General features: G+C 59.9%; 220 protein-coding genes, 2 tRNA genes and 2 pseudogenes (2 of these 224 only partly in view). 112 read left to right on the top strand and 112 right to left on the bottom strand.

The features are described 5' to 3' along the window. On the bottom strand, nucleotides 1-684 hold the 5' portion of the coding sequence (gene phoR / locus AAE029_RS15650; RefSeq protein WP_371073843.1) for a phosphate regulon sensor histidine kinase PhoR. 540 nt of this gene lie to the left of the window's left edge; 684 of the gene's 1,224 nt are visible here — the first part of the coding sequence; it begins with the start codon at nucleotides 682-684; its stop codon lies off the left edge, out of view. A 286-nt stretch (nucleotides 685-970) separates the two neighbouring features. On the opposite strand from phoR, the gene ppk2 reads away from it, so the two are divergent. Further along, complete coding sequence (gene ppk2, locus AAE029_RS15645; protein ID WP_371073777.1) at nucleotides 971-1,852, top strand: polyphosphate kinase 2; 882 nt, start codon at nucleotides 971-973, stop codon at nucleotides 1,850-1,852. Nucleotides 1,853-1,889: 37 nt separating this feature from the next. Here the strand turns inward: ppk2 and AAE029_RS15640 are convergent, their stop codons facing one another. Beyond that, nucleotides 1,890-3,059 (bottom strand): hypothetical protein, encoded by a 1,170-nt coding sequence (locus AAE029_RS15640; RefSeq protein ID WP_371073776.1) that lies wholly within the window; start codon nucleotides 3,057-3,059, stop codon nucleotides 1,890-1,892. 230 nt (nucleotides 3,060-3,289) lie between these two features. Between AAE029_RS15640 and AAE029_RS15635 the strand changes: the two genes are divergently transcribed. The 3 genes from AAE029_RS15635 to AAE029_RS15625 all read left to right on the top strand — a co-directional run bounded on the left by AAE029_RS15635 (nucleotide 3,290) and on the right by AAE029_RS15625 (nucleotide 6,162). Beyond that, nucleotides 3,290-4,249, top strand: a complete 960-nt coding sequence (locus AAE029_RS15635) for an NAD(P)H-dependent flavin oxidoreductase (protein WP_371073775.1) — start codon at nucleotides 3,290-3,292, stop codon at nucleotides 4,247-4,249. 102 nt (nucleotides 4,250-4,351) lie between these two features. Beyond that, nucleotides 4,352-4,427: transfer RNA gene (locus tag AAE029_RS15630), tRNA-Thr, on the top strand. A gap of 991 nt (nucleotides 4,428-5,418) precedes the next feature. Beyond that, on the top strand, nucleotides 5,419-6,162 hold the full coding sequence (locus AAE029_RS15625) for a class I SAM-dependent methyltransferase (RefSeq protein WP_371073774.1): 744 nt from the start codon (nucleotides 5,419-5,421) through the stop codon (nucleotides 6,160-6,162). A 138-nt stretch (nucleotides 6,163-6,300) separates the two neighbouring features. On the opposite strand, the gene AAE029_RS15620 is transcribed toward AAE029_RS15625, so the two are convergent. The 3 genes from AAE029_RS15620 to AAE029_RS15610 all read right to left on the bottom strand — a co-directional run bounded on the left by AAE029_RS15620 (nucleotide 6,301) and on the right by AAE029_RS15610 (nucleotide 8,689). Then, complete coding sequence (locus AAE029_RS15620; RefSeq protein WP_371073773.1) at nucleotides 6,301-6,603, bottom strand: DUF6074 family protein; 303 nt, start codon at nucleotides 6,601-6,603, stop codon at nucleotides 6,301-6,303. Between the two features lie 181 nt (nucleotides 6,604-6,784). Then, complete coding sequence (locus tag AAE029_RS15615; RefSeq protein ID WP_371073772.1) at nucleotides 6,785-6,988, bottom strand: hypothetical protein; 204 nt, start codon at nucleotides 6,986-6,988, stop codon at nucleotides 6,785-6,787. 291 nt (nucleotides 6,989-7,279) lie between these two features. Beyond that, nucleotides 7,280-8,689, bottom strand: coding sequence for an FAD/NAD(P)-binding protein (locus AAE029_RS15610; protein WP_371073771.1), 1,410 nt, complete (start codon nucleotides 8,687-8,689; stop codon nucleotides 7,280-7,282). 492 nt (nucleotides 8,690-9,181) lie between these two features. On the opposite strand from AAE029_RS15610, the gene AAE029_RS15605 reads away from it, so the two are divergent. Then, nucleotides 9,182-10,396, top strand: a complete 1,215-nt coding sequence (locus AAE029_RS15605) for an SfnB family sulfur acquisition oxidoreductase (protein ID WP_371073770.1) — start codon at nucleotides 9,182-9,184, stop codon at nucleotides 10,394-10,396. An 81-nt stretch (nucleotides 10,397-10,477) separates the two neighbouring features. Here the strand turns inward: AAE029_RS15605 and AAE029_RS15600 are convergent, their stop codons facing one another. Together AAE029_RS15600 and AAE029_RS15595 are read right to left on the bottom strand one after the other, a co-directional pair. Further along, nucleotides 10,478-10,942, bottom strand: coding sequence for an Rrf2 family transcriptional regulator (locus AAE029_RS15600; RefSeq protein ID WP_371073769.1), 465 nt, complete (start codon nucleotides 10,940-10,942; stop codon nucleotides 10,478-10,480). Between the two features lie 231 nt (nucleotides 10,943-11,173). Further along, nucleotides 11,174-12,592: an FAD/NAD(P)-binding protein gene (locus AAE029_RS15595; protein ID WP_371073768.1), complete on the bottom strand. Its 1,419-nt coding sequence runs from the start codon at nucleotides 12,590-12,592 to the stop codon at nucleotides 11,174-11,176. A 219-nt stretch (nucleotides 12,593-12,811) separates the two neighbouring features. Between AAE029_RS15595 and AAE029_RS15590 the strand changes: the two genes are divergently transcribed. Then, complete coding sequence (locus AAE029_RS15590) at nucleotides 12,812-14,563, top strand: phospholipase D-like domain-containing protein (protein ID WP_371073767.1); 1,752 nt, start codon at nucleotides 12,812-12,814, stop codon at nucleotides 14,561-14,563. A gap of 121 nt (nucleotides 14,564-14,684) precedes the next feature. On the opposite strand, the gene AAE029_RS15585 is transcribed toward AAE029_RS15590, so the two are convergent. Genes AAE029_RS15585 through AAE029_RS15575 form a run of 3 tightly spaced genes read right to left on the bottom strand, consistent with a single transcriptional unit; the run spans nucleotide 14,685 to nucleotide 18,438 of the window. Continuing rightward, nucleotides 14,685-16,982 carry a xanthine dehydrogenase family protein molybdopterin-binding subunit gene (locus AAE029_RS15585; RefSeq protein WP_371073766.1) on the bottom strand — a complete coding sequence of 766 codons (2,298 nt, stop codon included), beginning with the start codon at nucleotides 16,980-16,982 and terminating at the stop codon, nucleotides 14,685-14,687. Then, on the bottom strand, nucleotides 16,979-17,962 hold the full coding sequence (locus tag AAE029_RS15580; protein WP_371073765.1) for a xanthine dehydrogenase family protein subunit M: 984 nt from the start codon (nucleotides 17,960-17,962) through the stop codon (nucleotides 16,979-16,981). The genes AAE029_RS15585 and AAE029_RS15580 overlap by 4 nt, the downstream gene beginning before the upstream one ends. After that, nucleotides 17,959-18,438: a (2Fe-2S)-binding protein gene (locus tag AAE029_RS15575; RefSeq protein WP_371073764.1), complete on the bottom strand. Its 480-nt coding sequence runs from the start codon at nucleotides 18,436-18,438 to the stop codon at nucleotides 17,959-17,961. The genes AAE029_RS15580 and AAE029_RS15575 overlap by 4 nt, the downstream gene beginning before the upstream one ends. A 373-nt stretch (nucleotides 18,439-18,811) precedes the next feature. Here AAE029_RS15575 and AAE029_RS15570 point away from each other — a divergent pair, with 373 nt between their 5' ends. Then, on the top strand, nucleotides 18,812-19,417 hold the full coding sequence (locus AAE029_RS15570) for a TetR/AcrR family transcriptional regulator (protein WP_371073842.1): 606 nt from the start codon (nucleotides 18,812-18,814) through the stop codon (nucleotides 19,415-19,417). After that, nucleotides 19,414-19,884, top strand: a complete 471-nt coding sequence (locus AAE029_RS15565) for a cupin domain-containing protein (RefSeq protein WP_371073763.1) — start codon at nucleotides 19,414-19,416, stop codon at nucleotides 19,882-19,884. The genes AAE029_RS15570 and AAE029_RS15565 overlap by 4 nt, the downstream gene beginning before the upstream one ends. Before the next feature lie 6 nt (nucleotides 19,885-19,890). On the opposite strand, the gene AAE029_RS15560 is transcribed toward AAE029_RS15565, so the two are convergent. Continuing rightward, nucleotides 19,891-20,814, bottom strand: a complete 924-nt coding sequence (locus AAE029_RS15560) for an FCD domain-containing protein (protein ID WP_371073762.1) — start codon at nucleotides 20,812-20,814, stop codon at nucleotides 19,891-19,893. Between the two features lie 229 nt (nucleotides 20,815-21,043). Here AAE029_RS15560 and AAE029_RS15555 point away from each other — a divergent pair, with 229 nt between their 5' ends. The 7 genes from AAE029_RS15555 (at nucleotide 21,044) to AAE029_RS15525 (ending at nucleotide 29,098) form a co-directional block, all read left to right on the top strand. Continuing rightward, nucleotides 21,044-22,546, top strand: a complete 1,503-nt coding sequence (locus tag AAE029_RS15555) for a UxaA family hydrolase (protein WP_371073761.1) — start codon at nucleotides 21,044-21,046, stop codon at nucleotides 22,544-22,546. A gap of 132 nt (nucleotides 22,547-22,678) precedes the next feature. Further along, nucleotides 22,679-23,698 (top strand): aldo/keto reductase, encoded by a 1,020-nt coding sequence (locus AAE029_RS15550; RefSeq protein WP_371073841.1) that lies wholly within the window; start codon nucleotides 22,679-22,681, stop codon nucleotides 23,696-23,698. A 10-nt stretch (nucleotides 23,699-23,708) separates the two neighbouring features. Further along, entirely contained in the window at nucleotides 23,709-24,155 is a 447-nt protein-coding gene (locus AAE029_RS15545; RefSeq protein ID WP_371073760.1) for an RbsD/FucU family protein, read from the top strand. Nucleotides 24,156-24,348: 193 nt separating this feature from the next. Then, entirely contained in the window at nucleotides 24,349-25,338 is a 990-nt protein-coding gene (locus tag AAE029_RS15540) for an ABC transporter substrate-binding protein (protein ID WP_371073759.1), read from the top strand. Nucleotides 25,339-25,459: 121 nt separating this feature from the next. After that, nucleotides 25,460-27,013: a sugar ABC transporter ATP-binding protein gene (locus tag AAE029_RS15535; protein ID WP_371073758.1), complete on the top strand. Its 1,554-nt coding sequence runs from the start codon at nucleotides 25,460-25,462 to the stop codon at nucleotides 27,011-27,013. 30 nt (nucleotides 27,014-27,043) lie between these two features. Beyond that, nucleotides 27,044-28,018 carry an ABC transporter permease gene (locus AAE029_RS15530; protein ID WP_371073757.1) on the top strand — a complete coding sequence of 325 codons (975 nt, stop codon included), beginning with the start codon at nucleotides 27,044-27,046 and terminating at the stop codon, nucleotides 28,016-28,018. A gap of 60 nt (nucleotides 28,019-28,078) precedes the next feature. Beyond that, nucleotides 28,079-29,098, top strand: coding sequence for a zinc-binding alcohol dehydrogenase family protein (locus AAE029_RS15525; protein ID WP_371073756.1), 1,020 nt, complete (start codon nucleotides 28,079-28,081; stop codon nucleotides 29,096-29,098). Between the two features lie 14 nt (nucleotides 29,099-29,112). Here AAE029_RS15525 and AAE029_RS15520 read toward each other — a convergent pair whose 3' ends face one another. The 5 genes from AAE029_RS15520 to AAE029_RS15500 form a co-directional block, all read right to left on the bottom strand. Next, the gene (locus AAE029_RS15520) at nucleotides 29,113-29,838 is read right to left on the bottom strand and encodes a copper homeostasis protein CutC (RefSeq protein ID WP_371073755.1); all 726 of its coding nucleotides are present in this window, start codon (nucleotides 29,836-29,838) and stop codon (nucleotides 29,113-29,115) included. Nucleotides 29,839-29,840: 2 nt separating this feature from the next. After that, a complete protein-coding gene (locus AAE029_RS15515; protein WP_371073754.1) occupies nucleotides 29,841-30,821 on the bottom strand; it encodes an ROK family protein in 981 nt (326 codons plus the stop codon). Next, a complete protein-coding gene (locus tag AAE029_RS15510) occupies nucleotides 30,818-31,690 on the bottom strand; it encodes an ABC transporter permease (RefSeq protein ID WP_371073753.1) in 873 nt (290 codons plus the stop codon). Before AAE029_RS15510 ends, AAE029_RS15515 begins: the two co-directional genes overlap by 4 nt. After that, nucleotides 31,690-32,610 carry an ABC transporter permease gene (locus AAE029_RS15505; RefSeq protein WP_371073752.1) on the bottom strand — a complete coding sequence of 307 codons (921 nt, stop codon included), beginning with the start codon at nucleotides 32,608-32,610 and terminating at the stop codon, nucleotides 31,690-31,692. Before AAE029_RS15505 ends, AAE029_RS15510 begins: the two co-directional genes overlap by 1 nt. 63 nt (nucleotides 32,611-32,673) lie before the next feature. Next, nucleotides 32,674-34,224 (bottom strand): ABC transporter substrate-binding protein, encoded by a 1,551-nt coding sequence (locus tag AAE029_RS15500; RefSeq protein ID WP_371073751.1) that lies wholly within the window; start codon nucleotides 34,222-34,224, stop codon nucleotides 32,674-32,676. A gap of 143 nt (nucleotides 34,225-34,367) precedes the next feature. Here AAE029_RS15500 and AAE029_RS15495 point away from each other — a divergent pair, with 143 nt between their 5' ends. Beyond that, nucleotides 34,368-35,501 (top strand): ROK family protein, encoded by a 1,134-nt coding sequence (locus AAE029_RS15495; protein ID WP_371073750.1) that lies wholly within the window; start codon nucleotides 34,368-34,370, stop codon nucleotides 35,499-35,501. A gap of 7 nt (nucleotides 35,502-35,508) precedes the next feature. Next, on the top strand, nucleotides 35,509-36,948 hold the full coding sequence (locus AAE029_RS15490) for a M81 family metallopeptidase (protein ID WP_371073749.1): 1,440 nt from the start codon (nucleotides 35,509-35,511) through the stop codon (nucleotides 36,946-36,948). On the opposite strand, the gene AAE029_RS15485 is transcribed toward AAE029_RS15490, so the two are convergent. Beyond that, the gene (locus AAE029_RS15485; RefSeq protein ID WP_371073748.1) at nucleotides 36,924-38,132 is read right to left on the bottom strand and encodes a LysR family transcriptional regulator; all 1,209 of its coding nucleotides are present in this window, start codon (nucleotides 38,130-38,132) and stop codon (nucleotides 36,924-36,926) included. The two genes, AAE029_RS15490 and AAE029_RS15485, sit on opposite strands and share 25 nt — an antisense overlap. Nucleotides 38,133-38,518: 386 nt before the next feature. Between AAE029_RS15485 and AAE029_RS15480 the strand changes: the two genes are divergently transcribed. The 5 genes from AAE029_RS15480 to AAE029_RS15460 all read left to right on the top strand — a co-directional run bounded on the left by AAE029_RS15480 (nucleotide 38,519) and on the right by AAE029_RS15460 (nucleotide 42,900). Continuing rightward, complete coding sequence (locus tag AAE029_RS15480) at nucleotides 38,519-39,427, top strand: ABC transporter substrate-binding protein (protein WP_371073747.1); 909 nt, start codon at nucleotides 38,519-38,521, stop codon at nucleotides 39,425-39,427. Between the two features lie 168 nt (nucleotides 39,428-39,595). Beyond that, nucleotides 39,596-40,762, top strand: a complete 1,167-nt coding sequence (locus AAE029_RS15475; protein ID WP_371073746.1) for an ABC transporter permease — start codon at nucleotides 39,596-39,598, stop codon at nucleotides 40,760-40,762. Continuing rightward, entirely contained in the window at nucleotides 40,759-41,703 is a 945-nt protein-coding gene (locus AAE029_RS15470) for an ABC transporter ATP-binding protein (RefSeq protein WP_371073745.1), read from the top strand. The genes AAE029_RS15475 and AAE029_RS15470 overlap by 4 nt, the downstream gene beginning before the upstream one ends. Beyond that, a complete protein-coding gene (locus AAE029_RS15465) occupies nucleotides 41,700-42,461 on the top strand; it encodes an ABC transporter permease (RefSeq protein ID WP_371073744.1) in 762 nt (253 codons plus the stop codon). Before AAE029_RS15470 ends, AAE029_RS15465 begins: the two co-directional genes overlap by 4 nt. A 43-nt stretch (nucleotides 42,462-42,504) precedes the next feature. Then, complete coding sequence (locus AAE029_RS15460; RefSeq protein ID WP_371073743.1) at nucleotides 42,505-42,900, top strand: VOC family protein; 396 nt, start codon at nucleotides 42,505-42,507, stop codon at nucleotides 42,898-42,900. A gap of 55 nt (nucleotides 42,901-42,955) precedes the next feature. Here AAE029_RS15460 and AAE029_RS15455 read toward each other — a convergent pair whose 3' ends face one another. Continuing rightward, nucleotides 42,956-43,348 carry a PRC-barrel domain-containing protein gene (locus AAE029_RS15455; RefSeq protein WP_371073742.1) on the bottom strand — a complete coding sequence of 131 codons (393 nt, stop codon included), beginning with the start codon at nucleotides 43,346-43,348 and terminating at the stop codon, nucleotides 42,956-42,958. A gap of 349 nt (nucleotides 43,349-43,697) precedes the next feature. Between AAE029_RS15455 and AAE029_RS15450 the strand changes: the two genes are divergently transcribed. Together AAE029_RS15450 and pgi are read left to right on the top strand one after the other, a co-directional pair. Beyond that, complete coding sequence (locus AAE029_RS15450) at nucleotides 43,698-45,395, top strand: long-chain fatty acid--CoA ligase (RefSeq protein ID WP_371073741.1); 1,698 nt, start codon at nucleotides 43,698-43,700, stop codon at nucleotides 45,393-45,395. 276 nt (nucleotides 45,396-45,671) lie between these two features. Further along, nucleotides 45,672-47,297: a glucose-6-phosphate isomerase gene (gene pgi / locus AAE029_RS15445; RefSeq protein WP_371073740.1), complete on the top strand. Its 1,626-nt coding sequence runs from the start codon at nucleotides 45,672-45,674 to the stop codon at nucleotides 47,295-47,297. Nucleotides 47,298-47,486: 189 nt separating this feature from the next. Here the strand turns inward: pgi and AAE029_RS15440 are convergent, their stop codons facing one another. The 3 genes from AAE029_RS15440 to AAE029_RS15430 form a co-directional block, all read right to left on the bottom strand. Next, a complete protein-coding gene (locus tag AAE029_RS15440; RefSeq protein WP_371073739.1) occupies nucleotides 47,487-48,413 on the bottom strand; it encodes a carbohydrate kinase in 927 nt (308 codons plus the stop codon). An 82-nt stretch (nucleotides 48,414-48,495) separates the two neighbouring features. Next, nucleotides 48,496-49,185, bottom strand: a complete 690-nt coding sequence (locus AAE029_RS15435) for an orotate phosphoribosyltransferase (protein ID WP_371073738.1) — start codon at nucleotides 49,183-49,185, stop codon at nucleotides 48,496-48,498. Nucleotides 49,186-49,411: 226 nt separating this feature from the next. Beyond that, the gene (locus tag AAE029_RS15430) at nucleotides 49,412-50,068 is read right to left on the bottom strand and encodes a TetR family transcriptional regulator (protein ID WP_371073737.1); all 657 of its coding nucleotides are present in this window, start codon (nucleotides 50,066-50,068) and stop codon (nucleotides 49,412-49,414) included. Between the two features lie 100 nt (nucleotides 50,069-50,168). On the opposite strand from AAE029_RS15430, the gene AAE029_RS15425 reads away from it, so the two are divergent. Then, a complete protein-coding gene (locus AAE029_RS15425) occupies nucleotides 50,169-50,999 on the top strand; it encodes an NmrA family transcriptional regulator (RefSeq protein WP_371073736.1) in 831 nt (276 codons plus the stop codon). After that, entirely contained in the window at nucleotides 50,996-51,475 is a 480-nt protein-coding gene (locus tag AAE029_RS15420) for a DUF1772 domain-containing protein (RefSeq protein ID WP_371073735.1), read from the top strand. The genes AAE029_RS15425 and AAE029_RS15420 overlap by 4 nt, the downstream gene beginning before the upstream one ends. A 13-nt stretch (nucleotides 51,476-51,488) precedes the next feature. On the opposite strand, the gene AAE029_RS15415 is transcribed toward AAE029_RS15420, so the two are convergent. The 6 genes from AAE029_RS15415 to AAE029_RS15390 form a co-directional block, all read right to left on the bottom strand. Continuing rightward, nucleotides 51,489-52,667, bottom strand: coding sequence for a diguanylate cyclase (locus tag AAE029_RS15415; RefSeq protein WP_371073734.1), 1,179 nt, complete (start codon nucleotides 52,665-52,667; stop codon nucleotides 51,489-51,491). A gap of 288 nt (nucleotides 52,668-52,955) precedes the next feature. Then, a complete protein-coding gene (pyrC, locus tag AAE029_RS15410) occupies nucleotides 52,956-53,996 on the bottom strand; it encodes a dihydroorotase (RefSeq protein WP_371073733.1) in 1,041 nt (346 codons plus the stop codon). A 78-nt stretch (nucleotides 53,997-54,074) separates the two neighbouring features. Continuing rightward, a complete protein-coding gene (locus AAE029_RS15405; protein ID WP_371073732.1) occupies nucleotides 54,075-54,701 on the bottom strand; it encodes a nucleoside triphosphate hydrolase in 627 nt (208 codons plus the stop codon). Then, the gene (locus AAE029_RS15400) at nucleotides 54,698-55,480 is read right to left on the bottom strand and encodes an ATP-binding cassette domain-containing protein (protein WP_371073731.1); all 783 of its coding nucleotides are present in this window, start codon (nucleotides 55,478-55,480) and stop codon (nucleotides 54,698-54,700) included. The genes AAE029_RS15405 and AAE029_RS15400 overlap by 4 nt, the downstream gene beginning before the upstream one ends. After that, nucleotides 55,480-56,562 (bottom strand): ABC transporter permease, encoded by a 1,083-nt coding sequence (locus AAE029_RS15395; RefSeq protein ID WP_371073730.1) that lies wholly within the window; start codon nucleotides 56,560-56,562, stop codon nucleotides 55,480-55,482. Before AAE029_RS15395 ends, AAE029_RS15400 begins: the two co-directional genes overlap by 1 nt. A 176-nt stretch (nucleotides 56,563-56,738) precedes the next feature. Beyond that, on the bottom strand, nucleotides 56,739-57,764 hold the full coding sequence (locus AAE029_RS15390; RefSeq protein WP_371073729.1) for a sugar ABC transporter substrate-binding protein: 1,026 nt from the start codon (nucleotides 57,762-57,764) through the stop codon (nucleotides 56,739-56,741). 533 nt (nucleotides 57,765-58,297) lie between these two features. Here AAE029_RS15390 and AAE029_RS15385 point away from each other — a divergent pair. After that, entirely contained in the window at nucleotides 58,298-59,545 is a 1,248-nt protein-coding gene (locus AAE029_RS15385) for an ROK family transcriptional regulator (protein ID WP_371073728.1), read from the top strand. Between the two features lie 105 nt (nucleotides 59,546-59,650). Here the strand turns inward: AAE029_RS15385 and AAE029_RS15380 are convergent, their stop codons facing one another. From AAE029_RS15380 to AAE029_RS15345, 8 genes are all read right to left on the bottom strand, one after another. Next, entirely contained in the window at nucleotides 59,651-60,700 is a 1,050-nt protein-coding gene (locus tag AAE029_RS15380) for a proline racemase family protein (RefSeq protein WP_371073727.1), read from the bottom strand. 14 nt (nucleotides 60,701-60,714) lie between these two features. After that, nucleotides 60,715-61,425: an SDR family oxidoreductase gene (locus AAE029_RS15375; protein ID WP_371073726.1), complete on the bottom strand. Its 711-nt coding sequence runs from the start codon at nucleotides 61,423-61,425 to the stop codon at nucleotides 60,715-60,717. Between the two features lie 104 nt (nucleotides 61,426-61,529). After that, on the bottom strand, nucleotides 61,530-62,777 hold the full coding sequence (locus AAE029_RS15370; protein WP_371073725.1) for an NAD(P)/FAD-dependent oxidoreductase: 1,248 nt from the start codon (nucleotides 62,775-62,777) through the stop codon (nucleotides 61,530-61,532). A 54-nt stretch (nucleotides 62,778-62,831) separates the two neighbouring features. Then, nucleotides 62,832-64,178: an alpha/beta hydrolase gene (locus AAE029_RS15365; protein WP_371073724.1), complete on the bottom strand. Its 1,347-nt coding sequence runs from the start codon at nucleotides 64,176-64,178 to the stop codon at nucleotides 62,832-62,834. Nucleotides 64,179-64,674: 496 nt separating this feature from the next. Next, complete coding sequence (locus tag AAE029_RS15360; protein ID WP_371073723.1) at nucleotides 64,675-65,553, bottom strand: aldo/keto reductase; 879 nt, start codon at nucleotides 65,551-65,553, stop codon at nucleotides 64,675-64,677. 302 nt (nucleotides 65,554-65,855) lie between these two features. Next, on the bottom strand, nucleotides 65,856-66,248 hold the full coding sequence (locus AAE029_RS15355) for an NUDIX domain-containing protein (protein WP_371073722.1): 393 nt from the start codon (nucleotides 66,246-66,248) through the stop codon (nucleotides 65,856-65,858). A gap of 69 nt (nucleotides 66,249-66,317) precedes the next feature. After that, nucleotides 66,318-66,965, bottom strand: a complete 648-nt coding sequence (locus AAE029_RS15350; protein WP_371073721.1) for a TetR family transcriptional regulator — start codon at nucleotides 66,963-66,965, stop codon at nucleotides 66,318-66,320. Nucleotides 66,966-67,018: 53 nt separating this feature from the next. Continuing rightward, nucleotides 67,019-67,690, bottom strand: coding sequence for a class I SAM-dependent methyltransferase (locus AAE029_RS15345; protein ID WP_371073720.1), 672 nt, complete (start codon nucleotides 67,688-67,690; stop codon nucleotides 67,019-67,021). On the opposite strand from AAE029_RS15345, the gene AAE029_RS15340 reads away from it, so the two are divergent. The 12 genes from AAE029_RS15340 to AAE029_RS15285 all read left to right on the top strand — a co-directional run bounded on the left by AAE029_RS15340 (nucleotide 67,646) and on the right by AAE029_RS15285 (nucleotide 76,309). Further along, the gene (locus AAE029_RS15340; protein WP_371073850.1) at nucleotides 67,646-68,056 is read left to right on the top strand and encodes a hypothetical protein; all 411 of its coding nucleotides are present in this window, start codon (nucleotides 67,646-67,648) and stop codon (nucleotides 68,054-68,056) included. The two genes, AAE029_RS15345 and AAE029_RS15340, sit on opposite strands and share 45 nt — an antisense overlap. Before the next feature lie 203 nt (nucleotides 68,057-68,259). Then, nucleotides 68,260-69,654, top strand: a complete 1,395-nt coding sequence (locus AAE029_RS15335) for a selenium-binding family protein (RefSeq protein WP_371073719.1) — start codon at nucleotides 68,260-68,262, stop codon at nucleotides 69,652-69,654. 34 nt (nucleotides 69,655-69,688) lie between these two features. Next, nucleotides 69,689-70,318 (top strand): hypothetical protein, encoded by a 630-nt coding sequence (locus AAE029_RS15330; RefSeq protein ID WP_371073718.1) that lies wholly within the window; start codon nucleotides 69,689-69,691, stop codon nucleotides 70,316-70,318. 219 nt (nucleotides 70,319-70,537) lie between these two features. Next, the gene (locus AAE029_RS15325) at nucleotides 70,538-70,723 is read left to right on the top strand and encodes a hypothetical protein (RefSeq protein ID WP_371073717.1); all 186 of its coding nucleotides are present in this window, start codon (nucleotides 70,538-70,540) and stop codon (nucleotides 70,721-70,723) included. 383 nt (nucleotides 70,724-71,106) lie between these two features. Continuing rightward, nucleotides 71,107-71,382 (top strand): metal-sensing transcriptional repressor, encoded by a 276-nt coding sequence (locus AAE029_RS15320; protein ID WP_371073716.1) that lies wholly within the window; start codon nucleotides 71,107-71,109, stop codon nucleotides 71,380-71,382. 9 nt (nucleotides 71,383-71,391) lie between these two features. Continuing rightward, nucleotides 71,392-72,339 carry a CDF family Co(II)/Ni(II) efflux transporter DmeF gene (dmeF, locus tag AAE029_RS15315; RefSeq protein ID WP_371073715.1) on the top strand — a complete coding sequence of 316 codons (948 nt, stop codon included), beginning with the start codon at nucleotides 71,392-71,394 and terminating at the stop codon, nucleotides 72,337-72,339. Between the two features lie 120 nt (nucleotides 72,340-72,459). Beyond that, nucleotides 72,460-72,771: a PadR family transcriptional regulator gene (locus AAE029_RS15310; protein ID WP_371073714.1), complete on the top strand. Its 312-nt coding sequence runs from the start codon at nucleotides 72,460-72,462 to the stop codon at nucleotides 72,769-72,771. A gap of 30 nt (nucleotides 72,772-72,801) precedes the next feature. After that, on the top strand, nucleotides 72,802-74,028 hold the full coding sequence (gene chrA / locus AAE029_RS15305; protein WP_371073713.1) for a chromate efflux transporter: 1,227 nt from the start codon (nucleotides 72,802-72,804) through the stop codon (nucleotides 74,026-74,028). Between the two features lie 11 nt (nucleotides 74,029-74,039). Then, nucleotides 74,040-74,834, top strand: a complete 795-nt coding sequence (locus AAE029_RS15300; RefSeq protein WP_371073712.1) for a sulfurtransferase — start codon at nucleotides 74,040-74,042, stop codon at nucleotides 74,832-74,834. A 56-nt stretch (nucleotides 74,835-74,890) separates the two neighbouring features. After that, nucleotides 74,891-75,274 (top strand): VOC family protein, encoded by a 384-nt coding sequence (locus AAE029_RS15295; protein ID WP_371073711.1) that lies wholly within the window; start codon nucleotides 74,891-74,893, stop codon nucleotides 75,272-75,274. Nucleotides 75,275-75,413: 139 nt separating this feature from the next. Then, nucleotides 75,414-76,028 carry a class I SAM-dependent methyltransferase gene (locus AAE029_RS15290; RefSeq protein ID WP_371073710.1) on the top strand — a complete coding sequence of 205 codons (615 nt, stop codon included), beginning with the start codon at nucleotides 75,414-75,416 and terminating at the stop codon, nucleotides 76,026-76,028. A gap of 41 nt (nucleotides 76,029-76,069) precedes the next feature. Continuing rightward, complete coding sequence (locus tag AAE029_RS15285) at nucleotides 76,070-76,309, top strand: GDCCVxC domain-containing (seleno)protein (protein ID WP_371073709.1); 240 nt, start codon at nucleotides 76,070-76,072, stop codon at nucleotides 76,307-76,309. 99 nt (nucleotides 76,310-76,408) lie between these two features. Here the strand turns inward: AAE029_RS15285 and AAE029_RS15280 are convergent, their stop codons facing one another. After that, complete coding sequence (locus AAE029_RS15280; protein WP_371073708.1) at nucleotides 76,409-77,671, bottom strand: MFS transporter; 1,263 nt, start codon at nucleotides 77,669-77,671, stop codon at nucleotides 76,409-76,411. Nucleotides 77,672-77,673: 2 nt separating this feature from the next. Then, complete coding sequence (locus AAE029_RS15275) at nucleotides 77,674-78,414, bottom strand: MBL fold metallo-hydrolase (RefSeq protein ID WP_371073707.1); 741 nt, start codon at nucleotides 78,412-78,414, stop codon at nucleotides 77,674-77,676. Between the two features lie 74 nt (nucleotides 78,415-78,488). Between AAE029_RS15275 and AAE029_RS15270 the strand changes: the two genes are divergently transcribed. Further along, nucleotides 78,489-79,157 carry an ArsR/SmtB family transcription factor gene (locus AAE029_RS15270; RefSeq protein WP_371073706.1) on the top strand — a complete coding sequence of 223 codons (669 nt, stop codon included), beginning with the start codon at nucleotides 78,489-78,491 and terminating at the stop codon, nucleotides 79,155-79,157. 145 nt (nucleotides 79,158-79,302) lie between these two features. On the opposite strand, the gene AAE029_RS15265 is transcribed toward AAE029_RS15270, so the two are convergent. Further along, complete coding sequence (locus tag AAE029_RS15265) at nucleotides 79,303-81,024, bottom strand: GMC oxidoreductase (protein ID WP_371073705.1); 1,722 nt, start codon at nucleotides 81,022-81,024, stop codon at nucleotides 79,303-79,305. 254 nt (nucleotides 81,025-81,278) lie between these two features. Here AAE029_RS15265 and AAE029_RS15260 point away from each other — a divergent pair, with 254 nt between their 5' ends. After that, the gene (locus tag AAE029_RS15260) at nucleotides 81,279-82,355 is read left to right on the top strand and encodes an SAM-dependent methyltransferase (protein ID WP_371073704.1); all 1,077 of its coding nucleotides are present in this window, start codon (nucleotides 81,279-81,281) and stop codon (nucleotides 82,353-82,355) included. 86 nt (nucleotides 82,356-82,441) lie between these two features. Here the strand turns inward: AAE029_RS15260 and AAE029_RS15255 are convergent, their stop codons facing one another. Continuing rightward, on the bottom strand, nucleotides 82,442-82,828 hold the full coding sequence (locus AAE029_RS15255; protein ID WP_371073703.1) for a hypothetical protein: 387 nt from the start codon (nucleotides 82,826-82,828) through the stop codon (nucleotides 82,442-82,444). A gap of 531 nt (nucleotides 82,829-83,359) precedes the next feature. On the opposite strand from AAE029_RS15255, the gene AAE029_RS15250 reads away from it, so the two are divergent. Continuing rightward, the gene (locus tag AAE029_RS15250; protein WP_371073702.1) at nucleotides 83,360-83,638 is read left to right on the top strand and encodes a hypothetical protein; all 279 of its coding nucleotides are present in this window, start codon (nucleotides 83,360-83,362) and stop codon (nucleotides 83,636-83,638) included. Between the two features lie 263 nt (nucleotides 83,639-83,901). Here the strand turns inward: AAE029_RS15250 and AAE029_RS15245 are convergent, their stop codons facing one another. The 8 genes from AAE029_RS15245 to AAE029_RS15210 all read right to left on the bottom strand — a co-directional run bounded on the left by AAE029_RS15245 (nucleotide 83,902) and on the right by AAE029_RS15210 (nucleotide 91,826). Then, entirely contained in the window at nucleotides 83,902-84,774 is an 873-nt protein-coding gene (locus AAE029_RS15245) for a 1-acyl-sn-glycerol-3-phosphate acyltransferase (protein ID WP_371073701.1), read from the bottom strand. Nucleotides 84,775-84,941: 167 nt separating this feature from the next. Continuing rightward, nucleotides 84,942-85,250 carry an MliC family protein gene (locus AAE029_RS15240; protein WP_371073700.1) on the bottom strand — a complete coding sequence of 103 codons (309 nt, stop codon included), beginning with the start codon at nucleotides 85,248-85,250 and terminating at the stop codon, nucleotides 84,942-84,944. 110 nt (nucleotides 85,251-85,360) lie between these two features. Next, the gene (locus AAE029_RS15235; protein WP_371073699.1) at nucleotides 85,361-86,476 is read right to left on the bottom strand and encodes a helix-turn-helix transcriptional regulator; all 1,116 of its coding nucleotides are present in this window, start codon (nucleotides 86,474-86,476) and stop codon (nucleotides 85,361-85,363) included. Between the two features lie 229 nt (nucleotides 86,477-86,705). Continuing rightward, entirely contained in the window at nucleotides 86,706-87,167 is a 462-nt protein-coding gene (locus AAE029_RS15230; RefSeq protein WP_371073698.1) for an anthrone oxygenase family protein, read from the bottom strand. Nucleotides 87,168-87,401: 234 nt separating this feature from the next. Further along, nucleotides 87,402-87,698 carry a hypothetical protein gene (locus AAE029_RS15225; protein WP_371073697.1) on the bottom strand — a complete coding sequence of 99 codons (297 nt, stop codon included), beginning with the start codon at nucleotides 87,696-87,698 and terminating at the stop codon, nucleotides 87,402-87,404. Nucleotides 87,699-87,827: 129 nt separating this feature from the next. Next, nucleotides 87,828-87,904 (bottom strand) — tRNA-Arg (locus tag AAE029_RS15220). Nucleotides 87,905-88,028: 124 nt separating this feature from the next. After that, nucleotides 88,029-89,549 (bottom strand): ATP-binding protein, encoded by a 1,521-nt coding sequence (locus tag AAE029_RS15215; protein WP_371073696.1) that lies wholly within the window; start codon nucleotides 89,547-89,549, stop codon nucleotides 88,029-88,031. A 282-nt stretch (nucleotides 89,550-89,831) separates the two neighbouring features. Then, nucleotides 89,832-91,826: a methyl-accepting chemotaxis protein gene (locus AAE029_RS15210; protein ID WP_371073695.1), complete on the bottom strand. Its 1,995-nt coding sequence runs from the start codon at nucleotides 91,824-91,826 to the stop codon at nucleotides 89,832-89,834. Nucleotides 91,827-92,245: 419 nt separating this feature from the next. On the opposite strand from AAE029_RS15210, the gene rpmH reads away from it, so the two are divergent. The 4 genes from rpmH to yihA all read left to right on the top strand — a co-directional run bounded on the left by rpmH (nucleotide 92,246) and on the right by yihA (nucleotide 95,581). Beyond that, nucleotides 92,246-92,380 carry a 50S ribosomal protein L34 gene (gene rpmH, locus AAE029_RS15205; RefSeq protein WP_371073694.1) on the top strand — a complete coding sequence of 45 codons (135 nt, stop codon included), beginning with the start codon at nucleotides 92,246-92,248 and terminating at the stop codon, nucleotides 92,378-92,380. A gap of 35 nt (nucleotides 92,381-92,415) precedes the next feature. Further along, a complete protein-coding gene (rnpA, locus tag AAE029_RS15200; RefSeq protein WP_371073693.1) occupies nucleotides 92,416-92,805 on the top strand; it encodes a ribonuclease P protein component in 390 nt (129 codons plus the stop codon). Next, the gene (gene yidC / locus AAE029_RS15195) at nucleotides 92,805-94,607 is read left to right on the top strand and encodes a membrane protein insertase YidC (protein WP_371073840.1); all 1,803 of its coding nucleotides are present in this window, start codon (nucleotides 92,805-92,807) and stop codon (nucleotides 94,605-94,607) included. Before rnpA ends, yidC begins: the two co-directional genes overlap by 1 nt. A 314-nt stretch (nucleotides 94,608-94,921) precedes the next feature. Then, on the top strand, nucleotides 94,922-95,581 hold the full coding sequence (gene yihA / locus AAE029_RS15190; protein ID WP_371073692.1) for a ribosome biogenesis GTP-binding protein YihA/YsxC: 660 nt from the start codon (nucleotides 94,922-94,924) through the stop codon (nucleotides 95,579-95,581). A 306-nt stretch (nucleotides 95,582-95,887) separates the two neighbouring features. Here the strand turns inward: yihA and AAE029_RS15185 are convergent. Then, a pseudogene (locus AAE029_RS15185) lies at nucleotides 95,888-96,062 on the bottom strand (anti-sigma factor); the annotation flags it as partial. A 244-nt stretch (nucleotides 96,063-96,306) separates the two neighbouring features. On the opposite strand from AAE029_RS15185, the gene argB reads away from it, so the two are divergent. Then, entirely contained in the window at nucleotides 96,307-97,194 is an 888-nt protein-coding gene (gene argB / locus AAE029_RS15180; protein WP_371073691.1) for an acetylglutamate kinase, read from the top strand. A 3-nt stretch (nucleotides 97,195-97,197) separates the two neighbouring features. Here argB and AAE029_RS15175 read toward each other — a convergent pair whose 3' ends face one another. Beyond that, entirely contained in the window at nucleotides 97,198-97,971 is a 774-nt protein-coding gene (locus AAE029_RS15175) for an isocitrate lyase/phosphoenolpyruvate mutase family protein (protein WP_371073690.1), read from the bottom strand. Then, the gene (locus AAE029_RS15170; protein ID WP_371073689.1) at nucleotides 97,971-99,044 is read right to left on the bottom strand and encodes a bifunctional transcriptional activator/DNA repair enzyme AdaA; all 1,074 of its coding nucleotides are present in this window, start codon (nucleotides 99,042-99,044) and stop codon (nucleotides 97,971-97,973) included. Before AAE029_RS15170 ends, AAE029_RS15175 begins: the two co-directional genes overlap by 1 nt. Nucleotides 99,045-99,157: 113 nt before the next feature. Here AAE029_RS15170 and AAE029_RS15165 point away from each other — a divergent pair, with 113 nt between their 5' ends. Together AAE029_RS15165 and AAE029_RS15160 are read left to right on the top strand one after the other, a co-directional pair. Then, entirely contained in the window at nucleotides 99,158-99,865 is a 708-nt protein-coding gene (locus AAE029_RS15165; protein ID WP_371073688.1) for a pyrimidine 5'-nucleotidase, read from the top strand. Between the two features lie 110 nt (nucleotides 99,866-99,975). Next, a complete protein-coding gene (locus AAE029_RS15160) occupies nucleotides 99,976-100,581 on the top strand; it encodes an EF-hand domain-containing protein (RefSeq protein ID WP_371073687.1) in 606 nt (201 codons plus the stop codon). A gap of 57 nt (nucleotides 100,582-100,638) precedes the next feature. Here AAE029_RS15160 and AAE029_RS15155 read toward each other — a convergent pair whose 3' ends face one another. Further along, nucleotides 100,639-101,499: an LOG family protein gene (locus AAE029_RS15155; protein ID WP_371073686.1), complete on the bottom strand. Its 861-nt coding sequence runs from the start codon at nucleotides 101,497-101,499 to the stop codon at nucleotides 100,639-100,641. Nucleotides 101,500-101,813: 314 nt separating this feature from the next. Here AAE029_RS15155 and dapD point away from each other — a divergent pair, with 314 nt between their 5' ends. The 3 genes from dapD to AAE029_RS15140 all read left to right on the top strand — a co-directional run bounded on the left by dapD (nucleotide 101,814) and on the right by AAE029_RS15140 (nucleotide 104,557). Then, nucleotides 101,814-102,671, top strand: a complete 858-nt coding sequence (gene dapD, locus AAE029_RS15150; RefSeq protein ID WP_371073685.1) for a 2,3,4,5-tetrahydropyridine-2,6-dicarboxylate N-succinyltransferase — start codon at nucleotides 101,814-101,816, stop codon at nucleotides 102,669-102,671. A gap of 109 nt (nucleotides 102,672-102,780) precedes the next feature. Continuing rightward, the gene (dapE, locus tag AAE029_RS15145; RefSeq protein ID WP_371073684.1) at nucleotides 102,781-103,974 is read left to right on the top strand and encodes a succinyl-diaminopimelate desuccinylase; all 1,194 of its coding nucleotides are present in this window, start codon (nucleotides 102,781-102,783) and stop codon (nucleotides 103,972-103,974) included. Beyond that, the gene (locus tag AAE029_RS15140; protein ID WP_371073683.1) at nucleotides 103,961-104,557 is read left to right on the top strand and encodes a hypothetical protein; all 597 of its coding nucleotides are present in this window, start codon (nucleotides 103,961-103,963) and stop codon (nucleotides 104,555-104,557) included. The genes dapE and AAE029_RS15140 overlap by 14 nt, the downstream gene beginning before the upstream one ends. A gap of 496 nt (nucleotides 104,558-105,053) precedes the next feature. Here the strand turns inward: AAE029_RS15140 and truA are convergent, their stop codons facing one another. From truA to AAE029_RS15120, 4 genes are all read right to left on the bottom strand, one after another. Next, the gene (gene truA, locus AAE029_RS15135) at nucleotides 105,054-105,857 is read right to left on the bottom strand and encodes a tRNA pseudouridine(38-40) synthase TruA (RefSeq protein ID WP_371073682.1); all 804 of its coding nucleotides are present in this window, start codon (nucleotides 105,855-105,857) and stop codon (nucleotides 105,054-105,056) included. Beyond that, nucleotides 105,857-106,792 (bottom strand): methionyl-tRNA formyltransferase, encoded by a 936-nt coding sequence (gene fmt / locus AAE029_RS15130; RefSeq protein ID WP_371073681.1) that lies wholly within the window; start codon nucleotides 106,790-106,792, stop codon nucleotides 105,857-105,859. Before fmt ends, truA begins: the two co-directional genes overlap by 1 nt. 146 nt (nucleotides 106,793-106,938) lie before the next feature. Next, the gene (def, locus tag AAE029_RS15125) at nucleotides 106,939-107,454 is read right to left on the bottom strand and encodes a peptide deformylase (RefSeq protein WP_371073680.1); all 516 of its coding nucleotides are present in this window, start codon (nucleotides 107,452-107,454) and stop codon (nucleotides 106,939-106,941) included. Nucleotides 107,455-107,551: 97 nt separating this feature from the next. Further along, entirely contained in the window at nucleotides 107,552-109,057 is a 1,506-nt protein-coding gene (locus tag AAE029_RS15120; protein WP_371073679.1) for a methyl-accepting chemotaxis protein, read from the bottom strand. A 220-nt stretch (nucleotides 109,058-109,277) separates the two neighbouring features. Between AAE029_RS15120 and AAE029_RS15115 the strand changes: the two genes are divergently transcribed. The 3 genes from AAE029_RS15115 (at nucleotide 109,278) to AAE029_RS15105 (ending at nucleotide 114,146) form a co-directional block, all read left to right on the top strand. Then, nucleotides 109,278-110,507, top strand: coding sequence for a DNA recombination protein RmuC (locus AAE029_RS15115; protein ID WP_371073839.1), 1,230 nt, complete (start codon nucleotides 109,278-109,280; stop codon nucleotides 110,505-110,507). A gap of 53 nt (nucleotides 110,508-110,560) precedes the next feature. Further along, nucleotides 110,561-111,460: a ribokinase gene (locus tag AAE029_RS15110; protein WP_371073678.1), complete on the top strand. Its 900-nt coding sequence runs from the start codon at nucleotides 110,561-110,563 to the stop codon at nucleotides 111,458-111,460. Nucleotides 111,461-111,800: 340 nt separating this feature from the next. Beyond that, nucleotides 111,801-114,146 (top strand): methyl-accepting chemotaxis protein, encoded by a 2,346-nt coding sequence (locus AAE029_RS15105; RefSeq protein ID WP_371073677.1) that lies wholly within the window; start codon nucleotides 111,801-111,803, stop codon nucleotides 114,144-114,146. 82 nt (nucleotides 114,147-114,228) lie between these two features. On the opposite strand, the gene AAE029_RS15100 is transcribed toward AAE029_RS15105, so the two are convergent. Further along, on the bottom strand, nucleotides 114,229-115,173 hold the full coding sequence (locus tag AAE029_RS15100) for a nucleoside hydrolase (RefSeq protein ID WP_371073676.1): 945 nt from the start codon (nucleotides 115,171-115,173) through the stop codon (nucleotides 114,229-114,231). A 222-nt stretch (nucleotides 115,174-115,395) separates the two neighbouring features. Between AAE029_RS15100 and AAE029_RS15095 the strand changes: the two genes are divergently transcribed. Both AAE029_RS15095 and AAE029_RS15090 read left to right on the top strand, forming a co-directional pair. Continuing rightward, entirely contained in the window at nucleotides 115,396-115,827 is a 432-nt protein-coding gene (locus AAE029_RS15095) for an Hsp20 family protein (protein ID WP_371073675.1), read from the top strand. A gap of 44 nt (nucleotides 115,828-115,871) precedes the next feature. Continuing rightward, complete coding sequence (locus tag AAE029_RS15090) at nucleotides 115,872-116,129, top strand: DUF1150 family protein (RefSeq protein WP_371073674.1); 258 nt, start codon at nucleotides 115,872-115,874, stop codon at nucleotides 116,127-116,129. Nucleotides 116,130-116,274: 145 nt separating this feature from the next. Here AAE029_RS15090 and AAE029_RS15085 read toward each other — a convergent pair whose 3' ends face one another. Next, a complete protein-coding gene (locus AAE029_RS15085) occupies nucleotides 116,275-117,684 on the bottom strand; it encodes a uracil-xanthine permease family protein (protein ID WP_371073673.1) in 1,410 nt (469 codons plus the stop codon). Between the two features lie 449 nt (nucleotides 117,685-118,133). On the opposite strand from AAE029_RS15085, the gene AAE029_RS15080 reads away from it, so the two are divergent. The 6 genes from AAE029_RS15080 to AAE029_RS15055 all read left to right on the top strand — a co-directional run bounded on the left by AAE029_RS15080 (nucleotide 118,134) and on the right by AAE029_RS15055 (nucleotide 122,898). Continuing rightward, a complete protein-coding gene (locus tag AAE029_RS15080) occupies nucleotides 118,134-118,604 on the top strand; it encodes an MEKHLA domain-containing protein (RefSeq protein ID WP_371073672.1) in 471 nt (156 codons plus the stop codon). 521 nt (nucleotides 118,605-119,125) lie between these two features. Continuing rightward, on the top strand, nucleotides 119,126-120,739 hold the full coding sequence (locus AAE029_RS15075; protein ID WP_371073671.1) for a sensor histidine kinase: 1,614 nt from the start codon (nucleotides 119,126-119,128) through the stop codon (nucleotides 120,737-120,739). After that, a complete protein-coding gene (locus tag AAE029_RS15070) occupies nucleotides 120,702-121,337 on the top strand; it encodes a response regulator transcription factor (RefSeq protein ID WP_371073670.1) in 636 nt (211 codons plus the stop codon). The genes AAE029_RS15075 and AAE029_RS15070 overlap by 38 nt, the downstream gene beginning before the upstream one ends. A gap of 230 nt (nucleotides 121,338-121,567) precedes the next feature. Continuing rightward, a complete protein-coding gene (locus tag AAE029_RS15065; protein ID WP_371073669.1) occupies nucleotides 121,568-121,951 on the top strand; it encodes a response regulator transcription factor in 384 nt (127 codons plus the stop codon). Nucleotides 121,952-122,289: 338 nt separating this feature from the next. Beyond that, the gene (locus AAE029_RS15060; protein ID WP_371073668.1) at nucleotides 122,290-122,499 is read left to right on the top strand and encodes a hypothetical protein; all 210 of its coding nucleotides are present in this window, start codon (nucleotides 122,290-122,292) and stop codon (nucleotides 122,497-122,499) included. Nucleotides 122,500-122,583: 84 nt separating this feature from the next. Beyond that, nucleotides 122,584-122,898: a hypothetical protein gene (locus tag AAE029_RS15055; protein ID WP_371073667.1), complete on the top strand. Its 315-nt coding sequence runs from the start codon at nucleotides 122,584-122,586 to the stop codon at nucleotides 122,896-122,898. A 61-nt stretch (nucleotides 122,899-122,959) separates the two neighbouring features. Here the strand turns inward: AAE029_RS15055 and AAE029_RS15050 are convergent, their stop codons facing one another. From AAE029_RS15050 to AAE029_RS14975, 16 genes are all read right to left on the bottom strand, one after another. Continuing rightward, on the bottom strand, nucleotides 122,960-123,661 hold the full coding sequence (locus AAE029_RS15050) for a tRNA (guanosine(46)-N(7))-methyltransferase TrmB (protein ID WP_371073666.1): 702 nt from the start codon (nucleotides 123,659-123,661) through the stop codon (nucleotides 122,960-122,962). Nucleotides 123,662-123,669: 8 nt separating this feature from the next. Continuing rightward, nucleotides 123,670-124,908: a methionine adenosyltransferase gene (gene metK / locus AAE029_RS15045; protein ID WP_371073665.1), complete on the bottom strand. Its 1,239-nt coding sequence runs from the start codon at nucleotides 124,906-124,908 to the stop codon at nucleotides 123,670-123,672. A gap of 181 nt (nucleotides 124,909-125,089) precedes the next feature. After that, nucleotides 125,090-125,509 carry a helix-turn-helix domain-containing protein gene (locus AAE029_RS15040; protein WP_371073664.1) on the bottom strand — a complete coding sequence of 140 codons (420 nt, stop codon included), beginning with the start codon at nucleotides 125,507-125,509 and terminating at the stop codon, nucleotides 125,090-125,092. Nucleotides 125,510-125,659: 150 nt separating this feature from the next. Then, on the bottom strand, nucleotides 125,660-127,258 hold the full coding sequence (gene lnt / locus AAE029_RS15035) for an apolipoprotein N-acyltransferase (protein WP_371073663.1): 1,599 nt from the start codon (nucleotides 127,256-127,258) through the stop codon (nucleotides 125,660-125,662). A gap of 330 nt (nucleotides 127,259-127,588) precedes the next feature. Next, nucleotides 127,589-128,761: a hemolysin family protein gene (locus AAE029_RS15030; RefSeq protein WP_371073662.1), complete on the bottom strand. Its 1,173-nt coding sequence runs from the start codon at nucleotides 128,759-128,761 to the stop codon at nucleotides 127,589-127,591. Next, nucleotides 128,758-129,273, bottom strand: coding sequence for an rRNA maturation RNase YbeY (gene ybeY, locus AAE029_RS15025; RefSeq protein WP_371073661.1), 516 nt, complete (start codon nucleotides 129,271-129,273; stop codon nucleotides 128,758-128,760). The genes AAE029_RS15030 and ybeY overlap by 4 nt, the downstream gene beginning before the upstream one ends. A 17-nt stretch (nucleotides 129,274-129,290) precedes the next feature. Next, the gene (locus tag AAE029_RS15020; protein WP_371073660.1) at nucleotides 129,291-130,343 is read right to left on the bottom strand and encodes a PhoH family protein; all 1,053 of its coding nucleotides are present in this window, start codon (nucleotides 130,341-130,343) and stop codon (nucleotides 129,291-129,293) included. A 24-nt stretch (nucleotides 130,344-130,367) separates the two neighbouring features. Next, a complete protein-coding gene (gene miaB, locus AAE029_RS15015; protein ID WP_371073659.1) occupies nucleotides 130,368-131,771 on the bottom strand; it encodes a tRNA (N6-isopentenyl adenosine(37)-C2)-methylthiotransferase MiaB in 1,404 nt (467 codons plus the stop codon). A 165-nt stretch (nucleotides 131,772-131,936) separates the two neighbouring features. Next, entirely contained in the window at nucleotides 131,937-132,734 is a 798-nt protein-coding gene (locus tag AAE029_RS15010; protein ID WP_371073658.1) for a lysophospholipid acyltransferase family protein, read from the bottom strand. A gap of 30 nt (nucleotides 132,735-132,764) precedes the next feature. Beyond that, nucleotides 132,765-133,193 (bottom strand): Fur family transcriptional regulator, encoded by a 429-nt coding sequence (locus tag AAE029_RS15005; protein ID WP_371073657.1) that lies wholly within the window; start codon nucleotides 133,191-133,193, stop codon nucleotides 132,765-132,767. 40 nt (nucleotides 133,194-133,233) lie between these two features. Further along, nucleotides 133,234-133,728 carry a GNAT family N-acetyltransferase gene (locus tag AAE029_RS15000; protein ID WP_371073656.1) on the bottom strand — a complete coding sequence of 165 codons (495 nt, stop codon included), beginning with the start codon at nucleotides 133,726-133,728 and terminating at the stop codon, nucleotides 133,234-133,236. 2 nt (nucleotides 133,729-133,730) lie between these two features. Next, a complete protein-coding gene (gene tsaB, locus AAE029_RS14995) occupies nucleotides 133,731-134,387 on the bottom strand; it encodes a tRNA (adenosine(37)-N6)-threonylcarbamoyltransferase complex dimerization subunit type 1 TsaB (RefSeq protein ID WP_371073655.1) in 657 nt (218 codons plus the stop codon). 31 nt (nucleotides 134,388-134,418) lie between these two features. Next, complete coding sequence (locus AAE029_RS14990) at nucleotides 134,419-134,985, bottom strand: NifU family protein (protein ID WP_371073654.1); 567 nt, start codon at nucleotides 134,983-134,985, stop codon at nucleotides 134,419-134,421. Between the two features lie 117 nt (nucleotides 134,986-135,102). Continuing rightward, entirely contained in the window at nucleotides 135,103-135,594 is a 492-nt protein-coding gene (locus tag AAE029_RS14985; RefSeq protein ID WP_371073653.1) for a universal stress protein, read from the bottom strand. An 82-nt stretch (nucleotides 135,595-135,676) separates the two neighbouring features. Next, on the bottom strand, nucleotides 135,677-136,741 hold the full coding sequence (gene trpS / locus AAE029_RS14980; protein WP_371073652.1) for a tryptophan--tRNA ligase: 1,065 nt from the start codon (nucleotides 136,739-136,741) through the stop codon (nucleotides 135,677-135,679). A gap of 102 nt (nucleotides 136,742-136,843) precedes the next feature. After that, nucleotides 136,844-137,251, bottom strand: a complete 408-nt coding sequence (locus AAE029_RS14975; protein WP_371073651.1) for a VOC family protein — start codon at nucleotides 137,249-137,251, stop codon at nucleotides 136,844-136,846. 184 nt (nucleotides 137,252-137,435) lie between these two features. On the opposite strand from AAE029_RS14975, the gene AAE029_RS14970 reads away from it, so the two are divergent. Further along, nucleotides 137,436-137,873, top strand: coding sequence for a YcbK family protein (locus tag AAE029_RS14970; protein WP_371073650.1), 438 nt, complete (start codon nucleotides 137,436-137,438; stop codon nucleotides 137,871-137,873). A gap of 46 nt (nucleotides 137,874-137,919) precedes the next feature. Here the strand turns inward: AAE029_RS14970 and murJ are convergent, their stop codons facing one another. The 4 genes from murJ to mutS all read right to left on the bottom strand — a co-directional run bounded on the left by murJ (nucleotide 137,920) and on the right by mutS (nucleotide 145,492). Further along, nucleotides 137,920-139,518 (bottom strand): murein biosynthesis integral membrane protein MurJ, encoded by a 1,599-nt coding sequence (murJ, locus tag AAE029_RS14965; protein ID WP_371073649.1) that lies wholly within the window; start codon nucleotides 139,516-139,518, stop codon nucleotides 137,920-137,922. Beyond that, nucleotides 139,515-142,412 (bottom strand): [protein-PII] uridylyltransferase, encoded by a 2,898-nt coding sequence (locus AAE029_RS14960; RefSeq protein WP_371073648.1) that lies wholly within the window; start codon nucleotides 142,410-142,412, stop codon nucleotides 139,515-139,517. Before AAE029_RS14960 ends, murJ begins: the two co-directional genes overlap by 4 nt. Before the next feature lie 114 nt (nucleotides 142,413-142,526). After that, the gene (locus AAE029_RS14955) at nucleotides 142,527-142,808 is read right to left on the bottom strand and encodes a hypothetical protein (protein WP_371073647.1); all 282 of its coding nucleotides are present in this window, start codon (nucleotides 142,806-142,808) and stop codon (nucleotides 142,527-142,529) included. Between the two features lie 20 nt (nucleotides 142,809-142,828). Further along, nucleotides 142,829-145,492 carry a DNA mismatch repair protein MutS gene (mutS, locus tag AAE029_RS14950; protein ID WP_371073838.1) on the bottom strand — a complete coding sequence of 888 codons (2,664 nt, stop codon included), beginning with the start codon at nucleotides 145,490-145,492 and terminating at the stop codon, nucleotides 142,829-142,831. Between the two features lie 196 nt (nucleotides 145,493-145,688). Here mutS and AAE029_RS14945 point away from each other — a divergent pair, with 196 nt between their 5' ends. Beyond that, nucleotides 145,689-147,974, top strand: coding sequence for an NADP-dependent malic enzyme (locus tag AAE029_RS14945; RefSeq protein WP_371073646.1), 2,286 nt, complete (start codon nucleotides 145,689-145,691; stop codon nucleotides 147,972-147,974). A 127-nt stretch (nucleotides 147,975-148,101) separates the two neighbouring features. Here AAE029_RS14945 and AAE029_RS14940 read toward each other — a convergent pair whose 3' ends face one another. The 5 genes from AAE029_RS14940 to AAE029_RS14920 all read right to left on the bottom strand — a co-directional run bounded on the left by AAE029_RS14940 (nucleotide 148,102) and on the right by AAE029_RS14920 (nucleotide 153,909). Continuing rightward, nucleotides 148,102-148,974 carry a GNAT family N-acetyltransferase gene (locus AAE029_RS14940; protein ID WP_371073645.1) on the bottom strand — a complete coding sequence of 291 codons (873 nt, stop codon included), beginning with the start codon at nucleotides 148,972-148,974 and terminating at the stop codon, nucleotides 148,102-148,104. A 112-nt stretch (nucleotides 148,975-149,086) separates the two neighbouring features. Further along, the gene (locus AAE029_RS14935; RefSeq protein ID WP_371073644.1) at nucleotides 149,087-151,396 is read right to left on the bottom strand and encodes a hybrid sensor histidine kinase/response regulator; all 2,310 of its coding nucleotides are present in this window, start codon (nucleotides 151,394-151,396) and stop codon (nucleotides 149,087-149,089) included. Nucleotides 151,397-151,451: 55 nt separating this feature from the next. Next, entirely contained in the window at nucleotides 151,452-151,958 is a 507-nt protein-coding gene (lspA, locus tag AAE029_RS14930; protein WP_371073643.1) for a signal peptidase II, read from the bottom strand. Further along, on the bottom strand, nucleotides 151,955-152,815 hold the full coding sequence (locus AAE029_RS14925) for a TrmH family RNA methyltransferase (protein ID WP_371073642.1): 861 nt from the start codon (nucleotides 152,813-152,815) through the stop codon (nucleotides 151,955-151,957). Before AAE029_RS14925 ends, lspA begins: the two co-directional genes overlap by 4 nt. After that, a complete protein-coding gene (locus AAE029_RS14920; RefSeq protein ID WP_371073641.1) occupies nucleotides 152,812-153,909 on the bottom strand; it encodes a class I SAM-dependent methyltransferase in 1,098 nt (365 codons plus the stop codon). Before AAE029_RS14920 ends, AAE029_RS14925 begins: the two co-directional genes overlap by 4 nt. Nucleotides 153,910-154,024: 115 nt before the next feature. Between AAE029_RS14920 and AAE029_RS14915 the strand changes: the two genes are divergently transcribed. Continuing rightward, nucleotides 154,025-154,477 (top strand): carbon monoxide dehydrogenase subunit G, encoded by a 453-nt coding sequence (locus AAE029_RS14915; protein WP_371073640.1) that lies wholly within the window; start codon nucleotides 154,025-154,027, stop codon nucleotides 154,475-154,477. 126 nt (nucleotides 154,478-154,603) lie between these two features. Further along, nucleotides 154,604-155,047, top strand: a complete 444-nt coding sequence (locus AAE029_RS14910) for an N-acetyltransferase family protein (RefSeq protein WP_371073639.1) — start codon at nucleotides 154,604-154,606, stop codon at nucleotides 155,045-155,047. 147 nt (nucleotides 155,048-155,194) lie between these two features. On the opposite strand, the gene AAE029_RS14905 is transcribed toward AAE029_RS14910, so the two are convergent. The 3 genes from AAE029_RS14905 to sppA form a co-directional block, all read right to left on the bottom strand. Further along, nucleotides 155,195-155,527, bottom strand: coding sequence for a LapA family protein (locus tag AAE029_RS14905; RefSeq protein ID WP_371073638.1), 333 nt, complete (start codon nucleotides 155,525-155,527; stop codon nucleotides 155,195-155,197). Nucleotides 155,528-155,766: 239 nt separating this feature from the next. After that, the gene (locus tag AAE029_RS14900; RefSeq protein WP_371073637.1) at nucleotides 155,767-156,066 is read right to left on the bottom strand and encodes an integration host factor subunit beta; all 300 of its coding nucleotides are present in this window, start codon (nucleotides 156,064-156,066) and stop codon (nucleotides 155,767-155,769) included. A gap of 26 nt (nucleotides 156,067-156,092) precedes the next feature. Further along, nucleotides 156,093-157,046: a signal peptide peptidase SppA gene (gene sppA / locus AAE029_RS14895; RefSeq protein ID WP_371073636.1), complete on the bottom strand. Its 954-nt coding sequence runs from the start codon at nucleotides 157,044-157,046 to the stop codon at nucleotides 156,093-156,095. A 192-nt stretch (nucleotides 157,047-157,238) separates the two neighbouring features. Here sppA and lptC point away from each other — a divergent pair, with 192 nt between their 5' ends. The 6 genes from lptC (at nucleotide 157,239) to ptsN (ending at nucleotide 162,565) form a co-directional block, all read left to right on the top strand. Then, nucleotides 157,239-157,901 carry an LPS export ABC transporter periplasmic protein LptC gene (lptC, locus tag AAE029_RS14890; protein WP_371073635.1) on the top strand — a complete coding sequence of 221 codons (663 nt, stop codon included), beginning with the start codon at nucleotides 157,239-157,241 and terminating at the stop codon, nucleotides 157,899-157,901. 15 nt (nucleotides 157,902-157,916) lie between these two features. Then, the gene (locus tag AAE029_RS14885; protein ID WP_371073634.1) at nucleotides 157,917-158,552 is read left to right on the top strand and encodes an LptA/OstA family protein; all 636 of its coding nucleotides are present in this window, start codon (nucleotides 157,917-157,919) and stop codon (nucleotides 158,550-158,552) included. Nucleotides 158,553-158,587: 35 nt separating this feature from the next. Then, nucleotides 158,588-159,376: an LPS export ABC transporter ATP-binding protein gene (lptB, locus tag AAE029_RS14880; RefSeq protein ID WP_371073837.1), complete on the top strand. Its 789-nt coding sequence runs from the start codon at nucleotides 158,588-158,590 to the stop codon at nucleotides 159,374-159,376. A 271-nt stretch (nucleotides 159,377-159,647) separates the two neighbouring features. After that, nucleotides 159,648-161,207 (top strand): RNA polymerase factor sigma-54, encoded by a 1,560-nt coding sequence (gene rpoN / locus AAE029_RS14875; RefSeq protein WP_371073836.1) that lies wholly within the window; start codon nucleotides 159,648-159,650, stop codon nucleotides 161,205-161,207. 244 nt (nucleotides 161,208-161,451) lie between these two features. Then, nucleotides 161,452-162,027: a ribosome hibernation-promoting factor, HPF/YfiA family gene (hpf, locus tag AAE029_RS14870; RefSeq protein WP_371073835.1), complete on the top strand. Its 576-nt coding sequence runs from the start codon at nucleotides 161,452-161,454 to the stop codon at nucleotides 162,025-162,027. Between the two features lie 73 nt (nucleotides 162,028-162,100). Beyond that, nucleotides 162,101-162,565, top strand: coding sequence for a PTS IIA-like nitrogen regulatory protein PtsN (ptsN, locus tag AAE029_RS14865; RefSeq protein ID WP_371073633.1), 465 nt, complete (start codon nucleotides 162,101-162,103; stop codon nucleotides 162,563-162,565). Nucleotides 162,566-162,852: 287 nt separating this feature from the next. On the opposite strand, the gene grpE is transcribed toward ptsN, so the two are convergent. Continuing rightward, nucleotides 162,853-163,488 carry a nucleotide exchange factor GrpE gene (gene grpE / locus AAE029_RS14860; RefSeq protein WP_371073632.1) on the bottom strand — a complete coding sequence of 212 codons (636 nt, stop codon included), beginning with the start codon at nucleotides 163,486-163,488 and terminating at the stop codon, nucleotides 162,853-162,855. 113 nt (nucleotides 163,489-163,601) lie between these two features. After that, entirely contained in the window at nucleotides 163,602-164,690 is a 1,089-nt protein-coding gene (hrcA, locus tag AAE029_RS14855) for a heat-inducible transcriptional repressor HrcA (RefSeq protein WP_371073631.1), read from the bottom strand. Nucleotides 164,691-164,877: 187 nt separating this feature from the next. On the opposite strand from hrcA, the gene rph reads away from it, so the two are divergent. From rph to AAE029_RS14830, 5 genes are all read left to right on the top strand, one after another. Next, complete coding sequence (gene rph / locus AAE029_RS14850) at nucleotides 164,878-165,594, top strand: ribonuclease PH (protein ID WP_371073630.1); 717 nt, start codon at nucleotides 164,878-164,880, stop codon at nucleotides 165,592-165,594. Between the two features lie 191 nt (nucleotides 165,595-165,785). Next, nucleotides 165,786-166,211 carry a VOC family protein gene (locus AAE029_RS14845; RefSeq protein WP_371073629.1) on the top strand — a complete coding sequence of 142 codons (426 nt, stop codon included), beginning with the start codon at nucleotides 165,786-165,788 and terminating at the stop codon, nucleotides 166,209-166,211. Nucleotides 166,212-166,221: 10 nt separating this feature from the next. Next, a complete protein-coding gene (rdgB, locus tag AAE029_RS14840; protein WP_371073628.1) occupies nucleotides 166,222-166,866 on the top strand; it encodes an RdgB/HAM1 family non-canonical purine NTP pyrophosphatase in 645 nt (214 codons plus the stop codon). A gap of 9 nt (nucleotides 166,867-166,875) precedes the next feature. After that, nucleotides 166,876-168,081 carry a radical SAM family heme chaperone HemW gene (gene hemW / locus AAE029_RS14835; protein ID WP_371073627.1) on the top strand — a complete coding sequence of 402 codons (1,206 nt, stop codon included), beginning with the start codon at nucleotides 166,876-166,878 and terminating at the stop codon, nucleotides 168,079-168,081. Nucleotides 168,082-168,085: 4 nt separating this feature from the next. Then, nucleotides 168,086-168,817 (top strand): class I SAM-dependent methyltransferase, encoded by a 732-nt coding sequence (locus AAE029_RS14830; RefSeq protein WP_371073626.1) that lies wholly within the window; start codon nucleotides 168,086-168,088, stop codon nucleotides 168,815-168,817. 105 nt (nucleotides 168,818-168,922) lie between these two features. On the opposite strand, the gene dnaA is transcribed toward AAE029_RS14830, so the two are convergent. The 4 genes from dnaA to mutM all read right to left on the bottom strand — a co-directional run bounded on the left by dnaA (nucleotide 168,923) and on the right by mutM (nucleotide 173,494). Next, nucleotides 168,923-170,470, bottom strand: a complete 1,548-nt coding sequence (gene dnaA / locus AAE029_RS14825; RefSeq protein ID WP_371073625.1) for a chromosomal replication initiator protein DnaA — start codon at nucleotides 170,468-170,470, stop codon at nucleotides 168,923-168,925. An 866-nt stretch (nucleotides 170,471-171,336) separates the two neighbouring features. Continuing rightward, nucleotides 171,337-171,615, bottom strand: a complete 279-nt coding sequence (gene rpsT, locus AAE029_RS14820) for a 30S ribosomal protein S20 (RefSeq protein WP_371073624.1) — start codon at nucleotides 171,613-171,615, stop codon at nucleotides 171,337-171,339. 201 nt (nucleotides 171,616-171,816) lie between these two features. Beyond that, nucleotides 171,817-172,590, bottom strand: a complete 774-nt coding sequence (locus AAE029_RS14815; RefSeq protein WP_371073623.1) for an enoyl-CoA hydratase — start codon at nucleotides 172,588-172,590, stop codon at nucleotides 171,817-171,819. Nucleotides 172,591-172,603: 13 nt separating this feature from the next. Next, complete coding sequence (mutM, locus tag AAE029_RS14810) at nucleotides 172,604-173,494, bottom strand: bifunctional DNA-formamidopyrimidine glycosylase/DNA-(apurinic or apyrimidinic site) lyase (protein WP_371073622.1); 891 nt, start codon at nucleotides 173,492-173,494, stop codon at nucleotides 172,604-172,606. Nucleotides 173,495-173,635: 141 nt separating this feature from the next. Between mutM and ubiE the strand changes: the two genes are divergently transcribed. The 9 genes and pseudogenes from ubiE to AAE029_RS14765 all read left to right on the top strand — a co-directional run bounded on the left by ubiE (nucleotide 173,636) and on the right by AAE029_RS14765 (nucleotide 184,729). Further along, on the top strand, nucleotides 173,636-174,412 hold the full coding sequence (gene ubiE, locus AAE029_RS14805) for a bifunctional demethylmenaquinone methyltransferase/2-methoxy-6-polyprenyl-1,4-benzoquinol methylase UbiE (RefSeq protein WP_371073621.1): 777 nt from the start codon (nucleotides 173,636-173,638) through the stop codon (nucleotides 174,410-174,412). A 62-nt stretch (nucleotides 174,413-174,474) separates the two neighbouring features. Then, nucleotides 174,475-176,049, top strand: coding sequence for a 2-polyprenylphenol 6-hydroxylase (ubiB, locus tag AAE029_RS14800; RefSeq protein ID WP_371073620.1), 1,575 nt, complete (start codon nucleotides 174,475-174,477; stop codon nucleotides 176,047-176,049). A gap of 283 nt (nucleotides 176,050-176,332) precedes the next feature. After that, on the top strand, nucleotides 176,333-177,916 hold the full coding sequence (locus AAE029_RS14795) for an aromatic amino acid lyase (RefSeq protein ID WP_371073619.1): 1,584 nt from the start codon (nucleotides 176,333-176,335) through the stop codon (nucleotides 177,914-177,916). A 27-nt stretch (nucleotides 177,917-177,943) separates the two neighbouring features. Further along, on the top strand, nucleotides 177,944-179,326 hold the full coding sequence (locus AAE029_RS14790) for a dihydroorotase family protein (RefSeq protein WP_371073618.1): 1,383 nt from the start codon (nucleotides 177,944-177,946) through the stop codon (nucleotides 179,324-179,326). Beyond that, complete coding sequence (locus tag AAE029_RS14785; RefSeq protein ID WP_371073617.1) at nucleotides 179,323-180,603, top strand: Zn-dependent hydrolase; 1,281 nt, start codon at nucleotides 179,323-179,325, stop codon at nucleotides 180,601-180,603. The genes AAE029_RS14790 and AAE029_RS14785 overlap by 4 nt, the downstream gene beginning before the upstream one ends. Next, on the top strand, nucleotides 180,584-181,684 hold the full coding sequence (locus tag AAE029_RS14780) for a DUF917 domain-containing protein (protein ID WP_371073616.1): 1,101 nt from the start codon (nucleotides 180,584-180,586) through the stop codon (nucleotides 181,682-181,684). The genes AAE029_RS14785 and AAE029_RS14780 overlap by 20 nt, the downstream gene beginning before the upstream one ends. Before the next feature lie 20 nt (nucleotides 181,685-181,704). Further along, nucleotides 181,705-182,033 (top strand): annotated as a pseudogene (locus AAE029_RS14775) (cold-shock protein). 190 nt (nucleotides 182,034-182,223) lie between these two features. Next, nucleotides 182,224-183,882, top strand: a complete 1,659-nt coding sequence (locus AAE029_RS14770) for a urocanate hydratase (RefSeq protein WP_371073615.1) — start codon at nucleotides 182,224-182,226, stop codon at nucleotides 183,880-183,882. 166 nt (nucleotides 183,883-184,048) lie between these two features. Continuing rightward, complete coding sequence (locus AAE029_RS14765) at nucleotides 184,049-184,729, top strand: hypothetical protein (protein ID WP_371073614.1); 681 nt, start codon at nucleotides 184,049-184,051, stop codon at nucleotides 184,727-184,729. 21 nt (nucleotides 184,730-184,750) lie between these two features. Here AAE029_RS14765 and AAE029_RS14760 read toward each other — a convergent pair whose 3' ends face one another. From AAE029_RS14760 to AAE029_RS14740, 5 genes are all read right to left on the bottom strand, one after another. Beyond that, complete coding sequence (locus AAE029_RS14760; RefSeq protein WP_371073834.1) at nucleotides 184,751-185,155, bottom strand: GFA family protein; 405 nt, start codon at nucleotides 185,153-185,155, stop codon at nucleotides 184,751-184,753. After that, nucleotides 185,155-185,640 carry an SRPBCC domain-containing protein gene (locus AAE029_RS14755; RefSeq protein WP_371073613.1) on the bottom strand — a complete coding sequence of 162 codons (486 nt, stop codon included), beginning with the start codon at nucleotides 185,638-185,640 and terminating at the stop codon, nucleotides 185,155-185,157. Before AAE029_RS14755 ends, AAE029_RS14760 begins: the two co-directional genes overlap by 1 nt. Beyond that, nucleotides 185,624-185,968 carry an ArsR/SmtB family transcription factor gene (locus tag AAE029_RS14750; protein ID WP_371073612.1) on the bottom strand — a complete coding sequence of 115 codons (345 nt, stop codon included), beginning with the start codon at nucleotides 185,966-185,968 and terminating at the stop codon, nucleotides 185,624-185,626. The genes AAE029_RS14755 and AAE029_RS14750 overlap by 17 nt, the downstream gene beginning before the upstream one ends. 163 nt (nucleotides 185,969-186,131) lie before the next feature. Continuing rightward, nucleotides 186,132-186,533 carry a VOC family protein gene (locus tag AAE029_RS14745; protein WP_371073611.1) on the bottom strand — a complete coding sequence of 134 codons (402 nt, stop codon included), beginning with the start codon at nucleotides 186,531-186,533 and terminating at the stop codon, nucleotides 186,132-186,134. Between the two features lie 10 nt (nucleotides 186,534-186,543). Beyond that, entirely contained in the window at nucleotides 186,544-187,812 is a 1,269-nt protein-coding gene (locus AAE029_RS14740) for an MFS transporter (RefSeq protein ID WP_371073610.1), read from the bottom strand. 95 nt (nucleotides 187,813-187,907) lie between these two features. Between AAE029_RS14740 and AAE029_RS14735 the strand changes: the two genes are divergently transcribed. Further along, complete coding sequence (locus AAE029_RS14735) at nucleotides 187,908-188,783, top strand: LysR family transcriptional regulator (protein WP_371073609.1); 876 nt, start codon at nucleotides 187,908-187,910, stop codon at nucleotides 188,781-188,783. Nucleotides 188,784-188,844: 61 nt separating this feature from the next. Here the strand turns inward: AAE029_RS14735 and AAE029_RS14730 are convergent, their stop codons facing one another. Next, nucleotides 188,845-189,744: a LysR substrate-binding domain-containing protein gene (locus AAE029_RS14730; protein WP_371073608.1), complete on the bottom strand. Its 900-nt coding sequence runs from the start codon at nucleotides 189,742-189,744 to the stop codon at nucleotides 188,845-188,847. Nucleotides 189,745-189,869: 125 nt separating this feature from the next. On the opposite strand from AAE029_RS14730, the gene AAE029_RS14725 reads away from it, so the two are divergent. Further along, complete coding sequence (locus AAE029_RS14725; protein ID WP_371073607.1) at nucleotides 189,870-190,634, top strand: SDR family oxidoreductase; 765 nt, start codon at nucleotides 189,870-189,872, stop codon at nucleotides 190,632-190,634. 194 nt (nucleotides 190,635-190,828) lie between these two features. Then, a complete protein-coding gene (gene coaBC / locus AAE029_RS14720; protein ID WP_371073606.1) occupies nucleotides 190,829-192,040 on the top strand; it encodes a bifunctional phosphopantothenoylcysteine decarboxylase/phosphopantothenate--cysteine ligase CoaBC in 1,212 nt (403 codons plus the stop codon). On the opposite strand, the gene AAE029_RS14715 is transcribed toward coaBC, so the two are convergent. Further along, a complete protein-coding gene (locus AAE029_RS14715) occupies nucleotides 192,027-192,845 on the bottom strand; it encodes a class II glutamine amidotransferase (RefSeq protein ID WP_371073605.1) in 819 nt (272 codons plus the stop codon). The two genes, coaBC and AAE029_RS14715, sit on opposite strands and share 14 nt — an antisense overlap. Before the next feature lie 258 nt (nucleotides 192,846-193,103). Between AAE029_RS14715 and AAE029_RS14710 the strand changes: the two genes are divergently transcribed. From AAE029_RS14710 to otsA, 4 genes are all read left to right on the top strand, one after another. Next, complete coding sequence (locus tag AAE029_RS14710; RefSeq protein WP_371073604.1) at nucleotides 193,104-194,015, top strand: pirin family protein; 912 nt, start codon at nucleotides 193,104-193,106, stop codon at nucleotides 194,013-194,015. A gap of 442 nt (nucleotides 194,016-194,457) precedes the next feature. After that, the gene (locus AAE029_RS14705; protein WP_371073603.1) at nucleotides 194,458-194,862 is read left to right on the top strand and encodes a GFA family protein; all 405 of its coding nucleotides are present in this window, start codon (nucleotides 194,458-194,460) and stop codon (nucleotides 194,860-194,862) included. A 285-nt stretch (nucleotides 194,863-195,147) separates the two neighbouring features. Then, nucleotides 195,148-195,939, top strand: a complete 792-nt coding sequence (gene otsB, locus AAE029_RS14700; protein WP_371073602.1) for a trehalose-phosphatase — start codon at nucleotides 195,148-195,150, stop codon at nucleotides 195,937-195,939. Nucleotides 195,940-195,982: 43 nt separating this feature from the next. After that, entirely contained in the window at nucleotides 195,983-197,392 is a 1,410-nt protein-coding gene (gene otsA / locus AAE029_RS14695) for an alpha,alpha-trehalose-phosphate synthase (UDP-forming) (protein ID WP_371073601.1), read from the top strand. Here the strand turns inward: otsA and AAE029_RS14690 are convergent. Next, complete coding sequence (locus tag AAE029_RS14690; protein ID WP_371073600.1) at nucleotides 197,380-197,892, bottom strand: DUF2721 domain-containing protein; 513 nt, start codon at nucleotides 197,890-197,892, stop codon at nucleotides 197,380-197,382. The genes otsA and AAE029_RS14690 overlap by 13 nt on opposite strands. 311 nt (nucleotides 197,893-198,203) lie before the next feature. Further along, the gene (locus AAE029_RS14685; protein ID WP_371073599.1) at nucleotides 198,204-199,787 is read right to left on the bottom strand and encodes a peptide chain release factor 3; all 1,584 of its coding nucleotides are present in this window, start codon (nucleotides 199,785-199,787) and stop codon (nucleotides 198,204-198,206) included. A 93-nt stretch (nucleotides 199,788-199,880) separates the two neighbouring features. On the opposite strand from AAE029_RS14685, the gene dut reads away from it, so the two are divergent. Further along, nucleotides 199,881-200,345 (top strand): dUTP diphosphatase, encoded by a 465-nt coding sequence (gene dut / locus AAE029_RS14680; protein ID WP_371073598.1) that lies wholly within the window; start codon nucleotides 199,881-199,883, stop codon nucleotides 200,343-200,345. Between the two features lie 94 nt (nucleotides 200,346-200,439). Here dut and AAE029_RS14675 read toward each other — a convergent pair whose 3' ends face one another. Continuing rightward, nucleotides 200,440-200,898 carry an Lrp/AsnC family transcriptional regulator gene (locus AAE029_RS14675; protein WP_371073597.1) on the bottom strand — a complete coding sequence of 153 codons (459 nt, stop codon included), beginning with the start codon at nucleotides 200,896-200,898 and terminating at the stop codon, nucleotides 200,440-200,442. Between the two features lie 109 nt (nucleotides 200,899-201,007). Between AAE029_RS14675 and AAE029_RS14670 the strand changes: the two genes are divergently transcribed. After that, the gene (locus AAE029_RS14670) at nucleotides 201,008-201,910 is read left to right on the top strand and encodes a DMT family transporter (protein ID WP_371073596.1); all 903 of its coding nucleotides are present in this window, start codon (nucleotides 201,008-201,010) and stop codon (nucleotides 201,908-201,910) included. A gap of 46 nt (nucleotides 201,911-201,956) precedes the next feature. Here the strand turns inward: AAE029_RS14670 and AAE029_RS14665 are convergent, their stop codons facing one another. Beyond that, the gene (locus tag AAE029_RS14665; protein ID WP_371073595.1) at nucleotides 201,957-202,475 is read right to left on the bottom strand and encodes a Dps family protein; all 519 of its coding nucleotides are present in this window, start codon (nucleotides 202,473-202,475) and stop codon (nucleotides 201,957-201,959) included. Between the two features lie 243 nt (nucleotides 202,476-202,718). Here AAE029_RS14665 and AAE029_RS14660 point away from each other — a divergent pair, with 243 nt between their 5' ends. After that, nucleotides 202,719-203,336: a LysE family translocator gene (locus tag AAE029_RS14660; RefSeq protein ID WP_371073594.1), complete on the top strand. Its 618-nt coding sequence runs from the start codon at nucleotides 202,719-202,721 to the stop codon at nucleotides 203,334-203,336. Nucleotides 203,337-203,465: 129 nt separating this feature from the next. Next, nucleotides 203,466-204,434 carry a cysteine synthase A gene (cysK, locus tag AAE029_RS14655; protein WP_371073593.1) on the top strand — a complete coding sequence of 323 codons (969 nt, stop codon included), beginning with the start codon at nucleotides 203,466-203,468 and terminating at the stop codon, nucleotides 204,432-204,434. A gap of 69 nt (nucleotides 204,435-204,503) precedes the next feature. Here the strand turns inward: cysK and AAE029_RS14650 are convergent, their stop codons facing one another. From AAE029_RS14650 to rsmI, 7 genes are all read right to left on the bottom strand, one after another. Further along, entirely contained in the window at nucleotides 204,504-206,036 is a 1,533-nt protein-coding gene (locus AAE029_RS14650; RefSeq protein ID WP_371073592.1) for a YifB family Mg chelatase-like AAA ATPase, read from the bottom strand. A gap of 335 nt (nucleotides 206,037-206,371) precedes the next feature. Next, complete coding sequence (locus tag AAE029_RS14645; protein WP_371073591.1) at nucleotides 206,372-206,773, bottom strand: hypothetical protein; 402 nt, start codon at nucleotides 206,771-206,773, stop codon at nucleotides 206,372-206,374. A 217-nt stretch (nucleotides 206,774-206,990) separates the two neighbouring features. Further along, nucleotides 206,991-207,938, bottom strand: coding sequence for a glutathione synthase (gene gshB, locus AAE029_RS14640; protein WP_371073590.1), 948 nt, complete (start codon nucleotides 207,936-207,938; stop codon nucleotides 206,991-206,993). A gap of 81 nt (nucleotides 207,939-208,019) precedes the next feature. Continuing rightward, nucleotides 208,020-208,523: a cupin domain-containing protein gene (locus AAE029_RS14635; RefSeq protein WP_371073589.1), complete on the bottom strand. Its 504-nt coding sequence runs from the start codon at nucleotides 208,521-208,523 to the stop codon at nucleotides 208,020-208,022. Between the two features lie 99 nt (nucleotides 208,524-208,622). Further along, complete coding sequence (locus tag AAE029_RS14630) at nucleotides 208,623-209,618, bottom strand: endonuclease/exonuclease/phosphatase family protein (protein ID WP_371073588.1); 996 nt, start codon at nucleotides 209,616-209,618, stop codon at nucleotides 208,623-208,625. Between the two features lie 103 nt (nucleotides 209,619-209,721). Next, a complete protein-coding gene (locus AAE029_RS14625; RefSeq protein WP_371073587.1) occupies nucleotides 209,722-210,087 on the bottom strand; it encodes a YraN family protein in 366 nt (121 codons plus the stop codon). Then, nucleotides 210,077-210,997 carry a 16S rRNA (cytidine(1402)-2'-O)-methyltransferase gene (gene rsmI, locus AAE029_RS14620; RefSeq protein WP_371073586.1) on the bottom strand — a complete coding sequence of 307 codons (921 nt, stop codon included), beginning with the start codon at nucleotides 210,995-210,997 and terminating at the stop codon, nucleotides 210,077-210,079. The genes AAE029_RS14625 and rsmI overlap by 11 nt, the downstream gene beginning before the upstream one ends. A gap of 252 nt (nucleotides 210,998-211,249) precedes the next feature. On the opposite strand from rsmI, the gene dnaN reads away from it, so the two are divergent. The 7 genes from dnaN (at nucleotide 211,250) to AAE029_RS14585 (ending at nucleotide 216,308) form a co-directional block, all read left to right on the top strand. Beyond that, nucleotides 211,250-212,368, top strand: a complete 1,119-nt coding sequence (gene dnaN / locus AAE029_RS14615) for a DNA polymerase III subunit beta (protein WP_371073585.1) — start codon at nucleotides 211,250-211,252, stop codon at nucleotides 212,366-212,368. 116 nt (nucleotides 212,369-212,484) lie between these two features. Continuing rightward, nucleotides 212,485-213,078: a phospholipid N-methyltransferase PmtA gene (gene pmtA, locus AAE029_RS14610; RefSeq protein ID WP_371073584.1), complete on the top strand. Its 594-nt coding sequence runs from the start codon at nucleotides 212,485-212,487 to the stop codon at nucleotides 213,076-213,078. A 14-nt stretch (nucleotides 213,079-213,092) separates the two neighbouring features. Next, on the top strand, nucleotides 213,093-213,686 hold the full coding sequence (locus AAE029_RS14605) for a histidine phosphatase family protein (protein WP_371073583.1): 594 nt from the start codon (nucleotides 213,093-213,095) through the stop codon (nucleotides 213,684-213,686). After that, complete coding sequence (pyrF, locus tag AAE029_RS14600) at nucleotides 213,683-214,402, top strand: orotidine-5'-phosphate decarboxylase (protein WP_371073582.1); 720 nt, start codon at nucleotides 213,683-213,685, stop codon at nucleotides 214,400-214,402. The genes AAE029_RS14605 and pyrF overlap by 4 nt, the downstream gene beginning before the upstream one ends. A gap of 13 nt (nucleotides 214,403-214,415) precedes the next feature. Beyond that, complete coding sequence (locus AAE029_RS14595; protein WP_371073581.1) at nucleotides 214,416-214,703, top strand: DUF1330 domain-containing protein; 288 nt, start codon at nucleotides 214,416-214,418, stop codon at nucleotides 214,701-214,703. A 99-nt stretch (nucleotides 214,704-214,802) separates the two neighbouring features. Beyond that, a complete protein-coding gene (locus AAE029_RS14590) occupies nucleotides 214,803-215,783 on the top strand; it encodes a complex I NDUFA9 subunit family protein (protein ID WP_371073580.1) in 981 nt (326 codons plus the stop codon). 363 nt (nucleotides 215,784-216,146) lie between these two features. Then, nucleotides 216,147-216,308, top strand: coding sequence for a hypothetical protein (locus AAE029_RS14585; RefSeq protein WP_371073579.1), 162 nt, complete (start codon nucleotides 216,147-216,149; stop codon nucleotides 216,306-216,308). Between the two features lie 218 nt (nucleotides 216,309-216,526). On the opposite strand, the gene AAE029_RS14580 is transcribed toward AAE029_RS14585, so the two are convergent. Further along, complete coding sequence (locus AAE029_RS14580) at nucleotides 216,527-217,327, bottom strand: undecaprenyl-diphosphate phosphatase (RefSeq protein ID WP_371073578.1); 801 nt, start codon at nucleotides 217,325-217,327, stop codon at nucleotides 216,527-216,529. Between the two features lie 138 nt (nucleotides 217,328-217,465). On the opposite strand from AAE029_RS14580, the gene AAE029_RS14575 reads away from it, so the two are divergent. The 3 genes from AAE029_RS14575 to AAE029_RS14565 are packed head-to-tail and all read left to right on the top strand — an operon-like array spanning nucleotide 217,466 to nucleotide 220,195. Beyond that, nucleotides 217,466-218,158 (top strand): glutathione S-transferase family protein, encoded by a 693-nt coding sequence (locus AAE029_RS14575; protein WP_371073577.1) that lies wholly within the window; start codon nucleotides 217,466-217,468, stop codon nucleotides 218,156-218,158. A gap of 10 nt (nucleotides 218,159-218,168) precedes the next feature. Then, nucleotides 218,169-219,320 (top strand): tRNA epoxyqueuosine(34) reductase QueG, encoded by a 1,152-nt coding sequence (gene queG / locus AAE029_RS14570; RefSeq protein WP_371073576.1) that lies wholly within the window; start codon nucleotides 218,169-218,171, stop codon nucleotides 219,318-219,320. After that, nucleotides 219,320-220,195 carry an SDR family oxidoreductase gene (locus AAE029_RS14565; RefSeq protein WP_371073575.1) on the top strand — a complete coding sequence of 292 codons (876 nt, stop codon included), beginning with the start codon at nucleotides 219,320-219,322 and terminating at the stop codon, nucleotides 220,193-220,195. Before queG ends, AAE029_RS14565 begins: the two co-directional genes overlap by 1 nt. A gap of 305 nt (nucleotides 220,196-220,500) precedes the next feature. Here AAE029_RS14565 and AAE029_RS14560 read toward each other — a convergent pair whose 3' ends face one another. Further along, on the bottom strand, nucleotides 220,501-220,824 hold the full coding sequence (locus tag AAE029_RS14560) for a hypothetical protein (protein WP_371073849.1): 324 nt from the start codon (nucleotides 220,822-220,824) through the stop codon (nucleotides 220,501-220,503). Here AAE029_RS14560 and AAE029_RS14555 point away from each other — a divergent pair. Next, nucleotides 220,736-221,041, top strand: coding sequence for a septal ring lytic transglycosylase RlpA family protein (locus AAE029_RS14555; RefSeq protein WP_371073574.1), 306 nt, complete (start codon nucleotides 220,736-220,738; stop codon nucleotides 221,039-221,041). The genes AAE029_RS14560 and AAE029_RS14555 overlap by 89 nt on opposite strands. 129 nt (nucleotides 221,042-221,170) lie before the next feature. After that, complete coding sequence (locus tag AAE029_RS14550; protein ID WP_371073573.1) at nucleotides 221,171-222,460, top strand: RsmB/NOP family class I SAM-dependent RNA methyltransferase; 1,290 nt, start codon at nucleotides 221,171-221,173, stop codon at nucleotides 222,458-222,460. A 3-nt stretch (nucleotides 222,461-222,463) separates the two neighbouring features. Here AAE029_RS14550 and AAE029_RS14545 read toward each other — a convergent pair whose 3' ends face one another. Beyond that, entirely contained in the window at nucleotides 222,464-222,967 is a 504-nt protein-coding gene (locus AAE029_RS14545; protein WP_371073572.1) for an HPP family protein, read from the bottom strand. Nucleotides 222,968-223,184: 217 nt separating this feature from the next. Between AAE029_RS14545 and AAE029_RS14540 the strand changes: the two genes are divergently transcribed. Both AAE029_RS14540 and AAE029_RS14535 read left to right on the top strand, forming a co-directional pair. Beyond that, nucleotides 223,185-224,465, top strand: coding sequence for an imelysin family protein (locus tag AAE029_RS14540; RefSeq protein ID WP_371073571.1), 1,281 nt, complete (start codon nucleotides 223,185-223,187; stop codon nucleotides 224,463-224,465). A gap of 43 nt (nucleotides 224,466-224,508) precedes the next feature. Continuing rightward, on the top strand, nucleotides 224,509-225,026 hold the 5' end (the start) of the coding sequence (locus AAE029_RS14535) for a di-heme oxidoredictase family protein (RefSeq protein ID WP_371073570.1). Its footprint extends 1,030 nt past the window's final position; 518 of the gene's 1,548 nt are visible here — the first part of the coding sequence; it begins with the start codon at nucleotides 224,509-224,511; the stop codon falls past the right edge of the window.

The following is a 225,026-nucleotide window of genomic DNA, read 5'->3' as shown; positions in this document are numbered from 1 at the left end:
AATGCCGAGAAAGCGCTCCTGCGCCTTCGGATCGCCGCGCGCCGGCCCCTGGATGGTTTCTATGAAGCCCCGCAATGAGGCAAGCGGAGTGCGCAGCTCGTGACTGGCATTGGCGACGAAATCGGAGCGCATGCGGTCGATGCGACGCACTTCCGTGATGTCACGGAACGAAAGCACGAAGAACTTCTCGGGCGGGGCCTCCGATCCGACAAGTTCGATCGGCGCGCTCCTGACGATGTAGACCCGTTCCGACGGCAGGCGTTCGGAATGCTCGATCTGGTTCGGCGCGTTCGTGGCTATGGTTTCGCGCACCATGTCGAGGATCCCAGGCGAGCGCAGGCGGGCTGAAAGATGCGCACCGATCAGCATTTCGCCGAACGCCTTCTCGGATGCACGATTCTGGAAAAGCACGGAGGCGTCGCGCCCGAGGACGATCACCGGCATATCAAGCGCACCGAGGGCCGCCGAAACTTGCGGCAGCGAACTGCGATGAGGCACGATCTCCTCTTCCGAAGGCGGGGGCGGCGGAACCTGCAGGATCAACGGCGTGCGCGCCAGCGCTGCAATAAGCATAAGAAGCCACAGGCCAAGCACGATCCATCCATCGATGCCGCCGGCGAGAGCAACCAAGCCGATCAGCGTTGCCGCCAGCAGAACGGCCCGCTCCTGGCGCAACCTGCTTATAATCCTCTGCCAGATTGGCCTTTCTTCATCCAAGGGAGTCCCGCCTCGCATCTGTTATTTTCGTTTCGTCGGACCAGAACTTTGCCTGATACCGCGAGTCCATGACAGAATTTTCCTGCAGCGATCATTATTAGCGAGAATCGGGCATCGAACCGATAGGCGAAGCTTACCTGTTTCGCGAGCGTCTTGAAATCAAAGAATAAATATGCGCTCTTCGCGGGAAGGAAATAATGCCGCAGCGCTGTCGCCGGCCTTGCGGCACAGGCGCCAACACAATGGAGGAGACATGACGAAGAACCCCGAGAGCCGAGCAGTCGAACTCGATATCGGCGGCAAAAAGCGGATCTTTGATGTCGACAATCCGGTCCTGCCGGATTGGGTGGACGACGGGGCGTTCGCATCCGGCGGCTATCCCTATGACAAGAAGCTGAAAGAGGACGACTATCAGGAGGAGCTGGAAAAACTGCAGATCGAACTCGTCAAGGTGCAGTTCTGGCTGCAGGCGACCGGCAAACGAGTAATGGCGCTTTTCGAAGGCCGCGACGCAGCCGGCAAAGGCGGCGCGATTCTCGCGACCTCCGCCCATATGAACCCGCGACTTGCCCGCGTCGTGGCGCTTACGAAGCCGACCGAGCGCGAGCAAGGACAATGGTACTTCCAGCGCTATGTGGCACAATTTCCAACATCGGGCGAATTCGTGCTCTTCGACCGCTCCTGGTACAATCGTGCCGGCGTCGAACCCGTCATGGGCTTCTGCACTCCAACCCAGTACGAAGACTTTCTGAAACAGGTGCCGCAACTGGAGAGGGTCATCGCCCACGAAGGCATCTTCTTTTTCAAATTCTATCTGGATATCGGGCGGGAAATGCAGCTCAAGCGATTTCACGACCGGCGCCATGATCCGCGCGCCGTCTGGAAGCTGTCATCGATGGATATCGCGGCGCTGACCAAATGGGACGATTACAGCGAAAAACGCGATCGCATGCTGAGGGAGACCCATACCGAGCATGCACCCTGGACGGTCATCCGAGCAAACGACAAGCGCCGGGCCCGGCTTAACCTGATCCGCCATATGCTCAAGACGATGCATTATGACGGGAAGGACAAGGATGCGATCGGCCATTTCGATGACAAGATCGTCGGCTCGGGGGCGGGCTTCCTGAAATAGATGCCCCGCTGACCGGGCCGTCTTACGGAACCGGCTCTTACTGGCCCGGCAAGACGCGGATGGCGAAAAGGTTGATGCCGCGCGCCTTGCCGTCAACATCGCTGTTGATGATCAGCCGCCCGGGGGATGTCGGCGCCATCGACCGGTCGAAACGGACCTGGAAAAGCGCATCCGATTTTTCCCGCGCGACGTTGAAGCGATGACGGTCGCAATCGCCAAGCGTCTGAAAATCGCATTGGACCGTGATCTGCGTTGCACTATCCGAGGTCGCCTGCAGGGTCAGCGCAAAGGTCGACGTCTTTCCGGCCAATTGCTGCAGGACATTGGCCGGAATTTCGATGGCGAGATTGCCCTCAGCAGCGCTGCTTTGGGAGGTCAGACGAACAGCCGCTCCGTCATTTTCCGAGATATTTTCCACCTTCGCCTGAGCGCCGCTTACGATCTTGGAAGCATCCGTCGGCTTGAAAACCTCGATCCACTCCGCGGAAAAGCCGTTCTGCGGATCTATAGTCGCCAATTGCCCGCCGCCCCCGGTCTGATTGTTCTGGTCGTTGGTCTCTTCCCTGCCGGTAAAATCTTCGGGCTCGGTGCGGGCCGGCGGATTGGCAACGCTGGTGTCGCGCTCGGCGGGGCTTAGCAGCAGGCCGGACGTATAAACCCACCAGGCTCCCATTCCGATGAAAGCCAGCAGAACACACCAGAGAAGCAGGCGAGAGAAGAATTTGCGTGGCTTGCGCCGGACGGCGGCGGCTTCGGGCCTGAAATCCATCGCCGCAGATCTGCCGGAGGCTGGCTGAGATGCAGCCGTTGGCGCGGATCCAGGCTGATCGGCCCGCTCTGCGCGCATATCGCCGAAGCCATGCTCATTTCCGAGATTAGGCTCCGAGCGGCCGCGGGTCTCGCCGCGGACCGCCATTGCATCCTCGTCACGTGCCTGAGCAGGCGGGGTGGCCGGCGGCCGCATTTCCACGACAGGAGGCACCACGCTGGCATGCAGGCGCGCACGTTCTTCGCCTTCTATCGTGCGGATCGTCGCCTCCAGGCGCTGGCGCTGCGTGGAAACGGTGTCGACGTCAGTGATGTCCTGCTTACGCAGGCCGGCTTCCAGCGCCTGGCGCGCCGATTGATAGATGCGCGCTCGGACTTCCGGATTGGCGCGATCGGATCGCTCCAGAGCATTTCTGATAGCCGCTTCTAGTCCGCTCACGTCCGGTCCTTCATCCTTTCACTACGACATCGCGCTTGGAGATCTACGGATGCCTTGTCATGTTCGGTAGCTTCATGCCTCAGAATCTGCAAGCATTTTGCGACTTCAGTGCCGCAAATCGACCGGGGATAAACCGCAAGGATGGCATATGAAGGACTATGTCTTTTCCCAATCGACCAGTTCTGTTATCAACTTGACGTTTTCGTAAACGTAAATGGCGGGGGCGCTGCATGACTCTTCCTTCCATCCTCTCCGGAAATCTCAGGCTCCCGGTGGTAGGCTCGCCGCTTTTCATCGTCTCGCACCCGGCACTGACACTCGCGCAATGCAAGGCAGGCATCATCGGCGCCTTCCCGGCGCTGAACGCCCGGCCGGAAAGCCAGCTCGACGAGTGGCTTGCAATGATCACCGAGGATCTGGCCGATTACAATGCCAGACATCCGGAACGACCGGCAGCGCCTTTCGCTGTCAACCAGATCGTGCATGCTTCCAACAAACGACTGGAACATGATCTCGCGCTTTGCGTGAAATACAAGGTGCCGATCGTCATATCTTCGCTCGGTGCGGTGCCTGAGGTCAATGCCGCAGTCCACTCCTATGGCGGGATCGTCCTGCACGATGTCATCAACAACCGCCACGCGAATTCGGCAATCCGCAAGGGTGCGGATGGGCTTATAGCCGTCGCAGCCGGGGCTGGCGGCCACGCGGGTACGCTTTCACCCTTCGCCCTCGTCCACGAGATCCGCGAATGGTTTGACGGTCCCCTGCTGCTTGCCGGCGCGATCGCCACCGGCGGCGCGATCCTGGCCGCGCAGGCCATGGGTGCGGATATGGCCTATGTCGGCTCTCCATTCATTGCGACGGAGGAGGCGCGCGCCTCCGACGCCTACAAGCAGGCAATCGTCGACGGCGCTGCCGCAGATATCGTCTATTCCAACTATTTCACCGGCGTCCACGGCAACTATCTGAAATCCTCAATCAGGGCAGCCGGCATGGATCCGGACCGCCTGCCTGAGGCCGATCCCACGAAGATGGATTTCGAAGAGGCGACCACGGGTGTCAAAGTCTGGAAGGACATCTGGGGCAGCGGCCAGGGGATCGCCGCCATCAAGGCGGTGGAGCCCGTCGCAAGTCTCGTCGGCCGGCTGGAGGCCGAATACCGGCAGGCGCGCGCCCGGCTGGCACTCTGACCGCGTTTTTTGACAAAGGGCGAACAGAGCGCTTGAAATCTTCCGCCTTTGCCTGTATCAGCCGCATGCAAATCGCGGACCGCCACAGCAGGTCTCCGAATCGCCGCTTTAGCTCAGTCGGTAGAGCACATCATTCGTAATGATGGGGTCACGTGTTCGAGTCACGTAAGCGGCACCAGCCTTTTTCAAGAACTTAGCAAGGATACGTAGCCCGAGCGCGAAAGAGTCCGAGCGCCTGGGCAACATCTGCGCTGCTCCAAAATTCGCCTCAGCGACTATGTGAGGTCCCTAGATCAGGATGATTTCAGGCCGAAACGGCCTGAAATCTGAATCCTGATCTACATCAAAGAGTTAGAGCGAGATTTATGCCGAAAACCGCTCACACTTTTCGGCATCCCGCTCTAGAGACAGCCACGAAACCGCCGTGAGGGCTTTAAGCGAATCGGGTTGCGAACGGTTTGTGAGCGGCGGCAAACGTCATTCCACGCGAAGCCCATGCCCGAGTGACTGCTTGGAAGACTTACTTCGGCAGCAGTACAACATATACTAGTGATGATTTATGCTATATAGTAACAATTGGTATTGCGGCGGAACGGGAGGCAGTATCCAGCCCACCAAGAGGTTCTTGTAGAATTTACCAAACTCGCCGCCTCTGCTCTGATAACGACGGATATGATTTTTGTCGTGGAAGAGATCATGCGCTCTGTATCACCGGAAGATGCCCTTCGACTGGCGGGCAATGATGGTTGCGCCAAGAGCGGGTCAGGAACAAGATCGCAGCGCAAGTCGCTAGCCGCTTATGCAAAGCCTACACGAGCACCAAAGCGGACCGACGAGAATTCATGATTAGTCCGTCAATGGGCTACGATGGAAAGAAGTGGTCGCAACAACGAGCGACGAGACTCGCCAAACGCTGGAGTAGGCGCCGACCATCGAGAACCACCGTTGCAGCGTTCGATCGGATTGAAGGGGATGCACTCGTGAGTGTTTCCTATCATGATCTGCTAGCGTGTCCCGCCTGCGAAGGAGCTCTCGCCTTGACGGGCACTGATATGACCTGCGTCCGTTGCGGGCAGATTTACCATTCGAGGGGAACGGCCGATCGGTGGGATCTGCGTCTGGCCGGGCCGCGGAGCTATCCGGTCATCTACCGTCTCGGCGTGCCACCAGTGGTGGACCTGGCCAACTTGTTCGAAACCTTGCCAGCAAACCCGTACGGCAACGTCCTTGATTGGTCAGGCATCGATGGTGAGCTCACCTATGGAAACCGGCTGACACCGGAACTTATCAGCTACTTCCCGCGCGCCCAGGGATCCGACGCTTGGATGCTCGATCTAGGCTGTGGCAGCCGCAACTTCGAGAGCCTCTGCGAAGAAGTCACCGGATTCAACTATCTCGGCATCGATTATGAAGGCGATGGCCCTGACCTGCTTGCGGATGCCCACGCGCTTCCATTCAAGAATCAGAGCTTCGATTTCGTTCTGTCGATAGCGGTGCTCGAACACCTTGCGTTTCCGGATGTAGCCATGGAGGAAGCGTTTCGCGTTCTCAAGCCGGGCAGGATTTTCATCGGTACGGTGGCGTTCCTCGAACCATTCCATATGGACAGTTATTATCACATGACCCATTTGGGCACCGCCCGTGTACTCACACATGCGGGCTTCGAGATTGTGGCAATGGCGCCGAATATGGAATGGTCGGGAATCCGCGCCCAAGCGGAGATGAGCCTCTATCCGGGCCTCCCGCGTAGTGTCAAACGCCACATGACCTCAGCCGTAACCCCTGTCAGCAAGGTGATGTGGGCCGTCAGGCGGGCGATGCGTAAAAGCGACCGCACCGCCAATCTACAGCGCCTGCTGGAAACCACCGGCGGATTTCGTTTCGTCGCGAGACGCCCGGAATGCCGGGAATAAAGGGCACTATCGTTGACGCCATCACGTGTTCGAGTGACGTAAGCGGCACCGGCTTTTCAAGCAGTTAGAAGCTTCGATTCTCTGATTGGCTACCCGCTAGCTCTCAGGGGCAACGCACAGGATAACAGCAATGGTGTTTCACCCTGCTGCGGTCCCTGAAGCTGCCTCGGCAAAAATCGCCTGCAATTCCATCTGTACCGCGTACATAAACAAGGCCGCCTGTCGCGAGATCTCCTTCTCGGCGACTCCCTGCCCCCTGAACGCTGCGGCAAATTCAGCCATCTCTGACCGCCAGAAGCGGTTGGCTTCCTCCCGATGGAGGCGTTGAAGGGCATCGGCGCATCGTTTTACATCGCTGGTGCGCCGGTCGGCCGGGAACTGTAGAACTGTCATGTTGTCTCCGCCACTGCCAGGCGATTCGCCCGTGGATGGTGGCACCATCGCTGCCACTCCTTCACAAAGATTAAACAAGCCAGTCATACCGGCTCGGGCTGGCGGGCAGACGACGCTGCCAGATCGTCACTCTACATTTTTGTTCGCTATTTCAGCCGTGAAGACCGGTCTCATCGTCAAGCTGAGTGGCGAATTATTCCGGCAATGTGGCGCTATGGGTTCGCTGACATCAATAGACCGACAATCGCCGTTGGAGAGCAATATGCTCAAGTACCTGTTTTACCCGGAGAGTATCGGCCGGTGGCGCTGCGTTCGAAGCCACCGCCGCTCGCAGTGCCTTGTTAAGATGGTCAATAGCGATAACGAGTTCATCATCGCCAATGGCGCAGTCGTTTGCGATCAGCGCAGCCAAGTCAGTAATGTCCGTCAACATGACGCGTTTTCCTCTTCAGTCATTGAAGCGAGGGAAATCTAGTAGATTCGCTATTCACGCGCCGTTCACGGGGGCTATCGAGGTTAATGCGCCGTTAGCAGGGGCCGACCCGACCGAGGCCAAACCCTTGATTTCGGAAAGCCAAGGCCGTTCAAAATGGGATGCAGCCTGTGGAAAACCTTCGGCGCCTCTGCAGAGACGAGATTGGCTTATAGGTGATAGGTCCGACGTCGGCTTGAAACCCGCATGTCGGGCGGAGCAAAATATTTGAAGTCGCCATGCATCGCCGGCTCAGACGGCCTTGCTTTGAGGACGTCGCCTTTCCGCGATATTGCCTGCCGCCGCATAGGCCTGATTTACAATCTCGGGCACGAGATCGATATCGGGTAGGCTGCCGAGACCGAGGGGTCCGATGGCAAACAACCCGTCGGTCACGCGACCGTTTACGACAAGTTCTCCTGTCGCATCGACCGCAAGGCCAAGATGTAGTTCATCGGGCTCGGCGAAATGCGCCTCGAAAAGGCTCTGCATGAGCGGTGTTTCGAGATCAGGCGCCTGGCAACGACAATCGACGACCTGATCGGCATAGAGCAGTTCCTCGTTCGACTGACCCGCAGATCTGACGAGCAATCCCGTCGAGGTCCGGCGAATGGCCTGGCCCTTGAGAAGCACGGTATTGCCCTCCGCCAATTCCCGCTGCAGCCGCAGATGCAGGGTTTCGGGAAGGCGATTGCGGTGGCTGTCATAGATAGCACGCAGATGCCGGTTGAAGCGCTGTTTTTCACCGGCCGGCAGTGACCGCCAGAGCGTGCGGGCATGTTTGCGCAGCCCGTTCATGATCGATTGCCAGCTCTGGCCTTGCCCCTCGGCATCCCTGCATGCCTGGCGGACGAAGCGGAAGATTTCGTCGATGCGGGAAGGCATCGCTTCCGCGGGGAAGACAGGCTCGGCCGATTGACGCGTATGGCTTTGCGGCAGGAAGCCGTGTTTGGAAACGATCGTGATCTGGCCGTGGTAGCCGCTGTCGCGCAATTGCAGCAGGCGATCCACCACGCGCAGACCGCTCCCGAGCAGGATGGTGTGGGGTCGGGCGACGAGGCGTCGCGGCCGGACGGCGGCTGGCTCTTCCAACGGCTCCTGATGTGAGCGATCAGTCATGCCATAGCCCGTCGCCAGAATGACGCTATCGAAAAGCGGGGTCGATACGCTGGCGCTCTCGACGAAGAAGCGGTTGCCAGGCCCGCGGCCGATGCCGATCACGGGGTCATGGCTGAGTTGAAGGGTTATGTCCCGCCGCAGCGCCAAGGCCTCGGAGAACCGCTGATAGACATAGTCGCTGAAGATGCTCTTGGGGACGAAAATCTGCTGAAAACCGGGGATGGCAGCCGGAACGGCGGCGCGGAATTCAGCATTGCCGCAAAGCCAGTCATTGAAATCGTCCGGATCGCCGGCAGAAACGGACAGGTCGCGCACGCGGCTGTTCAAGATCTCGCCAGCCTGGGGCGAAGCCAGCGCCTGACCGCCGCTGACGCTCGAATTCGGATCGAAAAGCTGCAGATGAAACGGTCCCCTGACGGTCTTCATCAGGGCAATCGCCATCATCATGCCGGAAAAGCCACGGCCGACAACGGCGATGCGCGGCAGACCGAAGGGCTGTACCGAAGCTCTTGCCCTCAAAGAGAAAAGTCCCCGAACCGTCATATCAACTCCTTTCCCCAGGTGGTCGATCAAGGTCTTAAGGCAGTTGCTTTGCCGATCTCTACGGCACGACCCAATCGATTCGAGCCGTTCTTCCGGTTCCAATTCCCGGTCCGGAACTCTTGAGCATCGAGTGCGTTCGGGTCTTTCGATGCCGGGATTCAACAGCGCGTTCCGGCGTCATACTGTCAATAGTCCCGGTCGGTAGTTGTTATAGTCTACCTGTTTAGTCGTATATGAAAGCGCGAAATGAGCCCGGTAGCAAGTGGTTATTGCACGAGATCCGGAAAAGAGGCACAGGATCTCGGCCGAGCGATCGAAAGCTAAAGTGGCGCTTCGCCCGGAAAAAGGCCTATATTGGGCAGCGAAAGGCGTCTTTCCCCATGATCGAAGACGGTGGAACGATAAAGAAAATCTAATGTCTATAAGATCTATGGAATAACTTCTCTTATCCAGGCCGCGGGCCTGCTGATATGCCATGGATGGGAGTCATGAATGGGAACCATATCGCAGCTGCACGCACGAACGAGACCGATCGCACACCGTATCCAGAGCGAGGAGGAAGCACTGGAAGTCGCCCGCGCGTTGGCCGCCGACTTCATGCCCCGAGCGAGCGACCGGGACATCAACCGCCTGCTTCCCCATGACGAGCTTGACGCTTTATCTCAATCCGGCCTGCTCGGGATCAGCGTTCCGTCCGAATATGGCGGTCTCGACGTATCAAATTCGATCCTGGCCGACGTCGCCGCGACCCTGGCGGAGGCGGACCCTTCCGTCGGCCAAATTCCGCAGGTTCATTTTCATATTCTCGAAGCCCTGCGCAACGATGGAAGCGAGGAGCAGAGAAAGTTCTTCTTCGAACGGGCGCTGACAGGCGACCGTTTCGTCACCGCCGTTTCGGAACCGGGCAATGATGATACTCGGATCGCGCCGGACGGCCTCGGATATCGCATCACCGGCCGCATGCATCATTCGACCGGCATTCTGTTTGCCGATTGGATCGCCGTCATCGCGCCGGATCCTGGCGGCCGAACAGTCATATCCTTCTTATCCCGGGATGCGGAAGGTATCCAAGCGATCGACGATTGGGACGGCTTCGGCCAGCGCACGACCGGCAGCGGCACCATTACCCTCAATAATGTCTATGCAAATGCCGACGCCGTCCTCCATCGTGATGCCGGCTCGCAACGTCTGACGACCGTCGGCCTGGTCGGTGAGATCATTCACGCCGGCATCGATCTCGGGATCGCGCGCGCCGCCTTCAGGGAAGCGCTGGACTTCGTGAAGAGCAAGGCTCAGCCCTTGACAAGGAGCGGCGTTGGCAGCGGCATCGAAAGGGCGGCGGACGATCCACTCATTCTTTCCCGGATAGGAGAGATCGCCATCCGGCTGGAGACAGCGGCAGCGATTGTCGAACGGGCAGGCAAGAAGATCGACATCGGGCAGATCGATCCGAAAGAAGCAAATCTCATAGATGCCATGCTGTCTGTGGCGGCTGCAAAGGTGCTGACGGGCGAAATCGCACTGGAGGCCTCAAACACGCTCTTCGAGCTCGCAGGCATCTCCGCCACAAGAATCGGTCTCAATCTGGACAGGCACTGGCGCAACGCCCGGACCCATACGCTGCTCAATCCGTTACCGAGGATGTATTATGAGATCGGCAACTATCACCTGAACAGGGTCACTCCGCCCGAAGGCAGCATATTTTAGAGCGGGATGCCGAAAAGCTGTGCGGTTTTCGGGCGACATCCCGCTCAAACTTTTGAGTGAGAGCCGGGAACCCGGCGTCGGTCAGCTGGCGGCAGAGGTTGGATGCTGCTCCTCGCCGTCATCGAGCTTATCGCCGCTTGCCACGAACTGCTCCAAGGTCATGTTGTCGAGGATCGAGGCAATCGCATCGCGAACTTCGGTCATGGACCGGCGCACATGACAGGTCTCCGGATCAGCACAGTCTTCGCAGGCTTCGTAAGCCGTGCGGCTCGCGCAGCGGATTGGCGCGAGAGGTCCATCGAGCGTGCGGATGACATGGCCGATACGGATCTCGGATGCCGGCCGAGACAGCGAGTAGCCGCCGCCGGGTCCCTTCTTGGAGCGCAGGATTCCCACATTGCGCAGCTCAAGCAGGATCGTGTCCAGGAATTTCTTCGGAATATTGTTCCTTGCCGCAACGTCATTGATGAATGCCGTTTCGCCAGGCGCCAGCTGCGCCAGATCGACGAGGGCCTTCAGTCCGTATTTTCCTTTTTTCGTGAGCATGATGGTCTGCTTTTCGGGAAACTCAAAAATACCTCTGACCGCGTCAGAAGCTCAAGAACGCAAGCGCCTATGGGTTTACACACTTCAGATAGCGCTAAAGCGACCGCTAAACAAGAAGATAGATTATAATTTGTATAGTTTAACTTGATAAATTACGGATTGGTATCTTCCAAACGGCAACGGCACGCAAAATCATCGTTGAGCGGTCGGGTTAGCAACGGCGCTGGCAAATCATGCGGCCTTACTCAGTTCCCCTGCACGGTCGAGTACCCGAGCGGCCACGAAGAGCGCATGTTCGGAGACCTGCGGTAGCCCCATGAGTTCGCCGAAGGTTCCTCGCGCCAATGGCCCGGCGATATAGAGCGAAGGGGCCACTGCGCCGGATGAACCGAGCGCTTCCGATTGTTCGTTGCAGGCAAGCCCGAGGCCGGCAGCGTCCAGGGACAGGTATCCCCGCTCAGCAAGATCGCCGATCCATCTCTGGCTTGAGAGAATCCCGAGATGGGCCGGACCGGTGGTGACCACGACCGCATCGAAATGCCGTTCGATCGGGGTGCTCGAATAGCGCGGTCGAAGAAGGCATCTTACTTCACCGTTTTCAACCGCGACGGAGACAACCGATGCGGCGAGGATTTCCAGCCGTCCTTCCGACAGCGCCTCCTTCAGCACATTCTCGACCTGAGGGGCGACACGGAAGCGATGGACATCCCAATAGGGGCGCAGGTGGCGGACAATCCGCCGCCTTTCGGAAACAGGCAGACTACGCCAGAGGTCCTGACCTTGTGTCCGCACCTGATCTATGACCGCATGCCATGTCAGTCCGGCTGCTTCCGCCTGCCTGATCGAGCTTCGCACCGTGCGAAGGAGGTCCGTCGCTCTCTGAAAGGAGCGAGAGACAAAGTCCCCAAAGGGTTCCTGCGGAAACGACGGATGCCCACGGGAGCGAAGACCACGACGCGAAATCGCGGTTATATGTCCGCGATGACCAGGTATGGCGAGCGAGGCGACCACGTCCGCCGATGTCAGACCGTTGCCCACGATCAGCAGGCGATCGTTCCGGCCAATCACATCGAGCGCGCCTGGCCTCGTCGGATCGGCGACGAAGCGGGGATGATCGCCAAGCGCTGCTGCAAGCGACCGCGGTGCTGCCGGTGCCGGATGACTGGTGGCAAGCACCAGGATATCGGCCGTCAACCGATTGCCGTTTTCCGCCTTGATCAGCCAATGGCTCTCCTCCCGCTCGACCTCCGTGACCAATGACCTCACCTGCACGATGCGCCCGCTTTGGACGAAGGGGCTGACCATGGCGTTGACATAGTCGCCGAAGACGCGACGGCGGGGAAACAGCTGCCCATCGGGTCTTTCTGCCTCGAGATCCCCAGCAACTCCACCGTTCTCTTCAATCCAGCGCAGAAACTGTTCCGGCTCGTTCGGCAGAAGGCTCATGCGCGATGCGGGTACGTTGATCCTGTGGGCGGGGTCTCGCGTATCATAGGCAAGCCCGGCACCAAGCTTTTCTCGCGGCTCGAAGACGACGATCCGACCGATGGCCGCTTCGGATGCCTGAGCCAGATGAAAGGCGACCGCTGCTCCGGAGAAACCACCCCCGATAATCGCAACGACAGGCTCGGCATAATTTTCATCGCTCATGTTCGCAGGCTCGTCGGCTCCAATAGATCGCTTCTCTATAGTCTATAATTTTTATTGAGAATGGAATAGCCGCCGGTCAAGTTTCACAGTTCAGTCAATGGACCGGCTGACCAACTCGCGATCAGCTTCCTTGGACGTGTCTCTGCCAAACTCTATGGGGGCATTTCGTACTGTCACACAACCATGTTAGCTTCAACCGGGTTTTGATGGGAGGCGTGCGTGGATACTGACTTTCGCGTGACGGGCAAAAATGCTGCTTCACCATTTTCGCTCACCATTCACCGCGGTGACGGCATGGTGCTGCTCGGCATGGACTGGAAGGTTGGCCGGCCGCCCGCCGATTTCGTCGGCTTTGCTATCCAGTACCGCGAGCCCAACACCCAGTTCTTCAAGACCGTGCGCAACCGCATCGGCTTTCCCGGCCAGCCGGTTCCCGACGACGGCATCCGCACCACCGAAGCGCCAATCCAGAAGTTCCGCTGGGTCCATTTTCCCTTCAACGCCGATCTCCAGGGCGCCTTCCTTTATCGGGTCACGCCGATGTTCATGGACGCCGGTGGCGTGCTCACAGCGGGCGAGGCGCAGGAGGCGGAACTGGCGCTAATGCGCGAAACCATTCCCGGCAAGTTGAACGTCGCCTTCACCCGCGGCTTCGTCTCGTCACAGGCCTTCGTGCGCAACTTCTCCGCCGGAGGGCCGATCATCACGCTGGTACCGCCCGACGCCGACGAGGGGCTGAACTTCGTGCCCACCCATGCCGACGCCGACCGGGCGTTCGCCTGGATGGGGTTCGAGGCGCGCGCCGAAACGCTTTCGCTTCTCGATCGGGCGCGTGAGGCCGGCGCCGAAGTCCGCGTCATCGCCTATGATCTCAATCTGCCCGAGGTGCTCGACCGGCTGGAAGCGCTTGGACCGAAGCTCAAGATCATTATCGACGACAGTGCGCGGACCACGGGCCACGGCCGTCCCAATTCGCCCGAAACAATGGCCGCGGAGCGTCTGATCGCCTCGGCCGGTGCCGACAACGTGAAACGTCAGCACATGGCAAACCTGCAGCACCAGAAGTCGATCGCGGTGCGCGGCGGCGATGTCGCGACCGTTCTCTACGGTTCGACCAACCTCAGCTGGCGCGGCCTCTATGTGCAGTCGAACAATAGCCTCGCCGTCCACAGCGCCAGCGCTGTCGACGATTATTTCACCGCCTTCGAGACCTATTTCGCTGCCACGCGCGCCGACGACTTCCGCGCCTCAGCAAGTTCTGCCGGCTGGTTCGACCTTGGCCTGTCCGGCGTCGATGCCAAGGTCGCCTTCTCGCCACACAGCGAAGCCAACGGCCGATTGGATGAGATCGGCGCCGACATCGACACGGTCCAATCCAGCGTCCTTTTCTCGCTCGCCTTCCTCGGCCAGACCACGAGGGGGCCGATCGGCCCGGCATTGGGGCGCGCTTTGGAGCGCCCGCAAGTGCATGTCATGGGGATTGCCGACGCACGGGTGGAGGCCGGGAACCTTGGCCTGACGGTGCTCACCCCGGACAACCGCCGCAGGGTTGTGCGCGCCGCCGCCCTTACCGGCAATGTCCCGCCACCATTTGTGACCGAGCCCTCGGGGCTTTCAGGCGTCCACGGCAACGAGCGCGGCACCAGAATGCACCACAAATTCGTCGTCCTCGACTTCGACAAGCCCACGGCGCGGGTCTATCTTGGCTCCTACAATTTCTCGGAACCGGCCGATGGAGAGAACGGTGAGAACCTGGTGCTCGTTCGCGACCGCACGGTAGCGACCAGCTACATGATCGAGGCGCTCAGGATGTATGACCATTACGTCTTCCGCGTCGCCTCCGAAGAGGGGCAGCACACTGCGCAGCCTTTGGAATTGAAGCGACCGCCGCAGCCCGGCGGCAAGGCCTGGTTCGAGCGCGACTGGACCGATCCCATCCGCGCCCGCGACCGAGAGCTCTTTGCGCGCTGACGGATAGACGCGTGAGCTCGTGCCGAGCCGTCGCTGGGCAAGTTGCTGCCTCATTCGTGCCAAATCCCGGCCTTTGCTTCCCAGTCGCGGGGCAGGAGCTCCGCCCCGCTACAAACCGGATCTACAACAGCTTCTCCAGCGTGATCGGCAGTTCGCGGATCCGCTTGCCCGTTGCATGGAAGACCGCATTGGCGATCGCAGGGGCGACCCCGACGATCGGCAGCTCGCCGACCGCCTTTCCGCCGAGTACCGATGCATTATAGTCAGGAATACCGACCGATATGACCTCGATATCGGGAATATCGGCGTTGGTGGCCACGAGATAGTCGCCGAGATTGTTGTTGATCACGCGCGCATGACGGGGATCGATGATCCCCTCCTCGAGCAACGCCTGGCCGATACCCATGATGATGCCGCCCTTCCACTGGCTCTCGGCGAGCTTCGGATTGTAGAGGCGACCGGAATCCAGCGCCGAGACGACCCGTGACACACGGACCGTGCCGAAATCCTCGTCGACGCGCACTTCGATGAAATGGGCGCACCAGCTGTGCAGCGAGTAGCCGCCATCCGTGGGCTCACGCATGGTCGCGATCGTGGTGAAGTTGTCGTAGCGTTTCTCCGGGCTCACCGAATTTTCCGGCAGGGTATCCCTGAGGGCCTCGATCCGCTCGCGCCCGATGCGGCGCATGAATTCGGCAACCGGAATGCCGGAGCCATCTTCGCGCGGCGCGGCAATCTTGCCGTCTGCCACGACCAGCGTATTTGCCTGCAGTTCCCGGAACGGCGAGTTCGGGTCGTTGATCGCGAGACCTACCAGCTCGTCGCGTGCGGCGACGGCGGCCTTGTGGACGGCACCGGTCATGAGGTTCGCCAGTTGCGAGCCTCCGGCGACCGGAGCCCGCGGCAGGGCTGAATCGCCGAGCTTGACGCGGATCTGCTCGATGGGAATGCCCATCGCCTCGGCTGCCGTCTGTGCCAGGATCGTGTAGGTTCCCTGCCCCATGTCAATGCCGCTGCTGGCGACCTCGACCGTGCCGTCCGATAGGATGCGCACAAGCGCTTCGCCTGCCGTACGGCGGACGGGATAGGTGCCGGCGGCGACACCCCAGCCGATTAGCTGGCTGCCGTCCCGCATGGAACGGGGCGCGGGCGACCGCTTCGACCAGCCGAAGGTTTCGGCGCCAGCGGCGAAAGCCTCCCGCAGCCGTCGCGTCGACCAGGGAAGCCTGGCGTGCGGATCCTCTTCGGCATAGTTCAGCAGCCGAATTTCGAGGGGATCCATCCCGACCTCGTAGGCGAGCTCATCGATCGCGCATTCGATGCCGAAAGCACTCGGGTTTTCGCCGGGCGCGCGCAAGGCACCAGGAGTGACCGTATTGACCTGAACGACATTCTGCCGGGAGCTCAGGTTCGGCGTCGCATACATGATCGAGGTCACCGCTCCGAGCGGCTCGACCGCCACCCCGACCATCGACGTTTCGTTGGCGCTGCGATGAACGACGGCGAGGAGCTTGCCTTCCTTCGTTGCGCCGAGCGCGATCGTCTGGCGCGTGCCGGGTCGGCCGCCAAAGGCCGTAAAGGTCTGCGGCCGGGTGACCACCAGCTTCACCGGGCGTCCAAGCATCTTGGCCGCCATTACCGCGAGCGCTCCATGTGCCAGGGCAAGCGCCTTCGATCCGAAGCCGCCGCCAATATAGGGCGAAACCAGGCGGACATTCTCGAAGGGAATGCCGAACCATTCCGCATAGGTGCGCGCCATGCCGTCCACCCATTGGCTCGGCTCCCAGAGAGTAAGCCGGTCATCGGCTTCCCAGTGGGCAATCAGGCCATGCGGCTCGATCGGGACATTATATTCACGGGGGGTCTTGTATTCATTCTCAATGCGGATGGGCGCCTGGGCGAGCGCGGTTTCAGGCTCTCCCCATTCCTTCGTGAGCGCGTCGAGCGGCATGCCTTCACCCGCATTCGAATCCTCAAGACCGAACACAGCCGGCTTCTCGTCATAGGTGATCCGGACCAGGGCCGCCGCTGCCGTCGCCTGCTCGAGAGTTTCCGCAATGACGGCGGCGACATGCTGGCCGCTGAAGCTTATCTCCTGGGTCAAAGGACGATAGGGTCCCTCCGGACCGGGGGTTCCCAGCCATGTCGAAGCCGAATTCAGCAGCAGGAGATTGTCCGGCGTCAGAACGAGGAGGACTCCGGGCGCGGCTTCGGCCGCCGACGTGTCGATCGTCTTGATCGTTCCCGCCGCAATCGTGCTCTGGATCATCACGGCATGGACGAGACCTTCCAGCCGCTGCTCCACGGCATAGACGGCACCGCCCGTGATCTTGGCGGGTCCATCCATGCGTGACAGTCTTCCGCCGAGCGCGCCGTCGGACGCATCACCATGCTTCCGTCTGGTTTCCACGATGCTCATGCCATATCTCCCATCTTCAATATGGCGCGCGCGACAACACGCGGCGCAAGTTCGATCTTGTAGTGGTTTGCGCCATGGTCGACGGCGCCTTCCATGGCAAGCAGGCTGGCCTGCCGCACGGTTTCGGGATCGAGGGTCTTGCCCTTCAGGGCCGCTTCGACGGCCCGCGCGCGCCACGGCTTCGTCGCGACACCGCCGAGGGCCACGCGCAGATCGCGGATCGTGCGGCCGTCCGCTTCCAGTTCCAGTCCCACCGCAGCGCTGGCAGCGGCAAATTCATAGGATTGCCGATCGCGAACCTTGAGATAAGTGGAGCGACGGGCAGCGGGAGAAGCCGGAATGGTGACCGCCGTGATGATTTCGCCGGCGGCAATCGCATGCTCCTTCTGCGGCGTCGACCCCGGAAGCAAGAAGAAGTCGTCCACCGGCACCTGTCGTTCGCCGAGATGCACCACGGCATCGAAGGCCACGAGTGCAACGGCAAGGTCGCCCGGGTTGGTGGCTATGCAGGCATCGCTCACGCCGAGGACAGCATGGTTGCGGGTGACCCCGCCGATTGCCGCGCAGCCCGAGCCCGGATTGCGCTTGTTGCAGGCGGAAAAGGTTGCGGGATCCCGGAAATAGGGACAGCGTGTGCGCTGCATCAGATTGCCGCCGATCGTCGCCATATTGCGGAGCTGAGCAGAGGCGGCCTGCCATAGGGATTCTGAAACGGCCGGAAATTCGGTCTTGATGCCGGGATCGTCCGCGACGCGGCTCATCTTGGCGAGCGCGCCGATCGAGGCACCATTCGCATCGACCTTAATTGCGTCAAGGCCGGCAAGATGGGTGATATCGACAACGGTCTCGGGTTCGGCAATGCCGCATTTTGCGAGATCGAGCAGCGTCGTGCCACCGGCGAGAATCATGTTACCCATGCGGGCGGCGGCCTGCCGCGCCTCTTCAGCGGAGGTCGCGCGGAGATAGGAAAAGTCTCTCATCGGGCCATCTCCGCAGCTTCGCGCACCGCCGCGACGATATGCGGATAGGCCCCGCATCGACAGAGATTGCCGGACATGTATTCGCGGATCTCGTCGTCCGATCCGGCATGGCCTTCGCGGATGCAGGAGACGGCGGACATGATCTGTCCCGGCGTGCAGTACCCGCACTGGAAGGCATCATGTTCCAGAAACGCGGCCTGCACGGGATGCGGGTCACCATTGGGTGCCGCGAGGCCCTCGATGGTCGTGACCGCGCGGCCTTCGACCTGTGCTGCAAGCGTCAGACAGGAGAGAACACGGGAACCGTCGACGTGAACGGTGCAGGCGCCGCACTGGCCCTGGTCACAGCCTTTCTTGGTCCCGGTCAGACAGAGATGTTCGCGCAGCGCGTCAAGGAGGGTGACCCGCGGTTCGAGCGCGAGTTCACGCTCCTCTCCGTTGACGTTCAATGTGATAGTTATGGTGGTTGGAGTCATCGTCTTGTTCCTGCTCCATGGTCTAAGTGCGAGGCGAAAGCCGTTGGGCCTTGAATTGAAGGCGTAGAGCGCCAGATTGCCGGAGTGATGGCCCGTTATCACAGGACCCCCGGCTGCCCGGCGAGACCGGACCGCCTGCTTTCCGGGCCTATGCCGGACCTCGATCGCAAGGCTTCCGGCAGGTTAAGGCATGGTATCTCCGCTTTTTATGGGATAACAATCCCGAGGCTCTTCATGAATATCCGGAGGCGCCTCCGTTTTTGATCTTAGTGACTTGCCAGCTTTGGTCAAGTCCCGAATCCGCCTGGAGCATGCATTGGCTGCCGAACAACCAGCCGGGACCGATAAGGTGCCCTCCACTCAGACGAAGACGATGCGCGCCGACGCGAAGCGCAATCGCGAAAAACTCCTGAAAGTCGCAGCGGAGGCGTTCGGCGAACACGGGGTCGAGGCCTCTCTCGAGGACATAGCGCGGCGGGCCGGCGTGGGAATAGGTACGCTCTACCGACATTTCCCGACGCGGGAACATCTTGTCGAAGTGGTCTACAGACGGGAAGTCGAGGGATTGGCGGCGTCAGGCGACGAACTGACGCGCGAACATACGCCGGATGCAGCCCTCGAAGAATGGATGCACCGTTTCGTCGGATATATCGCGACAAAGCGCGGCATGGCGAGCAGCTTGCGCATTCTGCTGACGACCAATTCCGAGCTGTTCGCCGAGAGTTCCGGCTTGATCTCGCTCGCCCTGCAACGCCTCATCGAAACGGCGGCGAAGGAAGGATACATCCGCAACGACGTCGAAAGCACGGATGTACTGCATGCGCTCTCCGGGATCTATTCGGCGCCCAATTCGCCGGATTGGCGTGACCGGGCGCGCCGTCTCGTTCGCCTTCTTATGGACGGCCTTCGCTGGGGCGCGCTAAGATCCCAGGCAGAGAAAAACCTGCCGGAACGGCAGAAGGACGGGAGTGGAAAATGAACGATCACGAACACATGGATGTCGACTGGCGCGAACACGGCGTAAAGGTCATTCCCGGCAACTCACTCGACCCCAATACGGCACAAACGCCTGGCATGGACCGTGCCACCGCCATCAACAATGCCAGGGCGGGTGCCGAAAAGATCTGGGCAGGTACCGTCACGATCCACGCCAATGCCAAGACCGGCGCCCATCATCACGGCGATCTCGAAAGCATCATCTATGTCGTCAAAGGCAAGGCGCGAATGCGCTGGGGCGAGCACCTGGAGTTCACGGCTGAAGCCGGGCCAGGAGACTTCATCTTTGTGCCGCCCTATGTTCCCCATCAGGAGATCAATGCAAGCCGCGACGAGACGCTGGAATGCGTGGTCGTGCGTTCCGGCCAGGAGCCGGTTGTCGTCAATCTCGATATCGAAATGGTCGAACCTCCGGAAGAGGTCCTCTGGAAGGACCCCATCCATCGCTGACCCACATCACTTCACGGAAAGCGCATCAGCGGCAGATTCATTCTCGGCGGTCGGCGGGATGGACTGCAGAAGGGTCTGCCGCGCCGAGGCGAGATGCCGGCGGCACGCCGCTTCTATGAGAACCGGATCGCGCGCCTGCAGAGCAGCGATATAGTCCAGATGCTCATGCAGAGCCCGCTCATTGCGTTGCCGGGCAAAGGCCTTGTTCCATTGATAATGATAGTGGAAGATGATCGCGATAGCGTCGTAGAAGTCAGCGATGAAGCGGTTCTTCGAGGCGCGGTGGATGAGGAGGTGGAAGCGCTCGTCGAGCGCCGAGAATTCCTTAAAGCGGGCATCGAGGTCGGAAAGGATGCCATGATGTTCCTGCTCGATACCGGCGAGGTCGGCCCAGGCGGGGTTCTCGGGCGGCAGCTTTCCGAATTCGGCGGCCGAATGCAACTCGAACATTTCGCGGACATCGGCAAGTTCGAGCGCAAACTCACGGGTGAAGCCTTTCAGGATCCAGTGGCTGTTCGGCCGCTTCTCAATCAGGCCGAAGCGGGAAAAGCGGATCAGGAACTCGCGCACGCTGGTGGTGCCGGTGCCGATCTCGCGGGCAAGCTCGAGTTCGTTGATCTGCATGCCTGGCGCCGCATCGTCCGAAAGGATGCGCAGCATGAAACTGCGCTCGATGATGTCATGCAGCGAATCCGTCTCTTCGGCCGGGAAAAGATCCTTCTCGGTCGGTTCACGAAGTACGATCTTCTGACGCTTGTTCCAGCGGATGATGCCTTCCGCATTGAGGCGCGTCAGGATCGCGCGGGCCGTGCTGCGGCTGATACCGAGCTGTGCAGCGATCTCCGGCTCCGACGGCAGCGTCGTATCCGTCTTCAATGCGGCGGCGTAGCGATTGAACGCTTCCTTGAAGACCGTATTCTGCCTTGCCATGCACCCCCGCTTTCCGCCCTGCCCCCGGGTTCTATTGCAACGCGCGCAGAACCGGGCCAGAAACTTGTCCGATGCGACCTTTATCGTATTTTCGGTCGCCTGCGGCTGATTGCCTCCCGCGTCCACAGGATCAATATTCCCGTTGACTTGGAAATGTTTATTGTAGATAAAAAACAAAATCAATGCGCTTTGCCGTTGGAACGAAGCGCTTCCTCAGGGAGAGAACGATTTGAATACACAGCCCTGGATCATCCTGTCGGCCGGAGACAATGTCGCGGTCGCGACAGCAGCGATTGCGTCTGGTTCGACGGTCGCAGGCGTTGAGGCGCGCGACAAGATCGATCCCGGTCACAAGGTCGCCATTGCCGATATTCCGCTCGGAACGCCGGTCGTCAAATACGGCCAGGCGATCGGACGGACCACGAAGGAGGTCAAGGCCGGCGATCACGTCCACAGCCACAACCTTCATTTCGAGAACGACCGTCTGGCGGCAACCGCGAATGCGGCGCCGGAGGCCGCGACCGCCGAGGACCGGGCGCGGACCTTCATGGGTTATCGCCGTGCCGACGGTCGCGCTGCGACGCGCAACTATATCGGTATCGTCGCCAGCGTGAACTGTTCCACCACGGTCTGTCGCGCGATCGCCGAGGAGGCGAACCGGACAATTCTGCCGCATTACGACGGTATCGACGGTTTCGTGCCGATCGTGCATGACCAGGGTTGCGGCATGAGCTCGACTGGCGACGGCATGTCCGTCCTCCATAGAACGCTCGCCGGCTATGCCCGGCACGTGAATTTCGGCGGCGTGCTGATGATCGGCCTCGGCTGCGAAGTCAACCAGCTCACGCTTTACGGCCAGAGCGGTGCAGGCGCGGCCAAGCGCCATTTCAACATCCAGGATGCCGGCGGTTCCCGTCGGGCTGTCGAGCGCGCCATGGGCGTTCTCAAAGAAATTGCCGATGATGTTGGCAAGGCTCGCCGCGAACCGATCCCCGTCGGTGAGATTATCATTGGTCTGCAATGCGGCGGTTCGGACGGCTTTTCGGGAATTACCGCCAATCCGGCCCTTGGTGCTGCGGCGGATATTCTTGCTGCCGCGGGCGGGACGGCGATCCTTTCGGAAACCTCGGAAATTTACGGCGCCGAGCATCTGTTGCGCAGCCGCGCCGTCAGCGAGGATGTCGCACGTAAACTCGATGAGAAAATCGCCTGGTGGGAGAAATATGTCGCGCTGCACGACGCCTCCCTCGATAACAACCCCTCTCCCGGCAACAAGCGCGGCGGGCTGACGACCATTCTGGAAAAGTCTCTCGGCGCCGTCGCCAAGGGCGGCCGTTCGCCTCTGACCGCCGTCTACGGCTATGCGGAGCGCGTGACAGAGCATGGTCTCGTCTTCATGGACACGCCGGGATACGACCCGGTTTCGGCGACGGGGCAGGTTGCCGGCGGCGCGAACATGATCGCGTTCACGACCGGTCGAGGCAGCTGCTTCGGCTGTCGTCCTGCGCCGTCGATCAAGCTTTCCAGCAATTCGGCGCTCTACGCCTCGATGGAAGAGGACATGGACATCGATTGCGGTACGATCGCCACCGGTGATGCAACGATCAGCGGCAAGGGCCGCGAGATCTTCGATCTGATCGTTGACACGGCCTCCGGCAAGAAGACCAAGAGCGAGCTCTTCGGTTACGGCGACAACGAGTTCGTGCCCTGGCATCTGGGCGCGACACTCTGACCTACTGCATGGTTCCTTAAATCGAACTGATTTAAGGATAAAACTATGCAGCAATTCAAAGTGTTACAGCGACCTCGTGCGCTTTGTAAGATGCACGGCGCTGTAAGTTTCAAAGTCTTCACGGGAGGGATGATGAAGACGAGAAGGATCGGCAGGACAAAGCTGGAGGTGACCGAAATCAGCTTCGGCGCAGCCGCTCTCGGCGGCCTGTTTCGCGCCTGTCCGCGCGATCAGGCGATGGAAACGCTTGATGCGGCCTGGGATAGCGGCATCCGCTATTTCGACGTCGCGCCTTGGTATGGACTAGGTCTCGCAGAGCGGCGGGTCGGCGATTTCCTGCAGCAGAAGCCGGAAAAGAGCTACGTGCTCTCCACGAAGGTCGGCCGCCTGCTGAGACCGGTCCCGACCGGCACGGTGCCGGATTACAGCTATGTCGATCCGCTCTCCTTCGACGCCGATTACGACTATTCCTATGATGGCATCATGCGCTCGGTCGAATTCAGCTATGCCCGGCTCGGCCTCAACCGCATCGATATTCTTTATGTCCACGACATCGGCGGCTACACGCATGGCGCGGCGAAGAACGCCGTCTATCTGCGCCAGTTCCTCGATTCCGGCGTGAAGGCGCTGGAACAGCTGAAATCTTCAGGCGCGATTTCCGCCTTCGGCCTCGGCGTCAACGAGGTACCGGTCTGCCTCGACGTTATGCGCAATGCGGATATCGATTGCATCCTGCTTGCCGGCCGCTATACGCTGCTCGATCGCTCGGCGGTCGCCGAGTTGCTGCCGCTCTGCAGGCGGAAGGACACGTCGCTCGTCATCGGCGGCGTCTTCAATTCCGGCATTCTCGCGACCGGGCCGGTGCCAGGATCGCACTTCGACTACATGCCGGCAACCGACGAGGTGCTTGCCAAAGTCGGGGCGATGGAGGAGATCGCCGAACGTCAAGGCGTACCACTTGCAGCCCCTGCCCTGCAGTTTCCGCTGCGCGATCCAAGCGTCGCCTCGGTGCTGATCGGAACGGCGAAAGCTTCCACCCTCGAAAGGAACATGGCGCTCATCGAGCAGCCTTTGCCGGATAACCTGTTTTTCGAATTTGAAAACCTGACGCTTGTCGCGCCGCCACTCGGCGAAGACGCGGTCCGGGTCTAAGGAGATCAATATGCTCAAAGGAATCCACCCCCTGCTTGGTCCGGAACTGCTTCATGCCTTGAGGCGCATGGGTCATGGCGACGAGATCGTGATCGCGGATGCGAATTTTCCGTCGAGTTTTATGGGACCGGAGGTCATTCGCGCCGATGGCGTCAGCGCTGTGGCGATGGCCGAAGCAATCCTGACGCATATGCCGCTCGATACTTTCGTGCCGGAAGCGGCATGGCGGATGGAAGTCGTCGGCGATCCGACGGCCGTGCCGGAGATCTGCCTGGAATTCCAGGATGTCGTCGCCAAGCGGGCCGGGGAATTCAAGATCATCCCGGTTGAGCGGTTCGCATTCTACGAACGCTCACGCAAGGCCGCCTATATCGTCGCGACAACGGAATTCCGCCTGTATGGCAACCTCATCCTGAAGAAAGGCGTCGTCCATCCGCACGAGGTCTACTACGGCTAAGTTCTGGAGATCGCTCTGAAATGCTTTGAAAATTCAGACGCTTAACGGGAGCAACGCAAGCCCCAGCCAACCCACTTGCAATTTGGTAAAGGCTCAGCTAGCTTTTCAAAATGTTTTTTATCGATAAAAATCGTCCGCCTGCGTTCAGCGGTCCGGTTTACATGGAGGAGAACGCGTTTGAGAGGAGAACCTTATGAGAATCGCTAAGTCGCTTCTGTCCCGCCGCACCTTTACCGGCCTTGCCGGTGCGGCAATTTTCGCAGCCGTCATGCCTGCCGCATCCTTTGCGCAGAACGTGACTATCCCGATCATCGTCAAGGACACGACATCCTTCTATTGGCAGATCGTTCTCGCCGGGGCGCGGGCGGCTGGCAAGGACCTCGGCGTCAACGTTCCGGAACTCGGCGCCCAGTCCGAATCCGACATCAATGGCCAGATCAGCATTCTGGAAAATGCCGTCGCCGGCAAACCCGCCGCCGTTGTGATATCGCCGACCGAATTCAAGGCTCTTGGAAAGCCCATCGATGAAGCCGCCAAGTCCGTGCCGATCATCGGCATCGACTCCGCTGCCGACTCCAAGGCTTTCACCTCGTTCCTGACCACCGACAACGTTCAGGGTGGGCGTATCGCCGCTGACGGTCTTGCCGCTGCAATCAAGGAGATGACCGGCAAGGAGGAGGGCGAAATCGCCATCATCACCAGCCTGCCGGGCGTCGGCTCACTCGACCAGCGCCGCGAAGGTTTTCTGGATCAGGTAAAGACAAAGCATCCGGGGCTCAAAGTCATCGCCGACAGATATGCTGACGGCCAGGCGACGACAGGCCTCAACATGATGACTGACCTGATCACCGCCAACCCGAACCTCGTCGGCGTCTTCGCCTCGAACCTGATCATGGCGCAGGGCGTTGGCCAGGCGATCGCTGAAAACAAACTCGGCGAGAAGATCAAGGTGATCGGCTTCGACAGCGACGACAAGACCGTGGGCTTCCTCAAAGAAGGTTCGCTTGCCGGTCTCGTTGTCCAGGATCCCTACCGGATGGGCTATGACGGCGTGAAAACCGCGCTCGCTGCCTCGAAGGGCGAAAAAGTGGAAGCCAATGTCGATACGGGCGCAAACCTGGTGACAAAGGCAAACATGAGCGAGCCAAAGATCGACGCGCTGCTCAATCCGAAGATCAAGTGATCCTGTGATTGGCCGTGCCGGCTGAAAAACCGGCGCGGCCCTTTCTCCATGCATGTGGTTTTGACCGGAGTGCGGGTTTTGCGGGTGGAGACGCGGGATTCGCAAGGAGGAGGATAGGCTTATGAGCAGCCTGGAAGAGGTCAGTCATCGCCACGATGACAGCGCCGTAATGACCGAGGCAAACCGCATTCCCGCAGGTTCGCCGATCCTCGAACTCAAGGGTTTGCAGAAGAACTACGGTTACGTCCAGGCACTGAAGCCGGCGACGATGACGTTTCTGGCGGGAGAGATCCATGCCATCGTCGGTGAAAACGGCGCCGGCAAATCCACGCTCATCAAACTCCTGACGGGCGTCATCAAGCGAACGGCCGGCGAAATCCTCTGGTGCGGCCATACCGTCGCGCTGGCGACGCCGAACGAGGCGATCGCACGCGGCATCAACGCCGTTCACCAGGAAGTCGTTCTCTGCCCTCACCTGACGGTTGCCGCCAATCTCTTTCTCGGTGACGAGGTCAACCGCTACGGGTTGATGCGCAAGAAGCAGATGGAGAAAATGGCGCAGGCCGTTCTCGACGATCTCGGCTTCGGCCTGCCGGCCGCAGCCCTTCTGAGCTCGCTGACGATAGGTCAGCAACAGCTCGTGGCCACCGCCCGCGCGGCCATGCGCGGCACGCAATTTCTCATCTTCGACGAGCCGACCGCCTATCTCACCCGGCAGGAGTCGGCGCAGCTCTTCAAGCTGATCCGCCGCCTGCAGGGCGAAGGCGTCACCATCGTCTATATCAGCCATCGCATGGAAGAGGTCTTCGAGATCGCCGACCGCGTTTCAGTGCTGCGAGACGGCACGCATGTCGGCACGCGCATGATCGGCGAGACCAACGAGGCCGAGCTGATTGCACTGATGATCAACCGCACGATCGAGCAGATCTACCACAAGGAAGAAATCCCGATCGGCGAGACGATCCTCGATGTTCGTGGCCTCTCCGGCCCGGGTTTCGAGAATGTGTCGCTCAGCGTGCGCGCCGGCGAGATCGTCGGGCTTTACGGCCTTATCGGCGCCGGTCGCAGCGAGTTTGCACTCGGCCTCTATGGCCGCCAGCCACTGTCGGCGGGAGAAATCTTCTGGCAGGGCAGGAAAGTGAACATCCGCAGCGAGCACGACGCCATGAGGCTCGGCATTGCGCTTGCGCCGGAGAGCCGTCGCGATCAGGGCCTCTGCCTCAACCTTCCGATCGGCCTCAACATCAATTTGCCGGTCTTCAAGAAGCTTAGCCAAGGGCCGGTCATCAACCGCGGCCAGGAAGCGGCGAATGCCGACAAGCAGATCCGCGATCTCAGCATCAAGACGCCAAGCCGCCGCGTTCCCGCCTCGAGCATGTCCGGCGGAAATCAGCAGAAGATCGTCATCGGCAAATGGCTGAGCCATGGCGCCCGGCTTTTCATCTTCGATGAGCCGACGGTCGGCGTCGACGTCGGGACCAAGGCCGAGATCTACCGGCTGTTCGCCAAGCTCCTGCGGGAGGGCGCCGGCATCATCCTGATCTCCTCCTATCTGCCGGAGGTCTATGAACTTGCCGATCGGCTGCATGTCTTCCGACGCGGTCAGCTGGTCGCCAGCCATGATTTCCACGCGGCAAGTCACGAAGAAGTCCTCAGCGAAGCCATCGGCGTTTAAGCAACAAAGAATGAAGAGGGAGCAAAAGCAATGACAATCACCTCAACCGACAGCGCCGCCGTTGCACCGCGGCGCAGGCTCAATCTTCTCTTCGGCCTGACGCTGATCGGATTACTGCTCTTCCTCTGGATCGTCCTCGGCTTCACGACCGCCAGTTTCTGGACCCCGCTCAATATCAGCAACCTGCTGCGGCAGGGCGCCATGACGGCGATCCTGGCGGTCGGGCAGACATTCGTCATCATCACCGCAGGTATCGACCTGTCGGTCGGCGCGATCGTCGGCTTCACCAGCGTCATCATCGCCTGGCTGCTGCAGGCGGGAGTGCCGCTCTGGGCCTCGATCGCCATCACGCTTCTCATCGGCGTCGGTATCGGCATCTTCCATGGCTTCGGCATCGTCCACATGGGCCTGCCGCCCTTCATCATCACGCTTGCAACGCTGACCTCGCTGCGCGGCATCGGCCTTCTCATCACCAACGGCTCGACGATCTCGATTACCGACGAGACCTTCACCAATTTCGCGCGCGCCGATTTCCTGGGAATCCCCAGCCTCTTCTGGATGGTGATCCTGGTGGCGATACCCGCCTATGTCTACCTGCATCTCAGCCGCTGGGGACGCTACCTCTTCGCGGTCGGCTCGAACCGTGAGGCAGCGCGCCTCTCCGGCGTCAACGTCAACCGGACGATCTACACAGCCTATATCCTGTCGGCCACCTGCGCGGCCTTCGTCGGCGTGCTGCTCGCCTCGCGTATCGGCATCGGCAACGCCACACAGGCGGAGGGATGGGAACTGCAGGCGATCGCCTCTTCCGTGATCGGCGGCACCAGCCTCTTCGGTGCAATCGGCTCGGTTCATGGCCCGTTGATCGGAGCTTTCATTCTCGCGACCATCAACAACGGCGCGAACCTTCTGAACGTCAACTCCTTCTGGCAACGCATCATCACCGGCCTTCTGATCATCGTGATCGTCTATTTCGACCAATTGCGCCGGCGTCGCAGCCCGTGATCGTGACATGAACGACGCCGACAGATGGCCGGCGTCGTCATTCGAAACCTAGGATCCAAGATGCAAGCAGTACTTTGCCAGCAGCCCGGTGTGCTCGAAGTCGTTGAACGCGCCCCGCCCGGAACACCCCAACCGGCCTGGGTGCGCCTCGCCGTCAGCCATGTCGGCATTTGCGGCACGGATTACCACATCTTCGAGGGCAAGCACCCGTTCCTCGAATACCCGCGCGTGATGGGCCATGAGATTTCCGCCACCGTTCTGCAAGCGGGCGACGGCGTCGATATGGCGGCCGGCACGCCGGTCATCGTCAATCCCTACCTCTCCTGCGGCGCCTGTATCGCCTGTCGCCAGGGCAAGCCGAACTGCTGCATGAATCTGAAAGTGCTCGGCGTCCATACCGACGGAGCCTTCTGCGAAGAGATCACCGTTCCCGTAGACAATCTCTATGTCGCGAAGGGGCTGAGCCTCGAAGCCGCCGCCACCATCGAATTCCTGGCGATCGGCGCCCATGCCGTCCGCCGCTCGATGGCCGGTCCCGGTATGCGTTCAATGGTGATCGGCGCCGGGCCAATCGGGCTGGGTGCCGCAATCTTCTCCCGCATCGCCGGCCACGATGTCACGCTGCTCGATACCAGCGCCGAGCGGCTGCGGATGGCTGCGGAGCGCTTCGGCTTCTCGTCGGTCATTCTTGCCAACGAAAGCACTTCGGAATCCGTTAAGGCGAAAACCAACGGCGATGGTTTCGACGTCGTTTTCGATGCCACCGGCTACGGCCCTTCGATGGAAAAGGCCTTCGGCTACGTCGCCCATGGCGGTGCGCTCGTGTTGGTCAGCGTCGTAAAGGATGAGATCCGTTTTTCGGATCCCGAATTTCACAAGCGCGAGATGATGCTGATCGGCAGCCGCAATGCGACACGCGTCGATTTCGAGCACGTGGCGGATTCGATCGCGAAGGGGCTGGTTCCGGTCGACAAGCTTATCACCCACCGGACAACGCTTGCCGACACGCCGCGCGATCTCGCGCTCTGGGCCCATGAGAAGAGCGGGCTCATCAAGGCGGTGATCAAGGTCGGTGGTTAGTCCCATCGGACTTGCTATGCCGCAGCGTCGATTACCCGGCGCATTTGCCTGATCACCGAGATATCGGTCTTGTTGGATCCAGCTGCCTGAAAGCCGAAAGCAACGGCGCGCGCATCGGCGCTTTCGAAGGGAGAACTGCAGGAGGCGTGAACCTCGTGCGCGCCGGTCTGCTTCAGGATTTCAGCGACATTGCCGGGGCGAATGCCGCTGCCGGGCATGATCGAGATACGGCCGGCTGCTTTTGCCGAAATGCGCTTCAGCGTCTCGATGCCATCAGGTGCTTTTATAGCGCAGCCGGAAGTCAGGATACGCTCGCAGCCGAGCTCGATCGCCTGTTCCAGCGCAATGTCGGCATCCGGCACCAGATCGAAGGCACGGTGCAGCGTCGCGCCGAGGCCGGCGGCATGGGCCTTCAGCCTGTGCAATAGCGGCAAGTCCAGAATCATATCCGGCCGATTGGCGCCGATGACGACGCCCGCGAGACCGGCGGCATGGACCGCGTCGATATCGGCCATCATCGCTGCTTCGTCGGCTTCGTCAAATACGAAGGGGCCCGCGTGCGGGCGGATCATAGCATAGACCGGAATCGGCGCCGTGGCGGCCGCCTTCATCAATCCGGGCAAGGGTGTCAGGCCGCCGAGTTCGAGGGCCGAACACAGTTCGATGCGATCGGCACCGCCTTCGATCGCGGCCGCAAGGCCCTGCGGGCTGTCCACGCACACTTCCAGCAACAAGGTCACGTTCATTCTCCCTGATGGCCAAGCGCGGCCGCACCCACAAGTCCGCCGTCGTCCTGTCTCATCGCCGGCACGACCAAGCGGCGCTCGAACCGGTTCAGGATGCGCCGGCGGACGGCAATGTCGAGGGCCTCGATCAGCGGCGTGGCGGACGCGAGCCCGCCGCCAACCGGCACGATCGATGCGCCTGTGATGTTGACGGCGAGTGCCAGTGGATCGGCGAGCAGTTCCAGATAGACTGCAACGGTCCTTGCCGCCGCGGTCTCGCCCTGTTGCCAATTGTCTAGAATGTGACGACTGCTTTCCTGGCGCGCATGCAGGAAACGGTGCAGCCGCTCGATGCCGCGCGCCCCTCCGATCGTGTCGACGCAACCGGATTGGCCGCAGCCGCAGGAAAAACGCGGAATATGGAGAGGCGAGCCGCCATCTCCGAGATCAACGGTGGTATTAACGATCGGCCCGTGACCCCATTCACCCGTGACGCCGCCGGCTCCCTTGACCAATCGGCCATCGACCGCGAGCCCGCCACCGACGCCGGTGCCGAGAATGGCGCAGAAGACAACCGAATGACCCTGTCCGGCGCCGGCACTGGCCTCGGCGAGCGTGAGGCAATCGGCATCGTTGGCGGCAACGACCGAACGGCCGAGCATGGCCGTCAATTCCTCGCTCAGGCGGCGGCCGGTCACGCATGGGATGTTGGCGGAGGTCGCAACACCATTTCCCGGATCAACGAGCCCCGCTATGGAAAGAGCAAGGGGCGATGAAGACGCCGCTGCTGAGGCATTGCGCGCAATCAGGTCCGCAAGGGTTCCGGCAAAATCATGCCAATCGGTCGCGGGCGTCGAAACCCTTTCCAAGGGTACCAGGGCTCCCGGTGCCGGCGAGACGGCGAACTTCATGAAGGAGCCGCCGACATCGACGCAGAAGACCGGCACCGCCGTGGCAGGGCATCCTACGCTCCGGGGATTGGCAGCAGCGAGGGTCATTTGCGTGGATCCAGAAGGTCGCGCAGGCCATCGCCCAGAATGTTGAAGCCGAGGACGGTTACCATGATCGCCAGGCCCGGAAAGAGCGACATATAGATGTTGAGTCCGAGATAGTTGCGCCCATCGCTCATCATCGCGCCCCATTCCGGCAGCGGCGGCTGAGCGCCGAGGCCAAGAAAGGAGAGGCTTGCGGCAGAGAGGACGACCGTGCCAGCGGTCAGCGTCGACTGCACGATAATCGGTCCGATCGCATTGCGCAGGATGTAATGCGTCATGATGCGGTGGCGGCGGACACCCATCGAAATCGCCGCCTCGACATATTCCATGCTCTTCAGACCGAGCGTGAGATTGCGGCTGAGGCGGGCATAAACGGGCACCGAAAAGATGGCGATCGCGATCAACAGGTTCACGAGGCTGGAGCCGAGGACGCTAACGATGAGGATGGCGAGCACGATGCCGGGGAATGCGAAAAGAATATCCATGCACCACATGATCGCCTGGTCGACATATCGCCCGACCATGCCAGAAAGGATCCCGAGCGGCACACCGACGACGACCGCGAGACCGACGCTGAGCACGACCTCCACCAGCGAAATCCGCGCGCCGTAGATGACGCGGGCAAATATATCGCGGCCATTGTCGTCCGTTCCGAATGGGTGGTCCCAGGAGGGAGGCAGCATGGTCGCCAGCAGATCCTGCGCGTAGGGATCGGCCGATGTGATGAAAGGCGCGAAGGCGGCAAGGAGCATGATGAGGCCGATCAGCGTGCCGCCGATGGCAATGCTCTTGTGCGCGAACACCCAGCGCGTGGTCCTCTTCAAGCGGCCGCGGCTCGCCATGGCTTTGCTGTCGGTCTCGATCGCCGCCATCAGTCGAACCTTATCTTCGGATTGAGCACGGCAATCAGCAGTTCGGCGAGGAAGTTCATAACGACCACGCCGGTGACCGCGACCAGCGTCACGCCCTGGATGACCGGATAATCGCGATAACGCACGGAGTCGACCAAGAGCCGGCCAATGCCCGGCCAGTTGAAGACGGATTCGGTGACGACCGCGCCGCCAATCAGGCTGCCGAAATTGAGGCCGACAATGGTGACGATCGGGATCAGGGCGTTGCGCAGCGCATGACTCCAATAGATGGAGCCCGACGGGACACCCTTGGCCCGCGCCGTGCGGATATAGTCCTGCGCAAGAACTTCGATCATGCTGGAGCGGGTCATGCGTGCGATGACCGCCATCGGCAGGACAGCCAGCGTTATCGACGGCAGGATGAAGCTCTTCCAGGATGTCGCGCCGAGCAGCGGCAGCCAGCCGAGGCCGACCGAAAACGTATTCATGGCGAGCAGCGCCAGCCAGAAATTGGCGATGGAGGCTCCCGCGATCGCGAGCAGCATAACGATCTGGTCCGGCCAGCCGTGGCGGAAGATCGCGCCGACCATGCCGGCTGGAACGCCGATGGCAATGGCAAGAAGATAGGCGGTGACGGCCAATCCGATGGTGAAGGGCATGCGCTCGGTAATCTCGTCGACGACCGGCAGCTTCGATTTGATCGATGTGCCGAGATCGCCCCGCACCGCGCCATAGGCGAACTGAGCGTATTGAGCAGGAATGCTGCGATCAAGGCCGAGCCGTGCGCGCATATGATCTACAGCTTCCTGCGTTGCCTCCGATCCGGCCATCATGCGGGCCGGGTCGCCAGGCAAGGCACGGATCGCGATGAAGATCAGCAGCGACACACCGATCAGGATGAACGGCAGCGCAAGCAATTTCCTGGCGATATAGGCTTTCATCCGACCGCATTCTCAAATCATTGCCGGCAGGCGCCGGGAGGAAGCGCCTGCCGCATGACGACATCAGCCCTTCGTTGCGTCCTTGACGATGACAAGGCCGCCCGGAACGAGCCAGACGCCGTTAACACCGGCTCGCGTCGCATAAAGGTCCTGCGTCGTATAGAGCAGGACATGCGGCGCCTGTTCATTGACCTCTTTCTGCGCATCGACATAGATCGCATTGCGCGCCGTCTCATCGAGCGTGGAAGCCGCCTTGTCGATCAGTGCGTCAAGCTTCGGATCGTTGAAGAAGCCGAGATTGGCGCCGGCCGGCGAAGAGCTTGCGGAATGGTAGAGCGGGCGGAATTGCAGATCCGCGCCGTTGACGCCGGAAGACCAGGAGGCGATGACCGAGCCGATGTTGTCAGCCTGCTTGCCGGCCGGATCTGCGAATGCTGCCTTGGACCAGACGCCGCTCTCCATACGACGGACATCCAGCTTGACGCCGATCTTTGTCCACATGGCCTGCAGCAGTTCGCCGATACGGGCTTCCGGCTCCTGCACGATGGTCGACATTTCGAAGCCGTTGGGGTAGCCGGCATCCGCCAGCAGCTTCTTGGCCTTTTCAATATCGTAGCTGTAGGGCACAAGTGACTTGTCGTAGCCTGGCGTGACAGGCGCCAGAGGCGAGTTAGCCGGCGTTGCAAAGCCCTGCATGATCGCCCGGACCAGACCGTCGCGATCGGTAGCGTAATTCAACGCCTGACGAACGCGGACATCGTCCAGCGGCTTCAGCTTGGTATTCAGCGAAACCCAGAAGACTGCGGAACCATCGGACGTGTTGACCTTCATGTCCGGATTGGCCTGCAACTGCCTGGCGAAGGCAGCCGGAAGCGGATTGACCACATCGGCATCGCCCGTCTGCAGCGCCATGTTCATGACGGAAGGTTCGGACGTCCAGGTCCATTTGATTTCGTCGGCGCCCTTGGGAGCACCACCCCAGTAATCCGGGTTCTTTGCCTCCAGCACATATTCGCCGGACTTGTATTCGGCAAGCTTGTAAGGACCTGTGCCGACAGCCTTGCTGCCGATGGTCCCGGCCGCATCGGCAGCGGGGCTGACCATCAGGCAGGGGCCGGTCGTCAGCAAGGCCAGAAACGCCGGATAGGGCTTCTTGAGCTTGAATTGAACCGTCATCGGGTCGACGGCCGTCACGCTTTCGAGGAAGGAGCGGAGACGGCCGCTGGCGGCCAGCCCACGCTTGGTATCGAGATGGCGGGCAAAATTCGTGGCGACGGCATCGGCGTCGAAGGGCGTGCCGTCATGGAACTTGACGCCCGGACGCAGCTTGAAGGTCCAGACGAGACCGGCATCGTCGCTCGACCATTCGGTGGCAAGCGCCGGCTTTAAGGAAAGGTCGGGCGCACGAGCAATAAGGCCCTCATACATCGGGTCGAGAACGGCGGCGGTATAGGTCGCCGTCTGATCACCCGGATCCATCGATCGCGGGGTTTCCGTCTGCATGACCGTCAATGTCGCCGCCGTCGCGCCTGCAGGCGTCAGCAGGGCACCGCCCACGGCGCAGGCCAATGCAAAACGCCGGCTCTTGAGAAAACTCTTTTGAAACATCGCCATTTTGTTCACCCTTTTTGCTGATTCTTTCAGTCGATTCTTGTGATCGACTTAGATCATTTTTGTAATTTATTGGTGTTGATTTGTTCACTTCCTAAACTTAATGTCAAGCCATAATAACAAGACGTCTCCGAGTGGAATCCCGCATGCTTACATCCTCTCAGCGCCAGCTTCTGCGCGTCATTAGTGAATCCGGTCCGCTGAGCAGGACCGAACTGGCGGCGCTGATGGGTCTCAGCAAAGCCGCAATGAGCGGTATTGCACGCGATCTGATCGATCTTGGCGTGCTGCATGAGACGGAGACCATCTACGGTCAGGGTCGCCCCTCGGTGCTGCTCGATCTTCGACCGGAATGCGCATTCTTCGTCGGCATTTCCCTTTTGGAAGATCCGGCGCCGATGATCCTCAGCGATCTCAACGGCAACATCATAACGCGGCAGAGCATGCCGCTTTCCCGGGATCCCAAGATTCTTGCCGCCGCCGTTTCGGCATCCCTGCCGGACCTCGTCAAAACGCATCCCGATGCGGCGCAGAAGCTCGCCGGTATCGGCGTCGCGCTCTCCGGCTTTGTCGACGAGGAGCAGGCGACCTGCGTACAATCGACCCTGCTCGGCTGGCAGGACGTTCCGCTCGCTGACATTATCCGGCAAAAAACCGGCGTCGAGACCTTCATCGAAAACGATGCGAAGGCGGTCGCAGTCAGCGAAAAGCTCTTCGGCAGCGCCCGCGAGATCCAGAATTTCAGCGTCGTCTCGCTCGGTGACGGCATCGGCTGCGCGCATTTCATCGAGGGCAAACTCTATCGCGGCAATCATGGCGGCGCCGGAGAGATCGCCCATTGCACGATCGAGCCGGGCGGTTCTCCCTGTCGCTGCGGCAAGCGCGGATGCCTCGACACCATCGCCTCGATGAAGGCGATCAAGGAGATGTCACGGGCTGCAGGGTTGAAATGCACCTCTCTTTCCGATCTCGAGCACGAGGCCTCGACCGGTAACGCCTCCGCCATCGGCATCCTTCACAAGGCGGGTTCGGCTCTGGGCCTGGCAATCGCGCATCTCATCCAGATGAACGATCCCGGCATGATCCTGATCACCCATCTCGAAGGCTCCTTCGAAGGACTGTTCGGCACGGTCGTGCGGCAATCGCTCGAGGCGAACGTGCTGCCGCGCTATGCCGGCCAGACCCCGATCCGCACCAAGCTTGTCGACAGTGACATATGGGCGCGCGGAGCGGCGAGCATCGCCGCGCATAATTTCCTGATTGGCCCGAACGCAAATTGAGGTTTCCATGCGCATCGCCGTTGGTGGCATCCACATCGAATGCAGTACGTATAATCCCGTCCTGAACGAGGAGAAGGATTTCCGGGTGGTGCGCGGCGAGGAGTTGCTGGCGGCTCCCTATTTTTCCTTCCTTAGGGATTATGATGCGGAGTTCGTGCCGACGATCCATGCGCGGGCCATTGCCGGCGGCCCTGTCGCTCGTGCCACCTACGAAGCCTTCAAGACCGAATTCCTGCAACGGCTGAAGCCGCTACTGCCGCTCGACGGGCTCTATCTCGCCATGCACGGGGCCATGTACGTCGAGGGTATGGAGGATGCCGAGGGCGACTGGATCAGTGCGGCCCGCGCGCTTGTCGGTGACAACTGCACGGTTTCGGCAAGCTACGATCTTCACGGCAACGTCACGCAGCGCATCCTCGACGCGCTCGACATGTATTCGACCTATCGCACGGCGCCGCATATCGATGTCGAAGAAACGATGCGCCGCTCGGTCTCGATGCTGGTGAAGAGCCTGAAAACCGGCGTAAAGCCGGTCCTGCTCTGGGCGCCTATACCGGTCGTGCTGCCCGGCGAGCGCACCAGCACAGTCGATGAGCCGGCTAAGAGCCTTTATGCGATGCTGCCCGGCATCGACGCGATCGACGGCGTTTGGGACGCCTCACTGATGGTAGGCTATGTCTGGGCCGACGAACCGCGCGCCACTGCCGCCGCGATCATGACGGGGACTGACCGCGCCGTGTTGGAACGGGAGGCCAAACGGGTCGCCAAGGCCTATTGGGACGCGCGCGAGGAATTCGTCTTCGGCTGCGAGACCGGGTCGATCGAGGACTGCGTCGCCCGGGCGATCGCGAGTCCCACAGCTCCGGTGGTGCTTGCCGAATCCGGCGACAATCCGACCGGCGGCGGGGTTGGCGACCGCGCCGATGTGCTTGCCGAGCTGATTGCCAAAGGAGCAACCGGTGTCGTCTTCGCCGGCATCGCCGACAAGCCGGCGACCGAGGCCTGCTATGCGGCAGGTGCCGGCGCGACGCTTGAGCTCACCGTCGGCGCATCGCTCGATACGAAAGGAAGCAAACCGGTATCGGCGCGTTTTACCGTCAAATTTCTGCTGGAGACCGCCGACGCCGCGGATCGGCAGGCGGTGGTTTCGATCGGCGGCATCGACCTAGTGCTCTCGGCCAAACGCCGCCCCTGTCACAACATTGCGGACTTCACCCGCCTCGGACTCGATCCGCACGGGGCCAGGATCATTGTCGTCAAGTCCGGCTATCTGTCGCCGGAACTGGCGCCGATCGCCAATCCGAACCTGATGGCGCTGTCGCCAGGCGTCGTCGACCAGTTCGTTGAGCGTTTGCCGCGCCTGCGCAAGCAGCATCCCACCTATCCATTCGACAAGGATTTTTCCTTCGAACCTGACGTTTTTTACTCCGTCCGTTCGGTCGGCTGATCGACGATCGTCCGGACGGCTTCTACGATCAGCATGCCGGCGTCCGCGGACGCTTTGCGGTGGTTATGAGCCACGTGATAGGACATCGGCACGCGTTCGCCGAGTTCGACGACACGCACTTTGTCAGCAATCGGCATGGCGCTCACCCTGCCGAGGAAAGAGACGTAGCCATGATTGGCGACGAGATCGACGATCACCGGAAGGGAATCGGCGGCCGTGATGTCCAGGTTTCGTAGCGGTCGGTTGCGGGCGCGCTCGTAATCGAAGGTCATGGCCGCATGACCGAGGCCGGTGCGTGGGCTGGGCGTGCAGACCGGATGATTGGCGATGAGATCGGCAGCCGTCGTTTCCGTGCTTTCCGGCGGCGCGATCGCGACCATTTCGGTCTCCACGAGCAGCCTGTGTTGAAAGCGCTCCAGCCCAAAAACCGAATCGAGGATCGCAACATCGATCCGGCCCGACTTCAGGGCCTCGCGCAGATCGTCCGCCGTCATCAGAACCAGGGATATTGCATTCCTGTTGCCACCAATGTTCCATTCGGAGACCAGAATGCCGAGGCAGCGGGCGACCCAGCTTTCAGCGCCGGTCGGAATAATCGAGCCGATGCGGAGCGATCGCGCGGCGCGGCGATAGCGCTCGTCGGCCGAAGCCCTCAGATCGTTCCAGGCGTGGATGATCGACCAGAAGATCGCTTGCACTTGCCTGCCTTCGCCTGTCAGGACCGAACCCTGAACGTGACGCTCAAACAGGCGGCACCCCAAAAACTCTTCCAGATTGGCGATCTGCAAGGAGAGCTGCGGCTGGCCCAGTCGCAAGCGCCGGGCGGCGCGATTGATGCTGCCCTGGTCGGCAACTTCCAGAAAGCGCTCCATCGTGGCGATCTTCAAAGAAACACGGGAGGCCCAGCGCTCGTAAGGACCTTCCGGCAGCGCCTCCCCCAGCAATTCCGCCAGCTGCGCCATCGCATGAAGGACGGGCATCAGGCCCTCTGCCACCTTGGTGCTGGCGAGAAGGATGACCAGTTCGCCGGATGCCCGTTCGGTCAGGTCCATTGCCAGCGCGTCTTCCAGGCGGCGGATCGACGCCGAAACCGTGGACGCGGAAAGCGAAAGCCGCCGTGCTGTCTCTCGCACCGAACCGAGCGTCAGCACATGGCTTGCTACAAAGAGGGTGCCGAGATGCACGGCTTAACAAATCTCCCGTGTCAAAGCCGGAACCATAGGCGGTGTTCGCGGAAAAAGATATCCCATCCTTCAGCGGCGGTTATCGTGACAGGAGCAAAAGAACCCGTTCAACGACAGTTGCGACAAACAAGGGAACAAAAAACCGCATCGGCCTTTTAAAAGAGAATTCGTTTCCGCGCGCTTACGGATTTCCGGGGCCATATTCGTGTAGCGAAAGCAAATACCCGGAGGGACCCACATCGATTTTTCGATGGGACACGCTATTTCATGACGCAGTTTATTTTGGATGCCATGACAGCCTGGGCTACCAGGCCGGATATGAAATGAGGCGCGGACGGTTTCGGCCGGGACGCCGCGATGAGCAATGGTATCAGGAGGGACAATTCATGCTGAAGAAACTTGTACTTGCCGTTTCGCTCGCCGCCTTTGCGGCAGCTGCAGCCGAAGCGGCCGACGTCGTCGTTTCATCGAAGATCGACACCGAAGGCACGCTGCTCGGAAACGTTATCACGCTGGCGCTCGAGGCCAACGGCATCAAGACGCAGGACAGGATCGCACTTGGCGCCACGCCGGTCGTGCGCAAGGCGATAACCGCCGGCGAGATCGACATCTATCCGGAATATACCGGCAATGCCGGGTTCTTCTTCAACAAGCCGGATGACGCCGCCTGGAAGAATATCGACCAGGGCTATGAGATGGCCAAGAAGCTCGATTATGAGGCCAACAAGATCGTCTGGCTGACGCCGTCGCCGGCCAACAACACTTGGGCGCTTGCGGTACGCAGCGATGTCGCCGGCCCCAACAATCTCAAGACCATGTCCGATTTCGGGAAGTGGGTTTCAGGCGGCGGCGAGGTCAAGCTCGCGGCATCCTCCGAATTCGTCAATTCCGCCGGCGCGCTGCCGGCCTTCCAGACCACCTACGGTTTCCAACTGAAACCGGACCAGATGGTCGTTCTGTCCGGCGGTGACACGGCCGCAACGATCAAGGCGGCCGCCGACCAGACGAATGGCGTCAACACAGCCATGGTCTACGGCACCGACGGCGCAATCGAAGCCGCCGAACTGACGGTGCTCGAGGATGACAAGAGCGTGCAGCAGGTCTATGCCCCAACGCCGATCATCCGCGAGGAGGTGCTGAAGGCCAATCCGAAGATTGAGGAAATCCTTGCCCCAATCTTCAAGAGCCTGACCGCCGACGAGTTGCGGAGGCTTAATGCGAAGATCCAGGTCGACGGTGAACCGGCGAAATCGGTCGCCGAAGGCTATCTCAAGGAAAAAGGCTTCCTGAAATAAGCTGATACGGCCCCGCCTGCTCTATCCAGAGCGGGGTCGTTTCCTGTCTGCGGCATTTATCCTTAAACCGGAATCGGCTTAAGGATAAAAACATGCAGCAATTCAAAGTGCTACAACGACCTTTGTGCTTCTGAAAGACGTGTGGCGCTGTAGAGCGGGGTTCAGTGGATGGAAGACAGCATTGCGGTCCGAAAGCTGGATCGCCTTGGCGTGGTTCTCGTGGCGACAGGCGCCGCGGCGACGGTGCTGATGCCCTTCATCTTCGTGAAGGCGAACCGCATCGCCTCCGGCAAGCCGATGCTGTTGCCGCAGCTTCTCGGAGAGCCTTCCGCAATCCTCCTCCTCCTGATGCTGTTGCTAACGGCCCTGGCTACGCTTCTTCTGAGAAACGCTCTCATCCGACTTGTGATTGCCACGCTCTGCCTCGCAGCGCTGGTTGTGGCGATCGGCCTGGTGTCAGCGGCCGCTACACCGCCGGGCAGCAATGTTGCACGCATCACCCCCGGAGGCAGTTTCTGGGTGTTGTTCGCCGTACTTGGCCTCATCATTTCCGATGCCCTGGTGAAGATCCAGCTGGCGCCATGGATGCGTGTCGCGGCGCTCGTCGCCTATACCGCTCTGATTGGCATCAGCCTCGCTTCCGGCCTGCTCGACAGCCTGTCAATCATGAAGGAGTTCGCGACGCGCTCGGCTCAGTTCCGGACGGAAGCGTTGGCGCATCTGCTGCTTGCCTTCGGCTCCCTTGCCATCGCCATCGTAATCGGCCTGCCGCTCGGCATCCTCTGCTTCTGGCTACCGAGACTGCGCGCCGCCGTGCTCCAGGGGCTAAGCCTGATCCAGACTATCCCAAGCCTCGCGCTCTTCGGCCTGCTGATGCTGCCGCTCGGCTATCTGGCGACGCATGTGCCGCTTGCCGCCGAAATCGGCATACGCGGCATCGGCGCCGCTCCCGCCTTGATCGCGCTCGTGCTCTATTCACTGCTGCCGATCGTCGCCAATACAGTCGTCGGGCTGGAAGGGGTCGATCCCTCCGTGCGCGACGCCGCCGCAGGCATGGGGCTGACGCGGCAGCAGGTCCTTACCCGAATTGATCTGCCGCTTGCCTTTCCCGTGATCCTGACCGGCATCCGCATCGTGCTGGTGCAGGCGATCGGCCTGGTCACGATCGCCGCGCTCATCGGCGGCGGCGGCTTCGGCATCTTCATCTTCCAGGGCCTTGGGCAGACGGCCATGGACCTCGTTCTGCTCGGCGCTGTGCCCACCGTCTTCCTCGCCTTCTCATCGGCCGTTATCCTCGATGCGGTCATCGACAGCATCCGGGGGAATGCCTCATGAACATGATCGAGATCCGGAACCTCACAAAGCGGTACGGTTCCACAGCCGTTGTCGACAATGTCTCCATGGATGTCGAGAAGGGAACCATCACGGCAGTGGTCGGAACCTCGGGTTCCGGCAAATCCACGCTGATGCGCATGATCAACCGGCTCGTGCCGATCACCAGCGGCGAGATCTTCGTCGGCGGGCGGAACGTCATGGACGTGCCGGCAACCGAGCTTCGCCGAAAAATGGGTTACGCCATTCAGGGGCATGGCCTTTTTCCGCATCGGACGGTCGCACAGAACATCGCCACCGTGCCACAGCTTCTCGGCTGGGATTCCGCACGCATCGACCGGCGTGTCGAAGAATTGCTGGGGCTCTTCAATCTCGATCCCGGGACTTTCGCGACCAAGTATCCGCACCAGCTTTCCGGCGGCCAGCAGCAGCGCGTCGGCGTGGCGCGAGCGCTCGCCGCCGAGCCGGAAGTGCTGCTGATGGACGAGCCTTTCGGCGCGCTCGACCCGGTGATCCGGGGCAAAGCGCAGGATGACCTCATCGCCATCCAGAAGCAGTTCGGAACGACAGTCATCCTTGTCACGCACGACATGGACGAAGCCTTTCATCTCGGCGATCAGATCGCTGTCATGAGCGAGGGCAAGCTGCTGCAATGTTCGGCCCCTGAAAAAATCCTGACTGCACCGGCCGATCCCTTCGTGCAGCAGCTGACCGGGACGTCTGACCGGGCATTGAAACTGATGTCGCTTCTGCCACTCAAGGAGAATATGGAAGCGCCAAAGGCGGCACTGCGCCATGTGCTGCCGCAGTCTCTCAGCCTCAGGGATGCGCTGGCGGAGATGATCTGGCAGGGCATCGACGAGGCCGCGGTCGAAAACGGCGGGAAGGAGCCCATCGGCTCCATCACGATGACGCGGCTCCTGGAACTGGGTCGCAAATCATGAACAACGCAAGCGCCAATCTCTTTCGGTTGGCCGCTCTGGCCTTGCTCCTGGTCCTGCTCTTCAGGACGGAGTGGCTGTCCTTCATGCTCGTGCCGCTCACGCGCAACAACGCGCCCGCGATCTATACACAGAACAGTCTCGCCTCGCTTGCGGCCGGTCACCTCGAACTGATTGCTATTTCGATTGCCGGCAGCGCCGTTCTCGCCGTACTCGGCGGCATCTTCGTAACGCGCGAAGCCGGCGCGGAATTCCTGCCACTCTCCCGTGCCATCGCCAATGCCGGACAGACCTTTCCACCCGTCGCCGTTCTGGCACTCGCCGTTCCGGCCACCGGCTTCGGCATGGTGCCGACACTGATCGCTCTTTTCCTCTATGGGTTGCTGCCGATTTTCGAGAATACGGTCGCAGGCCTCCGGCAGGTGCCCGCCTCTGTCCTGGATGCCGCTGACGGCATGGGCATGAGTGCAAGCCAGCGGTTGTTTTCCGTCGAGCTGCCTTTGGCGCTGCCGCTTATTCTCGAAGGCCTCAAGGTGGCGACCGTCATCAATATCGGCACGGCGACGATCGGCTCGACTGTGGCCGCCAAGGGCCTTGGAGAGGTCATCATTGCCGGGCTGATTTCCGACAATACGGCCTTCATCCTGCAGGGCGGATTGATCGTCGGCCTGATGGCCGTGTTGATCTATGATGCCATGGGGCTGGTTGAACGGGCAATTACGACAAGAATAGGCTTGCAGATGGTTAAAAAGAGCGGATAACCAAGGCCCTCGTTTCTCCATGTCGACAAAGAGGAGCTTTGCCTTGGCCAAGATGATCCATTCCATGATCCGCGTCGTGGACGAGGCGCGGTCCGTCAATTTCTATGGCAAGGCTTTCGGTCTTTCGGTGGCCGACCGGGCCGATTTCGAGACCTTTACACTGATCTATCTCAGCAATCGTGAAACGGGCTTCGAGTTGGAGCTGACCGTCAACAAGGGGCGAACCGAACCCTATGCGCCGGGCGACGGCTATGGCCATCTCGCCTTTTCCGTTGATGAAGTCGCGGTGGAGCACAAGCGTCTGAGCGAGCTCGGCCTCAATCCCGGCAAGCTGATCGAGCTCACTCGCGACGGAAAGCTGTTTGCGCTGTTCTTTTTCATCACGGATCCGGATGGCTACAAGATCGAAGTGCTGCAGCGCCACGGCCGATATCGGTAGAATCAGAAGGCCCCGCAAATGCGGGGCCGCGCCGTTTCATCCGTGCGGATGAGGACTACATCCAGTAGGGTGGAACGCCGTAATAGTCATAGACCCGGCGATTATAATTATTGTACCAGCTGTCGTCGTCATCCGCATAGCTCGGTGCGCCTTCGATCTCTTCCTTCGTCAGGTCGATCCTATAGCCATCGAGCTGTTCGTCGTAATTCAGCTTCTCCCATGGCAGGGGATAATGGTCCTGACCCAGGCCCAGGAAGCCGCCGAAGCTCAGTACGGCATAAGCCACGCGGCCGCCGCGCTTTTCTAGGATCAGTCGTTCGATGGAACCGATATGCCTACCGTCCGCACCATAGACCCGGGTACCTTCGACGCGATCACTGGCGATCAGCGTCGGCGTGTCCTTCACTTCGGGATCACGGCGAGTGTTGTCAGCGTCCTCGTGCAGCATCGTACATCTCCTTCAATGTTGGTTCCTCATTGTTTTCTATCTGTAAAAACGCGCCCTTTGCTTCAAGGTTCCGGCATAACGTCAGCCCAGAGCCGGATGATTTCCCGACATCTGGATCCGTCTCTCCGCTCAAAAGTTAGGGTGGATATTGCCCAAAAAGGCGCGCGCATTTTTCGACATCTCGCCCTTAGCGCATCAATAAATTGACGTTTACGTTAAAGTTATTATAGCCTTGTGCTGCTTGAACCGTTCAGGCAAAAGCATAAGCTGCCAGGCGGGTAAGCGGAGGACTTCCGGCCGGGCATATTGGGGACCGGCCTGCGGCCGCGCTCTTGGGAGGAGACCCTGCATGAACAGTATTCCCGCCCCTTCGGGCGATCAGGCACGCGAAAGAATCTGGCTTGCTTCCTATCCGGATGCCGTTCCGGCACAGATTCCGCCGCCAGAATACGCTTCGCTCGCCGAACTCTTCGAAAAGATGTGCGCGCGCTATGCCAACAGGCTCGCCTTCTCCAGCATGGGAAAGGCGATGACCTATCGGCGGCTCGACGAGCAGACCTGGAAAATCGCCGCATGGCTGCAGGGGATAGGGCTGCAAAAGGGTGATCGCGTCGCGGTGATGATGCCGAACATCCTTCAGAACCCGATCGCAGTCTATGGCATTCTCCGGGCGGGTCTCGTCGTCGTGAACGTCAATCCGCTCTATACGCCGCGCGAACTGGAACATCAGCTCAACGATTCGGGAGCCAAGGCGATCTTCGTGCTGGAAAATTTCGCCAATACGGTCGAACGGGTGCTGGTGAAGACCGATATCCGCCATGTCGTCGTGACGTCATTGGGCGAGATGCTGGGCCTCAAGGGCTACATCGTTAATTATGTCGTGCGTAAGGTCAAAAAACTGGTGCCCGACTGGTCGATCCCGGAGCACAAGCGCTTTTCCCGCGTGCTGACCGAAGGTGCGCGCCTTTCTCTTCAGCCTGTCGAGCTTTCGGGCAGCGACCTCGCCTTTCTACAGTATACCGGCGGCACGACGGGTGTGGCGAAGGGCGCGATCCTGACGCATGCCAATCTGCTGGCAAACCAGCTACAACTCTCGCTCTGGCTTAACTCGGCCTACGGGGAGAAGGCGCGTCCTGAGGTGCTGACCTTCGTCTGCGCGCTGCCGCTCTATCACATCTTTGCGCTGACCGTGAATTCATTGATGGGCCTTTCGCTTGGTGCCCACAACGTGATGATCGCCAACCCCCGTGATATCCCCGCCTTCGTCAAGGAACTCGGCAAATACCGTTTCGACATCTTTCCCGGCCTCAACACGCTCTTCAACGCGTTGATGAACAATTCCGATTTCGCCAAGCTCGACCTTTCGCATCTCAGCACGCTTGCCGGCGGCATGGCCGTCCAGAGACCGGTTGCGGAGCGTTGGCGGAAGATGACCGGGACCTGGATAACGGAAGGCTACGGACTTTCGGAAACTTCGCCGGTCGCGAGCGCCAATCGTTTCGATTCTCCGGAATTCACGGGCAGCATCGGGCTACCCCTGCCCTCCACGGATTTCGACATCCGTGATGACGACGGCAATTCCCTGCCATCAGGCGAAGTCGGCGAGATCTGCATTCGCGGGCCGCAGGTGATGGCTGGATACTGGCAGAAGCCTGAGGAGACCGCCATGGTCATGACACCGGACGGATTTTTCCGCAGTGGCGACATGGGCTTCATGGACGAGCGCGGCTTTACCAAGATCGTCGACCGCAAGAAGGACATGATTCTGGTTTCCGGCTTCAACGTCTATCCGAACGAGGTCGAGGAGGTCGCAGCTATGCATCCCGGCATCCTGGAAGCGGCAGCGATCGGCGTGCCCGACAAACATGCCGGCGAGGTCGTCAAGCTGTTCGTCGTCAAGAAGGATCAGGGTCTGACGGAGGCGGATGTGAGGGCCCATTGCGCCGCAAACCTCACCAATTACAAACGGCCGCGCCTTATCGAATTCCGCACTGAGCTGCCAAAATCCAATGTCGGCAAGATCCTGCGCAAGGAATTGCGCGGCTAGAGAAGATGCTCTGAAATTAAAGAAGTGGAGCGTCCTTCGTGGGTTCGTTCGCATGCGCGCCGCTCCATGGTTTTCATGCATGTCGTTACCGCAAAGCAGCTGCACACTTTTGCACGACATGCATTTATCAGACCGTCATTTTATTCAGGCATTTATTCTGCCGTTCGCTCTTGCCGGCGAACGGTTTTCTTACATTTCTCCCCGAGCGCGAACTTGATTTAAGCCGCACAAAGCGAATAGTTTCCGCGACCTTCTCCGCACCTCAAGGAGTCTTCCATGCAAACCATCGTCGAACAATTGAAGAGCACCGCCGGTGCCACCAAGTCCACGGATATTCGCGCCGCTTTTGCCGCCGATCCACAGCGCTTCTCCCGCTTCAGCGCATCGCTCGACGATCTGCTGATGGACTATTCAAAGGCCGCCGTGAATGACGAGATCCTCGGCCTACTGGTGAAGCTTGCAGAGGCTGGCGGCGTCGAAGCAAAGCGCGACGATATGTTCTCAGGCAAGCCGATCAACTTCACGGAAAACCGTGCGGTCCTACATACAGCGTTGCGCAACCGTTCCAACACACCGGTGCTCGTCGACGGCAAGGATGTGATGCCCGAAGTCAACGCGGTGCTCGCTGCGATGGGCAAATTCGCCGACGGAATTCGCTCCGGCGCCCTGAAAGGTGCGACGGGCAAAAAAATTACCGACGTCATCAATATCGGCATCGGCGGCTCCGATCTCGGCCCGGCGATGGCCACGCTGGCGCTCGCCCCCTTCCATGACGGCCCTCGCGCCCATTTCGTCTCCAACATCGACGGCGCCCATATCGCGGACACCCTGAAGCTGGTGCAGCCGGAAACGACGCTTTTCATCATCGCGTCCAAGACCTTCACCACCATTGAAACGATGACCAACGCGCAGACGGCGCGCGCCTTCATCGCCAAGGCGCTCGGCGAAGCTGCCGTGCAGCATCATTTCGCAGCCGTTTCCACCGCGCTCGACAAGGTCGCAGCCTTCGGTATCGGGAGCGAGCGTGTCTTCGGTTTCTGGGACTGGGTCGGCGGCCGCTACTCCATCTGGTCGGCGATCGGCCTGCCGCTGATGATCGCGATCGGCCCGGAAAATTTCGGCAAATTCCTCGACGGTGCACACGCGGTCGACAACCATTTCCGCAAGGAGCCGATCACGAAGAACCTGCCGATGCTGCTCGGCCTCATCGGCTTCTATCAGCGCAATATTCTGGGATACCGCACCCGTGCGGTCCTGCCTTACGACCAGCGGATGTCGCGCTTTCCGGCCTATCTGCAGCAGCTCGACATGGAATCGAACGGCAAGGGCGTGACCGTCGACGGCACGCCGGTTGTCGGTTCTTCAGGTCCGGTCGTCTGGGGCGAGCCCGGCACCAATGGCCAGCATGCCTTCTTTCAGCTTATCCACCAGGGTACCGATATCATTCCGGGCGAATTCATGATCGCCGCCAACGCCTTCGAGCCGGAGCTGCGTCACCAGCATCAGCTCCTGATGGCGAACTGCCTGGCGCAATCGGAAGCGCTGATGAAAGGGCGCACTTTCGAAGAGGCCAAGGCGCAGCTTACCGCCAAGGGGATGGACGAGAAGCAGGCGGCCTTCATCGCGCCTCACCGCGTCTTCACCGGCAACCGTCCGTCGATCACCTTCATCTACGATAAGCTGACGCCCTATGCACTTGGGCGACTGATCGCGCTTTACGAGCATCGCGTCTTCGTCGAAGGCGTGCTCTTCCGGATCAATTCCTTCGACCAGTGGGGCGTCGAACTCGGCAAGGAACTGGCCACCGGCCTGCTGCCGGTTATCGAGGGCAAGGAAAGTGCTGCGAAGCACGATTCTTCGACGGCTGGCCTCGTCGCGGCGCTGGCGAAACTGGCGAAGTAAGAGGGCTGGAACGGCCCCTCATCCGCCCTTCGGGCACCTTCTCCCCGCAAGCGGGGCGAAGGGGGAGTCGCACCCTCCCTCGTCCCTCACGGCGATGTTGGTCTACCGTCACCGCCGCTTGCTCGATCGTTCCCTCGCCCCGCAAAGCGGGGAGAGGGCTAGGGTGAGGGGCGAATCTAACCTTTTAATTCAAAGCCCGATCTCATGCGCCCAGGGCGGATTCGCACCGGCGCGGGAAACGGTGACGGCAGCCGCCTTTGCCCCGAGGGCCAAGGCGTCGCGCAGCGCTTCTTCCCCGAGAGACGCAACCTTCGCCTTCGTCAGCAGATCGTTCATTTTCAGCGAGGCAAGGATGCCGGCATCGAAGGTATCGCCGGCTCCGACCGTGTCGACCACGGTGACGCGTTCACTCGGAACGGAGACCTTCAGCGACTTTGTATAGCCCGTCGCACCTTCCGCACCCCTGGTGATGACGATGAGCTTGGCGCCGTGGTTCAGCCAATGGGCAGCGAGTGCGTCATGGTCGCCTTCGACGCCGAACCATTCGAGGTCCTCATCCGAGAATTTCAGAATATCCGACATCGCGGCCATGCGGGTGATGCGCCCCATATGCGCCTGCTTGTCCCTGATGAAGCCTGGACGAATGTTGGGATCGAGCGAGATCACGCGGTTTACATGTTCCCGCTGCATCAATGTTTCGTAAGTCTCGCCGCAAGGGCTGGAGATCAGGCTGATGGCGCCGAAATGCAGCGCCTCATAGCGGTCGTCAAGAACCGGCAGGTCGGTCTCGGTAATCATACGACCTGCGGTGCCTTCATCGTAGAAGGCATAGGTTGCCTGCCCGTTGACGAGCTTGACGAAGGCAATCGTGCACGGACGGGCTACAATCGCGCAAGGACCGAAATCCACCTTGCTTGCGACCAGCGTCTCACGCAGGATATCGCCCATCATGTCGTCGGAAAGCCCGGTGAAAAAGGCTGTCGGCACGCCGAGGCGGCCAAGCGCCACCGCGGTATTGAAAATGGCGCCTCCGGCATAGGGAGCAAAGCCCTTTTCGCCGAGCGTCGTATCCCGCGGCAGCATGTCGATCAGGGCTTCACCACAGCACAATATCATTCCATCCTCCCGGGAGATCCTGTCTCCGCATTCAATCTTCAAATCGATTAGATAAAATTACGGCAAAAGCAAAGCTCGTATCTCAAAGTGACGAGATACCGCCGTGGCGTGCGGACCATGCAAGCGGTGCATCGAGGAACGATTCCACCTCCGCCAGCGTCCTGTCGTCGAAAAGCTTCTGGGCCTTCGCCACCGCAAGGACATCGCGCCAGGTGGCGATGTAGTGCAGCTTGACGTTACCGTCGGCAAAACGCTTTTCACCTTCGCTGAAGATACCATAGTAGAACAGCGCTATGCCGTGATCGACGATGCCACCAGCGGCGCGGATGGCATCGATGAACGTGAACATGCTGCCGCCGGCCGTCGTCAGATCCTCGATGACGAGGACGCGGGCACCCTCAGGCATGTGGCCTTCGATCTGTGCATTGCGGCCATGTCCCTTCGGCTTCTTGCGCACATAGATCATCGGAAGGCCGAGTCGCTCCGACAGGAAGGACGCAAAGGGGATACCGGCCGTCTCGCCACCGGCGACGACATCGAACTGCTCGAAGCCCGCATCACGCTGGATGACGCCTGCGGCAAAGTCCATGACGGCCGAGCGGATACGCGGATAGGAAATCAGCTTGCGGCAGTCGATATAGACCGGGCTCGCCATGCCGGAGGCGAACTTGTAGGGCGTCTCGGCGTTGAAATGCACCGCCTTGATCTCCCAGAGCATCTTCGCCAACAGTTCGGCCATGACTGCGCGGTCGGTAAAGGTGGTCTGGATCATGCGGCGCTCTCCTTCGGCTTTCGGACGTCCTCGCGGCAATAGCAGCAAGCGCCGAAGGTTTCCAGAAGGAACCGGCCAATTCGCCGAAAGATGATCCTTTGCAGCTCCTGCCAGAGCGGGATGCCGAAAAGTGTGCGCGGTTTTCGGGCGACATCCCGCTCTAACTCTTTAATGTCGATCAGGATTCAGATTCAGGCCGAATTGGCCTGAAATCATCGTGATCTAGTCACCTTGCAGAGAGGGCGCCGATATCGGCTGGCAGCATCTCCTTGAAGAGCGCGATTGCTTTTTCCCCTTCCCTTTCATCGAGTGCGATTGCATAGCGGACGGCCGCCGCAATCAACTGCATGCACAGACGGGCGATCCGAACCAGCTCATCGGGTTCCCGCTCCGGCCAGAGGCGCGTCAGGACGCCAAGAAGAGCCTGCGAATGGAACTCCATATCCTCGGCGTCGATCTCCTGCAGGACCTTGTCAGCCTGCGTGGCATGCCAGATATCCCGCATGACGGGCTCATTGCGAAACATGGCATAATAGCCGTCGACGATGCTGCCGAGGGCCGGTTTGACGCCATTGGCATTTGCCACATTCGCCAGCTCCTCCACCACGCATTGTCTTCCCTGCTCGTTGAAGCGCTCGGCAAGAATGCGGATGATTGCGGCCTTGTCGGGAAAATACTGATAGAGCGAGCCGAAGGAGACATCGGCTTTTTCCACGATATCGCTCATGCGCAGGCCGTCGCTGCCGTTCTTTTCGATCAGTTCCGCCGCCACTGACAAAATCCGCTCGACACGTTCGCGACCACGCCGCTGGCTCGGAATCCTCCGCGGCAGTCCCGACGGGTCCTGCTTTCGTCTGCGCCTTGCGACCGGTTCTTCCGACATGAACGATTCCTTTTTTAATTGACAATCAAAATAAGAGAAGTTATCACGTTTTGCAAATGCGAGAAATTATCGCATTTCAATCGGAGGAAGGAGTTTCACGATGCAAAATTCTGAAATTGTCCTTGTCGGGGGGTTAGGTAAAACCGGCGCGCGCATTGCCAATCGTCTGAAAGATCGTGGCCTCAAGGCTCGCCCGGCTTCCCGTTCGACGACACCTCGTTTCGACTGGCAGGATCGCGACACATGGCGCTCGGCACTTGCCGGAGCGTCTGCCGTCTACGTGACGTTCCAGCCAGATCTCGCCGTCTCATGGGCGGCGGAAGCGATCTCCGCCTTTGCGAAGACTGCGGTTGGCTGCGGCGTCAAGCACACCGTCCTGCTTTCCGGCCGCGGCGAGGACGGCGCTATTCGCAGCGAAGAGGAACTGAAGGCGGTCGGCGTGGATCACACTATCCTGCAGGCAACCTGGTTCTGCCAGAACTTCAGCGAAGGCGCCTTTCTGGACGGCATCCTTCAGGGCAAGCTGGCACTGCCGGTAGGTGACGTGCGTGAACCGTTCGTTCATGCCGACGATATCGCGGATGTCGCCGTCGAAGCCTTCCTCGATCCGCGTCATCGCAACCGGACCTATGAGCTGACGGGACCTCGCTCCCTGACTTTTCGTGAAGCGGTGTCCGAAATTGCCGCCGCCTGCGGACGGAAGATAGATTACGAGACCGTCCCTGTGGAGACATTCATCGACGAGATGGCCGCGGCGGGTCTACCGAGGGAAACAACCGACCTCCTGCATGAGCTTTTCACTGAAGTTCTCGATGGGCGCAATTCCCGTGTCATGGACGGCGTCCAGCAGGCGCTCGGAAGGAAGCCCAAGGACTTTTTCGATTACGCACGGGAAACGGCGGCGACCGGCATCTGGAGTGCGCGCCCATGACCTACCCGGTTACGAGCCTCGCCCTTATTGTCGCCGCGATCGGCAGCGGCCTTATCGCCGGCATCTTCTTCGCCTTTTCGGCCTTCATCATGACGGCCTTTTCCAGAATTCCTCCGGAGCATGGCATCGCTGCCATGCAGTCGATCAACACGACGATCCTGCGTTCACCTTTCATGGTGTTGTTTCTGCTGACGGCCGCTCTGTCGGTGGTCATCGCGGTTATGGCCGTTCTTAACTGGCGCGGGGCGGCAAGCGTCGCCATGCTGGCGGGTGCAGTTCTCTATCTCGTGACCTGCTTCCTCTCGACCATCGTCTTCAACGTTCCCCTTAACGATGCCCTGGACAAGGTCGACGGTCGCACGGCGGAGGCGGCCCAGCTCTGGACCGCCTACCTTAGCGACTGGACAAGGTGGAACCATCTGCGCACGGCAGCGTCACTGCTCGCGTCGATCGCCTTCCTGAGGGGGTTAGTCTAAGAGGCTTGCGCAGTCAGGAGGCGCTGAGCGAGGCATCCTGCGAGACCGCACGGAGGAAACCCGCAACCTCCACGCGGTTTCGGCCACCGCGCTTTGCAGCGTAAAGGGCATTGTCAGCGGCGCTGAGCATGGCGTCGAAATCCGCCTCCTGATCTGTGCCCGACGCAACACCAACACTGACGGTACATCTCAGCAATTTGCCATCGATATCGATCTCGCGCGTCTCGAATGAACCGCGTATCCGTTCCGCGACGACTTCGGCCCGGCCGGGCAGGACATCCTTCAGCACGAGGGCAAATTCTTCACCGCCGAGGCGCGCGGCGACATCGCTCGGGCGGCAATGGGCGGAAAGCTCTGCCGCAAAGATCTTTAGAACCCTGTCGCCGGCCGCATGACCATGTTGATCATTGACCGACTTGAAACGATCGACGTCGAAAACGATAACCGCCATGGAGGTGCCGAATGACCGCTGGCCGTAGAGATCAAACAGCGCACGACGATTGAGAAGGCCGGTCAATGGATCGGTCATTGCATCAAGGCGATGTTTGGCCGCGAGCCGCCATTGATGAAGGGCGAGCGACAGAGCGCCGATGCCCGTCATGCCGGCAATGCAGACGGCGATATTTAAATCTTCGGCCCAGTTGTCCGGTGCGGCCCCCAGGACAAGTCTGCCATCCCAGACGAGCATCAGCGCGCAGAGTGTGAAAGATATTGCGGTCAGCGTGTAGAGGCCGGTTATTCCCATAACCGGCACGGGCGCCTCCGCATAACCGCGCCAATATTCCCACGCCGTCATGAAGAGAAGAATCGCGATGACGAGATTGTCGATAATGAATGCCAGGCCGTCATAACCCGCGATCATCGGCGGCAGCGTCACGAGAAATGCGAGAGCTGTCCATAGCGCAATGCGCAATTGGGACAAGCGGCCGGTGCGGAACTGATAGGCCGCCCCCCAAATGACCGAAAAACCGGCGAGAAACAGGATGAAGCTCACCACACCGAGAAGGCGATCGGGCAACACGACATAGGCGCTGTAGGCGAAGATGCCGGCTATGACGAGGACGAGGCCGCAGGTACCGGTCAGCAGGAAAGTATCCGCGCGACGAGTGAGCCAGCTTACCATCAAAGTGACGGCAAGGCAGGTCGCCGAGACACCCAGCGCCAGCAGAAGAGAATTGTAGTCCAGCATCATGCGTCGGGTCTCCGCGGCTTTCGCCGCGCTTTCGGTCCGCGCAATCTACCTTAACAGTGGTGTCGAATGCGTTACGCAATCCATTAAAAGTCATGGGTTTTCAGGAGCGGGATGCCGAAAAGTGTGCGCGGTTTTCGGGCGACATCCCGCTCCAACTTTTTGATTTAGAGGCGGATTCAGATTTCAGGTCGATTCGACCTGAAATCATCCGGCTCTAGGCCGCAGCATGCTGGAGCGACACGTCCCGAAGCTCAATTTTGGGAGGTTAGGGTTGAGCCAACACTGCCCTCAAGGCTCGACGTTCCAGTAGAGGGGAAACATCGGATCGAAAACCGTCACCGGACCGGCACCTGTTTCGATTTTAGACGGGAACGCGACGGGCTCCGAACGCCTGACGAGAGTGATCCTGTCCTCATTCGGAGCCAATCCGTACCATGCCGGCCCGTTCAATGAAGCGAAAGCCTCCAATCGGTCGAGCGCATTTTCCTCCTCGAAGACATGCGCCAGGCAGCTCATGGTGTTGACCGAGGTGTAGATCCCGGCGCAGCCGCAGGCACATTCCTTGAGCGGATCGACATGCGGAGCGGAATCGGTTCCGATGAAGAAACGGCCGTCCCCGCCCGTGGCGGCTGCCCTCAGAGCAAGACGGTGTTTTTCACGCTTGGCGACGGGAAGGCAGTAATAATGCGGGCGGATGCCGCCGACGAGGATGGCATTTCTGTTGATGATGAGATGATGCGTCGTGATCGAGCCGGCGAGATTGGCCTTGGATGACCTGATATAATGGATGCCGTCGGCGGTCGTCACATGCTCCATGGTAATCTTCAGTTCCGGCAGGCGCCGGCGCAGGGGGTCGAGCACGGTCTCGATGAAAACTGCCTCACGGTCGAAGATATCGACCTCCGGCGTCGTCACCTCACCGTGGACGCAGAGCGGCAGGCCGATCCGGGCCATGCGCTCCAAAACCGGCATGGCCCTCTCGATATCGCGCACGCCGCTGTGGGAATTGGTCGTGGCACCGGCGGGATAGAGTTTAACTGCGGTGATCAGGCCGCTCCTCTTGCCCTCCTCGACATCGTCCGGATTGGTGTGCTCGGTCAGATAGAGCGTCATCAGCGGCTCGAAACGATCGCCCTCAGGCAGCGCTTTCAGGATACGTTCGCGATAGGCCTTTGCGTCCGCCGTCGTTACCACCGGCGGAACAAGGTTCGGCATGATGATGGCGCGGGCGAAATGCCGGCTCGTATCGCCGATCACGCCTTGCAGCATCGCGCCGTCGCGCAGATGCAGATGCCAGTCGTCGGGGCGGCGGATGGTGAGCGTTTCCATGGCAGTATCTCCGGGCAGTCATCTTTACGCGCCCTCGATATCACCATCGGCCATGACAAAACAACGGCCACGTACGATCTAAACCGCCTCGATCGTCAGATCCGCAGGGCGGCGATTGTCCAGGATGAGACGGCCATTAGGAAGATCATTGCCGTAGACCTTGGCGCTTGCGGCATCGTCGTCGAGGTCATAGCCCTTCCAACGCTCCCACAATCGTCGCTCTAGGACCTCGATCGGCGGCGCCAGCATGATCGAATAGTCGAACTTGCCCTCGAGTTCCGCCCATTTTCCCTGGCTCAAAAGCAGGTAGTTGCCTTCGACGACGATGAAGCGATGATCGGGCGAGACGACGCGCGCCGATGCGATGGCGATCTCGCGCGAGCGGTCGAAGACCGGCACCAGCACCTCCTGATCGGCGACGGCGACAGCCTTGATGATATCCAGGAATGCCCTGACATCGAAACTCTCCGGCACACCCTTGCGCGCCAACAGCCCCTTCTCGGTCAACACGGCATTGTCCATATGAAAGCCGTCCATCGGCAGGACTTCGGCACTTTCGCCTCTTGCCCGCAAGGCATCGACAAGGTTGTCGGCCAATGTCGATTTTCCGGCACCGGGTGGTCCGGCAATGGCGATCATAAATCGCTTCGCATCGCCGGCGCGCGCGATGATTTCGCCGGCGATGGTCCCAAGCGTGGCATTCATGCAGCGACAGTCTCGGTCGGCGCAGCCTTGGCACCGGTCATGAAGGCAACCGCATCGGACATCGAATATTCCTTCGGATTGATAACGGTGAGACGCCGTCCGAGACGATGGATGTGAATGCGATCCGCCACCTCGAAGACATGCGGCATATTGTGCGAGATCAGCACGATGGGCAAGCCGCGCGCCCGCACATCGAGAATGAGCTCGAGCACCCTTCTGCTCTCCTTGACGCCGAGGGCGGCTGTCGGCTCATCCATGATGATGAGCTTCGATCCGAAGGCGGCTGCACGCGCCACGGCCACGCCCTGGCGCTGACCGCCGGAGAGCGTTTCGACCGCCTGGTTGATGTTCTGGATCGTCATCAGGCCAAGGTCCGTGAGCTTCGCCCGAGCGACCTTCTCCATCGCCGCATGATCGAGCTTGCGCAGATATTTGCCCATGAAGCCCGGCTTGCGGATCTCGCGACCAAGGAACATGTTGTCGGTGATCGAAAGCGCCGGCGACAGGGCAAGGTTCTGATAGACCGTTTCGATGCCGGCCTTGCGCGCATCCATCGGCGTGCGGAAATGTACCGGCTGCCCCTCCAGCCGGATCTCGCCTTCGTCGGGATGGATCGCGCCGGAAATCGCCTTGATAAGCGACGACTTGCCGGCGCCGTTGTCGCCGATGACCGCAAGGATTTCGCCCGGATAAAGGTCGAAATCGGCGTGATCGAGGGCGGTGACACGACCATAGCGCTTTACGAGCCCACGGGCGGTGAGGATGGGTTCCTGAGCCATCAGCCTGCTACCTTTCTGATCCACTGGTCGATTGCAACGGCGGCGATGATGAGCACACCGATCAACAGATAGGTCCATTGCACGTCTGTCCCGAGCAATCTGAGACCGAGCGAGAAGACGCCGACGATTAGCGCGCCGAAGAGCATGCCGAGGATGGATCCACGACCGCCGAAGAGCGAAATTCCGCCGATCACGACCGCGGTAATTGATTCGATATTGGCGAACTGACCCGCCGTCGGAGAAACCGAGCCGATGCGGCCGATCAGAGTCCAGCCTGCCAGGGCACAGATCAATCCCGACAGGACGTAAACGGAAACCAGCATGCGCTTGACGTTGACACCGGAAAGCTGCGCGGCATCCGGGTCATCGCCGACCGCATAGACGTGCCTGCCCCACGCGGTATGGTTCAGCACGTACCACAGCACCGCGACGAGGAGGACCAGGGTTACGACCCCATAGGTAAAGACCGCGCCGCCAAGCCGGAAATTGTTGCCGAAGAATTGCAGGATCGGCGCCGTCGTTTCGATATCCTGAGAACGGATCGTTTCATTGGCCGAATAGAGGAAGTTCGAGGCGAGCACGATCTGCCACATGCCAAGAGTGACGATGAAGGGCGGCAGCTTCATGCGCGCAATGAGCACGCCGTTGATGTAGCCGCAGAGGGCTCCGACTGCAAAGCCGCAGAGAATTGAAAGCCCAGGCGGCAAACCATAGCGGAAGGTGAACTGCCCCATGACGACCGAAGACAGCACCATGATGGCGCCGACGGAGAGATCGATGCCCGCGGTCAGGATGACGAGCGTCTGCGCCGCTCCGACGATGCCGGTAATGGCAACCTGCTGCAGGATCAGGGTCAGCGAAAAAGCCGAGAAGAACTTGGATCCCAGAAGCGCCCCGAAGATGATCAGCGAGAGCACCAGAACGATCAGCGAGACGCCCGAAGGGTTGGAGTGGAGAAGATGCTGCAGCTTCTGCAGCGGGGTCCTCTCATGTGTGTCGAACGACGCCACTTCGGTGGAGCTATCCTTCAGGACCTTCTCGAACTCCTGGGACGGTGGTGCGGTTGTTGTTGGCTCGCCCATTTAAAATCCTCCGCCTGATCACGCCTCGGCAGCGCCCCCTAGGCGCGGCAGATTCCCCACCTAATGGGCATCCTCCGCCCATGGAGCGGGCTAAGACCGATGGCTCGCTGTTAAAGATGGGAAATGCGGGGGACGCATTGGCCCGCATTTCCCTCGGTATCATGTAAAAGAGGCTATCAGCCCCAGCACTTTGCGAGACCTTCCTTAGTGTCGATCGAGGTCAGCCCCGACACCGGCTTGTCGGTCACCAACGTCACGCCGGTGTCGAAGAAATTCTTGCCTTCGGTTGGCTTCGGCTTTTCTCCGGTGTCGGCGAATTTCTTGATCGCCTCGACGCCGAGAGCTGCCATCTGCAGCGGGTATTGCTGCGAGGTCGCACCGATAATGCCGCCGGCGACGTTCTTGACGCCCGGGCAGCCACCGTCGACGGAAACGATCAGAACGTCCTTCTCACGGCCGACTGCTTTCAGGGCTTCGTAGGCGCCTGAGGCGGCAGGTTCATTGATAGTGTGAACGACGTTGATGGTCGGGTCCTTCTGAAGAAGGTTTTCCATTGCGGCACGGCCGCCTTCTTCATTCCCATTGGTGACGTCGTGGCCGACGATCCGCGGATCGTCCTCATCGCCGATCCGGTTCGGATCCTTTGTGTCAATGCCGAAGCCCATCATGAAACCCTGATCGCGCAGGACGTCCACAGAGGGCTGCGAAGGCGTCAGGTCGAGGAAAGCCACCCTGGCATCCTTGGCGGAGTCGCCCAGCGTTTCCTTGGCCCATTGGCCAATCAGTTTGCCGGCGAGCAGGTTGTCCGTCGCAAAAGTGGAATCGGCAGCGTCGATCGGCTCGAGCGGCGTGTCGAGGGCGATAACGAGAACGCCGGCGTCGCGTGCCTTCTTGACGACCGGGACAATGCCCTTGGTGTCGGAAGCCGTCAGCATGATGCCCTTGGCGCCGTCGGCAATACAGGTCTCAATTGCCGCGACCTGGCTTTCGCTGTCGCCGTCAATCCTGCCGGCATAGGATTTCAGCGTCACGCCGAGTTCCTTCGCCTTGGCGGAAGCACCTTCCTTCATCTTGACGAAGAAAGGATTGGTGTCGGTCTTGGTGATTAAGCAGGCGGTAACGTCGGCCGCATGAGCCGGCATCGCAAAGACGACGCCGAGAGCAAGGCCGGCGAGTGCGGACGAAATAATCGATTTCTTCATCTAATCCTCCCGAGGACATCAAGGGGCGGAACCATCCGGTTCCGGTTACAGGCGCGACACCTCATGCAGACCCTTCAGAGGCTCCTCCAAGCCGCGTCGCATCCCTTACGCTCATAATTTAGAGCGCAAAGGCACTCGACTGTCAATAAATAAATCCAGTTGAATTACTAATCAAATGTGGCATTCTGCCTGGAAACCGATCAGAGGCCCGATCGACAGGCAGGCATCTCGGTGCTCATGAAGTGCGGAGGAAACAGTCGAAGCATCAGAAGCCTGCAGGCCATTCGCCACGTCGTCGAAACCGGCTTGCACCGACGCGAAAACCCTGGAGAGTAAAAACCTCTCCTTGTATTTCGTCGCCTCGCCAGCCACTCCATAGACGGCTTCGATCAGATCAGATGGCCCCTACAGCGCCGTGCGTCTTTTCAGACGCACAAAGGTCGCTGTAGCACTTTGAATTGCTGCATGTTTTTATCCTTAAATCGGCTCCGACTTAAGGAAACATGCAGTCCCGGAAAGGGAGGAATAGGCCGATGTCATCCGTGGAAGGACCGGTCAGCCAGCCGGTTCAACCTCATATTCTGGATACGGGCGGCGGCTCGAACCAGATTCGAGTCCGGGCTTATAATGAACGGCTGGTGTTGTCGCTCGTGCGTCGTCACGGTGCACTGTCGAAGGCTGAGATCGCCCGGCGTACGGGGCTCTCGGCGCAGACCGTCTCCGTCATCATGCGAGCGCTCGAGAAGGAAGGATTGCTTGCGCGCGGTGCGCCAATCCGCGGCCGCGTCGGACAGCCGTCCATTCCGATGCGGCTCGATCCCGATGCGGTCTTCTCCTTCGGCCTGAAGATCGGCCGCCGCAGCGCAAGCCTCGTCCTGATGGATTTCGTAGGCCGGATCCGTATGCAATTGCAGCAGACCTATCCCTATCCATTGCCACAGGACATCATGGCCTTCGTCGCGGCCGGCGTCCGGGACATCGAGGGACGAATAAGCGAAAGGCAGCGTCAGCGCATCGCCGGCGTGGGAATTGCCGCCCCATTTGAGCTCTGGAACTGGGCTGACGAGGTCGGTGCACCGGAAGGCGCGATGAATATCTGGCGCGGCTTCGACCTTCAGGCCGAGGTTGCCGCCAAAGTCCCCTACCCCGTCTATCTTCAAAACGATGCCACAAGCGCCTGCGGAGCGGAACTGGTGTTCGGCGTGGGTGCCCGCTATCCGGATTTTGTCTATTTCTTCATCGGCTCCTTCATCGGCGGCGGCATCGTGCTCAATTCCTCGATCTTCGTCGGCCGCACCGGTACGGCAGGCGCGATCGGGCCGCTACCGGTCCGTGATCGCGATGGCGAGACGCGTCAGCTCTTGAAAATAGCGTCGATCTTCGTGCTCGAAAACCTGCTCAGGGAGCACGGTTTCGACCCACAGCCGCTCTGGTATTCGCCGGATGACTGGATCGATTTCGGCGAACCGCTGGAGATCTGGATCCAGGATACGGCAAAGGCGCTCGCCCAGGCAATCGTCGCTGCCGCCTCGATCATCGATTTCAGCGCGGCGGTGATCGATGGCGGCTTCCCCGCCTGGGTCCGCGAAAGGATAGTGACGGCCACGATCAGGGCTGCTTCAGAGCTCGACCTGCAGGGGGTCGTCATGCCTGATATCATCGAGGGTGCGGTCGGACCGCAGGCGCGCGCCATCGGCGGGGCAAGCCTGCCGATCTTCGCCCGTTATCTCATCGATCAGAACGTCCTCTTCAAGGAGATCGACCACGGCATCGGGAGCTAATGCGGCTGGAGCGGTTCAGCTTTTCACGGAAGCGCAGAACCGCTCTAACTTTTGTTCTACGCAATTCCGAACGGAAAACCGCTACGCACTCTTCCTGGAATTGCTTTAGCGTCCTGTGCCAATCTCCCCCGCGGACGGACCCCAGACGTCGGTGAGCGCAAAGCCTTCCGCCATCGGATCGAAGGGATCAAGTGCGACCTGCGACAGGCCGAAGGTGAAACCGCGCCCGGTGATCGTCGGGATGATCGCTGGCTTGCCGGCGACTTTCGTCTCTGCCGACAGACCCACCTCGAATTCCGAGCCGATGATCGAACGTGACTTGAAGACGTCGCCGACCTTTGCCCTGCCACGCGCATGCAGCGTTGCAAGGTTGGCTGAATTGCCGGTGCCGCAGGGCGAACGATCGACACGCCCTGGCCACATGGTGGTGCAGGTGCGCACGGCGCCGTCCGGATCGACATCACGGAACATGACGTAGGCAACGCCGGAGATCGCCGAGATTTCCGGATGGACGACAGGGCTCGCGCGATTGATGAGATCCTTGAGGATCATGCCGGCCTGGACGAGCGAAGCGGCATTCGCCTTCTCGATGGTCATGTTGATCTGACCGACATCCACGAGCGCATAGAAGATGCCGCCATAGCAGATATCGACCTTGATCCTGCCCCAGTGCGGCGTGTCGACCGCGACATCAAGCTCGTGCACGAAGGATGGCACCATGGTGAGCTTCACTTTCTCGCAACGCCCCTCGCGGCAAGTGGCCGTTGCCCTGACGAGGCCGGCGGCGGTATCGAGCGTGACGATCGTTTCCGGCTCCTTCATCTCGACGATGCCGGATTCGAGCAGGGCCGTGGTGACGCAGATCGAGTTGGAGCCGGAGCTCGCATGCGCCTGATCCGGCTGCAGGATGATGAAACCGGCATCGGCTTCCGGGTGTTTCGCCGGCAGCAGCAGGTTGACCGAGCCGATCGGCGCGCCGCGCGGCTCGAGAACGAGGAAGCGGCGCAACTCCTGCCCCTTGGGATCGGTGTTCAGCCAATGAAGTTGTTCGGCAATCGAATTGCCCGGGATTTTCGGAACGCCGCCGACGGCGACCTTACCGATCTCGCCTTCGCAGTGAACGTCCAGAAGCTGGATCGTACGCTTCCATCTCATCGTTTCGTCTCCAATCAAACGTGGCGGGTGACGCCGCCATCGACACGGATGTTCTGGCCGGTGATGTAGCCGGCGCCGTCGGAGAGCAGGAAGGCCGCGGTCTTGGCGATCTCTTCCATATGACCGATGCGCTTCATCGGGATCTTGTCGGCGGTTTCCGGCTTGTGATTCAGGCTGTCGATATAGCCCGGCAGGATGCAGTTCATGCGGATATTGTCCGCCGCATAACGGTCGGAATAGAGCTTCGCAAAGGCGCCGGCCGCCGCCCGATAGGTGCAGGACACGGGGAAAACCAGCGACGGCTCGTAGGCGGCAAAGGTGGTGATGTTGACGAAGGCGCCCTTGCCCTGTTTCAGCATGACTGGCGTCACGAGGCGCGCCATTCGGACGAGCGACAGGATCATCATATCCGAGCCGAGCGTCCAGTTCTCGTCGGTGATATCGAGCAGATCCCCCTTCGGCGGATGGCCGGTATGGTTGACGACGGCGTCAATGCGGCCGAAGCTCCTCATCGTCAGGTCGAAGATCGCCTGGATGTCCTCGGCCTTTTCTGCGACGCCGCGCGAAGCAACACCCCCGAGCTCGGTTGCCAGCTTCTCACAGCTTTCGGAAGGCGACATCAACGCCAGCCGGTAGCCGTTTGCACGGAGTTCACGGGCGATCGCCTCGCCCATGCCTCGGCCGCCACCGGTGATAAGAGCGACAGGTTTTTCAGCTTCGGACATCGCTTTCCTCGTAGATCACGATTCGACCCAAAATCATCATGGTCGATTCTAATAGTTTAGAGCGGGATGCGGGCGGAAAACCGCACACACTTTTCCTCATCCCGCTAGTATCGATCAATGCGGAACGGCCTCATGTCGACCGCCGGCGTAACGCCGCTCATCATATCCGCCAGAAGTCGCGCCGTCGTTGCCGAATATGTAAGGCCGAGATGGCCGTGACCTGTTGCGTACCAGACATCAGGCAAACGGGACGAGGGCGAGATGATCGGAATTGTATCCGGCAAGGCCGGACGATGGCCCATCCATTCCGTCGCCTGCTCGACCTGCAAGCCCGGCAACGCGCGCTGCGCATGGCGAACGAGCACGCGCGGGCGGCGGAAATCCGGCGGCGCATCGAGGCCTGCAAGCTCGACATTGCCGCCGACGCGGATGCCGCCCGCCGTCGGCGTTACCATGAATGCGCGATGCGGCCAGATGATCGAATAGCGCATGGAGATGCCGGGCCGCATGATCTGCGTGTGATAGCCGCGCTCGGTCTCGAGCGGGATCGGCTCGCCGAGCCTTTCTGCGAGGAAACGGGTGCGCACTCCCGCGGCGAGGATGGCGGCATCGGCCGCAATCTTTTCCCCACTTTCAAGGTGCAGCCAAACGCCGCCCTCTGGCTTTCGCTCCACTGTCTTTGCTGCGCCCAAGCGGAATTCGGCGCCCTCGGCCTTCGCCGCCTCCACCAGCTTTACAACGAGCTGATAGGGATCGCGGACGGACTTGTTGTCGGGCAGCAGCACGGCCTTGGCGATCGCCGGCGATAGCGCCGGCTCATAGTTACGAATTGCACCGCCATTCAGAACCTCGAATTCGAAGCCGTATCGCTGCATCAATTCGATGTGGCTACGGTCGCTGGCGAATTCCGCTTCTGTCTCGTAGATCGCGAGACACCCCTCCTCCGTGATCAGGTCCGGCGCGCCGATCGCATCGAGCATCGTGCGGAAATCGCGAAGGGCATGGCGGGAAAGGCTCATGCCTGCATCCTCGATCTGACGCAGGCGAGATGGGCGGCCGGCGGCGACAAAGCGCAGGAACCAAGGCAGCATCTTTGGCGCATAGGCAGGCCGCAGCCAGACCGGACCCTCCGGATCCAGCAGCCAGCGGGGGATTTTTCGCCAGGTAGAAGGCCCGGAGCCGGCGGCAAAATCGAGCGCTATGCTCGCCATGTTGCCAAAAGACGTGCCGCGCCCAGGCTCGCCCTGGTCGAGCAGCGTCACCTTCCTGCCCCGTCGCTGCAATTCGAAGGCAATCGCAGCCCCGATGACCCCGGCGCCGACGATTACCACCGATTTCCTATTTGCTTCCATTTGCACCCGCCCTTGACCATTCACCCTTGTGATATATCAGCAGGCGGGTTCTGACTATTGGTTTTTTCGGGTTAACGGCCGCGGCGCACCCGATGTCTCGGATTGCTCCAAACCGGCGCTTACGCTGTCACCGACCGAACCGACAGTATTGCCGACCGACTGCCCGAAGCGCTGAACCTGGGCCTCGTAATTACGCCTGGTGCGCGGATCGAAGATTGCAATCGGCGTGCTGACCGCCACGCTCGCGGCGCTGCCGACCGTCTGCGCCGCGCCCATCGCAACCGCGCCGACGGCTTCGCCAAGCCCGACCTCGGAATCGGTGATGGTCTGTCCGTCAATCAGCCGATCGCCGATCAGCTTCACGACCTCCGGACTTTCGGCAAACTTGCCGTGATTCAGACGATCGCCGGTCTTGAGCTTCGTCAGGTCGAGAACAGTGATACCCTCCTTCTCGAGCGCGCTGCGATAGGGCTCCGCCGTCGGGTCGATCTGCCCGAGGCGATCGATATTGCCGGAAATGCGCCGCGACAGAGCAAGCGCGCGATCGTCCTGTGAGACGAAGAGCGTGAAATGCGGCTTCTCCTTGCCGAGGCTTGCGAACTGGCGGCCAAAGACGTCCACGTCGAGATCCGGCGAGGCAAGAATGACGTTGCGAATCTTGGGCGCCACGCGCCCGTCACGGATCGCCATCTGCCGCAGTGCCTCGACGGTCAGCCATGTTCCCATGGAATGGGCCATGATTGTAACCTCGCCGACAGCAGGATTTTTTGCTGTGCGGCGCAGCAATTCTTCGAGCGCATCACGGGAATAATTCGTGCTTTCCTTGTCGTAATTATAGTCGAAGATGCTCGCACGCGACGGCCAGGTGAAGACGACGGGCGCCACATCGGCATGGGAATCGTGGACAATCTGGGCAAACCGATAGACCGAATCCTCATAGCGGTTGTTGAAGCCATGAACGAAGACCAGCACACGCCGGTCTCTCGGCATATGGCGCTTCAGCCAGCTTTCCCCTGCCGTCTCGCCCGTCAGCGGATCGACGGAAACGGTAACGAAATCTTTCATCGGATTGCCGGGAAGTCTGCTCGGCCATTGCACCTGGCCGACTTTGCGGTTGGCGTCCGGCGGAATAGAGACGCCAACTGCATTGACCGTCAGCCCGGTGCCACGTTCGCCGGAAAAGAGAACGGCCGGATTGTCCGCCGGTGCGCGAGTTGTTGCCACGAGCAGTTCCACCTTAGACGTCCCCGGCAGGGTCGTTCCGACTGGCGCCATCACGCCGATCGGGCGTTCACCGCAGGCCGAGAGCGCAACGGAAAGCGCAATTATTCCCGCGAAAATATCCGCTTTCCGGCAGGCAATGGCAATTCTACGCAGGCGTTCCGCCCAATCCAGCATCACTCACAACTCCAAAGGTCACGGTCTTCCTTAGCGTGAGAGGCGCGAACATTCCACCGGGGCCGCAATATCGGAGATGGCGCCGAGACGAAAAGAGCCCGGTGCGGGAGGAGGTGCACCGGGCTCTTAAGCCTGACTGGCAACTGGGAGGAGGAGGAGTGTTGCCAGTCCGATGAAAGAGCGCTGGGAGGAGGAGTGCGCTGCTTTCGAGGGTGTAGATACACAAGGCTTGGACTCATGCCTAGCCCGTCTCGCTGCATTGCAGCAATGCAGTGGACGCAATACTTTTATTCGCCATCGCTTAAATAGCTTCATTTTGCGGCAGCACAGGCTGGCGGCCCGGATTGGCGAAGCGCGACCGCATGAAGTTGACTTAATCGTGATCGGTCATATCCGCGATACCGTCGTATCTATGGCGCGAATGAGCCCACAGGCCTGTGTGAAGAAGCGGCCGCCTCATCAGCAGCCGCCACCATTCGGCAAGCCGGAGCGCGCGCGCTCAGATTGCCTTGAACTGAGCCTTCCCCTCGCGATCGAGCGCCGTGAATTCCTCATCGGATAGCGTGATATTCATGGCAGCGACATTTTCTTCCAGATGCTTGACCTTGGATGTGCCCGGGATCGGCAGCATCACCAGGCTGCGCTTCAGGACCCAGGCAAGCGCGATCTGGCTCGGCGCGGCATCGTGACGCCTGGCGATCGTGTCGAGCAACGAGCCCGGATTGGCGAGCGTGCCCGCCGCCAACGGGTACCATGGGATGAAGCCGATGCCGTGCTTTTCGCAATAGTTGAGAACGTCTTCGCTGGTACGATCGACCAGATTGTACCGGTTCTGCACGGTCGCCACCTTGAAGATCTTGGAAGCGGCCTCGATATCGGCGACGGAGACTTCGCTGAGGCCTGCCTGCCGAACGATCTCGGCGTCGATCAGGGACTTGATCGCGTCGAACTGTTCCTTGGCGGGAACCTTCGGATCAATGCGATGAAGCTGCCAAAGGTCAATCTGCTCGACACCGAGATTGCGAAGACTCTTGTGCGCTTGCTGGATCAGATATTCGGGACGACCGAGCGAGATCCACTGGTTTGGACCTGTGCGTGCCAGGCCGGCCTTTGTCGCAACGATGGTCTTGCCGTAGGGATGAAGCGCCTCGCGGATCAGGCGCTCTGAAACATCCGGGCCGTAGGAATCCGCTGTATCGATGAAGTTGATGCCGAGTTCCGGCAGTCGCCTCAGCGTGCGGATGGATTCGTCGTGATCGGCAGGGTCACCCCAAATCCCCTCGCCGGTGATCCGCATGGCGCCGAAGCCGAGGCGGTTGATTTCGATATTGCCACCGATCCTGAAGGTGCCCGACTTGGATGCATCATAGTCTGACATGGTCTTTCCTTTCTTGCTTTCGTCACTCAAAAAACTGCGATCATGCTGCAAAGTCGGTCGAGCGCGAAACCTGCTCCCAGGCGTCGAATCCGGACTTCAGCAGTCCAAGCTTTTCACGCACGAAGTGACGTTGATGAAATGGCCGGCGCGGCGCCTTTTCATATAGGGCAGGACCACCTGCATGACAGCCACAGCATCGGAAACATCGACCTCGAGAAGAAACAATGACGTGCAAAAGCCGACCCTTTGTTGCGAAGAACCAGCGTCAGCCACGACCAATCGCTATCGAGGGCGGTTGGCGGTCAGGCGGATAGCTCTCGGAATAGAGGCCTGTAGCCACGCAGAGCAATATCCCTGATGAGCGTTGCTTCATCCAGATCGAACCATCTCAACTCAGTGTGCTCATCGCCCAATAATTGCGGTTCGCCGCCATCCCACTGGGATATCTTATAAACGTGATATCGAATTTCAGGGTCCGCTTCTTCCGAAAGCTCGCCTATCTTGGCGTAGATAAGCGGGGTTAATCCAACCTCCTCCTGGCATTCGCGAACCAGTGCCGTCTCAAGTGTCTCGCCGCTTTCAACATGGCCGCCGACCAGGTCCCAACAGTTTGGGTAGCGGCGTTTGTGAGACGCGCGTTTCGCCAGCAAGATCCGTTTTTCTCTCGTGAAAATAGCACAGGTGATATCTGTCACCGAAGGTTTCGTCCACTTCTGCGATAATCGATACTTGATCCAAGGCGCCAAAGCTTAAGGCAGACCTCCTCAGGATTTTGTCGTTTTGGCCTCGACGCCGAAGTCGGTCAGTGTTTTCCAGAATTCGCGGAAGACATTCTTGGCGAACACTTCCGGTGGTTCCTCCAAGGCGTGTTCGTGCCATTTCTCGCCGGCGACACGCACGGCGCCGACGACGATTGCCGCCAGAAGGCGCATGCGAAACTTTTCCTCTTCGCTTTCGCCGGCGCGCGCCGAAAGCGCCTCGGTCAACTTCTGCTCGAGCTTGGCATATTTGAGCTGATCGCGCGCGCAGAGGGTGGGTGTGTCGCGGATAAGCGCCGCGATGGCGAGGCTCTGAGGATCGGCAGCCGCAGCCATGATCGCCGAGATCAGCGCCTCTTCGACGACCTTGACGACCGGCTCGCCCGGTGGGCGCGCGGCAACGGCAGCGGCCAGATCATCGGCGAAAGAGTCCTGCCAGGCGAAAACCACCTCTTCCTTGGACGGAAAATAATCGAAGAAACTGCGCTTGGAAACATCTGCGGATTCGGTGATGTCCTCGATTGTCGTACTGTCGAAGCCGCGTTCGAGGAACAGTTTCATCGCGGACTTCTCGATACGTTCACGCGTCTGGCGGCGCTTTCGCTCGCGGCGTCCTTCCACCGGCTCGCCATCCTTCTGTTTCGTCCGGGCCATATCGACTTCTAATTTTCTCCAGAACGCCGCGCATCGTATGAGATGCACAAATGTCAGCTGTCGCTATTCAAGGCAGCGACGTCTTCAGCGGCCACGTTCGTCCGATCTTTCAAACGATGGCGCGAGAGTTCGAGAGGCTTGCGCCGCGATATTCTGTAAACGCCGGCCGGTGGGAGATTGCGCATCGTTCCGCCGATATGGGTGCCTTTCAACCCGAGCCGATCGAGGATCGGACGAGGCACGGGGCAACGCGGCCCGTAGGTGAACTGGTAGAAGGCGCCGCCTGGGCGCAAATAGGTGAAAGCGCCGGCCAGGATCGAAGCGATCTTGCGCGGCGACATGGACAGAAGCGGCAATCCACTGACCACTGCCCCGACGGGTTCACCCGTAAAAAGGTCGGAATGGGCCAGATATGCGGCATCCATCTGCAGCACCCGCGCCTGCGGAAAACGGCGCTGCAGCGGCTCGACGAATTCCCGTCCGAATTCGACGAGAGTCAGATCGCTCTCCCGGACGCCGCGGGCAAGAATTGCCTTGGTGAAGACGCCGGTGCCGGGACCGAGCTCAATGATTGGCCCGTCGAGCGCATCGATCTCCCGCGTCATCAATCGCGCCAGCCTCTCGCTGGAGGGCGCGATCGCGGCCACTCTCATGGGAGCACTCACCCAGGAGCGGAAGAAATGAAGGAAGTCGGAGCACTCATCATTCGCTGTCGTCGTCTTCATTATCATCCACCTGAAATTCAATTCACTATCGTGCTGATCAGCCTCGCCAGCATGGCAATTCAAAGGCATGCAAGCCGGTCCATTCGCCGTCGTCAGGTATTTCGCGTAACGGCCGGGCATCGTTGTCACCATCATGCAACAATTTGTATGCGTCATAGATCACATAATGCATTTTCATGCATTACTGCAAGTTTGCATTTCATGCAAATTTTTTGTTGTATTCCGTCGAAATCAATTGCGACAGATAGCTCCAAAGCAGCGGCTGGGGCCTTTGTCGCGTTCGGCGGGCAGGAGAAGACAATCGCCACTGGTGGAAGATTGTCAGCAATAGCCGCATGTGCGATACATAAGTACATCCGCAGATAAGGCGCCTTAGAACTGCCCCGAAGGGAGGGTTCGCCTTGGGGTTTCGACTAAATACGACTTGTTTCGTGCTCTTCAGCAGGACGCTGGGCTGCGATCTCGGGCGCCCGGTTCCTTAACGTCTTGACAGGCACGACGAAGCTGTAACGGAAAGCAGACATCGAACGTTTCTATCGTCCAGCAGATGCAAACCAGGAGCATTCGACATGGTTACGTGGAAGCCCGATCCAAGTTTCTATCCCTCACCGCGCATGGCCATGAAGGCTGCGCCGGAAACTCTAGCCTATGTTGCGGCCTTTGATCCGACCCGCACCGTTCCGGACGAACTTGCGGTCGTCGATGTCGACCCGAAGTCGGCTTCCTATGGTCAGATCGTCAATACGGTCGCGATGCCGAATGTCGGCGACGAGTTGCACCATTTCGGCTGGAACGCCTGCTCCTCGTCGCTTTGCCCGAACGCGCCGCACCCGCATGCCGAACGCCGCTATCTCGTCGTCCCGGGTCTGAAATCCTCGCGCATTCACATTCTCGACACCAAGCCTGACGGCAGGAACCCCTCGATCGTCAAGGTCATCGAGCCCGGCGAGGTTGCCGAGCGGGCCGGATATACGCGGCCGCATACCATCCATTGCGGGCCTGAAGGCATCTATGTCGCAGCCCTTGGAAACACCGAGGGCAAAGGCCCCGGCGGCATCTTCCTGATGGACCACGAAACCTTCGAGGTGCGCGGCCAATGGGAGATGGATCGCGGCCCGCAACAGCTTTCCTATGACGTCTGGTGGCATCTCGGCCACGATACGCTTATTACCAGCGAATGGGGGACGCCGGACACTTTCGAAAACGGCCTTGTTCCGGAGATCCTGCTCGGGGCAAAATACGGCCGCCGCCTGCATTTCTGGGATCTGCACAAGCGCAAGCATTTGCAAACCATCGATTTGGGCGACAAGTACCAACTCGTGTTCGAGCTGCGCCCCGCGCACGATCCGACCAAGGCTTTTGGCTTCGTCAATTGTGTTCTGAGCCTGGAGGATCTCTCCTCCTCGATCTGGGTGTGGCATCGCGACGGCGCGAAATGGGCCGTGACCAAGGTGATCGATATACCGGCCGAACCCGCCGATCCGGAGCAGCTGCCGCCGATGCTGAAGGGTTTCAAGGCCGTGCCGCCGCTCGTCACCGACATCGATCTGTCGATGGATGACAAATTCCTTTACGTGGCCTGCTGGGGAACCGGCGATCTGCAGCAATATGACGTCTCCGATCCGTTCAAGCCGAAGCTGACGGGAAAGGTGCGCATCGGCGGCATCGTTTCGCGCGCCACACATCCAGGTGCGAAGAATGGCGCGCTGAACGGCGGGCCGCAGATGGTCGAGATCAGCCGCGACGGTCGCCGCGTCTATTTCACCAACTCGCTCTATGGGGCGATCGACGAACAGTTCTATCCGGACGGGCTCGCAGGCTGGATGGTAAAACTCGACGCGAAACCCGAAGGCGGCATTGCCTTCGACGAAAAGTTCTTCGTCGAATGGCCCAAGTCACATCGTCCGCATCAGGTGCGGCTGCAGGGCGGCGACTGCTCATCGGATTCCTACTGCTATCCGTGAGCAAGAAAAGCTGAAAGCAATTGCGAGGCGTCACATGAACGAGCTCTGGCCCTGGCTGCTGCTGGCGGGATTGGGAGCCTTTCACGGGCTCAATCCCGCCATGGGCTGGCTGTTTGCGGTGGCCCTCGGCGTTCATCGGCAATCCTCCGTCGTCGTCGTCCGGGCCGTCCCTGTCATCGCGCTCGGGCATGCCGTTTCGATCGCCCTCATCGCCGGCGCTGTCATCGCGACCGGCTTTCTCGTCAATGAGCGCGCGTTGCGGATGATGACGGGTACGGCGCTGATCGCATGGGCAATCTGGCATTACTTCTACGGCCATCGCCGGCGCGTTCGTATCGGCATGCGCACGGGCCTGGCAGGTCTTGCGCTCTGGTCGTTCCTTATGGCGACCGCACACGGCGCCGGACTTATGATTCTGCCCGCGCTGATGCCGCTCTGCCTGACGGAATCGCCGATGGGCGAGATCAGCAGCAGCGGATCGGCGGCGATGACGATTGCGGCGGTTGGCGTGCATACCGTCGCAATGCTGACGGCCACCGGCCTGATCGCGCTCGCGGTCTATCGCTGGGTGGGGCTCGACATATTGCGCAGCGCCTGGATCAATCTCGATCTCGTATGGGCGCTGGTGCTTCTGGCTACCGGATCCTTGTTGCTGCTTGCATAGGAAAGCTTGTTCGCTCTCGCAAAGGCGCAATAACGCAACTGGCAGGCGTCCATAGCGAATGCGATCAGCGGATCCGAGGCTAATGTTGGGGAAAAGCCGCTGATCGCACGGCTTTTTTCATCAATTAACGAACATGGTTAATTTTTTAACACTTTCGCATGTAGAACCGGAACTGAAACGAGGGAATGCCCGTTAATGCCGCGAACCGGAGGAGCGTCCATGATCCTGAAAATCATCACGCGGGACAGCGAAGTTGAGACGGAAGACACCGGCACTTTTGCCGATGGAATGTTCGAACACATCCGCCCCGAAAAGCTGCGCCGCGACGGTCGTTATCGCTCTTCCCATGAGCGGGACTACGGCGTCGGCCGGAAGGTTACGGAATTGCCGGTAGGATTTGCCTGATCCCTCAGGTTGGCAAGGGAAGTTGTCATCGACAAGACGTGCGCGACGCACCGTGATAGCTTTTTCATCTGCAGCCCGCGCGAATATCCCCCTTTGAATGAATCGCCTAAGGCCTGTCGCGTGAAAAGAGATTCACGCGACAGGCCTTAGCTTATTGTTTGATGCATGTCGTCGCCGTAAAACCGCTGCACACTTTTGCGCCACATGCATTAGTTATCCGGAAACACTGAAGCGTTGTGATGATGTGACCGAAGCCGTGATCGTTGCAGTCGTCGCAGCTATGTCGATCGCCGGACAAGAAACCGCAGGTAATTAAAGCGCAAGAAGCTCTTTCAACGCCTGAACCTTGCCAGCACAAGGAGTATACTATAGACGGGTATAGTATGAGCCATACGAAAGCGAACAAGGATCAACTCATCGCCCGGGTCCGGCGTATCGCCGGTCAGGTAGCGGCAATCGAGCGCGCGCTTGAAGCGGAAGCCGAGTGCGCGGCCGTCCTGCAGCAGGTTGCCGCCGCACGCGGCGCGATCGGCGGCCTGATGGACGAGATCATCGAAGACCATTTGCGCGAACATGTCGCCCGGCCGGGGCTCGACGATGCTGCACGCGCCGATGGCGCTGACGAACTGATCGCGGTTATCCGCCGCTACGCGAAATAGGGTTAGGTCATGACCGAACATGGCAACATCGATACGCTCGTCCACGACCACAGCTTTCTGGGCGATTCCCATGACGCGAATGCCCGAAGAAGCCTTTGGGTGGTAGCGCTCACCGCTGTGATGATGGTCGGAGAGATCGTTGCCGGCTCGGTCTTCAATTCGATGGCGCTGCTGGCGGACGGCTTTCACATGGCCACCCATGCCGGCGCACTGGCGATCGCGGCGTGGGCCTACGCCTTTGCAAGGCGGCACGCCCGCGACCGACGGTTCAGTTTCGGTACCGGCAAGGTGGGAGATCTCGCCGGCTTCGCCTCCGCACTGATCCTAGGCGTCATCGCGCTCGGCATCGCCGTCGAGTCCCTGGGGCGGTTATTGGATCCGCGCCCGGTGGCCTTCACCGAGGCGACGGTGGTCGCGGTGATCGGCCTGCTGGTCAATATCGCGAGCGCACTGTTGCTGAGCGGCGGACACAGCCATGGCCATCATCACGGTGATCATCATCATGATCATGATGATGATCACGGCCATGGTCATAGCCATACCGCGCATCATCATGACAACAACATGCGTGCTGCGCTCGTCCATGTTATCGCCGACGCGCTGACCTCCGTGCTTGCAATCATGGCGTTGATTTCGGGGCGCTATCTGGGCTGGGTCTGGCTCGATCCGGTGATGGGAATTGTCGGCGCCATCGTCATCGCCACCTGGTCATGGTCCTTAATTCGGCAAACGGCGGCGGTTCTGCTCGACACGACCGACGCGCATCTCGAAGCCGAAGTGCGCGAACATGTGGAAAGCAACGGCGATGCCCGCATTACCGACCTCCACATCTGGCGGGTCGGACCGGGAGCGCACGCCGCTATCGTCAGCGTGACCGGGTCCATCGATGGCGAGACGGTGCGCTCGCGCCTCGCGCCCGTACATGAGCTGGCCCATCTGACCGTGGAGACGCGATAGCTCCGCGAACTGCCTCGTCGCCTCTCGATGCTCAAGGTTGACTCAAAGCGCTGAGCTCATATTATCGGATATCGATATCGATTTTCGATTATGTGAGCCGGATGGTAATGATCGAGGACCATGGAACATCAAGACCTGCTCAGCGGCCTGATCCGTCTTCACGTCCTGCATCATGCGGCCGAGGGAGAGCTCTACGGCCAGTGGATGATCGAGGAGCTGGCCCGTCATGGCTACAAGCTCAGCGCCGGTACGCTCTATCCGATGCTGCGATCCATGGAGAAGAAAGGCTATCTGACTTCGACCGAGCGACGCGTCGGTCGCTCGGTGCGACGCGTCTACCGCGCAACACCGCTCGGGTGCGAAGCGCTGGAAATTGCGCGCGGCAAGGTGCGCGAGTTGATCGGCGAAATGATGGAACATCAGCGCTCTTAGAGCGGTTCGGCTTTTCATGGAAGGATCGCCATGACCGTCAGTGAGGAGGCTATGGCGGCCGTGGAACCCCGTCGCGGATCGCCGCTCGAAGTTCTACGCGTGTTCCTGAAGCTCGGCCTGACTTCATTCGGCGGCCCGATCGCTCATCTCGGTTATTTCCGAAATGAACTCGTCGTGCGGCGGCGCTGGATCGACGAGGCAGGCTACGGCGATCTCGTGGCACTTTGCCAATTCCTGCCGGGACCGGCATCCAGTCAGGTGGGGTTTGCACTTGGCGTCCTGCGCGGCAACGGGCTCGCCGGCGGGCTTGCCGCATGGCTTGGCTTCACCATGCCGTCGGCGATCATCCTGATAGCCTTTGCACTTGGGGCGGCTGCCCTCACCGGCCCCGTGGCGGAAGGCGCTCTGCATGGCCTGAAACTCGTCGCGGTCGCCGTCGTCGCCCAGGCGATCTGGGGCATGGCGAAGAGCCTCACGCCCGATCGTCAGCGCGCGGCAATTGCGCTCGCCGCGGTGACAATCGTGATCTTCATCGGCGGATCGTTCGGTCAAATCGGTGCAATCGGTCTCGGCGCCCTTGCCGGTCTCTGGCTCTGTCGCGGGAACGGCGCCACTTCCACCGGCCACTTAAGCTTTCCCGTGTCGCGGCGACGCGGCGCATTCATGCTCGTTCTGTTCGCTGTCTTGTTCCTGATCCCGCCGCTCGCAGCAGGCATGACAGGACACCAGGCCGTTGCCCTGTTCGACGCGTTCTATCGCTCGGGAGCGCTTGTCTTCGGCGGCGGCCATGTCGTGTTGCCGCTGTTGCAGGCCGAGGTGGTGACGCCCGGCTGGGTGAGCAATGAGGGCTTTCTCGCCGGTTACGGTCTTGCTCAAGCTGTCCCCGGACCCCTTTTCACCTTCGCAGCCTATCTCGGCGCGATCATGGAACCGGCGCCGAACGGCTTTGCGGGGGCGGCAATCGCACTCTTTGCGGTCTTCCTTCCCGGCCTGCTTCTCGTCTATGGCATGCTGCCCTTCTGGGATGGGCTGCGCCTGCGCCCCGCCGCGCAGTCCGCGATGCGCGGCGCCAATGCGGCCGTCGTCGGTATCCTGGGTGCTGCGCTATACAGTCCCGTCTGGACTAGCGCCGTGCTTTCGCCACGCGATTTTGCCGTGGCACTTGCCGGCTTCCTGCTTCTGACGGTCTGGAAGATGCCGCCCTGGATCGTTGTGGTGCTATTAGCCGTGGGCGGCGCTATATTGAACGTGATCTGAAGGAGGCAGCCATGCCGCGCGATCCCGTCATCGAATATTCCGTCCTGCCATCCTTTAGCGCCTATCGTCTGCTCGACGTGCGCGAACCGGCCGCGTTCGAAGCGGATCATCCGGCAAGCGCCATGCGCGTGCCGATCGAAGCGTGGGAGGCCGCAGCAAAAGCCGGTGAGACCTCCTTTGAGAACGTCGCCTATTGGCAGCACGCGATCGACGCGCTCGGCGTGGATGATCAACTGCCGGCCGTGGTCTATGACGACGGGCGCATGATCGAGGCGGCGCGGGTCTGGTTCATCCTGCAATATTTCGGGGGCAAGGCCTTCATCCTGAACGGCGGGTGGCCGTCGATCCGCGAGCGCCAGGACCTGCTGGCAAATGCGGCCTCGTCGCCGGCGGCGGGCTTCCGAGCGCAGCCGGGCGCCGGACCGGTGGGACTGGTCGACCGACACAGGTTGAAGGCGGAGCTGGATGATGACGTCAGGATCTTCGATGCGCGAACGGCGGCTGAGTTCAGCGGCGAGGATCTCAGGCGAAACGCACGCGGCGGCCATCTGCCGGGCGCACGACTGCTGCCGCATGCGAGCCTGCTCGACAATGGTCGCCTGAAGCCGGCAGGCGAGCTGCGGGCGCTCCTGACCGAGGCTGGTTTTCAGCCAGGCGATCATGTGGTCACCCATTGCGACGGTGGAGGACGTGCGGCGCTCGCGGCCGTTGCGGCGGTGCGCGCCGGATATGAGGATGTCCGCGCCTATTACCTGAGCTTCGCCGATTGGGCGAAGGATGAGAGCTGCCCGATCATTCGCGAATGATTGACTGAGAAGTCACATTGATAATGACTGAGAAGCCACAGTGATGGAGAAGTGCCATGGCAACTGTCAGCGTGCGCTACATCGTCGACGACGTGGAAGCGGCGATCGCGTTCTATACACAGCATCTCGGATTTTCCGTCGCAATGCATCCTGCCCCGAGCTTCGCGATGCTGACCAAGGGAGACCTTCGCCTTCTCGTGAACGCCACGACGGGACCAGGCGGAGCTTCGCAACCGATGCCCGACGGCCGCAAACCCGAGCCCGGCGGTTGGAACCGCATCGTGATCGAGGTCCCCGACCTGGACGCCGAAGTCACCGCCTTGCGCTCGGCAGGAATGCGTTTCCGTAATGAGATCGTACAGGGCATCGGCGGAAAGCAAATCCTTCTCGATGATCCGGCTGGAAATCCGATCGAGTTGTTCGAAGCGCCAAGGAAATAGGCAGCTCCGTTGCTGACCAGTTCAGCGGTCATATACTTTCGAGCGGCCTATAGTTTCACTGCTGAGCAACGTGTCGACTTCGGAAGCTGCCGAGTGGTGCACGGGGTGTGGAAATCTTCACGACTGAGAGGGTGTAATCATGGGTTTCTATGCTGACGTTCTCCTGCCACGGCTGTGCCATCTTGCAATGCGCAATGAGCGCCTCCTGCCCTATCGCAAGAGGGTGGTCGGGGCAGCGGAGGGGCGCGTGCTTGAGATCGGCGCAGGCTCCGGCTTGAACCTGCCGTTTTACGGTCCGCATGTACAGGAGATCATGGCGCTCGAGCCGGCGATATCGCTCATCGAAATGGCCCGCCACGCGCCGCATCGGCCAGACCTTTCCCTTCGCTTTCTTGAAGTCTCGGCGGAGGTGATCCCGCTCGATGATCAGAGCGTCGATACGGTCGTCACCACCTGGACCTTATGCACCATTCCGCGAGCCGAGGCGGCTCTGTCCGAGGCGCGCCGTGTTTTGCGTCCGGGCGGGCGGCTATTGTTCGTCGAACATGGGCTGTCGCCGGACGCGGGCGTGCGGCGGTGGCAGGATTGGCTGACGCCAGCCTGGCGGCGCATCAGCGGGGGTTGCCATCTCAACCGCCCGATCCGCATGATGATCGAGGCGAGCGGCTTTCACTTCGACCGGGTGGAGACAGGTTACATGCCGGGGCCGAAACCCATGACATATATGTATGAGGGCAGCGCTCGGCCTCACTGACAATGGAAACCAGGCGGGGGCCCACTACATCGGAGCCGATCATGGTTACGCTGACATCGACGATAACCTGTCCAAAATGCCGCTTCACTTCGAAGGAGACGATGGCGACCGATGCCTGCCAATTCTTCTATGAGTGCAAGGGCTGCGACGCCATGCTGAAGCCCTTGCCGGGAGACTGCTGCGTCTATTGTTCCTACGGCGATACTCCCTGCCCGCCCGTGCAGGAACAGCGGTGTGGCTGCCGCGACCGTCTTCATGATCGAGGTCGTAGAGCCGGATGATTTCAGGTCGAATCGACCTGAAATCTGAATCCGCCTCTACATCAAAAACTTAGAGCGGGATGTCGCCCGAGAACCGCACACACTTTTCGGCATCCCGCTCTAGGGCCGAGAGCTCTGACGCTCCCCCATAAAGACTGCGACGACGATACCGGAGAGGAATGTCAGAGCAGCGATCGAGGCGATCGCCGACGAAAGCCCGAAGCGATCGGCGATGAGCCCGGCAGAAAGGGCGCCGATGGCATAGCCGAGATCGCGCCAGAACCGGTAGACACTGAGCGAACGTGCCCGCCAGCTCGGATGCGAGGCATCCGAGACGGCGGCAATCAGGCTCGGATAGACCATTGCGGTACCAAGGCCGAGCAACAGGCTGCCGACGAGCCACCATCCGAATGCACTCGTCATCGCCGTGAGGAACAGGCCAGCGGCTTGCACCCACATGCCGACGACGATCAGTCCCTTGCGCCCCCAACGGTCGCTCAAGGGACCGGTTGCTATCTGCAGGATGCCCCAGGTCGCTGGATAGATCGCCTTGAGAATCCCGATCCGCTCTACGCCGAGGCCGAATGAGGCGAAGAAAAGCGGAAAGATGCCCCAGCTCATGCCGTCGTTGAGGTTGTTGACGAGCCCGGCCTGCGAAGCGGCGAAGAGATTGCGGTCCTTGAACGAAGTGAGCGCAAAGACTTCCCGGAAGCTGATTGCCGATGGTGGCTGCGCATGGGCTGCGGTTTCCAGTCGAACATGCGCGCGCGTATCGCGGACGAGCAGGATCGACAGCGCGGCCCCCAGGACGGCGTAGACGACCCCGAGATAGATTGGCTGCGGCCGGAGGCCGTATCGCGAGGCGAGATAGCCGGTCAGGAACGCCGTTACCCCAACGGCGAGATAGCCGGCGAACTCGTTGAGACCGACGGCAAGACCGCGCGATTTCGGTCCGACGAGGTCGACCTTCATGATGACGGTCATCGACCAGGCAAGTCCCTGATTGATGCCGAGCAAAGCATTGGCGGCGATGATCCATTCCCAGTTCGGCGCCCAGATGATCATGAATGGCACCGGCAAACCGACGAGCCAGCCAAGGATCAGAACCCGCTTGCGGCCCCAGAGGTCTGCCAGTTGGCCGGAAATCAGGTTGGCCAATGCTTTCACGACGCCGAAGCTGATGATGAACGAGGTCACGAGCGTCGTGGAGGCGATGCCGAATTCCTCCGCGCCGATCAAAGGCACGACCGTGCGCTCGATGCCAACCATGCCGCCGACGAAGGCGTTGATCAGGACCAGCAGTGCAAACTGCCGCCAGTTCTCGCTGAGGCCCAGCCGGACGTGCGATCCCGCGGCCTCTCTATCCGATTCCGTTTCATGCATCGTCAGGCCGCAGTCGGTTCCAGGCCGGCGTTCGCCGCCCTGATCCAGGCAGCCTCCGGTGGCGCCGGCGGGACCTCGGCGAGCATGAAGCGGATGAATTCCGCCTCGTCCTCGATTGCAAATGCTGCATTGTGGCGTTTCTCGAAGCCGATTGTTGAAGACGGCTTGCCACTCAGGCGCCGTCCGCAGACCGAGCCGGCATAAGCTCCGGGAAGCACTTCGATATGATCGTCAAGTCCCTTCAATCCCTTGGCGCTGCGGAAGAGATCCGCCGCACCTTGTTCAGCGCTCGCAGCGAGCTCTGTCCGGCCGAGGTCGCCGACCATCAGCGTGTGGCCGGTCAAGACAAACCAGGGCTCGCCCGAGCGCGTGCGATCGGTTACGAGGAGGCAGATATGTTCGGGCGTGTGGCCGGGAGTGTGCAGCACCGTCGCCAAGACGTTGCCGAGCGGCAGCATTTCGCCGTCGTGCACGCTCTTGAAGGAGTATGTTACTTTCGCCTCTGCCGACAGCACATATTCAGCGCCTGCCGCCTGGGCAAGCGCACGACCTGCGGAGAGGTGGTCTGCATGCAGATGCGTATCGACGACGAAGTGAATGCGCATGCCAGTCTCTTCCGCCGCACGCAAATAGGGCTCGATGGGGCCGGCCGGATCGACCACGGCACAGGCCGCCTTGCCACCGCAGCCGAAGAGATAGGAAATGCCAATTGGATCAGTATGCAGGAATTGACGCAGGATCATGGACTTGCTCTCCTCTCTGCGAATGAATAAATACATTCAATTGATCTGCTGAATGTTTCATTGAGAGGCCCACCATGTCAAGTACCGGACCGAAACAGGCGATCTACCAGAGCCTTGCCGAGGTCGCGCAAGCGCTCGGGCATCCGCATCGGCTGGAACTGCTGGAGCATCTTGCGCAGGGGGTGCGCAGCGTCGAAGAGCTTTCCGCCCGTGCACATCTGAACTTCGCCAACACTTCGCGCCACCTGCAGATCCTCAGGCGAGCGCGCCTCGTGGAGACGGAGCGCCGAGGCAAACACATTCTTTATCGCCTCGCCGGCGATGCTGAAGTGGTCACTCTGATCAAGGCGCTCGGTCGCGTCGGTGAGAGGAACATGGCTGAGATCGACCGGGTGATGGCAGACTATTTCCGCGCTCGCGACACGATGGAGCCCGTGTCGAGAGAAGACCTTGTTTCAAGGCTGCATGACAGCCTTGTCACCATTCTCGACGTACGGCCGGAGGACGAGTTCATGCTTGGTCATCTTCCCGGCGCGCTCAATATCCCGCTTGCCGAGCTGGAGCGTCGCTTGGGCGAGCTTCCATCGGACCGGGAGGTGATCGCCTATTGCCGTGGTCCCTATTGTGTTCTCTCCTTCGAAGCGGTCACAGCGCTCAGGGCACACGGCTATCTCGTTCGCCGCCTCGAGGACGGCTATCCGGAATGGAAGGCGGCCGGCCTGCCAACGGAAGCGGCGGCCTGAGTTGAGACTAAAGCCCGTCGCGTGAAAAGAGATTCACGCAATGGGCTTTAGCCTATTATTTTCATGCCTGTCGTTGTCGCAAAACCGCTGCACACTTTTGCGCGACATGCATTAGAATCGGCGATAGCGACCTTGCTCACGCAATTCATATTGTTGTCACATGGGCGGCGATCCGTCTGGCAAGCGTCAAGCCGGTCAGGACTGGGTTGACTGAGCCCACGGTCGGGAACAGGGACTGGTCGCAAGCGTATGCGTTGCCAATGTGATGGAAGCGCCCGAAGCTGTTGGTTACCGAGCTCGCAGGCAAATCGCCCATCCAGAGTGTCCCGGATTCGTGATAGGTCGTGCCCAGTCCACGATGCCATTCCGGAAAGGGCCGGTTGAGTGGAAAGGGTTGCGCCTGCCAGCCGCCATCGTAAAGGTACTCAATATTGCCAGGTGCCTTCGCGACCTTCTGGGCGAGCGCGAGTGCCGTCTGATCCATCGTCTGCCATACCTGTAAATCGCCCGCGCTGAGCGCGAGCTGCACATAGGCTCTGGGCACGCCGAATTCGTCGGCTTCATAAGGGCTCAGATTCATCCAGCTCGCCGTCGCATTGGGAATGGCGGTCGTCCTGTCACCGCGCATCTCGCCGATGCCGCGAAACGTGATCGTAATCCAGTTGGGGTCCTGGTTGGCGAGTTGCGCCGAGAGGATGTCCAGGTCGGGGATCATTCGAAACAGCAGCTCGTCCGAACCGGAGGTATGCGTCGATGCCGTGACCTGAATGTGAAAGCGGCCGGAGGCTGTCACGCCGCGAACGAGGAGAGCCGCGGTCTGCACGTGAGGCGGTACAGGAGGCAATGCGGATCTGCGCACGCGCACCGTAAAATCGCTGCGCACATGCGCCATAAGATTGCGCCCCATCAAAGGGGTCGGAAATGAATGCAGCGCGAGCCGCGTGCTCTCTATGCTGCTCGCCGCGAGGATGACCGCACAGTGTGCGCCGACGGGCAGAAACTTGCGCTGGCCGTCGACATCCACCTCGATCGTGTGCACCGCACCGCCGGCGGCGTGCAGCTTGACGACATGCGCCGTCGGCACGAGGAAAAGCCGGCGGTTCGCGTCGTTCACGCCTGAGATTGCGACAGCATCGCGAATCGCCTCGATCAATAACGGCAGACTGCTGTACTTGTCGAAGCTGAACAGGCCCGAGTCCGGCGGGCTGCCTTGAACAGCCAACGGGGCCACCTCGACACCATTATTGCCGATCGCCGTTTCGATGCCCGGCAGGGATCCGGCCGCGGTGCCGACTTCGTTGCTCAGAACAGTGAGCAAGTCGCCGAAAATGAATTCGGTTCCCGGGACGACGCCGGTCTCGCTCTCTACAAGGAGATAGTTCGCGTCGAGATACTGCGCTGCCCCGGACGGCCAGCCCAGCAGGTCGGCGCTGGTCAATCGCGGACACCATCCGCCCCAGTAGATGGACTTCCCGCCCGTGCAATAGGCGAGGCCGGGGAAGTCCACGTTGCCGCGCCAAGGGAGGCCCCAGACGAGCTCTCGCGCGACGCCGGGATCGCTCGAGGGAGGAATCGGCGATGGCACATTGAGCCCGATCTGAGCGAGGTTTTGCACATGTTCCGAGACGAGAAAGCGTCCCGCGTCGAGCAGCAGAACGCGCTTGCTCGGATGCCCGCGGAATATTTTCGCTGCGCAATAGGCCCCGTACATTCCGGCGCCGACGACGATCGCGGCAAACGGCGAGCCACCATTCGCGGTTGCCTCATCCCAAGTACTGCAAATATAGCGACCAAGCGCATCAATAGAAAACGTCGTATTCTGGACTTGAACCTGCCCGCCGGCAGGGATGAGATTGGGGAGCGGCATCGGTGTTCTCCCGGTGTTGCGCTAGAGTTGGACTAGGCCGGCGGATGATACCTGCTATCGATGCAGGACACCAAATCAAAATCCTCAAATTCCAAGTAATTATTCAAACAGAGCAGAAGCACCGCAAGCATCGACCCTTTTCTTGGTGGCCCAATAGAAGGCCTGCCATTGTTTCTCGCACTCGTATTTAACTTTATACTCGGCTTATTGCCAATGCTGTTGTAGTATTGCCCCATCCATGGAGCGGCAGGCAAATGACGAGCACGGGATCCTCCATGACACCGGCGCCCATGGAGGGCAACGGTGCCTACAATCGCAACTCCTATGTTCAGCAAGCCGGTTTCTCGCCGGCCGTTCCGCTGTTCGAGCGTGCCGCAAGGCTGGCAATCTTGCCACCGCCGCGCGAAGCGATCGTCATTGCCGATTACGGCTCGTCCCAGGGGCACAACTCGTTCGGCCCGATCGGCTTGGCGATCCGCGCGCTCCGGGAAAGGATGGAGCCGGATCAGGCGATCTCGGTCGTGCACACCGATGTTCCCGACAGCGATTTCAGCGCGTTGTTTCAGGCGATAGCCACGGATCCGCAAAGCTATCTCCACCTCGACCAGTCAGTCTTCGCTTCGGCGGTGGGAAGGACATTTTACGAACAGATCCTCCCCTCGGGGAGCGTGACGCTCGGCTGGTGCTCCTGGGCGGTCCAGTGGCTGAGCCACGCACCAGCGCCCATTCCCGATCAGGTCCAGGTGGCTTACAGCAAGGATAAAGCGGTGCGGGAGCAGTATGCCCGGCAGGCAGCCGAAGACTGGCGGACCTTCCTCCAGCATCGCGCCCTCGAGTTGCGCCCAGGCGGGCGATTGGTCGTATTGACGATGGCACTCACCCAGGACGGGGATTTCGGCTACCAGCCTGTTCTCGAGGCAATGTATGCAGCACTCCTGCAACTCATCGACGAAGGCTTCCTGAGTGAAGCCGAGGTGCACAGAATGGCAATTCCCACGGTTGCTCGCGGTCTTTCGGACCTTAAGGAACCATTTTCCGGCGGGCGCTTCGCTGACCTGGCGATCGATCATGCGGAGGTGTTTCTTGGGCAAGATCCCATCTGGAATGATTTCGAGCGTGACGGCGATGCGAAGGCGTATGGTGCTCGATGGGCAGCTTTCTCGCGCGCGTCGGTTCTCCCGACTCTAGCTCTTAGCCTTGAAGGAGGCGCGACCGATCCCAGAGTTGCCGGCTTCCTCGACAGCGTCGAAGCCGGGATGTCAACCCGGCTTGCCGCCTCACCTCTAAAATTCGCGATTCCGCTTGGAGTGGTTGCCCTGAGAAAGGAGTAGTGGTCCGCTTGCGGACGCAATGCGTGGTCTCCACCTGTGTATCGGAGAACGGCGCACCGCGTGCCTGATCATCTGCTAGCTGATAGTTAATGGGTTTCGGCAGGCGTTGCCTCAACTTCAATGCGATCGGAGATGCGTCGGATCAGCAGCGATGGAGGCTGGATCCCGGCGATGGCTGGAACCGAGATCGTCTGCGATTGTCCAGGTAGCAGCCGCGAAGAGAACCGCATGACGGATCGGCCGTCATTCTCCGCTTCTTCATTGGCCAGAGGATCGATCGTGGTGATGACATCCCAGCCCTCCGGCCCGCTGATCCAGTAGGTCACTGCAGTGGCATGCAGGCCGAGCTGTGTGACAATGCCTTGTCCCTCGCTGATGCTCTGGCCTTCTGCGGCCGCGTGCTGCGGGAGCAACGCAGAAAGGCTGGAAGCGACGATACCGGCATAGGCGGTGGATTTCAGAAACTTTGTCATGGCGTCCTTTCTTTGCGCAACCCCAGCGGGCAACGCAGTGTTGATGTAGCGTATGCTGACTTGGGACTATGCAGCTGGAACACGCCAGCTTGGTCTATTGGATGGCTCGTTGTTTTCTTCGGCCCGGGCTGCACCAGCTGCTTCCGTTGAGCGCCAATATAGACGGGATGAGTGACGTCTCAAATGTCATATTTGCAACCTTTTAGGACATAATCGAAGGAAACGACGCGGCGGATGGATTTTAGTTTTCCTCGGCAGCGGGTAATGGGCGTCGCGGCCGCCCCGCTCTTCGAATTCGCGAACCTGCATCAACGAAACCGTCGTCATCGCCAGGCTCTGTGCTATCTCTGTTATCGTCTTTAAGGGCAAGTATTTGCCAATCGTCTCAGGGAGGCATTCTGAACGTATCAATTTTGTTTCCGGCCGCACAAATATCCGCACCAGTGATTGCCCTTCATTCGCGCCTACGTATCGTACTCGAGGTAAGTGATTGATCTCCCGCCACGAAATCTAGATTAAACGGAGTCGTTGATGAAATCTTTGTCGTTGCCGTCGCGTCGAACGGCGATCGCCTTTTGCCTTGGAATGGCCTTCGCTTCGAGCACGATAATCGTCCTGCAACCGAGCCGCGTCGAAGCTCAGTGGGCCGCCAACCAGCCTTACATGCAGTCGGCGCTCAATTCGCTGCTCGCGGCGAAATCATCGCTGCAGAAAGGAGCGACCAATAAAGGAGGCCACCGCCTTAACGCAATCGGCCTGGTCAATCAGGCGATCGTCGAGGTGCAGGCCGGCATGGCTGCCGCCAACTGATCGCGCTCGCCGGAAAGCTCCTTCAGGAAGGCGCCCGAGCGGGCGCCTTCTCTATTTGATTCGGGTCCGAATTATCGTGTGTGGCAGTTGGTCCATCTGCTGGGCCGCCTCCAGCGACGCGTCGTCGCCTGTCCTCAGCGCGGTCGCCTTGCCAAGGCCAGTGGAGGGGTCGAAAAACCCGGGAACGCGTAAGACAGGGTCCGGGGCGCTACGTCAACCGGTCGCGCAATGGCAGCTGCGATGCGCCCGTGCTGATGCCGCCTTCACGCCAGAGCCAGTGCTGCTGCCGGGCCCGCAGCGCTGCCGGTGACAGGCGCCGCCGGTCGTAGGGCCGCATGGCGATGACCCTTTGCTGGATATGATCCAGCACGGCCTTGCGATCGCGGATGGCAGCAAGCTCGCTCCAGGGCATCAGGCAATCGACGCGAGCGGTGATGGATCGCTGCGACAGGCGGTGGAATTCGTTGAACAGCAGTGCCATGCGCACCGTCGGGCGATATGCGACTCACCATTTGAAACAGCACGCTGTTCTGCCCTTCGATAAAGATCGGCAGCACATTGGCCCTGCCCATCTGAATGAGTTTCGCCAAGAACATTTTCCACGGCAGTTCCTCGGCCGGCCCGAAGCCGCGCGGCGCGGTTGCCACGCCGCCGGAGGGGAAAATGCCGACCGTGACGCCGTCGCGTAGCAGCTTGATCGCTTCATTGCGGGTGGAGAGATTAACCTCCATCGCCTCGGCCGTCTCATCGAAAGAGATCGGCAGAATATAGGGCCGGAATTCTGGCACCTTCATCATGCGTTCGTTGACGATCACCCGATAGGGCCGGCCAAAATGTTCGGCAATGGCGCCGAGAGCCATACCATCGGCCACGCCGAACGGATGATTGGCGACCATCACGATCGGGCCATCGGGTATCTCACGCACCGGCCACTCGCCTTTGATGCGGAAGTCGATGCCATACATTTCCAGCATGCGGCCGAACGGATGTTGAGAAACACCATGAATATCGACGCGCCAGCGTTCATAGACTTCTTCCACCGCGCGGCGGCCAAGTGCACTCTCGATGCCACGGATGGCCATCCGCTTAAAAAAACGATCCTCGTCGCTGGCATAGGAAAGCAGGCTTGCCGTCATGTGTCCAACCCATGTCAAATGCCCCGCAGTTCCACCGAGGCACATTAATATCAACTTCTCACGGCGCTGCTTCCGACTTGGCTGCCGCCAACTGATTACGCTCGCCGGAAAACTCCATCAGGAAGGCGCCCGAGCGGGCGCCTTCTCTATTCGATTCAAGCTTTGAATTATCGCGTGTGGCAGTTGGTCGATTTGCCGGCCGCTTCCAGCTGCGCGTCGTCGCCCTTGATCCAGAAGACAACGCTGCCATCAGTGTAGCGCGCGCCTGAACCGGACCTCGCCTGCGGCAAGCGGAAGCTGCGCCCGCCAGTCGTGATCAGCGCTTCGTTGGTTGAACTCATGAAGCTTGCGATCACCGTCGTGCTGTCGTCACAGCGATAGATCACACCGGCTTGGTCCTGCGCGAAAGCGGGGGCCGCACTCAGCAAAAGTATTGCGCCTAGCGTCCCAAACACAGCAAAGCCGATCCTGTTCACGCCTATCTCCTTGCGTTGGAAAGCACCGACGCTAGCGGAAGATGGGAACGACGGCTTTGCCGTACGTCCCAGTGCGCCTTGCGTGGCGTCTCATTCCTTTTGGCGAACGGCTACCGCCTGCGTTCGGCGCGAAGCGCGGAGAGTTGCGGCATGGCGCCGGTGAGCTCGGCCACCCAGCGCGCCGCTTCGGCGTCGGGACGCGGCTCGACCGGGCGATCGTCCGGAGGCGCGTTGGAGGTCCGTAGTGACCGCTCGCGCGCTTCCCCGGGCGTGAGACCAAACTCGCGACGGAAGGCGCGGATGAACGTCGCGTCCGAACTGAACTGGCATTCGACGGCGACGTCGATGACCCGCCAGGGGCGGAATGCCGGAGAAACGAGAATGGCGAAGGCGCGATGCAGCCGGCGCTGCTGAATGTAGCTCGCGGGGCTCTGCGGCGCGAACAGCCGATAGAGGCTCGCGCGCGAGAGCGCGAAGCGGCGGCACAGGTTCGCCACGTCGAGCGAGGCTGCGCCGAGATTCTCCTCGATGTGCCGTTTGATCTGGGCGCGCAGCGCCTCTTGCGATAACCGTGGCAGGGGGTCCGCGTTGTCGGCGCGCCCTTCCATGCCGCCGGCCGCGAGCTGCGCTAGCGATTGCGCCGCAGCTTGGCGCTCCGCCTGCGTGAGCTGCACCGCGCTACGCCTCAGCGCCAGCATATGCTCGCCGATCAGCGTTCCAAATGCCGTCTCGCGCCTTGCAACGATGATCGTCGGAATGTTTTCAATTGCGGCGAACATGGGCGCGAGCAAGGGGCGAGGAAGCATGAAGCTCAAAACCTGGACCACGCCGTCGTCACCCGGAACTTCGCGCGTCAGGTGGGGTTTGCTCATATTGATCAGAGAGACGTCGCCCGCCCGCTGCAAGAGGGTGTGCTCGCCGACGATGAATTCAGCTCCGCCGCCGAGATACATTACGAGCTGAAAGTGGTCGAGGCCGCGCGCGACATGCTCGGGCGTCCTGTTATAGCGCAAGGCGCTCGAACGACTTTCCAGCAGCAAGGCGCTGCCAAGATGCAGCGTGCTGGCGATGATCCGGAAATTTTCCGCCTCGCCAAGTATCGTCGCGTCGCAGATATCTACGATCAGCTCGCACAACCGCTCGAATCCCTGCTGCGGCGAGCCGAAAGCGGCCGTATCAAACAACAGCGGCTGCCCGACTGCCCCGGGTGCGGCTTCAACGCTCATTTCGCTTCTCCGGGTCTGAATAGCAACGGAACAGAAAACCTAAGGATTTCCGGGGGATTTTCGCTTCCCGGAAAGAACACGGATTCGGGCGATAGGCAAGGCAACTCTTATATTGCAATAAGGTTGTCGCCCTCAAGGCAGGCTCTTTGCGACAGAGGAACCGAGCAACTGCGGTAGGACACGCTGCAGCAAATTTCCGCGGATACTGCCGGACGCCGAGCATGGCGAATCATCGACTGACAAGACAAGCAAGAATGTAGCAGGCCAGTGCTGGAAGTGAGAAGAGAGTGCGGAGAATGTGAAATCGAACCCACCTAGCGCGAATGAGCGCCCAGTCATCGGGTGGGCTCTGAACTGGCCAGTGTGCGATCCGGTGGTTGATCCGAACATCTGTGGTTAAGGCAATCACGATGACCGCGGCATAACAAACAGATCCAGCAATGGCCAATTCGCCGGAGAGCGACTGAACCCCTGGAGAAAGAATCGCCAGTACAATACCACTCAACACTGCGCCCATAACCACGATTGGCATGTAGGGATTGAATGTGTGGTTAGTGGCCTGATGGAATTCGACATAGGTCGATGCCGAGAGGCGGGTCATTGCGCGTCCAAGCCCTATCCAGTTGACCATCAGCCCACCGGTGGCCAACGCACCGAAGAAGACGACGACTAGTTGTAATACTTGTTTCACGTTTTGATCACCTCTCAATTACGAGGCCTGGCAAATCCGCGACCACCCCGCGGACTGGTGACTTCGACGTTCGCAAAGGCTCTTATTCGCCACCTCAGGATCCAACGAGTCCTCGAATTCCTTCACGTCATACGCATTCCGCGCAGACTTAAGGCGCGATGCAATCGACTCTGTTCTGCTCCATCATTGGTCCATTATTCTTTGCCTTGGCTTCGCCTCGACGCGTTAAGCACCTCATTGCGGAAGGTGAAGATCGGGCGTTGTTTTCGGCGGATACTTGCCCGCGTAGCTGTGCTCGCGGGTCTGGTCAAACGGGACTCCCTCTTCACGGGCAGCGAGAACCAGATCGGCATCGAAGAAGACCCCGATGGGATTGGCGGCAAACTCCGGTGCCGTGCGCATCCATTCCGACGACTGGTCCCAGTCCTCGAAATTGTCGACCTGAAGCTCGACCAGATTTCCGTCGGGGTCGGCATAGTAGAGCCATGTGCTCACGCCATGATTAAAGCACACGTCCTCAAGCGTCTGCAATTGGCGCTATCTCGACGTCTAGAGTGATCGCCAAGAATGTTCGCTTGTAGCCAGTGGCAATCTTGACCTCTATGGCCGACATGCGGTGCAAAGCGGCCGTCTCTGTCTTGGTTCTGGACTGGTGGGAAATGGCGCACCCGAAGAGATTCGAACTCCTGACCCCCAGATTCGTAGTCTGGTGCTCTATCCAGCTGAGCTACGGGTGCGTGGCCAGAACGGCGGTAGGCCGTCGGCGTGGGCGATCCTCTAAAGGGTCCTCCCCGTTAATGCAAGAGCCTTTCGGAAAAAATCGCAATTTTCCTCAGCTCGGCATAACGAACCGGAATCTCCCTATTTTTCATGAAGCGAGCGGTTTCGATAGTCGTTCAGTGAAACCGGGCGGTCGGGGATTTCGATGCGGAACTGGGTTCCCGGTGTGGGCTTTTCAACGAGCGCGATGGTGCCGCCATGGGCGAGTACCAGCTCGCGGGCGATGACGAGGCCGAGGCCCGTGCCGCCGGAGCGGGCGGAACCGCGAAAGGCGGCAAAGAGGTTCTGCTTGGCCTTCGGCGGCATGCCGGGACCGTTATCGTCGACCGTTATGCTGACGACACTGCCAATCCTCTGTGCAGAAACCGTGATCCTGCGCGCAGCGTGCGGATCGTCACGGCCGGCCGAAACCAGCGCCTGATAGGCATTGCGGGACAGATTGTGGATGACGCGGAAAAGCTGCTCGCCGTCGGCGTCGACTTCGAGATCGGGCGCCACCTGCTCGATGAATTCGACGCCGCTTTCGGGATCGATCGCCAGGATATCCCGGACCTCCTGCGTCAGATCTTGAAAACGCAGATTGCGCCGCCGCGGAGCGGATTCAGAGGCCTGGCCGAAGGCAAGGACTTCCGTCGTATAGCCGACAGCGCGATCGATCGTGCGCACAAGCTTCGGCGCAAAACTCTTCACCAACGGATCATCGACGCGAACGAGCCTGTCCGACATCAGCTGCGCTGACGCAAGGATGTTGCGCATGTCATGGTTTATCTTGGAGACGGCAAGACCCAGGGCCGCCAGGTTCTTCTGCTGCTTCAAGGTTTTTTGAAGCTGCGCCTGCATGGCGGCAAGATGGCGGCCGGCGACCGAAAGCTCGTCCCTACCGCCATCGGCATCATAGATATGGGCCGGATTTTCCGGGTCGCTGGAGAAATCCTGCATGCTGCCGGTCAGCCTGCGGATCGGTCGTATCATGATCCGGTTAATCGCAAAGAAGATCAGCGTTGCCGTGAAAAGCGAGATGAGAATCGAAAGGAACAACACGTTGCGCGAATAGACGAACATCGCGTTGCGCAGCGACCTGTCTTTCAAAACGACTTCGACGCCTATTCCGGTATCGCCAACGGGACCAAAGACGCGGATCATCCGCTTGCCGCCGAAAATCATCGTATCGAGAGCGTCGGACATCGAGGTGATCGGATCGACATTGGTCAGATCATATTGTTCGTCGACCGATTTCGGCATTTCCGACATGGCAAGCAGGCGGGACGTGCCGTCCTTGCGCAGAACGATCGCCTTCGTTCCGGTCGCTTCCAGCGTTTCCCTCTGCAAGGCGCGCGGCAACTCGACAGGTTGCAGACCGTCAATCACAATCGCGGCGGCAGCGGCCGTATTCAATCGGTCCTCCAGCCAGCGCAGCCGCATATTGGCGATCGAGGGCAGGAAGATCAGGACCTCTGCAAGCATGACGGCAAAGACCGTAAGCCACAGTAGCCGTCCGGAAAGGCCGCCGAAGATGCCGGCCGGACGTACCTCGGCAGCCTTGCCGGCACCGTCCTCATCCCGTTCCTTGATGTTCTGATCGCCGTTTTCCTGGATCGCCATCGCTTCATTATCCGCTGACCGGCAGGCACGTCCGAAGAGATATCATCGATGACGTACGTCGCGGAACTATCATAAAGGATAGGTGCGCGTATTCAAATCTCCGAGAGCGACACTAGGCCGCGGCTATTTGCCCGCTCGAAATATGCTTGTTTCAAAGGCTCTCCGTTCCTACCGGCAACATGGGTACGGCGCGTCCGATCGGACGCGCCGTAAAACCTAATCAATGCGAACCGGCCAGATCCATTTCTGAAAAATCGAAGCTGTGCGCTGGGGCCCGGATGATTAGAACTCCGTCCAGTTCTGTTCGTCCCCCACGGCCCGGCGGCCGGCAAAGGCACGTGCCACGTCTCCCATCATCCTGCGCGCAGGCGAGGCCGTCGGACGATGCTCGCCGCCGCCGACGGCAGCAATGGCGACAACGTTCGAGACTTTGAAGCGCGAGACGAGGCGCAGAAGACCGTCGGCTTCGCCCGAAAGCTTATGCGTCGCGGCGGACGTCTCCTCCACCATGGCCGCATTCCTCTGGGTCACCTGGTCCATGTCGTTGACGGCCTTGTTGACCTCGCCCAAGCCTGTCGACTGCTCACGCGCCGCCGTGGCGATCGAATGGATATGGTCGTTGATCTTCAGGACGCGGCTTTCGATCTCGCCCAGAGCCTCGCCGGTGGCGCGGACCAGTTTCACACCGATCTGGACTTCGTCGCCCGACTTGGTGATAAGCGCCTTGATATCCTTGGCTGCGGTCGCCGAACGCTGCGCCAGCTCCCGCACCTCCTGCGCCACGACGGCAAAACCCTTGCCGGCCTCCCCTGCGCGTGCGGCCTCGACCCCGGCATTAAGCGCCAGTAGGTTGGTCTGGAAGGCGATTTCATCGATCACGTTGATGATCTGGCTGATTTCGCGCGAGGCCTCCTCGATCCTGCCCATGGCGTCGACCGCGTTGCGAACGACCGTACCGGAGTGGGCGGCGTTTTCCTTGGCCTCGGTGACCATGACGCTCGCTTCCTGCGCGCGTTGCGTCGAATTCTGAACAACGGCGGTAATTTCGTCGAGGGCTGCCGACGTTTCCTCGAGAGCTGCGGCCTGCTGTTCGGTGCGCTTGGAAAGATCGTCGCTGGCGGTGCGCAATTCGTTCGTGTTGGTGCTGATCGCCGCAGTCGTCTCGCGCACTTCCCGCATCGTGCTCTGCAGGATGGCGAAGGTGTTGTTCACATTGAGCTGCAATTCGGCAAAGACACCCTGGAAGCTGCCGCGCATCGTCTGGGTGAGATCGCCCTCCGCAAGGCTTGCCACGACCCTGCGCGTCTCCGTGACACCGGCGTCGACGCTCGCGAGCAGTTCGTTCACGTTGCTTGCGAAATGATCCAGATTTTCGTCGCCATAGTTCTTTTCGATACGGCGGCTGAAATCGCCGGCAGCGGCGGATGCCACCACGGCGGACATGCTCGATTGCAGGTCGTCGCTCTTGGCCCGCATGGCCGTTTCCTGCGCGTTCATGCGCTGCACCGCAAGGCCATTCTGCTTGAAGACGGCCACGGCTGCCGCCATGGCGCCAATCTCGTCCTTGCGTCCGGCGAAGGGGATATCGACATCGAAGTTGCCGTTGGCGACCTGCCTGATCGTTTCGGTAACCTTCTTGATCGGCCGGCTCAGATGGCTCGTACCGAGATAGAAGCCCATTCCGATACCGGCTGTGATACCAACGCCCGAGATTGCCAGGACGAGCCAGAAGACAGAGGCCCGGAAGCTTTCGATCGCCACGTTGACTGCGTCCAGCTCCGCCTTGTCGGTCGCCACGACCGCGTCGATCTCCGCCTGGAAAGCCTTGCGATTGGCGCGATTGGCATCGTTGTTGCCCTGTTCGTTCGCAGCCTGGGGACTGACTTCGGTTCCCAGGCGCGCGGTCTCCGTCCGAAAGGTGCGGAACTCCACCGCGCGGGCAACGAGCTTCTCGAAGGCAGGCTTCTCCGCTTCGGGGACAAGCAGCTCCCACCCGGCAATGACCCTGGCTATTTCGTCGAGATCGCTCATCAGACCCTTGGCGAAGGGCTTGGCCGCTTCGGAGCTCTTGGCGGCATAGATGCCGCGCGACTCCATGACGACAGCCGTCACGAAGCGATTGAGGCGTTCTCCGGCATAGGCCCTTTCGGCTGCATCTTCGTAGGCGGTCAGCTTGTTGTTGTATTCATGCATGGCAAAAAGGGCGGTCGCTCCGATCAGCAGGGCGACGGCACCCATTATGGTCACAAGCAGATTTATCTTGCCGCGAATTTGCAACGAATGTCTCCTCGGAAAAGCATCAACAAAAGAAGGGCCATGTACTTTCCCCAAAGATTAAATAAATTCATTAATGTTCTATTTCGAATATTTACACGTTGTGTTCCACGCTGCAGCGCGCAATCGAATAGCTTCAGCATTTGCGGGTTGAAAATCGGCTTCTTCCTGAAAAGGGTGAGAAATTTACAACCACTAGGCAATATTCTTTATTTTATACTATCGTTAAGCGCGATTTTATAATTTCCACCGCAATGCAAAAATGAATCCGGGCCGTTGTAATTGACTTTCCACCCCTTGATCCCTATAAGCCGCCGCACGTCCGGTCATTTCAGCCTCTCAGCAGGCCTGCCCGTTCGATAAACAACGCTCCTTGCACAATGCAAACTCAAGAAGGGCCGCACTCCGCGGTATTTAAATAAATGAAGCGTACCTACCAACCATCCAAGCTTGTTCGCAAGCGCCGCCACGGTTTCCGTGCGCGCATGGCCACCAAGGGCGGCCGCAAAGTCGTCGGCGCCCGCCGCGCACGCGGTCGCAAGCGTCTTTCGGCCTGACAAGGCCGGATTGCCCGATAAGAGATGGCGGGCGAATGACCGAGAATGAACAAAAAAAGACTGTCGGGCGGCTGAGAAGCCGGCCGCAGTTTCTTGCTGTCCGGAACGGAGAGAAACGCAGGGGACGTTTCTTCCTGATCGAGGTGCTCGACCGGAAACAGCCGAATGAGGAGCCTCGCGTCGGCTTCACCGTTACCAAGAAGCAAGGGAACGCGGTCGAGCGCAACCGGATGCGCCGGAGGCTGAAAGAAGCCGTGAGGCTTCACGCAGGATTTGCAATGCAGCCCGGACATGACTATGTGGTTGTCGCGAGACGGGACGTCCTCGCCGCCCCTTTCTGCGAGCTCGCGAGCGAGCTTGCCGCGCGCATGGAAACCGGGCCGAAACACAGGCGGTCGCATAAGGACCGCTTCAGGAACGAATGATGGAAAACAACCGCAATTACTTCGTGGCGATTGCCCTGTCTGTGCTGATCGTTCTCGCCTGGCAGTTTCTTTATATGAACCCGCGCATCGAAGCGCAGCGCAAGGCCGACGAGGCTCGCAAGGCGCAGCAGCAGACGGAGCAGGTCCAGAAGCCCAACCAGACGCAGACGCCACAGGCAAGCGGCACGGCAGGTGGCACGCTGCCCGGCACCGTGCAGGCGGAAGCAACCACCAGCCGCGAAGAGGCGATCGCCAAGACGCCACGCGTTATCATCGATACGCCTGCACTTTCCGGCTCGATCAATCTTCTCGGCGCTCGTTTCGATGACCTGAGGCTCAAGGGCTACCATGAGACGGTCGACAAGAGCAGCCCGATCATTACGCTGTTCAGCCCTGCCGACACCAAGGATGGCTATTTCACCGAACTCGGCTTTATCCAAGGCGACGCGTCCGGTTCGGTACCCGGGCCTACGACGGTGTGGACGATCTCGGGCAATGACAAGCTGACTGAAAAGACCCCGGTGACGCTGACTTACACCAACGACAAGGGCATCACCTTCAGCCGCACGATCTCGGTCGACGATCGCTACATGTTCACGATCCAGGACAAGGTCACCAATTCCGGTCAGGCGCCGGTCTCGATGTCGACCTATGGCCGTGTCACGCGCTACAACAAGCCGACCACGCCTTCCGTCTATGTCCTGCACGAAGGCTTCATCGGCGTCATCGGCGACGATGGCCTGATCGAAACCAAGTACAGCGCCGTCGAGAAGGAAAACGTGACACCGCCGAAAGCGACAGGTGGCTGGCTCGGCATCACCGACAAATACTGGGCGGCGACGATCATTCCGCCGCAGACCACCGCCTATGAAGCCCGCTTCTCGCATTTTGCCGACGGTCAACCGCGTTATCAGGCCGATTACAAGGACGATCCCTTCACGCTTGCGCCCGGTCAGACGATCGAGCTCAGGAATCTCGTCTTCGCCGGCGCAAAGGAAGTGCCTGTCATCGACGGCTACGAAAAGACCTATTCGATCCCGCGCTTCGACCGCCTGATCGACTGGGGCTGGTTCTATTTCATCACCAAGCCGATGTTCAAGCTGATGGACTTCTTCTATCGCTACTTCGGCAATTTCGGCGTCGCCATCCTGATGACGACGATCGTGGTCAAGCTCCTCTTCTTCCCGCTGGCCAGCAAGCAGTACGCCTCCATGGCGAACATGAAGCGCGTTCAGCCGAAGATGGAAGAGCTCAAAGCCAAGTTCGGCGACGATCGAATGGGCCTGCAGCAGGCGATGATGCAGCTCTATAAGGAGGAGAAGATCAATCCGGTTGCCGGCTGCTGGCCGATCGCTCTCCAGATTCCGATCTTCTTCTCACTCTACAAGGTGATCTACATCACCATCGAGATGCGGCATGCGCCTTTCTTCGGCTGGATTCAGGATCTTTCAGCTCCCGATCCGACATCGATCATCAATCTGTTCGGCCTGCTTCCCTTCGCGGCTCCGACCTTCCTGCATCTCGGCATCTGGCCGCTGATCATGGGCATCACCATGTTCCTGCAGATGCGCATGAACCCGACGCCGCCGGACCCGACCCAGGCGATGATCTTCAACTGGATGCCGCTCGTCTTCATGTTCATGCTGGCAAGCTTCCCGGCAGGCCTCGTCATCTACTGGGCCTGGAACAATACGCTGTCGGTCATTCAGCAGTCGGTCATCATGAAGCGCCATGGCGTCAAGATCGAGCTCTTCGATAATCTCAAGGGCCTGTTCCGACGAAAACCGGCGCCGTCAAAATGATCCCTTAGAGCCGGATGATTTCAGGTCGAATCGACTGAAATCTGAGTCCGCCTCTAAATCAAACAGCTGGAGCGGAATGTCGCCCGAAAACCGCGCACGCTTTTCGGCATTCCGCTCTACAGCGCCGTGCGTCTTATAAGACGCACAAAGGTCGCTGTAGCACTTTGAATTGCTGCATGTTTCCTTAAATCGGTTCCGATTTAAGGAAACATGCAGTAGGCCCCGCTTCGGCGGGGCTTTCCTTTTGCGGGCCGCCCTTGATATTTTCGGGCAAAACCGTGAAGCCAATCGCCCAATTGAAAGATCACGAGTGCATGGCCGGACAGATCGAAAAGACCGACAAGCCCCTCTTCGGACAGCCGTGGATCTTCATCCGTGGCGTACCCTCGATGAAATTCCTGCCGCCGGAAGGGCCGCCGGAGGTGGCCTTCGCAGGTCGTTCGAATGTCGGCAAGTCATCACTCATTAATGCGCTCGTCGGTCAGAAGGGACTGGCGCGTACGTCGAACACGCCGGGGCGGACGCAGGAGCTGAATTATTTCGTTCCGGACGGCTATTCCGGCGAGGGCAACGATCTGCCGCCGATGGCGCTTGTCGATATGCCGGGCTACGGCTACGCCCAGGCGCCGAAGGACCAGGTCGACGCCTGGACAAAGCTTGTCTTCGACTATCTGCGCGGCCGAGCCACACTGAAGCGCGTCTATGTGCTGATCGACGCCCGGCACGGCATCAAGAAGAATGACGAGGATGTTCTGACGCTTCTCGACAAGGCTGCCGTTTCCTATCAGATCGTTCTGACGAAGACCGACAAGATCAAGTCCGCGGGCCTGCCGAAATTGCTTGCCGATACGGCTGAAAAGATCCGCAAGCGTCCCGCCGCCTATCCCGGCGTGCTGGCAACCTCGTCGGAAAAAAGCGAGGGGCTCGACGACCTTCGTGCCGCGATTGCCGGCACTGTCGGGCTTAGCCTCTGACTAGAACGGAAAATTTGAACGTCTTTGCACGTTCGCTTGAACGCGCGGCTGTTGTTTCATGCATGTCGTCGCCGCAAAACCGCTACACACTTTTGCGCGACATGAATTAATGCGGCGGCAATGCCAGGACAATGGCCGCCAGGACGCCGACGAAGGCGATGGTTCGCCAGAACCAGAGGGAATTCCAGAACGCACGCAGGAAACCACCGGTGGATATCGGCCGGCCGGTCACCGTCAATGCCAGTCGGCGATCCTCCAATGACAGATATTCCTCGAAGGAAATGGGAGCGTGGGCCCCTTCGCCAGTCGTATCCGAAAGATTATGTTCCCAGCGGCTGACGATAGCCGCGAAATTGCGGTCCTTGCGCATGCGCGCCTCGACCCTCTGCCTTTCCTCAAGAGAAAGAACACCAAGCACATATTCTCCCGCGAGCACTTCATCGCGGGAGCGACTTCCCTTACTTTGATCGGGCGACGTCATATTTCCGTCCACCTTCCGGAACCGGGGCCTGTTCTACAGAACCAGCGCAGACCGCCATCCCAACTCCCAAGCCTGCACAAAGCAGATTCCAACTCTTCCATCCGCGTGTCAATCCGCCTTTCATCGATCATTATGCTTGTTATCCGTCGTGACAGGCTACCGCGGAAAACTTATGGCGGAGATGTTATTCCATCTGTCGAAAACTTGCGATAAAAGTCCGCGATCAATTCCCGCGGGGTATCTCATGACCGACTCCTCAAGCGAAATGCAGGCACACCTGTTGGCCCAGGCGCTGCCTTACATGCAGCGTTACGAAAACAAGACCATCGTCGTGAAATATGGCGGTCATGCGATGGGCAATCCGGAACTCGGCAAGGCCTTCGCAAGCGACATCGCCCTTCTGAAGCAATCCGGCGTAAATCCGATCGTCGTTCATGGCGGCGGGCCACAGATCGGTGCGATGCTGACGAAGATGGGCATCGAATCGAAATTCGAGGGCGGCTTGCGCGTCACCGACGCCAAGACGGTCGAGATCGTTGAAATGGTGCTGGCGGGTTCGATCAACAAGGAGATTGTCGCCCTCATCAATCAGACTGGTGAATGGGCAATCGGGCTCTGCGGTAAGGACGGCAACATGGTGTTTGCCGAAAAAGCCCGCAAGACCATCAAGGATCCCGATTCGAATATCGAGCGCGTTCTCGATCTCGGCTTCGTCGGCGAAGTCGTCGAAGTCGACCGTACGCTGCTCGACCTGCTTGCCCGGTCCGAGATGATCCCCGTCATCGCGCCGGTGGCGCCCGGCCGCGACGGGGCTACCTACAATATCAATGCCGATACCTTCGCGGGCGCCATCGCCGGTGCTTTAAACGCCACACGCCTGCTTTTCCTGACCGACGTTCCCGGCGTACTCAACAAGCAGGGTGAGCTTATCAAGGAACTTTCCGTGGCGCAGGCGCGCCAGCTGATCGCAGACGGCACAATTTCCGGCGGCATGATCCCGAAGGTCGAAACCTGCATAGACGCCATCAAGGCGGGTGTGCAGGGAGTCGTCATCCTGAACGGCAAGACGGCCCATTCGGTCCTGCTCGAGATCTTCACCGAGCGCGGCGCCGGTACGCTCATCGTTCCCTGATGGTCAGCGCGCTGCGGCAAAAGCCGCTGCGGCCGCCTCCCTCAGCTTTTCCATCATGACCCGATACGGTCCGGGACCGTAGCTGATGCGCGCGACGCCGAGCTTTGCCAGCGTCGCCGAATCAGGCGCTCCGATCTGCATCATGAGATTGACCGGAAGGGGCGAGGCTTCACATAGTTTCTCGATCAAACCAGGATCGATCAGTCCCGGCGCAAAGAATCCGCTGCCGCCGGCCGTCGCATAGGCTCTTGCCCGCTCTATCGCCTCATCCAACAGTCCCCCATGTTTGGACGTATCGCCTTCCAGCAGGAACAGATCGGTGCGGGCGTTGATAAAAAGCGGAATGCCACGATGCTCGGCCATTTCTCGAATGGCACGGATGCGGGCGCCCTGCTTTTCAATCGCATAAACACCATTGCCGTTGACGATCTGGTCTTCGAAATTGATGCCGATTGCCCCTGTCTCCATGAGCTTGGCGACGTTGGCTGCGACAGAGGCGGGCTCCTCAGCGTAGGCGCCTTCGAAATCTACGGACAGCGGCAGCTCGGTGATTGCGACGATGGATCGGACCGTTTCAAGAAGCGAGGATAGGGGCAGCTTCTCGCCGTCCGAAAAGCCGTGCGCCGCCGCGACCGACCAGCTTCCGGTCGCCAGCGCCTTTGCGCCGGCATTGGCCACTGCACGGGCCGTTCCGGCGTCCCAGATATTGTAGATGATCACAGGATCGCCCTTCCTATGCAGTTGGGCGAAGCTTTGCGCTCTATGTTTCTGATCCATCACATTGCCTCCTCAAAAAGACCGACCGGCCGCATTTTTCCCTCGTGACGGAGCAGCCATTGCTTACGCCACAGGCCGCCGCCATAGCCCGTCAGCGAACCATCGGCTCCGATGCAGCGATGACAGGGCACGACGATCGCGATCTGATTGGCGCCGTTAGCCCGCGCCACCGCGCGCACAGCGTGACGGCTGTCGATCTCGCGAGCAATATCGCTGTAGGAGAGCGTCTCGCCAAGCGGAACTTCGAGCAGCTTCGCCCAGACCTGGCGCTCAAAGGCGGTTCCCGCGAGCGCGAGCGGCGTCTTGAACGCGGCGGACTTGCCGCCGAAATAGGCCCTCAGCTCCGCATCGATCTGCTCGATTGCCGGCGTCCTGCCAGGCGCAACGGATGAGCGGGTCTTTCGCTGCAGCGTCTCCAGCTCTTTCGGCAGTGCCTTGCGGTCGTGAAACTCGAGCAGATGCAGGTGAGTCTGGTCGGCGACCGCCACCATTGGGCCGAGGGGCGTTTCAAACCAGTCTGCAAAGAGAAGCGCACGGCTTTGAGACATGGCAGGCGCTTTACCGATGAGCCTTGCGAAAGCGGTGCGGAATCCGCTGCCGGATTCATAGCCCGCCTCGAATTGCGCATCGATGACACGGGCGCCGCCGGAAAGCTGCCTTGCCGCCTCGCCAAGGCGCCGGTGGCGAGCAATATCGAGAAAGGTCATGCCGAAGCTGCGCTTGAAGGCACGGCGAACTGTCGAGGTATCATAGCCCAGCCGGACAAGATCGTCCTCCGTCCAGCGCGCCGCCGGATTGCGATCGAGCGCCTGCAGCAGTTCATTGACCAGCGGCTCGCTCCCCACCTGCTCGATCGGCCGACAGCGCCGGCAGGGCCGGAAGCCGGACTGCATGCAAGTCGCGATGGAGGAGAAGAAAAGCGTGTTCTGCCGCTTCGGCTTTCGCGCCGGACAGGTCAGACGGCAAAAGACACCCGTCGTCTTGACGCAGACATAGGCCAGCCCTTCATATTCGCAGCTGCGGGCAATCAGCGCGTCGTAAAGCGTGTCGTCATCGGGCAAATCGAAAAGCATGCTATTTTCTATCATCCTTCCCGGCTGGCGTCCGCCGAAAATCAGGCGTCTATTTTTGCACCCGATCGGCAGCGCCGATTTCCTTGCCCTCCGCGCCGTGCCATAAGACAAGCATGACAAAGATCGATCGCATGCCGACCAAAGCCGAATTCGCCCATATAACCGACTGGGTGTTCGACCTCGACAACACGCTCTATCCGCATCATGTCGACCTCTTCTCCCAGATCGACAAGAACATGACGGCCTATGTTTCCGCCCTGCTTCAGCTCGACAGGGACGAGGCGCGCAGGCTGCAGAAGCAATATTACCTGGAGCACGGCACGACGCTGCAGGGGCTGATGATCCATCACGGCATCGATCCTGACGACTTTCTCGAAAAGGCGCATGCTATCGACTACTCCGCCCTGATGCCCCAGCCGGAACTCGCGGCGGCGATCAAGACGCTACCGGGGCGCAAATTCATCTTCACAAATGGCAGCGTGAAGCATGCGCAGGCGACCGCCGGAGCGCTCGGCATTCTCGATCATTTCGACGGCATATTCGACATCGTCGCAGCGGATTACGTGCCCAAGCCGGCAGGCGAGACCTTCGACAAGTTCATGAGCCTCCATCGCGTCGACACCGCAAAGGCAGTCATGTTCGAGGACCTTCCGCGCAATCTGAGAGTGCCGAAGGCGCTTGGCATGCAGACCGTGCTTCTGGTGCCGCGCAATTTCGAGGAGACGGTCGTCGAATGGTGGGAGAAGACCAGCGGCGAGGACGATCACATCGATTTCGTCACGGACGATCTGGTGTCGTTCCTGAAAACCATTATTGGCTGATCACATCGGAATTACGAAACTGTAATCCGCCTTACCGATGTTTAATTGGTCCTTTTTCACCGTTCATCCTACCTTTTGTTCCAGGACTTTTGGAACCGAAAGGACATACCATGTACGGGAAAAAGCTTCTGTTGGCAGCGGTTTCCTCCGCCCTCCTGATCGGCGTTTCGACGCAGGCCGGCTTTGCCGCGCCGGGTGACCGGGCCGATCGACCCCGAGCGGGCATGGGTCGTCCTGGTGCCGTCGTGCGCGAAGTCATATTCGTTCGCATGCTGAAACAGTTCGACACCAACAAGGACTCGAAGATTACCAAGGAAGAGGCCATGGCCGGCGTCGACCGCATCTTCGACAGTATCGATACCAACCATGACGGCTCGATAACGCCGGGCGAAATCCGCCAGTATCGTCAGGCCCAGATGCAGAAAATGCGCGAAGGAAATCAGGATCCGGCCGACACTGCGCCCGCTCCGCAGGCGGACAATGGCGAGCAGGCGCGTCCGGACGACGCCCAGAGAGCGGAAAGACACATGCATCACTGGCGCCATGGAAACATGATGCGCGCCTCACTGATGTTCCGCAGGATCGATAGGGATGAGAACGGACAGATCAGCAAGCAGGAGGCGGAGGCCGCGATGGAGCGGCTCTTCACCCGCATGGACCGGAACAAGGACGGCGTCATCTCGATCGACGACATGCCCGATCGTCCGTTCCTGTGATATTTCCCAGTTCAAAATGAACCTGCCATCTCCTCGATGGCGGGTTTTTTGCTACCATCAATGCTCGTAGAAATCGGCGATGATCTTCCAGGCCTCATCGGCGGTCTCGACGAAGCTGATGAGGTTCACGTCGTCAGGCGCAATCGTGCCGAATTCGGCAAGGGCGTCGAAATTGACGATGCTGCGCCAGAATTTCTCGCCGAAAAGAATGAGCGGCAGCCTCTCCATCCGGCCGGTCTGGATCAGCGTCAGGCACTCGAAGAACTCGTCCAGCGTTCCGAAACCACCCGGAAAGACCGCGATCGCCTTGGCCCGCACCATAAAATGCATCTTGCGGATCGCGAAATAATGGAAGTTGAAGCTGAGTTCCGGCGTTACGTAGGCATTCGGTGCCTGCTCGTGCGGAAGTACGATGTTGAGGCCGATCGATGGGGCGCCCTCGTCCGCGGCGCCACGATTTCCCGCCTCCATGACGCCCGGCCCACCGCCGGTGACGATGACATATTCGTGGAAGTCGAAGCCCGCGGCATGGCGCGAGCAGAGCCGGGCGAACTTGCGGGCCTCCTCGTAATAGACGGAAGCACCCTCCAGATTCGCGCGTTGCACTTCGTTGCGCGCCGCCCATGCGCCCTGGCCAGGCGCCGGAATACGTGCGCCGCCGAACATGACGACGGTCGACTTGATGCCGCGCTCCGCCAGCATCATTTCCGTCTTCATGAGCTCGAGCTGAAGACGGATCGGTCGCAGTTCCTCGCGGCACAGAAAATCCTCATCGGCATAGGCGAGACGATAGGAAGGCGAGAGCGATTGCGGCGTTTTCGGGACCGCCTCCGCCCGTTGCTTGTCGGCGGAGCTGGTTTTCAACGGATCCCACACACCGTCTTTGCGCCGCAGCTTGCCATTTCTCATCTTCGTCATTTCAATGCCTTTCGATAATTCCTACGGCGCCGTGCGTCTCTTCAGACGCACAAAGGTCGCTGTAGCACTTTGAATTGCTGCATGTTTCCTTAAATTGGTTCCGATTTAAGAAAACATGCAGTGGACGAGCAGCGCCAGCGACGCCGTCCGCTCGCCGCATATGCCGCGATAACGCCTTTGAATCCAAGCAGGATTCTATCCGAAAATCATTTCATTTTCCGGGTTCATGCTGTAGAGCAGAACACCGTCCAGCTGATCGTCGTCCCGGATAACTGTGCAATCTCACAACAAAGATTGAAGTTTAAGGAATTCTTATGAGCGCTCTCGATCTCGCCTCCCTCGAAAGAACTATCGAAACCGCCTTCGACAATCGCGACAATGTGAATGTATCGACTCGCGGCGAAGTGCGCGATGCGGTGGAAACCGCGCTCAATCTGCTCGATAGCGGTAAGGCCCGCGTCGCCGAACGGGGGGCGGACGGCTGGACCGTCAATCAATGGCTGAAGAAGGCCGTGCTTCTTTCCTTCCGTCTGAACCCGATGGAAATCGTCAAGGGCGGACCGGGAGAATCGTCCTGGTGGGACAAGGTCCCCTCGAAATTCGAGGGCTGGAGCGCACACGAATTCGAAAAGGCCGGTTTCCGCGCCGTGCCGAATTGCGTCGTGCGCCGCTCGGCCTATCTGGCGCCTGGCGTCGTGCTGATGCCATCCTTCGTCAATCTCGGTGCCTATGTCGGCGAGAACACGATGGTCGACACCTGGGCAACGGTCGGCTCCTGTGCGCAGATCGGCAAGAACGTGCATCTCTCCGGCGGCGTCGGCATCGGCGGCGTGCTGGAACCGATGCAGGCCGGACCGACGATCATCGAAGACAATTGCTTCATCGGCGCCCGTTCGGAAGTGGTCGAGGGCTGCATCATCCGCGAGGGTTCCGTGCTCGGCATGGGAGTCTACATCGGCAAGTCGACGAAGATCGTCGACCGCGCGACCGGTGAGGTGATGTACGGCGAAGTGCCGCCCTACTCGGTCGTCGTTGCCGGCTCGATGCCGGGCGGCAATGCCACGATGGCAAACGGCCAGCCCGCGCCGCACCTCTATTGCGCAGTGATCGTGAAACGCGTCGACGAAAAGACACGCTCGAAAACGGGCATCAACGAGCTTCTGCGCGACTGAGCGATGACAGCCGGATCTTGATCCGCTAAACAGACGGCGCATTTTTTTTGAGGGGGCTTCCGTCCGCCTTGCCATTCCCTTGCCATTCCCGCCGGATAACTCGCCTCTCATGACCGCCACCGATCCTATCGTAAACCTGCAAACCTTGGTCCGCTGCCCGTCCGTAACACCGGCCGAGGGAGGAGCCCTTTCCGCGCTCGAGGCTATGCTTTCGCCGCTTGGTTTCAAGGTCAATCGCGTCATGGCGACGGATGCCGGGACACCGGACATCGAAAATCTCTACGCCCGGCTTGGCGGTGACGGTCCGCATCTGATGTTTGCCGGTCACACCGACGTCGTTCCGGTCGGCAACGAGGCCGAATGGAGCCATCCTCCCTTCGGGGCCGATATTGCCGGGGATGAGCTCTTCGGGCGCGGCGCAGTCGACATGAAGGGCGGCATCGCCTGCTTCGTCGCCGCCATCGCGCGCCATATCGAAAAGCATGGGCCGCCGAAGGGCTCCGTCTCCTTCCTGATTACTGGCGACGAAGAGGGACCGGCGATCAACGGCACCATCAAGCTTCTCGAATGGGCGGCGGAGAGGGGCGAACGCTGGGATGCCTGCCTCGTCGGCGAACCCACCAATCCGGATCGGATAGGAGACATGGTCAAGATCGGTCGCCGGGGCTCGCTTTCCGGGAAGATCACCGTCCGCGGTATCCAGGGCCACGTCGCCTATCCCCATCTCGCCGACAATCCCGTGCGCTCCATACTGCAGCTCACACGGGCACTGATGGACCCGCCTTTCGATGACGGCACTGACAGCTTCCAGCCGTCCAACATGGAAGTCACGACAATCGACGTCGGCAATGGTGCCGGCAACATCATTCCTGGAGAAGCGACGGCGTGCTTCAACATCCGTTTCAACGATACGTGGACAGCCGACACGCTGAAGGCGGAAATTCTCGCACGGCTGGAGAAAGCCGCGGCCGATCCCACGCTGCGGCCCGGCCGCAGCCCGGCCAAATATGAAGTCGTTTGGTCCGAGCGGCCGAGCCACGTCTTCCTGACGCGAAACAATGCGCTGATCGCCTCGCTTTCTTCAGCCGTCGAAAGCGTGACCGGCCGAGCGCCGCAGCTTTCGACGACGGGCGGCACTTCGGACGCCCGTTTCATCAAGGACTATTGCCCGGTGGTGGAATTCGGTCTCGTCGGCAAGACGATGCACATGATAGACGAGCGCGTCGCTGTCGCCGACCTCGAGACGCTGACGGCGGTCTACGAGACCTTCATCGAACGCTGGTTCGCGAATGCCGAGCTTTAAGGAAGTTCAGTATTATCTTGCCGGTCTCTGGCTGCTGATCCGCATGGATGCCAGGGGATTCAGCTATCTCGACATTTCGGACCGCGGCCTGATGCGTTCCTTCTGGGCGTTCGTCTGGTGCCTTCCGCCGATGGGCATTTCCTGGCTTTGGTGGCGCCAGGCCTATCTGCAGCTGATGCCGGCCAATGCTTCGGCGGGCTTTCCCTTCTTTTTCCGGCTCGCTCTTGTCGAGGCTGCGAACTGGCTGGTTCCGCTCATTCTCGCGGGCTTCCTGCTCATGGCGCTTCGCATCGGAGAACGGTTCGTCCCGATCGTCGTGACCACAAACTGGCTGAGCGTCCCACTTTCCTATCTGAATGCCTTACTAATTGCGCTGGCGGCTTTCGTTCCGGGCGCAGCCGGATTGGTCTCGCTCCTCTGGCTCGTGCTGATGATGGTGCTGATCTTCATGCTCTCCCGCGTCCTGCGCATGATCTGCGGCGCCCAGCCGCTGACGGTCGGTGCAATCACGCTGGTTCTCGTCGTGCCGTCCATGATCCTGTCGGAATTGCTGCAGGGTTTCTTAGGTCTTTCCCCGCCCTGATCCGCAATCCAGCCTTGCATAGATCAGGATGTCGCCCGAAAACCGCGCACACTTTTCGGCATCCCGCTCTAGCCGTGAAACTCTCAGGAGGTTGTCCGAGTTGAAGCGCGAGATAGCGGTTGTCTGGCGCGGACGCTTCCCCAATCTCCCTCATTCCTGTGCCTGTTACAGGAATCCAGCCGCCGTGCGTCGGCACGGCGAAAAGACTCCATCAACTGGTCAACTTGCGCACAGGCCGTTATGGTGGAACCAGCCGAAGAGATCTCCGCCATCTGCCGGCATTACGAAAGGGCGAGTCTCCCGCGCCGTGGACACGGCGCTGCTGGATTCCTGTGACAGGCACAGGAATGAGGGAAGGTGGGGCGACGGCGGCGCCAAACAACCAACAATGAGACAGTGGATTGGCGGGATACCCTGTAGGCCACCCCATCCCTCACGGAAATCCCCACCTCACCGATCAGCACGGACAACCTCCTGAGAGTCCACAGAGCTAGCACTACGAGAGATCGTCGTCTTCGAGGATCTCGGCGGCCGCATGGCGATTCCTGATGACCGCGGGATAATCGACCTGAAGGAAATAAAGGCCTTCCGGTGGCGCGACCGGGCCGCAGGCCTTGCGGTCTCGCGCCTCGAGCGCGGCGCGCACGTCATCCGCAGTCCACTTTCCTTCACCGGCGAGCTTCAGCGTACCGGCAAAGGAACGGATCTGATTGTGCAGGAAACTCTGGGCCGTGGCGCGGATTTCGATCAGATCGCCGTCACGGGTGACGTCCAGGCGATCGAGCGTGCGGACCGGGCTGTTGGCCTGGCAATGTGCAGAGCGGAAGGTGGAGAAGTCATGCTTTCCGACGAGCGTCTGGGCAGCCGCATGCATGGCCTCGTGATCGAGCGCTTTCGGCACCCACCATGCCCTGCCGGCTTCAAGCGCGAGCGGGGCCCGGCGGGTGATGATGCGATAGAGGTAGTGCCGCCGGATGGCGGAGAAGCGCGCATCGAAATGGTCGCTGACGGCTGCGACATCCAGTATGGAGACGCGTTCACCGGCAAGCTTCAGATGGGCGTTCAGCGCATTGCGCAATTGGTGCGACTGCCATTCCTTGGCGAGATCGGCATGGATCACCTGCCCCATCGCATGCACGCCCGAATCCGTGCGGCCCGCGCCGCGGATTGAAACGGTTTCACCCGTCAGGCTGAGAATTGCGCCCTCTATCGCGGCCTGAACGGATGGACCATTCTCCTGGCGCTGCCAACCGACATAGGGGCCGCCGTCATATTCGACGGTCATGCGGTAGCGGGGCATCAGCCAAGCCTCGTTCCAGGACCAAGCGGCGTTCCGCGCAGGAAGTCGCCAGCGGCAAGCGGCTTGCCGCCCGCTCTCTGCAGCTTCGCGAGCCGAATGGCACCATTGCCGCAAGCGACCCTCAGATCGTCCGACAACACTTCGCCGGGCGAGCCTTCTCCTGCCGCCATCTCGGAGGCAAGGACCTTGATACGCTCGAGCCTGCCGGCGATTTCGGTCTCGAACCAGCTTCCCGGGAAAGGAGACAAGCCGCGAATGTGGTTATGAACATCTTTCGCGTCTCGGCTGAAATCGATACGCGTTTCACTCTTGTCGATCTTGGCAGCGTAGACGGCGCCCTCAGCCGGTTGCGGCGTCAGAGGCAGGTCGGCCATTTCGAGCTTCACCATCGCCTCTGCCATGGCCTTGGCGCCGGTCAGCATCAGCCTGTCATGCAGCTCACCGGCCGTCATGTTCGGGCCGATCTCCACCTCCCGGGTCAAGGCGACCGGGCCGGTGTCGAGACCCTTTTCCATCTGCATTACCATCATGCCGGTCTTCGTGTCACCGGCCATGATCGCACGCTGGATCGGGGCCGCGCCGCGCCAGCGTGGCAGGAGCGAGGCGTGTCCGTTGTAGCAGCCATACCGCGTGCCGGTCAGTATCTCCTCCGGCAGAAGCAGGCCATAGGCGACCACCACGGCCACATCGGCCCCGAATTCGCGAAAACGCCGGCGCTCCTCCGGATCCCTAAAATTGACGGGTGTCAGCACAGGAAGGCCGAGAAGTTCGGCCGCCTGATGCACTGGTGATTTCTGCAGATCGAGGCCACGGCGTCCGCCGGGGCGTGGAGGCTGCGTGTAGACGGCGAGGATCCGGTGGCCGGCATCCACAAGGATGCGAAGCGTCGGGACGGAGAATTCCGGTGTCCCCATGAAGATGATGCGAAGTGACATGTTTTCCTGCCAATCGGGGCCTGCCGTCTACTGCATGGTTTTCTCCTTAAATCGGAACGATTTAAGGAGAAAACCATGCAGTAATTCAAAGTGTTACAGCGAGTGCGTCTTACAAGACGCACCGCTCATGCAGACGGCCCCGAACCTCAAAGCACCTTCGCCTTGGCTGCCTTGGTGAATTTCTTGATCACCATTTCGCGCTTCAGCCGCGAAATATGGTCGATGAAGAGGACGCCATTCAAATGGTCGATCTCGTGCTGCAGGCAGGTGGCGAGCAGGCCCTCCGCCTCGAGGATCTGTTCCTTGCCTTCACGGTCGAGATACTTCACCGTGACACTCGCCGGACGCTCCACTTCGGCATAGTAATCCGGAATGGAGAGACACCCCTCCTCATAGACCGAACGATCATCCGAGGAGGAGAGTATCTCAGGATTGAGGAAAACCAGCGGCTGCTTTTCCTCCCCTTCGCGGGCAATATCGATCACAAGCATGCGGCGGGGAACGCCGACCTGGATAGCCGCCAGCCCAATCCCGGGCGCGTCATACATGGTTTCAAGCATGTCATCCGCGAGCTTGGTCACATCGGAATCGACACGCTCTATCGGCTTGGAAACCTGGCGAAGAAGTGGATCGGGCAAAATAATGAGAGGCTTGATGGTCATGAGGTCTCCCATAACGCATCTTGTCCCGTGATGGAATTATTCTGAAAGCACCCGCCTGCTTTTTTTCCGCGGGCGTGGCCGTTTTCGGGCTCGTTCCTCAGGCAACGCGTCGATCGGGCAGCGTCGTCTTTCCGGCCTGCCCTCTCGCCTGCGTCTTGAACGTGCTCAGCAAGCGCACGAGCTTGTCGACTTCGTCGCCGAGCCCGCGTGTTTCCGTCGAGCTGCGCTCCACCATGCTCGCATTCTGTTGGGTGATGGAGTCCATGTTGCGGATTGCAACGCTGATCTCGTTCAAACCTGTCGCCTGATCCCTGGCAGCAGCGGCGATATCGGCGACAAACTTGTCGATAATGTCGATGCGGCGGATCATGTCGCCCAACGCCTCGCCAGTGTTGCTGACAATGCTGACGCCCTCATTGACCTGCGTCGAACTCTGGGAAATGAGGTTCTTGATCTCCTTGGCGGCTTCGGCGCTGCGCTGCGCAAGCTGACGCACTTCCTGGGCGACGACTGCGAAACCTTTGCCGGCATCCCCCGCCCGAGCAGCCTCGACACCGGCGTTCAATGCCAGCAGATTGGTCTGGAAAGCGATTTCATCGATGACGCCGATGATCTTCGAAATCTCCGTCGAGGATTTCTCGATTCCAGCCATGGCCGATACGGCGCTGGTGACCAGTTCGCCGGAGTTCCTGGCCTTTTCCTGGGTGTCGCGCACGGCTGAGGAAGCCTTCTCGGCATTGCCCGCGGTCTGGTTGACGCTGACCGACAATTGCTGCAAAGCCGCCGAACTCTCCTCGACCCCAGCTGCCTGCTGAGCGGTGCGCATGGCAAGTTCGTCCGTAGCTTTCGCGATCGCGCCGGTGCCGCTCAGGATCGCACCGGAACTCTCGCGGACGGCCGTGAACGAACCGCGAAGAGCCTCCACAGCCCTGTTGTAGTCCTCCGCCATCAACCGGAAATTTCCAGGAAGGTCATGGGGCAGCGAGGATTGCAGGTCGCCGCGCGACAGCGCTTCAAGGCCTCTGCGCAAGTGATCGAGCGCAAGCGCCTGATCCGCATCGATACGGGCGCGTTCTTCCTCGAGCTTGCGTCGCTCATCCTCCAGCGCCTGCAGATAGACGGAGATGGAATAGTCCATATCCAGCATCGACGCCTTGACGACTGCCGAGAGCTTATCGGCAAGCATCTTCGCGTGCTGTCTGCCGAACATGAAGGGCCATTGCTTCTCCATGATGCCCTTGACGAGCTCGGACATTAGCATCGCATAGCCGCCGATATACCAGCGTGGTTCGAGGCCGATTCGCGCATGCGCTTTTCCCACGGCAACGACGCCGGCGACGTAGGAGGAGTCGAAATTCCCATTCGCGAGATTTCCCCAGTGCGCCTCCTGGCGCTTCTTGGCGCCCTCCATATGTCCCCTGTCGCGGAAGAAAGTCGCGACCTTCGGTGTCTTCGCAATCTTGTCGTAGAACTTATCCAGAGCATGTCCCAGAAGCTCCGCCAGCGTCGGGCGCAGCTCCTTCAAATTCTGCCGCGCGCGCTCATCAAGCTCAATGAAATCAAGGCGTTCTTTGAGGGCTCCGTCAAAATTCTCAGGTTTCATATCAGCATCTCTGTTCGATGGGTGCGCCGGACAAGACGAATGCGGCCGGCAAAAAATGTTTGGTCGGATGACGTAGCTTTCAGCGAATATGATTGACCTTTTATTAAAGTCGGCAATGAAACTTTCGGTTTTCTCATGGCTTGAAAAAACCCGGGAAAGATGATTTTGTTCACGTTTTGATCTAGTTTTTGTTCAATATTTTGCTATGCTTCGCGCCATGATCTCAGCGACTTCCGACACCATCACCCTGCTTGGCCACAACTTCTCGCAAGCAACCACGACGCAAGCCATGATCGGCCTGCTTGCAGCCGTGATGCTGCTTTCCACCATTTTTCTTTCCGTCCGCGCCAACCGCTTGAAGCAGCGGCAGCTAGAGGAAGCCGCCGTGCGTGCGGCTGAAGCCGACATGCGCATGGCCGAGCTCCTGCGCGCCCAGGCCGAAATGCACGGCAGGCTCGCGACGATGACGGAAGTTTTCGGCTCCCGACAGGCGGAGTTCAATCATGCCGTCAATCAGCGGCTCGACGGCATGTCGCATCGTGTGACCGCCACCATCAACGAACAGACGAAGACCACTCACGAAAATCTCCAGCGCCTGCAGGAGCGCCTCGCCGTCATCGACGCCGCACAGGGCAATATCCAATCGCTGGCAAAGGATGTGGTCGGTCTGCAGGCAATCCTCTCCAACAAGCAGACGCGCGGGGCTTTCGGGCAGGCGCGGATGGAGACGATCATCGCTGACGGGTTGCCGCATGGCGCCTATTCCTTCCAGCCGACCCTCTCCAATGGATCGCGCCCCGATTGCACGATCCGGATGCCGAACAATTCGCCCCCGCTCGTCGTCGACGCCAAGTTTCCACTTGAAGCGTGGAACGCCATCCGCGAGGCGGGCACTCCGGAAGGCGGGAAGGCGGCGGCCCAGCAGTTCCGGCGCGATATGGAGGTCCATATCCGCGACGTGTCGGAAAAATATCTGATCCCGGGGGAGACTCAGGACACGGCGTTTCTATTCGTCCCATCCGAATCGATCTTCGCTGAGATCCATGAGAATTTCGAAGCGGTCGTCCAGAAGGCGCACCGCTTGCGGATCGTCATCGTCTCGCCCTCTCTTCTCATGCTGTCAATCCAGGTCATTCAGGCGGTGCTGAAGGATCAGCGGATGCGCGAACAGGCGCATCTGATCCAGGGCGAGGTCGCGCACTTGATGGACGACCTTTCCCGGCTCGATGAGCGCGTGCGCAAGCTTCAGGGGCATTTCGCCCAAGCGCAGAAGGACGTCGACATGATTGTCACATCGGCGGATAAGCTCACCAAGCGCGGCTCGAAGATCGAAGCCCTGGAATTCGAGGCGGGAGCGGAGGGCAGGACTGCCGAGAAAACTGAATCCACTCCACAGGCGGCCGAAAGCCGTACCGGCCTACTGAAGCTGCGGGTGGTTGACGAAGACTGAGTGCTTCGGGCAGTGTCGCGGCGAAAATCTCAAACGGCAGGGCAATATACTCCATGATCACTGTTTTCGGCTCCATCAACATGGATCTCATCGCTACGGCCGAGCGCCTGCCAAAGGCCGGTGAAACGGTCGCCGGAAACAGCTTTTCGACGGCCGCAGGAGGCAAGGGCGCCAATCAGGCACTCGCCGCACGGAGGGCGGGCTCGAATGTCCGGATGGCGGGTGCGGCCGGCAATGACGGTTTTGCCGAACCGGCCCTTGCCCTTCTGAGCGAAGCAGGCGTGGACCTCTCAACCGTCAAGCGGGTTAAGGAGCCGACAGGCACGGCGCTTATTCTTGTGGGCGGCGATGGGGAGAACATGATTGCCGTCGTTCCAGGCGCGAATGGAACGATGGCGGCGCCGGACGCGGAAGCCACGGTGCAGGCGATGCATGCGGGTGACATTCTCATGCTGCAGCTCGAAATTCCGGTCCCGGCTGTCGAGAAGGCTCTGTCTGCGGCGAAAAAGGCGAAGGTCACGACCATCCTCAATCTCGCTCCGCTTATTCCCGAGGCTGCCCGTCTCGGCCAACTTGCGGATATCATCATCGCCAACGAGACCGAGTTCGAGCGGCTCGCCGGCCAGGACTGCATGACTGCCGAAGACCGAGAGGCGGCCTTGCAGCGTCTTCATGCGGTGACCGGTCAGACGCTGATCGTGACGCTCGGTGCCGAAGGCGTGATCGCAATCCATGAGGGCCTACTGCTTCGCGCCGAGGGCCTCGTGATCGAACCGGTCGATACCGTCGGCGCGGGCGATACCTTCTGCGGTTACCTTGCTGCAAGCCTCGATCAGGGGCTCGATTTTGCCGGCGCGCTGCGTCGTGCGGCGGTCGCAGGTTCGCTCGCCTGCCTCAAACCAGGCGCCCAGCCATCCATACCGCTCGCCGCCGACGTCGCAAAAAAGATATAATTCGTCTCAATACGGAAACCGTCATGGAGCGCCTGCGTCAGAGGCGATAAAAGCGGCGCGATCGGACGCCGTAAGTGCAAAGTTTTAGCCAAATTTAACGGATTTCTCGGCATTCTCGCTTCGCTTCCGGGCGCTCTATCCGCCCGGCTAAAGCATCCTGTGTTCAAGTGCTGTCACTTGAACACAGAAAGATGCTTTTGAGATTAAAGATTGGGGCGTCCTTTGTGCGTTCGTTCGAACGCACAGCGCTCTAGCGCGACGGCCTCTCCATGACAGAGCGGCCTACCACCGCCCTGCGCTCGGATAATGCAATCCGAAGCATCCTTGCCCAAGGAATCCTATGTCCATGTTCCGAATGAAGTCGTTAGCGGCCAAGCTCATCGTCGTAACGGGGCTTGCAATTGCGCTCGTCCTGTTCGTTTCCAACTTCTTCCTGATTTCGCAAACTCGCGACCGCGTACAGACCCTGACCATGGACCAGGCCAATACCGAGGCCAAGTCCATCGCGAATGAGACTGCCGCCAATATCGGCGAACTCGCCAGCGCAGCACGCTCGATGGCCGCGGTCATCGGCCGTGGCCATGCCGGACATTCATTCGATCGCAAAGGCATCATCAACATCCTCAAGGCCAATGTCGAACAGAACGCGTTCGCCTTCGGAAGCTGGTTTTGCGAACTGACGGGCGCTTTCGACGGCAAGACCACCGAGCTTGCCAACAAGACGGACGAGGGTGGGAATGCCAAGGGCGCCTTCACCCCCTACTGGTCGAAGACCAAGGACGGCGGCATCCAGTTCTCTACTTTTGACAACGACTACGCTGCCGAATGGTGGAAGCTTGCCGCCGATAGCGGCAAGGGTTCGATAACGGCTCCGTACCTGGCGCAGGGCACGGACGTTCCGACCACCATGAGCTCAATTGCCTATCCGGTCATGTCCGATGGCAAGATGATCGGCGTCGCCGGCGTCGACATCTCACTGGCATCGCTTTCCGATAAATTGCAGAAGCTGCATCCCTTCGGTTCCGGCCGGGTGTTGCTGCTCTCACAGGGCGGCAGATGGCTGGTCGCACCGAAGCCGGACCTGCTGATGAAGGACTATGACGGCGAGGGCACGGATGTCGTCAAGAGCGCGCTTTCCTCCGCTTCGGCCGGCCTGATCACCAATCTCAGCTATGACGGCTCCGAAAAGTTCGACCGCGTCGTTTATCCCTTCGCTGTTCCCGGCCTGAACGCGACCTGGGTCGTCCTTGTCGACGTGCCGCACAGCGCGATCAATGCGCCGGTGCGCGATCAGACCTACATGATGATCGTCGGCGGCCTCATCGTGCTTGCCGCCGTCATGCTCGCGCTCTATTTCGCCGTCCGCTCCTTCGTTCAGAAGCCGCTCGACGGGCTTATCACAAGCGTCAACGGCCTCAGCGCCGGCAACTATGGCGAGCCCGTGGCCGGTCAGGATCGCAGCGATGAAACCGGCTCGGTCGCGAAAGCGCTGGAGGGCTTCCGTTTCGCGCTTGCAGATACCCGGCGCCTCGAAACCGAAGCGAGCGAGCAACGCCATGCCGCAGAAGCCGAGCGCAATCGCTCGGAGGCGGAACGCACCGAATCCGTCACCCTGCAGCGGCGCATTGTCTCGGTTCTCGGTCATAGCCTGGCCGAACTCTCGCAGGGCAATCTCGGCCACCGCATCGCGGAGGATTTTCCCGGCGAATACGCCAAGCTGAAGCAGGACTTCAACGCGGCGCTTGCAAGCCTCGAGGAGACCATCCAGACGATGAACCTCGGCGTCGGCAACATCGGTAACGGGACCGGCGAGATCAGCAACAGCGCATCGGATCTCGCACGGCGGACCGAGCAGCAAGCCGCGAGCCTGGAGGAGACCGCCGCGGCGCTCAACGAATTGACCGCGCAGGTCAATTCCAGCGCCGACAATGCACGCACCGCCGCAAGCAGCGTCAACGCCGCTTCGGAGGATGCGGAAAAGTCCGGTGAAATCGTTCGCAAAGCCATCGCATCCATGCAGGGCATCGAACAATCCTCGCAAGAGGTCTCACGCATCATCGGCGTCATCGACGAGATTGCGTTTCAGACCAATCTGCTGGCGCTCAATGCGGGTGTCGAGGCCGCACGCGCCGGCGAGGCCGGCAAAGGCTTTGCCGTCGTCGCCCAGGAGGTGCGCGAGCTCGCGCAACGCTCAGCCAATGCCGCCAAAGAGATCAAGACGCTCATCAACACCTCGGCCGGTCAGGTCAAGGAAGGCGTCGACCTCGTCGGCCGCGCCGGCGGTGCACTCCACAAGATCGCCGAGCAGGTGATGGAGATCAACGGCCTCATCCGCCAGATCTCGGCGTCGGCCAGCGAGCAGGCGATCGGTCTCAAGGAAATCAATTCCGCCATGAACCAGATGGACCAGGTCACGCAGCAAAATGCCGCGATGGTCGAGGAAACGACGGCCGCGAGCGTCGCACTTAACGATGAGGCCCAGACGCTGAAGGCGCTTGTCGCCCGCTTCCGCATCTCCGGCCAGGCTGCGCAGACCGGAGTGTCCGCGCTTCGCGCCACGGCACAGCAGATGCGTGCACCGGCGTCCCCCGGCCGCAGCGTTGCGGCCGCCGCCCCTGCCCGCAGACCGCAACCCCAGAGCCATGGCGCCACGGCGCTCGCTCAGGACGACTGGCAGGAATTCTGAGCCGCAAGGAAATCCGTCAAAAGGCCGCCGGAATTTCTCCAGGCGGCCTTTTGCTATTTTCGTATTATCCGAGGGCCACGCCTCAGATACGACCAAATCGCTCGATCAGAAGGTTGAAGAAGCCATCCGCATCGACATAACGCATTACCTTGGCGTTGCGCTTGCGATCCGTGACATGCCACCAGTCGACTACCGTCATGCCGACCGTCAGTTCCGATTTGGTCTCGATCTCGACATTGCAGTCGCGCCCGCCGAAAAGATCGGGCTTCAGCAGATAGGCAATGACAGTCGGATCATGCAGCGGACCGCCGTCCGAGCCATATTTCTCGATATCGAAGCGTTCGAAAAATTCCAGCATCTCCACCATGGCCTTTGCGGGCGCGGTTCCGATATCGGCCATACGCCGGACGCGATCCTTGCGCGTCAGGAGCTGATGTGTGACGTCGAGCGGCATCATGACGATCGCGACGCCGGACCGGAAAACCGCATCGGCGGCCTCAGGATCGACATAGATATTGAATTCCGCCGCTGGCGTTATGTTGCCGCCTTCGAAGAAGCCGCCACCCATCATCACCAGCTCGCGTACCCGAGAAACGATATCCGGTGCCTTTTGGAAAGCGAGCGCGATGTTCGTCAGCGGCCCGAGCGTGCAGAGCGTCACGGCGCCTTCCGGTTCGTTGCGCAACGTATCGATGATGAAGTCGACGGCATGTCCCTCCTGGAGCGCCATGACGGGCTCGCCCAGCACGGGACCGTCGAGCCCGGTCTTGCCGTGCACATGTTCGGCCGTGACGAGCTTTCGGGCGATCGGCGCGTCCGCCCCCGCAAATACCTTGATGTCCTGCCGGCCGCAGAGCTCGCAGACAATGCGCGCATTCCGGCTGGTCAGCGATAGCGGCACGTTGCCGGCGACGGTAGTGATCCCAAGTACGTCGATCTCGTCGCGGCTGCCGAAGGCCAGCATGATGGCGGCAGCGTCGTCCTGTCCCGGATCCGTATCGATGATGATTTTTCTCGGCTCAGCCATCTTCCTCATTCCGTGTTCACTGCGTCCTGCCGGCCCCATGCCGTACGGCGCAATCGTCGACATGGTTGAACGGGGACAAGTCGGCTTGTCAAGCCAGCTTGCGGCACCCCTGAACGGGCCGTTGGCACGCCTCCTTGCACAGGACGGCGCACGCGCCCATATTAGCTTTGCCGGAATGCCGAAATCGGGTCCGGCGAGGTCGCTTGAATCAAGGACTGCGATATGAGCCGGATTACACCTTTTGCCAGCCCTCTCCTTCTGGGCTTCGACGCCATGGAAAAGACGCTCGAACGTATTTCCAAAGTCAGCGACGGTTATCCTCCCTACAATATAGAACGCCTGCGTGCCGATGCGCTTACCAATGCACCGGAACGGCTGCGTATCACATTGGCGGTCGCCGGCTTCTCGGAAGAGGAGCTGGATGTCACGACGGAAGAAAATCAGCTGATCATTCGCGGACGGCAGGTCGAGCAGCCCGAACGGGACTATCTCTATCGCGGCATTGCCGCCAGGCAGTTTCAAAGGATGTTTGTTCTGGCCGATGGGATGCAGGTTCTCGGTGCCAGCTTGAAGAATGGACTTCTTTCCGTCGATCTGATCCGGCCTGAATCGGAGCGCATGGTGAAGAAAATTAACATTTCGGTCTCACAGTAGGACAACGGCAATTGCCGTTGGTCCCTCATACTGGAGGAACGGGAATGATGATGAAAGAAGCCACAGCACGCCTGACGCAATCCGAACTGGCGCATCTCGGCAATGGCGAAGTCGCCTACATTCGCAAGATGCGGACGGAAGAGGTTTCCCGCTGCTTTCCGGAAGCGCCGGATATCGATCCGAGCGTCGACCTCTGGGCTCTCTTCGGCGCAGACGGGACGCCGATTCTCCTCACCGACAACAGGTCGAGCACCTTCTTCAAGGCCGCAGAAGACGAGTTGAAGACTGTTAGTCTGCATTGAAGCTGGCTGGCTCGAAGAAAGGCCCGCAACGGACCGACGGCATTCGTCAGAGGTCTTGAATTATTTCCGGCAGTTCTGACAGATCTGCAATCCTCGCATCGGCCCGACGGGTGGAAATGGTGGTTGGTAAAGATGATGGAGCGCCCTAGCGGACGCGCGGCGCTCCAGAAACGACCTCGACAGGCTGCGGCCTTCCCTCCATGGCGGACGCATCATGCTTGGTCGCTGTCGAGCAGAGCAGCGAGTGCAGGACGACCAGCGTCAAACCGCCGGAGATGACGGGCTGCTGGAAGATCATACGCAGGACAAGCGGCATGGCTTCCTGGGTCTGTGGGGTCAGAAACAAACCGCCCAGGCCGACGAGGAAGGCAAGACCTGCTGCAATCAACCGGCGATCATCCCACTCCACCTGAGCCAGGATGTGAACGCCGTGCATGAAGACGATCCCGAATAGCAGCGTTGCAGCCCCTGAAATCACTGGCAGCGGAACCACCACCAGCAGCATGTCGAACTTGACGCAGGCTCCGAATATGATGAGCAACAGCCCGGCGGCAAGCGTCGCATAGCGCGACCCCACCCTCGTGGTGCGTAGCATGCCTATATTGTCGGGATAGACGATCGTACTGAACCCGCCAAACAGACCGGCAACCACCGAGCCGATCCCCACGCCCAATATCCCTTCCGACATGCGTCCTGGCGACAGTTTTTCGCCACCCCAATCGGCCACCGTCTGATACAGCGCCATGGAGCCCATGCCAGCGGGAATGAGCACCAGCAGGAAAACGATCACCAGATCGACGCGAACGCCGTAGCCGAACGGGAACAGCTTCGGCGTCACGACGAACGGAGCCGAGATGACCGGCGCGAGCGATATGGGGTTGAAAAAGGTATAGCTCAGGGTCCCCAATGCCAAGCCAATGAGAATGGCGATCCGGCGGAACCGCTGGCCGCCCCACAACATCGCGACGACGATGGCCGCCACTGCAACCGCGCCCGACAGAAGATTGACCGTCGGAAATCCAGGGCTGGTCGGCATGCCGATCCAATTCGGCAAGGATACGCTCGCAATCTGGATCATGATCAGCATCACCATCATTCCGGAGATGATCGGTACGCGCAAAAAACGGGCAAAGATGCTGATGACACTCCGCCCGCGTATGGGCAGGCTCAACACGCACCAGATCAAGGATGCGACGAAAAACGAACCATAGGCAACGCCAAGGCCATGGCCATTATCCAGGTGGCCGACGGTCAGCAAGGCTGCGAAGCTGCCCGCATAGGGTCCCTGCGCGATTGGCAAGCGAAGCAGGAAAACAGATTGCAAAATGGTGATAATACCGCAGACGATGAAGGTCATGCCGTATAGGTAGGCGATCTGTTCGGGAGGTAGCTTTAGCTGATAACCCAAGAAGCCTGGAAAGACGAACATGCCGGTCATGCCGAACACGTTCTGCAATCCGAGAAGCAGGAATTGCGATGGCGTCAGTCGTTCATTGATGCCGATGTCGAACACGTGCTGAGGTGCGCCGCGATCGGATAAGCCTTGTGTAGTCACGTCTTTCTCCGTCCTGTGTATGTTTTCATTGAGCTATCAAGGGATCCCCCACACAGCGGATCGTCGGTTTTCTCGCGACGATGCGCCATTTGCGCAGTGCTGTCTGTGAGGCGGATAAGATGAGAATGATTGTTGCGCATGAGCCCAGATGCGGAACCAACCCAACTCGGGGAGCGAGGATCATCCTCAAGCATGATCTGGGGCAGCATGCTTAGCTCAGGTGCGATCACCTTCATGAACCTGGACTTTTCGAAGCAAATGAATGGTTACGAGCGGGTTGGTCTGTGGCACGCAATCGTGACTATGCCAATCTGATCGGTGAGAATAGTGTAGTTTTGCATCATTGTCATCCGGTATGACAGTCTGACACAAGGCTAGGAGACCGGACCCGTTCAATCTGCCGCGATTGCCGCCCATATTTGATCCGAGCTTGAAAAATGAGGAGCTTCATGACCTTCACTTATGAAAATCACTCTCTCGATCTCTCCACAGACTCCGACTTTTTCGCACTCCTGACTGGAAGCTATGCCCGCATTGTCGGCCGTCGCCTCGTCCAGGACGGACAGGGGCCGAACTGGCTCTACAATGACGCGCCCTTCGTGGTGCTTGCCCACAATACCGAGCCCGATCCCCGCTTCATCTACGCAAATCAGGCGGCACAAAACTGCTTCGAATATTCCTGGGACGAATTCATCACGCTGCCTTCCCGGCTTTCGGCCGAATTGCCCGATCGAGCCGAGCGTCAGCGATTGTTGGACACCGTCACGCGTGACGGCTTCATCGATAACTATCGCGGGCTCAGGATCGCGAAATCCGGGCGTCGTTTCTGGATCGAGAAAGCGATCGTCTGGCAGCTCGTAGATGAAACCGGACGACGGCTGGGACAGGCCGCCACGTTTTCCTCGTGGCAGGACGAGTAATCGCAGCGGAAAAGTCCTGAATTTTCGAACGAGATCCCTCGTCTCGATCGAGGAAGAGCGGGAGGGCGAAAAATGTGCGCGGTTTTCAGGCGACACCCCGCTCCGACTTTTGATTGGACGGATTCAGCTCGATGCGACCTGAAATCCGAGCGGTCCCCGCCATTCAATGTCAGACTAGGCCGACCAATACCTATGTATAGTTACAATGGCGGCCAATCTAATCTAATTTTTTTCTTAACGCCACGAAGCAAGCCTCCCAACTTTCGCGGCGTCAGGTAGCACCTCCCCCCGCTACCTTTTTGGCCCGGCGTCCCCCTCCGCCGCGAGCCCGCGGATCCAGAATCCGCCAGAAACCGCTCCGCACCGCCCTGCGGAGCGGTCCTTTTTATCTGAATTTCCCTCTGCGCAGGCGATGATCACCACACCTTTGTATAGGTTTGAAAGCGCTTACTCTTCACTAGGGTATTGTCGCGCGTAATCTTATGATGGATTCTGTAAGAAGATCCTGCGGGACAGAGGGCATGAACTCTTTAGGGATTTCAAAACTGATCAGCCGGCGGGGAACGCCAGGCCATGATATTGCCCTTGGGCTCACGGCCCTCGTGCTGGCCGTTGTGGTTTTCTACATCGATACATTCACCAGCATCGAGAGTGCCGTCGCCGTCCTCTATGTTCTTGTTCTCCTGCTTTCGGCCGAGATATTGAGCGCAGAAGGGATCAGGTTGCTGGCCATCGGCTGCGGCGGTTTGACGGTCCTCAGCTATTTTTGGACTCATGGCTCGAACGCAGACCTCCCGGCACTGCTGCGCCTTGCGGTTTCGTTCTCTGCCCTTCTCATTACCGCTGCGCTGATTTTGCGCAACGAAGCCTCGCGCAGCGCACTCATGGCCTCGAATACCGCCCTGCGCGACAGCGAGACCCGCTACCGTGCCATCTTCGAAGGAAGCCGGGTAGCCCTGTGGGAACGGGACTACGCGGCTGCCCGGAACTATCTCATGTCACTCAAGGCGCAAGGCGTGAGTGACTTGAGGGAAGAGATAAAGCGGGACCCGTCCATCATCTCGCAATGCAGCAGCCTGATGCGAACCGTCGCCGCCAACCGGGCGGCATTGGAACTGATCGGCCATGTCGCCGATGGCCAACTATCGGCCAGAGGAAGGCTCTTTGCTCCGCCGAATGATGAAATCTTCATTGATCTCATGGATGCGATCTTCCGGGAAGAAAAGCATTTCGAGGGTAATGGCGTACTGACCATGGACAGCGGAGAGACCAAGCTCGTTCTGGCCAGCATAAGATTTCCGGACGACGCCGCCGCCTACGACCGCGTTGTCGTCGGCATGCTTGACATTACCCAGCGAGAAATGGCGCAGAAAGCACTGCTCGAAGCCCAGGCTGCCCTTGCAAAAGCGTCGCGGACGACGACCATGGGCGTCCTCTCCGCGTCGCTCGCCCATGACCTGAACCAGCCGCTTGGTGCTCTGCTGATGAATGCGCAGACCTGCCTTCGCTGGCTGAAACGCGAACCACCTGATCTCGAAAGGGTACAGCGATCCGTCGAGCGCATGGTGCGCGACAGCCAGCGAGCAAGCGAAATCGTCTCCAATACGCGTCGCGCGCTGATGGATTCCGCGCAGCCGTTAGAGATTGTCAATCTCGAAGCACTTCTGAATGAGACTCGCGCCCTGATGGAGCGCGATCTGCAGCGCCATGCGGTCATCCTCGATATCGAGGCGGATCCGAAAATCCCGGTCGTACGGGCCGTGCGCATCGAGATCCAGCAGGTGCTCGTCAATCTGATGACCAACGCCATTCAAGCCATGAGCGAAGCAAGCTCGCCCACCAAAAGACTGATTGTCACATCAAGCACGATGGCGGACAGGCAAATCTCAATAGCCGTGCGCGACTTTGGACCAGGAATCGATGACGAGCACATGGCAAAGCTGTTCGAGCCCTTTTTCACGACGAAGAAATCTGGAATGGGTCTGGGGCTTGCAATCTGCCGCGGCACCCTGGAGTCACGCGGCGGCCAGCTTCTGGCCCGCAATCATCCCGAAGGCGGCGCCGTATTCGAAATGATTCTACCGACGGAGGAAGAAGATGCCCGACAAGGAACGGCCTCGGCCACCCTCTCGTGAAGAGCACCCGGTCGTCTATATCATCGATGACGACCCTTCGATGCGCGATGCGCTGGCCGATCTATTCGAATCCGTGAAGATCGAAGCGATGTGCTTCGATTCGACGAAGTCCTTCCTGGATGGTGCCGGGCCGGAGCGCGCCGGTTGCCTGCTGCTCGACGTACGGCTTCCCGGTCTCAGCGGGCTTGATTTCCAGACCGAGCTCGAGCGGATGGGAAACAAGATGCCTATCGTTTTCATGACCGGCCATGGCGACGTCCCAATGTCCGTAAAAGCCATGAAGGCCGGCGCCGTCGATTTCCTTATCAAGCCTTTCCGGGATCAGGACATTCTGGATGCAGTCAGCGCTGCCTTGAACAAGGATGCCGCAAGGCGACAGGAAATGGCGGCCAGCGGCGCCGTTGCGGCTCTGGCAGAGACATTGACGCCACGCGAAAAAGAAGTCATGGCCGCCGTCGTCAAGGGCATGATGAACAAGCAGATCGCCTATGAGCTTGGCATCACCGAGATAACCGTCAAGCTGCATCGCGGCAATGTCATGCGCAAGATGCAAGCGCGCTCCGTTGCCGACCTCGTGCGCAAGACGGAAATGCTCTAGAGCGGGATGCCGAAAAGTGTGCGCGGTCTTCGGGCGACATTCCGCTCTAATCTTTTGATTAGAGGCGGATTTAGATTTCAGGGTCAATTCGACCTGAAATCATCCGGCTGTAGGAATTGCACTGCCCTAGACTTCTGTATGGTACCTCCCCGCTGCCGGAAGGAGTATTTCCCGTATTGGCGGTATATTGCCGCCTTCGATAACAAACTACGCATATGAGGTTTTAGAGATTGTCCCATACATCCACAGTCGCAATCGTCGATGACGATGAGGCCATCCGTGAGGCCTTGGACGACTTGGTCACGTCCTGCGGCTATGAGAGCCGCCTGTTCGCTTCGGCGGAAGAGTTCCTGGCCTACGAAATGCGCGAAACCATCGACTGCATGCTCGTCGATGTGAAGATGCCCGGCCTCAGCGGAATAGAACTTCAGACTATCCTGAACAGCGAAGGGGACCATCCTCCGATGATTTTCATGACTTCCTATGGCGATGACAGGACACGTTCCGCCGCGATGGAGGGAGGCGCCCACGCATTCCTCGGAAAGCCGGTCGAAATAGACCCGCTCATAAATTCCCTGGAATCGGCATTGGAATTGCGGCATCGGAAGGCCTGAGGTCGAGGCCCTTCCCCGGACTTACGCATCCATTCAAAGTGCTATAGCGCCTTTTGCGCGTCTGATAAGACGCGCAGCGCTGTAGTGTGCGCGCCTGCCTCGCGAAAGGCGTACAAGATCAAAGTCTAGCCCATCTAAACGTTGGTATAGATGCCTGCCTTGGGGGTGGCCGTTATGTTCTTTCCATCAGATCCAACCCAACGGAGAAGGACATGCCAGAAGGGACCCACAAAGTCGCAATCGCAACCGGCGCGTCCGTCAAGATCCAGAGAGCTGCACCGGCAAATGGCGGATTCGCGTGACGATATTCGGTGTGATCTGCCGTGGAGGACGCAACCGTGAAGGCTATCGGGTTCAAGGTCGATCTATCCCGCAATTTCGAAAGACTGGTCGAACTCGAGGCCGCGGACGCTGATATCGCCCAAGCGATCGCCATCATCGCGGCCCTTCCGGCCAGCGCCAGTCCCTTCCAAACCGATCTCAACCTCTTCAGTTCATCCCAGCCGCTAGATCAGGACGATTTAAGGCCGAATCGGCCTAAAATCTGAATACTGATCTACATCAAATAGTTAGAGCGGGATTTCAGCCGAAAACTGCTCATACTTTTCGGCATCCCGCTCTGGAGCGGAAAAATGACGCAAATATTCTCGACGAACCATGAGAAGGCGAATAAGAGGCCTATCTACCAGACTGCAGGCTTCGCACGTACCTATGGTCTATCGCTGGCTGAAGCAGAAGCAATCTTCCACCGCTATGGTGCGTCCAGGACGGAGCTCGATCTCTTCATGGCGGCTCGGCGGAAAATGCCGGTCAGTCATGATGCAGTGGACGAAAGAGAGCCGGCTGCCTTGAAGGTCAACGGCAGCCGAGTCATCGGCTCGATCCGTAGCGCTTTTAGAGCAATTCCAGGAAAACTGCGAAGCGGTTTTCCGTCCGGAATTGCGTAAAAACAAAAAGATTAGAGCGGTTCTGCGCTTCCGAGAAAAGCTGAACGCTCTAGCCGCCGGCTCAGACCGACTGAAATGTGAGATAGGCTGAAGAACGTCCCTCCCGACGCGCCTTGGCTTCGTAGCGCGTACCCGGCCAACCTTCAAACGGCGTCAGCCAATCGCTCGCATTATCCGCCGTCCATTCAAAACCGCCATGATCGCGACAGTGGATGAGGGTCCAGTTGACATAGGTATCGATGTCGGATGCGAAACAGAATAGGCCGCCAGGCTTCAGCACGCGATGGAAGCGATCGAGATTGACCGCCGACACGAAACGGCGCTTCCAGTGCTTTCTCTTCGGCCAGGGGTCGGGATAGAGCAGATCGATCTGGTCGACACATGCATCGGGCAACCAATCGAGCAATTGCGTGGCGTCGTCATTATAGACGCGGATGTTATCAGCACCCGTTTCATCGGCGCGGGCCAGCAGCTTCTGCATGGAGTTGACGAATGGCTCCACGCCGATGAAGCCGACCGTCGGATTTTCCAGCGCCCGGTGAATGAGGTGCTCGCCGCCGCCGAAGCCGACCTCCAGGCGAATGCGCTCTACCGGCTTGGGGAACAGCCCGTCCAGGGGCTGCGGCGGCGGTGCCGACAGATCGATCAGGAAAGCCGGCAGCAGTGTCTTCAGCTTTTCGGCCTGCAGGCTCCGTAGCGCCTTGCCTTTTCGGCGGCCAAAAAATGCTTCTGTTGCACGCGACCGGCGTTCCGTCTCCGTCATCAATGAATTCAAGCCTTGATGGCATCCTTGAGCGGCTTGACGAGGTCCGTGCGCTCCCAGGAGAACGAACCGTCTCGGCCGGCCTTGCGGCCGAAGTGGCCATAGGCGGAGGTCTTGGCATAGATGGGCTTGTTCAGGTCGAGATGGCGCCGGATGCCTGAGGGCGACAGGTCCATCGCCTTGCGGATCGCGGCTTCAACCGCATCTTCCGTGACCTTGCCGGTTCCATGCAGATCGACGTAGATCGAAAGCGGCTGCGCAACACCGATTGCGTAGGAGATCTGGATGGTGCAGCGATCGGCAAGGCCGGCGGCAACAACGTTCTTCGCAAGGTAGCGGGCAGCGTAAGCGGCAGAACGGTCGACCTTCGTCGTATCCTTGCCGGAGAACGCGCCGCCACCATGGGGGGCCGCGCCGCCGTAGGTGTCAACGATGATCTTACGTCCCGTCAGGCCCGCGTCGCCGTCCGGTCCGCCAATGACGAACTTGCCGGTCGGGTTGATGTACCATTTGCAATCCTCGGCAATCTTCAAATCGCCAAGCGCTTCGCGAATGTAGGGTTCGACCACTGCGCGAACCTTCTTCGAATCCCACTTCTCATCGAGATGCTGGGTGGAAAGAACGATCGAAGTCACTTCCGAAGGCTTCCCATCGACGTAGCGAACGGTGACCTGGCTCTTGGCGTCCGGACCGAGCTTGGCAACGTCGCCTTCGCCTTTCTTGCGGGCAGCAGCGAGCAGCTGAAGGATCTTATGGGAGTAGTAGATCGGCGCAGGCATAAGGTCCGGCGTCTCGCGGCAGGCGTAGCCGAACATGATGCCCTGGTCGCCTGCACCTTCATCACCCTGCTGATCGGCGGCGTTATCGACGCCTTGAGCGATGTCGGCCGACTGCGAATGCAGAAGAACATCGATCTTTGCCTTCTTCCAGTGGAAGCCGTCCTGCTCGTAGCCGATGTCACGGATGGCGCGGCGCGCAGCGGCCTTGAACTTGGAAGGGTTGATGACGTCCTTGCCATCCTTGTCCTTCTTCATCAGGCTCGGCGGCAGGCGAACTTCGCCGGCGATCACGACACGGTTGGTCGTAGCGAGGGTTTCGCAGGCAATGCGCACACCCCAAGGGTTGACGCCGGTCTTGGCCGCCTCGCGGTAGACCAGGTCCACGATTTCGTCGGAAATTCGGTCACACACTTTGTCCGGATGACCTTCGGCAACAGACTCACTCGTGAAGAGGTAATTAGCGCGCATTTCGGGATTCCCCTCAAAGAAACGAAATTCACTTAGTTGTTAGTCAGTTCGCAACCGAAAAACAAGCACAGAAGGACATAAATATATCTTTATATCTGCCTTTGGGGGACATTTTTTTGCGCCAAAAGCGAAAAGGCAGCCAAATCTGCTGCCTTTTTGCATTTCGCGGCTTTTTTGGGATTCAGTCGGCGTCGGCTTCAGCTGCGAGCGCCTTGACGAGCTCGACAACCTTACGGCGCACCTTGGGATCCGAAATCTTCACGAAGGCGCGGTTGAGCTGCAGCCCTTCGGAGGAAGAGAGAAAATCGACGACATAGTTCGAGCTGGATGCTTCAGCCATCCCCGTCAGGGATCCGGAATGCTCACCCGGGGCGTCCTCGAAGAAAAATGATACCGGGACGTTCAGGATGCTCGAGATGTTCTGCAAGCGGCTTGCGCCGACGCGGTTGGTTCCCTTTTCGTACTTCTGGATCTGTTGAAAGGTGATCCCGAGACTTTCTCCGAGCTTCTCCTGGCTCATGCCCAGCATGGTGCGGCGGAGACGGATACGGCTGCCGACGTGGATGTCGATCGGGTTCGGCTTCTTTTTATTTTCAATCATCGTGTTGCCCTTGCAAATTACACACTCAGTTCAACCGGCCTCTCTCCGAACCACGTCCGTAACGCCACGTTGTAAGAGGCGTTTTCCCAGCCTTCAGCACACGTTAAGGAACGCCGATTGCAACCACTATGCATTTTTAGGGGTTTTTGGTCAATTCGCCCTCAAAATAAAACCCATGCGAGAAAACAGCGCAATCATTGCCAGAAGACCGATAGACAACCAGAAAGATATGTTTCGAACCTTGCCACCTATGAAAGGCTCCGGATCGCCCTCAATGGTTGAATCGGCAAAACCTTCCCGGTTCAGTTCCAGGCCCGAGATAACGCGCCCTTGCGCATCGACAAGGGCGGAAATTCCGGTATTGGCGCTTCGAATCAGCGGTCGCCCTGTTTCAATCGCCCTCACCCGTGCCTGCTGAAAATGTTGAAAGGGTCCCGGCGTGGCACCGAACCAGGCATCATTCGTCACGTTCAAAATGGCATCGGCGTCCGCGATGTCGCCAGTCATTTCCCCGGGGAAAATGATCTCGTAACAGACTAGAGGATAGAATTTCAGACCGTCCGGCAGCTCCAGGAGCCTGCGGTTTGCGGCGGCCGAAAAGCCGCCAGGCATCTCGACGATATTCGAGATGCCGAAATCGTTCAGGATATCCTCAAACGGCATATATTCGCCGAACGGGACAAGATGAACCTTGTCGGAAGCGTCGATAATCTGGCCGCGCCCGTCGATCACATAGACGGAATTGTAGTAGCGTTCGTGGCCGGGCCCCGTCTCCTCGGCACGCACTGCCCCCGCGATCAGGATCTGATCGTCATCGAGCACCTCGGCGATACGGGTCAAGGCATCCCGATTGTCCGTCAGGATGAAGGGGATCGAAGTCTCGGGCCATACGATGATGTCAGGGCGTCGGCCGCCGTTTCTCGGCGGCTCGACCGACAGCCGCAGATGCTTTTCGAAGATAGCTTCGCGATCGGCGTCATCATCCATCTTCTGCGCCTGGTCAATCATCGGCTGCACAACCCTGACCACGGGGCCCGTAGTCTGTGCACTGCTCTGTGACCGCGGCATGTAGAAGACGTAGGCTCCGTAACCGATATGGGCGCAGAATAGAATCGCCGCCAATGCCAATCCCGGTCGCATACCAAGCTTCGTGCCGAGCAGAGCGGGGGATGCAAAGACGAAAACCGAAAGCACAGTCACGCCCATCACACCGATAAGATGCGCAGACTGCATCATCAACGGCACGGGCATCATGCCATAGCCAATCGCATTCCATGGAAAGCCGGTGAAAACAAAGCTGCGCAGCCATTCGAGCAAACCGAAGCCGACGGCAAGTGCAGCGATGCGCCCCATGCCGTCGGACCACATGAGCCGTGCCAGCGCTGTCGCCAAGCCGTAAAAAATAGCAAGGCCGGCGGGAAGACCGAAGATTGCAAACGGGAGCGCCCAGGCGAATTCCTCGGCGTCGACCATCAAGGCACTGCCGAGCCACCAGAGGCCTGCAACAAAATAACCGAAGCCAAAAAGCCAACCGGTCATGAAGGCGGGCCAAAGCCGGCCGAGAAAACCGCTCTCGGGTTTGGCGGCTGCGCCATCCAATAGCCAGACGAGCAGCGTGAACGAAACGAACATCGCGGCGAAAAAGCCAAAGGGCGGCAGCGCCAGCACACCGACAGCCCCCGCCAGGAGCGCTATCAACGCACGCCTGTAACCCCAGACGAGAATAACCTTGGCTGCAAGCCGGTTCATGCGCTCTCCTCTCGACGTCCCCTCCTGCATGTTTCCTTAAATCGGAACCGACTTAGGGATAAAACATGCAGCAATTCAAAGTGCTACAGCGTCCATTGTGTGTCTGAAAAGACCCACGACGCTGTAGAGCACATTGAGCTCGGCATGCTCCAGGCCTGACAAATCGCGAATCAACCCAATTCGCAGTGTTTCAAAAAAACCGCGGCTTGTCGTCGGCTGGAGAGAGAAAGGGCATGTCCGGAACATTCAGCGTCCAGGTGCATCCACCTGGACGCTGAATGATGTTCCGAAGTAAACGAGCTTGCTGCAAACGCGGCGTCCCGGGACCGATCAATTTGTCGCCGCGCGGTCGGCAGGAGGCTCCCCCGGAGGGATTTCCGGAAGCGGCGTCTCCCGCTCGGGACTAGGACCATCGCCGTCGCTGCGCGCAGGACGGCGTCGGACGGCATGCCGTTTCCGGGTAATGCGTACCCGCTTGATGCGGCGGGGGTCGGCTTCAAGAATGTGGAACTCAAAGCCCGGCAGAGCCTGGACGACCTCGCCGCGCACCGGGATGCGGCCAAGCGCGGAGAAGATCAGGCCGCCCAGCGTATCCACCTCGTCGATCTGCTCGCTGATATCGAAGTCCGGGCCGATCGCCTCGGCGATCTCCTCCAGCTCGACGCGGGCGTCGGCAACGAAGACGTCTTCCGAGACACGCTTGAACATGACCTCCTCGTCGTCATGCTCGTCATCGATGTCGCCGACGACCATCTCGACGATGTCCTCATGGGAAGCAAGACCGTCGGTGCCGCCATATTCATCGATCACAAGCGCCATCTGCGTACGGTTGACCTGCATGCGGCGCAGGAGGTCGGAGGCGAGCATGGAAGGCGGCACGAACAGGATCTTGCGGATGATGCCTGCCTCGACCAGCGTCTTCTGGAGGTCGACGCGCGCGAGATCGAAATTCGGCTTCGACGAACGCGGTGCTCTTTCAGGCTTTTCGACTGCCGGCTGACCGGAAGAAACAGCAGCCGCCTTGGCACTGCCACGGCGCTTGTTGCGCGCCTGCTTGGCAACATAGGAGAGCAGATCGCGGATATGGACCATACCGCGCGGATCGTCGAGCGTGTCGCAATAAACCGGCATGCGAGAACGGCCGGACTCCTCGAAGAGGATCATCAGTTCGCCAATGGTGATGCTCTGATCGACGGCCTCGATATCGGCGCGCGGCACCATAACATCCTCGACGCGCACCTCGCGGAAACGCAGGATGTTATGCAGCATCGCGCGTTCGTCGGGCGAGAAGGCGCCGTCGTCCGCCGCGTTTGTCATAAGAGCGTCGGCGAGATCCTCGCGCAGCCGCGAGCCTTGCGACGGCCGCAGAATGCGCGCGGCACGCGTCCAAAAGGAAGATGCGTGTGTCCTGCCCGCCGGCCTACTACTTCCCGCCTCGTCAGAGGAGGATTGCTCGGTGGATTCTTTGGCCTCGGCGGCCGGTCTGGAAGTAAAGTCGCTCATGGTTCCATTTTAAGGTCTTGACCCTGGTAAGGATCAGATAGGCCGAGCACCGCCAAAATGCGAGTCTCCAGCCCCTCCATAATTTCGGCTTCGGTATTATTCATATGATCGTAGCCGAAGAGATGCAAGAATCCGTGCACCATCAAATGCGCAAGATGCTCGTCAAACGGCTTTTCGAGATCGGTCGCCTCGCGCTCGACCGTCTCCCTGGCAATGACGATATCACCAAGCATGGGACCGGGCATGCCGCCTGGGACGAGCGGAAAGGCCGGGAAGGAGAGCACGTTCGTCGCCTTGTCCTTGCCGCGCCATTCGGCATTGATCTGGCGGATCGATGCGTCGTCCGTAAAAACCAGCGACAGTTCCGGCGCCATCTTGGGGAAAGGCTGCTTCTCACTGCTGCGCAGGTAGCTGCCGGCCGCCTCGAGCACGCGCGTCGAAAACTTTTGAAGCACCTCTTCCGACGGCCAGCCGCCCTCTTCGATGCTGATCTGAATGTCAAGTTCGGCCATGGTTTCCGCCGCCGGCATCAATCCTGCCGGCTGACCTCTTCGCTTTCGGCTGCATAGGTCGAATCATATGCCTTGACGATGCGGGCAACCAGCGGATGGCGAACGACGTCCGTATCCTTGAACCTGATGATCGAGATGCCCTCGACGCCGTTCAGAAGCTGAAGCGCCTCCACGAGACCGGATCTGACGCCACGCGGCAGGTCGATCTGGCTCGGATCGCCGGTGATGATCATGCGTGAATTCTCGCCGAGACGCGTCAGGAACATTTTCATCTGCATTGATGTCGTGTTTTGCGCCTCGTCGAGAATGACGGCGGCATTGGCGAGCGTGCGGCCGCGCATGAAGGCAAGCGGCGCGATCTCGATGACGCCGGCGGTGATGGCGCGCTCGACCTTGTCGCCCGGAATCATGTCATAGAGCGCATCGTAGAGCGGACGCAGATAGGGATCGACCTTGTCCTTCATGTCCCCGGGCAGGAAGCCGAGACGCTCGCCTGCCTCGACTGCCGGACGCGACAGGATGATCTTGTCCACCGCGCCGCGCTCCAAAAGCTGGGCGGCATGGGCAACGGCAAGATAGGTCTTGCCCGTGCCGGCGGGGCCGACGCCGAAGACCATTTCGGATCGCTCCAGGGCGCGGATATAGGCATCCTGCGTCGGCGTCCGTGCAATGATCGTCTTCTTGCGCGTCGAAATCTGCGCCATCGTCAGCTTGGCTTTCTTCTCCAAGGTCGGCAGAGTCAGTTGATCATCGGCCGCAACAGCCATGCGGATTGCGCCTTCGACATCCGATCGTTCCACGCTTCCGCCCTTCTGCAGCTTATCATACAGGTAGTCGAGCGTGCGCCGCGCCTGATTGGTCGACAGCACATCGCCGGTGATAACCACGGAATTGCCGCGCGCACGGGCGTCGATATTGAGCCGCTCTTCGAGAAGTTTCAGATTCTGGTCGAACTGACCGAAAAGTTCACTGGCGAACCGATTGTTTTCGAACGTCAGGACGAAGTGGTTGGAGTCGCTCGGTGTGCGTTGCTGGCGCAATGAAGAAGAAACCAATTCCTGTCCGTTCAAGCCGTCGGGCTCCCTGAGTTAGACTTAGCCTTCAACCAACTCGGCAAAAAGGCTGTTTGTTCCGGTTCCGGTGATTCGCACTCTAATAATGTCACCGATTTGCGATGCTTTTGCATCAACATTCACAGACTGAAGCCAGGGCGAACGGCCGATAAGCTGGCCCGGCATGCGGCCGGGCTTTTCCAGCAGCAAATCGATAACCTTGCCGATACAGGATTGGGCGAATTCGTGCTGCTGCTTCAGGAGAAGCGCCTGCAGTCGTTCGAGCCGTTCTACCTTGATCTCTTCCGGCACCTGGTCCTTCAGTTCCGCGCCCGGCGTTCCGGGCCGCGTCGAGTATTTGAACGAGAAGGCTTGCGCATATTGCACCTTCCTTACCAACTCCAGTGTATCCTCAAAATCCTGCTCTGTCTCGCCCGGAAAACCGACGATGAAATCACCCGAAAGTGCTATGTCCGGACGAGCTCTACGGATGCGCTCGATCAGGAGGAGATATTCGGCGGCGGTATGGCGCCGATTCATGGCCTTCAGGATACGATCGGAGCCGGATTGGACCGGCAGATGCAGATAGGGCATCAGCATGCGCAGATCGCGATGTGCGCCGATCAGCCCGTCATCCATGTCGCGCGGATGGCTGGTCGTATAGCGCAGTCTCGCAAGACCCGGAATTTCGGCGAGCCGATAGAGCAGTTCCCCTAGCCCCCACGCCTCTCCTCTCGTCCCCGCTCCGTGCCAGGCATTGACATTCTGGCCGAGCAACGTGATTTCGCGCACGCCGCCCTCCACCAGTTTCTCGGCCTCCGCGACGATCTGCGAAACCGATCGCGACACTTCCGAGCCGCGGGTATAGGGCACGACGCAGAAGGTGCAGAATTTGTCGCAGCCCTCCTGAACCGTCAGAAAGGCAGTGACGCCGCGAGCCCGGATCTTCGTCTTTTCGGCAACCGGCAGATGCTCGAACTTGTCCTCGATCGCATATTCCGTATCGACGACCCGCTGTCCCTCCTTGACGCGGCGAAGCGCATCCGGCAGGCGATGGTAAGTTTGCGGACCGATGACGACGTCGACAGCCGGCGCGCGCCGCAGGATCTCCTCGCCCTCGGCCTGCGCCACGCAGCCGGTGACGCCAATCATCATGTCGCGGCCGTCGGCGGCCTTGCGCTTTTTCATCTCACGCAGGCGGCCAAGTGCGGAATAGACCTTTTCGGCCGCTTTTTCACGGATATGGCAGGTATTCAGCAGGACAAGATCGGCCTCTTCCATATCCTCTGTCGGCTCATAGCCGTCGCGCGCGAGCGCGTCACTCATGCGCGTCGAGTCATAGACGTTCATCTGGCAGCCATAAGTCTTGATGAAGACCTTGCGGCTGTTGGAGCCATCACGGAGTTGTGGCTCCGGGGCCGGAAGAATTGCGCTGTCCTGGGTCATGCGGCGCTATTTAGTGTTTTTTTGCCCTGTAGAAAATCGAAATCTTCGCTGCGGCATGTATCCTGAAATCGGAGCCGGATACATGCAGCAGTTCAAAGTGCTACAGCGACCGTTGTGCGTCTGAAGAAACGCACGGCGCTGTAGTGCAAGCGTATGTCCGATGCGTCAGGCAATCTCGCGACCGCGCAGCCGGCTGAGCAGCAGATTGCGGATACGTCCGGCTATCGTGGCGCTGACCTCCTTGCGGTTGGAATCCGCACGATATTCGACGGACTCCCCGAAAGAGATGTCGACATCGATGGCACCACAGGCGAATACGCCCTTCAGGTGCGGCCACAATTCGATGTCGCCGGGCCAGGCAGCAAGCGGGCGATAATAGCGGCCCATCGCGACACCGTGGACACCCGTATAGGCGATCGCCACCGGTTGCACGACTACGGCGCCTGTCGGCGAATGAGGAGCCGCGGCGGCAGCGGCGCCAAACAGCGAGGATTTGACCTCGAGCAGGCGATTGCCGTCCGAGGTGGTTCCCTCGGGAAACAGCACCATGATCTCACCGTCAGCCAGCCGCGAGGCAATCTCGCTCACCTGATTGCCGGTCTTGCGCTTTTCCGCCCGGACGATGAAAACACTTTTTTGCAGTCGCGCGAGCGTACCGAAGATCGGCCAGTCGCGTACCTCGGATTTCGCGATGAAAGCCACATCGGCGACGGCGGAAAGCACCATGATGTCCATCCAGGACGCATGATTGGCGGCAAGCATCAAGGGACGGCGGCTCTCAAGCCGGCCGTGAACGCGAATGCGGAGCCCGAGGGCGAAGCAGATGATGCGATGCCACAAACGCGGTAGTGTGCGGCGCAAATGCCAATCGAAATAGAGGCACAGGCACTGCAACGGCAGGAGCACAAGACTGACAACGACAATGACGATCACGGCGAAACCGACGCGCAGCCACGTGATCAAATGCCGCTCTCCCTGACTGCCTTCATGAGCTCAGCGTTCTTCCTTCTTGAGCGGAATGCCGTAGAGCTCAAGGCGGTGATCGACGAGCTGGAAGCCGTGCTCGCGGGCGATGCGCTCCTGCAGCGCCTCGATCTCCGGTGAACGGAACTCGATCACCCGGCCGCTTTTGAGATCGATCAGATGATCGTGATGCTCTTCCGGCACCGTCTCATAACGCGAGCGACCGTCGCGAAAATCATGGCGGGCGATGATGCCTGCGTCTTCAAAGAGCTTGACCGTGCGATAGACCGTCGAAATCGAAATCTTGGCATCGACCTTGACGGAGCGACGGTAGAGCTCCTCCACATCGGGGTGATCTTCCGAATCCTGGAGAATGCGAGCAATGACCCGGCGCTGCTCCGTCATGCGCATGCCGCGCTCGGTGCAAAGCTCCTCAAGCGATTTGGCTATGTCCGACATGGCTTGCCTTCAAACAGATTTCATATTTGCGAAAACGGGACTATCGAAGAACGCGCTTCATGACAAGCGCCGTTGAGGAAACACCGTTCTCGTCCTTGTAATAGGCCCGCCTCTCGCCCACTTTCTCGAATCCCAGCTTGCGATAAAGCCCAAGGGCGGGCGCATTGCCGTCATCCACCTCCAGGAAAATGCTTTCAGCACCGCGCATCTGGGCTTCCCGCATGGCTGCCTGCATGAGCCTCCAGCCAAGGCCGCTGCGGGCAAGCTTCGAATTGACGACGACGGTCAAAATTTCGGCCTCGCCCGCTGCCTGGCGCGCCAGCACAAAACCGGGAAGCGGCTTCTTCAGGATCGCATTGGTCTGCCGGGCCACAAAGCCGAAGACGGTCTCCTGGCTGAGCAGGCTGTGAAATTCGCCGTCGTTCCAGGGGCGAGAAAAGCGCTCGCCATGAAGAGCCGCCATTTCCACGCAATCCTGCGGCTCCATCGCAATGATCTCGAATGCGGGCTTCAGGGTGAGATAGGATTCAAGCATGGTCATACCCTGGAAATAGCATACCCAACCTGCGGCTTGGCATCGGGTCCGCGGAGATAAAGCGGCTTGGGCCTTGTCCCATCGAGATGTGCGATAGCGCCGAGACGAGCGACGACGGCGATCGGGAATCGATCGGTGTGATCGTCCGCCGGGTCCCGCAGAAGCGTCGCGGCGGAGCCCGTGATCGTGCCGTCGAAAGCTGCGCCGATTGCGCGCGCGTCATCGATGCTGACGGCGCGGGGCTCGTCGCGGGCATGCCCGTTGGAATCAAAGGACTGGAGATAAATTTCCCCACGCTTGGCATCCATGGCAGCAAGCACCGGAATCTGCGGCTTTTGTCGCTGCGCGGCGGCGGCAAGTACCTGAAGCGTGGTAACGCCCACAGCGGGAACGGACAGCGACAGCGCGAAACCGCGGGCGGCTGCAACACCAACGCGGATGCCGGTGAAAGAACCGGGGCCGACGGTCACAGCAATGCGCCCGACCGCGTTCAACGCGACGCCGGCTTTCGCCAGCGCGCCATCGACAACGGCCATCAGATGCTCCGCATGTCCCTTGCCAATCGTCTCCGTAACCTCCCCCAGCACGGAATCACTGTCGCTATCATATACAGCGGCAGCACAATCTACACCCGCCGTGTCGAGCGCCAGTACGATCATCTCACCAATTTTCCGAAGGGGCCGGCCGGTATCAGACGGCTTCGACTTCCCGCACTTCCGGAACGAAATGGCGCAACAGGTTCTGTACGCCATGCTTCAGTGTTGCGGTAGAAGATGGGCAGCCCGAGCACGAGCCCTTCATATTGAGATAGACCGTGCCATCGCGGAAGCCGCGGAAGGTGATATCACCACCATCGTGGGCCACGGCCGGACGCACACGCGTCTCAAGCAGCTCCTTGATGGTAAGAACGATCGATTCATCGCCCTCGTCGAAGAACTCGCCGCCGGCATCAAGTTCCTCCGAAAAGGCCGAAGCCGCACTCATGACCGGCTTGCCGGACATGAAATGCTCCATGATGGTGCCGAGGATGGCGGGCTTCAGATGCTGCCATTCCTGATTTTCCTTGGAGACACTGATGAAATCATAGCCGAAATAGACGCCGGTCACGCCTGGAATATCGAACAGGCGAGCGGCGAGCGGCGAAACCTCCGCCTCTTCCACGCTGCGAAAATCGGCCGTACCGCTTTCCATGACGACCTTGCCCGGCAGGAACTTCAGCGTCGCAGGGTTCGGCGTGGCTTCGGTCTGTATGAACATCTTGATCTCCATGCAGCAGGGCCGAAACCTCTGCCGTTCTTAGAATTCTTCAAAGAAAATAAGCCTATTGACCATGCCATTCAAGAGCCGGACACTCAAGAAATCATGCAAAAACGGTCAGCAAAGCGCGTCGATTTCCTCGTTCGTCAGCGTGTCCGGCAGGATGGTCACCGGAATGGGAAATGCCGCTCCACGCCCCGCCACGGACGAGACTAGCGGTCCCGGCCCCTCCTTGGCCGAACCCGCCGCCAGAACAAGAATCGCGACGTCGCGGTCTTCCTCGATGACGGCGTTGATCTGCTCTGCTGAACCGCCCTCGCGGATAACGATTTCCGGCTCTATACCAATCGTTTCCCGCACCGTCTGGGCCGCCTTGGCAACCACGGCCTCGGCCTCCTCGCGCGCCTCGGCCCGCATGATCTCCTCGACGCCGAGCCATTGCTGGAAATCGCCTTCCGGAATGACATAGAGCAGGACGAGCCCGCCATTGGAATTCTTCGCACGCCGCCCGGCATAATGGACGGCACGCTGGCATTCGGGTGTACCATCGATCACCGCCATGAACTTGCGGCGATGACCTTCGAGCCGTGAGAGTCGCTTCGATACCATGCACCAGAGTCTGCCATTGGACCCGGGCGTTTTGCAAGCCCCCTAATCGATCGGAATAATCGACTTATCGATCAATCTTCCGTCAGTACAGGAAACCGATGATGTCCCGGACTTCCTTCATGGTCGCTTCGGCGCGAGCCCCGGCGCGCTCGTTGCCGCTGCGCAGGATGGCATCGATATGGCTCGTGTCATCCATCAAGCGGCGCATCTCGGCAGTGATCGGTGAAAGCACGTTGACAGCGAGGTCGACAAGCGCCGGCTTGAAGACGGAAAACTGCTGGCCGCCGAATTCGGAAAGCACTTGCGCCTTCGTCTTGTTGGCAAGCGCTGCGTAGATGCCGACGAGATTGTCGGCTTCCGGACGGCCCTTCAAGCCGTCGACCTCGCCCGGCAAGCCGTCCGGATCAGTTTTTGCTTTGCGGATCTTCTTCGAAATCGCGTCTTCGTCATCCATAAGATTGATGCGCGACAGGTCCGACGGATCGGATTTCGACATCTTCTTGGTGCCGTCGCGCAGAGACATGACGCGCGGCGCGGGTCCGTCGATCAGTGGTTCGACCATTGGGAAATAGGCATGAACCGGCTCGTCGCCGACCACGATATCGATGCCGTAGCCGGCCCGGCGGATATGATCCTGATAATCGAGGTTGAACTTCATCGCGATATCGCGGGAAAGCTCAAGGTGCTGCTTCTGGTCGTCGCCAACAGGCACATGGGTGCCACGATAGACGAGGATGTCGGCCGCCATCAGGCTTGGATAGGCGAGCAGACCAAGCGAGGCATTCTCGCGGTCCTTGCCGGCCTTGTCCTTGAACTGCGTCATGCGGTTCATCCAACCGATGCGGGCGACGCAATTGAAGATCCAGGCAAGCTCGGCATGCTGCGGCACGGCCGACTGGTTGAAGACGATGTGTTTTTCCGGATCGATGCCCGAGGCGATGAAGGCAGCGGCGATCGAACGGATCTGACCCTTGAGGTCGTCATGCACGAGCTGGGCGGTGAGCGAGTGCAGGTCGACGACGCAATATATGCAGTCATTGCCTTCCTGCAGGGCGACGAACTTGCGGATCGCACCAAGATAATTACCGAGATGCAAATTGCCGGTCGGCTGCACGCCGGAGAATACGATTTTTTTAAATTCGGTCATGTCGTCCTCAACAGGCTGGTGGAGGGCCCCAGGGCAGTGCGTCGCCCATGTTGCGTGACGGGCTTATGCACGGTGGTAGGCTTATGATCAAGAGGCCGGCAATCAAGAGGCCGGCGATGCGGCATGTTGGATCAGATCCCATGTGTTGCCGTAAAGATCCGCAAAGACGGCAACGATGCCGTAAACTTCGTGACGCGGTGCTTCCAGAAAACGGACGCCATGGCTCACCATCGCGGCGTGATCGCGGGCGAAATCGTCGGTTTCGAGAAAGAAGCCGACCCTCCCGCCGGTCTGGTTGCCGATGGCCGCTTTCTGGGCGTCGCTTGCGGCCTCGGCCAAAAGAAGTGCTGCCCCGTTGCCGCCCTTCGGCTTGACCACCACCCAGCGCTTGCCCTCCGGCTGAACCTCATCTCGCAGACATTCGAAACCGAGCGCCCGGCAATAGAAGTCCTTTGCCCGATCATAGTTGTCGACGACGAGAGTGACCAGGAAGAGCGATTGATCGGCCATAGTTGCTTCCATCAGAAGTTTTCGCCTTTTCGCAGAATTTTTGATTGAATCTACCTCAAATTGATGAGGCGATTTCATCATAAATTAGTATCAGAATCCATTGAAAAGCGATTTTTGAGATCAATTTTCTCCAAATTCAATCGTTCCGGAACCGAAGCGATTGAACATTTTTGGAGGAATTGTCATGCATCATGCCTTTTCCGTTGCTCTTGTTGGTCTGTTTACCCTTGCCTCCGTCGCCACAGCGGACGGAGAAGACGATGAGAAGCCTGTTACGCGTATTCGCGAGCATCAGGTATCAGTCACTTACAGCCTGCAGACGGTTAGCGTCCGCGCCGGCTGCTTTCCCGCCAAATTGAAATTGATCCTTGCCCATATTGCCGCCACGACAGGACGACGCCCATTGGTAACGTCCGGCTACCGGCCACACTCTGGCCGAAGCGGCTCATATCATCGCAAGTGTATGGCCGCGGATATCAGAATACCGGGCGTATCCGCGGGGAGAATCATCGCGGCTGCAGAAAGCGCTCCTGGGATCGGCGGCCTCGGCAGCTACTGCAATGGCATCGTTCATGTCGATATCGGTCCCAAACGTCGCTGGGGTGGCTGTCGACGGCATTGAAGCGACCTGTATCGCAATGACTAACAATAACTAAGAAGGCCCCTTCTCATCCTTCCTTTTTGGCGGGCTCCGAAGTGGCGGCAGCTGGCTTGCGGTTCAAGTTCCTTCTGATCATGCCAAGGTCGGCGCCACCAATCACGAAGGCCGTGGCGAAATAAACGACCATGGCGATCACGATGAGCAGACCGAGCGTGCCGATCTTGGTTGCCAGATCGGCGCTCGATGCAAGCCAGGGCTCCCAGCGATGCCGAAGATACATGACGACAACCGCCATGACAGCTGATGCGACGATCAGCAGGGCGGCACGACGGGCAAGCGCCCATTCCCAGGTAAGATGGCCGCGACGCAGCAGCGTCGTGAACAGCAAAAGGGTGCTGATCCATCCCGCCGTCGTTTCGGCGATGGCTATGCCGGGCGCAGCGAAATAGGGAAACAGGCTGATTGCCAGCGCACAGTTGGTGAGCACTGCGATGCCCGTAAAGCGCATAGGCGTTTTCGTATCCTCGCGGGCGTAGAAACCCGGCTGCAGAGCCTTGATGAGAACGAAAGCCGGCAGACCCAAGCCATAGATCGCCAGAATGGAACCGACAAGCGTAGTATTCTGCTCATGAAAGGCGCCGCGCTCGTAAAGTACGCGGATGATTTCATCGGATAGGACCCAGAGCGCGAAGGCTGCCGGCAGCGTCAGGAACAGCACGAATTCGATCGAGCGGTTCTGCAGGTTGGCAGCCTCCCTGAGGTGCCCGGATTTCAGCGCCCGCGCCAACTCCGGCAGAAGCACGATGCCGACGGCGACGCCGACGACACCAAGCGGCAGCTGATAGATCCGATCGGCATATTGCAGCGCTGCGATCGCACCTTCCTTGCTGGAGGCAATTGCCTGGCCGATGAGCTGGTTGATTTGGGTGATGCCGCCGGTGACGGCGGCCGGGACGGCAAGGATCAGGAGCCGCTTCACGTTCGGCGTGAACCGAGGGAAGCGAAAACCGATGCTCATGCCGGCGTGCAGAACGCCTGCATAGACCACCACAAGCTGCAGAACGCCGGCGACAAGCACACCCCAGGAAAGATACCAGGCGGTCGCAAGCGGTTCGGCGCCGGTATAGAGCGCATAAAAGAGCGCTCCGATCATGACCACATTGAGAAAGACGGGTGCGATCGCCGCGGCAAAGAAATGATGCAGCGAGTTCAGCATGCCGCTCATCATCGCCGTCAGCGACATACACATGAGATAGGGGAACATGACGGCGGCCATGCGCACGGTGATGGAAAACTTCTCCGGATCATCGGCAAAGCCCGGCGCGATGATCCAGCGTACGAGAAGCGGCATCATCAGTTCCATGGCGATGGTAATCAGCAGCAGGACGGAGAAGAGGACGCCGAAAACCTCCTCCGAAAAGCGCTTGGCGCCTTCGACGCCATTTGCCTCGATTTCCTTGGCGAAAAGCGGCACGAAGGCGGCATTGAAAGCGCCCTCGGCGAAAAGCCGGCGGAAGAGATTGGGAAAGCGGAAGGCGGCATAGAAGACGTCCGCCATCGGGCCGGTGCCCAGCGCTGCCGCCATCAAGGTCTCGCGGGCGAAACCGAAGATGCGACTGCCGAGTGTAGCGCCGCCGACGGTGGCAAATTTCTTCACAAGGCTCATGCGGGTGAACCGGCTTTCTTTTCAACACTGGACGGACGGGCAGCCGGCGGCATAACGCCGGAATGGACGCGCTCGCGCGGCTCCTCCGGCGGCTCGCCGGCCATGACTGCCTTGAGCTGCGTGATGATATTGGCCCGCTTGCTGTCGCCGGAGATCTTCTGGCCAATAAGATCGGTAACGTAGAAGGTATCGATCACCTTTTCGCCGAAGGTCGTGATGCGGGCTGAATGAATATCGAGCGAAAGATCGGAAAGAGCAGCAGTGATTTCCGAAAGCAGACCGGTGCGGTCAAGGCATTCGACCTCGATCACCGAGAATTTGTTCGACAGGCTATTGGAGATGACCACCGACGGTGGGATGACGAAGGCCTTGTTCCTGCGGCGGCTCTTCGAGCGTGTAGCGATCACCTCCGGCAGGCGCTTGCGCCCGGAGAGCACGTCTTCAATCATCTTTCCGATCGTGCCAGCGCGGCGCAGCTCGTCTTCATCGGCAGCAAATTCGCGGTTGACATGAATGGTATCGAGCGCACGCCCGTCCGATGTCGTGAAAATCTGGGCATTGGCGATATTGGCGCCCGCCGCCGCACAGGCACCCGCGATGACCGCGAGCAGACGCGGATGGTCGGGCGAGAGCACGGTGATCTCGGTGATGGCATGGAAGGAATCCGTGCGCACCATAGTGGCGAGCGCCTGCCCGGCTCTGTCGGCCTGACGGATGAAATGGGCGTGCCTTACTTGGTCCTCCAGCGGAACAGAAAGCAGATAGGGCTGGTAGTGCAATCCGGCATAGGTCTTGCGCTCCTTCTGATTCCAATCGGAAAGTGCATTGAACAGCGCTTCGGCCGCCTGTTTGGCGCGCTCGCTGCGCGAGACTTCCGAAAAACCGCCAGCAAGCAGCAGTTCGGTTTCGTAATAAAGGGTGCGCAGAAGCTGCCCCTTCCAGCCATTCCAGACACCCGGACCGACCGCGCGGATGTCGCAGACCGTCAGAATGAGCAGCATCTTCAGGCGGTCGAGGGACTGAACTCGGTCGGCAAAGTCGGTCACCGTCTTGCGGTCGTTGATATCGCGGGTCTGGGCGACCATCGACATCGTCAGATGTTCTTCGATCAGCCAGACGACGAGTTCGGTTTGCTTCTGCGAAAGGCCGAAACGCGGGCAGAGCTTTCGCGCCACCTTGGCTCCCGCCTCCGAGTGATCCTCCTGGCGGCCCTTGGCGATATCGTGCAGCAGCACCGCGACATAGAGCGCCTCGCGGTCTTCGATCCCGGGCATCAACTTGTTGGTGAGGGGATGGATGTCGCCGGCCTTGCCCTTATCGATTTCGGAGAGGACGTCGACAGTACGGATAAGATGCTCGTCGACCGTATAGTGATGATACATGTTGAATTGCATCATCGCGACGATCTTGCCGAATTCAGGAATGAACCTGCCCAGCACGCCGGCTTCGTTCATGCGGCGAAGTATCAGCGCGGGATCCCGTTTCGATGTCAAAATCGAGAGGAAAAGGCGGTTCGCCTCCTCGTTTTCGCGCAGGTTGTTGTCGATGAGCGAAAGCGAGCGGGTAACACGCTTCAGCGCGTCCGGATGAAATTCCAGCCCACTGATATCGGCGACGTGAAAAAGGCGGATAATGCTGACCGGATCACGCTTGAAGACATCCGGATTGGCAAGCGCGATGCGACCGCGATCTTCGACGAATTCAATGCTGCCCGGGATCTTGCGCAGGCGATTGGCGAAGCGGCTGATGACGCCGGAAAGCCCGGGTGTAGCCTTGGCCTGCTGGTCTTCAAGCGCGGCGCAAAGGATGCGCGTCAGATCGCCGACATCCTTGGCGACGAGAAAATAATGCTTCATGAAGCGCTCGACGGCGGAAAGGCCGGGGCGGGCGTGATAGCCGAGCGCCTGCGCTATTTCCGGCTGGATATCGAAGGACAGCCGCTCCTCGGCCTTGCCTGCCAAAAAATGCATGTGGCAGCGCACGGCCCAGAGGAAATCTTCCGCCTTCTGGAAAAGATTATATTCATGCTTCGACAGGACGCCGAGCTGGACGAGCTCGGCAGCGTCGCGGACGTGATAGTAATATTTCGAGATCCAGAAAAGCGTGTGCAGATCCCGAAGACCGCCCTTGCCTTCCTTCACGTTCGGCTCGACCAGATAGCGCGTGTCGCCGGCCTTGCGGTGACGCTCGTCGCGTTCGGCGAGCTTGGCGGCAATGAATTCCGGGCCGGTATTGGTGGTGATTTCCTTGTCGAAGCGGGTTTCGAGCTCGTTTTCGAGCGACCGCAGGCCGCAAATATAACGCGCCTCCAGGATAGCGGTGCGGATCGTCATATCCGAGCGGGAGAGCGAAATGCACTCCTCGATCGTGCGGGTCGCATGGCCGACCTTGAAGCCCATATCCCAGAGCAGATAGAGAATGAACTCGACCGCCTTATGGACCTCCTCAGGCGGCTTCGGCAGGAAAAGAAAGAGGAGGTCGATATCCGAGCCTGGCGCCAAGGTATTGCGGCCATAGCCGCCAACTGCCGTTACGGCGAACCTGTCCTTCTGGCGCGGATAGATATGATCCGTGACTATGTCATAGAGCAGCGTGACGATTTGATCCTGCAGCCAGGAAATGCGATGGGCGCAATGAAGACCTCTGCCATCCTTGGACAATAATTTGCGCGCGTTGCCGCGACCTTCCTGACTCGCCCTCTTCAGGACCGTCAAGAGCCCGGCCCTGAGCTCGTCCCGATGGTTCGCAGTCCTGACGATGGCATCACATTCCGCCCGGAGCGCCACGACATCGAGGATTCCGGAAACATCGATCTCTTGCGTGGCCATGGGCCGGCCGGCGTCCTCTTTGCTACCCGCAACCCATTCGCGATGGGTGGGTCTTTTCGTCTGCATGCGCTATAGCCCTTTTGCCCGGCGATTGACACCGGATTTGTTACTGCATGAACCTTTAAATTTGGCGAAAAGGTGAAATACGGCTGCGAAAGAGGACGGCCTGTCGCCCGTGGCTCAGACGAGGCCGCTTCTGTCGCCGATCCTTCCGGCAATATTATAGAGCACCAGCCGAGCCTGGCCGGTTATCTGTTCCAGCAGTTCCCTTTCGCATTCCCAGTAACCTGCCTTGGCGATCAGGGAACCCAGTTCAGATATTCTCGAGCAGCAGCGAACGATCTGGAGAAGCCCGATCGGCGAGATCCATTCGGCGGGATGCTCGCCGCCGCACCTGCCCGCTGTTTCAAGGTGCGAAAAGGCATCGACCAGCCGCCTGACTTCCGTAAGAAGCTGTTCCATAAACATCGTCCGCCCCACCCTTATGCCGCGCTCGTATCGCTCAGCTTCTTTTTCAGGTCATATAGCGCGTCCAGCGCCTCACGAGGCGTCATTTCGTCCGGATTGAGTGCCTTCACGGTTTCCTCGAGCTTCGACGGTCCGCGCTTTCCGGTAGCTTCCTCACGACGGACGGCCACCTGAAAAAGCGGCAGGTCGTCGATCAGCTGGCTCGCGGGATTTTTCCGGTCGGCATCCTCCAGCCGGGTGAGGACCTCGCGTGCCCGCGCCACGACAGAAGGAGGCAAACCGGCAAGGCGCGCCACCTGGATGCCGTAGGAACGGTCGGCGGCACCGGGACCGACCTCATGCAGGAAGATGACGTCGCCATCCCATTCCTTGACACGCATGGTGGCATTCGAAAGACGGGCAAGTTTTTCCGACAACACCGTCAATTCATGGAAATGGGTGGCGAAGAGGCCGCGGCAGCGGTTCGCCTCATGCAGATGTTCGACGGCTGCCCAGGCAATCGAAAGGCCGTCGAACGTCGCAGTACCTCGGCCGATCTCGTCGAGTATCACCAGCGAACGGTCGGTCGCCTGATTGAGGATCGCGGCAGTCTCGACCATCTCCACCATGAAGGTGGAGCGGCCGCGGGCGAGATCGTCCGATGCGCCGACGCGCGAAAAGAGACGGTCAACGATACCGATATGGGCGGATGAGGCGGGAACGAAGGAGCCCATCTGCGCCAGGATGGCAATCAGCGCGTTCTGGCGCAGGAAAGTGGACTTACCGCCCATGTTCGGGCCCGTCAGCAGCCAAATGGCGCCGTCCCGGCCGTCCGTCTGTGGCGAAAGATCGCAATTGTTGGCAACGAAGGGCCCGGAAGACTGCCGGCGCAAGGCCTGCTCGACCACGGGGTGGCGGCCGCCGCCGATCGCAAACATCTTGCTGTCGTCGACCACAGGACGGCAATAGGCCTGCTCTTCCGCCAAGAGCGCCAGACCGGCGGCAACATCGATCACGGCAAGCGCCCGGGCGCCGGCCTTGATGGCTTCGGCGTCGGCCACGACGGCGGCGACCATCCGGTCGAAGACTTCGAGTTCGATCGTCAGTGCCCGATCAGCGGCATTGGCGATGCGGCTCTCCAGATCGGCAAGTTCAGTCGTGGTGAAGCGCATGGCATTCGCCATCGTCTGGCGATGGATGAAGCGCGCCTTGGCGTCCGCGGTGTCGGTCATGGAACCGGCATTGCCCGCGGTCACTTCGATGAAATAGCCGAGCACATTGTTGTGCTTGATCTTCAGGGACTTGATGCCAGTCTCTTCGGCATATTGAAGCTGAAGACCGGCAATCACACGGCGCGACTGATCGCGCAGTGCGCGAACCTCGTCCAGTTCGGCATTGGCGCCGTCCCGCAGGAACCCGCCGTCGCGCTTCAGGAGCGGCAGTTCATCCGCCAGCATCTCTGCAAGAAAGGCGCCGAGCCCCTCAGGCAGGGCAGATAGATCGGACACGGCTTGGCCCAGTTCTTCCGGCAGCAGCGCGTTGCGAAGCAGATTTGCGACGTCTCCAGCCGCGCCAAGCCCCTGCCGGATCGCCCAAAGGTCGCGTGGCCCGCCGCGGTCGAGCGCTAATCGCGACAGGGCGCGCGGCATGTCGGGCACATGTTTCAGCGCTTCGCGCAGATCGCCGCAGAGCGAGGGTTCCTCCAACAAAAATCCGATCGAGTCCAGCCGCTCGTTGATGCGCGTCGGATCGGTCAACGGCGACATCAGCCGCTCGCCCAACAGACGCGCCCCACCGCCGGTAACGGTCCGATCGATGGCCTTGAGCAGCGAGCCGTTGCGATCGCCCGAGAGCGTCCGCGCCAGCTCCAGATTGGCGCGGGTCGCCGGATCGATGAAAAGCGTGGAGGCAGCACTTTCGCGCTCCGGCTTGCCGAGCGGCGGCCGCTCGAAAATCTGCGTCTTCTCGACATAGGCAACAGCGGCCGCGGCAGCTGCAAGCTCGGCACGCGTGAACGAGCCGAAGCCGTCGAGCGTCGACACGCCGAAATAGCGCGCGATGCGCGTCTCAGCCGTCGCGCTGTCGAAGAGGACGGCCGGCTGGGGCACCGCAGTCCGACCGAGCACGTCGAAGACTGGCTTCAGCTCCGGATCGTGGAATATCGTATCCGGCAGAATGAGTTCGCGCGGATCAATGCGCAGGATATCCGCCAGAAGTCGCGAAGTCCCCGTCTCAGCAAGCCGGAACACGCCGGTCGAAATATCGATCCATGCGAGCGCCAGAAGCGGTTCGGCGCTGCCGCGAATACGCGCCAGGGCCATCAGATAGTTGGATTCCGATGGCGACAGCAGCTTTTCTTCCGTCAGCGTTCCGGGCGTGACCAGGCGGATCACGTCGCGCCTGACGACGGACTTGGAGCCGCGCTTCTTGGCTTCGGCCGGATCCTCGACCTGCTCGCAGACGGCGACACGGAAACCGAGCGCGATCAACTTCTGCAGGTAATCATCGGCGGCATGAACCGGGACACCGCACATCGGGATGTCCTGACCCATATGCTGGCCGCGCTTTGTCAACGTGATCCCGAGTGCGCGGGACGCATCGATCGCGTCTTCGAAGAAGAGCTCATAGAAATCGCCCATCCGATAAAATAGCAGCGAGCCCGGATTGTTGGCCTTGATCTCGATATATTGCTCCATCATCGGCGTTGCCGACGCGCGGCTCTCCTCCGAGGCGAGCTCGGCGGCCGTCAGGGCATCGATGCTTGCAATAATTCGTTCGTTCACGGAGGTGCAGTTTTTCCCAAAAAAAGAGGTGCCACCCTATCCGCGCGTCGCTATAGAAGACAACAGCAAACGGCGGCGGTTGAACCGTCGCCCACAGAAGCTTGGAGGATCGATGTCTATTGGTGAGAAAAAGGACCGCCCCGTGACAGGTGTTACGGAGCAGGAAGCGCTTGACTTTCATGCCCAAGGCCGCCCGGGAAAGCTGGAAATCAACCCGACGAAGCCAATGGCAACGCAGCGCGACCTTTCCCTCGCCTATTCGCCGGGCGTCGCCGTCCCGGTCAAGGCGATCGCCGCCGATCCGGGAACCGCCTATGATTACACGTCGCGCGGCAACATGGTCGCGGTGATTTCCAACGGCACAGCCATTCTCGGCCTCGGCAATCTCGGCGCGCTTGCCTCCAAGCCAGTGATGGAAGGCAAGTCCGTCCTCTTCAAGCGCTTTGCGGACGTCGATTCCATCGACCTCGAAATCGACACCGAGAACGTCGACGAATTCATCAACTGCGTGCGCTTCCTCGGCCCGTCCTTCGGCGGCATCAATCTTGAAGATATCAAGGCGCCGGACTGTTTCATCATCGAGCAGCGCCTGCGCGAGCTGATGGATATTCCCGTCTTCCACGACGATCAGCATGGTACGGCGATCATCGCCGCGGCGGGACTTCTGAACGCGCTGGAACTGACCGGCCGCGATCTCAAAACCGCGAAGCTCGTCTGCAACGGTGCGGGTGCGGCGGCAATCGCCTGCGTCGAGCTCATCAAATCGATGGGCTTCAATCCGGACAACATCATCCTCTGCGACACCAAGGGCGTCATATACCAGGGCCGCAGCGAAGGCATGAACCAGTGGAAATCGGCGCATGCGGTAAAGACCGACTGCCGCACCCTGGAAGATGCCATGAAGGGCGCCGACGTGGTCTTCGGCCTGTCGCAGAAGGGGGCGTTCTCCGCCGACATGATCCGCTCCATGGCGGACAGGCCGATCATCTTCGCCATGGCCAATCCCGACCCGGAAATCACGCCGGAAGAGGTCGCCCGTATTCGCGACGATGCGATCATGGCGACGGGTCGCTCGGACTATCCGAACCAGGTCAATAACGTTCTCGGCTTTCCCTATATCTTCCGCGGCGCGCTCGACGTGCGCGCCTCGACCATCAATGACGAGATGAAGATTGCCGCGGTGAAGGCACTGGCGAATCTCGCGCGCGAAGACGTGCCGGACGATGTCGTGGCCGCCTACCAGGGCAACAGGCCGCGTTTCGGACCGCAATACATCATTCCGGTGCCCTTCGACCCACGCCTGATCTCAGCCATTCCGGTTGCTGTCGCGCAGGCGGCGATCGAGACCGGCGTGGCGCGTAAAGTGATCACCGATATCGGCGGCTATGCGCGCGAGCTCTCGGCGCGCCGCGATCCGATCGCATCAACGCTCGCACGCCTCTACGAAAGGGTGCGGCGCCATCCCAAAAGGGTGGTTTTCGCGGAGGCCGAAGAAGAGCAGGTCATGCGCGCGGCCATGTCCTATGCCAACCAGCAGCTCGGCACCGCGATCCTGCTCGGTCGCGAGGACCTGATCCGCGCGACGGCGGAACGGGCCGGCATCGACCTCAGCCGACCAGGGCTCGAGATCGTCAATGCCCGTATCTCGACCCGCGTCGAAGCCTATATCGATTATCTCTATGCACGGCTGCAGCGGAAAGGCTACCTCCACCGCGACGTCCAGCGCCTGATCCACAACGACCGCAACCATTTCGCTGCCTGCATGGTGGCACTCGGCGATGCCGACGGCATGGTGACGGGCATCACCCGCAACTATTCGACGGCGCTCGATGACGTGCGCCGCTGCATCGACGCGAAGCCTGGACACCGCGTCATCGGCGTCTCGATGGCGCTCTGCCGCGGCCGCACGGTCTTCGTCGCCGATACCGCCGTCCACGACATGCCGACGGCCGAGGAACTGGCGGATATTGCCGAGGAGGCAGCCGGGCTTGCGCGCCGCATGGGCTATCCGCCTCGTGTCGCCATGCTTGCCTATTCGACCTTCGGTCACCCCTCGGGGGAACGTTCGGAACGGGTGCGCGAGGCCGTGAAGATCCTCGACAAGCGGCGCGTTGACTTCGAATATGACGGTGAGATGGCGGCCGACGTGGCGCTCAACCGCAAGTTCATGGAGCTCTATCCCTTCTGCCGGCTGTCGGGACCGGCCAACGTGCTCGTGATGCCGGCCTTCCATTCGGCATCGATCTCCACGAAGATGCTGCAGGAACTGGGTGGCTCGACCGTAATCGGCCCGCTCCTCGTCGGCCTCGACAAGTCCGTGCAGATCACCTCAATGGGCGCCAAGGACTCCGACATCGTCAACATGGCTGCAATCGCCGCCTATGCGGCCGGCTCCTGAGCCGATCTCCTCTCTTAAGCCTTCGTGCCGCATGTCTGACGGCTTTTGCGTTCGGGTGAAATCACCTGAACGCAAAAGGATTTTAAAGAGTTAGTTGTCGGGACGGATCGTCTGCTCCGCTTCGGGATCAGCTCGCGAAACGGCCGGCGTCGGCACCGTAGTAATTCAGATAACGGTCGGAAATGCTAGCGATCGGCAGGACGATCAGGACGTCCGTCGTGTTGAAGGCCTGGTCGACCACGGCACCGGAGCCGACCATGGCGCCGAGACGCAGGTAGCCCTTGACGAGCGGCGGCATCGCCATCAGAGCCCGCTTCGGATTGATGGCTTCATTCGGCATCAGGTCCATATCGCGCGCCAGATTTGGCAGAGCCTCGACGGCCCATTCATTCTTCGCAAGTGCATTGTGATGGAGGAATGAGAGGGCAAGGGCATGGCTTTCCGGATAAACGCCGGGAAAGGACGCGCAGCCGAACATGGCGCTCATGCCATGCTTCAGTGCATAGGCCCAGTTGCCCTGCCAGAGCAGCTCAACAGTCCGCTTGGTGCGGTATTCGGGCAACACGCAGGAACGCCCCAGTTCCATGAAGCGCTTTTCCGGATGGCGGGCAAGCAGAGCGTCGATGGCGTATTCCGACGAGGAGTAGAAGCCGCCATTAACCATCGCGACTTCCTGACGCAGGAGCCGGTATGTTCCGACGATCTGATCCTCGGCATCTCCTTCGATGGAGCGATCAAGGACGAGGAGATGATCGCAGATCGCGTCCCAGCCATCGACATCGCGCTGCCTGCGCATCGCATCCGGAGGAAGCTGAGCCTTCATCTCCTCGACGAAAACACGATAGCGCACCGACTGCGCAGCGTCGATCTCACGCTCGGAGCGCGCCAGACGTGTTTCCAGATTTCCAATACGGCCAAGCACATCGCCACCAGCTGCAACAGCCGACGTGGACCGGACGGCTTCGCACGCAGTATCATGATTCAAGATATCGATAGACATGGCGACTCTCCCGCTACCGGTTGATATAACGCCATAAACCACTTCTATGCGACAGGAAAGTGACATGGGGTTGTCACAAAAGCAAGAAGCGTGCCGACCCGGGACGGCACGTTCAATGTTTTTTCGATGCCTGTTGGGAAAGGGCAACAAGCGACCGCACATCCGCCAGCAGACGCTCGGGATCCACCGGTTTTGCGGCCACCACATTCGCGCCGTTCAACAGTGCGTCCCGGCGGGTTGCGTCCCGACTGTCGGCCGTCAGCACGATCACCGGAAGGGGCGGAAGGTCGAATCGGCGCTCATGAGCCCGCAGGCGCGCAAGCATGTCGAGACCGCTGCCGCCGGGCATCGAAAGATCACTGATGACGATATCCGGCAGCTCGTCTCCCGTGGCTGTTGCACAGTGGAGCAAGGAGGTAAAATCTCCCACGAGCCGGACATTATGACCCGACTTCTCCAAAACCGCGCGCACCAGCATGGCGTTGACCGGATCATCTTCGCCAAGCACGATATTCAATCCGTTCGCGGGTACCATCGCAGGAGTGACGGGAGAGCCTGACTGATTGTCATTCAGCGCCCCACGCTTCTGCGGGCCTCCGAGCCTGCCGCGCAGCACATCGATCAGCGATTGTTCGCGAAGCGGCCGAATGAGCCAGGCATCGAAGAGATCGAGCGAATGAGAGCTGCGCTCCTCCGGGTTGACCAGGAAGACCTTGCGAAGATGCGGCGCGTTGACATCCGTTCGTTCCGCAAGGTCGCTAAAGAACTGCGCCGCCATACGGTGATCGACGATCACATGGGTAGGCGAAAACGGCTTGCGTGCTCCGCCATCCAGCATAGCGCGAGCGGATTTGCCGCTTGTGGCCAGCCTGCAAGTCCCGCCCAGCATTCTGACCGTCTCACTGATTGCTCGCGCGGCGGGACCTTGCGGCGCCAGCAGCAGGACAACACGCCCGGCAAGCAAGGCTTTCTGCTCTTCATCGCGGGCACCGTCGGCCAGGATTGCGACCGGAAAGCGAATGGTGAAGGTGCTGCCCCTGCCCTTCTCACTGAGCACCATCAGCTTGCCGCCGAATTCACGAATGATGCGAGCAGAGATGGCAAGGCCGAGGCCGGTGCCGCCGCTCTTTTCCGCCGAGGTTCCCGCCTGTTCGAATTCGCCGAAGATACGCTCCTGTTCTTCCGCAGTCATTCCGGGGCCGCTGTCTTCGACGGTGATCGTAAGCTCGCTGCCCTCGATTGTGGCGCGAACGAAAACACCGCCGAAATGGGTAAATTTCACCGCATTGCCCACAACGTTGAAAAGCACCTGACGCAGGCGAGCGGGATCGAAGCCCATCCGCTCCGGTACAAGAGGAGAGATCGTTGCGCCAATCTCGATGCCCTTTTCGTGCGCGCGATGGGCGAGCATCTCGATAACACCTTCCAGGAGCGGGCGGAGCGCCTCCGGGCGGGAATGCAAATGGAAGCGACCCGCTTCTATCGTGGAAAAATCGAGCAGATCCTCGACAAGCTGCACCAACGCATTGCCTGACTGGCGGATGCCGGTCAGGTAGTTGGCCTGCTCGCGCGTCATCCGCGTCTGGCCGAGAAGATGAGCCATGCCGAGGATGCCGGAGAGCGGCGTGCGAATCTCGTGGCTGACCGTGGCAAGGAGACGCGATTTGGCAGCACTGTTATATTCCGCCTTCCGCCGCGCTTCTTCCTGCGCCTCTGCGGCGGATCGTTCGTCCGTCACGTCGCGAGCGATGCTCTGCAGCAGCAGGCGACCTGTCGTGGGGTCCCGTATGACCATATCGTGCCAGATAAAGAACCTGCGTCCATCCGGAGCTTGGAATTCCACCTCGTAGCGTTGGGGCTGTGCCCCTGGGCGAAAGACGAGACCGAGCGTCTCGCAGGTGAGGCCTTCGGGCCCCTCGCATCCTGTCAAACGGCGGAAGATCGTGTTGGCTCGGACGATGCGTCGGTCGATGGTGCGCGTAACGGCGATATCACCCAGGAAATCGTAGATCCTCCCCGCGAGAGCCGCACTCTCACTGCGTTCCCAGTGCTGGTCTTGCTGAGATTCGGTGGCCGCGCCGGCGTCCGCCGTAAGGGCCGCCCCACCGTTTCTGCGCCAAAGCAGGTAGGCAAAGGCCCAGCCCCCCGCATGAGCAACCAGAGCTGTGGTGAGCAGCAGGAAGCCATCGAGATAGCCCAGAGCCAGAATAATCACCGAAACCAGCAGGCCGGCACCACCGAGCCAGTAGCGATGGAGATCATCCCGGGGCGGCAGGACATCATCGGCTTTCGGGTCGAGAGGTGTTTGGGCATTCGGGTCGGCCGAAACCGCCTCTTCCGCAGCCCGCTGTTCCTGCGGTTTGGCCGCGGCTCCGCCGAATGCGGCGGAAAGACGTTCCTGGAGATGCGCCAGATTGCCCATGTGATCCGGATAACATGGGCGTTGTTGCCATTGCCTTCAGGAATTGTCTCGAATTTTAGCTTTCTGTCCTTTTCCGAGGGCCCAGGAATTCATCCAAAATGACACATCCGGCGCCGACCGTGATGAAACTGTCGGCGAGATTGAACACGGCGAAGGACCAGGTCTCGGTATGAAACAGAATGTAGTCGATCACATGCCCATAGAGAAAGCGGTCGACAAGATTGCCGAGAGCGCCGGCGATGATGAGCGCAAAGCCGAGATGGGCGAGCCAACGATCCTTGGCGGTGCGCCGCCAGAGCCAAAGTACGAAAGCGACAATGACGAGCCGCATGCCGACGATGAACCAACCATCCATTCCCGACAGCATGGAGAAGGCGACGCCGAGATTGTAAGTGCGGTAAAGCGCCAGCATCGGAACGACGGGCACAGCCTGCTGCAGCGGCAGCCACTGGTCGACTGCAATCTTGATCGCCTGGTCGAGAACGACGGCGACTAGAATGAAGACCGCGATCGGCAGCGGCCGGGAGAAGAGTGCGGACCGGACAGGCATCCGTTCTGTCATTGCGCCTCGCTGAGTGTCAGGAGATGACGACGCGCCTCGAACAGCATGACTGCCGTCGCAACCGCCAGATTGAGTGAATCGGCGCGTCCCGCCTGGGGAATGCGGGCGAGCACATCCGCCTCCCTTGCAAGCATCTCCGGCAGACCCGATTGCTCGTTGCCCATCAGGAGAACGACGGGCTTGCCGCGGTAGCCAATCGTGCGATAGTCCACCGCCCCCGCAAGATGCGTCGCCACGACGGACACGCCCGCCGCTTTCTTCCACGAGATGAATTCCTCGGGCGTAGCCTTTGCGACGGGAACGGCGAAAACCGACCCCATCGTCGCACGCACTGTTTCCAGCGAGAATGGATCGGTTGTCTCGCCGATAAGGATCACTCCGGAGGCGCCGGCTGCATCGGCCGTACGAATGATGGTGCCGAGATTGCCCGGGTCACGGACGCGGTCCAGCGCCACCCACGTATCTCCGTCCTTCGGACGAATATCCTTCAGCGATTTCCATCGCTGATCAAAGATACCGACCACCATCTGCGGATTGTCGCGGCGGGTGATTGCGGCAATAACCTTCTCGCTGACTTCAAGCACAAGCCCGCCGGAAGCGACCGTCTTTGCTGCCATCTGCTCCACCAGCGGCTTGCTTTTGGCGGCCTTGGCATAGACGAGCGTGCGGATAGTCCACCCGAGCTCCAGCGCATCGATCACGAGCTTCAAGCCTTCAGCCATGAAGGTGCCGCTTTCCTCCCGCGACTTCTTCTGCGTCAAAGCCTTGATGTCCTTGACGATCGGATTGGAAAGCGAGGTGACTTCCTTGACCTGTCCCACCTTGCGCGGCCCGCTATCACGAAATTCGTTGCTCATGCGCGCACCCAGCGACTGAAGAGAGATGTCGACAAGGCCCGCCCCTCCGTCTTGCCATCGAGGCCCGCCTCGCGAATGACGAGTTCGCCAGATTCAACAATACCGCCACAGCCCCGCATGGTTTCGCGCATCAGCTCATGAATGGAATAGAAACTGGCGCGTATGGAATAGGCCGTCAGCACCAGGCCGAGAGCTTTCGGCGCCAGGATCTCCCGGCAGATATCGAGCATCAGGGGCAGGTGTTCAAAAAGATGCCAGACCTCGCCGTTCGGCCCCCGGCCGAATTTCGGCGGATCGGTAAGAATGATGTCGTATTTGCTGCCGCGACGTTCCTCGCGCTGGATGAACTTCATGGCATCGTCGCAGATCCAGCGCACTGGCAACTTCTCCATGCGCGCGAGCGCCTGGTTTTCCCTGGCCCAACCTATCGCCTTCTTCGAGGCGTCGACATGCGTTACTTCCGCGCCGGCTGAAGCGGCAACCAGGGAGGCGACGCCGGTATAGCCGAAGAGATTCAGCACCTTCAGCGGTCGTTTCTCGGTTTCGATACACTCCTTCATCCAGCTCCAGTGCACGATCTGCTCGGGAAAGACGCCGACATGGCGAAAGGAGGTGAAGCGACCGAGAAAATCGACGTCCAGAAGCTTCAATGGCCATGTCTCGCCGAGCGCCGCTTTCGGAAATCGCCAGCGCCCCATACCGTCCTCGTCCGTATCGCCCGTAAAGACAGCATCGGCATTTTCCCAGATATGGGCGGGAAGTGCCGGCGGCCAAAGCGCCTGGCCTTCAGGCCGAACGATCCGAAAGGGACCGTACTGCTCGAGCTTCTGACCATTGCCGCTGTCGATCAGGTGAAAATCCCCCGCGCCAGGCGATTCGAGAATGACAGGAACGCGCTCCGCCGGACGTTCGCCGTTGCGCAAGGTCACACGCCGTTCGGCAGTGGCGGCTTGCCAATCAACACTTCCCGCCCCGGCCGCTGCTTTTGCTGCATGCACCGGCTTTTCCGGAGCTGGCCCCCTGGGGGCCGGTCGGGATTTTCCGGCATGGCCGGCTGTCGCCTTCTGGCCACGCGGGCGTTCTTTCTGTCTCAATTCGCTCTTCCGGTAAGTCAATTGCGCTGATGTCGTGCAAATAGCATTCCGTCGCACCTTGGCAAAGGGCTTTCCGGTCTGCGATATTCGCTCGATAGAGGCAGGAGGGCAGAGAATGGATTTGACAGGCGAGGAACGTATCACTGCGCCACGGGATGCCGTTTGGGCTGCGCTGAACAACCCGGATATTCTCAAGCAATGCATTCCGGGCTGTCAGAGCCTGGAAATGAGGTCACCGACCGAGCTCGCTGCGACCGTGAAGATCAAGATCGGCCCGGTTTCGGCCACCTTCAACGGCGAGGTGACGCTTTCCAATATCAACCCACCCGAGAGTTACACGATCTCCGGGGAAGGCAAGGGCGGGATTGCGGGCTTTGCCAAAGGCGGGGCCGATGTCACCTTGAAGGAAGATGGCGGCGAAACAATTCTGAGCTATGTCGTCAATGCCCAGGTCGGGGGAAAGCTGGCGCAGCTCGGTGCTCGTCTCATCGACTCGACCTCGAAGAAGCTGGCTCAGCAGTTCTTTGCCGCGTTCAACGCTGCGGTAACCGCCGAGCCGGGCGGCTGATTGTCCCCCGTCCATGGTAAAGCGATTCGATTCGAGCGAAGGCGCAGCGCTTGCAAATCGGAGGCGCGAAACACGCTTCTTTGAAAATCGATTCCGATTTTCGGGCTTATGCGGTAGATCCTCCGTATGAGTTGGACCATCAGACCGCAAAGACCGGCCGATCAGGCCATACTGGCCAGTATCTACTTCACGGTGCGCCGGGAGACCTTCGAATGGGTTGATCCCAGCAACTTCAAGCGACGGGATTTTGTTGCCCATACGAAGGGGGAGCGCATCTTCGTTTGTGAGGACAAAGACGGCGCGATTGCCGGATTCCTGTCCCTTTGGGAACCGGATGATTTCATCCATATGCTCTACATCAGAAGGGAACGGCAGGGCACGGGGGCCGGAAAGGCATTGCTGCAGGCATTGCCGGACTGGCCCGAAAGGCGCTACAGGCTGAAATGCCTCGTCAAGAACACCCGGGCAAAACTCTTCTACATACGTTCCGGATTCAGGGTTGTCGGCGCCGGCTCGTCACCCGAGGGCGATTACGAGGAGCTTATCCTGATGGACGGGCCGCAATCCTGATGCATGTCGCGCAAAGTGTGCGCGTTTTTGCGGCAACGACATTGCATCAAAACAATAAGCTAAAGCCTGTCGCGTGAATCTCTTTTCACGCGACAGGCTTTAGCGGCTATTCATAGCCGCTTTACACTTTCCTGAAATTGCTCTCGCTCAACGTGACGGCAGATGACCGGCAATTTCCTCAGCACGGGCCCTGTGTCGGTCAGCCTCTCCGTGCCAACGGATGGCCTCCTTTGCCTCGCTGCGAGCGCGCTTACGATGCTTGCCCTGCGTGAACCAGGTAACGCTCGAACCGACCACCATACCTATGATCAGCGCGATGAACAGAAAAACGAATAACGGGGCGCTGAATGCCAGGACCTGGTCTTCCGGACGAAATGGATTGAAAGCAAGTGTGACGAGCTGACGATTGGCGACACAGAAGATGACCAGCAAGACACCGAGCGGCAACAGTATCAATAGATTGACGATCTTCCTTGCCATGATCCTTCTCCATGCCCGAGCGGCATCTTCGATATGCACTGCGTCGGGAGCAGAATAGGCAAGACCGAGGCAAGTTCAAGTGCGGCGATGGACGCACCCTAGAGCGGGATGCCGAAAAGTGTGCGCGGTTTTCGGCTGAAATCCCGCTCTAATTCTTTGATGTAGATCAGGATGATTTCAGGCCGATTCGGCCTGAAATCATCCTGATCTAGTGTTTCAACGAAGCGCGGCCTTCAGTCTCAATCGCCGTCGCCAAGGCCGTCCGGGTTCAAGCGTTCACGCAGTTCCTTGCCCGTCTTGAAGAAGGGCACCCATTTTTCCTCGACGAAGACGGTATCACCCGTGCGCGGATTGCGGCCCGACCGCGACGGACGGTTCTTCACCGAAAAAGCACCAAACCCGCGCAATTCAACGCGATTACCCGCGGCAAGTGCATCGGTGATCTCATCGAGAACGGCATTGACGATATTCTCAACGTCGCGGTGATAGAGATGCGGGTTGCGTGCTGCAACAATCTGCACCAATTCGGATTTGATCACGATTGCCCCCTTAAACTATTGATTTATCAATCGTGGCCAACCTGCCAAACTGAAAGCAACCCGTCAAGGAACAACTTTTCGGTTAGAAGCTGGCGCAGGTCATCTGTCTTCATCAGATCGCCGTAGCCCATCAGATCGGCCAATCGCGAGAAGGCGTTGGCGAGAAAGAACGGCGTGCTGCTTTCCGAATCCCAATCCACGATCGGAAGGTTTCGGCTGACATTGCGCGACTCGAGATAGGCACGAATTTCAGGCTCGCCGCCGATCGTATCAATCAGCTTTGCCTTCAATGCCTGACGGCCGGTGAAAATCGTCCCATCGGCCAACTTCAGGACCTCCTCGCGCGGCAGCTTGCGGCGGTCGGCGACGAGGCCGACGAACCAGTCGTAGCTGTCGAGCACCATGTTGCGGATCATTGCCCTCGCCTCTTCGCTGGCATTGTGGAACGGCGAAGGTTCGGCCTTGAGCGGCGACGACTTGATCTCCTGAAGGGAGATTCCGAGCTTATCCATCAAGTCCTGGAGTTGCGGATACTGAAAGATGACGCCGATCGATCCGGTGATCGATGTCTCGCCTGCGATGATGGTGTCGCCTGCCGTCGCAATCATATAGCCGGCAGAGGCCGCGACGGTGCGGATGTCTGAGACGACCGGTTTCTTAGCAGCAATCTCGCGAATGGCTTTGAATATGCGTTCGCCGCCATAGGTGGTGCCGCCGGTCGACGAAATCGAAACGACAACGGCTTTGACCTGATTGTCGTCTCTGATCTTCTTCAATCGCTCCAGCAAATCGTCATCGTCACGAATAAGCCCGGAAATCGTGACATGAGCGATTTGGGGTCTTCGCGCTCCGGCGTAGTCACCAAAGGCAAAACGAAAGATCGCAAAGCCGAGAGCAACAAGGAGAACTACAGCGGCCAGCCGCCAGAAGACGAGCTTGCGGCGCAAGCGCCGACGATCGGCAATTGTCGAACTATCCATTAGTCTCTCCGGGGCATTCGTGCCTTATCACATAGGGCATGGCCACACCGCTTGAAACGGCAAATTTCGGTATTTTCAGCCCTTGTTGCTTGTTGCAGAAAAAAATTCATATTGGCAAGCCACTGTAATAATGCGAAACGAACTGTGATCGCTGCAACGCGAAGGCGAGATTCCGCCGGATACGGATCATGTATGCTCAATAGTTTGAAGACCAGTACAGTTACGGGCTATGAAGCGTCGGCAGGCAGCGCCTACCGCGACGCACAGTTTCATTCGGCTCGGGTCAGAAGGCTCAAGATACTGTTGCCCCTTGCCGCCGTCGTCATCTCCATGATCTTCATTGGCGTTTCCGTCGTGCGCGCCTATCTTCCGGAAAACCTGAAGATCGAGGCAGCCAAGATCGAAAACGGCAAGGTCGTGATGGAAAAGCCGGCCATTTCCGGACGCAATTCCCAAGGCATCAGCTATTCGATGAAGGCCGAACGTGCGCTGCAGGATATCCGTGATCCCAATATGATCACCCTTGAGAACATCAAGGCGACGATGCCGGTCAGCGGAATGATTGCTCAGGTGGAGGCGCTGAGCGGCGATTTTGACCGCTCCAGCGACAATCTGAGCATGACTGCACCGTTCACGATCAATCTCAGCAACGGAATTCGTGCTCATTTTCAATCTGCCAAGCTCGATACCAAAGCCGGCAGCATGACAACAGAGCAACCCGTGTCAATTTCACAAGGCAGCGCCTCAATTCTTGCGCAGTCGCTCAAGATGACGGATAACGGCCGTGTGATCCTATTCAAGGGACAGGTTCGCATGAATGTCGACCCGTCCACCATCCAGAAACAGGGCAGTTAACAGCCGGGCCATCCCATGACGTCAAATTGTCGCATCCTCATCCGCAAGTCTGGCGCAGCATTCGTCACGGGTGCCCTCGCCGTCCTCCTCATGGCCGCCGGAGCAGCGGCACAGACACGAAATACGACAATGGGAGGCATGAAGCTTTCCAGCGATAAGCCGATCCAGATCGAGAGCGATCAGCTCGAAATTCACGATCAGGAGCATACGGCGCTGTTTACCGGCAATGTGAAGGTTGTTCAGGGGACGACCACGCTTCAGGCCGGACAGATGACCGTCTTTTATCGTCAGAAGCAGGCACCAGCCGACGGAACGCAGGCGGCCGCGCAACCGGCTCAGCCGGCGCCGTCGATCTCTTCGGGCAATGCGGATATCGAGCGGATCCTGGTGTCAGACAAAGTCTTCCTGAATTCCGGCACCCAGACCGCGACCGCCGACAACGGCGAATTCAACATGGATGCGCAGACCTTCATCCTCAAGAGCAATGAAAAGAACAATGTGGTTCTGTCGGATGGGCCGAACGTCTTTACGGGCTGCCAGTTAACCGTATTCATGGAAACCGGACAGGCAAAGCTGGAAAGTTGCGGGGGGCGTGTCCAGATTCAGCTCGATCCGCAATCGCAAAAGCAACAACAGCAGAAGCAAAACTGACACCGGCTTACCACGTGAAATTGTTACCTTCAAATCTGTTCGGCAGGGCTCGGCCGGCATCTGCGGCCGCTGATCCGAACGCCAACGACAAGAGCCGTTATCAAGGCACGCTGATCGCGCGCGGTCTTACCAAGACCTATCGCACGCGGCGCGTCGTCAACGGCGTGTCATTGGTAGTCCGGCGTGGTGAGGCAGTTGGACTGCTCGGACCGAACGGCGCCGGAAAGACCACCTGTTTCTACATGATCACGGGACTTGTGCCGGTAGACGAGGGCACGATCGAGATCGATGGTAACGACGTGACCACGATGCCGATGTACCGACGGGCACGCCTTGGCGTCGGCTATCTTCCCCAGGAAGCATCGATCTTTCGCGGGTTGACGGTCGAGGAAAATATCCGCGCGGTCTTGCAGCTTCACGAAAAGGACAGCGTGAAACGCGAACAGAAGCTCGATGAGCTGCTGGAGGAGTTTCACATCCAGAAACTGCGGACATCACCGGCGCTTGCGCTGTCGGGCGGTGAGCGGCGGCGCCTCGAAATAGCCCGCGCGCTCGCGACAGACCCAACCTTCATGCTGCTCGACGAACCTTTCGCGGGGGTCGATCCGATCTCGGTCGCGGACATCCAGAACCTCGTCCACCACCTGACAGCCCGCGGAATCGGCGTGCTGATCACCGACCACAATGTCCGTGAAACACTCGGCCTCATCGACCGGGCCTACATCATCCATGCCGGCGAAGTCCTGACGCACGGACGGGCCAACGACATCATCAATAATGCCGAGGTGCGCAGGCTTTATCTTGGTGATAATTTCAGCCTCTGACAGAGCGATTTCGCTGGAGCGGGATGCCGAAAAGTGTGAGCGGTTTTCGGCTGAAATCACGCTCTAACTCATTGATATAGATCAAGATTCAGATTTCAAGCCGATTCGGCCTGAAATCATCCTGATCTAGAGAAATCGCCCTCCTACCACGGTTCCGCTTGACCAAATCCAATAAAAAAGCAATTTTTGGGCCAATTGGAATTCCGTGGCCCAATCCTATCCGGAGTGGAGCGGTTTCCCAGAAGGATTGAAGGGGAGTTTCGCGTCCGCCATGGCATTGTCGGCCAATCTTTTCCTGCGCCAGAGCCAATCCCTGGTCATGACGCCGCAGTTGATGCAGTCCATCCAGCTGCTGCAGATGACGCATTTCGAACTCGTTCAATTCATCGCGCAAGAAGTGGAAAAGAACCCCCTGCTGGAATTTCCAGCAACTGATGGAGAGTTGGGCAGCGACACGCGCGAGGGAGGCGACGAAGCCTATTCGATGCCGTCCGAGGAGGGCCGTGACGACGAAGGCGCCGACAGCCGCAGCGACAACCTCTCCAGCGACTGGTATGAAAGCGAAAATACCGGGCACGCTGCGCGGCTCAACGAGCAGCTCGACGCCGATTTCGCAAACGTGTTTCCCGACGACGGTGCGCCGCAGCGTCTGGATGCACCGGAACTGCTCAGCCAGTGGAAATCGATGCCTGGCAATGGCGAGGCAAGCGACTACGATCTCGACGATTTCGTCGCCGGCCAGGTATCGCTGCGCGACTACCTCAATCAGCAGATCCCGTTTGCGCTGCCCAACATGTCCGATCGGCTGATTGCACAGCATCTCATCGACCAGCTGGACGATGCGGGCTATCTGCGGGCCGACCCCGGCGAGATCTGCGCACGCCTCGGAGCCGATTTGGGCGACGTGGAACGCATTTTGGCAGATCTGCAGACCCTCGATCCGCCAGGCGTCTGCGCGCGCTCGCTCAGCGAGTGTCTGGCGATTCAGCTCCGACAGAAAGATCGCTTCGATCCGGCGATGGAAATGCTGATAAGCAACCTGGAATTGCTGGCGCGTCGGGATTTCGCGACGCTCAAGCGGATCTGCGGCGTCGATGAGGAAGACCTCCTCGACATGATGGCAGAGATCCGCCAGTTGAATCCGAGGCCCGGCAGCGGCTTTGAGACCGGCATATCGGAGGCGATCCTGCCGGATATCATCGTACGCGCCGCTTCCGACGGCGGCTGGCTGGTCGAGCTCAATCCGGACACCCTGCCGCGGGTGCTGATCAACCAATCCTATTTTGCCTGCGTGTCCAAGCAGGGCGAGGATTACGCCTTCCTGTCCGACTGCCTGCAGACGGCCAATTGGCTGACGCGCAGCCTCGATCAACGGGCGAAGACAATCATGAAGGTAGCGAGCGAAATCGTCCGCCAGCAGGACGCCTTCCTGATGCATGGTGTCGATCATCTGCGGCCGCTCAACCTGAAAACTGTGGCCGATGCCATCAAGATGCATGAATCGACCGTTAGTCGCGTCACGTCGAACAAGTACATGCTGACGCCGCGCGGCCTGTTCGAACTCAAATATTTCTTCACGGTCTCGATTGGCGCTGTCGAGGGTGGCGACAGCCATTCTGCCGAAGCGGTCCGCCACAGGATCCGCATGCTCATCGCCCAGGAGAGCCCTGACGCCGTACTTTCCGATGACGATATCGTAGACATGCTGAAAAAGGGGGGGATCGATCTGGCACGCCGTACGGTTGCAAAGTACCGCGAGGCCATGAACATTCCCTCCTCCGTACAGAGACGACGGGAGAAACGGGCGCTGGCGAAAGTTGCCGGCTTCTAAGTTAAGTCTAATTCAACTGGAGCCTGCAATTTTACTTAAAAATTTCTTAAGTGACAGTTGACTTTCCGGCCGCTCACGGATAGAAGCCCGCCGCAATTGGTGCACGATGCCGCTGTGATCTTATCCCCATCATCCTGAAGGCGCCCCGCAGACGCGATTTGTCTTAGATTGAGTGAAGTGCTTGGATGAGCTTGAGGCTTGGCGTAAACTGCTACGCGCAAACCACTACAAGAAGGGAAACTCCATGAGTGTGCGTGTATCCGGTAAACATATGGATATTGGCGATTCCTTCCGGCAACGGATCGAAGACCAGATCGGTGTGGCCGTCACGAAGTACTTCGACGGGGGGTATTCCGGCCAGGTTACCGTGGAAAAAGCCAATTTTCGCTTCTCAGCCGATTGCAAGCTTCACCTCGACAGTGGTGTCGTGCTGCATGCGGCAGGAGAGGCGACCGATCCACAATTGGCGTTCGATGCCGCATCGGAGCGCATCGAGAAGCGCCTGCGCCGCTACAAACGCAAACTGAAGGACCACCACGCCGGAAACCAGCTGAACGGTTCTGCCGAAGTCTCTTATATGGTCATGGATGCGGTTCCGGATGAAGCGGAGGAAATTCCTGACGATTTCGCCCCGGCGATCATTGCGGAAAGCACGAAGCAGCTCAAGACAATGTCGGTCGCGACAGCCGTTATGGCACTCGACATGACGGACGAGCCCCTGCTGCTGTTCCGTAGCCCCGGCAACGCGCATTTGAATATCGTATATCGCCGGCATGACGGTAATATTGGCTGGATCGATTCAGCCAATATCAAAGGCTGAGAAGTGAGGCGACGAGCGGCGGCCAGCACTGCCGCTTTCTCATCATCTCTCTCGGCGACAGAAGGAAAAAGAAATGGCATTGGCAGATTTGCTGCACCAGGATGCGATTATTCCCGCCTTGAAGGCAAACTCCAAAAAACAACTGCTTCAGGAATTGGCGGCCAAGGCCTCCAAACTCACCGGCTTACCGGAACGGGAGATCTTCGACGTCATCCTGCAGCGCGAGCGCCTTGGCTCGACCGGAGTTGGAAACGGGATCGCCATTCCGCACGGCAAACTCAACAGCATCAGCTCGATCGCGGGAATTTTTGCAAGGCTGGAAACGCCGGTTGATTTCGAGGCGCTGGATGACCAACCGGTCGATCTGGTCTTTCTTCTGCTCGCCCCGGAAGGGGCCGGCGCCGACCATCTGAAGGCGCTCTCACGGATAGCACGCGTTCTGCGCGACCAGGATCTCGTGACGAAGCTTCGTGCAACGGACTCCGCTTCGGCAATCTACGCCTTCCTCAACGAAGAACAGGCTTCCAACGCCGCCTGAGCAATTCCAGGAAGGGTGCGAAGCGGTTTTCCGTCCGGAATTGCATAAACAAAAGGTTAGAGCGGTTCTGCGTTTCCGTGAAAAGCTAAAGCCTGTCGCGTGAAAAGAGATTCACGCGACAGGCTTTAAACTATTGTTTTCATGCATGTCGTTGCCGCAAAACCGCTGCATACTTTTGCGCGACATGCACTAAATGGCTCCCGGACATTCTGCGTTCAAGCGGAATCATTTGCACGCCGCGGTCCAAGTCTTCAGCCTATGCATCAAGAAAAGAGACGCCTGAGCAATCAGGCGTCTTTTTCGTCAAGCGGGCTTACTCCAGGTTCGGCGGCAACGGCTTCGGCCTTCGGTCCGCCCTTGGCCACACCGACCATCGCCGGTCGCAGCACGCGCTCGCCGATCGTGAAGCCTGCCTGGACGACCTGAACCACGGTATTGTTCGGAACCTCGGTGTTCGGCACCTCGAACATCGCCTGGTGGAAGTTCGGATCGAACTTCTGGCCGACCGGCTCGATCTTGCGAACACCGTGGCGCTCCAGCGCTGACAGCATCGAACGCTCGGTCATCTCCACACCCTCGATCAGGGCGTTGAGGCCAACATCGGCACCAGCGCGTGCTTCCGCCGGAATCGCATCGATTGCGCGACGCAGATTGTCCGAGACGGCGAGCATATCGCGGGCAAAGCCGGCGATGGAATAGGATTTGGCATCTTTCACGTCGCGTTCCGTGCGACGGCGCAGATTGTCCATTTCCGCTGCGAGGCGAAGATAGCGATCGCGCAGTTCGGCATTCTCTGCCTTGAGGAGGTCCAACGGATCCGGCTGAACCGCGGCTTCCTGTGCAACATCACCGTTGGATACGGTTTCGGCAGCCGTATCGGCCGCAGTTGCGTCAGGTCCGTTTTTCGTCGTTTCGTCGGTCATGACGTTCTCCGGTTGATGGGTCTTGGGATGTGCCCGATATCGAGGTTTGGCCCGAAAAAATCAAGACTTCGTGACAAAGAAGAGAAAAATCGGTGTTTCCATTTCCAGGCAGATCACAGCGATGCGCGCGAGAGGCGGGAAATGAGCTGAGCCGTATAATCCACCATCGGCACGATGCGTGAATAATTGAGACGGGTCGGCCCGATGACGCCGACGGCGCCGACGATGCGGTCATCCTCATCCATATAAGGAGCCACGATCAAGGAGGAGCCGGAAAGCGAGAAAAGTTTGTTTTCCGAGCCGATGAAGATGCGCACTCCCGGACCGCTTTCCGCAAGATTGAGGATTTCGATCAGGCTCTCCTTTTTCTCGAGATCGTCGAAAAGCATGCGCAGGCGATCGAGATCGGACGGATCGCCCACCCCCTCGAGAAGATTGGCCCGGCCGCGCACGATGAGCTGCGTCGGCTTGGCCGCGTCGGCATTGCCAGCCCAGACGGCGATGCCGCGCTCCACCAGATCCCGCGAAAGCGCATCCAGCTCGTGGCGGACGTCTTCCTTGAGTTTGAGCAATTGTCCGCGCAATTCCGGCAAGGTCTGGCCGCTCATATGCGCGTTCAGGAAATTCGCGGCTTCCACAAGTTGCGAGGAGGTAATGCCCGCCGGCAGCTCGATGATACGGTTTTCCACCTGATCATGTTCGCCGACGAGGACCGCCAGCGCCTTCGTGGGCTCTAGGCGAATGAACTCGACATGTTTCAGCACGGGATCACTCTTGGAAGTGATCACCAGGCCGGCGCCACGTGAAATGCCGGACAGCATGCGGCTTGCCTCGTTCATCATCGCTTCCATCGGCTTATCGCGACCTTGAGCCTGAACCTGACGATCGATGCTGGCGCGCTCCTCGGCCGAAAGATCGCCGATCTGCATGAAGGCGTCGACGAAAAAGCGCAGGCCCAGCTGCGTCGGCAAGCGGCCAGCGCTGACATGCGGTGAATAGATGAGGCCCAATTCCTCGAGATCGCTCATCACATTGCGAACCGAGGCAGGTGAAAGCGACATTGGCAAGAGGCGGGAGAGATTACGCGAGCCCAAGGGTTCGCCATGGTCAAGATAGCCTTCCACAATGCGGAGGAAGATTTCCTTCGAGCGTTCGTCCAGCGCAGCAACGACATCCGAAACCGGCGTTGTCGAGAACCCCATATAGCTTTCAAGTCCGTGCAATTAACCTTTAGGCGAATATAATCCGTCCGTTGCGCATGGCAAAAGGGAAAATGGCGAAAGAGAAAAATGCCGGTACGATGACGCTCGGTCGAAGAGCGTCCGCTTTTCCTTTTGCAAATGTACGCCGTCAATCGTAGAAGCGGTCAACCAACATCAGGAGAACGGCATGCGGCCATCAGGCAGAAAAACCGATCAGATGCGCAAGGTATCTTTCGAGCGCAATTTTTCCAAGCATGCGGAAGGCTCCTGTCTTGTGAAGTTCGGCGACACGCACGTGCTCTGCACGGCAAGCCTTGAGGAGCGCGTGCCGCAATGGCTGCGAAACGGCGGTAAGGGATGGGTGACGGCAGAATATGGCATGCTGCCGCGCGCGACCGGCGAGCGCACGAAGCGCGAGGCCGCAGCCGGTAAGCAGGGCGGACGCACACAGGAAATCCAGCGTCTGATCGGCCGCTCACTGCGCGCCGTTGTCGACCTTCAGGCGCTCGGCGAACGTCAGATCACGATCGACTGCGATGTCATACAGGCGGACGGTGGCACGCGCACCGCATCGATCACCGGCGCCTGGATCGCGCTCCATGATTGCCTGAAATGGATGGAAGCCCGCAACATGATCAAGGTCGATCGGGTGCTGAAGGACCATGTCGCGGCGATTTCCTGCGGCGTCTTCGCCGATCAGCCGGTGATCGACCTCGACTATCTCGAAGATTCCTCCGCCGAAACCGACGCCAATTTTGTCATGACAGGCGCTGGCGGCATCGTCGAAATCCAGGGGACAGCCGAGGGCACGCCCTTCAGCGAGGAACAGTTCACGACGTTGATGCATCTTGCCAAGGCGGGGATCGCCGAGCTGGTGGAACTGCAGAAGCAGGCGATTGCTTGAGGTGACGTCTTGATATCCCCTCGCCCTGCCCCCATCATCCTCTCTCCCCTAATGCATGTCGCGCAAAAGTGTGCAGCGGTTTTGCGGCAACGATATGCATGAAAAACAAAGAGCTAGAGCCTGTCGCGTGAATCTCTTTTCATGCGACAGGCTTTAGAACAGGAAGAGGGTTAGAAGGAGGGCGATCGGAGATGGCGGCTACGCAAGCAATTCTGGAAGGCATTCTGGAAACCGCGCTCTACGCCGACAACCTTGATGCGGCCGAGGCTTTTTACGGCGACGTTCTGGGTCTCGACAAGATCACACGCGCGGGAAACCGGCATGTCTTCTTCCGCTGCGGGCCGGGAGTGCTTCTGATCTTCAACCCACAGGAAAGCCTGAAGCCACCGGGACAGGGCTCCCTGCCCGTGCCCCCGCATGGCACCCATGGCAACGGCCATGCCTGTTTCCGGATTTCCCGGGACAATATCGATGTCATGGCGGAGAAATTGAAGGCTGCCGGCATCGCTATCGAATCTGATTTTCAATGGCCGAACGGCGGTCGTTCAATCTATTTCCGCGATCCGGCGGGCAACAGCCTGGAATGTGCGGAAGCCATCATCTGGCGTCTCGATTAAGGAACAATACATGCGCAAGCTCGATACCAGGACGATTGTGGTTGCCAGCCACAATGCCGGCAAGATCCGTGAGATCCAGGAGTTGATCGGTCCCCTCGGCTTTACCGCCAAGTCGGCCGCGGAGCTCAATTTCATCGAGCCGGACGAAACTGGCACGAGCTTCGAGGAAAATGCGACGATCAAGGCACTCGCTTCCGCAAAGGCAGCCGGCATGCCGGCGCTATCGGACGATTCCGGTATCGTAGTCGATGCACTCGGCGGCGCACCCGGCGTCTATACCGCGAACTGGGCGGACAAGCCGGACGGGACGCGTGACTTCGCCATGGCGATGGAGAAGGTGGAAAAAGCCCTTCAGGAGGCCGGTGCGACAAAGCCGGAAAGCCGTTCGGCGCGATTCGTCAGCGTACTTTGCCTGGCCTGGCCCGATGGGCACACGGAACTCTTCCGCGGCCAAGTGGAAGGCACAGTCGTCTGGCCGCCGCGCGGCACACAGGGCTTCGGCTACGATCCGGTGTTCCAGCCGCTGGGCTACGACGTCACCTTTGGCGAAATGAGCAGCGAGGAAAAGCACGGCTGGAATATTGGAAAGCCGCAGGCGCTCTCTCATCGTGCCCGTGCCTTCAAGCTTTTTGTCGAAACCTGCCTGGAGGCGTAAGCTCGCATCGTGGACACTTTCGATTCGCCAAGCTCGGCTGCACACGGCCTGCATATACTTCCCGACACCGGCGAACCCGGTTTCGGCGTCTATGTGCATTGGCCATTCTGCGCGGCGAAGTGCCCCTATTGCGATTTCAATAGCCATGTTCGCCATCAGCCGGTGGATCAGCCGCGCTTTACCGCTGCCTTCCTGCGCGAGATGGATGCAATGCGGCGGATGAGCGGACCAAAGACCGTCACCAGCATCTTTCTCGGCGGCGGGACACCTTCGCTGATGCATCCGGAAACTGTCGGCGCGATCCTCGAGGGCATTGCCAGGCGGTGGCATGTGCCTGATGGAATTGAGATCACGATGGAGGCGAACCCCTCCAGTGTGGAGGCGGAGCGCTTCCGCGGCTATCGTGCCGCCGGCGTCAACCGTGTTTCGCTCGGCGTGCAAGCTTTGAACGACCGGGATCTCAGATTCCTTGGAAGGCTGCATGATGTCGCCGACGCGCTGAAGGCAATCGGGCTCGCGCGCGAGATTTTTCCGCGCATGTCCTTTGATCTGATCTACGCCCGACCGAACCAGACGGTGAAAGAATGGGAACGGGAGCTGAAGGAGGCTATCTCCTACGCTGTCGATCATCTCTCGCTCTATCAACTCACGATCGAAGAGGGCACGCCCTTCTTTGGCCTCGCAAAGGCCGGCAAGCTGATCGTACCGAATGGCGACCATTCGGCGGCACTCTATGAGGCGACGCAGGAGATCACCGCCGCCGAGGGTATGCCGGCCTACGAGGTCTCCAATCATGCGCGCCCTGGTGCGGAAAGCCGGCACAACCTCACCTATTGGCGTTATGGAGACTATGCGGGCATTGGACCAGGCGCGCACGGACGCGTTTTCCGCGGCTTCGAAAAAATCGCGACGGCAACCGAGCGCAAACCCGAAGCCTGGCTCGAGCTGGTCGAGCGTGAAGGCCATGGCATGATCGATCAGGAAGTGCTCGGCTTCGAAGAACAGGCAGACGAACTGCTGTTGATGGGCTTGCGCCTCAAGGAGGGCGTCGACCTCGCCCGCTGGCAGCAGCTTTCGGGCCGCGACCTCAATCCGAAGCGCGAAGAGTTTTTGCTGGAACAAGGCTTCATCGAACGGATCGGCAATTCTCGGCTGCGCTGCACGCCGGCAGGCATGCTGATCCTCGATTCCGTCGTCGCTGACCTCGCCTGCTGACACCATGCCGGATGCGATCTATATCGATCCGCGCCTCGTCCTTCTCTACGACATCCTGAACCCGGCCGGAGCCGACACGGATTTTTACCTGCGGGCTGCTCGGCCGGGATCGCGTATTCTCGATATCGGCTGCGGCACCGGGCTGCTCACGCGGCTCTTCGCCGCAGCGGGTCATCGGGCGACGGGGCTCGATCCGGCTGCCGCAATGCTCGACGTCGCCCGCGCCAATGACAGGGCCGGCACTGTGCACTGGATCGAGGCGGATGCCAGGGCCTTTTCACTCGGGGAGCGCTTCGATCTCATCACCATGACGGGACACGTCTTCCAGGTGTTCGGCGCCTCGGAGGGCCTGCAAGTTCTCCAAAACGCCCACGCGCATCTGGAGGACGGCGGAAGGCTGATCTTCGAGAGCCGGAACCCGGCTGCCCGCCCCTGGGAAGAATGGACACCGGGATTGAGTGCCAAAACGATCAGGCACGATGACATCGGGGATGTCGATATTCATCACCGGCTCCTGAGCGTAAGGGACGATCTCGTTGCCTTCGAGACCATTCAGCAATTTCGCCGCTCCGGCGAAACACTGACAAGCCGCAGCACCCTCCAATTTCCGACGAAGAACCAGATCGAAAGTCAGCTTCCTTCGGCAGGTTTTTCGGATGTCGTATGGCTTGGCGACTGGCAAGGCGGATCCTGGTCGCCAATGAGCCGCGAGATCATTGCCGTGGCAAGACGCTGATAAGACAACGCGTGAACGCAAATGCGGCGCACTGCTCTCGTTAGCCTGAGGGCCAAACGAAAACGACCGGCAATGCCGGCCGTCCACGTTCGCTTGCAATCTCGCCTACTCGTTGATGAGGCGCTTCAGCAATTCGATCTCATGCGACAACTTGCTGTCGCCGGCGATCAGCTCCTCGATTTTGCGGACGGCGTGCAGAACCGTCGTGTGATCGCGACCGCCGAAGCGGCGGCCGATCTCCGGGAAGGAGCGTGGCGTCAGCGTCTTCGACAGGTACATGGCGATCTGGCGCGGCTTGACGATGACGCGGGTGCGCCGGTTGGAGACCAGTTCCTGCCGCGAGACATTATAATGCCGTGCGACGATGCGCTGGATATCCTCGATCCGCACACGGCGCGGTTCGCCGGAGCCGACGAGATGAGCAAGAAGCTCATCGACGCGTTCGATCGTCAGATTGGGCTCGAAGGAGCGGCGGAAGATAAGCTGGTTGAAGGCACCTTCCAGTTCGCGGCCACTCGCAGTGATGTTCCGTGCGACATGCGACAACAGCTCGGGGGACATTTCCAACGAGGGATCATCCTGGCGGGCCGCTTCCAACCGACGCTTCAGGATTTCCAGGCGCATCTCATAGTCCGGTGCATCGAGCTCGATGGCGACACCACCCTGAAGACGGGAGCGCACGCGCGGATCGAGAGATTCCAGCTCCCATGGCGCGCGATCTGCCGCCACCACAACCTGCTTGGCGCTGTCGAGCAGCATGTTGAGCAGATGGCAGAATTCGTGCTGGATCATCTTACCCTGAAGAAATTGCATGTCATCGATTATCAACAGGTCGATGTGACGCAGCGAATCCTTGAGTGTCAGGGCATCGTTGTCACGAATGGCGGTCGCAAAGCGCCACATGAAATATTCCGCGGTCAGATAAACGACGCGCAAACCGCGCGGATTCTGCACAGCGGCATTGGCGATAGCCTGAAGAAGATGCGTCTTGCCGAGACCGACCGTCGCATGGACGAAGAGCGGATTGAACCGCACGGCGCCCGAACCGGCTTCCGCGATCGTTCTTGCAGCGGCGAGCGCCACACGATTGGAACTACCCTCGACGAAGGTATCGAAGGTGAAGCGCGAGTCGAGCGGCGAGCCAAAGAGGGGTGCTCCGACACTTGCCGGGCGCGCTGCCGATACTACGCCGACCGCCTGCTGTGCCGCCTGGCCAGCGGACTGCGCGGCCGGACGGCGCATCTGGGCAACCGAAGCCGGCTCCGGTGCAGCTGCCTCTTCCACAGCCTTGCTGCCGCCGCGCGTGGCGGTGCGCACCAGGATTTCGACCTTCAATATCTCCGGATCTTCTCCCTGGAACAGGCTGGTGATCAGCTCGAGATAGCGGTTGTTGATCCAGGACTTCAGGAAAGTCGTCGGAACCGTCAGGCGTACCACACTTTTGGAAACCGAATGCAGTTTCAGTCGTGCAAACCAGCTTGCATAGACATCCGGTCCCACCTGAGCCTTCAAGCGCGCGCTGACGCGCTCGAAGAGTACGCCATGTTTCATATCTGTTTTTCCCCCCGCCGCTTCGTGGCAATCCGAGCCAAATGCTTGTGGTGCCTTGTCTCCCTTATTCAACGCACCCGCCGTCATCGAAGTCATTTGCATAATGCCGCCTTCCACATTTCATTCCGTCGGGCGGAAGCCAATAAAGCCGCCCGGGTATTTTCCCGCCATGGCTCGCCAGCGACAGCCTCATGAGCCGCAAGCTTACCGGTTCACACAAACACTGGTCCCCAGCCAAAAGGACCTGCATAAAGATCCCTCTGCGGAAACCGCGATCATGCAGCTCCCGTCATCGAAACCTTCTGCTGGACTGGTCGATCGGTCCTCGCTTTCCAACCGCCAATCCGAACCTTTACTCGATGTTCTCCCTCGCCATGCAAAAAGCCGCTACCGCAGCAATTAAACAAAACTTTCCTGTTCCCGAGCAGCACCTGCTCGAGTCCACACTCATCAACTGTTTGAAAAAACGGGCCGATCTTTGACCCGTTGCAAAAGACAGAGGATCACCGGTCTGCCGACGTGGCAGTTGAGAGCTAACCCTTACAGGTGATGTCCGCGCCCCTTGCTGGACGCCATTTAGGCAGGATCAAAAGCCAAGATCAACGATGAATTTTACGCAAAATTAAGAACCGACCATTGACTCGCGGCGCGCTTTTTGGGTGTCACACGGCCGTCAAAAAAGAATCGCTTTTGAATCAAGGAGATTCCCCGTTGCGGCAATTTAGACACGCGAAAAAAGAAAAAAAATAAAATTGCTCTTGACTCCTTCGGCCTCCCCACCGCCGGAACTAGAGTCGCCCAGCTTGAAAACGTCCTGCTATAAGCTATTGTTTTTGCTTAGATTTTTCTGTCATGCCGATGACATGAAAAGGTAGCCGGATTAACTATAAAGTGTATAACTTCGCGAATCGAAAAAGCCCGGTAAAGTTACCGGGCTAATGACCAGAAAGCGATTGTTCAGCTAAAAATTAGGCGGTCGGAGCCGCCGAAAGAGCCTTCACACGCTGCGCAAGACGGGACACCTTGCGGGAGGCCGTGTTGGAGTGAAGCACCCCCTTGGTGGCGGCGCGCTGCAGTTCCGGCTGCACGGCGCGGAGTGCTTCCTTCGCGCGTTCCGCATCGCCGGACGCGATGGCCTCTTCGACCTGGCGAACGAAAGTGCGAACGCGCGAGCGACGAGCCTTGTTAATTTCGGTACGGCGGGCGATCTTGCGGGTCGCTTTCTTCGCCGAGCTTGTATTGGCCATGAATGCCTCTCTTAAATTCGAACACAACTCCGCCACTGTCGCATCGGCCTGCGGCCATCTGAACCAGCAATGCGGGAGCAATCGCGGAAAACCAGAGCGGCTTTCCGAACCGTGGGCGGGCATATAGCTCTAAAGCGGCGCCACGTCAACGCGCATTTTCAACGAAACCCCGCCTTTCCAGCATGAAGCACGCGAAACAGATTAACGGTTCTTGAAGGCGGGCTTCCGCTTCTCAATGAAAGCGGACATCCCCTCCTTCTGGTCTTCGGTTGCAAACAGACTATGGAACAGGCGCCGTTCGAAGCGCAGGCCCTCCTCCAGCGTGGTTTCCAGAGCTCGGTTCACGGCCTCCTTCGCCATCATGACCGAGGGGCGCGAAAGCGAGGCGATCCTTGCCGCCGTTTCCAGGGCTTCGTCGAGCAGGCGTTCGGGCGCCACCACGCGCGCGACAAGACCGCAACGCTCGGCCTCCGCCGCATCCATCATGCGGCCCGTGAGCACGAGATCCATCGCCTTCGCCTTGCCGACGGCGCGTGTCAGCCGTTGCGAGCCTCCCATGCCGGGGATGACACCGAGCGTAATCTCCGGCTGGCCGAATTTTGCCGTCTCCGATGCAATGATGAAATCACACATCATGGCCAGCTCGCAGCCGCCGCCGAGCGCAAAACCGCTGACGGCAGCAATCACAGGCTTGCGCGCTTTGGCAATCTCGTCCCAGCCGCTGATAAAATCAGCCTTGTAAATATCCGCAAATTCAAGCGGCTGCATCTCCTTGATATCGGCGCCGGCAGCAAAGGCGCGTTCCGAGCCCATGAGAACGATCGCACCCACGGCGTCGTCCGCATGGAACGCGGCATAGGCCTCTCTCAGTTCCCTGAGCACCGTTGAATTCAGCGCGTTCAATGCTTGCGGCCGGTTGAGTGTTATGAGGCCGACGGCATCACGGGTTTCGACGATCAGAGTTTCATAGGCCATGGCTTTTCCTCTCCTACTTCTGGCAGGAGGCGCAATAGAAGGAAGAGCGGCCTGCCTGCACGATGCGGGTGACCGTACCGCCGCAGCCGGGCGTGCGGCAAGCCAGACTTTCGCGGTCATAGACAGAGAAAGAATGCTGGAAATAGCCGAGCGAGCCGTCAGTCTGAATATGATCGCGCAAGGACGAACCGCCGGCAGCGATCGCATCGGCGATGACGTCACGGATGGCCGTGACCAGGAGGTTCAATTCCTCCTTCGGCTTACCACTCTTCGTCACCAGTGTGCCAGCAGCACGCATGGGCAGAAGATGCGACCTCCACAGCGCTTCGCAGGCATATATATTGCCGAGGCCGGCGATATTCCTCTGGTCCAGAAGCGCAGTTTTCAGTGGCTGCGTCTTTCCCTTGAAACGTTCGGCGAGATAGGCAGCACTTAACTCGTTTCCGGTCGGTTCCGGCCCGAGATCACGGAAGGAGGGATGAGCTACGAGATCTTCCCGTCTCACGATATCCATGAAGCCGAACCGGCGCGGGTCATTATAGATGACACGACGCCGACCCGTCGCATCTTCCAGATGAAAGACCACATGGTCGTGCTTCTCGTCCTTGGAACGGACGTAATGGAAATCGCCCGGCATTTTTGCCTTTGCGTCCTCCTCGATGCGAAATGACCCGGACATGCCGAGATGGGCGATCACGGTCACGCCGTCATCGAGATCGATCAGCAGATATTTGGCCCGGCGGCCGAGCCCGATGATGCGGCGGCCGGACGCCTGACTTTCGAATTTTTCCGGAAAGGGAAAACGCAGATCCTGCCGGCGCAGTTCAAGCTTCGAGAGCAGCGCGCCTTCCATGGCTGGTGCGAGACCGCGTTTAACCGTTTCGACTTCTGGCAATTCCGGCATGAGAACCCATCTAATTGTTTCAACCGCTTGCGATGTGCGTTATAGCGCCAAGGTGCCGCGGGCGTGACTGTGGCCCACAGATAGCGCCGCGCCGATCGTTTCGCTATGGTCGGTATGCGATTTCAAGTAACGGAGTGTTCGATGTCAGAAAGCCGCACCTCCGCCGATGGCGGCATGGAAACATCCTATGGCTACCGCGAGGTGGCCGAAGGCGAGAAGCAGGGTCTCGTCAACGATGTGTTCCATAAGGTCGCCAAGCGCTACGATATCATGAACGATGTCATGTCCATGGGTCTGCACCGGGCCTGGAAGGACGCAATGATCGCCGCGCTCAATCCGCGCAAGGAGCAGGGCTACAAGGTTCTCGACGTGGCCGGCGGTACCGGAGACATCGCCTTTCGCATTGTCGAGGCTTCGATCCGCATGGCACATGCCACGGTGCTGGACATTAATGGCTCCATGCTCGCCGTCGGCGCCGAGCGGGCTGCCAAGAAAAAGCTCTCGGAGAACCTCACATTCGTCGAAGCCAATGCCGAAGACCTGCCCTTCGAGCCGAACAGTTTCGACGCCTATACGATCGCCTTCGGCATTCGCAACGTGCCCCATATCGATGTGGCGCTGAAGGAAGCCTATCGCGTGCTCAAACGCGGGGGGCGGCTGCTGGTGCTGGAATTTTCCGAAGTGGACATGCCGCTTCTCGATCGCGTCTATGATGCCTGGTCCTTCAATGCCATCCCTCGTTTCGGCAGAGCAATCACCGGTGAAAGCGAGCCCTATCAATATCTCGTTGAATCGATCCGCAAATTCCCGAACCAGGAGAACTTCGCGGCGATGATCCGGGCAGCCGGCTTCTCGCGCGTGACCTTTACCAATTATAGCGGCGGCATCGCGGCGCTGCATTCAGGCTGGAAGCTCTGAAGCATGGCGTCAGAATATATGAAGCGATTTTCAGGCGCTGTCATGCGAGACACACATAAACAATGAGCGCATTCGGGGCATATTTCCGGCTTGTCCGGGTGGGCTGGATTCTCGTGCGCGAAGGAGTCATTTCCGCGCTTCCTTCGGAAGGCCTTCCGCCCTCCGTCGGCCTCGCCAAGTCCTTCTTCGGCCTCTTTGCGCGCAATCGCGCCATGCTGAAGACGCGGAGCGACCGGCTTTCCAAGGCGGTGGAGCGTCTTGGGCCGTCCTATGTCAAGATCGGTCAGTTCCTGGCAACTCGACCGGATGTCGTCGGCGTCGATTTTGCCAACGACCTGTCGCAGCTCCAGGATAGCATGGCCTTCTTTCCGCTTGCGGCCGCCAAAAGCAGTATCGAGGGATCGCTCGGCCGGCCGATGGGGGAGCTCTATGCCAGTTTCGGCGATCCGATTGCGGCCGCCTCGATCGCCCAGGTGCACCCGGCCGAAGTCAATGCGCCCGAGGGCCGCAAGAAAGTCGCTGTGAAGGTCGTACGCCCCGGCGTGCGCCAGCGCTTCAACCATGACATCGAAGCCATGTACCTCGTCGCGCGCATGCAGGAGCGGCTCATGCCTTCCAGCCGGCGCCTGAAGCCGGTCGAAGTGACCAGGACGCTGGAGCAGACGACGAAGGTGGAGATGGACCTTCGCCTGGAGGCGGCAGCGCTTTCCGAGATCGCGCAAAACACCGAAAAGGATGCGGGGTTCCGTGTCCCCAAGGTGGACTGGGAACGTACCGGACGCGACGTCATCACCATGGAATGGATCGACGGCGTCAAGGTCTCGGACGTCGAGGGGCTGAAGGCGGCAGGACACGACCTCAACAAGATCGCCGATACGCTGATCCAGTCCTTCCTGCGCCATACGCTGCGCGACGGCTTCTTCCATGCCGACATGCATCCCGGCAATCTCTTCGTCGATTCGAACGGCATGATCGTAGCGGTCGACATGGGCATTGTCGGACGGCTTGGAAAGAAGGAGCGCCGATTCCTGGCCGAGATTCTCTACGGCTTCATTACGCGCGATTACGTCCGCGTCGCGGAAGTGCATTTCGAAGCGGGCTATGTGCCGGCGCATCATAATGTCGAGAGCTTTGCCCAGGCAATTCGCGCGATCGGCGAGCCGATCCACGGCCAGCCTGCGGAAACGATCTCCATGGGCAAGCTCCTGACGCTGCTGTTCGAAGTGACCGAGCTCTTCGACATGGCGACGAGACCGGAACTTGTCATGCTGCAGAAGACCATGGTGGTCGTCGAAGGGGTGTCGCGCATGCTCAATCCGCGCTTCAACATGTGGAAGGCATCGGAACCGGTTGTCGGCGACTGGATACGTGACAACCTTGGACCGAAGCGGATCGTCACCGACCTGCGCGACGGTCTGAAGGCCGCCGTGAAGCTTGCGGAAGCAGCGCCCGACATTGCGGCGAAGACGGAGAAATTCCACACGGAACTTCTGCAGATGAGCGAACACGGACTTCGCTTCGATCAGCAGACGGCGGAGGCGATCGGCAAAGCCGAGGCACGCCATAGCCGCTCCGGCCGCTTCGCGCTCTGGATCATTGCGCTGACACTCCTCTATATTGCCTGGCTTTTGAGCTAAGTTTGCGCTGATATTCTTCCCTCATTTCCGGAAATGACGCGACAAAGACATCCTGTGTTCGGTATTTGGGATATCCCATCATGGGAAAAGGTCGCTTAGTCTCGCTTTTTATGGGTTAGAGGGATGCGAGCGGAAAACCGCACGCAGTTTTCCTCATCCCGCTCTACTGCATGCTTCCTTAAATCGGAGCCGATTCAAGGATAAAAATATGCAGCAATTCAAAGTGCTACAGCGACCTTTGTGCGTCTGAAAGGCGCATGGCGCTGTAGAGGAGATCTGGCAGATGGAGCAAGAAAGTCCCGGCATCGAGCTTTCCGGACAACCACTCGGCTTCGCCGACCTGGTGCGGATCGGCGCGGGCAAGGGATTGCTCTCGGCTGCCCCCGCAGGAATGGCCCGCGTGGCGGCGGCGCGCTCCATCGTCGAACGGACAATCGAATCCGGCCTGCCGGTCTATGGTTCCACCACAGGCGTGGGCGCCATGAAGGATGTCGAGTGGTCGCCGGAAGATCTCGACGCCTTCAATCTTGGTCTCGTACGCGCCCATCACTTCGGGACCGGGGCTCCATTTTCCTGTGCGGTCGTGCGCAATGCCATGGCAATCCGCGTCAACACGGCGCTGACCGGAAGGGTCGGCTGCACGCCTGAACTGGTTGAGGCCTATCTCAAGCTTCTTGAAGCCGACATCATTCCCGTCGTCCGCCGCACCGGCTCGATTGGTTGTGCGGACATCGGCCTCATGGGCCAGATCGGCGCCGTTCTGACTGGCGCCGGAGAGGCGGTTTATCGGGGGCGTCGAATGCAGGCGGCAGCGGCCTTCGAAGCCGCCGGGCTCGCACCCTTCAGGATGGCGCCACGCGACAGCCTTGCCTCGCTCAGCATCAACGCCGTGAGTTTTGCAGCCGCTGCCGAGACCACACGCAATGCCGCCGCCTCGATCCGGATTCTGCTCGCGACCGGTATGATGGCATCGGGCGCGCTAGGCGCCTCGCGCGATCCCTGGTTATCGGTTCGCCACGTTGGAACGGCACGGGAGGCCCTGATCGGTTCCTGGCTCTGCAACGCATCGGACGACTGGCAGTGGCCGGTCGCGACCCATATTCAGGATCCGCTCAGCCTGCGCATGATCGCCCAGGTCTTCGGAGCCGTCATTGAAAATCTGCTGACCGCAGGGCACAAGATCCTCGCCGCCACCGGCCGCTCAGACGACAATCCCGTTGTCGTCGAGGAAAGAGTGATGACCTCGGGGGGCTCGCTGCCGCTCGACGTGACCATTCTTCTTGAAGGTGCGGCAATCTGCTTGGCGCATGCAGCACGCAACGCCTTCAATCGCTGCGTGGTGCTCGGCAACGGGCAGCGCCGCGGCCTGCCCGTCAATCTCGTGCCGGAAGGCCGGATCGCGACCGGCTTCGGACCGATCATCAAGCTCGCCGGCGAGATCTTCTCTCGCGTGCTGTCGATGTCAAATCCGGTATCTGCTCAGTCGTTAGTCGTGGCCGCCGGCATGGAGGACGAAGCGGCCTTCCTGCCGCTCGTCATCGAACGCTTCGACCGGCAGATGCGCGCTCTGAAACGTCTTGCCGCGCTCGAAGCGCTGCTTTCGGCTCAGGCGATGGATATTCTTGGCGACACGCCGAGCGGTGTCGCCCGAATGCTCTACGACGTCGTGCGCCGGCATGCCGCCTACTATGTCGTCGATCGACCGCTTTCAGCGGAAGTGGAGGCAATCGAGGAGGAACTCGCCTCTGACGCCTTCGTTTCCGAGCTGATCGCACAAGTACCGATCGTCGCTTTCGACGATTTCTTCGCACTCGGCTCGGTGGAGCGCATAGAAGACCGGCTGTACCGAGACACAATTCCGGCATGATCATTCCAGACTGACGGAGAAAGCGACATGGCTGATTTCGATCTCGTTCTCCAGGGTACGTTGGTTCTGCCGAAACGCATCGTCGAGGAGGGATATGTCGCCGTCAGCGGCGGCCGGATCGCCGAAATCGGCATCGGCGTCCCGCCGGCGGCAAGCGAGCGACATCTGCTCGGAAAGGCGCTGATCCTGCCGGGCGCGATCGATGCACAGGTGCATTCGCTTTCCCAGAGGGATCAGGAGGATTTCATCTGGTCGACCCGCTCAGCTGCGGCCGGTGGTGTGACGACGATCGTCGATATGCCCTATGACGAAGGCAATCTCGTCTGCTCGGCATCAGCGGTGAAGAAGAAAATCGACCACGCCTCGCCGCAGGCGCGCGTCGATTTTGCGCTTTATGGCACGGTCGATCCCGAGGAGGGGCCGGCGCGCATCCGCGAGATGGTGGAGGCTGGCGTGGCCGCCTTCAAATTCTCGACCTTCGGCACCGATCCGAAGCGCTTTCCGCGTATTCCCCCTGCCCTGCTCGACGCCTGTTTCTCCGCCATCGCGCCGACGGGGCTGACGGCCGGCGTGCATAACGAGGATGACGAAGCAGTCAGGGCCTATATGGCGCAGGTGAAGGCGAGCGGAATTACGGACTGGCGCGCTCATGGCCTGTCGCGGCCGCCGATCACCGAACTGCTCGCCATGCACACGATCTTCGAAACCGGCGCCCATACCGGCTGCCCGGCACACGTGGTGCATTGTTCGCTCGGGCGCGGTTATGACATCGCACATGCCTATCGGCGCGACGGCTTCGAGGCTACCGTGGAATGCTGCATCCATTATCTCACGCTCGACGAGGAAAACGACGTCAGGCGGCTCGGCGGCAAGGCGAAGATCAACCCGCCCATCCGCCCTCGCGCCGAGGTCGAAAAGCTCTGGCGCAAGGTGGCAGAAGGCGTAGTCTGGCTGGTCTCGACCGATCATGTGAGCTGGTCGGAAGATCGCAAGACCAATTCCGACATGCTGGCCAATGCTTCAGGCGTGCCCGGTCTCGAGGTCATGGTGCCGCTCTTCGTCAAGGGCGCCCTCGAGCGCGGCATTCCGCTGACCTGGGCGGCTAGACTGATGGCGCAGAACCCGGCGCGACATTTCCGGCTCGACCATTGCAAGGGTGCGCTGACACCCGGCAAGGATGCCGACATTACCGTGCTGGAACCGCGCGAAATGATCTATGATGCCGCTGCGAGCGGCAACAATGTCGTCGGCTGGAGCCCCTATGACGGCATCCGGCTGCCCTGGACGGTTTCTGCGACCTATCTGCGCGGCAAGAAGATTGCCGAGGATAACAGCGTGCTGGCCGAGCCCGGCACCGGCAAATTCGTCCGGCCGCGGCCGCATCATGCCATTGCGGGGGGCATCGCATGAGCCGCAACCTTCCCGTCAATGCCGGCCGGATCGCCGAAGACATCAGCGCGCTTTCGAAGATAACCGAACCGGATCATCCCTGGACCCGCCGCGCCTTCTCGCCGCTCTTTCTGGAAGGTCGCGCCTACATAGAGGCGCGGATGAAGGCAGCGGGGCTGGAAACAAGGATCGATGCCGGCGGCAATCTGATCGGCCGCCGGAAAGGAGCGAAGCCGGGGCTGGGTACGATCATGGTCGGCTCGCATTCCGATACGGTCCCTGACGGTGGCCGCTTCGACGGCATTGCCGGCGTCGTCGCGGCGCTGGAAATAGCACGTGCACTGAAGGACAGAGGCATCGAACTCGACCATGATCTCGAGATCGTCGATTTCCTGGCGGAGGAAGTCAGCATCTTCGGCGTCTCCTGTATTGGCAGCCGTGGCATGACCGGGCAATTGCCCGAAGCCTGGCTCGGCCGTGTCAGCGGTGATCGCGACCTTGCCCAAGGGATCGGCGAAGTCGGCGGCGATCCATCCGTCCTGCTTTCGCAGACGCGGCCTGATCTTGCGGGCTTTCTCGAACTGCATATCGAACAGGGTCCGGTGCTGGAAGCGGAAAGCAAAGACATCGGCATCGTGACCGCGATTGCCGGCATCAGCCGCATCGAGATCACTGTCGAAGGCCGTGCCGACCATGCCGGCACGACGCCGATGGACCGGCGTGCCGACGCACTGGTCGCGGCGGCGCAACTGGTGCTCGACATTCGCAATGCCGCTGCGGAACTTGCGCAAACACCGGGTCATTTTGCGGCGACCGTCGGCGAATTCCGTATCGAGCCGAATGCGGCCAATGTAGTGCCGGCGAAGGTCGTGATGCTGATCGACGGCCGCGCGGAAATCCGAGACGACATGGAAACGTTCTGTCACTGGCTGGACCAACATGTGGAAAAGTTGGCCTTGACTTACGGAGTCACCATCAGGACCCCGAACCGCGTCTCCGACAACTTCCCGACGACGGGCGATTCCGATCTGCTCGAAACGCTGGAGCGCGCCTGCGATACGGTCGGCGCCAGGCATCGCCGCATGGCTTCGGGCGCCGGGCACGATGCCGCCTGGATCGCCAAGGTGGCGCCGGCGGCCATGATCTTCGTGCCGTGCAAGGAGGGACGCAGTCACTCGGCAGACGAATGGGCCGAGAATGACGATATCGCGCTTGGTGCCGCCGTGCTCTACGAGGCGGTGCGGGTGATGGACAGGACGCTTACTCAGGAGAAGGTCGATGGGACGCGTACTCGTTGAGAAAGATGTCGAGGCGGCCGTCAAGGGAGGCTCGGTCTATGCCGCCGGCGGTGGCGGCTGGGCCGATCATGGCCGGATGCTTGGCTATGCCGCCGTCACGATCGGCAAGCCCGAACTGGTCTCGATCGACGAATTGAAGGACGACGACTGGATTGCCACGGCGGCGGCGATCGGCGCTCCGGCTTCCACCACGCCCTGGGAGATGCAGGGCGTCGATTACGTGAAAGCCGTCCAACTCCTGCAGGAGGAACTGGGCGAAAGACTCTCAGGCCTGATGATCGGCCAGAACGGCCGCTCCTCGACGCTGAACGGCTGGTTGCCGTCGGCGATCCTCGGGACCAAGGTCGTGGACGCCGTCGGCGATATCCGTGCCCATCCGACGGGCGATATGGGGTCGATCGGGATGGCGGGATCGCCGGTACCGATGATCCAGACGGCCGTCGGGGGTAATCGCGCCGAAAACCGCTATATCGAGCTGGTGGTGAAGGGCGCGACCGCCAAGATCTCGCCGATCCTGCGCGCCGCGGCCGACCAGTCAGGTGGATTCATCGCAAGCTGCCGCAATCCGTTGCGCGCCTCCTATGTTCGTGCGCATGCCGCGCTTGGCGGCATTTCGCTGGCGCTGGCGCTCGGCGAGGCCATCATCGCGGCCGAGAAGAAGAATGGCCATGCGGTCATCGATGCGATCTGCAAGACGACGGGAGGGAATATTCTCGCTGAGGGGATGATCACCAGCAAGAATGTCGTCTATACGAAGGAAGCCTTCGATATCGGCTCCATCGGAGTAGGCCAAGGCGAGACGGCTGTCACCCTCCATGTGATGAACGAATACATGGCCGTGGACGATGCGAACGGTAAGCGGATCGCGACATTTCCGTCAGTGATCACCACGCTCTCGCCAGACGGAGAGCCGTTGAGCGTCGGGCAATTGCACGAGGGCATGCAGGTCTTCATCCTGCACGTGCCGAAGGAGATCATTCCTCTTTCCGCCAGCGTCCTCGATCCGACAGTCTATCCTTCCGTGGAAAAGGCGATGGGGATCGATCTGGCAAGCTACGTGCTGGCAGGAAAAGGCGACTGACAACAGCCATGGAGCGGAACATGGCGCGGGATGCCGGCCTTGAAGAACTGCTGCAAGATGCGCTGGGTGACCGACCGGGGCTTGCCGGCAAGGCCATGTTCGGCGGATGGGCGTGCTCCTGAATGGCAACCTTTTGTGCGGCGCCCGCGAGGACGGGATGCTCGTAAGACTCGGCAAGGGTAATGACGGCTGGGCGTTGGAGCAGCCGGGCGTTATCCGGATGCTCTCCGGCGGAAGGCCGATGCAGGACTGGGTACGGGCCGGGCCGGAGGCTTATGGCAACGACGCGCTGAGGGAGCGATTGCTGAATGCGGCGCTGGCCTTCGTCGAATCCCTGCCGGGTAAGTAAGGAATTGAATTATGTGTTCGACGGCAAAGTGCCCCTCACCTAGCCCTCTCCCCGCTCGCGGGGAGAGGGAACCGATCCTGCCTAGTGGTAACTAGAGCAAGTGATCGATCTTGTCGTCCCCTCTCCCCGCAGGCGGGGAGAGGGTTAGGGTGAGGGGCATGGCACGCTATACCCAAAGGAAAGCACCACCATGCCGAAAGCCAATCCACGTCATCCGAAATTCCCCATTCCGGGCGGTCCGGAGCTGCGCGCCAAAGGCTGGCGGCAGGAGGCCCTGCTACGGCTGCTGGAAAACGTCCTTGCCGTCGGCGAGGACCCGGACAATCTCGTGGTCTATGCGGCACTCGGCAAGGCGGCACGCAACTGGGCGGCCCATAAGGCAATCGTCAAAGCGCTGACGGAGATGGAGGAAGATCAGACGCTGCTGATCCAGTCCGGCAAGCCGATCGGGCTCGTGAAAACGCATGCGAGGGCACCGCTCGTCATCATGGCGAACTGCAATATCGTCGGCCAATGGGCGAAAGCCGAGGTCTTCTACGAACTGCAGCGCAAGGGTCTGATCTGCTGGGGCGGGCTGACGGCCGGCGCCTGGCAATATATCGGCAGCCAGGGGGTCATCCAGGGCACCTACGAGATCTTCATGCGCATTGCCGAGCGACGCTTCGGCGGCGATCTCCTCGGCCGCTTCGTGCTGACCGCCGGCCTCGGCGGCATGGGTGGCGCGCAGCCGCTCGCCGGACGCATGGCGGGCGCTGCCATCCTCTGTGTCGACATCGATCCGGGACGCGCGAAGAAACGCCAGCAGATCGGCTATCTGCAGGACATCGCCCCGGATCTAGACACCGCACTTGCAATGATCGAGGCGGCGGTGAAGGAGAAGCGGGCATTGTCTGTCGGGTTCGTCGGCAATGCGGCGGAGATCTATCCGGAGATAGCGCGACGCGGCATCGTGCCGGATGTCGTCACCGATCAGACCTCGGCGCATGACCTCGTCTATGGATATGTGCCGAAGGGCATGAGTCTCGAGCAGGTCAGGGAGCTGCGCGAAGACGGCCAGGGGCAATTGATGGCGGCGAGCCGAGCCTCGATCGTCGAGCATGTGAAGGCGATGCTGCACTTTCAGAAGAAGGGCGCGGAGGTCTTCGACAATGGCAACCTGATCCGCACGCAAGCCCGCGAAGGCGGCCTCACCGACGCCTTCGATATCCCGATTTTCACCGAGGCCTATCTCCGGCCACTCTTTTGTCGGGCCATCGGCCCCTTCCGCTGGATGGCTCTTTCCGGCGAGGAGAGCGACATCGCCCGCATCGACGATCTGTTGCTCGAGATGTTTCCGGACAACAAGATCATCACCAATTGGATTCGCCTTGCCCGCGAGCACGTGCCTTTCGAGGGTCTGCCGGCACGGATCGCCTGGCTTGGCCACGGCGAGCGCACGGCACTCGCCCGCCGCGTCAACGGGCTGGTGGCGGGCGGTGAGCTAAAAGGCCCGATCGCCTTTTCGCGCGATCACCTCGATGCCGCTGCCATGGCGCATCCGAACATCATGACCGAGCGGATGCGCGATGGCTCGGACGCCATCGCCGATTGGCCATTGATCGATGCGATGATGCTCTGCTCCTCGATGGCCGATCTGGTCGTCGTTCATTCGGGCGGCGGCGGCTATGCCGGCTACATGACGAGCTGCGGCGTGACTGTGGTCGCCGATGGATCCGATGCCGCCGACGAGAGGCTGGACCATGCGCTGACCAACGATACGGCGCTCGGCGTCATGCGCTATGCGGATGCCGGTTACGAGGAGGCACTGGATGAAGTGGTGAAAAAGGATGTGCCCTATATCCGGCTTTAGCGTTTCAGCGCTTCATGGAAAACGCCGAGCCGCTCTAACCTTGTTTTTACGCAATTCCGGACGGAAAACCACTGCGCACTTTTCCTGGAATTGCTTAGCGGCTATTCTTGTCAGGCTTCACGGGCTATGGTTCTGACGAATTTCTCGATAGCGCAGAGAGCTGCCTGTGATCCCCTGGACCCTATTGGATACCGCGAAAATTCCCAATGGCGGCGGAGAGCTCCGCCTCAAGCAGCGCGGTCAGGAATTTTCGATCATGCTCGGTCCGATCGAGCTGATGAACAGCCGCCTCAGCGGATCGGAAAAGGCGCTTGCCACCCTGTCCTGCGAGAGAATTCGCGATCGGTCCCGGCCGCATGTGCTGATCGGCGGGCTCGGCATGGGTTTCACCTTGCGCGCCGCGCTTGGCGAACTCGGCGCCGATGCGACGATATCCATCGCGGAACTGGTTCCCGCCGTCATAGACTGGGCACGCGGGCCGATGGCCTCCATCTTCGACGGATGCCTCGATGATCCGCGCGTGGCGATCCATGAAGGCGATGTCGCGACTCTTATCCGGTCCGGCAAGGCCAGCTACGATGCGATCCTGCTTGATGTCGACAATGGTCCCGACGGCCTGACCCATGAAGCCAATGACCGTCTCTACGATTTTGCCGGACTGAATGCCGCGCGAAAGGCGCTTCGTCCGGGAGGCGTGCTTGCCGTATGGTCGTCGGCCCCGGACCCGAAATTCACCAAAAGGCTGCGTGACGCAGGCTTCATGGCCGAAGAGGTCAAAGTCCGGGCAAACGGTGCGCGCGGCGGCGCGAAACATAAGATCTGGATCGCCGTCAACGCGATGCGGTAGAACGCGATTGCAAAGGCGACATCACAGATGCCCCGTTTCGGCCGGAACCTGGTCGAACCTGTCATGGCGGCCATCGATGAAGGCGATGGGAGCCGAGGCGAGCTCCTCGGGGCTGGCATCATCGAGACAGTTGACGGAGATCGCATAAAACCTGCCCCCGAGCCCTTCGCTTTCACCCCAACCGAAGGAACTGACTCCACAGTTCCTGCAAAAAAGGTGGTGCAGCTTGTGCGGGCCAAACTGATACTCGCCAAGCGTTTCCTCGCCTGAGAGCAGACGAAAATCATCCGGCATCGCCACGGCCAGCCAGTTGCGCTTTTTCAGACAGATCGAACAATTGCAGCGGAAGGTCCCTGCGGACAGATCGAGATTCGTCTCGTAGGTGACCTCGCCGCAATGGCAGCTTCCGTGGTAGATCCTCTTCATCATTCGCTCTCCCTTCGGGCCGTTGCAGTTGCATAAGCAACGAATTTCTCGAGAGCCTCCTCCCACCCCTCGGACTGAAGCTTGAACTCCTTGTCGCTGGGCAGTTCCCATTTGCGGAAGACAAGTCGCGTGCCCTCGTCTTTCTCCTGAAGCTCGATGGTCACCTGCATTTCATGACCGGGCCTGCCGGGCTCGCTCTCCCAGGCGAAGGTGAAGACCAGACGCTCCGGTGGCCGAATTTCGAGATAGCGGCCACTGCACCAGTAATCCTTGCCATCCGCACTGCGGATGCAGGTGCGCCAGGCACCGCCTTCGCGCAAGTCGATCTCCACCGAAGGTGCGGTGCAATTGTGAGGCCCCCACCAGCGCGCAAGATGCTTCGGATCCGTCCAAAGACGGAAGACCAGGTCGCGGGGCGCATCGATCTCCTTGAAGAGCACGATTTCGCGACGAGTTACCCTTATCCCTTCACCGTCTTCCTTCATCTTCGCTGCTCCCTTGCTTCAATGTCCCGGCATAGGCCTCCAGCCGGTCGAGGCTTTCACTCCAGAAAAGACGGTAGGTCTCGAGCCAGTCATCAACCTGCCGCAGCGGCGCCGTCTTCAGTCGGCAGGGGCGCCATTGCGCTTCCCGACCTTTCGTGATGAGGCCCGCCTTCTCCAGGACCTTGAGGTGCTTCGACACGGCCACAAGCGACATGTCGAATGGTTCCGCCAATTCCGAAACAGAGGCCTCTCCTCGTGCGAGACGGGCCAGAATCGCTCTGCGGGTCGGGTCGGCCAGGGCGGAAAGCGTTGTGCTTAAGGCGTCCATTGCAGATTATAAACCACTAAGTTAATTAACTTATAAGTTAAGTAAAGATTTTGGACTTGGGAGTCAAGACCTGGACACGGCCTGGAGCAAGCTGATCATGCTTCCTGTGGATTTTCTGATAGGGCCGCAGGAGCGATTGCGATCCTGCAGCGTGCAGGGTCAATCAAGGCCGGTGAGCCGGCGTGACCGCATTTGACACTTCGATCAGATTGTCATCCGGGTCGCGGAAATAGACGGACTGAATGGGTCCGGTTGCGCCGGTACGGTTTACAGGACCTTCCTCGATGCCGACACCGGCGCTGCCCAGATGGGAAATCACGTCCTGCAAAGGTGTTTCGGCAATGAAGCAGAGATCGGCGGAGCCTGGAACCGGATGCCTGGCCTTTGGTTCGAATTCCCGGCCGGCCTGATGCAGGTTGATTTTCTGACGGCCAAAAACGAGTGCTTTGCGTCCCTCACCGAAGGTCTCGATCGTCATGCCGAGTACATGGGAATAGAAATCGCAGGTCTTTTCAATGTTGGCAACCGTCAGCACCAGATGATCGAGATGGTCGATGCGGATCATGGATCTATCCTCAGCGCGTTGAAAGCCTCGCAGCCCCGAGCGCGGACGCAAATGCGGCTACCAGCAAGGCAAGGATGAAGAAGACCACGGCCGACCAGCCGTCGGCAAGCCAAAAGTAGCCGCCGATCGAACCGGCAACACTCGATCCCAGATAATAGGCGAGCAGATAAAGCGAAGAGGCATGTCCTTTGGTATCGCGCGCCAACCGGCCGACGAGGGCGCTTGCCACCGAATGGGTGACGAAGAAGCCGACGGTCACCAGGACGATACCGAGAATAATGAGCGACAGTGATGAAGCGAGCGTGACGGCAGCACCCGCGGCAGCAATGATGATACCGATCGGCATCACCATGAAATGGCCATAGCGATCACCCAGCAGACCTGCCGCCCAGGATGCAATGATGCCGAAGAGATAGACGGTGAAGATCAGGCCCAGCTCCGTCTGGTTGAGATCGTAGGGGTCGGCGACCAGCCGGAAGCCGGCATAGTTATAGACCGTAACGAAGGCCCCCATCGCCAGGAAGCCGATCGCAAACAGCAAGGGCAGTGCGGGATTGCGCATGTGACCGAACCAGGCTTTCAGATGGAAGGCCATCTCGAAGCCCTTGCGCCGCACGAAATTGCGGGAAGGCGGTAGAAGCACCAAGAACCCGGCCGCACAGAGGAGGCCAAGCATGCCGAGCACCGCAAGCGCAGGGCGCCAGCCGAAGAATTCCGCGATGGTACCGGTGACAACACGTCCGGCCATGCCGCCAAAGGCATTACCGGCGATATAGAGGCCCATGCTGGAACCGAGGCTGCGCGACTCGACCTCCTCCGCCAGATAGGTCATGGCGACTGCCGGGACGCCACCGAGCAGAAAGCCCTCCAGCGCCCGGATAAACAGAAGAATGTGCCAGCCCGGCACTAGCGCACAGGCGATGGTACAGATCGCTGCTCCCATCAAAGAGGCAAACATCAGACCACGACGGCCCATGCCCTCGGAAACCGCGGCGGCGCAAAAAATCGCAAGCGCAAGAAAGCCGGTTGAAAGCGACAGCGACAAAGAACTTGCGGCCGGACTGACTCCGAATTCGTCTGAAAAAATCGGCAACAGCGGCTGCACGCAATAAAGCAGCGAAAATGTCGCGAAGCCGGAGAGAAACAGCGCGAGACTGGCTCGGCGAAACTCAGCCGTGCCCCGCGTCAGAAACGTCTTAACGGCGACATCTTCTTTCGCCGCAACAGAAGGACAATTCTCCGGAATATCTGAGATCGTTTCGATTGTGACGTCGGACATGAGATCAAAACCTTTTTCTGATTTCGATCTAGCCACACCGCCTCCATTTGTCCAATATATGGGACAGGCAATCTCAATATGTTTGGGAGATAACGATGGAGCTGCGTCACCTTCGCTATTTCCTCGCCTTGGCAGAGGAGAGGAATTTTACCCGGGCAGCGGCAAAACTCGGCATCGGCCAGCCGCCACTGAGCCAGCAGATTCGCGACCTGGAAGACGAGGTCGGTGCCGCGCTCTTTCATCGCGTGCCGCATGGGGCGGAGCTGACGGCAGCGGGTGCGGCCTTTCTGATTGAGGCAAAGGTCGCCGTGGCCGCCGCCGAAAAAGCCAAGCTCGCCGCAAAGCGCGCCAATCGCGGCGAGACGGGTCGGCTGTCTCTCGGCTTCACCGCGTCCGCCACCTATAACGCCATCGTCAGCGGAACAATCCGGCGCTTTCGCAACCAGTGGCCAGACGTGCGCCTCTCGCTCGCGGAGATGAACAGCAATGTTCTGACGGAGCTCGTGGTGCGCGGCGAACTCGACGCTGCCTTCATTCGTCCTGGGCTGGGGGATCCGAAGGGCGTACGGCTGAAGCGGATCGTCGACGAGGCGATGCTGATCGCTCTGCCTGTAAGCCACCCGCTGGCGAAGCGGGAGCGGCTGCCGCTTGCCGCGTTGGCGGGAGAGGCTTTTGTCCTCTTCCCGCGAACGGTCGGTCTCAGCCTTTATGACGATATTGCGCAGGCCTGTCGCAGTGCCGGTTTCGAACTCTCGGCGGCGCAGGAGGTGCCGCAAATACCCTCGGTGATCAACCTGGTCGCGGCCAACCTCGGCGTTTCGATCATTCCGGCCTCGGTCGCGCACATCAAGCTCGACGGTGTCACCTATCGGCCGATCGAAGGGCCGGCGCCCGTGGCGCGTCTGGCGCTTGCCGTTCCCCTAGGGCATCGTTCGCCTGTCACGGACAATCTGATCAGCCTGCTGCCTTAGACTCCTGTTTTCATGCATGTCGTTGCCGCAAAACCGTTTCACACTTTTGCGCGACATGCAGTCACGGATCCCAATAGGGCGGATCGCCGAAAGCCTGCTTCAGATGCTGCGCCACGGCGCGCAGCTTGGCCGAGGCATGCCGCCCTTCCGGATGCGCCATATAGATGAATTCCGGCTGCGGCCGATAGCCGACATCGATTTCGACAAGCGAACCGGCCTTGATAGCAGGGCCGGCGATGAAGGCCGGTAGCAGTGCGATCCCAAGGCCGGCAATGGCGGCATCCGCGAGCATGTCGCCATTGTTCATCCTGAGCGCCATGCGGGCGCGGATGATTACGGCACCATCCGGCGCTTCGAAGCGCCAGTCGGCATTGCCGCGATTGGTATAGAAGATGCCCCTATGCCCCTCGAGCTCGGCAAGCGAAGCGGGCGCGCCATTACGAGCAAGATAGTCCGGCGAGGAAACCAGCAGGCGCCGGCTTGGCGCGAGCTTCCAGGCGATGAGCCGGCTATCGGCGATCGGTCCATGGCGAACGACCGCATCATAACCGTCGGCCGCGGCATCAACACGCCGGTCATCGAGGTCCAGCGTCAGCTCGATTTGCGGATACTGCGCAAGAAACGGATAGAGCGCCGGCCCGAGATGCAAGCGGCCGAACGTGACGGGCGCGGCGATGCGCAGCGGTCCGGCCAAGGTTCCGCGCCGCTCAGCAATGTCGGCTGCAGCCTCTTCCACCTCGCGCACGATACGGACGGCTCGCTCAAGGAAGGCAGTACCGTCTTCGGTCAGCGTCAGCTTGCGGGTGGTTCGGTGCAACAGTGTCGCACCAAGCAGTTTTTCCAGCTCCGCCAGGCGCTCGCTGACGACGGACTTCGACAGGCGAAGGCGCCGCGCGGCCTCACTGATCGATCCGGCTTCCGCGACGGCGACAAAGGCCGTAATCCCCTCGATCTTGATCATCGTTCGGCTTTTCCGAATTCGAGTTCCTTTATCTGGAGACTAATCCGAACGCCAGAGAAAGACCATTCTTCTGTCAACGGCGGATCACCGAATGACCCGCCACCCACAAACCAGGAGATGGAATCATGAACCGCTTGAATGGAAAAGTCGCAATCGTCACCGGCGCAAGCTCCGGCATTGGACGCGCAACCGCGAAGCTCTTTGCTGCCGAGGGTGCAAAGGTCATCGTCGGCGCTCGCCGCCAGGCAGAACTCGACAGCCTCGTCGGCGAGATCAAGGAGGCTGGCGGGGAAGCCGTCGCGTTGGCCGGCGATGTCCGCGTCGAAGATTATCACAAGGCCCTCGTTGCTCTGGCGGTGGAACGCTATGGCAGGCTCGACGTCGCCTTCAACAATGCCGGCTCGATCGGAGAAGCCGGGCCGAGCACGCAAGTCTCGGAAGCGGGTTTTGCAGATGCGCTCGCAATCAACCTCACAGCGTCCTTCCTCGCCGCCAAACATCAGATTGCTGAAATGGTAAAACATGGAGGCGGCTCGGTGATCTTCACCTCGACCTTCGTCGGATATAGCTTCGCCTTTCCAGGTGTGGCCGCTTATGCGGCCAGCAAGTCGGGCCTGATCGGCCTGGCCCAGGCGCTCGCAGCGGAATTCGGGGATCAGAATGTTCGCGTGAACGCCATTCTGCCGGGTGCGGTCGACACCGACATGTATCGCGAAATGAACGATACTTCTGACAAGCAGGCCTTCATCACCAAGCTGCATGCACTGAAGCGCGTGGCAAGACCTGAGGAGCTCGCCCGCTCAGTTCTTTATCTCGCTTCCGACGATTCGAGCTTTGTCACCGGCACGGCGTCGCTCGTGGATGGGGGTGCCTCGATCACCCGTACCTGATGATTTCTCTCTCAGGGCCTATAAAGAAAGGCTGCGGCTTGCGTTGCTCCGCGGCCTTTCGTTATTTGGTGCGCTGTTCCCTTTCATGGCGAGGCATAGCGCGATTAGCGACATGGTGCGGTCCGGTCTGGCGATTGCATGTGATCCGCCAAAGGCTTAGGGTCAATGCAACAAAGGCGACGGGGCGGAACACCATGACTCTCAGCGGCAAGCGCATCCTTCTCATCATCTCCGGCGGCATTGCCGCCTACAAGAGCCTCGACCTCATCCGGCGGCTGCGCGAGCGGGGCGCCTCGGTTCGCCCGATCATGACGGAGGGTGCGCAGCAATTCATCACGCCGCTTGCCGTCGGCGCTCTTGCCGCCGATCATGTCTTTGACGACCTCTTTTCCCGTCAGGACGAGCAGGATGTCGGCCATATCCGCTTGGCGCGCGATTGCGACCTCGTGCTGATCGCGCCCGCAAGCGCCGATCTTCTGGCCAAGATGGCGAACGGACTGGCCGACGACCTCGCTTCCACAGTGCTGCTTGCCACGGATAGGCCGGTGCTCGCCGCTCCCGCCATGAACCCGAAGATGTGGATGCATCCCGCCACCAGACGCAACATGGAGCTTCTAAAGGGCGACGGCATTCGTTTTGTCGGCCCCATGACCGGTGAGATGGCGGAAAGCAGGGAGGCCGGCACCGGCCGGATGGCCGAGCCGCTCGATATCGTTGCCGCAGCCGAAGCGCTGCTCGACGGTGGGCCCAAGCCGCTTGCCGGCAGGAAGGCGATCGTCACCTCTGGTCCCACACATGAGCCGATCGATCCCGTACGCTATATCGCCAACCGCTCTTCCGGCCGGCAGGGTCATGCCATCGCCGCATCGCTGGCAGCGCTCGGCGCTGAAGTGACGCTCGTCTCCGGCCCGGTATCGATCCCCGATCCGGCAGGCGTGAGCACCGTCCATGTCGAGCGCGCCGAGGAAATGCGCGACGCCGTGCTCGCGGCGCTTCCGGCCGACATCGCCGTCATGGTCGCGGCCGTTGCCGACTGGCGCGTGGCATCCGCCGCCGACCAGAAGATCAAGAAGCATCCGGGCGAATCCATTCCGACGCTGGCGCTCACGGAAAATCCCGACATCCTGAAGACAGTCGGCCATCACACTCTGCGGCCGAAGCTTGTCATCGGCTTCGCCGCCGAGACGCAGGACATCGAAAGCAATGCGAAGGCCAAGCTCGAACGCAAGGGTGCGGATATCATCGTCGCCAACGACGTATCGCCTGCGACCGGCGTCATGGGCGGCACACGCAACAGCGTGACACTGATCCGCCATGACGGGACGGAACAATGGCCGGACCTGCCGAAGGAAGAAGTTGCAGAGCGGCTGGCAGCGTTGATCGCGGATGAATTCAGGCAGTCATGACGAGCGGCTGTGTCGCGATGCTTGCCCTCGGCTCCGGCTGGAAGACCGCAACGTCAATGCCGCTCTCGCCGATGGTGACCGCGCTGCCGTCTGGAATTTCGGCCCAGGCATCGACATCGTCGTTCAGCGGTTCCGAAACAAGGCAGTAGCCTCCGCGATCGCCGAGCGGCGATGCATAGAGCGTCGGCGCCTTGCGGTCCGTCGCATAGCGGATGGCGTAAAGCGATCTGCCGTCGGAGAAAGCGGCTGTGAAGCGCACGAGGGCAGAGCCCGTGATCTTTTCAGCCAGGTCTTCAACAATACTGATCGTCTCGGCCACGGCCGCTATCGGCGTCTGGCAGAGGCCAAACTGCAGCGCCAGCAGGAATAACAGTTCCGAATCCGTACTGCCGCAGCGCGCATTGAATAACTCGTCATCGAGGACAGCTTCCAACGGGCGACGCAGCCGGTCGAAATTGGCGATCTGGCCGTTGTGCATGAAAGACCAGTTGTCGTGCACGAAGGGATGGCAATTGTCGCGTCGCGTGCCGCCGCCGGTTGCAGCCCGCACATGCGCCAGAAAGAGCGGCGAGCGGATCTGGCGGGCAAGGCTCTTCAGATTGCAGTCGGACCATGCCGGCAGGATATCGCGGTAGCGCCCAGGCTCGGGACGCTCGCCATACCAGGCGATGCCGAAGCCGTCGCCGTTTGTCGGCGTCTTCGCGCGCGTGGCGCAATGGGATTGTTCGATCAGGGAGTGGGCGGGCGAGGACACCAGCTCCTCCAGATAGAGGGGGTCCCCGCGATAGGCTGCCCAACGACACATGATTCCACTCCGGTTCCCGGGCCGGTCCTTGGCCGGGAAAAATGCTGACTCAAAAGAGTTTCGAGCGGAATAGGTAACAAAGTCTTAAGATATCCGCCGTTTGCCGGGAATATGACGGATTCCTGACAGGACGTCCGATCACATTTCCGCAATGCGGTATTTTCTTTTGTGAACAGTGCGTCTCCGACGCCCCGACCTTCGCGGATTGCCGATGGACCACTATAGTCAGTGGCAAATCAACGAACCGAAGAGGATGTCATGTCAATCCGTCCCGTAAAGCATGAGAGCGTCGCCATGCCGACCATGGAAGGCGCTGGCGTCAAGCTGCACCGCGTCTTTGGTTTCGGCGATCCGTCGATGACCGATCCCTTCCTGATGATGGACGATTTCCGCAATGATAATCCCGCCGAATACATACGCGGTTTCCCCTGGCACCCGCATCGCGGCATCGAAACGATCACCTATGTGCTCGCGGGCACTGTCGAGCATGGCGATAGTCTCGGCAATCGTGGGCTGCTCGGTGCCGGCGATATCCAATGGATGACGGCCGGCAGCGGCATCATGCACCAGGAAATGCCGAAGGGCGATTTTGCCGGCCGTATGCATGGCTTCCAACTCTGGGCGAACCTGCCCTCTTCGCTGAAGATGACCGCGCCGCGCTATCAGGATGTCAAATCCGCCGACATTCCGGTGGTCGTCGATGACGATGGCACTGCGGTTCGCGTCATCTGTGGCAATTTCTGGGGTAAGTCCGGACCGGTCGACGGTATCGCTGCCGAGCCGATCTATCTCGACGTCTCCGTGCCGCCCGGCAAGAGTAAACGGCTACCGGTCGATACCTATCGCAACGCCTTCGCATACATCTTCGCGGGCTCCGGCACCTTCCGCGACGCTTCGAAGCCCTTCGGCATCAAGGTGGAAAAGGAAGTGAACGGCGAGGAGCTGAACATTCGCGACATGTCCGGCAACCGCACACTGGTGGTTTTCGATACCGGCGACGAGATGACCGTACAGGCGGGCGATCAGGGCATACGCTTCCTGCTCGTCTCCGGCAAACCGATCCAGGAACCGGTCGCCTGGCACGGCCCGATCGTGATGAACTCGCGGGAGGAACTGATGCAGGCCATGCGCGAACTGCAGAATGGCACTTTCATCAAGGCGGTACATTAAAGGTGGTCACCTCTTGCATCCTGCAAGAATTGTCTTACCTTTGGACAATCGGAAACAGAAAGAAAGGAAGGTGATCCAATGTCTAGTGAGATTTCGGACCTCGTAACGGGCATGGAAGTGGTGATGAAAGTGAGGCAGCCCTCGCTTTAAACCCCCACCTTCCTTGGACCGCTTGACGGTCCAGGCCGGTTACAGGCCAAAACTCATGGAAGGGTCGCCTTGCGCGGCCCTTTTTCGTTATATGCCGTTCTCCGCAAAAGACGCATCACCTGGAGCGGGATGCTGAAAAGTGTGCGCGGTTTTCGGGCGACATCCCGCTCTAATTTTTGACTCAGAGACGGATTCAGATTTCAGGTCGATCCGACCTGAATCATCCGGCTCTGGCCTCCCGCCTCTCCCGCGCTATCTGCGATCACATTGAGAATCATAGAAGGGGAGCACGATGCACATCACCGGCCGGTGCCATTGCGGCTTCGTTACCTATCGAGCGGAGATCGATCCGGATCGGGTCTCCATCTGTCATTGCGACGACTGTCAGCGACTGACCGGCACCGCCTACCGCGTCAGCACCTCAGCACGGCGCGAGGATGTAAGGGTTCTGACCGGCAAACCGAAGATCTATGTAAAGTACGGCGACAGCGGCGCGAAACGGCTGCAGATGTTCTGCCCGGAATGCGGCTCGCCGCTCTTTACCACCGGTCAGGGCGAGGATGCCGAGAAGATCGGGATCCGGCTCGGCTCAATCGACCAGCGACGCGCGTTGAAGCCGACACACCAGATCTGGTGCCGTTCGGCACTGCCCTGGGTCGGGAGCATAGCGGAACTGCCCGGGAGGGACACGGAATAGACGGTCTAGAGCCGGATGATTTCAGGTCGAAACGACCTGATATCTGAATCCGCCTCTCAATCAAAAAGTTGGAGCGGGATGTCGCCCGAAAACCGCGCACACTTTTCGGCATCCCGCTCAAGAGCCGGATGATTTCAGGTCGAAACGACCTGAAATCTGAATCCGCCTCTCAATCAAAAACTTGGAGCGGGATGTCGCCCGAAAACCGCGCACACTTTTCGGCATCCCGCTCCAGCGCGTCGATTGCGGCTTGCCACGCTCCCGGCCTGACATAAATAGACCTGCATGACCTACCTCGATCAGCCCGAAAAGGGTGAAGCCGATCCGGTACCGGACGATCCCGCCTTCAATGCTCTCTCACTAAATCCGGAACAGTGGGCACTCTTTTTTGATATCGATGGCACACTTCTCGATATCGCCGAAACCCCCGATAGAATCGTTGTTCCTCCTGCGCTGCCTCAACATCTCAAAACCCTCTCCGAGAGGTTCGGCGGAGCGCTCGCTTTGGTAACCGGACGATCGGTCGCCTTTGCCGATACTCTGTTTGCTCCCTTTCATTTTCCGATCGCGGGCCTTCACGGCGCGGAGCGTCGAGATGCGGCCGGACAACTACGACAGGTGCAGATCCCGCCGGAATTCGAGGAGATGAAGCTCAGCATTGCACGTCAGGCCGAAATCTTGCCGGGCGTTCTCGTCGAAGACAAGGGAGCCGCTGTCGCGGTGCACTATCGGCTGGCGCCCGAGCATAAGGCGGCGGTGGAAGCAATCATGGAACGGCATCTCGGAGAAGCCGGTCCGGACTGGGCGCTCCAGGACGGCAAGATGGTGATCGAGATCCGACCGGGCCGCGCCAATAAGGGCCACGCTATCGAGGCCTTTCTCGAGGACGATCCCTTTCAGCATCGCAAGCCGTTTGCAATCGGCGATGACGTTACCGACGAGACCATGTTCAAGATCGCCAACGAGCTGGGCGGCCAGTCGCTGCGAATAGGCGCCCCCATAGCAGAAACGTTTGCACATGCCTCATTACCTTCGCCGGCGCACCTGCGAGAATTGATCGGGAGACTGGCGACATGACCATTTTCAGCAGCCATATCATTTCTGACGAAAGGAAAAATCCGTGAGCCGGCTCGTCGTCGTTTCCAATCGCGTCCCGGTTCCCGACAAAGGCGGCGCGGCGCCTGCCGGCGGCCTTGCCGTCGCATTGCAGGCTGCACTGGAGGAACGCGGCGGTATCTGGATGGGGTGGTCGGGCAAATCGAGCGGCAACAGCGAACCGGAGGCCCTCGCACGTCAGAACCGGGGCAATATCACTTATGCGTTGACGGACCTGACTGAAAAGGACGTGGACGAATATTATTTCGGATTTGCCAACCGCGTGCTGTGGCCGATCTGCCATTATCGTCTCGATCTCGCTGAATACGGCCGCAAGGAAATGGCGGGGTACTTTCGCGTCAACCGCTTCTTTGCACATCGGTTGGCGCCGTTGATCGGGCCTGACGACCTGATCTGGGTGCACGACTATCACCTGATCCCCCTTGCTGCGGAATTGCGGCAGATGGGCCTGAAGAACCGCATAGGCTTCTTCCTCCATATCCCCTGGCCACCGGCCGACGTTCTCTTCACCATGCCGGTGCATGAAGAGATCATGCGCGGGCTCTCCTGCTATGACGTCGTCGGCTTTCAAACCGACCACGACCTCGAAAACTTCGCCGGATGCCTGCGGCGCGAGGGCATCGGCGACGAACTGGGGGACGGCTTGTTCAGCTCCCACGGTCGCACGTTCAAGGGTGCTGTCTATTCGATCGGAATCGAGACTGCTGCTTTTGCCGAGCTGGCACGAAAAGCCGACAATACCAGCATCGTCCAAAAGACCCGCAAGAGCATCGAAGGCCGCGACCTGATCATCGGTGTCGACCGGCTCGACTATTCGAAGGGCATCAGCCAGCGTATCGACGCCTTCGAGCGCTTCATCACCGCCAATCCGGCTCACCACAATCGCGTGACCTATCTGCAGATCACCCCGAAATCGCGCTCCGAGGTACCGGAATACGAGGCGATGCAGCGGATGGTGGCCGAACAGGCGGGACGGGTGAACGGTGCGATCGGCACGGTCGACTGGGTGCCAATCCGCTATATCAACCGCTCGGTCGGCCGCAATATCCTGGCAGGCCTGTACAGACTTGCGCGGGTGGGGTTGGTCACCCCCCTGCGCGACGGCATGAATCTCGTCGCCAAGGAATATGTCGCGGCACAGGATCCGAATAATCCGGGTGTCCTCGTTCTCTCCCGCTTTGCCGGCGCGGCGCGCGAGCTCAAGGGCTCCTTGCTCGTCAATCCCTACGACATCGAAGGCACGGCCAACGCACTGGCAAGAGCGCTCAATATGTCGATCGAGGAGCGACGCGAGCGCTGGAGCCGCATGATGACGCATCTGCTGGAGCATGACGTTTCGCGCTGGTGCGAGGACTTCCTCAGCGATCTGACGCAGCCCGAAAAAGCCAGCCTTTCGGCTGCTCAGCTGCCGTGAACTTTTTCTGGCGTGATTATTGGACGAACGGAAGCAGCGTTGCGGCGCTGATCGAGCGAGCGTTTGTCGTTGGCAATCTGCAGCAGCATGCTGTGTCCAGCGGAAATGATTTCAAAAAGAAAGGCAGCGAGCGCTCCGATCAAGGAGGCCACCGCACCACCAAAAAACCAGAACAGCATCATCTCCCGAAACTCCTGACGAATTGCGCCACCAAAGAGGCCCAGGGTCGCAAGACAGGTGAAAACCCCGGAAAGGGTCGCCAGCAACACTGCGACTTCCAGCGCCAGGGTCCTGCGGCGCAGATAGGAGAGCTGGAGCAGTCTTGCCTCCTCGGGATCATCCTCGAGATTGATGATATCGACGAGACTGTTCACACGATCCGCGACGCGCGCCAGCCTGGATGTGAAGACATTGAGGAGGCCCGCGGTTCCGGCAAGCAGGAATACGGGTGTAAGCGCCATCTGAATGACGTAGGCAACATCCGGCACGGCACCATGCATGAATACCTCCCTGTCGTTCTTCGCCCGAACAAGGCAAAAGCCGCCGCTTTTGATGGCGCTCCGTAATCGCAGAAGTTTCGGACAAATCTATGCCCACGATTCGGTGCCAGCCGAATCCGAAGCAATATCGTGGTTGAGGAATGCGCTGGATTCGGATTTCAGGTCGGTGCGACCTGAAATCAGTTTTTGTCATCTGCCCGAGCGCGGGATGCCTAAAAGTGTGCGCGGTTTTCGGACGACTTCCCACTCTAACTTTTTGATTTAGATGCGGGTTCAGATTTCAGCTCGATCCGACCTGAAATCATCCGACTCTAGGCTGCCTTCACCGCATGATATTCCTTGATGGCGACCATCTTGATTGCCGGATAGCGCTCGGCCTCGTAGCGCAACGAGAACCCGTCCTGCGCCAGGAAAACCGGATCATGGTCGAGGTCGCGTGCGATATCGCCGCGCCGTGCCGTGATGAACTTGTCGAGATCGCCCGGCTGATCGGCGGAGACCCAGCGGCAGACGGAAAAGCGCGACATTTCGAAGGAGACCGGCAGGCCGTATTCCGCCATCAGCCGCTCCTTCAGAACGTCGAGCTGCAGGGCGCCGACGACGCCGACGATGGCCGGCGAACCGTCCTCCGGTTGGAAGAGCTGCACGACACCTTCTTCCGCCATCTGCTGCAGGGCTTCCTTCAGCTTCTTCGCCTTCATGGCGTCCTCTAGGCGTACGCGGCGCAGGATCTCCGGCGCGAAGTTCGGAACACCCTGAAAGACCAGCGACTCGCCTTCGGTCAGCGTGTCGCCGATCCTGAGGGTTCCGTGGTTGGGGATGCCGACGACATCGCCGGCGAAGGCCGTATCGGCGAGCTGTCGCTGCGAGGCGAAGAAGAATTGCGGGGCCGACAGGCTCATCTGCTTGGCGGTGCGCGACAGCCTTGCCTTCATGCCGCGCTCAAGCTTGCCCGAGCAGACGCGGACGAAGGCGATGCGGTCGCGATGGTTCGGATCCATGTTCGCCTGGATCTTGAAGACGAAGGCTGTCATCTTGTCGTCGGTCGCCTGGACTGTGCGCGTATCGGCGACCTGGGCGCGCGGCGGCGGTGCAAACTCGCCGAGCGCGTTGATGAGATCGCGAACCCCGTAATTGCGGAGCGCCGAGCCGAAGAAGACGGGCGTCATGTGGCCTTCGAGGAAGGCTTCGCGGTCGAAGGGGCGGCAGGCCTCGCGGGCCAGTTCCAGCTCTTCGATGAAGGCCTCGCGCTCGTTTTCCGGCAGGCGCTCGGCGACCGCCTGCGGGCCGTTGACCCTGGTCGTTTCGACTTCCGTGTCGGAACCGCGCACCTCATTCTTTGCCAGATGGTAGGAGCCGCAGAAGCTCTTTGCACGACCGATCGGCCAGGTGACCGGAGCAGTATCCAGCGCAAGCTTGTGCTCGACCTCGTCAAGAATTTCGAAGGGATCGCGGCTTTCGCGGTCCATCTTGTTGACGAAAGTGATGATCGGAATGTCACGCAGGCGGCAGACTTCGAACAGCTTCAGCGTCCGCGGCTCGATACCCTTGGCGGCGTCGATGACCATCACGGCGGCGTCCACGGCCGTCAGCGTGCGGTAGGTGTCGTCGGCGAAGTCCTCGTGGCCGGGCGTGTCCAGCAGGTTGAAGACGATGTCGTCATATTCGAAGGTCATCACCGAGGTGACGACGGAGATGCCGCGCTCGCGCTCGATCTTCATCCAGTCGGAGCGCGTCTGCATGCGGTCCTTCTTCGCCTTGACCTCACCGGCGAGCTGGATCGCGCCGCCGAAGAGCAGCAGCTTTTCGGTGAGCGTCGTCTTACCCGCGTCCGGATGCGAAATAATAGCGAATGTGCGGCGGCGGGAGACCGCCTCGGCGAGACTTTCGGCCATGTATGAAATCCTGTTGGTCGGCGGGTTATCTAGCGACTCGAACGCCAATATGCAATTGACAACGCTCTTGCCACGCAACGAAGAGATATCGACATGCCGCAGATCATCGGTCCGACCCTGAACCTCATTCGCCTGTCGCATGCTCAGGGCATCGACTTGCCCGCCTATGAGACGAAGGGCGCCGCCGGCATGGACCTGCGCGCCGCTGTGGCGGAGGACGCGCCTCTCACCATCGCGCCCGGCAAGCGCGCGCTTGTGCCGACGGGCTTAATCTTCGAAATCCCGGAGGGTTTCGAGGGGCAGGTGCGACCGCGTTCCGGCCTTGCCTTCAAGCACGGCATCACCTGCCTCAACACGCCGGGCACGATCGACAGCGATTATCGCGGCGAGGTGAAGGTGCTGCTGATCAATCTCGGCGAAGAGCTCTTCGAAATCGCACGCGGAATGCGCATCGCGCAAATGGTTATCGCACCGGCGATCCAGGCACGCATTGCAGAAATCAGCGAGGCAAGCGAGACAAAACGGGGTGCCGGCGGCTTCGGCTCGACCGGGGTGTGACCGGGTTCAAGCTCGCTGCTTCCTCATTCAGCACTCGCATCGGCTGTTTCTGATTGGATCGGCATGCAACGCGATCTCAACACGGACTTCGGGCTTATGACAGCGGCGGCAGCCGACGCTTGACCGGTGAAGCCTTGATCATCGACGTGTTGGTCTCGGCCCTCTCCGCCACCTTGTCGAGAATGCCGTCCAATTCCCCCATTGAGCGAACGACAAGGCGAGCGATGAAGCAATCATCGCCCGTCACCTTGTCGCATTCGATGAATTCCGGTGTTTCCTGGATGATGCGCTCGACGACATGGAGCTGGCCCGGCAGCGGCCGCACACGGACGATCGCCTGCAATGGATAGCCTATCGCGGCGGGATCGATATCGATGGTGAAAGCATCGATGACGCCGCGCTCCTCCAGGCGCCGCAGGCGTTCGGCAGCGCTCGGCGAAGAAAGATCTGCCGCCTGCGCCAGTTCCTTGAGCGACATCCGGGCGTTCGTTGCCAGTGCTTCGAGAATACGCTGATCAACGGAATCCAGGATCGAGTTGCCATTAGCCGCCATCGCAGTTTTTCCTTACATGATTAGGCAAACCAGCGGTATTGCCTTCTCCAATCTATATATTTCCACCTCCTTCCGCAATAATCTCATTCTATAAAAATGGAGGCAGACGATGCAGAACGAGATACGCAAAGGCACTATGGAAATGACGGCAGCGATGCTGGTTTCCGGGACGATCGGCTGGTTCGTGGTCATGTCCGGCGAGCCGGTTGCGAGCGTCGTCTTCTGGCGCTGCCTCTTTGGCGCGCTGAGCCTGCTTGTGATTTGCGGCGCTCTCGGTTTCTTGCGACCCGGCGTCATCACGCTGCGCGCCTTCGTGATTGCGGTCCTCGGTGGTGTGGCAATCGTCAGCAATTGGCTGCTGCTTTTTGCCTCCTATTCACATGCGTCGATTTCGATCGCGACGACCGTCTACAACACGCAACCCTTCATGCTGCTGGCATTGGGCGCCGTCTTCCTCGGCGAGAGGATCACCGCGACAAAGCTTTTCTGGCTTATGCTCGCCTTTGTGGGCATGGCCGCGATCGTTGAGGCGAAGCCGGCGACGGGAGGGGCGAGCGGAAGTTATCTTCTGGGCGTTCTGATGGCGCTCGGCGCCGCCTTTTTCTATGCTTTGGCCGCACTTGCGGCGAAATGGCTCAAGGGAACGCCGCCGCATCTGATCGCCCTGATCCATGTTTCGACCGGCATCGTCATGATGGTGCCAGTGACGGATTTCTCAAATCTTCCGCAGGCGGCCGGGACATGGTCCATGCTCGCCACCATTGGCATCGTTCATACCGGCCTGATGTATGTGCTGCTCTATGGCGCCATCCAGAAGCTGCCGACACATCTGACCGGCGCGCTGTCTTTCATCTATCCGATCGCAGCCATTGCCGTCGACCGCTTTGCCTTCGGCCACGCGCTGCAGCCGATGCAGATTGCGGGCGCGATCACCATCCTCCTTGCAGCCGCCGGCATGAACCTGGGTTGGGCACCGCGCCGGCCGCTGCGAGTGCGAGAAATCGGGAACTGATGCCGACGGCGCTGCGTAACCTGGACGCGGTGCTTGCCTCGACGATTTATTTCGCCCGCCTCGTCGTTTCGAACAGGAACCAGGTGCGGCGCTCGGCTTCATCGATCCAGTTTTCGAGGAGACTGGTCGTCGCAACGTCATTGTGCTCGGAGGTGAGTTCATGCGTTTCGCGCAACAACGCGACGAGATGGCCGTTGTCGTCGCGCAGTTCCGCGAGCATGTCCTCCGGCGTTACATAATCGGCGTCATTGTCCGAAAGCCGCTGCAGACGGGAAATATGGCCAATCGAGCGCAGCGTGGTGCCGCCGATCTTGCGGGCGCGCTCGGCGATTGCATCGGTCGTGTCGAAGATCTGCTCCGCCTGTTCGTCAAGCAGCAGGTGATAGTCCCGGAAATGCGGACCGGACATGTGCCAGTGGAAATTCTTGGTCTTCAGATAGAGCGTGAACATGTCGGCGAGAAGCGTGGTCAATGCCGCCGAGATGTCGGTAATGGCGTTTGTGGGAAGGTCTGAGGGGGTGGTCAGAGGCGCGCGTCTGCGCGTTTCGGCTGAGCTGGGGGTCATCCCGTTCTCTCCTTGAGTGGCGAAAGACATTTTTCCAATGGACCGCCGCCGGATCCGGTGACGATGATCTCCCGTAACTGGCAGCCGTCGGCCTTTGCTACTTAGAGCGCACTGCTCGGAAAGACAGAGGCTCTTGCACGTGGTCTCCGCAATATCCTCGACCGGATGCGGCGGAACCCGCTGGCTTGCGGCCAGGGAGTACCAAGGTTAAATAGCAAGCTCTTCAACGAACGGAATTCCACGATGACCCTTGCAGCATTGATTGCCTATGCCGGTGCCTTGTTCATTGCAGCAGTCATACCCGGTCCCGGCATGACAGCGATCGTCGCACGCGCCCTTGGCTCCGGCTTCCGCGAAACCTTCTTCATGGGGCTGGGCCTTGTGCTCGGCGATACGATCTATTTGACAGCGGTCATTCTTGGGCTTGCCTTCCTGGCACAGACCTTCACCGAGATCTTCATCGTCATCAAGATCGCCGGCGCGCTGTACCTTGCCTATATCGCCTGGAAGCTCTGGACGGCCGGGCTGCTGCCGCAGGATGTCGCTGCGAAGAAATCGAGCAGCATCGGCATGTCCTTCCTCTCCGGCCTGCTGGTAACGCTCGGAAATCCGAAGACTATGCTCTTCTATGTCGCGCTGGTGCCGACCCTCATCGATATCGGCAGCATCGGATTGCGCGAATATGCGCTGCTACTGGCGACGACCTTTACAGTCCTGATGTGCGTGCTGCTGCCCTACATGCTGCTTGCGTCGCGTGCACGCCTGCTGCTCAAACAGCCGCACGCCTTGAAGCTGATGAACCGTGCTGCTGCAAGCATTCTGGCGGGAACGGCAGCTTTCATCGCCACCCGGGCGACCTGAAAAAAACTTGCCTAAGCGGCCGATCTGCCAAAGTTTTTTTCCCCGCCGGTCTGACGAAGCGGCAGTTCCCACTCTGGTCTAGGGCGGACTTTGACCCTATTCTCTCCACGATCCACGAAGGAGAAAATCATGTCCGAAACCCGTAAGCCAGGCCGCGGCCGCATCTATTCGTCCATCACGGAGACCATCGGCGATACGCCGATCGTGCGCCTCGACAAGCTCGCGAGGGAGAAGGGCGTGAAGGCCAACCTGTTGGCCAAGCTCGAATTCTTCAATCCGATTGCGTCGGTCAAGGACCGCATTGGTGTCGCCATGATCGAGTCCCTGGAGGCCCAGGGCAAGATTACGCCCGGCAGAAGCACCCTGATCGAGCCGACCTCCGGCAATACCGGCATTGCGCTCGCCTTCGCGGCTGCCGCCAAGGGCTACAAGCTGATCCTCACCATGCCGGAGACCATGTCGCTCGAACGCCGCAAGATGCTGCTGTTGCTCGGCGCCGAGCTGGTGCTGACGGAAGGGGCGAAAGGCATGAAGGGCGCGATCGCCAAGGCGGAAGAACTTGCTGCCACACTGCCGGATGCCATCATCCCGCAGCAGTTCGAAAACCCGGCAAATCCCGAAATCCATCGCAAGACGACCGCCGAGGAGATCTGGAACGACACCGACGGCAAGGTCGATATTCTCGTTTCCGGCATCGGCACGGGCGGCACCATTACCGGTGCCGGTCAGGTGCTGAAGAGCCGCAAGCCCGACATCAAGGTCATTGCCGTCGAACCCACCGACTCGCCGGTGCTTTCGGGCGGCACGCCAGGCCCGCACAAGATCCAGGGCATCGGCGCCGGCTTCGCACCGAAGATCCTCGACACCAGCATCTATGACGAGGTCATCACCGTCACCAATGACGAGGCGTTCGAACTGGCGCGGCTGGTCGCAAAGCTTGAAGGCGTTCCCGTCGGCATCTCCTCGGGTGCGGCACTCAGCGCCGCGATCAAAGTCGGCAGCCGCCCGGAGAACGAAGGCAAGAATATCGTCATCATCATCCCGTCCTTCGCAGAGCGCTATCTATCAACGGCGCTCTTCGAAGGCCTCGGCAACTAATGGACATACGGTTGCCTGTAAGATTGCTGCTTTTGGGGCGCCCTTCCGGCGCCCCTTTTTATTTGCACCTCACGCCGCAGCCGTCAGCCTCTCACCGGCGATACGGTAGGAGATCGCTTCTGCCAGATGGATGCGGCCGATCGTGAGTTTCTCGTCGAGATCGGCCAGCGTGCGCGCTACCTTCAACACCCGGTGATAACCGCGTGCGGAAAACTTCATCTTTTCCGCGGCGTCGCGCAGCAATTGCAGCCCGCTCGCATCCGGCTCCGCCAGTTTCTCGATCAGCGCGGTGGAGCAGCGGGCATTGGTGGCGGTTTCCGGCATGCCGGCTTTCGTGAAGCGTTCTCGTTGCATCTCGCGGGCACGGGCGACGCGTGCGGCGACCGCCGCACTTTTCTCTGCCGCCATCGGCCGGATCAGATCGGCGGCGGAAACGGCGGGGACATCAATGCGGATATCGATCCGATCCATCAGCGGTCCGGAGATGCGGGCCTGATAGTCCGAGACGCAGCGCGGGCCACGGGCGCAGCTGTGCCCCGGCTCTCCCGCCATGCCGCAGCGACAGGGGTTCATCGCGGCGACGAGCTGGATCGTGGCGGGATAGGAGACGCGGTGATTGGCGCGGGCAATGATGCATTCGCCGGTCTCGAGCGGCTGTCGCAGGGCATCGAGGACCTGTGGCGTAAATTCCGGGAACTCGTCGAGAAAGAGGACACCGTGATGGGCAAGCGATGCTTCGCCCGGCCGGGCGCGAACACCGCCGCCGACAAGGGCCGCCATGCTGGCGGAATGATGTGGCGTGCGAAAGGGCCTGCGGTCGGAGAGCTTGCCGCCGGAAAGCTGCCCCGCGATCGAATGGATCATCGAGACCTCAAGCAGTTCGGCGGCCGAGAGCCGCGGCAGTATCGACGGAAGCCGTGAGGCCAGCATCGACTTGCCGGAACCGGGCGGGCCCACCATCAGGAGATTGTGACCGCCAGCGGCTGCCACCTCGAGAGCACGCTTGGCGCTCTCCTGCCCCTTGATATCGGCAAGGTCAGGCAGGTTGGCGGGATCGGCGCGGATCGCCGGTTCGGGACGCGAGAGCACCTGAGTCCCGCGGAAATGATTGGCAAGCGCAATCAGGCTGCGCGGCGCCAGAATATCGACATCCCGTCCTGCCCAGGCGGCTTCAGGCCCGCTTTCGGCCGGGCAGATCAAGCCTTTGCCAAGTCCATTGGCGCTGATGGCGGCGGGAAGCGCGCCGGCAACAGGCGCGATCGTGCCATCGAGATTGAGCTCGCCAACGACGACATAGTCCGACAGCGCATCGGCGGGGATGGCGCTGAGTGCGGCCATCAGCCCGAGCGCGATCGGGAGATCGAAATGTGAACCCTCTTTGGGTAGATCCGCAGGCGCGAGGTTGACCGTCACCCGTTTCGGCGGTAGCGCGAGCCCGGAAGCATGCAACGCTGCCTGAACCCGTTCGCGACTTTCGGCGACCGCCTTGTCCGGCAGTCCGACGATCTGGATACCCATCTTGCCTGGAGCGACCATGACCTGGACCTCGACGGCAACGCCTTCTATGCCCTGAAATGCAACCGTGCTGATACGCGCGACCATGCGAGATCCCCTCATCCGCAGCCGACATGTGCCACCCTCGGTCGGCTACGGAGTGCAATCTTGCATAGAGGAAAGAATAAAACAAGAACAATGATCGAACAAATTCGCGTATTCGCTGCATTTTCCGCGGCAGCGGGTTGCATCAACAGAACAGAAGACGGAATGAAGCGGGAAAGCGGGTGACCACTCAAGATGACACACAACAGGAGATGGTCTCCCGCCGGGTGTGGTCGATCGTCAGTGGCTCATGTGCGTTGAAGAGGTTGAAGAAGCGAATACCAGCGCGTCACAAGCCGCTGGTCTTCTCCGGGTGCAACGCTCCCTCCGGTCGGACGTCACAGCAGATCTTCGGGCAACTTCTCGGGATCCAATTCGTATGCTCGTCCGCCCTTCGCAAATATGAAGGCAAGCTCATTGGACATGGCACGCCCGCAGGCGACACTTATCACCGCGACAACACCATAATTTACAAAGGGTGTGACAAAGGTTCGCTGGTCCTTTTGCACATCTTCGGCCAGCTCAAATTCGGCACTGCTCCTTTTCTGAAAAGTCTCAGGGGTTTCTACCTGCATCTGGCATTCGCGAGCGCCGGCGCCGACATTCTTGCTGATCGTGACCGTAATCTTCTGCTCGCTGGTTGGTGAAACACGCTCGACTTTGAGATCGCTTATTTTCAAATCGAGCGGCTGTTCAGAAGTACTGGATCCAAACAAGACCCTCAGCGGGTCTAGTTCCACCAGGAAGGCCGCCAGTCCTACTGCTATAGCGGCCGCTACAATCCAGATCCTAGAGAGTCTGCTACTCCACCGGCTCATTTCCGTACCGTCGAAGGACGTTCTGCCAGCGGGGATATTAGCACACTCTGAAGAGTGTCCGAATGCTTAAGGGAATTTCTCAGCGAGGGATCGGATGAGATGAACGCGAAGCGACCCTCGAGCCCACCTCAGGCTCGCCTTAGCCGCGCTTGCGTTCGATCGCGTCCCACAGCAGGCTTGCGATGTCGGCGCCGCCGAACTTCTTCACCTCGCGAATACCGGTCGGCGACGTAACGTTGATCTCCGTCATGTAGTCGCCGATGACGTCGATACCGACGAGCAGGAAACCGCGCTCCCTGAGGGCCGGACCGATGCGCGCGCAGATTTCCTTTTCGCGCGCCGTCAGTTCGGTCGCTTCCGCGCGCCCGCCGACATGCATATTGGACCGGCTGTCGTGCTCGGCCGGGACGCGATTGATTGCGCCGGCGAATTCACCGTCGACCAGGATGATGCGCTTGTCGCCCTTGCGCACGTCCGGAAGATATTGCTGGGCGATGAACGGCTCACGGAACATCTGGCCGAACATTTCGAGAAGCGAGGAGAGGTTGCGGTCGTCGCGGGTCGAATGGAAGACGCCGGCGCCGCCGTTGCCGTAAAGCGGCTTCAGGATGATGTCACCCAACTCCTCACGGAAACTGCGGATCTCTGCCGCGTCGCGCGTGATCAGCGTCTTCGGCATCAGGTCAGCGAATTCGGTGACGAAGATCTTCTCCGGCGAATTGCGTACCCAGCCCGGATCATTGACGACGAGCGTCTTCGGATGAATGCGCTCCAGAAGATGCGTCGAGGTGATATAGGCCATGTCGAAAGGCGGATCCTGGCGCAGCAGCACCACGTCCATGGTCGAAAGATCGACCCGTTCGGTTGCGCCAAGTTCGAAATGGTCGCCCTTGATATCGCGCAGCACCATGGGCTCGACGGAAGCATAAAGTTTGCCGTCACGGAGACTCAGGCGTTCGGGCGTATAGTGGAAGAGCTTATAGCCGCGGGATTGCGCCTCGAGGCTCATGGCGAAGGTGGAATCGCCCGCGATATTGATGCCGGCCACATGGTCCATCTGGACCGCTACGTTTCTGATCTTCGCCATATCTGTCCCTCGCTTGATGCCCGACAGATGTAGGTCGATGGAGCATCAAACGCAACGGCCAAAGCTCAGATGCAATGAGGGTCAGGCCGCGAGCCCAATCGGCGTTCCGCCGCGCAGATAGTTGCGCAGCCTGTAGGCCAGGGCCAGAGGTTTCGGAAAGGGCTTGCGGCAAACGGCGACCTTTTTCAGGTAGTTATCGATCCGCCACGTCGCCCAGGTTCCGCAGGCGAAGAAAGCGACATCGCCGGCGCGCAAGGTCCGCCTGGTGCCGTCTTCCGCCGTCACGTGAACCTCGCCTTCAAGAATCGTCACGGTCTCGTCCCAGCCGAAATACCAGCGAAACTCGCCCGCCGTGCAATCCCAGATCGCGGTCACTGCAGCTTCGTCGCCACTGCGGGAATGTTCGGCCTTGCGGGCTTCGGGATTTCCGCTGATGATCCAGGACGGTTCGATCGGTGCCGGTTTCATCGCCATTGCGCCGCTTGCGGCAGCGACAAACGGCTTGCTCTTTGTATCTGCAGGCGCAACCGGCAGTTTGCGCGCGGCGATGGCAATCACGCTTGCCAACATGACATTCCAAATCATGAAGCCCCCTTCATGTCACATGCGTCGACCGCTCATCGCATGAAAGGCGTAACAGGCGGGTTGATAAAATCATTCGAATTTTACGGATCCGTGCCGAAATCAAAAAAGAAGAGCTGTAATCGTGCAGACGATCATATCGTGATCCGAAAGCGGCTTGCCCTCCTCCGTCAGCGATGGAACGAGATGGCTCTCCTCGACGGCTAGGCCGCGCGTCAGGAACCAGTCGAGCTTCATGGGGTATTTCTGCGACTGGGTGAGCAGGCTCGGACGGACACTCATCTGGTCCAGCGGGCCACCATGTCGTTCAAATCCGCGCGCTGCGGCCATGGCAAAGAGGGCCTCGGCTTCGAAATCACCGCCCGTGTGGTTGCCGGTGTTCAGATCGCCGCCGATGATGATCGGCAGTCCGGGCGCATAGGCCTCGACCGCGTCTATGAGGGCGGCCACCTGCCGCTCGCGATATGCGCTATCGGCCACGCTTTCCAGATGAACGGAAACGGCCACGAGCGGACCGGTTTCGGTCTCGACGATCGCGCCGACGGCGCAGCGCTCGCCGATGCGCGGTTGATCATCCTCCTGCAGGAACCAATGACCATTGCCCGGCAGGCGGAACAGGAAGGCGTCCCTGAGGGGCACAGGGGCCATCAGCGCGTTGCCGTGAAAACCCTTGGCGTTGAAATCATGCTTGCAGAAGGGACGCTCGATTTCCGAGCCAAGGCCGAGTTCGATGAACTCGACCCCATAGGCATAATTCATGCCGAGCTCCCGGGCGATCTCGGCCGTCGGATCGCCCTGCGCGGTGCGGGCCATGCCCTCGTCCATTTCAGAGAGAAGCACGAGCGGAGCGCCGGTTGCGCGGATCTTTTCTGCCGATTCCTGCGGGAAAAGGCAGCGCTCGAGGTTCCAGGCGGCGACGGTGAAGGGCAAGGTGAGCGAGCGCGACCCTGCGCTGGCATTGCCGATGCGCACGCTGTTCATGCAGGCAAGGGAGGCGATTGTTGCCTCATGGACATCGAGGATCCTTTCGAGCGCTGAGAATTGCCGGCGCTGCTCCTGCGAAGGAACGTCGAAAGTCGTGACGGTATTGCGGATCATGATGAGCCTGTCTGGTGAAAAACCATTGGTTACAACCGAAAGGTCGTGAAGAGGTGATCACCCCGGCAATAGGAGAGTTCTGTGAAGCTTGCGTGATGGCTGGTCAGAACGCGTCCGGAAAATGCCGCGGCCAGCGACCCGGCAGGACGGCGATGATGTCGTAGCGCTGCGAAAGAGATGCGAAATCCGGTTGCCGCGCAAGCCAGAGATCACTGGCATCGCGAATGCGCTTCTGCGTGGCAAAGGAAACGGCGTCGACGGCACCCTGTTCGCTGGCGCGCGCCTTCACCTCGATGAAGACGGCAAGATCGTCCTTGCGCGCGATGATATCGATTTCGCCCAGCCGGGTCTTATGGCGGATGGCGACGATCCGGTAACCGCGAAAGAGCAGAAACAGCGCCGCGAGATATTCGGCGACATGGCCACGGCGCTCCGCCCTGCGTTTCCGCGTCAGGTTTTCATCGCCCATCGCGATCCTTCCGCTCGAGGAGCCGCTGATAGAGATCCTTGCGCGGCAGGCCGGTGATACGCGCGGCTTCACCGGCCGCCTTGGCGGCCGGCATTGCCGCCGAAAGCTCCGCGAGCAGGGCGTCAACATCGGTGGCTTCAGGCTTCGCGCCTGGTTCGGGCGGACCGACGACCAGGACGATCTCGCCCTTGACGTTTGCGATCTGCTCATAGTGCGAAGCGAGTTCGCTCAGGGTTCCGCGGCGGAACTCCTCAAACGCCTTTGTCAACTCACGGCAGACGGCGGCCCGGCGGTTTTCGCCAAGGACCTCGCTTGCCGCATTAAGCGTCGCCGCAATGCGATGGGGCGATTCAAAGAAGATCAATGTGGCGGGCGTGGCTGCGAGTTCCGCGAGCCTGTCGCGACGGGCCTTGTCCTTGGTCGGCAGGAAGCCGGCGAAAAGAAACGCGTCGTTCGGGAGACCGGAGCCGACAAGGGCGGCCAGCGGCGCGGAGGCGCCCGGCACCGGAACGACGCGATATCCGGCATCGATCGCTGCCTGCGTCAGCCGGTAACCAGGATCAGAAACCAAGGGAGTGCCGGCATCCGACACCAGCGCCACGGACCGCCCCTCCTCCAGCCCCCGCATGAGCCGCGGCCCGACCTCTTCGGCATTATGCTCGTGGTAGGCGATGGGGCGGTTCTCGATGCCGTAGCGGTCGAGCAGGACGCGCGTGACGCGCGTATCCTCGCAGGCCAGAATATCGGCGCCTGCAAGCGTTTCTAGCGCGCGCAGAGTGATGTCGCCAAGATTGCCGATCGGAGTTGCGACCAGATAGAGAGCTGCTTCCAAAGGCCGCGCGGGCACAGTCGTGTTGTGCAGCCGAAAGCTGCGCATGGCGCCGCCTTCTCTTAATGTCCAGTCACTCATGCCGTCTTTCACCCGCATTCCCGAAGCCTACGCCTTTATGGGCGAGCGGGCTTTTTTCGGCAAGGGTCAGAAATCCTGTGAGGATTGCCTTGGAAATCCTGAAATGACTCTTGGCAACCCTCCATGCCTCTTGCATTCCAATGCTGAATTCTGCCATTTTGCCTGTCCACTCTCCCTCGGTATCCATGCCGGAGGATGTTTATCAGGCGCCCATCTGCGCCCGGGCAGTCACGGTCGAAAGCGGTAGCATCCATGCGTATTACTATTGAGCGGTCAAACCTTTTGAAGTCGTTGAATCACGTCCATCGCGTGGTGGAACGCCGCAACACGATACCGATCCTTTCAAACGTGCTGCTGCGCGCCGAGGGCACCAATCTCGACATGAAGGCGACTGATCTCGATCTCGAAATCACCGAGGCGACGCCCGCCAATGTCGAGCAAAGCGGCGCCACGACCGTGCCGGCGCATCTGCTCTACGATATCGTGCGCAAGCTTCCCGACGGCTCCGAAGTGCTGCTTGCGACCAATCCCGACGGCTCGACGATGACGGTCGCTTCCGGTCGGTCGAAATTCTCGCTGCAATGCCTGCCGGAATCCGATTTTCCGGATCTGACCGCCGGCACCTTCAGCCATACGTTCCGCCTCAAGGCGAGCGACCTGAAGATGCTGATCGACCGCACGCAGTTCGCGATCTCGACCGAGGAGACTCGCTATTATCTCAACGGCATCTTCTTCCACACGATCGAAAGCAAGGGCGACCTGAAGCTGCGCGCGGTGGCGACCGACGGCCATCGGCTCGCTCGCGCCGACGTGGATGCGCCGTCCGGCTCCGAAGGCATGCCGGGCATCATCATCCCGCGCAAGACCGTTGGTGAACTCCAGAAACTCGTCGACAATCCGGATCTCGTCGTGACCGTCGAGATTTCGGACGCCAAGATCCGCCTGACCATCGGCTCGATCGTCATGACCTCCAAGCTGATCGACGGCACTTTTCCCGACTATCAACGGGTCATTCCGGCCAACAACGACAAGGAAATGCGTGTCGATTGCCAGACATTCGCGCAGGCGGTCGATCGCGTTTCGACGATCTCCTCCGAACGCGGCCGCGCCGTGAAGCTTGCGCTTTCTGATGGTCAACTGCTGCTGACGGTCAACAATCCGGATTCCGGAAGTGCTACCGAGGAAGTGGCCGTCGGCTATGACACGGATGCGATGGAAATCGGCTTCAATGCCAAATATCTGCTCGACATCACCGCACAGCTTTCCGGTGACGAGGCGATATTCCTGCTGGCGGATGCGGGCTCGCCGACACTCATCCGCGACACGGCAGGCGACGATGCGCTCTACGTGCTGATGCCAATGCGTGTATAATCTTCCATAGAACAAAGTTTGCGAATTGCGACATTTGATCTTGTCATTGCGTCATCGGATTGCGAGATAGGGGCAAATAACTGTAAACGCATCAATTAAATCCGGTGGAGGATGCCATGGCGCTGCGCCTCAAGGAACGGCTGGGAAAGAAGTTCGACGAAGAAATTCGCTTCTTCAAGGGCATGATTCAGCGGCCGAAGACCGTCGGCGCGATTGCGCCCACGTCCTCAATTACCGCCCGAAGAATGGCAAGTGTCGTCAATCCGAGCTCGGGCCTCCCTGTCCTCGAACTGGGACCAGGGACGGGCGTCATCACCAAGGCAATCCTTGCCCGCGGTGTTCAGCCGGAAAACCTGGTCGCGATCGAATATTCGACGGATTTCTATCAGCATCTGAAGCGCGCCTATCCCGGCGTCCACTTCATCAACGGCGACGCCTTCGACCTTGACCGCACGCTTGGCGTTCTGCGCAACCAGAGATTCGATTCCGTCGTATCCGGCCTGCCGCTTCTTAACTTTCCTATGCAGGCGCGCGTAAAGCTTCTCGAAAGCCTCTTCGATCATCTGCCGCCCGGACGGCCCGTCATGCAGATATCCTACGGACCTGTCTCTCCGATCATCGCCCGACCGGACCGCTACCATATCCAGCATTACGACTTCATCGTCCGCAACATCCCCCCGGCGCAACTCTGGATCTATCGGCGCGGCTGAGGTGGGATAGGCTGATGTTTGCACTCTATATCACGCATCCCCAGGTTCGTATCGATCCGGATGTTCCGGTTCCGCGATGGGGCCTGTCCGAAGAGGGTGCTACAAGAGCGAGGCTTGCCGCCGGGAGGCCCTGGGCCGGGCAGTTAAAGCGCATCGTCTCCAGCGACGAGACCAAGGCGATCGAAACGGCGGAAATCCTTGCCCAGGCATCCGGAATCGCGGTCGAGATCGTCCACGGAATGCATGAGAACGATCGCTCGGCGACGGGCTTTCTGCCACCGCCGCAATTCGAGGAAGCGGCCAACTGGTTCTTTGCTCATCCGGAAGCAAGCTTTAAAGGATGGGAACGCGCCATCGATGCGCAAGACCGTATCGCGGCCGCAGTCGACTCGGTTCTTGCCGGCCATGATCCAAAGGCTCCGATCGCCTTTGTCGGCCATGGCGGCGTCGGTACTTTGCTGAAGTGCCGCTTTGGAGGACATTCCATCACCCGCAGCCACGATCAGCCCTGCGGAGGCGGCAATCTTTTCTGCTTCGCCCTTGCGGATCGCCGCGTCTCATGCAACTGGACGCGCATGGAAGATTGGCAGGGATGGAGCGAAGCATGACCGCACGGGAGCGCTTGATCGTCGGACTTGATGTGCCGACCGTTCAGGATGCCGAAAGGATCGTGGTCACTATCGGCGACGAGGTTCTCTTCTACAAGATCGGCTATCAGCTCGCCTTCGCAGGCGGGCTCGAATTTGCGCGCGATCTGGCCAAGAGCGGCAAGAAGATCTTTCTCGACATGAAACTTCTCGACATCGACAATACCGTCGCCTCGGGCGTGGAGAACATCGTAAAGATGGGCATGTCGATGCTGACACTCCACGCCTATCCCAAAGCGATGAGGGCAGCCGTCGCGGCGGCAAAGGGATCGGATCTCTGCCTACTCGGCGTCACGGTGTTGACCTCGATGGATGAGCAGGATCTGATCGACGCCGGCTACGAGTACGATCCGCATACGCTGGTACTGCGCCGCGCCGAACAGGCGCGTCTTGCCGGCATGGGCGGCATCGTCTGCTCGGCGGAAGAGGCGGCCGCGGTTCGCAAGATCGTCGGGCCGAACATGGCGATCGTCACGCCCGGCATCCGCCCTGCGGGTAGCGACAAGGGCGACCAGAAACGGGTGATGACACCGGCCGACGCCCTCAAGGCAGGTTCGACGCATCTCGTTGTCGCACGCCCGATCGTCAAAGCCGCGGATCCGAGAGAGGCCGCCCGCGCCATTCTTGCCGAAATGGCGAGCGAGATCCGAACGCAGCCAGACCAGCGCATCACGTAAAGGAGAACGACGAATGGCAAAGGGTTACTGGATCGCCCGGGTCGATGTCCGCGACCCGGAACGCTACAAAGACTATCTCGCCGCCGCCAGGCCGGCCTTCGAAAAATACGGCGCGAAGTTCCTTGCGCGCGGCGGCGCCTTTACAGAATTGGAAGGCCAGGCGCGGGGCCGCAACGTAGTCATCGAATTTCCCTCGATGCAGGATGCGGTCGAGTGCTATAATTCTCCGGAGTACCAGATCGCCGCGAAAATCCGGCAGGAAGTGGCGGATGCTGAAATGGTTGTCGTAGAAGGCGTTTAGACCGCTACGGCAGCCGGCGGGTGCGGCGTGAAGGCCCTTCACGCGACGTTTCGATTCGGCTAAGACGAAACCGAATTCGAGCCATTCAAGGAGCCTGCCATGACGCTTTCCGACCTTCCACCGCTGGTTACCGTGTTTGGAGGGTCTGGCTTCGTCGGACGGCATGTGATCCGCGCACTCGCCAAACGCGGCTATCGTATCCGCGTCGCCGTTCGCCGTCCGGATCTCGCCGGCTTCCTGCAGCCGCTCGGCAATGTCGGCCAGATCTCCCTCGTCCAGGCGAACCTGCGTTATCGCAACTCCATTGACCGGGCGGTGGAAGACGCCGATCACGTGATCAATTGCGTCGGTATCTTGCACGAGAGCGGCCGCAATACCTTCGACGCCGTGCAGGAATTCGGCGCACGCGCTATTGCGGAGGCCGCGCGCAACGTCAATGCGACTCTAACGCATATTTCTGCGATCGGTGCCAATGCGAATTCCGACTCCTCTTACGCCCGCACCAAGGGCCGCGCCGAAGCCGCGATCCACTCGATCAAGCCGGATGCGATCATCTTCCGTCCATCGATCATCTTCGGGCCCGAGGACAGCTTCTTCAACAAGTTCGCCGACATGGCCCGCCTGTCGCCGGTCCTGCCGCTTATCGGTGGCGGGAATATGAAGTTTCAGCCCGTCTATGTGGGGGATGTGGCGGAAGCCGTTGCCCGCGCCGTGGACGGCAAGCTGACGACCGGCAAGATCTACGAGCTCGGCGGTCCCGACGTGCTGACATTCCGCGAATGTCTTCAAACGATGCTGCGCGTCACCAGCCGCAAGCGGCGCTTCATTTCGCTGCCATTCAGCGTCGCGTCTTTGATCGGCAGCATCGCCTCGCTCGTTCCGTTTGTTACGCCGCCGATAACGCCCGACCAGGTGCGTCAATTGCGGCGCGACAATGTGGTTTCGAAACAGGCGGAGGAAGAAGGCCGGACGCTCGAGGCAATCGGCATCCTGCCGACCATGCTGACCTCGGTGCTGCCGTCCTATCTCGTGCAATACCGTCCGCACGGTCAGTACACCGATTCCGGCAAGGCTGCCTGACTTTTTGTCCTTCAGGCTTTTGACGCCGTGTACTTCCTCAGATCGGAATCGTCTGAGGATAAAAGGTGCGGCAATCCACAGCGACGTTTGTGCGGCTTGTGAAACGCACGGCGCTGTTGTGGATATCCATGGCGGCGTTTCGCTTTTCCAACGTCATTTCCGCGCAAGCTCGGAATGTTTTTCTCCATCCGGCGGTGCGTCGCGTTGCATAAAAGACGCATAAGGAAATTTGTGAAATTAACGTCAAATTTAGCCGAAACCTTTATTGCTATTCAGCATTCCTATGACTAAACACCCCGCGCGTCTCCGAATGGACTCGGTGCCAATTGCGGCGCGTAACCCTATTGTGAAAGGCATTCTTCGATGGGCAAGTCAATCGCGCTTCTTTTTGCGTGTGCGGCGCTGGTTATTCTTGCAGGTTCCTTCATCGCGCCCGGCTCGGTCGCTGCATTGAAGGACGGATGTTCGCCGGCCTATGGCGTCGATCCCTGCAGCACCGGCGCGATCGGCTCCATCACTCACTAAAGCAACTCCAGGGAACGTGTGAAGCGGTCCTGCGCTTCCATGAAAAGCTGAACGGCTCTCCCGCCTAATCCCGAAATCGGAACCGATTTTCGGAGAAGATTATGCGCCGCTTCAAAGGCGATTGAGCATCCTGAGACGCGCGGAACCGCTCTGCTCTCGCTATCGAAATTAAAGGCGCGGCGCTCTATGCGAGGGCCGCGCCTCTTTTTTCAAAGTTCTCAGTGGACGACCAGCAGTCCGACCAGGCCGGCCACGCCAACGAAAATTCGCCACCAGGCAAAGGGGGCATAACCGCGGCGCGAGACGAAATTGAGCAGCCCCCGGACCACGAAAAGCGCCGAGACAAAGGCAGCGACAAAGCCGATGACGATCAGCATGCCGTCATCGAAGCTCAGCAACTGGCGGTTCTTGTAAAGATCGAGCGCAAAAGCGCCGACCATGGTCGGCATCGCGAGGAAGAACGAGAACTCCGCCGCTGACCGCTTGTCCGCGCCCATCAGCAGTGCACCGACAATGGTGGCACCGGAGCGTGAGGTTCCGGGTATCATCGCCAGGCACTGGAAGAAGCCGATCTTCAGCGCAAGAGAGGGCGGGAAATCCATGACGTCGTGATATTTCGGCTTGAACTTGATCCTGTCGACCGCGAGCAGGACAAAACCGCCCAGGATGAGAACGACACAGATCAGCATCGGCGTTTCGAAGAGAACCGACTTGATGAAGTCATGGGCAATCGCTCCGATGACGGCGGCCGGGAGGAAGCCGAGCAGCACGGAGAGGACAAACCAGCGGGCACGCGCGCTTGTCGGCAGCGCGAGCGCGATATGCAGCAGTTTCTGAAAATAGACAAGCAGGATCGCGAGGATCGCGCCGAGCTGAATGAGAACGGCAAAAGTGTTGCCTGGCGATTGAAAACCGAGAAAATGTCCGGCAAGCAGGACATGGGCCGTGGACGATACTGGAATGAATTCTGTCAGCCCTTCGATCAGGCCGAGTATGAGCGCACTGATTATGTCAGCCATGTTTTGTCCTTCGTCAGAGGGTACTGGCCCGATTTGCTTGTATTGAAGGGGCCAAGCTCCTATAGCTTCATCAAATGAGTCATGACTAGGGCGTCGCGCCCTTTGCCATGCAAAAGCAATCACAAAGTTCGAGTATCGATGCCGACGCTATATCATCACCCTATGTCTTCCGCATCACGCTTTGTCCGGCTGATCCTGACGGAGTATGGCTACCAGGCGGAACTGATCGAGGAGCAGACCTGGGAGAAGCGGCGTGATTTCCTGGCGCTCAATCCTGCCGGAACGCTCCCTGTCTATGTCGACGACAGCATGCGCGCGCTCTGCGGCGCAACCGTCATCTCCGAATATCTCGACGAGACCCATGGCGTCCTGAAGCGTGACCGACGGCTATTGGCCGAGGATCCGTTCCAGCGCGCCGAAATACGGCGGCTGGCGGAATGGTTCATGCAGAAGATGGAACAGGACGTCACAAGGCCGCTCGCCCGAGAGCGTGTCTACAAGCTGCAGATGACCGCCGATCAGGGCGGCGGGGCGCCGGACTCCAAGATCCTGCGAACTGCCCGCGCCAATATTCGTCAACACATGAAGTACGTCTCCTGGCTCGCGGGTTCACGACAGTGGCTGGCAGGAGACCGGTTGAGCTATGCCGATCTTGCGGCAGCCGCTTCGATCTCGGTGCTCGACTATCTCGGCGAGATCGACTGGTCGGAATCGCCGACCGCCAAGGAATGGTATCAAAGGCTGAAATCCCGCCCGTCCTTCCGGCCGCTGCTTGCCGAGCGGGTGCGCGGATTGACGCCGGTCTCGCATTACGCAGACCTGGATTTCTGACGAGGGGCGAATGCCCGAAAGAACTGCAGCAGAGACGAAGCGCCGCAACGATTTGACGGCCTTTTTGCGCAGCCAGGCGGAGGCGCTCGGCTTCGACATCTGCCGGATCACGCGGCCGGATTCGATCCCGCACGCGCGCGAACGCCTGGATACATTTCTTCAAGCCGGTCATCATGGCACCATGGCGTGGATGGAGGAGACCCGCGAACGACGCGGCGATCCGCGTGTTCTCTGGCCGGACGTGCGCTCCATCGCCGTCTTCGGAATGAATTATGGACCCGATCAGGATCCGCGCGACATCCTCGACAAACCGGACAAGGTCGCGATCTCCGTCTACGCCCGCAACCGGGATTATCATGATGTCATCAAGGGACGCCTGAAAGAGATCGCCACGCGCTTTGCCGCCCGCGCCGGAGAAGACGTAAAGGTCTTTGTCGATACGGCGCCGGTGATGGAAAAGCCCCTTGCGGCGGCGGCCGGCGTCGGCTGGCAGGGCAAGCATACCAATCTCGTCAGCCGCCAATATGGCTCCTGGCTCTTCCTCGGCTCGATGTTCACCAGTGCCGATCTTGTCGCGGACGAAGCGGAAATCGACCATTGCGGCTCCTGCCGCGCCTGCCTCGATGTCTGTCCGACGGCAGCCTTCCCGGCGCCTTATCAGATCGATGCGCGGCGCTGCATTTCCTATCTGACGATCGAGCACAAGGGACCAATCGACCCGGAATTTCGTCCTCTGATTGGCAACCGGATCTACGGATGCGACGACTGTCTTGCCGTCTGTCCCTGGAACAAGTTCGCAGCCAATGCTTCGGAAATGAAGCTCAAGACACGCGAGGATCTCAGGGAACCGGCGATCGCCTTCTTACTGACGCTTGACGATGCGAACTTTCGAGCCTTCTTCAGCGGCTCGCCGGTCAAGCGCATCGGCCGGGACCGTTTCATCCGCAATGTGCTGATTGCCGCAGGCAATTCCGGCGATCGCAAGCTCATCGCCCAATGTCGCGATCTTGTCCTCGATCCCTCGCCGATCGTGCGCGGCATGGCGATCTGGGCTTTGTCGCAATTGATGGATGCCAATGAATTCGCTGTCTTTGCGGCGCAAAGACCAGAAGAGGCGGAAGACGACGTGTTGAACGAATGGCGACTGGCGGGAGTGAACTGATGCATGTGATGATTTTCGGCTGCGGCTATTCCGGCAAGGCGATTGCCCGGAGCTTCGCAGGTCCCGGTGTTCGCATTTCCGGGACCACACGTTCAACTGACAATCTCGCGTCGCTGAAACGGCTTGGTATCGAGACCTTCGTCTTTGATGGCGTCGAAATGGAACCGTCGCTGCGGGAAGAGCTTAAGGGCGTCACGCATCTCGTCCAATCGATCGCGCCTGGCCAGGATGGCGATCCAGCCATCCGGCTGATCGGAAGCGATCTAAGAGGAGCGATGCCGAAGCTTAAATGGATCGGCTATCTTTCCACCGTCGGCGTCTATGGAGATCACAAAGGCGGCTGGGTGAACGAGGAAACGCCATGCAAGCCTGTCTCGGACCGCTCGGTTGAACGAATACGGGCGGAACAGGCCTGGATGGAACTTGGCGGCAAAAAGGGCGAAATCGCGGCGGCGGTGCTACGGCTAGCCGGGATTTACGGGCCGGGGCGCAATGCCTTCTGCAATCTCGAAAAGGGTACAGCCCGGCGGCTCATCAAGAAGGACCAGGTCTTCAACCGCATCCGCGTCGAGGATATCGGCGCGGCAACCGCGTTTCTCGCCGCCGGCAACCATGGCGGTATCTATAACATTACCGACGACGAGCCCTGCCCGCCACAGGACGTGGTTATTGAAGCCGCCCGACTGATGAGCGTCGAGCCGCCGCCGGAACAGCCTTTCGAAACGGCTGAGCTGACGCCGATGGCACGGTCCTTCTATGGTGAAAACAAACGCGTTTCCAACCGGCGCATTCGCGATCTCGGCTTTGTTTTCGCCTTTCCCGAATATCGAATGTCGCTTGCGCAGCTTTGGCATTCGGACACCTGGCGTGGTTGATGCTCTGCCCAGCTTCCTTTGAAGAGCTGGAAGAGAATTGCAGGTCTGGATAGATTTTCTGCAGATATATTCGCGTTTAAATTGATCGATTTGTCGGCTTTCTGAACGCCAGAAAGGGTAGGAATTTCCTTCCCAATGGGTGATTCTCGTGAAAATCATCCGCGCAAATTGGGTTAACAACCTCTAAATTTGCACAATTATGGCGTCAAATATGGCAAAGTAGGAAAAAATTTTTTTCAAATTTCGTGATATCGCGTCCAGTATCCGAATACCGGGAAAATCCTTTTTGTTTTTAACTGATTTTATTACCTTTTTTCCATATTTAAGTTTTTTCTCAAATATAATTTCGTATTTGTTGCGCTCACAATAATTACAAAGTGTAACAGTCCGTGATCTTCGGAGGCACTTTTTCGCCATTTTTCGACGGATTTAAGCGCCGCCGCCAATAACGGCGCGCTCATCACTTTCGAGGGGAAATCCGTTTTGAAGAAAATTTGTCGTTCTATTGCCACCGCTGCAACTATTGCTGCGTGCTCTTCGATGCTGCCTTCGGAAAGCTTCGCAGGAAATGGATGTGGAGGCGCCTCATGGTACGCGCTTAGTTCAAAAACTGCTTCCGGGGAACGCATGAATCCTTCCCATTACACGGCGGCACATCGCTCGCTGAAATTCGGAACGAAACTGAAGGTGACCAACAGCCGAAACGGAAGGACCGTCGTGGTCCGCGTCAACGATCGCGGTCCCTTTATCCGGGGAAGAGTCTTGGACCTGTCGCGGGCGGCGGCACAAAACATCGGCATGGTCGCCTCAGGGACAGCCAAGGTCTGCTACGAGGTCATAGGCTGACACCCGGTCGGTCCTGACGCTTGCTCTTGCCGTCAATCGCGGGTACCACGCGATCAAGACTGGTGAACTATCCGCTTAGCACCTTCCGTGCGGATCGTTCACAAGTCAGCGCGACCAGGAGAAGAGTAAATGCGTCTAGGCGGCCGGCTGCGGGGGGCCATCGAGGTACTTGCGGACATCAACACGCGCAAGCGCCCTGTGGCTGATGCCCTCAAGGACTGGGGCCTGGCTCACCGCTTTGCCGGCTCGGGCGACCGCGCCGCGATCGGCAACATCGTCTATGACGCGCTGCGCATGCGTCTCTCCCATGCGTGGCTGATGGATGACGACAGCGCCGTTGCGCTCGGCTATGCTGTCATGTTCCGCCAATGGGGTTTCACCCAGGAAACGCTGGCCGCAGAACTCGAGGGCGATCGCTTCGCACCCGACGTCCCGACGCAGGAGGCACTTTCCGGCTTTGCCAGCCGTTCAATCGAGACTGCGCCCCTTCATGTGCAGGCGGATATTACGGAATGGGTGCAGCCCTCCTTCGAAAGGGCGTTCGGGGACATGTGGCTTCGCGAGGCCAAGGCGCTTGCCGAGCGCCCAACGCTCGATCTGCGTGCCAACGTGCTGAAAGCATCGCGCGACAAGGCCCTGAAGGCGCTCGAACGCGCTGGCGCACAGGCTGCGCACATCGCCCGATACGGTCTGCGGGTCCCCGCGGGCGAAGGCGCGTCGCGTCTGCCGAATGTGACGGCCGAGCTTTCGTTTCAGAAAGGCTGGTTTGAAGTTCAGGACGAAGGCTCGCAGATTGTGGCTGATCTCGTCCTACCGCAGGAAGGCGATCAGGTGCTCGATTATTGTGCGGGGGGCGGCGGCAAGACGCTCGCCATGGCGGCTGCCATGAACAACAAGGGCCAGGTTCACGCCTATGATGCCGACCGCAAGCGGCTTGCGCCGATCATCGAACGGTTGAAACGCGCCGGAACGCGCAATGTCCAGGTTCATGACGACCGCAACGAGCTTGAGACCCTTTCGGGTCGTTGCGACCGCGTCCTGGTGGATGCGCCTTGCACCGGCACCGGAACCTGGCGCCGCCGGCCTGACACCAAATGGCGTCTGACGCCGAAGAATCTGGATGAACGCACATCGCAGCAGCAGGATGCGCTGCACCAGGCGAGCGACTTTGTCCGCCCCGGGGGCGAACTGATCTACGTGACCTGCTCCGTGCTCCCGGAGGAGAACGAAACTCAGGTCAACCGCTTCGCAGCGAACAATTCGGGCTTTGAGATCGTTGAGGCGTTGAGTGGCTGGAATGCGCTCTTCGGCGCGGCCGCTCCACGCCCGCATTCATCCGATGGCAAGACCATCACGCTGACGCCCGCCTCGACTGACACGGACGGCTTTTTCTTCTGTCGGATGCAGCGCAAAGCCTGAAATTTATTCAGCGCGCAGGGGATATTGCTGTTTCGGCGGAATGAGGTGATGCAGCACGGCAATCGCGATCAGCAGCAGCCCGCCGAGAAAGACCACAAGAAAAAGCATCGCCGTCGTGAAGTGCGAAGCGAAGGCGACGAGCGGAACGGCTCCGGCCGGCGGGTGCGTCACGCGCAGAGCCAGCATTCCTGCGATCGCCAGACCGACGGCGACAGCCGCAGCCCACCAAAGACCAGGGAAGAACATCACTGCGAGGCTGCCGATCAGAGCCGCAAGCAAATAGCCGCCGAGCACGTTGGCCGGCTGGGCAAGCGGGCTTTTCGGCTGACCGAAGATCAAGACCGCCGTCGCTCCGAACGGCGCAATCAGCAATGGTATGCCTGTCGCGATCGTCAGCGCGCCGACTGCAATCATGCCTGTCATGGCGCCCAGACCGGATTTCAGATGAGCGGCGAGTTCGCCCTTCGGCTCGTGCCGATGAATGAAGTGCTTCAAATGATTGAACATGCAGGAACAGGATCCGGAATCGGTCTGGGCAGGATTTGCCTATCTTTTGATCGCGACTTGATGAATTTTCAAGCAACCCAATTCCTTTTTCGCGCCAATCAGCGGGAATTTTGTGCCTTAAAATCATTCCAAACTAGAGTGTTTGACACCAGTTTGCTTTTGCGCGATGACAGCTAGCCCGTGTTTCGGACGGCCCCCGCCGTCACAGGAGAGGATCATGAAACAACAAAGGAATTTGCGCGCCGCGCTGGCGCTTTTGGCTGCCTCTGCAGTTCTGCCGGCTCTTCCGGCCGCTGCAGGAACCGACGCTGCGGCCGTCGTCAAGCACTATGCCGAAATCGCGCATGCCAAATATGAAGATTCGCTGACCACGGCCAAGGCGCTTGATTCCGCCATTGATGCCTTCCTCGCAGCACCGAGCGAGACGACGCTTCAGGCCGCCAAGGATGCCTGGACCAAGGCGCGTGTGCCCTACCAGCAGACGGAAGTCTATCGTTTCGGCAACCCGATCGTCGACGAATGGGAAGGCAAGGTCAACGCCTGGCCGCTTGACGAGGGTCTGATCGATTATGTCGACGCCTCCTACGGCACGGAGAGCGACGAGAACGCGCTCTATGTCGCCAACGTCATCGCCAATAAGACGATCAAGATCGACGGCCAGGATGTCGACGCTTCCAATCTGACGCCGGACTTCCTGGCGAGCACGCTGCATGAGGCGGGCGGGGTCGAGGCCAATGTGGCGACCGGCTATCACGCCATCGAATTCCTGCTCTGGGGCCAGGATCTGAACGGCACCGGACCGGGCGCCGGCAATCGCCCCGCGACCGATTACGATCTCAAGAACTGCACGCACGGCAATTGCGACCGCCGCGCCCAATATCTGAAATCGGCCTCGACGCTGCTCGTTTCCGATCTCCAGGAGATGACCGACGACTGGGCGCCGGAAGGCGAAGCCACGAAGCACGTCGAAGCCGACCCGAAAGCCGGCCTCGTCGCGATCCTGACCGGTATGGGCTCACTTTCCTATGGCGAGCTCGCCGGTGAACGCATGAAGCTCGGTCTGCTGCTGCACGATCCGGAAGAAGAGCATGACTGCTTCTCCGACAATACCTACAACTCGCATCTTAACGACGCGATCGGCATCGCGGCCGCCTATACCGGCGAATATACCCGCGTCGACGGAACCAAAATGACCGGTCCGTCGCTCCATGATCTGGTTGCCGCCAGGGACAAGGCGCTCGACCAGGAAATGGAAGGCAAGCTCGACAAAACGCTCGACGCCATGCACGCGATGGCCAAGCGCGGCGAGGCGGTGGAGAAATACGACCAGATGATCGCCGAGGGCAACACTGAGGGCAATGCCGTCGTGCAGGCCGCCATTGACGGCCTCATCGACCAGACCAAGTCGATCCAGCGCGTTATTGCCGCACTCGATCTCGGCAAGGTTGAGCTTGAAGGTTCCGACAGCCTGGATAATCCTAACGCTGTCTTCCAATGATAAAAGGCGGGCCGCTCCAAAGGTTGGGGCGGCCCGGACAATCATGTCGCGTACTCCGGCCCGTCGCCGCCTCCTTCTTCCGGCTATCGCCCTTTCCGGCTCGCTCTGCGGCATCCTCCTTCTCTACGGCGCAACTGCCGCTTTCGATCTCCCCGTCCGCACGGACCTTTCGGAAGATGATCTGAAAAGGGTCGCCGATGTCACTCGGCCGACCGAAGATTTTTCCAAGGCGGAGGCCTACGAGGCGATGCAAGGTGGGGCTGCCACCTCGATTGATCCGGTTCGCAAAGACGCCTTCTCGCATTTTTCCGCAAATCTGAGCTTCGACGAACGGGAGAATTTTCATCTCGGCAATGCGCTGTTCCGCAAGCTCTGGGTCTCCTCACCGTCGTCGACGCAGGCTTCCGACGGTCTCGGCCCCCTTTTCAACGCCCGCTCCTGTCAGAGCTGCCATATCAATGACGGCCGCGGCCATCCGCCGGAAGGTGGCGGCAGCACCATCTCGATGCTGCTGCGGCTCGCGCGACCGGCAAAGTCGCCTGAAGAAAAAAAGGCCGTAGA

Source organism: Sinorhizobium sp. CB7, assembly GCF_041357635.1.
Classification (GTDB): domain Bacteria; phylum Pseudomonadota; class Alphaproteobacteria; order Rhizobiales; family Rhizobiaceae; genus Rhizobium.
The sequence above is the reverse complement of the archived record's forward strand: the minus strand, read 5'-3'. Positions and strand labels throughout refer to the sequence as shown.

Excerpts from the sequence above, each read along its gene's own strand:
- AAE029_RS14910 (WP_371073639.1), top strand. The coding sequence starts at position 154,604 with ATGAGTTGGACCATCAGACCGCAAAGACCGGCCGATCAGGCCATACTG.
- AAE029_RS14830 (WP_371073626.1), top strand. The coding sequence starts at position 168,086 with ATGCCGGATGCGATCTATATCGATCCGCGCCTCGTCCTTCTCTACGAC.
- AAE029_RS14970 (WP_371073650.1), top strand. The coding sequence starts at position 137,436 with ATGCATCATGCCTTTTCCGTTGCTCTTGTTGGTCTGTTTACCCTTGCC.
- pyrF (WP_371073582.1), top strand. The coding sequence starts at position 213,683 with ATGACCGCACGGGAGCGCTTGATCGTCGGACTTGATGTGCCGACCGTT.
- AAE029_RS14750 (WP_371073612.1), bottom strand. The coding sequence starts at position 185,968 with ATGGACGCCTTAAGCACAACGCTTTCCGCCCTGGCCGACCCGACCCGC.
- AAE029_RS14725 (WP_371073607.1), top strand. The coding sequence starts at position 189,870 with ATGAACCGCTTGAATGGAAAAGTCGCAATCGTCACCGGCGCAAGCTCC.
- AAE029_RS15480 (WP_371073747.1), top strand. The coding sequence starts at position 38,519 with ATGCTGAAGAAACTTGTACTTGCCGTTTCGCTCGCCGCCTTTGCGGCA.
- AAE029_RS15430 (WP_371073737.1), bottom strand. The coding sequence starts at position 50,068 with ATGTCGGAAGAACCGGTCGCAAGGCGCAGACGAAAGCAGGACCCGTCG.
- AAE029_RS14905 (WP_371073638.1), bottom strand. The coding sequence starts at position 155,527 with ATGGCAAGGAAGATCGTCAATCTATTGATACTGTTGCCGCTCGGTGTC.
- AAE029_RS14550 (WP_371073573.1), top strand. The coding sequence starts at position 221,171 with ATGCGTCTAGGCGGCCGGCTGCGGGGGGCCATCGAGGTACTTGCGGAC.
- AAE029_RS14960 (WP_371073648.1), bottom strand. The coding sequence starts at position 142,412 with ATGCAGACGAAAAGACCCACCCATCGCGAATGGGTTGCGGGTAGCAAA.
- AAE029_RS15540 (WP_371073759.1), top strand. The coding sequence starts at position 24,349 with ATGAGAATCGCTAAGTCGCTTCTGTCCCGCCGCACCTTTACCGGCCTT.
- otsB (WP_371073602.1), top strand. The coding sequence starts at position 195,148 with ATGACCTACCTCGATCAGCCCGAAAAGGGTGAAGCCGATCCGGTACCG.
- AAE029_RS15375 (WP_371073726.1), bottom strand. The coding sequence starts at position 61,425 with ATGTCCGAAGCTGAAAAACCTGTCGCTCTTATCACCGGTGGCGGCCGA.
- AAE029_RS14885 (WP_371073634.1), top strand. The coding sequence starts at position 157,917 with ATGACGTCAAATTGTCGCATCCTCATCCGCAAGTCTGGCGCAGCATTC.
- dapE (WP_371073684.1), top strand. The coding sequence starts at position 102,781 with ATGACCGCCACCGATCCTATCGTAAACCTGCAAACCTTGGTCCGCTGC.
- rph (WP_371073630.1), top strand. The coding sequence starts at position 164,878 with ATGCGGCCATCAGGCAGAAAAACCGATCAGATGCGCAAGGTATCTTTC.
- AAE029_RS15635 (WP_371073775.1), top strand. The coding sequence starts at position 3,290 with ATGACTCTTCCTTCCATCCTCTCCGGAAATCTCAGGCTCCCGGTGGTA.
- AAE029_RS15530 (WP_371073757.1), top strand. The coding sequence starts at position 27,044 with ATGACAATCACCTCAACCGACAGCGCCGCCGTTGCACCGCGGCGCAGG.
- AAE029_RS14670 (WP_371073596.1), top strand. The coding sequence starts at position 201,008 with ATGCAGAACGAGATACGCAAAGGCACTATGGAAATGACGGCAGCGATG.
- rpoN (WP_371073836.1), top strand. The coding sequence starts at position 159,648 with ATGGCATTGTCGGCCAATCTTTTCCTGCGCCAGAGCCAATCCCTGGTC.
- AAE029_RS14705 (WP_371073603.1), top strand. The coding sequence starts at position 194,458 with ATGCACATCACCGGCCGGTGCCATTGCGGCTTCGTTACCTATCGAGCG.
- AAE029_RS15270 (WP_371073706.1), top strand. The coding sequence starts at position 78,489 with ATGTCAAGTACCGGACCGAAACAGGCGATCTACCAGAGCCTTGCCGAG.
- AAE029_RS15470 (WP_371073745.1), top strand. The coding sequence starts at position 40,759 with ATGAACATGATCGAGATCCGGAACCTCACAAAGCGGTACGGTTCCACA.
- AAE029_RS14625 (WP_371073587.1), bottom strand. The coding sequence starts at position 210,087 with ATGGGCGATGAAAACCTGACGCGGAAACGCAGGGCGGAGCGCCGTGGC.
- AAE029_RS14590 (WP_371073580.1), top strand. The coding sequence starts at position 214,803 with ATGACGCTTTCCGACCTTCCACCGCTGGTTACCGTGTTTGGAGGGTCT.
- AAE029_RS15360 (WP_371073723.1), bottom strand. The coding sequence starts at position 65,553 with ATGTCAGACTATGATGCATCCAAGTCGGGCACCTTCAGGATCGGTGGC.
- chrA (WP_371073713.1), top strand. The coding sequence starts at position 72,802 with ATGACCGTCAGTGAGGAGGCTATGGCGGCCGTGGAACCCCGTCGCGGA.
- AAE029_RS15505 (WP_371073752.1), bottom strand. The coding sequence starts at position 32,610 with ATGAAAGCCTATATCGCCAGGAAATTGCTTGCGCTGCCGTTCATCCTG.
- pmtA (WP_371073584.1), top strand. The coding sequence starts at position 212,485 with ATGGCGCTGCGCCTCAAGGAACGGCTGGGAAAGAAGTTCGACGAAGAA.
- AAE029_RS15575 (WP_371073764.1), bottom strand. The coding sequence starts at position 18,438 with ATGACTCCAACCACCATAACTATCACATTGAACGTCAACGGAGAGGAG.
- AAE029_RS15075 (WP_371073671.1), top strand. The coding sequence starts at position 119,126 with ATGAACTCTTTAGGGATTTCAAAACTGATCAGCCGGCGGGGAACGCCA.
- rpmH (WP_371073694.1), top strand. The coding sequence starts at position 92,246 with ATGAAGCGTACCTACCAACCATCCAAGCTTGTTCGCAAGCGCCGCCAC.
- AAE029_RS14845 (WP_371073629.1), top strand. The coding sequence starts at position 165,786 with ATGGCGGCTACGCAAGCAATTCTGGAAGGCATTCTGGAAACCGCGCTC.
- rsmI (WP_371073586.1), bottom strand. The coding sequence starts at position 210,997 with ATGAGTGACTGGACATTAAGAGAAGGCGGCGCCATGCGCAGCTTTCGG.
- AAE029_RS15385 (WP_371073728.1), top strand. The coding sequence starts at position 58,298 with ATGTCATCCGTGGAAGGACCGGTCAGCCAGCCGGTTCAACCTCATATT.
- AAE029_RS15120 (WP_371073679.1), bottom strand. The coding sequence starts at position 109,057 with ATGAAACCTGAGAATTTTGACGGAGCCCTCAAAGAACGCCTTGATTTC.
- ppk2 (WP_371073777.1), top strand. The coding sequence starts at position 971 with ATGACGAAGAACCCCGAGAGCCGAGCAGTCGAACTCGATATCGGCGGC.
- truA (WP_371073682.1), bottom strand. The coding sequence starts at position 105,857 with ATGCCCCGCTACCGCATGACCGTCGAATATGACGGCGGCCCCTATGTC.
- AAE029_RS15280 (WP_371073708.1), bottom strand. The coding sequence starts at position 77,671 with ATGCATGAAACGGAATCGGATAGAGAGGCCGCGGGATCGCACGTCCGG.
- AAE029_RS15440 (WP_371073739.1), bottom strand. The coding sequence starts at position 48,413 with ATGATATTGTGCTGTGGTGAAGCCCTGATCGACATGCTGCCGCGGGAT.
- ptsN (WP_371073633.1), top strand. The coding sequence starts at position 162,101 with ATGGCATTGGCAGATTTGCTGCACCAGGATGCGATTATTCCCGCCTTG.
- pgi (WP_371073740.1), top strand. The coding sequence starts at position 45,672 with ATGCAAACCATCGTCGAACAATTGAAGAGCACCGCCGGTGCCACCAAG.
- dnaA (WP_371073625.1), bottom strand. The coding sequence starts at position 170,470 with ATGCAAATGACTTCGATGACGGCGGGTGCGTTGAATAAGGGAGACAAG.
- AAE029_RS14560 (WP_371073849.1), bottom strand. The coding sequence starts at position 220,824 with ATGCGTTCCCCGGAAGCAGTTTTTGAACTAAGCGCGTACCATGAGGCG.
- AAE029_RS14730 (WP_371073608.1), bottom strand. The coding sequence starts at position 189,744 with ATGATCAAGATCGAGGGGATTACGGCCTTTGTCGCCGTCGCGGAAGCC.
- lspA (WP_371073643.1), bottom strand. The coding sequence starts at position 151,958 with ATGACAGAACGGATGCCTGTCCGGTCCGCACTCTTCTCCCGGCCGCTG.
- AAE029_RS15585 (WP_371073766.1), bottom strand. The coding sequence starts at position 16,982 with ATGAGCATCGTGGAAACCAGACGGAAGCATGGTGATGCGTCCGACGGC.
- ybeY (WP_371073661.1), bottom strand. The coding sequence starts at position 129,273 with ATGGCCGAACTTGACATTCAGATCAGCATCGAAGAGGGCGGCTGGCCG.
- AAE029_RS14675 (WP_371073597.1), bottom strand. The coding sequence starts at position 200,898 with ATGGCGGCTAATGGCAACTCGATCCTGGATTCCGTTGATCAGCGTATT.
- AAE029_RS15380 (WP_371073727.1), bottom strand. The coding sequence starts at position 60,700 with ATGAGATGGAAGCGTACGATCCAGCTTCTGGACGTTCACTGCGAAGGC.
- rdgB (WP_371073628.1), top strand. The coding sequence starts at position 166,222 with ATGCGCAAGCTCGATACCAGGACGATTGTGGTTGCCAGCCACAATGCC.
- AAE029_RS15610 (WP_371073771.1), bottom strand. The coding sequence starts at position 8,689 with ATGACGGTTCGGGGACTTTTCTCTTTGAGGGCAAGAGCTTCGGTACAG.
- AAE029_RS15595 (WP_371073768.1), bottom strand. The coding sequence starts at position 12,592 with ATGAGCGATGAAAATTATGCCGAGCCTGTCGTTGCGATTATCGGGGGT.
- AAE029_RS14605 (WP_371073583.1), top strand. The coding sequence starts at position 213,093 with ATGTTTGCACTCTATATCACGCATCCCCAGGTTCGTATCGATCCGGAT.
- AAE029_RS15245 (WP_371073701.1), bottom strand. The coding sequence starts at position 84,774 with ATGACGGCAAGCCTGCTTTCCTATGCCAGCGACGAGGATCGTTTTTTT.
- miaB (WP_371073659.1), bottom strand. The coding sequence starts at position 131,771 with ATGACCCAGGACAGCGCAATTCTTCCGGCCCCGGAGCCACAACTCCGT.
- AAE029_RS15335 (WP_371073719.1), top strand. The coding sequence starts at position 68,260 with ATGGTTACGTGGAAGCCCGATCCAAGTTTCTATCCCTCACCGCGCATG.
- AAE029_RS14945 (WP_371073646.1), top strand. The coding sequence starts at position 145,689 with ATGTCTATTGGTGAGAAAAAGGACCGCCCCGTGACAGGTGTTACGGAG.
- AAE029_RS14690 (WP_371073600.1), bottom strand. The coding sequence starts at position 197,892 with ATGCATGGTGCCGTGCCGGATGTTGCCTACGTCATTCAGATGGCGCTT.
- AAE029_RS14660 (WP_371073594.1), top strand. The coding sequence starts at position 202,719 with ATGACCCTTGCAGCATTGATTGCCTATGCCGGTGCCTTGTTCATTGCA.
- AAE029_RS15435 (WP_371073738.1), bottom strand. The coding sequence starts at position 49,185 with ATGATCCAGACCACCTTTACCGACCGCGCAGTCATGGCCGAACTGTTG.
- AAE029_RS15100 (WP_371073676.1), bottom strand. The coding sequence starts at position 115,173 with ATGGCTGAGCCGAGAAAAATCATCATCGATACGGATCCGGGACAGGAC.
- AAE029_RS15170 (WP_371073689.1), bottom strand. The coding sequence starts at position 99,044 with ATGCTTTTCGATTTGCCCGATGACGACACGCTTTACGACGCGCTGATT.
- AAE029_RS15300 (WP_371073712.1), top strand. The coding sequence starts at position 74,040 with ATGCCGCGCGATCCCGTCATCGAATATTCCGTCCTGCCATCCTTTAGC.
- AAE029_RS14925 (WP_371073642.1), bottom strand. The coding sequence starts at position 152,815 with ATGAGCAACGAATTTCGTGATAGCGGGCCGCGCAAGGTGGGACAGGTC.
- AAE029_RS15040 (WP_371073664.1), bottom strand. The coding sequence starts at position 125,509 with ATGATTGAAAATAAAAAGAAGCCGAACCCGATCGACATCCACGTCGGC.
- AAE029_RS15070 (WP_371073670.1), top strand. The coding sequence starts at position 120,702 with ATGCCCGACAAGGAACGGCCTCGGCCACCCTCTCGTGAAGAGCACCCG.
- AAE029_RS15500 (WP_371073751.1), bottom strand. The coding sequence starts at position 34,224 with ATGGCGATGTTTCAAAAGAGTTTTCTCAAGAGCCGGCGTTTTGCATTG.
- yidC (WP_371073840.1), top strand. The coding sequence starts at position 92,805 with ATGGAAAACAACCGCAATTACTTCGTGGCGATTGCCCTGTCTGTGCTG.
- AAE029_RS15290 (WP_371073710.1), top strand. The coding sequence starts at position 75,414 with ATGGGTTTCTATGCTGACGTTCTCCTGCCACGGCTGTGCCATCTTGCA.
- gshB (WP_371073590.1), bottom strand. The coding sequence starts at position 207,938 with ATGGCGAAGATCAGAAACGTAGCGGTCCAGATGGACCATGTGGCCGGC.
- dnaN (WP_371073585.1), top strand. The coding sequence starts at position 211,250 with ATGCGTATTACTATTGAGCGGTCAAACCTTTTGAAGTCGTTGAATCAC.
- hrcA (WP_371073631.1), bottom strand. The coding sequence starts at position 164,690 with ATGGGGTTCTCGACAACGCCGGTTTCGGATGTCGTTGCTGCGCTGGAC.
- AAE029_RS14785 (WP_371073617.1), top strand. The coding sequence starts at position 179,323 with ATGAGCCGCAACCTTCCCGTCAATGCCGGCCGGATCGCCGAAGACATC.
- AAE029_RS15570 (WP_371073842.1), top strand. The coding sequence starts at position 18,812 with ATGCGCGCCGACGCGAAGCGCAATCGCGAAAAACTCCTGAAAGTCGCA.
- AAE029_RS15550 (WP_371073841.1), top strand. The coding sequence starts at position 22,679 with ATGAAGACGAGAAGGATCGGCAGGACAAAGCTGGAGGTGACCGAAATC.
- AAE029_RS15275 (WP_371073707.1), bottom strand. The coding sequence starts at position 78,414 with ATGATCCTGCGTCAATTCCTGCATACTGATCCAATTGGCATTTCCTAT.
- tsaB (WP_371073655.1), bottom strand. The coding sequence starts at position 134,387 with ATGATCGTACTGGCGCTCGACACGGCGGGTGTAGATTGTGCTGCCGCT.
- AAE029_RS15405 (WP_371073732.1), bottom strand. The coding sequence starts at position 54,701 with ATGAATGCCACGCTTGGGACCATCGCCGGCGAAATCATCGCGCGCGCC.
- AAE029_RS15110 (WP_371073678.1), top strand. The coding sequence starts at position 110,561 with ATGATCACTGTTTTCGGCTCCATCAACATGGATCTCATCGCTACGGCC.
- coaBC (WP_371073606.1), top strand. The coding sequence starts at position 190,829 with ATGACTCTCAGCGGCAAGCGCATCCTTCTCATCATCTCCGGCGGCATT.
- AAE029_RS15545 (WP_371073760.1), top strand. The coding sequence starts at position 23,709 with ATGCTCAAAGGAATCCACCCCCTGCTTGGTCCGGAACTGCTTCATGCC.
- AAE029_RS15420 (WP_371073735.1), top strand. The coding sequence starts at position 50,996 with ATGACCTACCCGGTTACGAGCCTCGCCCTTATTGTCGCCGCGATCGGC.
- AAE029_RS14915 (WP_371073640.1), top strand. The coding sequence starts at position 154,025 with ATGGATTTGACAGGCGAGGAACGTATCACTGCGCCACGGGATGCCGTT.
- AAE029_RS14665 (WP_371073595.1), bottom strand. The coding sequence starts at position 202,475 with ATGACCCCCAGCTCAGCCGAAACGCGCAGACGCGCGCCTCTGACCACC.
- AAE029_RS14580 (WP_371073578.1), bottom strand. The coding sequence starts at position 217,327 with ATGGCTGACATAATCAGTGCGCTCATACTCGGCCTGATCGAAGGGCTG.
- AAE029_RS15345 (WP_371073720.1), bottom strand. The coding sequence starts at position 67,690 with ATGAAGACGACGACAGCGAATGATGAGTGCTCCGACTTCCTTCATTTC.
- AAE029_RS15515 (WP_371073754.1), bottom strand. The coding sequence starts at position 30,821 with ATGACCCTCGCTGCTGCCAATCCCCGGAGCGTAGGATGCCCTGCCACG.
- AAE029_RS15175 (WP_371073690.1), bottom strand. The coding sequence starts at position 97,971 with ATGGATCAGAAACATAGAGCGCAAAGCTTCGCCCAACTGCATAGGAAG.
- cysK (WP_371073593.1), top strand. The coding sequence starts at position 203,466 with ATGTCCGAAACCCGTAAGCCAGGCCGCGGCCGCATCTATTCGTCCATC.
- ubiE (WP_371073621.1), top strand. The coding sequence starts at position 173,636 with ATGTCAGAAAGCCGCACCTCCGCCGATGGCGGCATGGAAACATCCTAT.
- trpS (WP_371073652.1), bottom strand. The coding sequence starts at position 136,741 with ATGACCGAATTTAAAAAAATCGTATTCTCCGGCGTGCAGCCGACCGGC.
- sppA (WP_371073636.1), bottom strand. The coding sequence starts at position 157,046 with ATGGATAGTTCGACAATTGCCGATCGTCGGCGCTTGCGCCGCAAGCTC.
- AAE029_RS15580 (WP_371073765.1), bottom strand. The coding sequence starts at position 17,962 with ATGAGAGACTTTTCCTATCTCCGCGCGACCTCCGCTGAAGAGGCGCGG.
- AAE029_RS15600 (WP_371073769.1), bottom strand. The coding sequence starts at position 10,942 with ATGCTCACGAAAAAAGGAAAATACGGACTGAAGGCCCTCGTCGATCTG.
- AAE029_RS15565 (WP_371073763.1), top strand. The coding sequence starts at position 19,414 with ATGAACGATCACGAACACATGGATGTCGACTGGCGCGAACACGGCGTA.
- fmt (WP_371073681.1), bottom strand. The coding sequence starts at position 106,792 with ATGTCACTTCGCATCATCTTCATGGGGACACCGGAATTCTCCGTCCCG.
- dmeF (WP_371073715.1), top strand. The coding sequence starts at position 71,392 with ATGACCGAACATGGCAACATCGATACGCTCGTCCACGACCACAGCTTT.
- AAE029_RS15050 (WP_371073666.1), bottom strand. The coding sequence starts at position 123,661 with ATGACGGAGACGGAACGCCGGTCGCGTGCAACAGAAGCATTTTTTGGC.
- AAE029_RS15165 (WP_371073688.1), top strand. The coding sequence starts at position 99,158 with ATGACAAAGATCGATCGCATGCCGACCAAAGCCGAATTCGCCCATATA.
- AAE029_RS14630 (WP_371073588.1), bottom strand. The coding sequence starts at position 209,618 with ATGATCCGCAATACCGTCACGACTTTCGACGTTCCTTCGCAGGAGCAG.
- AAE029_RS14745 (WP_371073611.1), bottom strand. The coding sequence starts at position 186,533 with ATGATCCGCATCGACCATCTCGATCATCTGGTGCTGACGGTTGCCAAC.
- AAE029_RS15525 (WP_371073756.1), top strand. The coding sequence starts at position 28,079 with ATGCAAGCAGTACTTTGCCAGCAGCCCGGTGTGCTCGAAGTCGTTGAA.
- AAE029_RS15255 (WP_371073703.1), bottom strand. The coding sequence starts at position 82,828 with ATGACAAAGTTTCTGAAATCCACCGCCTATGCCGGTATCGTCGCTTCC.
- AAE029_RS14770 (WP_371073615.1), top strand. The coding sequence starts at position 182,224 with ATGCCGAAAGCCAATCCACGTCATCCGAAATTCCCCATTCCGGGCGGT.
- AAE029_RS14795 (WP_371073619.1), top strand. The coding sequence starts at position 176,333 with ATGGAGCAAGAAAGTCCCGGCATCGAGCTTTCCGGACAACCACTCGGC.
- AAE029_RS14790 (WP_371073618.1), top strand. The coding sequence starts at position 177,944 with ATGGCTGATTTCGATCTCGTTCTCCAGGGTACGTTGGTTCTGCCGAAA.
- AAE029_RS15455 (WP_371073742.1), bottom strand. The coding sequence starts at position 43,348 with ATGCTGCACGAGGACGCTGACAACACTCGCCGTGATCCCGAAGTGAAG.
- AAE029_RS15620 (WP_371073773.1), bottom strand. The coding sequence starts at position 6,603 with ATGGTGCCACCATCCACGGGCGAATCGCCTGGCAGTGGCGGAGACAAC.
- AAE029_RS14755 (WP_371073613.1), bottom strand. The coding sequence starts at position 185,640 with ATGAAGGAAGACGGTGAAGGGATAAGGGTAACTCGTCGCGAAATCGTG.
- AAE029_RS15265 (WP_371073705.1), bottom strand. The coding sequence starts at position 81,024 with ATGCCGCTCCCCAATCTCATCCCTGCCGGCGGGCAGGTTCAAGTCCAG.
- AAE029_RS14565 (WP_371073575.1), top strand. The coding sequence starts at position 219,320 with ATGCATGTGATGATTTTCGGCTGCGGCTATTCCGGCAAGGCGATTGCC.
- AAE029_RS14975 (WP_371073651.1), bottom strand. The coding sequence starts at position 137,251 with ATGGCCGATCAATCGCTCTTCCTGGTCACTCTCGTCGTCGACAACTAT.
- AAE029_RS15285 (WP_371073709.1), top strand. The coding sequence starts at position 76,070 with ATGGTTACGCTGACATCGACGATAACCTGTCCAAAATGCCGCTTCACT.
- AAE029_RS15155 (WP_371073686.1), bottom strand. The coding sequence starts at position 101,499 with ATGACGAAGATGAGAAATGGCAAGCTGCGGCGCAAAGACGGTGTGTGG.
- AAE029_RS14585 (WP_371073579.1), top strand. The coding sequence starts at position 216,147 with ATGGGCAAGTCAATCGCGCTTCTTTTTGCGTGTGCGGCGCTGGTTATT.
- AAE029_RS15415 (WP_371073734.1), bottom strand. The coding sequence starts at position 52,667 with ATGATGCTGGACTACAATTCTCTTCTGCTGGCGCTGGGTGTCTCGGCG.
- dapD (WP_371073685.1), top strand. The coding sequence starts at position 101,814 with ATGAGCGCTCTCGATCTCGCCTCCCTCGAAAGAACTATCGAAACCGCC.
- AAE029_RS15605 (WP_371073770.1), top strand. The coding sequence starts at position 9,182 with ATGGGAACCATATCGCAGCTGCACGCACGAACGAGACCGATCGCACAC.
- AAE029_RS14955 (WP_371073647.1), bottom strand. The coding sequence starts at position 142,808 with ATGGAACAGCTTCTTACGGAAGTCAGGCGGCTGGTCGATGCCTTTTCG.
- queG (WP_371073576.1), top strand. The coding sequence starts at position 218,169 with ATGCCCGAAAGAACTGCAGCAGAGACGAAGCGCCGCAACGATTTGACG.
- AAE029_RS14575 (WP_371073577.1), top strand. The coding sequence starts at position 217,466 with ATGCCGACGCTATATCATCACCCTATGTCTTCCGCATCACGCTTTGTC.
- AAE029_RS14935 (WP_371073644.1), bottom strand. The coding sequence starts at position 151,396 with ATGGGCAATCTGGCGCATCTCCAGGAACGTCTTTCCGCCGCATTCGGC.
- AAE029_RS15490 (WP_371073749.1), top strand. The coding sequence starts at position 35,509 with ATGCGCATCGCCGTTGGTGGCATCCACATCGAATGCAGTACGTATAAT.
- AAE029_RS15310 (WP_371073714.1), top strand. The coding sequence starts at position 72,460 with ATGGAACATCAAGACCTGCTCAGCGGCCTGATCCGTCTTCACGTCCTG.
- AAE029_RS15560 (WP_371073762.1), bottom strand. The coding sequence starts at position 20,814 with ATGGCAAGGCAGAATACGGTCTTCAAGGAAGCGTTCAATCGCTACGCC.
- def (WP_371073680.1), bottom strand. The coding sequence starts at position 107,454 with ATGACCATCAAGCCTCTCATTATTTTGCCCGATCCACTTCTTCGCCAG.
- AAE029_RS15295 (WP_371073711.1), top strand. The coding sequence starts at position 74,891 with ATGGCAACTGTCAGCGTGCGCTACATCGTCGACGACGTGGAAGCGGCG.
- AAE029_RS14760 (WP_371073834.1), bottom strand. The coding sequence starts at position 185,155 with ATGAAGAGGATCTACCACGGAAGCTGCCATTGCGGCGAGGTCACCTAC.
- AAE029_RS15140 (WP_371073683.1), top strand. The coding sequence starts at position 103,961 with ATGCCGAGCTTTAAGGAAGTTCAGTATTATCTTGCCGGTCTCTGGCTG.
- AAE029_RS14595 (WP_371073581.1), top strand. The coding sequence starts at position 214,416 with ATGGCAAAGGGTTACTGGATCGCCCGGGTCGATGTCCGCGACCCGGAA.
- AAE029_RS15400 (WP_371073731.1), bottom strand. The coding sequence starts at position 55,480 with ATGGCTCAGGAACCCATCCTCACCGCCCGTGGGCTCGTAAAGCGCTAT.
- AAE029_RS15450 (WP_371073741.1), top strand. The coding sequence starts at position 43,698 with ATGAACAGTATTCCCGCCCCTTCGGGCGATCAGGCACGCGAAAGAATC.
- hpf (WP_371073835.1), top strand. The coding sequence starts at position 161,452 with ATGAGTGTGCGTGTATCCGGTAAACATATGGATATTGGCGATTCCTTC.
- AAE029_RS15535 (WP_371073758.1), top strand. The coding sequence starts at position 25,460 with ATGAGCAGCCTGGAAGAGGTCAGTCATCGCCACGATGACAGCGCCGTA.
- rpsT (WP_371073624.1), bottom strand. The coding sequence starts at position 171,615 with ATGGCCAATACAAGCTCGGCGAAGAAAGCGACCCGCAAGATCGCCCGC.
- AAE029_RS15425 (WP_371073736.1), top strand. The coding sequence starts at position 50,169 with ATGCAAAATTCTGAAATTGTCCTTGTCGGGGGGTTAGGTAAAACCGGC.
- AAE029_RS15325 (WP_371073717.1), top strand. The coding sequence starts at position 70,538 with ATGATCCTGAAAATCATCACGCGGGACAGCGAAGTTGAGACGGAAGAC.
- AAE029_RS15055 (WP_371073667.1), top strand. The coding sequence starts at position 122,584 with ATGACGCAAATATTCTCGACGAACCATGAGAAGGCGAATAAGAGGCCT.
- grpE (WP_371073632.1), bottom strand. The coding sequence starts at position 163,488 with ATGACCGACGAAACGACGAAAAACGGACCTGACGCAACTGCGGCCGAT.
- AAE029_RS14555 (WP_371073574.1), top strand. The coding sequence starts at position 220,736 with ATGCTGCCTTCGGAAAGCTTCGCAGGAAATGGATGTGGAGGCGCCTCA.
- AAE029_RS15350 (WP_371073721.1), bottom strand. The coding sequence starts at position 66,965 with ATGGCCCGGACGAAACAGAAGGATGGCGAGCCGGTGGAAGGACGCCGC.
- yihA (WP_371073692.1), top strand. The coding sequence starts at position 94,922 with ATGGCCGGACAGATCGAAAAGACCGACAAGCCCCTCTTCGGACAGCCG.
- AAE029_RS14685 (WP_371073599.1), bottom strand. The coding sequence starts at position 199,787 with ATGGCCGAAAGTCTCGCCGAGGCGGTCTCCCGCCGCCGCACATTCGCT.
- lptC (WP_371073635.1), top strand. The coding sequence starts at position 157,239 with ATGCTCAATAGTTTGAAGACCAGTACAGTTACGGGCTATGAAGCGTCG.
- AAE029_RS15235 (WP_371073699.1), bottom strand. The coding sequence starts at position 86,476 with ATGAGCGTTGAAGCCGCACCCGGGGCAGTCGGGCAGCCGCTGTTGTTT.
- AAE029_RS15005 (WP_371073657.1), bottom strand. The coding sequence starts at position 133,193 with ATGTCGGACATAGCCAAATCGCTTGAGGAGCTTTGCACCGAGCGCGGC.
- AAE029_RS15330 (WP_371073718.1), top strand. The coding sequence starts at position 69,689 with ATGAACGAGCTCTGGCCCTGGCTGCTGCTGGCGGGATTGGGAGCCTTT.
- AAE029_RS14990 (WP_371073654.1), bottom strand. The coding sequence starts at position 134,985 with ATGTTCATACAGACCGAAGCCACGCCGAACCCTGCGACGCTGAAGTTC.
- AAE029_RS14710 (WP_371073604.1), top strand. The coding sequence starts at position 193,104 with ATGTCAATCCGTCCCGTAAAGCATGAGAGCGTCGCCATGCCGACCATG.
- AAE029_RS15030 (WP_371073662.1), bottom strand. The coding sequence starts at position 128,761 with ATGAGCGACTTTACTTCCAGACCGGCCGCCGAGGCCAAAGAATCCACC.
- argB (WP_371073691.1), top strand. The coding sequence starts at position 96,307 with ATGACCGACTCCTCAAGCGAAATGCAGGCACACCTGTTGGCCCAGGCG.
- dut (WP_371073598.1), top strand. The coding sequence starts at position 199,881 with ATGCCGCAGATCATCGGTCCGACCCTGAACCTCATTCGCCTGTCGCAT.
- AAE029_RS15090 (WP_371073674.1), top strand. The coding sequence starts at position 115,872 with ATGATGATGAAAGAAGCCACAGCACGCCTGACGCAATCCGAACTGGCG.
- AAE029_RS14815 (WP_371073623.1), bottom strand. The coding sequence starts at position 172,590 with ATGGCCTATGAAACTCTGATCGTCGAAACCCGTGATGCCGTCGGCCTC.
- AAE029_RS14740 (WP_371073610.1), bottom strand. The coding sequence starts at position 187,812 with ATGTCCGACGTCACAATCGAAACGATCTCAGATATTCCGGAGAATTGT.
- AAE029_RS14940 (WP_371073645.1), bottom strand. The coding sequence starts at position 148,974 with ATGTCTATCGATATCTTGAATCATGATACTGCGTGCGAAGCCGTCCGG.
- mutS (WP_371073838.1), bottom strand. The coding sequence starts at position 145,492 with ATGATGGAGCAATATATCGAGATCAAGGCCAACAATCCGGGCTCGCTG.
- AAE029_RS15080 (WP_371073672.1), top strand. The coding sequence starts at position 118,134 with ATGACCTTCACTTATGAAAATCACTCTCTCGATCTCTCCACAGACTCC.
- AAE029_RS14715 (WP_371073605.1), bottom strand. The coding sequence starts at position 192,845 with ATGTGTCGTTGGGCAGCCTATCGCGGGGACCCCCTCTATCTGGAGGAG.
- AAE029_RS15215 (WP_371073696.1), bottom strand. The coding sequence starts at position 89,549 with ATGGCGATCCAGGAAAACGGCGATCAGAACATCAAGGAACGGGATGAG.
- pyrC (WP_371073733.1), bottom strand. The coding sequence starts at position 53,996 with ATGGAAACGCTCACCATCCGCCGCCCCGACGACTGGCATCTGCATCTG.
- AAE029_RS14650 (WP_371073592.1), bottom strand. The coding sequence starts at position 206,036 with ATGGTCGCGCGTATCAGCACGGTTGCATTTCAGGGCATAGAAGGCGTT.
- AAE029_RS15320 (WP_371073716.1), top strand. The coding sequence starts at position 71,107 with ATGAGCCATACGAAAGCGAACAAGGATCAACTCATCGCCCGGGTCCGG.
- AAE029_RS14735 (WP_371073609.1), top strand. The coding sequence starts at position 187,908 with ATGGAGCTGCGTCACCTTCGCTATTTCCTCGCCTTGGCAGAGGAGAGG.
- AAE029_RS15095 (WP_371073675.1), top strand. The coding sequence starts at position 115,396 with ATGAGCCGGATTACACCTTTTGCCAGCCCTCTCCTTCTGGGCTTCGAC.
- AAE029_RS15390 (WP_371073729.1), bottom strand. The coding sequence starts at position 57,764 with ATGAAGAAATCGATTATTTCGTCCGCACTCGCCGGCCTTGCTCTCGGC.
- AAE029_RS15250 (WP_371073702.1), top strand. The coding sequence starts at position 83,360 with ATGAAATCTTTGTCGTTGCCGTCGCGTCGAACGGCGATCGCCTTTTGC.
- AAE029_RS14780 (WP_371073616.1), top strand. The coding sequence starts at position 180,584 with ATGGGACGCGTACTCGTTGAGAAAGATGTCGAGGCGGCCGTCAAGGGA.
- AAE029_RS15000 (WP_371073656.1), bottom strand. The coding sequence starts at position 133,728 with ATGCTTGAATCCTATCTCACCCTGAAGCCCGCATTCGAGATCATTGCG.
- AAE029_RS15105 (WP_371073677.1), top strand. The coding sequence starts at position 111,801 with ATGTCCATGTTCCGAATGAAGTCGTTAGCGGCCAAGCTCATCGTCGTA.
- AAE029_RS15495 (WP_371073750.1), top strand. The coding sequence starts at position 34,368 with ATGCTTACATCCTCTCAGCGCCAGCTTCTGCGCGTCATTAGTGAATCC.
- AAE029_RS15260 (WP_371073704.1), top strand. The coding sequence starts at position 81,279 with ATGACGAGCACGGGATCCTCCATGACACCGGCGCCCATGGAGGGCAAC.
- ubiB (WP_371073620.1), top strand. The coding sequence starts at position 174,475 with ATGAGCGCATTCGGGGCATATTTCCGGCTTGTCCGGGTGGGCTGGATT.
- AAE029_RS14985 (WP_371073653.1), bottom strand. The coding sequence starts at position 135,594 with ATGGTATCGAAGCGACTCTCACGGCTCGAAGGTCATCGCCGCAAGTTC.
- lnt (WP_371073663.1), bottom strand. The coding sequence starts at position 127,258 with ATGAACCGGCTTGCAGCCAAGGTTATTCTCGTCTGGGGTTACAGGCGT.
- AAE029_RS14635 (WP_371073589.1), bottom strand. The coding sequence starts at position 208,523 with ATGATTTGGAATGTCATGTTGGCAAGCGTGATTGCCATCGCCGCGCGC.
- AAE029_RS15395 (WP_371073730.1), bottom strand. The coding sequence starts at position 56,562 with ATGGGCGAGCCAACAACAACCGCACCACCGTCCCAGGAGTTCGAGAAG.
- AAE029_RS15160 (WP_371073687.1), top strand. The coding sequence starts at position 99,976 with ATGTACGGGAAAAAGCTTCTGTTGGCAGCGGTTTCCTCCGCCCTCCTG.
- AAE029_RS14545 (WP_371073572.1), bottom strand. The coding sequence starts at position 222,967 with ATGTTCAATCATTTGAAGCACTTCATTCATCGGCACGAGCCGAAGGGC.
- AAE029_RS15475 (WP_371073746.1), top strand. The coding sequence starts at position 39,596 with ATGGAAGACAGCATTGCGGTCCGAAAGCTGGATCGCCTTGGCGTGGTT.
- rnpA (WP_371073693.1), top strand. The coding sequence starts at position 92,416 with ATGACCGAGAATGAACAAAAAAAGACTGTCGGGCGGCTGAGAAGCCGG.
- metK (WP_371073665.1), bottom strand. The coding sequence starts at position 124,908 with ATGCGCGCTAATTACCTCTTCACGAGTGAGTCTGTTGCCGAAGGTCAT.
- AAE029_RS14540 (WP_371073571.1), top strand. The coding sequence starts at position 223,185 with ATGAAACAACAAAGGAATTTGCGCGCCGCGCTGGCGCTTTTGGCTGCC.
- murJ (WP_371073649.1), bottom strand. The coding sequence starts at position 139,518 with ATGAGCCTTGTGAAGAAATTTGCCACCGTCGGCGGCGCTACACTCGGC.
- AAE029_RS15370 (WP_371073725.1), bottom strand. The coding sequence starts at position 62,777 with ATGGAAGCAAATAGGAAATCGGTGGTAATCGTCGGCGCCGGGGTCATC.
- AAE029_RS15615 (WP_371073772.1), bottom strand. The coding sequence starts at position 6,988 with ATGTTGACGGACATTACTGACTTGGCTGCGCTGATCGCAAACGACTGC.
- AAE029_RS15340 (WP_371073850.1), top strand. The coding sequence starts at position 67,646 with ATGAAGGAAGTCGGAGCACTCATCATTCGCTGTCGTCGTCTTCATTAT.
- mutM (WP_371073622.1), bottom strand. The coding sequence starts at position 173,494 with ATGCCGGAATTGCCAGAAGTCGAAACGGTTAAACGCGGTCTCGCACCA.
- AAE029_RS15465 (WP_371073744.1), top strand. The coding sequence starts at position 41,700 with ATGAACAACGCAAGCGCCAATCTCTTTCGGTTGGCCGCTCTGGCCTTG.
- AAE029_RS15510 (WP_371073753.1), bottom strand. The coding sequence starts at position 31,690 with ATGGCGGCGATCGAGACCGACAGCAAAGCCATGGCGAGCCGCGGCCGC.